The following is a 227259-nucleotide window of genomic DNA, read 5'->3' on the forward strand; positions in this document are numbered from 1 at the left end:
CCGCCCGTGCGCATCGACAGCATCATGCCGACCGTGAACGCGAAGATGTGGTACAGCGGCAGCGCGCACACGCCGGTGGGCTGCTCGCCGGCGGGCACCTTGCCCATCACGGGCGCGTTCCACGCCTCCGACTGCAGCACGTTGGCGATGACGTTGCGATGCAGCAGCATCGCGCCCTTGGACACCCCGGTCGTGCCGCCGGTGTACTGCAGCACCGCCACGTCGGCGGGCCCGATCTCCACCGGCCGCGGCGCACTGCGTGCGCCCTGCGCCACCGCGTCGTTGAAGCGCACGGCGCTGGGCAACCGGAACGGCGGCACCAGCTTCTTGACCTTGCGCACCACGAAGTTCACCAGCGCGCCCTTCAGTCCGCCCAGCTGGTCGCCCATCGCGGCCAGCACCACGTGCTGCACCGGCGTGTTGGCGATGCACTGCTGCAGCACGTGGCCGAAGTTCTCCAGGATCACGATCGCCTTGGCGCCCGCGTCCTTCAGCTGGTGCTCCAGCTCGCGCGGCGTGTACAGCGGGTTGACGTTCACCACCACCAGGCCCGCGCGCAGGACGGCGGCGACGGCCACCGGGTACTGCGGCACGTTGGGCATCATGATCGCCACCCGGTCGCCCTTGGCGAGGCCCAGCCCCTGCAGGTAGGCCGCGAAAGCGCGGCTCAGTGCATCGGTCTCGCCATACGTCACGTCCTTGCCCATGAAGCTGTAGGCAGGCCGGTCGGCGTACTTGCGGAAGCTCTCCTCCACCAGCTGCACCAGCGAGCGGTACTGCGAGGCATCGATGTCGGCCGGCACGCCGGGGGGATAGGCGCCTAGCCAGGGGCGGTTGCTCATTCTTCTGTCTCCTTCAATTCCGGGGCACGCCGATTGTGTCCCGGGCGTTCCTGCTCCTGCTGTCGCCAGCGCGCGCTGCGGCAGCACGATCCCGCCGCCGGCGCCACGGCCGGTGTCCAGACACGAAACGGTGATTGCCGCGCCGGTCAGCGCGCGGGCGCTCAGGCCCTCAATGCGGCCAGCACCTCGTCGAGCATCTTCTTGGCGTCGCCGAACAGCATCCGGTTGTTCTCCTTGTAGAACAGCGGGTTGTCGACGCCCGCATAGCCGGAGGCCATGCTGCGCTTCATCACGATGGAGTGGTGGGCCTTCCAGACCTCCAGCACCGGCATGCCGGCGATGGGGCTCGCCGGATCGTCCTGCGCCGCCGGGTTCACGATGTCATTGGCGCCGATCACCATCGCGACGTCGGTGTCCGGGAAGTCGTCGTTGATCTCGTCCATCTCCATCACGATGTCGTACGGCACCTTGGCCTCGGCCAGCAGCACGTTCATGTGCCCCGGCATGCGGCCCGCCACCGGATGGATGCCGAAGCGCACGTTGACGCCCTTCTCGCGCAGCAGCCTGGTGATCTCGTAGACAGTGTGCTGCGCCTGCGCCACCGCCATGCCGTAGCCCGGCACGATGACCACGTTCTTGGCCTCGCGCAGCATCTCGGCCGTTTCCGCCGCGCTGATCGGCGTGACCTCGCCGGCCGGCTGCGCACCGCCCGCGGCTGCAGGCGCAGCGCCGCCACCGGAGCCGAACCCGCCCGCGATGACGCTGATGAAGTTGCGGTTCATCGCGCGGCACATGATGTACGACAGGATCGCGCCCGACGACCCGACCAGCGCGCCCACCACGATCAGCAGGTCGTTGGACAGCATGAAGCCGGTGGCGGCCGCCGCCCACCCCGAATAGCTGTTCAGCATCGACACCACCACCGGCATGTCGGCGCCGCCGATGGCCATCACCATGTGCACCCCGAACAGCAGCGCGATGACGGTCATCACGATCAGCGCGGTCATGCCGCCCTGCATGGTCTCGGCGTGCAGGAACACGCGGCCGAACCAGATGACGACCAACAGCCCCGCGAGGTTGAGCCAGTGGCGACCGGGCAGCAGCACCGGCTTGCCGCCGATGCGCGCGGACAGCTTGCCGAACGCGATGATCGAGCCGGAGAACGTGATGGCGCCGATCAGGATGCCGACGTAGATCTCCACCTCGTGGATGGCCTTCTCGGCGCCTTCGAACGCGATCGAGGTGTCGACGTAGCTGGCAAATCCCACGAGGCATGCGGCCAGGCCAACGAGGCTGTGCATCAACGCGACCAGCTCGGGCATCTGCGTCATCTGCACCTTCCTGGCAGCGATCAGGCCGACGGCCGCACCGACCACCAGTGCGCCGACGATCCAGGGAATGCCGGCCGGGGTGACGCGCGGGCCGAACACGGTGGCAAGCACCGCGACGGCCATGCCGATGATCCCGAACAGGTTGCCGCGGCGCGCGGTCTCGGGATTGGAGAGACCACCCAGGCTCAGGATGAACAGGATGGTGGCGCCGATGTAGGCCATCGAAGCGAGGCTGGAGGACATCTGCTGGCCTTCTTATTTGCGGAACATGGCCAGCATGCGGCGCGTGACCGCGAAGCCACCGAACATGTTGACGGCCGTGAGCGCGAGCGCGAACACGGCCAGCCCGAGGATCAGCTGGGCGGGACGCGACGCGCCGGCGCCGGTGATCGGCGGCGCGACCTGGATCAGCGCGCCGATGGCGATGATCGAGGAGATCGCGTTGGTCACGCTCATCAGCGGCGTGTGCAGCGACGGCGTCACGTTCCAGATCACCATGTAGCCGACGAAGCAGGCCAGCACGAACACGGTGAAGTGCGACAGGAACGAGGCCGGCGCGTACAGCCCGACCAGCAGGAACAGCAGCACGCCCACGCCGAAGACGATCGCCAGCGACTTGCCGGACATCGGTTCGCCCGGGCCGTGGCCGTGCCCCTTGCTCGCGACCGGTGCGGCCGCGGCCGGCTTGGCCTGCGCAGGCGCGGCGGGCAGCTTGGGCGGCGGTGCGGGCCAGGTGATGGCGCCGTCCTTGATCACCGTGAGGCCGCGGATCGCGTCGTCGTCCATGTTGACGTTGACGACGCCGTCCTTCGACTTGCACAGCTCCTCGGCCAGCCGCAGCAGGTTGGTCGCGTACAGCGTGGACGACTGCGTGGCCAGGCGGCTTGCAAGATCCGTGTAGCCGATGATGGTGACGCCGTGCTTGACCACCGCGCGGCCCGGCTCGGTGAGCTCGCAGTTGCCGCCCTGCTCGGCCGCCATGTCGACGATGACGCTGCCCGGCCGCATGGTGCGCACCATCTCGGCCGTGATCAGCTTGGGCGCCGGCTTGCCGGGAATCAGGGCGGTCGTGATGACGATGTCGGCGTCCTTGGCCTGCTGCGCGTACATCGCGCGCTGCGCCTGCTGGAAGCCCTCGCTCATGACCTTGGCGTAGCCGCCGCCGCCGGAGCCTTCTTCCTCGTAGTCGACCTTCACGAACTCGCCGCCGAGCGACTTCACCTGGTCGGCCACTTCGGCGCGGGTGTCGTTGGCGCGCACGATCGCGCCCAGGTTGGCTGCGGTGCCGATGGCGGCCAGCCCGGCCACGCCGGCACCCGCGATGAAGACCTTGGCCGGCGGGATCTTGCCGGCGGCCGTGATCTGGCCATTGAAGAAGCGGCCGAATGCATTGGCCGCCTCGATCACCGCGCGGTAGCCGCTGATGCCCGCCATCGAGGTCAGCGCGTCCATCTTCTGGGCGCGGGACAGTTGCCGCGGCAGCGCGTCGATGGCCAGCACGGTGGCCCTGCGCCCCGCCAGCTGCTGCATCAGTTCCGGGTTCTGCGCCGGCCAGACGAAGCCGACGAGCATGCCGCCCTCGCGCAGCAGGCCGACCTCGGCGCTGGTGGGCGGCCGCACCTTGAACACGATGTCGGAGCGCTGCCAGAGGGTGGGCGCATCGGGCACCACCTCGGCGCCGGCCGCGCGGTACGCGTCGTCGGAAAAGTTCGCGGCATCGCCGGCGCCGCTCTGCACGGCCACCGAGAACCCGAGCTTGACCAGCTTCTCCACCACCGCGGGGACGGTCGCCACCCGCTTTTCATCCGGCATCGTTTCGGCGGGAACGCCAATGTGCATAGATGTCTCCTCGATGCCTGTTTGTAAGACTTCGTTCAAGCTTACCTGAACTGACGCTGATGGCTTGCATTCCGCGCCTGCAGCCTCACCTGCGCGCTCCCTCTGCCCCGCACGATGCTTCGCCTGATGCGCCTGTTCTTCCTCTCCGGCCTGCTCCACCTGCTGATCGGGTTGCGCCTTCTTGCGCACCTGCCGCTGCCCGGCGCCATCGCGCTCGGCTTGTGGCTGCTCGCGTCGGCCGTGCTGGTGCCCATGGGACTGACGGCGCGGCGCTGGGCACGGCCGCCGCGCTCGGACCAGCTGGCAGGCGCGGGACTGTTTGCGCTGGGCCTGTTCTCCTCGCAGTTCGTGCTGACGCTGCTGCGCGAACTGGTGCTGCTGGCCGGCTGGCTGGCGGGGGCGCCGGCGGGCCTGGCGAACGCCACCGCGCCGTGGGTGCCTTTGCTCGCCCTGGCCGCCACGCTGGTGGGCTTCCTGAACACGCGGCGCACGGCGCGCGTCAAGCAGGTCGACGTGCCGATCGCCGGCCTGCCGGCGGCGCTGCAAGGCTTCACCATTGCCCAGATCAGCGATCTGCACGTGGGCCCGACGATCCGCGCCCGCTACATCCAGCGCATCGTCGATCGGGTCAATGCGCTCGAGGCCGATGCGGTCGCGATCACCGGCGACTTGGTCGACGGTCCGGTGCACGAGCTCGGGCCGCACGTCGCGCCGCTCTCCGGTCTGCGCTCGCGCCATGGCAGCTTCTTCGTCACCGGCAACCACGAGTACTACGCGGGCGCCGCGCCCTGGCTGGCCGAGGTGCGGCGGCTGGGCATCCGCGTGCTGCTCAACGAACACGTGGTGATCGAGCGCGAGGGCAGCGCGCTCGTGCTCGCCGGCGTCACCGACTTCACGGCCCACCACTTCGACGCCACGCACCAGAGCGATCCGGACGCCGCCCTCGCGGGGGCGCCCAAACACGCTGGTGCCAAGGTGCTGCTGGCGCACCAGCCCCGCAGCGCCACAGCCGCCGAGCAGGCCGGTTTCGACCTCCAACTGTCGGGGCACACGCACGGCGGCCAGTTCCTGCCGTGGGTGTTCTTCGTCCGTTTCCAGCAGCCTTTCACGGCCGGGCTGCATCGGCTCGGACGGCTCTGGGTCTACGTGAGCCGCGGAACAGGTTACTGGGGGCCGCCCAAGCGGTTCGGCGCGCCGTCGGAGATCACGCGGTTGAGGCTGGTGGCCGGCTGAGCTGTCGTCCGGCTGGGCCGGTCGTGGTCCTACAAGCAGGCAAGGTTGCGTCCCACGCGGATGAGCTGGGCGCAAATCGAAAACTGACCGGCATGCAACGCCCAGCATTCCTCTCCAACCCCCTCACGGGCGCCCGTGCCAACGGTGTGTGCTACCTCGGGGCAGCCCGCGCACGCCGCAAATTCGAGCTGTTCTATCCCGACGGCTTCCAGGACGAGACCTACCTGATCGCCGAGCGGGCGTACAAGGAACGCGCCCACGTCGAATGGCAGGCCGAACTCGGCCCCGCCGCCTTCCGCAAGCTGCTCGCCCGTGGCGAGTTCCGGCAGATCGCCGACATCGCGATCCGGATCGAGTCGCGCACCAACCTGTTGTTTTCGTTCGAGAAGATGGCGTTGCGCGACGCGCTGCGCTCGCCGGCCGGCGCGCGCCTGTTCGCGCACGAGCTCTACGCCTTGTTGTACGGGCGCGGTTCGGCCCAGCGCCGGTTCGAGGACTGGATCCAGGCCGTGAGCGAACTGCCGCAAGGTCGCGGCAAGGTGCTCACCTGGCCCGTGGTGACGGTGTTCCCCTTCATCGCCCGGCCCGACAAGCACCTGTTCCTCAAGCCCCGCGTCACGCGCAAGGCGGCGCGCGCCTATGGCTTCGACTTCGGCTACAGGCCCGAGCCGTCCTGGGCCGTGTACCACGGGCTGCAGACCTTCGGCGCGATCATCCGGCGCGACCTGGACCGGCGTCCGGGCCTGCGGGCGCGCGACATGATCGACGTGCAGTCGTTCATCTGGGTGCAGGGCGCGGACGAGTACGAGGCCTGAGGGCGTTCAGGCCCTCGACCGCCGCGCGCGCAGGCAGGCCAGCGTCTCCTGCGCCAGCGGCAGCGCGTTGCACACCGCGGCCAGCGCCGCGCCACCCACCAGCAGCGCGGGCGGCAGCGGGTCGTCTTTCCAGCGCAGGCGCAGGTCGGCGGGTTCGCTGCCCAGTCCCACCAGGGCCAGCGCCTGGTCCCACGTCATGGCCATCAGCAGCAGCGGCGAGACCAGCGGCAGCAGTTCCTGGAAGCTGTGCACCATCTGCTCGATGGCGCTGACGCGCCGCACCGGCAGCGACACCCGCAGGTCCCACCACACGGTCGCTTCGTGCAGCAGGAACAGGACGCCCACCAGCACCAGCACACCGGCGTTGACCTGCAGCAGCGCCATCGCGGCGATCGCCAGTCCCATCTGCACGAACATCAACTGGTGCAGCAGGTTCTCGCGCAGGCCGCTGGTGGTGGCGATGCGCGTGGCGCGGTGGCAGGCCCAGTCGGCCAGGCCCGCACCCACCCACAACGGGTACACCACGGTCACGACAAGCAGGGCCGCGGGATGCGCCATGGCGCGGATTCTGGGAGCCTCTCGCCGCCGGACCTGTCGGCCCGCGCCGCATCGGCGCTGCCCATAATCGGCCGCATGGACACGCGCTGGAAACCGAGCGTCACCGTCGCCGCCGTGATCGAGCGCGACGGGCGCTTCCTGCTGGTGGAGGAACACACCAGCGAAGGACTCAGGCTCAACAACCCCGCCGGGCACCTGGACCCCGGCGAATCGCCCATCGAGGGCTGCGTGCGCGAGACGCTGGAGGAAACCGCCTGCGCCTTCACGCCCACGCACCTGGTGGGCGTGTACCTGTCGCGCGTGCGGCGGCCCGGAGACGACTTCACTTACCTGCGCTTCGCCTTCTGCGGCACCGTCGGCGCACCCGATCCGCAGCGGGCGCTGGACACCGGCATCGTGCGCACGCTGTGGATGACGATCGACGAGATCCGCGCCAGCAGGGAGCGCCACCGCAGCCCGCTGCTGCTGCGCTGCATCGAGGACTACCTCGCCGGCACGCGCCATCCGCTCGACCTGGTCACCACCGACGCCAGCGTCTACGCCTGAACCGCGCACGTCCTTGCGCGGCACCGGTCAATGACCGGCTGGGATAATTCGGTGCATGGCAAACGGCAAGCGCGTGGTGGTCGGTCTGAGCGGCGGGGTGGACTCCGCGGTCAGCGCCTGGCTGCTGCGGCAGCAGGGCTGGGACGTCGTCGGCATCTTCATGAAGAACTGGGAGGAAGACGACGATGACGAGTACTGCTCGTCGCGCCAGGACTTCCTGGACGCCGCCAGCGTGGCCGACGTGATCGGCATCCCGATCGAGCACGTCAACTTCGCCGCCGACTACAAGGACCGGGTGTTCGCTGAATTCCTGCGCGAGTACCAGGCCGGGCGCACGCCCAACCCCGACGTGCTGTGCAACGCCGAGATCAAGTTCAAGGCCTTCCTCGACCATGCGATGCGCCTGGGCGCCGAAAAGATCGCGACCGGTCACTATGCGCGGGTCCGTGAGAACGACGGCCGCTTCGAGCTGCTCAAGGGCCTGGACCCCGGCAAGGACCAGAGCTACTTCCTGCACCGCCTGACGCAGGCGCAGCTGGCCAAGTCGCTGTTCCCGGTCGGCGAGCTGCACAAGACGGAAGTGCGGCGCATCGCCGCCGAGATCGGGCTGCCCAATGCGGCGAAGAAGGATTCCACCGGCATCTGCTTCATCGGCGAGCGGCCGTTCCGCGAGTTCCTCAACCGCTACATCCAGAAGGAGCCCGGCCCGATCAAGGACGAGCGCGGCCGCGTGATCGGCCAGCACCAGGGCCTGTCGTTCTACACGCTGGGCCAGCGGCAGGGCTTGGGCATCGGCGGCGTCAAGGCCAAGGGCGCGCAGCGTGGCGGCGGCGAGCACGCGCCGTGGTTCGTGGCGCGCAAGGACACCGAGCACAACACGCTGTGGGTGGTGCAGGGGCACAACCATCCCTGGCTGCAGTCGCTGGCCTTGCAGGCCGACGACGCAAGCTGGATCGCCGGCGAGGCGCCGGCCGCGGGCAGCTATGGATCGAAGACGCGCTACCGGCAGGCCGACGCGGCGTGCCGACTCGCGCCGGGTGCCAACGGCGCGTTCGAGCTCGCGTTCCCGCAGCCGCAATGGGCGGTGACGCCGGGGCAGTCGGCCGTGCTGTACGACGGCGACGTGTGCCTGGGTGGCGGCGTGATCGCCGCGGCCGCGGCCGCCTGAACGGCTAGGCGCGCGCCAGGCGCCGCGCCGGCTGCTTGCCGGCCCGTCCCAGGTTGGCGGTGACCAGCGCCGCCGCCAGCGTCACCAGCCACGAGAAGTACACCCACAGCAGGAACGCGAGCAGCGGCGCGAACGCGCCATACACGGTGCGGTAGGTCGGCACGTTCTGCAGGTAGATGGCGAAGCCGAGCTTGCCCAGCTCGAATGCAATGCCGGCCAGGAAGCCGCCGACCAGCGCCTCGCGGCGGCGCACATTCGCGTTGGGCACGTAGTAGAAGAGGCCGGCGAACCCCGCGGCCGCGAGCAGCACCGGCGCCATCGCCAGCACATAGCCGGCCCAGGTCGGCAGCGGCCGCAGCAATCCGACGGACTGCCACAGCGACGTCACCCACAGGCTCGTGCCCACCAGCACCGGCGCGACCACGACCATCACGACGAACAGGCCCAGCCGGCGCAGCAGGGGCCGCTCCTTGCGCACCTGCCACACGCGGTTGAGGACCCGCTCGACGGTGAACGCCGTGGCGAGTGCGGTGCCCACCAGGAACAGGAATCCGACCGGCGTGAGGCCGCCCGTGTTGGCCGTGAACTGGCGCAGGTACCGCAGCACGATGCGCGCGATCTCCGCCGGCAGGAGCCCTTCGAGCAGGTGCTCCTGGAGGATCGCCCCGATCGGCCGCAGCAGCGCAAAGCGCGCGAACAGCGCGAAGCCCACGGCCAGCAGGGGCACGGTGGACAGCATCGTCGTGAAGGTCAGGCTGCCGGCGACCTGCGGCAAGCGCTCTTCGCGCGCCCGCTTCGCGGTGAGACGGATGAGTTGCAGCACGCGGGCAGTGTAGCGACCGCCCTCCACAAAGGAAGACCGGGCCGCACGGGCCCGGACTTATTGCTCACACGGTGCAGGCCAGGCCGCCAGCCGGCTCGCCTGCGGTGCACCTACGGCGCGCGGACTCAGAACGGGATGTCGTCGTCCATGTCGTCGAAGCCCGACGACGGCTTGCCGGCGGCCGGGCGCTGCGCCGCGGGTGCCGGCGCGCGCGCCGGCGGGGCCGAACGGCGCGGGGCGCTCTCATAGCCGCCATCGTCGCCCTCGAACGAACCGCCGCCGCCGCCACCACCGCCCATGCCCTGGCGGCTGCCCAGCATCTTCATCTCGTCGGCGCGGATCTCGGTGGTGAATTTCTCGACGCCTTGCGCGTCGGTCCACTTGCGGGTGCGCAGGCTGCCCTCGACGTAGACCTGGGAGCCCTTCTTCAGGTATTCACCGGCGATCTCGGCCAAGCGGTCGTTGAACACCACGCGGTGCCACTCGGTGGCCTCCTTCTGCTCGCCGGTCTGCTTGTCCTTCCAGCGCTCGGAGGTGGCGATGGTGACGTTGCACACCCTGCCACCGCTGGGGAAGGTGCGCATCTCGGGATCTTTCCCGAGGTTGCCGACGATGATGACCTTGTTGACCGATGCCATGGCGGGTTCCTCTGGTGTGTTGGGCCGATTATCTATGTCGCCTGGGCTTCTTCCGCCAGCACTTCCTCGGCCGACGCCGCCCGCCCGGGCGCGCGCATGGGCCAGGCCACCACCAGCCACAGGACCATCATGGCGGCGCAGGCGGCGAACAGCCCCGCCATGCCAACGTGCTTGGCCAGCCAGCCGCCGACCGCCCCGCCCGCGAACAGGCCCAGCGATTGGAGGGTGTTGTAGATGCCCATCGCCGTCCCGCGCGCGTGCGCCGGCGCCAACCGCGACGCCAGGCTCGGTTGCGTGGCCTCGAGCACGTTGAAGCCGCAGAAGAACAGGAACAGCAGCACGGCCAGCGCCGCGATGCCGGCGTGCGGCGCCACCAGCGCCAACCCGAGCTGCACCAGCCCGACCAGGCCGATGGCCGCCAGGAAGACCGCGCGCAAGTAGCCGCGCCGCTCCAGCGGGAACAGCGTGAAGCCCATCACGACGAAGGACGCCAGCACCGCCGGCAGGTAGACCTTCCAGTGGTCGGCCTTGGCCACCCCGGCCTGGACCAGCAGCGCGGGCAGCGAGACCCACATCGCCAGCTGCACGGCGTGCAGCACGAACACGCCCACGTTCAGTCGCACCAGGGCGGGCAGCGCCAGCACGTCGGCGATCCGCCCGCGCGGCACGTTGGCGTGCACTCGGGGCTCGGCGGGCGTCCACCAGCCGATGATGGCCATGCACAGCACCGCGAGCGCGCCGGTGACCGCGAACAGGCCCGACAGGCCGACGTGCGCCGCGAGCGCGGGTGCAGCGACCAGCGACACCGCGAACATCAGGCCGATGCTCGCGCCCACCATCGCCATCGCCTTGGTGCGCACCGCGTCGCGGGTCAGGTCGGCCAGCAGCGCCGTCACGGCAGCCGAGATGGCGCCCGCCCCTTGCAGGGCCCGTGCCACCACCAGCCAGTGCAGGGTCGGCGCCCAGACGCCCAGCAGACTGCCGGCCGCGAATACCGCGAGGCCGAGCACGATGACCCGCTTGCGGCCGAAGCGGTCGGACGCAAGGCCATAGGGAATCTGCAGCACGCCCTGGGTCAGGCCGTAGATGCCCATCGCCATCCCGACCAGCGCCGGGTCGGTGCCGCCCGGATAGCGCGCGGCCTCCAGCGCGAACACCGGCAGGACCAGGAACAGTCCCAGCATGCGGGCGGCGAACACCAGCGCGAGCGAACCGCTGGCGCGGCGCTCGAGGGCGTTCATGGTCGTGCTGGAGGCGGGAAAGGCGGCGGAGCCGGAGGAAGCGGGCACGCGGACGACGAATCGGAAACGGACAGGAAGCACGATTGTCCGTGATCGCCCCGCGGGCTGCCGACGCGGGCCGGGGATGGCCTACTGCCGAGACTCCGGCCGCGCGAGCCCGGCGGGCTATCATGGCCGGTTCCCCTCCGCGCGCGTCCCGCTCCCGTGAAATCGCCCACCGACGGCCTCCAGCTGCAGTCCACCGAAGACGGCCCGTACCTCGGCCGCGCGCTCGAAGCGCAGCGCATCGCCATCCGCGGCGCGCGCACCCACAACCTCAAGAACGTCGACCTGGACCTGCCGCGCAACCGGCTCGTCGTGATCACGGGCCTGTCCGGGTCGGGCAAGTCGTCGCTTGCGTTCGACACGCTGTATGCCGAAGGGCAGCGGCGCTATGTCGAGAGCCTGTCGGCGTATGCGCGGCAGTTCCTGCAGCTGATGGACAAGCCCGACGTCGACCTGATCGAGGGCCTGTCGCCCGCGATCTCGATCGAGCAGAAGGCCACCAGCCACAACCCGCGCTCCACCGTGGGCACGGTCACCGAGATCCACGACTACCTGCGGCTGCTGTTCGCGCGCGCCGGCACGCCGTACTGCCCGAACCATGACATCCCGCTCACCTCGCAGACCGTCTCGCAGATGGTCGACACGGTGCTCGCGCTGCCCGCCGACACGCGCCTGATGGTGCTGGCGCCGATCGCGCGCGAGCGCAAGGGCGAGTTCGAGGACGTGTTCGCGCAGATGCAGGCCCAGGGCTACATCCGGTTCCGCATCAACGGCCAGGCGGTCGAGGCCGACGCGCTGCCCAAGCTGAAGAAGAACGAGAAGCACGACATCGACGTCGTGATCGATCGCCTGAAGGTGCGGCCCGAGGTGCAGCAGCGGCTGGCCGAGAGCTTCGAGGCCGCGCTGCGGCTGGCCGACGGCCGCGCGGTGGCGCTCGAGATGGACAGCGGCAAGGAACACCTGTTCAACGCCAAGTTCTCCTGCCCGATCTGCCACTACTCGATCAGCGAGCTGGAGCCGCGCCTGTTCTCGTTCAACTCGCCGGTGGGCGCCTGCCCGTCCTGCGACGGCCTGGGCCAGCGCGAGTACTTCGACCCGCAGCGCGTGGTGGGCTTCCCCTCGCTGTCACTGGCCTCGGGCGCCATCAAGGGCTGGGACCGGCGCAACGCCTACTACTTCACCCTGATCGAGAGCCTGGCGAAGCACTACAAGTTCGACGTCGACGCGCCGTTCGAGAAGCTGGACCCGAAGGTGCAGCACGCGATCCTGCATGGCTCCGGCGAGGAGGAGATCCGCTTCAACTACGTGATGGAGTCGGGGTCCACCGCCGGCAAGAAGGTCGCGAAGAAGCACCCGTGGGAGGGCGTGATCCCGAACATGGCGCGGCGCTATGCCGAGACCGACACGCCGGCCGTCCGCGAGGAACTCGCCCGCTACCGCAGCCTGCAGCCCTGCCCCGAGTGCCATGGCACGCGCCTGCGCACCGAGGCACGCCACGTGCGCATCGGCGACCAGGACCAGGCCCGCACGATCTACGAGATCGCGCACGTCACGTTGCGCGAGTGCCTGGCGTACTTCACCGGCCTGCGCCTCACCGGCGCCAAGGCCGAGATCGCCGACAAGGTGGTGCGCGAGGTCGGCAACCGGCTGAAGTTCCTGAACGACGTCGGCCTCAACTACCTGAGCCTGGACCGCAGCGCCGAGACGCTGTCGGGTGGCGAGGCACAGCGCATCCGCCTGGCCAGCCAGATCGGCTCGGGCCTCACCGGCGTGATGTACGTGCTGGACGAGCCCAGCATCGGCCTGCACCAGCGTGACAACGACCGCCTGATCGGCACGCTGAAGCACCTGCGCGACATCGGCAACAGCGTGCTGGTGGTCGAGCACGACGAGGACATGATCCGCGCCGCCGACCACGTGGTCGACATGGGGCCGGGCGCCGGCATCCACGGCGGCAAGGTGATGGCGCAGGGCACGCCGGCGCAGGTCGAGGCCAGCGACGCTTCGCTCACCGGCAAGTACCTGTCGGGCCGATTGAAGATCGCGGTACCGAAGAAGCGCACGCCGTGGCTGCCGCTCGAAGGCGGCAAGCCTGGCGAGGTGCAGCGGCTGCGCATCGCGGGCGCACGCGGCAACAACCTGAAGGACGTCACCGTCGATGTCCCCGTCGGCCTGCTCACCTGCGTGACGGGCGTCTCCGGCTCGGGCAAGTCGACGCTGGTGAACGACACGCTCTATGCAGCCGTCGCGCGCGAGCTGTACCGCGCCCACGAGGAGCCGGCGCCGCACGACGAGATCGACGGCATCGAGCACTTCGACAAGGTGATCAACGTCGACCAGTCGCCGATCGGCCGCACGCCGCGCAGCAACCCGGCCACCTACACCGGCCTGTTCACGCCGATCCGCGAGCTGATGGCCGAGACCTCGACCGCGAAGGAGCGCGGCTACGGCCCGGGTCGCTTCTCGTTCAACGTGGCGGGCGGACGGTGCGAGGCCTGCCAGGGCGACGGCGTGGTGAAGGTGGAGATGCACTTCCTGCCCGACGTCTACGTGCCGTGCGACGTCTGCAAGGGCGCGCGCTACAACCGCGAGACGCTGGAGGTGCAGTGGAAGGGCCGCAACATCGCCCAGCTGCTGGACCTGACGGTGGAAGACGCGTACGAGTTCCTCAAGCCGGTGCCCACCATCGCGCGCAAGCTGCAGACGCTGCTGGACGTGGGCCTGTCGTACGTGAAGCTCGGCCAGGCGGCGACAACGCTCTCGGGCGGCGAGGCGCAGCGCGTGAAGCTGGCACTGGAGCTGTCCAAGCGCGACACCGGCCGCACGCTGTACATCCTGGACGAACCCACCACCGGCCTGCACTTCGCCGACACCGACCTGCTGCTCAAGGTGCTGCACCAGCTGCGCGACGCGGGCAACACCATCGTCGTCATCGAGCACAACCTCGACGTGATCAAGACCGCCGACTGGGTGATCGACATGGGGCCCGAGGGCGGCGCGGGTGGCGGCACGGTGGTCGCGGCCGGCACGCCCGAGCAAGTGGCGGCCAACCCGGCCAGCCACACCGGGCACTACCTCGGCCGGCTGCTCTGAGCGGACCGGCTGCGGCCGGGGCCTACATCCGTGGCTCGGAGCGCGCGATACGGTTGCAGCAAGACATCACCTGCAGGAACCGATCCCATGCCCATGACCCAGCAACTTGGCGCCTCCGACAAGATCGACGTGAACGACCCCCAGGCCTGTGCGCAGTGGGCGCGCAAGCTCGACACGAGCGAGGACGAACTGCGCGACGCGGTGCGCGCGGTCGGCGACAAGGCCGCCGATGTCGAAATGCACCTGAAGGGCAGCCGCGCGACGACGAATTCGGAGCGGGTAAAGGAAGAACTGGATCGGGGCTGAGCGCGCTGTCATTGCGGGCTTGTCCCGCAATCCAGGCCCGCGCCTCGAGGGCGTGCGGTCAGCCCCGCGCTGCCGCCAGCGTGTCGCGCGTCTTCTGCGCCTCGCGCCGCGCCGCATCGGTGAAGTCGTCCCCACTGGACGCATACAGGATCGCGCGCGACGAACTGACCACGATCGGTGCGTCGGCACGCCAGCCGGCCCGCACCGTCGCGACGGCATCACCACCCTGCACGCCGATGCCAGGAATCAGCAGTGGCACCTTCGGGGCCAGCGCGCGCACCCGCTCGATCTCGTTCGGATACGTGGCGCCGACCACCAACCCGAGCTGCCCGTTGGTGTTCCACGGCCCCTGCGCCAGCTTCGCGATGTGCTCGTACAGCAGCGGCTGGCCGTCCACCGAGGCGAGCCGCTGGTTCTGCAGATCGTCGCCGCCCGGGTTCGACGTGCGGCACAGCAGGAACGCGCCCTTGCCCTCGTACTTCAGGTACGGCTGCACCGAGTCGAACCCCATGAAGGGCGACAGCGTCACGGCGTCGGCGCCATAGCGCTCGAACGCTTCCACCGCATACTGCTCGGCCGTGCTGCCGATGTCGCCGCGCTTGGCGTCCAGGATCACGGGCACATGCGGCGCCACCTTGCGGATGTGGGCGACCAGGCGTTCGAGCTGCGTCTCCGCGCGGTGCGCCGCGAAGTAGGCGATCTGCGGCTTGTACGCGATCACCAGGTCGGCGGTGGCATCGACGATCCGCGCGCAGAACTCGTGGATGCGCGAGGTGTCCCCCGCAGCAGCCCCGGGAAGCGCCCGGGCTCGGGGTCGAGCCCCACGCACAACATCGATCCGTTGCGCGCCTGCGCGCCGTGCAGCATCTCCACGAAGGTCATGGCTGCCGATTGTAGGGATCGCCCACAATCACCCGATGCACAGACTCAGCCGTCAGCAACTGGTCCTCCTCGTCCTGCTCACGCTCGTGTGGGGCCTCAACTGGCCGGTGATGAAGCTGGGCGTGAGCAACTACCCGCCGCTGACGTTCCGCGCGATCTCCATGTGGCTCGGGCTGCCGCTGCTGGCCGGGGCGCTGCTGGCGCTGAAGGTGCCGTTCTCGCTGCCGCGCCGCCACTGGCCCGAGCTGCTCTGGCTGGCCGCCACCAACATGTTCGTCTGGCACGCCTGCATCATCCTGGCGGTGCGCACGCTTTCCAGCGGACGCGCGGCGATCCTGGGCTACACGATGCCGATCTTCTCGGCGCTGCTCGGCGCCCTGGTGTTCTCCGCACCGCTGCACCGGCGCGCGTGGCTGGGCGTCGGCGCGGCGGCCCTGGGCGTGGCCCTGCTCCTGTGGCACGAGTTCACCAACCTGGCCGGCCGCCCGGGCGGCGTGGTGCTCGCCCTGGTGGCCGCCGCGACCTGGGCGCTGGGCACGCAGCTGCTGCGCCGCACGACCATCGATCGCCCCACGCTCACCATCTCGTTCTGGATGACGCTGCTGACCACCGCCGTCATGTCGGTGCTGGCGCTGTTCGAACGCGGGCAGTGGCGCGCCCCCGAGACGGGCACCTGGGCCGCGATCTGGTTCAACGCGATCCTGGTCTTCGGCTTCGCGCAGGCGGCCTGGTTCTCGCTCGCCCGCGCGCTGCCGCCGCTGGCCTCCACGCTCAGCGTGATGTTCATCCCGGTGCTGGGCGTGTTCGCGGGCTCACTGTGGCTGAAGGAAGCGCTGCACTGGCAGGACTGGGCCGCGGTGGCCCTGATGGTGGGCGCGATCGCGTCGGTGCTGTGGCCCGCGCGCGCCGCGCCGGCGCCGGTGCGCGCGTGACCTTACCGGTGCGCGATGGCCTGCTCGTACAGGCCGCGCACCTTCGGGATGTTCTGCCGCAGCCGCTCCAGCCGGTCGGGGCCCGACGGGTGCGTGGACAACCAGGCGGGGCCATTGCTGCCGCCGGCCACCTGCTCCATCTTGGTCCAGAGGGAAACGGCCGCATCGGGGTTGTAGCCGGCGCGCGCGCCGATCTCCAGCCCCACCAGGTCGGCCTCGCTCTCGTCGGCGCGCGACCAGCGCAGCGTGAGCAGCTGCGCGCCGAGGTTGGCCCCCATCTGCCCCAGCTGGCCCAGCCCGAACAGCTGCGTGACCAGGCCGATCGCAACGTTGGTGCCCTCTTCCTTGGCAACGCGGGCGCGGGCGTGCTCGCGCAGCGCGTGCGCCATCTCGTGGCCCATCACCATCGCCGCTTCATCCTCGGTGAGCTTCAGCTGCTCGAGCAGCCCGGTGAAGAACGCGATCTTGCCGCCCGGCATGCAGAAGGCATTGATCTCCTTGCTGCCGATCAGGTTCACCTCCCACCGCCAGCTCCTCGCGCGCTCGTTGAAGCGCAGGCCCTGCGGGATCATGCGTTGCGCGATCGCGCGGATCTTCTGCAGCGAAGGATTGTTCTCGGGCGCCAGCGCCCCCTTCGACTTGGCCTCGGCCAGCAGTTGCGAGTACTGCTGCGCGGACGCGGCCTCGATCTCCTCGGCCGGCACCAGGCCCGCGGCCCGCGAACCCTTGCCCACGTCGACCTGCGCCAGCACCGGCGTCGCCGCCGCCGCACCTGCAGCCAGCAGGAAACCCCGCCGACCACGCCAGAAGGACTGATTGGAGACGCAGAGCTGGCACATGGTTGAATACTACGAACGAACGAACGCCCGCATGTCAGAGCCGACCCCCAGTCACGTACAGACTTCGCCTTCCCAGCCAGCCCGACAGCCCGCGCGCAAGCGCTCCGCGCTGGGCGTGCTGCGCGAACTGCGCCAGCCCAAGGTCGCGGTCATGCTGGCGCTGGGCTTCGCGTCCGGTCTGCCGTTCCTGCTGACCGCCAACACCTTCGGCTACTGGCTGCGCGACGAGGGCACCAGCCTGATGGCCATCGGCTTCATCTCGTGGGTCGGCTTCGCGTATGCGTTCAAGGTGTACTGGTCGCCGCTGGTGGACCGGGTCGACGTGCCGCTGCTCGGCCGGCTGGGCCGGCGCCGCGGCTGGATGCTGCTGTGCCAGATCCTGGTGGCGCTCGGCCTGCTGGGCATGTCGTTCGTGGGCGTGTCGGCCGGCCTGGGCGTGATCGGCGCCTTCGCGCTGCTGACCGCGTTCGCCTCCGCCACCCAGGACATCGCCATCGACGCCTGGCGCATCGAAGCCGCTTCTGACGCCGAGGAGGTCGGCCTCATGACCTCGGCCGCGCAGCTGGGCTATCGCATCGCGCTGATCGTCACCGACGCGGCCATCATCGCCGCGGCCCAGCGCGTGGGCTGGCCGATCTCGTACGCCGCGATGGCCGTGCTGATGGGGGTCGGCATCGTGGCCACCTTCTTCGCCTTCGAGCCCACGCGTGCCGACGCGGTGCTGCACGCCAAGGCGCCGCTGTGGTCCGGCCGCGGCCTGCTCGATGCGCTGGTCGGCCCGTTCGTGGACTTCTTCTCCAAGCACCGCATGACGGGCCTGCTGATCCTGCTGGCGGTCGCGCTGTACCGCCTGCCCGACTTCATCATGGGCCCCATGTACAACCCGTATTACCACGACCTGGGCCTCAGCAAGGACACGGTGGCCCTGGTGCGCGGTTCGTTCGGGCTCGGCGCCACGTTCCTGGGATTGGCCGCTGCCGGCGTGTGTTCGGTGCGCGCGGGCATGCTGCCGACACTGGTGGTCGGGCTGATGCTGGAAGGGTTCGGCACCGCGGCGTTCGCGCTCCTGAGCCTGCATGCGGACGCCACCACCTTCGCCGCCGTGATGTCACTCGACGCCTTCGCGCAGGCATTCGCCGGCGTGGCCCTGGTGACCTACATGTCCAGCCTCACGACGCTGGGCTACACGGCCACGCAGTACGCGATGCTGTCGTCGACCTATGCGGTGCTGGGCAAGCTGCTCAAGGGCTTCTCGGGTGTCGGCGTGGATGCGCTCACGCCCACGCATGGCCTGCTGGGCGCCTATGCGACGGCATTCGTCGCCACTGGCCTCACCGCCATCCCGCCGATGCTGCTGATCGTGTGGCTGTGGCGCCTGCAGCGTCGCAAGGAAGCCTCGGCCGCCACCGCCGCCGCCAGCTAGCGGCCGACCAGCCCCGCCAGCGCGCCGCGCTGCACCTTGCCCAGGGCTGTCTTGGGCAGCGCGTTCACGCGCAACCACCGGCGCGGCAGCTTGTAGCGTGCCAGGCGCGCGGTGAGATGCTCTCGCAGGGCATCGTCGCTCGCGCTGGCACCCTCGCGCAGCACGACGGCGACAGCGACCGTCTCGCCCCAGCGCGGATCCGGCACGCCGAACGCGGCGCACTCCAGCACGTCGGGATGCAGCGCGAGCGCCGCCTCGATCTCGGCCGGATGGATGTTCTCGCCGCCGGAGATCACGAGATCGCGCGCGCGGCCCACGATGGTGTAGCTGCCGTCGTGCGCGCACGTGGCGAGGTCGCCGGTGTGGAACCAACCCTCGGCGTCGACGGCAGCCAGGTCGGGCCAGTAGCGGCGCACCACGTTCGGGCCGCGCAGCCACACCTCGCCCGCTTCGTGGCCCGGCTCGCCGTGCAGCCGGACCTCGACGCCGGGCGCGGGCCAGCCGCACGAGCCCATGTGATCGACCGCATGGTCCGGCCCCAGTGCGATCGAGAACGGTCCGGTCTCGGTCGCGCCGTAGACGTTGCACACCGGGATGCCGCGCGCATGGAACGCTTCCAGCAGCGGTGCGGGCAGCAGGCTGGAGCCGGCCCACACCGCGCGCAGGCAGCGCAGGTCGGCACCGTTCCAGCGTGGATGGTCGACCAGGGCCTTCATCGTCGCAGGCACCTGCAGCGTGAGGCTGGGTCGCTCGGCCGCGAGCGCATCGAACGTGGCCTCGGGCGTGAAGCGCGGATGCAGCAGCACGGTGGCGCCGGCCGACAGCGCGGGCAAGGTCTGGATGCACAGGCCGCCGACATGGAACAGCGGCAGCACCGTGAGCACGCGATCCGCCGGCGTGATCGCCTGCACCTGCGCCGCGACGCGCAGGTTGGCCAGCAGCTGAGCCTGCGTGTGCACCGCCACGCGCGGGCCGCCGGTGGTGCCGGAGGTCTGCACCAGCAGCGCGGCTGCGTCGGGCGAAGCGGCACCAGCTGTCGACGCGCGTTCCGGCCCGTCGAGTGCCGCCGCCGCATGCGCAGCGATCCCGGCGCGGCCGGCCAGCGCGGTCGCCGCCTGCGCGAACGCAGCGTCGTGCACCAGATGCACCGGACCGACCGACTGCAGCAGCGAATCCCATTCGGCCGCCGCGAGCCGCACGTTGACCGGCAGCAGCGCCGCACCGAGGCGCGCCAGCGCAAAAAGCAGCACCAGGTGCGCGGGATGGTTGAGGCCGAGCCACGCGACCCGGTCGCCTGCGCGCACATGCCAGTCCTGCGCGAGCACGCCCGCGGCACGATCGACACGCGCGGCGAGCTGCGCATACGTGATGGCCTGCGCATCGAAACGCAACGCGACCTGGCCCGGACGCAGCGCCGCCTGCCCTGCCAGCACCTCGGGCAACGTGTGCGGATCGTCGGCTGCCACGGCCATTTACCTAACTTTACCGCCGCGACAACGCCATGCGCCGCGTGCGAACGATGCTGACGTCGGCCCCGTAAAGGGGTCAGTACCATGCGCCCATGCAGCACCTCCTGATGATCGAAGACGATGCGCGGCTCGCGCAGATGGTGGGCGAGTACCTGGAGCGTTCGGGATTCACGGTGACACGGGCGGCCGACGCCACCGCGGGGCTGGCCCTGCTGCAGGAGCCGGCGGGCCGCATGCCGGACCTGGTCGTGCTGGACCTCATGCTGCCCGACATCGATGGGCTCGAGGTCTGCCGCCGCATCCGGTCCATGGGCGGCGAGACCGCCCGCGTGCCGGTGTTGATGCTCACCGCCAAGGGAGACCCGATGGATCGCGTGGTGGGCCTCGAACTCGGCGCCGACGATTACCTCCCCAAGCCATTCGAGCCGCGCGAGCTGCTGGCCCGCATCCGCGCCGTGCTGCGGCGGCGCGTCGAGGGCGCCGCGCCGCCGGCCGCCAAGCACATGCGTTTCGGCTCGCTGGAGATCGACAAGGATGCGCGCACCGTCACCATCGGCGGCGAGCCGCGCGAACTGACCTCGTACCAGTTCGACCTGCTGGCCGCGCTTGCGGAGCGGGCCGGGCGCGTGCTCACGCGCGACCAGATCATGGAAGCGGTGCGCGGCCGCGAGCTCGAGGCATTCGACCGCTCGATCGATGTGCACATGGGCCGCATCCGCGCGGCCATCGAAGACGACGTCAAGAATCCCAAGCGCATCCTCACCGTGCGTGGCGTCGGCTACGTGTTCGCCAAGCAGCAGGACTGAGTCCCCGACCGTGATGCTTCGCGTTCCCCTCTACGTGCGCATCTGGCTGGCCGTGGTGGTGGGCGTCGCCGTGCTCACGCTGGCCGCCGGCTGGCTGGTGCACAAGGTCGCCGAGGACCAGCAGCCGCAGCCGCGCGACGTGATCATCCGCAACGAGGCCGGCGAGGTGATGGGCCAGGCACGCACGCGTCCGGTGCGCGTGCCGGGCCAGGGCACGGAGTTCCAGGTCGCGATGAACAACGGCAGCGTCTACACGGTGCAACTGCCGCCGCGGCCGCGCCCGCCGGGAGAGCCGCCGCCGGCGCGGGGAGGGCCGTGGGGCCGCGGCAGCACGCCGTTCCTGCTGATGCTGTCGATCGTCGGCCTCGCCGTTGCGGTCGCCACCTATCCGATCATCCGGCGCCTCACGCAGCGGCTGGAGGACCTGCGCCGCGGCGTCGAGCGCTGGGGCGAAGGCGACCTGTCGGCGCGCGTGCAGGAGCGGGGCAACGACGAGGTGGCGTTCCTCGCCAGCCGCTTCAACCATGCGGCCCAGCGCGTGGAGCTGCTGGTGCGCAGCCACAAGTCGCTGCTGGCCAATGCCTCGCACGAGCTGCGCTCGCCGCTGGCGCGCATCCGCATGGGCCTGGAACTGATGGAAGGCGCGCCCAGCGCGTCGCAGCGACAGGAGATGCTGCGCAACATCGGCGAGCTCGACCAGCTGATCGAGGAGATCCTGCTGGCCAGCCGCCTCGATGCACGCGAGACCGACATCGGCACCTTCGAGGAGGTGCACCTCACCGGGCTGGCCGCCGAGGAATGCGCGCGCGTCGGCGCCGACCTGGAGGCGCAAGGCTGCAGCACCGACATGGTGGTGCAGGGCGTGTCCAAGCTGCTGCGCCGTGCGATCCGCAACCTGCTGGAGAACGCGCGCCGCTACAGCAGCGGCCCGGTGGAAGTCGTCGTGCAGCACGACGCCGGCCACGCCATGCTGAGCGTGTGCGATCGAGGACCGGGCGTGCCGCCCGAGCAGCGCGAGCGCATCTTCGAGCCGTTCTACCGCCTGCCCGGCGCCAGCGAGCGCGAAGGCGGCGTCGGCCTGGGGCTGGCGCTGGTGCGGTCCATCGCGCAGCGGCACCACGGCTCGGTGCACTGCGAAGGGCGCGAAGGCGGCGGCGCCTGCTTCGTGCTGCGGCTGCCGATGGCTGCGGCCACCGAAGGTCGCGCGGTGTCCGCGCCCGCCGACCTGCCGGTCGGCGCGCTGCAGTCGTAGCGGCCGTCAGGCCGGCCAGGCCGGCAGCGGCGCGCCCGCGGACTTCTGCGCCGGCGTGTGCGCCACGTTCATCAGCCACGACACCATCACGAAATAGCCGACGAGGGTGACAAGTTCGACCAGCGCCTGCTCGCCCAGGCGCTGCACCGCACGCGCATAGGTCGGTTCGCTGACGCCGTGCGTGCGCAGCAGCTCCTCGCTGACGTCGTACGCGAGCGCTTCGTCGTCGGCCAGCGGCTGCGGGCGGGCGCCCTGGCGCAGCAGGTCGATGGCCTCGGCCGACACACCGGCCTGGATGGCCAGCGGCGCATGCATGTGCCACTCGAACTGGTTGCCCACGTGGCGCGCCGCGATGCAGGTCGCCAGCTCGCGCATGCGCGGCTCCAGCACGCTGCCGAAGCGCAGGTACTCGCCGACCTTGCCCATGCGCTCCAGCAACTGCGGCGAACGCAGCAGGGGCAGGAACGGCCCGTAGACGCCCTTGCGCGGGCCGTCGATCAGGGCCTGCGCGGCGGCGCGCTGCTCTTCGTTCATGGACTCGCGCGCGGGCAGCGGCAGGCGCTCGCGCCACGGCATGGTGCCGCCCTGGCGCAGCGTGGGATCGGTGTCAGCGGGCATGGGAGGTCTCCGGGAGTGGTGTCGAATTCGGGAGTGTGGCGGCGCGCCACAGCCAGGCCGCCGACGCGAACAGGGCGATGGCGCCGGCCTGCAGCGCGAGGTCGAGGCCGTGCGCCGGCGTGGCATGCAGCAACGCCGTGGACAGCACCGGGCCCGCGATCTGGCCGATCGCGAAGGCGGCCGTCATGCGGCCGACCATGCGCGTGGCATCGGCCCCGGCCCGCACGCGGATCTCCTGCACGCCCGCAAGCGTCACGACCATGAAGGTGCCGCCCACCAGCAGCGCGGACAGGCCGATGGTCCAGCCGGTGAGCCACAGGCTGGGCAGCAGCACGCCCACGCCCATCAGCAGGTGCGACGCCGACCAGACCTGCAGCCGCGAGGCGCGCCGCAACACGCGCGCTGCCACGAGCGTGGACAGCGCGGCGAACAGGCCGAACACCGGCCACGCGAGCCCGAAGAGCCGCGGGTCGGGCACCACCGTCCTCGCCATCACGGGCAGGTAGGTGGCTGGCAGGATGTAGCCGAAGCCGAGCACCGCATAGGAGCCGACGAGGCCCCAGTGCGAGCCGCTGCTTCGCGCTGCAGAAGGCGCTGCGGAGGCGGCCGGCGTGACAGGACGCAGGCGCGCCAGCACCCACGCCACCGGCAGCGTGAGCAGCACCGCGATCAGCGTCAGTTGCAGCCACAGGCCCGACACGCTCCAGCCCGCGGCACCGCCCGCGAGGCAATCGAGGCCCGCGAGCGCGATGCCCAGACCCACGCCCGCATACAGCGCGCTGCTCCACGCACTGACCGGCCGCTGGCCCAGCGCCGAGAGGCACCAGACGCTGGTGCCCACAAAGGCCCATGCGCTCGCCATGCCGGCGACGAAGCGCAGCAGCGCCCACCACGCGGTGGGGCCGGGGATCACCATGGCCGCCGTCAGGACAGCGGTGCCGGCCAGGGCGACTACGGCAAGGCGCGGCGCGGGCCAGCCCAGGCGCGAAGCAGTGAGCGCGCCGGCGAGGTAGCCCGCGTAGTTGGCCGCGGCGATCCAGCCGCCGCCCGTGAGGTCCAGCTGCCCGGCCTGCACCATCAACGGCAGCATCGGCGTGAACGCGAAGCGGCCGATGCCCATCGCGACGGCCAGCGACAGCAGGCCCGCGGCACCGATCGCCCACGATGGAACGGCCCTGCCCGGTGCCGGCGTGGAGCGGTCGTCGTTTGCCATCGCGGGGCATTAGACCCAGAATGGCCGCACGCCACAAATGAATTTTCGAGAAGGATCGTTCTTGCCGTGAGAATCCTCGACCTGGACTCGCTGGAGATCTTCCGCACCGTCGTGCAGGAGGGCGGCATCATCCGCGCGGCCGGCAAGCTGAACCGCGTGCAGTCGAACGTCACCACGCGCATCAAGCAGCTGGAGCAGCGCCTGGGCACCACGCTGTTCCGCCGCCAGGGCCGCACCATCGTGCTGTCGCCCGAGGGCGAGCTGCTGCTGTCGTACACGCAGCGCCTGTTCCGCCTCGCCGACGAGGCCGAGAGCCGGCTGAAGGAGGGCGCGCCGATGGGCGTGCTGCGCATCGGCTCGCTCGAGAGCACGGCGGGCAGCCGGCTCGCGCCGATCCTGTCGCGCTACCACCGCCAGCATCCGGGCGTGGTGGTGGAACTGGCCACCGGCACCACCGGCGCGCTGATCCAGCGCGTCACCACTTTCCAGCTCGAGGCGGCGTTCGTGTCGGAGCCGTTCACGGCGCCGGGACTGCAATCACGGAAGGTGTTCGAGGAAGAACTGGTGCTGATCACCGCGCGGGACGTGCCCGCGGTGCGGCGCGCGTCCGACCTCGCCGGCCTGACGCTGATCGCGTTCGCCAACGGCTGCTCGTACCGCAAGCGCGTGGAGGAGTGGCTGGGCATGTCGGCCGTGATGCCGGCACGCACGCTGGAGTTCGCGTCGTACCAGGCCATGATCGCCTGCGTGGCCGCGGGCACCGGCTTCGCCATCGTGCCACGCTCGCTGCTGGCTGCGTTGAAGGCGACGAGCGACGTGCGCCAGCACGAGTTGCCGGGCAAGATCCGCCGCAACCACACGCACCTGGTGTGGCACGGCACGCCGTCGTCGGCGCTGGAGCGCCTTCAGGCGCTGCTGGCGCCGGCCTGAAGCAGCGCCGCCACGCGGTCGGCCTGCACGTCTTCCAGGCAGCGGTGGTGGCCCAGCGGGCAGTCGCGCTGGAAACACGGCGCGCAATCCAGCGGCGGCTGGTAATCCGGGTCGGCCTTGAGCCACAGCACCTGCGCGCGATCGTTCAGGGGCGGCGTGTGCAGCGGGCTCGACGATCCGAAGAGGGCCACCTGCGGAATGCCAAACGCCGCGGCCACGTGCATCAGGCCCGAGTCGTTGCTCACCATCGCGCGGGCGCCGGCGATCAGCGCGAACGCTTCGGCGAGCGACGTCTTGCCAGCCAGGTTGCGGCAGCGGCCGGCGGTGGCCTGCACGATCTGGTCGCACACGAGTGCGTCCTTGCCCGAGCCGAGCAGCAGCACCGGCAGGTCGAGGCCCGCGGCGAGCTCCGCGTAGTGCCGCTCGGGCCAGCGCTTGGACGGGCCGAACTCGGCGCCGGGCGCGAAGGTGTAGTAGCCGCCGCGCGCCACCTGCTGCTGGGCGAGCGCGGCATCGAGGGCCGCGGGCTCGAGGTGCAGCGCGGGCCGGTCGTTCTGCAGGCCGTCCCTGTCGCCGCTCAGGGCCGAATAGAACGCCACCATCGGCGGCCGGTCCTTGGGATTCTTCAGGCGGTGCGTGAGCAGGCCCACGCGCGCCTCACCGAGATAGCCCACGCGCTGCGGGATGCCGGCCAGCAGCGGCAGCAGCGCGCTCTTGAGCGAGTTGGGCAGCACGTACGCGGTGTCGAACCGGCCCTGCAGTTCACGCGCGAGGCGGCGTCGGGCTGCGAGCTGCAGGCCGCCATGCTGGAACGGAAACTCGATGACCTGCGCGACCTGCGGCATCGCGCGATAGACCGGCGCCACCCACGGCACCGCGCCGACGGCAAGCTGCTCGCCGCGCGCATGCAGCCGGCGCAGCAGCGGCTCGGTCATCACCGCATCGCCGATCCATTGAGGCGCGATGACGAGGGAGCGGGTCATGGGTGTGTCGAGGTCCCGAGGGTGTCATGGCGGGCTTGACACCGGTGGGCGTCAGTGGCCGCCGGCCACCTGTTCGCCGGCCTTGAGCTTGTACACGGTGCCGCAGTACGGGCACTTGGCCTGGCCGCCACCGCCGTGGGCGATGTCCAGGAACACGCGCGGGTGCGAGTTCCACAGCTTCATGCCTGCCATCGGGCTGGGGCAGAAGATGCCGCCGTTGCCATTCAGGTCGTTGGCGGAGAGTTCGACGACCGTCTCTTTGCGGGCGGGTGCGTTCATGCGGTTCAGACCTTCGTGAGCCAGTGCGCGTATTTGGGATTGCGGCCGTTGACGATGTCGAAGAAGGCCGTCTGGATCTTCTGCGTGACCGGGCCGCGCGAGCCGATGCCGATCTGCACGCGATCGAGTTCGCGGATGGGCGTCACTTCGGCGGCGGTGCCGGTGAAGAACGCCTCGTCGGCGATGTAGATCTCGTCGCGCGTGATGCGCTTTTGCACCAGCTCCAGCCCCAAGTCCTTGCAGATGTGCAGCACGGTGTTGCGCGTGATGCCGTTCAGCGCGCCGGCCGACAGGTCGGGCGTGTAGACCACGCCGTCCTTGACGACGAACACGTTCTCGCCGGCGCCTTCGCTGACGAAGCCCGAGCTGTCCAGCAGCAGCGCCTCGTCGTAGCCATCGTCGGTGGCCTCCATGTTGGCCAGGATGGAGTTGCTGTAGTTGCTGACCGCCTTGGCCTGCGTCATCGTGATGTTGACGTGGTGGCGGGTGTAGCTGGAGGTCTTGACGCGGATGCCGCGCTGCATGCCCTCTTCGCCCAGGTACGCGCCCCACGGCCACGCGGCGACCATCAGGTGGATCTGGTTGCCCTTGGGGCTGACGCCCAGCTTCTGCGAGCCGATCCAGGTGAGCGGACGCAGGTAGCAGCTCTCGAGCTTGTTGGCGCGCACCACCTGCTTCTGCGCCTCGTTGACCTGCTCCTTCGAGAAGGGCAGCTGCATGCGCAGGATCTTGGCGCTGTTGAACAGCCGGTCCGTGTGCTCCTGCAGGCGGAAGATGGCGGTGCCGTTGACCGTGTTGTAGGCCCGCACGCCCTCGAAGGCGCCGCAGCCGTAGTGCAGGGTGTGCGTGAGGACGTGGATCTTGGCGTCACGCCACTCGACCAGCTCGCCGTCCATCCAGATCTTGCCGTCGCGGTCGGCCATGGAAGGAATGACGCTCATGTTCTCTGTCCTTGGAAAGTGGAAGGCAAGCCGACGATTTTACCGGCCGGGGCCCGCATCGCCGGCTGCCTCGTCCGCAGGCGCCTGCGGCCGCTCCAGCACCCAGCCCGCCAGCCGGCCGCCGACGAACTCGCAGGTGACATGCGACCCCGAGCCGTCGGTCCAGCGGAACACCTCGGGCTGCGCGTCCTTGGGCGAGCGCTGGTCGCCCAAGGCGCGCGTGAGGCCGATCACGTGCAGCAGCGTCAAACCCTTCTTCAGCTTGGCGTTGAGCATGACGGCGCTGTCGACGTAGCCGATCGGCCGGTTGGAGGCGCGCTTGAGCACCTGGGTCAGCCGCGTGAAGTGCAGCAGGCCCCACATCAGGATCGCACCCAGGACGAGGGCGACGCCGGCCCAGCCCCAGGTGCGCCAGGCATAGGCGACCAGCACGGCGCCGGCGATGGGCACCACGATGCGTTGGAAGTTCATGGGGCGCGATTGTCGGCGATGGGATGCAGAGGACTCCCAAACGCAGAGTTCGCAGAGCAAGCGCAGAGATCGCCGAAAACTTCCTTGAAAGGTCTTCTTCTGCGTCCTCTGCGCTTGCTCTGCGTCTTGTGCGTTTGGCAGTCCGCTTTTGGCTTTACAGCGCCCGCACGATCTCCATCGCTTCCTCGATGCGGTCGACCGCATGGATCGTCAGGCCCTCGATGTCGCGGCTGCCCTTCTTGGGCGCGTTCGCCTTCGGGACCATCGCCACCGAAAAGCCGAGCTTGGCGGCCTCGCGCAGCCGCTCCTGGCCGCGCGGCGCCGGTCGCACCTCGCCCGCGAGCCCGACTTCGCCGAAGGCGATGAAGCCACGCGGCAGCGGCTTGCCGCGCAGCGACGAGGTGATGGCCAGCATCGCCGCCAGGTCGGCCGCCGGTTCGCTGATGCGAACGCCACCCACTGCGTTGACGAACACGTCCTGGTCCATGCAGGCCACGCCTGCGTGCCGGTGCAGCACGGCCAGCAGCATCGCCAGTCGATCGCGCTCCAGGCCGACGGACAGCCGTCGTGGACTCGGACCGCCGGTGTCCACCAGCGCCTGGATTTCCACCAGCATGGGCCGCGTGCCTTCCAGCGTCACCAGCACGCAGCTGCCCGGCACCGGCTCGGCATGCTGCGACAGGAAGATCGCGCTGGGATTGGCCACGCCCTTGAGGCCCTTCTCGGTCATCGCGAACACGCCGATCTCGTTGACGGCGCCGAACCGGTTCTTGATGACGCGCACGAGCCGGAAGCTGGAATGCGTGTCGCCCTCGAAATAGAGCACCGTGTCGACCATGTGCTCCAGCACGCGCGGGCCGGCCAGCGCGCCTTCCTTGGTGACGTGGCCCACCAGCACGATGCTGGTGCCGGTGGCCTTGGCAGCACGCGTGAGGTGGGCCGCGCACTCGCGCACCTGCGCCACCGAGCCCGGCGCCGACGTGAGCTGGTCGGAGTACACGGTCTGGATCGAGTCGATCACCGCCACGGCGGGCTTGAGCTGCTGCAGCGTGCCGAGGATTTTCTCCAGCTGGATCTCGGCCAGCACCTGCACCTGCGAGTTGTCCAGGCCGAGGCGGCGCGAACGCAGCGCGACCTGCGCGCCCGACTCCTCGCCGGTGACGTACAGCGTCGGCACTTCGGCGCGCTGCAGCCCGTCGAGCGCCTGCAGCAGCAGCGTCGACTTGCCGATGCCCGGGTCGCCGCCGATCAGCACCACGCCGCCTTCGACGATGCCGCCGCCCAGCACGCGATCGAGTTCGCCGATGCCGGTGGGGGTGCGCGCGACATCGGCCGCTTCGATGTCGGCCAGCACGGCAACGGCCGCGGTGGGCGCGAGCGCCGCGAATCGATGGCGCTGCCCGGCAGGGGTCTCGGCCACGGTTTCGATGAGGGTGTTCCACGCGCCGCAGCTGGGGCATTTGCCCTGCCACTTGGGCGTGGTGCCGCCGCACTCGGTGCAGCTGTAGGTCGTCTTCTCCTTGGCCATCGCCGGGCAGTGTAGGGGAGCACAGCCGCGTGACGGGCGCCCACCCATTGTTAGCCCCGCGGAGGCGGGAATCCCCGGCTTCCGTGTTGTTGCCGATGCCGGCGCCTTCGGCCATCAGGGTTGGGCCGGATGGGAGGCTTCGATTTCGATCATTTAACATGTTAAATAACAGCCCGACCGATCCGCGACCCCGTGAGCACCACCTTCACCCACCGCAACCTGCCGCGCCTGCTGCTGCAGGCGCGCGAATCCGTCATGGCCCACAACCGGCCCTGGCTGCGCGAGCACGGGCTGTCGGACCAGCAGTGGCGCGTGCTGCGCGTGCTGGGCGAACACGGCGTGGTGGAGACCGGTCGCGTCGCACGCGAGGCGTACATCCTGGGCCCCAGCCTCACGGGCGTGCTGGCGCGCATGGAACGCGACGGCCTGGTGCGGCGCGCGCGCGATCCGGCCGACCAGCGCCGTACCGTCGTCGAAGCCACTGCCAGAGGCCTGAAGCTGGTGAACAAGCTCTCGCATGCCGTGGAGTCGCACTACCAGTGGATGGAGCAGACGCTGGGCAAGGCCAAGCTCGAGCAGCTGTACCGGCTGCTCGACGAACTGATCGACTCCGAACAACCCGGCACGGGGAAGCGCCCGCGGCTTGCCGACCCCGAGAGCCGGCGCGCGCGCGCCGCCGCCTGACCCCGGACCATCAGAGACACCCATGCGCATCGACCATCTCATCGACGGCAAGACCGTCGCCGGCCGCGACTACTTCGAGACCGTCAATCCCGCCACGCAGGAGGTGCTGGCCGAGGTGGCCAGCGGCGGCGAAGCCGAAGTGAATGCCGCCGTCGCTGCGGCGAAGGCCGCCTTCCCGGCCTGGGCCGCGATGCCCGCCGTGCAGCGCGCCAAGCTCGTGCGCAAGCTCGGTGACCTGATCGCCGCGCATGTGCCTGAGCTGGCGCGCACCGAGACCAACGACACCGGCCAGGTGATCGCGCAGACCGGCAAGCAGCTGGTGCCGCGCGCGGCCGACAACTTCCACTACTTCGCCGAGATGTGCGTGCGCGTCGACGGCCACACCTACCCGACCGACACGCACCTGAACTACACGCTGTTCCACCCGGTCGGCGTGTGCGCGCTGGTGTCGCCGTGGAATGTGCCGTTCATGACGGCGACGTGGAAGACCGCGCCCTGCCTGGCGTTCGGCAACACCGCGGTGCTGAAGATGAGCGAGCTGTCGCCGCTGACCGCCTCGCGCCTGGGCCAACTGGCGCTGGAAGCCGGCATCCCGCCGGGCGTGTTCAACGTCGTGCACGGAGACGGCAAGCAGGCCGGCGAGCCGCTGGTGCGCCATCCGGACGTGCGCGCGATCTCCTTCACCGGGTCCACCGCCACCGGCAACCGCATCGTCAAGGAAGCGGGCCTGAAGAAGTTCAGCATGGAGCTGGGCGGCAAGTCACCGTTCGTGGTCTTCGACGACGCCGACATGGACCGCGCGCTGGATGCCGCGGTGTTCATGATCTTCTCCAACAACGGCGAGCGCTGCACCGCCGGCAGCCGCATCCTGGTGCAGCAGTCGGTGTACGCCGACTTCGTGCAGAAGTTCGCCGCCCGCGCGAAGAAGATCCCCGTCGGCGATCCGTTGGACGACAAGACCATCGTCGGCCCGATGATCTCGCAGGCCCACCTGGCCAAGGTGCGCAGCTACATCGAGCTGGGGCCGAAGGAAGGCGCCACGCTGCTGTGCGGCGGGCTCGATGCCCCGCTGCTGCCCGATCGCGTGAAGAAGGGCAACTACGTGCTGCCCACCGTGTTCGCCGACGTCGACAACCGCATGAAGATCGCGCAGGACGAGATCTTCGGCCCGGTCGCCTGCCTGATCCCGTTCAAGGACGAAGCCGACGCGATCCGCATCGCCAACGACACGCAGTACGGCCTGTCCAGCTACGTGTGGACGCAGGACATCGGCCGCGCGCACCGCGTGGCCGCCGCTGTCGAAGCCGGCATGTGCTTCGTCAACAGCCAGAACGTGCGCGACCTGCGCCAGCCTTTCGGCGGCACCAAGGCCTCGGGCACCGGCCGCGAGGGCGGCACCTGGAGCTACGAGGTGTTCCTGGAGCCGAAGAACATCGCGGTGTCACTGGGGTCGCACCACATTCCGCATTGGGGGGTGTGATGGGAAGCGGACTTCCGGAACGCAAAAGATGCAAAAGCATCGCGAAAGACGCAAAAGGAAAATCCTTGATATCTTCTTTCGCGTTTTTCGCGTCTCTTTCGCGCCTTTCGCGTTCGGCTGTCCGCATCCAGGAGGTCGCATGGGAAAGCTAGCCCTCGCCGCCAAGATCACGCACGTGCCGTCGATGTACCTGTCGGAGTTCCCCGGCCCGAACTTCGGCTGCCGCGAGGCGGCCATCAAAGGCCACAAGGAGATCGACCGGCGCTGCCGCGCGCTGGGCGTGGACACCATCGTGGTGTTCGACGTGCACTGGCAGGTGAACAGCGAATACCACATCAACTGCGGGCCGAAGTTCGAGGGCGTGTACACGAGCAACGAGCTGCCGCACTTCATCAAGAACATGCCGTACGCGTATCCCGGCAATCCGGAGCTCGGGCACCTGATGGCCGACATGGCCAATGGCATGGGCGTGAAGAGCCGCGCGCATTCGGACACCACGCTGGAACTCGAATACGGCACGCTCGTGCCGATGCGGTACATGAACGCCGACCAGCACTACAAGGTGATCAGCGTCAGCGGCTGGTGCGACTGGCACGACCTGCACGAGAGCGGCCGCTTCGGCCTGGCGGTGCGCCGCGCGATCGAGGAGCAGTACGACGGCACGGTGGCGGTGTTCGCCAGCGGCTCGCTGTCGCACCACTTCGCCGACAACGGCCGCGCGCCGGAGTTCATGCACAAGGTCTACGACCCGTTCCTGGAGCAGGTCGACCACCGGGTCGTGGAGCTCTGGAAGGCCGGCGACTGGAAGACTTTCACCGGCATGCTGCCGATGTATGCCGACAAGTGTTGGGGCGAAGGCGACATGCACGACACCGCCATGCTGCTGGGCCTGCTGGGCTGGGACCGCTACACCGCGCCGGTGGAGATCGTCACGCCGTATTTCGGCAGCTCCGGCACCGGCCAGATCAACGCCATCTTTCCCGTGACGCCCATTCCCGCCTGACGCCATGCCGCACTGCGTGATCCTCTACACCCCCAACCTCGAGCCGAAGGCCCAGGTCGGCGCGTTGTGCCGGAAGCTGGCCGACGCCATGCTCACCATCCGCGACGAGGCGGGCAAGCAGGTCTTTCCCACCGGCGGCACCCGCGTGTTCGCCTACCCCGCCGCCCACTACGCCGTGGCCGACGGCCAGGGCGACTACGGCTTCATGTACCTCAACGTGCGCATGGCCGCCGGCCGCAGCCAGGCCGTGCAGCAGCGCGCCGGCGACACGCTGCTGGGCGTGGTGAAGGACCATGTCGCGCCGTGGTTCGACAGCACGCTGGTCGGCATCACGCTGCAGATCGACGAGAGCCCGGGGCAGGTGTACGACGGCAAGCACTCCACTCTGCATCCGCTGTTCAACAGGTGACACCATGCTCGAACCCCACCTGATCACTGAACTCGCGGCCGAGCTGCAGCAGAGCGAGCAGTCGCGCGTGCAGGTCGAGCACTTCTCCAGGCGGTTCCCCGGCATGACCATCGAGGATGGCTACGCCGTCTCGCGCGCCTGGGTGGCGATGAAGCTGGCGCAGGGACGCACCGTACGCGGCCACAAGATCGGGCTCACCTCGCGGGCCATGCAGCAGGCCAGCCAGATCAGCGAGCCCGACTACGGCACCCTGCTGGACGACATGTTCTTCGAGCCGGGCGCCATCCCCACGCAGCGGTTCATCGCGCCCCGCGTGGAGGTGGAACTGGCCTTCGTCCTCAAGCGCAAGCTGGAAGGCACCAGCATCACCGTCGACGACGTGCTGGACGTCACCGACTACGTGACGCCCGCCATCGAGATCATCGACGCCCGCATCGAGCAGTTCGACCGCCACACGAAAGCGATGCGCAAGGTGCAGGACACCATCAGCGACAACGCGGCCAACGCCGGCATCGTGCTCGGCGGCAAGCGCGTGAAGCCGCGCGAGGTCGACCTGCCCTGGTGCGGCGCCATCCTGCGGCAGAACGGCGCGGTCGAGGAGACCGGCCTGGCCGCCGGCGTGCAGGGCCATCCCGCCGTCGGCGTCGCCTGGCTGGCGATGAAGCTCGCGCCCTGGGGCGAATGCCTGCAGGCCGGCGAGGTGGTGCTGGCCGGCTCGTTCACGCGCCCCGTCGGCGCGAAAACCGGCGACCGTTTCGATGCCGACTACGGCCCGCTGGGCCGCTTCGAGTTCCACTTCACCTAGCGCGGAGACAACGCATGCAGACGCCGACCAATCACTTCAAGAAAGCCCTGGCCGAGAAGCGCACCCAGTACGGGTTGTGGGTCAGCCTGATCAGCCCGCTGAGCACCGAGATCTGCGCCGCCGCCGGCTTCGACTGGCTGCTGCTGGATGGCGAACACACGCCCAGTGACCCGATGTCCCTGCTGCAGCAGTCGCAGGTCGTCGCCGGCTATCCGGGCCTGCATGCCGTCGCGCGCGTGCCCATGGGCCATGGCTACGTGGGCCAGGCGCTGATCAAGCAGTACCTCGACGTGGGCATCCAGACCATCCTGGTGCCGATGGTCGACACGCCCGAGCAGGCGCGCGAGCTGGTGCGCTGCATGCGCTATCCGCCGGACGGCATCCGGGGCATGGCCGCGACCCGCGCGTCGGGCTGGGGCCGCAATGCCAGCTACGCCAAGGAAGCCAACCGCGAGGTGTGCCTGCTGGTGCAGGTGGAGACGCGCGAAGGCATGCGCAACCTCGATGCGATCGCGGCGGTGGACGGTGTCGACGGCGTCTTCATCGGTCCGTCCGACCTGTCCGCCGCCTTCGGCCATGTCGGCGACCCGTGGCATCCCGAGATGCAGGACCTGATCGCCGATGCCTTCAGGCGCATCCAGTTGGCGGGCAAGGCGGTCGGCATCCTGACGCTGGACGAGACGCTGGCCAGGAAGCACGTCGAGATGGGCGCCACCTTCATCGCGCTGGGCACCGACACCAACCTGATGGTCAAGGCGACCACGGCACTGGCTGGCAAGTTCAAGGGCGCGGCGCCCGCGCCAACTTCCACCAAGTCGCAGAACTACTGAGGAGGCCGCACATGAACGCCATCCTGAAGCCCGCGTCGTCCATGCATCCGGACGAGTGGCAGGCCCGCGTGCAGCTGGCCGCGTGCTACCGCATCTTCGACATGCTCGGCTGGACCGAGATGATCTACAACCACATCACGGTTCGCCTGCCCGACAGCGTGACGGGCGGCGCGAAGCTCTTCCTGATCAACCCGTTCGGGCTGCACTACAGCGAGGTGACGGCCAGCAACCTGCTGAAGATCGACGTGCAGGGCAACAAGCTGGACGACAACCCGTGGCCGGTGAACCCGGCCGGCTTCACGGTGCACTCGGCGATCCACGAGAACATCCCGGACGCGCATTGCGTGATGCACACGCACACGACCAATGGCCTCGCGGTCGCCTGCACCGCAGCCGGCCTGGCGCAGAACAACTTCTACTCGGCGCAGCTGCACGGCCTGGTGGCGTACCACGACTTCGAGGGCATCACGATCCATGCCGACGAGACGCCGCGCCTCCTGAAGAACATCGGCGACAAGCCGGCGGTGATCCTGCGCAACCACGGCCTGCTGTCCTGGGGCCGCACGCTGCCGCTGGCGTTCGTGCGTCTGTGGACGCTGCAGCGCGCCTGCGACGTGCAGGTGGCGCAGGCCGCGCTGGGCCCCGCGATGCCGGTGCCCGAGCACGTGGCCGCCAGGACCGTCGCCGACTCGTTCCAGTGGGACCAGAAGTTCGGCGCCGGCCAGGACGTGTTCGATGCGCTCGTGCGGCGCGTCGATCGCATCGACGATTCGTACAAGGCGTGACCGCATGAAGGCCTGCATCTACGGCGCCGGCGCCATCGGCGGTTGGATCGGCGTGCGGCTGGCGCGGGCCGGCTGCGAGGTCAGCGTGGTCGCGCGCAACGCCACGCTCGACGCGCTGCAGCTGCACGGGTTGCGGCTGGACGAGGACGGCGGCACGTTGCCCGCGCCGGTGCGCGCCAGCAGCGATCCGGCGGAACTGGGCGTGCAGGACCTGGTGGTCGTTGCCGTGAAGGCGCCGGCCATGGCCGAGGTCGCCCGCGCGATCGGGCCGCTCCTCGGGCCCGACACCATCGTGCTCACCGCCATGAACGGCGTGCCCTGGTGGTTCTTCGAAGGCTTCGGCGGTTCGCTCGCGGGCACGCGGCTCAAGGCCGTGGATCACGACGGCAGCATCGCGCGCGCCATCCCCGGCCGCCACATCGTCGGTTGCGTGGTGCATGCCAGCTGCTCGCTGGTCGGGCCCGGGCACGTCAAGCGCCACTTCGGCAACAAGCTGATCGTCGGCGAGCCCTCGGGCGAGAAGACGGCCCGCGTGCGCGAGCTGGTGGCGGTGCTGCAGAAGGCCGGCTTCGAGACCGAGCTGTCCGAGCAGATCCAGAAGGACGCCTGGTACAAGCTGTGGGGCAACATGACCGTCAACCCGGTCAGCGCCATCACCGGCGCCACCACCGACAGGATCCTCAACGACGACCTGGTGCGCGAGTTCATCTCGCGCGTGATGCTGGAGGCGCGCGAGATCGGCGGCCGCATCGGCATCCCGATCGAGCAGATGCCGGAAGACCGGCACCAGGTCACGCGCAAGCTGGGCGCCTTCAAGACCTCGATGCTGCAGGACGTGGAAGCAGGCAAGCCGGTGGAGCTCGATGCGCTGGTCACGGTGGTCAAGGAACTCGGCGCGCTCACCGGCGTGCCGACGCCGTTCACCGACACGCTGCTCGGGCTGGCGCGCCTGCATGCGCAGGTGCACGGGCTGTACTGAATGAGCGCGGTCCTGCCCTCGCAGCGCGCCCTCAGCGGTGCCGCCTTCGCCACCCTGCTGCTCATCGCGCTGATGATGGGCGCCAACCACGTGGCCGCGCGCATCGCGTTCAACAACGGCGCCGACGTGGCCACCGCGGTGGTGGTGCGCAGCACGGTGACGGCGCTGGTGATCGCGGCGATCCTCGCCTCGCAACGCGTGCGGATCGCGTTCACCGCGCGGCACAAGCGCTTCCTCCCGGCGATCGGACTGCTGGTCGGCGTGCAGAGCCTGTGCCTGTATTCGGCCGTCGCGCGGCTGCCCGTGGCACTGGCGCTGCTGGCGTTCAACACCTACCCGATCTGGACCGCGGTCTGGTCGGCGCTGGTCTACCGGCACAAGCCGGAGAAGGCGATGCTGGTCGCGATGCCCGTGATCCTCGTCGGCCTGGCGCTGGCGCTCGACGTCTTCGGCGCCGCCTCAGGGCTCGGCGCGGCCGGCCAGTGGAGCCGCATCGGCGCCGGCGTGGCCTTCGCGCTCGCCGCGGCCGCCACCTTCGGCCTCGCGCTGGTACTCACCCAACACGAGGCGGGTGACGTCGATGGCCGCGTGCGCACGGCCACCACGATGACGATGGCGGCGATCGTGGCGCTCATCACGGTGTCGCTGCAGGGCGGCTTCCACCTGCCCACCGCACCCGCGGGCTGGGGCGGCCTGGCGGCCCTCACCTGCCTCTATGGCACCGCGTTCACGATCATGTTCACCGTGCTGCCGCGGCTGGGCGTGGTGGGCAACTCGGCGATCATGAATGTCGAGCCGGTGTGCGCGCTGGTGCTCGGCTGGCTGATCCTCGGCCAGTCGATCGCTGCGATCCAGGTGGCCGGCGCGCTGGTGGTGGTGGGCGCCGTGATGGCGCTGGGGATGCGCAAGCGCTGAGCGACGCTAGGCGACAGCCACCGGCACCCGCGGCGCTACTGCGCATAGCAGCTCGTAGGCCACGGTGCCACCGGCCCGTGCGACTTCGTCGATCGGCATCACCGTGCCGTTCGATGCCCGCCCCCACAACGTCACCTCGGTCCCGATCTGCGCCTGCGGCACCGGCGTGAGGTCCACGGTGAGCATGTCCATGCTCACGCGTCCGAGAAGGCGCGTGCGCACCCCGTTGACCAGCACCGGCGTGCCCGTGCCGCAATGGCGCGGATAGCCGTCGGCATAGCCGCAGGCGACCACGCCCAGGCGCAGCGGCGCGTCGGCGGTGAAGCTGGAGCCGTAGCCGACGGTGTCGCCGGGCTGCAGCTGCTGCACGCCGATCAGCCGGCTGGCCAGCGTCATGGTGGGCTGCAGCTGCCAGTGCGCCGCGTCGTGCTCGGGGAAGTCGGGCGCGCTGCCGTACACCGCGATGCCGGGTCGCACCCAGTCGGCGCGGATGCCGGCGTCGCGCCCATGGCGCAGCACGGCGGCGCTGTTGGCCAGCGAGCGCTCGCCCGGCAGGTCGCGCGTGGCGTCGTCGAACGCGCGCACCTGGTGGGCGATGCCGCGCGGGCCGTCGGCGTCGCTGAAGTGCGTCATGAGCGAGATCTCGTCGACCTGCGGCAACGCGTCCAGCCGCGTCCAGGCGGTGCGCAGCTGGTGCGGCGCGAAGCCCAGTCGGTTCATGCCCGAATTCATCTTCAGGAACACGCGGTGCGGCACGTGCGTCTTGTGCGCGGCCAGCCAGTCGATCTGCTGCTCGCAGTGCACCACGTGCCACAGCGACAGGCGCGAGCACAGCTCCAGGTCGCGCGGCTCGAACACGCCCTCGAGCAGCAGGATCGGCCCGCGCCAGCCGAGCGCCCGCACCCTCTCGGCCTCCTGCAGGTCCAGCAGCGCGAAGCCGTCGGCGCCCCGCAGGCCCTCGAACACGCGCTCGATGCCATGGCCATAGGCGTTGGCCTTGACGATGGCCCACACGCGTGCGTCGGGCGCTGCACGGCGCATGCGCGCGAGGTTGGACCGCAGGGCTTTGGTGTGGATCGTGGCCTGGATCGGGCGCGGCATGCTCAGGGCGGCGGAAGGAAGACACGAGGATTTTCGCATTACCCACGTGATATAACCCTCGGTCGCTTGGAGACAGCAGTGATTCCCCCCGCCACCGCAAAGCGGTTGGCCCACCAGCCTTTTCGATGAAGCGCGGCTTCTACACGATCATGGCGGCGCAGTTCTTCTCGTCGCTCGCGGACAACGCGCTCTTCGTCGCCGCCGTGGAACTGCTCAAGTCGGGTGGCGCGGCCGAATGGCAACGCGCTGCCCTGGTGCCGATGTTCGCGCTGTTCTACGTGGTGCTGGCCCCCTTCGTGGGCGCCTTCGCCGACGCCCGCCCCAAGGGGCAGGTGATGTTCATCAGCAATGCCATCAAGGTGTGCGGCTGCCTGATGATGCTGTTCGGCAGCCACCCGCTGCTGTCGTACGCCATCGTCGACCTGGGCGCCGCCGCCTACTCGCCGGCCAAGTACGGGATCCTCACCGAACTGCTGCCGGCCTCGCAGCTGGTCAAGGCCAACGGCTGGATCGAGGGCCTGACCATCGCCTCGATCATCCTGGGCATCCTGCTGGGCGGGCAGCTGGTGGGCCATGCGGTCGCCAGCCGCCTGCTTACGCTGGACTTCCCCATGCTGCAGACCGGCATCGACACGCCGCCGGAAGCGGCGATCTCGGTGCTGATCTTCATCTACGCACTGGCGGCCTGGTTCAACCTGCGCATCCCGCACACCGGCGTGGAGATGCGGCCGGTGCCGAAGAACCCGCTGGAGCTGGTGCCCGACTTCTGGATCTGCAACTCGCGCCTGTGGCGCGACAAGCTGGGACAGATCTCGCTGGCGACCACTACGCTGTTCTGGGGCGTGTCGGGCAACCTGCGCTACATCATCCTGGCCTGGAGCGCCGCGGCCCTGGGCTACAGCACCACGCAGGCCTCCAGCCTGTCGGGCGTGGTCGCCCTGGGCACCGCGGTGGGCGCGATCGTCGCCTCGGTGCGCATGCGGCTGGACACCGCCACCAGCGTGATGCCGCTGGGCATCGCGATGGGCCTGCTGGTGATCCTGATGAACTTCATCAGCAACGTCTGGGTGGCCGCCCCGTTCCTGATCCTGCTGGGCGGGCTGGGCGGCTTCCTGGTGGTGCCGATGAACGCGCTGCTGCAGCACCGCGGCCACAATCTGATGGGCGCCGGCCGCTCCATCGCGGTCCAGAACTTCAACGAGCAGGCCTGCATCCTCGGGCTGGGTGCCGGCTACAGCCTGTTCACCGGCATGGGCCTGTCGGCCTTCAGCGCCATCACGGCGTTCGGCATCGTGGTGTCCGGAATCATGTGGCTGATCCAGCGCTGGCATGGGCGCAACCTGGTCGTCCACCGCGAGGAACTCGACCACCTGCTCCGCGTCGCGCGGCAAGACCCCTCGCATGGCGGCGCCTGAACGCGGGCGCCTCGCGCCCGCGCTGGCCCTGGTGGCCAACGCCTTCGTGTGGGGCATCTCCTGGTGGCCGTTCCGCGAACTGCAGTCGGCCGGCCTGCATCCGCTGTGGGCCACGGCCTTCATCTACATCGTCTCGCTGGTTCTGTTGTCGATCGCACGGCCGCACGCCTGGCGCGGCTTCGCGGGCCAGCCGCAGCTGTGGCTGCTGATGCTGGCGGCCGGCATGACCAACGTCGGCTTCAATTGGGCGGTGACCGTGGGCGACGTGGTGCGCGTGGTGCTGCTGTTCTACCTGATGCCCGCGTGGAGCGTGCTGCTCGCCTGGCCGCTGCTGGGTGAGCGGCCCACCGCGGCCGACCTGCTGCGGCTGGTGCTGGCGCTCGCGGGCGTGGTGGTGATCCTGCACGTGCCCGGCACGGCGCTGCCGGTGCCGCGCACCTTGCCCGACCTGCTGGCGCTGGCCGGCGGCTTCAGCTTCGCGCTGACCAACATCCTGCTGCGCCGCCTGCACGTCGTGCCGCCCGAGACGCGCGTGGGCGCGATGTTCGCGGGCGGCACCATTGCCGCGGCCGCCGCCGGTGTGATCGGCTGGTCGCAAGGCGTGGCGAGCGCGCCGCAGTTGCTGCCCCCGACCGCCATCGGGCTCGCCGTGCTGCTCAGCCTCGGGTTCCTCGCCGGCAACACCTGCCTGCAGTTCGGCGCCTCGCGCCTGCCCGCCCAGACCACCGCGCTGGTGATGCTGTGCGAGGTGCTGTTCGCCAGCGTGTCGGCGGTCGTGCTCGGCGCGGCAGAGCTGTCGTCCAACGTCTGGGCCGGCGGCGCGCTGGTGGTCGCGGCGGCCGCATGGTCGGCCTGGGACACGCCTGGCAGCCCGGCCGCGGCGGCGCCACAATCCGCCGCGTGAGCCGCCGGGACGCGGGTTCCGGCGGACGCCACGCGACGCACCGAGGGCATCCCATGAGCACCACGACCGCCTACGACTTCGACGCGAAGAGCATCGAGGGCCAACCCGTTCCGCTGAAGCAGTACGCCGGGAAGGTGCTGCTGGTCGTCAACACCGCCAGTGCCTGCGGATTCACGCCGCAGTTCGCCGGCCTGCAGCAGCTGCACCAGCGCTACGCCGAGCGGGGCCTGGTGGTGATCGGCTTTCCGTGCAACCAGTTCGGTTCGCAGGACCCGGGCAGCGACAGCGAGATCGCGCAGTTCTGCGAGCGCAACTACGGCGTGAGCTTCCCGATGATGTCCAAGGTCGAGGTGAACGGCGCCGGCGCCGATCCGCTGTACAAGTGGCTGACGAAGGAAGCCCCAGGGCTGCTGGGCACCACCGGCATCAAGTGGAACTTCACCAAGTTCCTGGTCGGGCGCAACGGCAAGGTACTCAGGCGGTATGCGCCGCAGGACGCACCGGACTCGCTCACCCGCGACATCGAGGCCGCGCTCGCGGCCTGAAGACGCGCGCCGTCTACGCGGGCGCCAGCGCCGCGTCCAGCACCTCGACCCAGTGCCGCACCGGCAGCCCGGTGCCGCCCTGCAGGTGCGTGATGCAGCCGATGTTGGCCGAGATCACGCCGACCGGCTCCAGCGCCTGCAGGTGGCCCAGCTTGCGGTCGCGCAGCCCGGTGGCAATGTCCGGGTGCAGCACCGAGTAGGTCCCCGCCGATCCGCAGCACAGGTGCGCTTCGTTGGTCGCCACGCGCACCGTGAAGCCCAGTTGCTGCAGGTGCGTCTCGACGCCGCCGCGCAGCTTCTGGCCGTGCTGCAGCGTGCAGGGCGGGTGGTACGCCAGCACGCCCTGCGGCGGCCGCACGCGTGACCGCAGCGCCGGCACCAGGTCGGGCAGCAGCTCGCTCAGGTCGCGCGTGAGCTCGCTGATGCGCCGCGCCTTGTCCGCGTAGGCGGGGTCGTGCCGCAGGTGGTGGCCGTACTCGCGCACCGTCACGCCGCAGCCCGAGGCGTTCATCACGATGGCTTCGACGTCGCCGCGCCCGACGAAGGGCCACCAGGCGTCGATGTTGCGGCGCATCTGCGCGAGGCCGCCGGCCTGGTCGTTCAGGTGGAACTTCACCGCGCCGCAGCAGCCTGCTTCGGGGGCGACCACGGCCTGGACTCCAGCCGCGTCGAGCACGCGCGCGGTGGCGCTGTTGATGTTGGGCGCCATCGACGGCTGCACGCAGCCGGCCAGCATCAGCACCTTGCGCGCGTGCGTGCGCGTGGGCCACCGGCCCGCGTCCTGGCGCGCCGGCACCTTGGCCTTGAGCGCGGAAGGCAGGAGCCCGCGCACGGCCTGGCCGAGCTTCATCGCCGGCCCGAACGCCGACGAGGTCAGCCCCTCCCCGAGCGACCAGCGCAGCGCGCGCGATCCCGCACCGCGTGGCACCTTCTCCTCGACGATGCGGCGGCCGATGTCGACCAGGTGGCCGTACTGCACGCCGCTCGGGCAGGTGCTCTCGCAGTTGCGGCAGGTGAGGCAGCGATCGAGGTGCAGCTGCGTCTTCTGCGTCGGCGCCTCGCCTTCCAGCACCTGCTTGATCAGGTAGATGCGGCCGCGCGGGCCATCGAGCTCGTCGCCCAGCACCTGGTAGGTCGGGCAGGTCGCCGTGCAGAAGCCGCAGTGCACGCACTTGCGCAGGATGGCCTCGGCTTCCGCGCCTTCGGCGGTGCCGGCGAATTCGGGGGAGAGATGGGTCTGCACGTCAGAAGGCGGAAAACAGGCGGCCGCGGTTGAAGATGCCGGCCGGATCGAACTGCCGCTTCAGCTCGCGCTGGATGCGGTCGAGCGGCGGCTGCGGCGGCGTGAAGCGCGGGATGTCGGTCGGGGTCGCGGCGCGGAACAGGGTGGCGTGGCCGCCGGCCGCGACGGCGACGCGCCGCACCCGGTCGGCATCACCGCGGTCGGCCGCGATCCAGCGCTGGCCGCCGTGCCATTCGACCAGGGTGGCCTCGGGCAGGTCCAGCACCGGCGCGGTCTGCGGCACCGACAGGCGCCACAAGTCGCGGCCCGCGCGTGCCGTGAACCAGGGCGCCGCGTGATCGCGGCATTGCGTCCAGAGGGTCTCCGCCTCGGGCACGCGTTCGCCGCCGAGCGTGCGGCACGCCGCGTCCACGGCGGCCTGCGCCCCGCGCAGTCGAAGCAGCAGCTCGCCGGTGCCGCCCTCGCCCGTCCAGCGACTCGCATTCAGCGGCAGCGGCTGGCCGCCCCACGCATTGAGTTTCTGCAGCGCCTGCGCCTGCGACAGCGCAAAGCGCAGCGTGGCCTCGGCCGGCGCGACGGGCAGCACCTTCAGGCTCACTTCGACGAGCAGACCGAGCGTGCCGAGCGCGCCAGCCATCAGGCGCGAGACGTCGTAGCCGGCTACGTTCTTCATCACCTGGCCACCGAAGCTGAGCAGTTCGCCGCGGCCATTGAGCATGGTGACGCCGAGCACGTAGTCGCGCACCGAGCCGACGCTCGCGCGCGCCGGACCCGCGAGCCCCGCGGCGACCATCCCGCCAACGGTCGGCGCGCCACCGAAGTGAGGCGGCTCGAACGGAAGGCATTGCCCTTGCGCGGCCAGCGTGGCCTCGAGCTCCGCCAGCGGCGTGCCGGCCGCGACGGTGACCACCAGCTCGCTGGGCTCGTAGCTGCGGATGCCGGCGAGGCCAAGCGTGTCCAGCAGTTCGCCCTCGAGCCGTTCGCCGTGGAAGTCCTTGCTGCCGCCACCGCGGATGCGCAGCGGCGTGCCGGCATCGGCCGCAGCGCGGATGCGGGCGATGCAGGAAGACAGGGCAGCGTCCATCCCGGCGATGGTAAGCGGCGGCGGCGGCATGCCGGGCTCGCCGCCGCCTGAAGTTTTTGCGCTCAGTCGATGAAGAAATTGACCGGCAGCCCCGGCACCTCGACCTGGGTCCAGACGACATGGCCTGAGGCGGACCACCTTGCGAGTTCCTCCGCGCCCCGGGTGCTGGCGCTGGTGACGTACAGCGTGCGCAGGCCGTCGCCGCCGAAGCAGGGCATGGTGGGGCACAGGAACGGCGTGGCGATCTCCTGCAGCACCTCGCCGCCCGGCGACAGCTTCACGATCCGGCCGCCTTCGTACATCGCGCACCAGTAGTTGCCGTCCACGTCCACTGCAGCCCCATCGGGCCGGCCGCCGTACCCTGGCTGCCCCGGCTGCCAGCCGGCCGGCTTGCCCGGGAAGGTGCGGAAGATGCGCCCGCGCTGCATCGCATTGCTCACCGGGTCCCAATCCCAGGCGCGGATGCAGTGGGCCTGGGTGTCGGTCCAGTACACCGTGTCGGCGGTCGGCGACCAGGCAAGGCCATTGCCCGTGACCGCATCGCCGGCCTTGCGCTCGACGTGCGGCGTGCCGCCGCGGCAGTCGATGCTGAGCAGCTCGGCCGCCGGCGTGTGCTTGGGCTCGAACAGCGTGCCCACCCAGAAGCGGCCCAGCGGGTCGGCCTTGCCGTCGTTGGCCCGGGTGGTCGCCGGGTCGTGGTCGAAGCGATGCACGAGTTCCAGCGCACCGTCCCATCTGCGTGCGCGGTACACGCCGTCGCGCAGCGCGATCACGAGGCCGCCCGCGTGCGCCGGCGCGATGCAGCCAGGCTCCTGCGGCATGGGCCAGCTCTGCAGTTCGCAGGTGCGCGGATCGGTGCGGCGCAGCTGCCGACCGGGGATGTCGACCCAGTACAGGCGGTGCTCGTCCGGATGCCAGAACGGCGATTCGCCGAGCTGGTCGGCCTGCGGGACCACGCTGTGCCAGGTCGCCATGCGAACGTTTGTTGGTGGAGGGGCTGGCATTGTGCAGCGCGTGCCATTGCCGAGCCCACGCGGCCGCGATCAGCCGCTACCATGCTCGCACCTTGGACGACACCACCGCCACCATCAGCCCGGCCGAAGCGAACCTGATGCGCGTCGAGGCCGCGCGTTATGCGCTGCTGCGCCGCCTGTCCTTCGCGATGCGCCACCAGCTCGTGATGCACCTGCAACCCATCGGCATGGTCACCGAAGTCATGGAGCGGCGCCTGCGGGCCGCGACGCCCGACCTGGCCCAGGTGCACGACGGCATGACCAAGATCAACAACTTCTCCAAGGCCGCGGTGCAGTCGTGCCTGGACGTGATCACGTGGCTGGCGCCCGAGCCGGGCGCGACCATGGCGGTGCAGGAGGGCGTGCAGGAAGTGATGGCCCTGCTGCGCAGCAACTTCAGCTTCCGCGGTTTTGCGCTGCGCAGCGAAGTCGAGACTGCGCCACAGCCGGTGGGCAAGTCGGCCTTGCGCATGCTGCTGCCCGGCGTGCTGGTCGCGCTGTCGGACCTCACGCCCGCGCCCGCCGACCTCATCCTGCGCGCCAGCGGCGACGAGGACATGGTGCGCCTCGAGGTGCACGTGCACGCCACGCAGGGCGATACCGGCGTCACCGGCGAGCTGCCCTACCGGCCGATGAAGTGGAGCGAGATCGAGGCGCTTGCACGCGCCGAGGACGTCGAGCTCACGCGCGACGAGGCCGGCGCGGTGCTCTCGTTTCCCGTGCTCGCCTAGCGCGGCGGCACGCGGCAAAAAAGAGGCCCGCCGAAGCGGGCCCAACATCCAAAGGAGACTTGCTTGCAGGGCCGCCGCGCCTGCCGTCGCGGCGGCTTGCGGGTTCAGCGGCTGTACGCCGTCTCGCCGTGCGAGGTGATGTCCAGGCCCTCGCGCTCCTCTTCCTCGCTCACGCGCAGCCCGATCACCACGTCGACGACCTTGTAGGCGATGAAGGACACCACCGCCGAGACCACCACCGTCGTCAGCACGCCCTGGAACTGGATCCAGACCTGGCTGGCGATCGAGTAGTCGGCGCTGGCCTTGTTCGCCACGTAGTCGTAGATGCCGGTGCCGCCCAGCGCGGGGGAGGCGAACACGCCGGTCAGCAGCGCGCCCAGCATGCCGCCGACGCCGTGCACGCCGAAGACGTCGAGGGAGTCGTCGGCGCCTAGCAGGCGCTTGAGGCCGTTGACGCCCCACAGGCACACCAGGCCGGCCAGCAGGCCGATCACGAGCGAGCCCATCACGCCGACGAAGCCGGCGGCGGGCGTGATCGCCACCAGGCCGGCGACGGCACCGGAAGCAGCGCCCAGCATCGAGGCCTTGCCCTTGGACAGCGCCTCGCCGGCGATCCAGGACAGCGTGGCCGCGGCGGTGGCGAACAGCGTGTTGGCGAACGCGAGGGCGGCGGTGCCGTTGGCTTCCAGGTTGGAACCGGCGTTGAAGCCGAACCAGCCCACCCACAGCAGCGCGGCACCGACCATGGTCAGCGTCAGGCTGTGCGGCGCGAAGGCTTCCTTGCCGTAGCCGATGCGCTTGCCGAGCACGTAGGCGCCGACCAGGTCCGCCACGCCGGCGTTGATGTGCACCACGGTGCCGCCCGCGAAGTCAAGCGCGCCCTTGGCCCACAGCCAGCCCGCGGCGGCGGTGACCGTCTCGAGCGTCTTGGCGTCGGTGATCGCGTCCGGGCCGTCCCAGTACCAGACCATGTGCGCGATCGGCAGGTAGGCGAAGGTGAACCAGATCACCACGAACAGCAGCACCGCGGGGAAGCGGATGCGCTCGGCGAACGAGCCGACGATCAGCGCGCAGGTGATGGCCGCGAAGGTGGCCTGGAACGCCATGAAGGTCAGCTCCGGGATCACCACGCCCTTGCTGAAGGTGGCCGCCACCGAGTCGGGCGTGATGCCGGCCAGGAACAGCTTGCTGAACCCGCCGAAGAACGGGCTGCCGCCGGTGAACGCCACGCTGTAGCCGTAGATGGCCCACAGCACGAAGATGAGGCAGGCCACGACCATCACCTGCATCAGCACCGACAGCATGTTCTTGGCGCGCACCAGGCCGCCGTAGAAGAGGGCCAGGCCCGGCACGATCATCAGCAGCACGAGAAGCGTGCTCACCGTCATGAAGGCGGTGTCGCCCTTGTTGGGGACCGGCGTCGCGGCAGCCGGTGCCGGGGCCGCCATGGCCGTCGCGGCAGCCGGTGCTGCGGCGGCTGCAGGCGTTGCAGCCGCCGGCGTGGTGGAGGCGGCCGCGGGCGCGGCTGCTTCGGTGGTGGCGGGCGCCGACGGCGCCTGGGCCAGCACGGCCGCGGACCCGGTCAGCAGGCCCAGGCCGAGAGCCAGGGAGGCGAGAAGCTTTCTCATGGGAGTGTCTTTCTGCGGGTCAGGGGAATGGCTACAGGGCTTCCTTGCCGGTCTCGCCGGTGCGGATGCGCACGACCTGCTCGAGGTCGTAGACGAAGATCTTTCCGTCGCCGATCTTTCCGGTGCGGGCCGAGCCCTCGACGGCTTCGATGACGCGCTCGACCAGGTCCTCGGACACGGCCGCTTCGATCTTCACCTTGGGCAGGAAGTCGACGACGTACTCGGCGCCGCGATACAGCTCGGTGTGGCCCTTCTGGCGGCCGAAGCCCTTGACCTCGGTGACGGTGATGCCCTGCACGCCGATGCCGGAGAGCGCTTCGCGCACTTCGTCCAGCTTGAAGGGCTTGATGATGGCAGTGACGAGTTTCATGGCAGCTCCTTGAAGCAACTTCAGAAGTTCTTCTTGATGCCCAGCACCAGCGAGGTGCCGGCCAGGTTCTTGGTGCCCGTGCCGGGCAGCGTGTAGTCGAAGCCGAACTTGTGGGCCCAGTCGGTGGTGACGACCGCCGCGCTGGCGACCACGCCCGACCAGTCCTTGGCGAGCGTCAGCGATGCATCGTGGTAAGTGCCGAGGTTCTTGATCCGCTGGGCGCCCACGTGCGGCACCAGCGAGAAGCCGCTGCCCAGGTCGAACGTGGCGGACACGTCGAGGTAGCCGCTGCCCTTGCTGTTCGGGGTGCCGAACAGGTCGGTGGTGGCGTGCGAATACTTCACCGTGGTCGGCCCCGCGGTCAGCGCGCCATAGAGCTCGAACGTGTTCGCGTTGGTGCCGGTGATGTTCTTGTACGTGTTGCCCACGTACCAGTACTCGAGGCCGCCGACGTCGTACGAGAACGTGTCGTTGATGGCGCCCTTGTAGCCGCCGTAGACGTCCAGTTCGACCGGGCCCTTCGCATCGGCCACACCATTGGACGAGTCCTTGATCCAGCGGATGGTGGATGCCCAGGTGCCCAGGTAGAAGCCACTCTTGTGGGCGAAGTCGATGCCGCCCTGCAGCGCCGGCTTGCGGGCCGACTGCGAGATGCCGCGATAGCGGTACTCGGTGACGCCGCCGATGTTGTACGAGAGCGTGTAGTCCGGCTCGGGCGCCTTCGCCTGGGCCAGCACGGCGCCGGACAGGACGAGGGTGGACAGCAGCACGGTGGCCTTCAGCTTCATGGGGGTCTTCTCCGTCTTTCGTGAATGAATGTGAGTCCCGGACCCCTTTAAGCACGACCCATGCCATCCATCACCGCACGGTTCAGCACCCCTGCGCTCGCGCGTGCCGCACCGGCCCGGTGCGACGCGGAGCGCAAACCGTGCGGCCCGCGGCGCGGCGCACTCAATGGGGGAAAGGGGACACCATGAGCCTGTCTTTGGTGCGGAGCCGCGCGCTGGTCGGCCTGGCCGCAGAACGCGTGACGGTGGAGGTGCACCTCGCCAACGGGCTGCCGAGCTTCACGCTGGTCGGCCTCGCGGAGACGGAGGTCAAGGAGGCACGCGAGCGCGTGCGCGCGGCGCTTCTCACCTGCGGCCTCGACTTCCCGCACGACCGCCGCATCACCGTCAATCTCGCGCCGGCCGACCTGCCCAAGGACTCCGGCCGCTTCGACCTGCCGATCGCGCTGGGCATCCTCGCGGCCAGCGGGCAACTGGACCCCGAGCGCCTGGCCCGCTACGAATTCGCCGGCGAGCTGTCCCTCACGGGCGAGCTGCGGCCGGTGCGCGGCGCACTGGCCATGAGCCTCGCGCTCCAGGCAGCAGGTGACGGCGGCGAGCTCGTGCTGCCGCCGGGCAGCGCCGACGAGGCCGCGCTCGTGCCCGGCGCCGTGGTCTGGCGGGCACGGCACCTGATGGACGTGGTGGCACGACTGCAGCCGCGTGACGTCACGCCCGCGGCCGCTGATGGCTGGCAGCGCCTGCAGCCCGTCGCACCGGCCGTGCAGGCCGAGGTCGACGACCTGCGTGACGTGAAAGGACAGGCCGCGGCCAAGCGGGCGCTCGAGATCGCGGCGGCAGGCGGCCATGCCGTGCTGCTCGTCGGCCCGCCGGGGGCGGGCAAGTCGATGCTGGCGCGGCGCTTCGCCGGCCTGCTGCCGCCGATGGGCGTGCAGGAAGCGCTGGAAAGCGCGGCGGTCGCGAGCCTCGCGGGGCGCTTCGACCTGGCGCGCTGGGCCGTGCGGCCCACCTGCAGCCCGCACCATTCGGCCAGCGCCGTCGCCCTGGTCGGCGGAGGCTCGCCGCCCCGCCTGGAGCTCAGCGTAGTGGATGATAAATTTTGCGAAGTGCGAGATCAGGTTGGCCCAAGTCGATGGCAAGTTGCCAACGCGCCCAGGCGAACATCAGCGGGCCACCCCCGCCTTTCGAGCTCCAACTGGCAACCGTTGTGGGCGCCAGAGCTCTGGAAGCTGGCCGCGCGCCGGCGTCAACCGCGGGGATTGTGCTGAGCGTGAACGTGAGGCGTGCGGTTCCAGCTGGGAACCCAGTCCGTCGCGCTCAATACGACCTCGGTCGTTCTGCCCGAGGGGTCATCAGTTCGCGGGCGACGAAGCCGTCCAGGAGGCGGCGTTCACCGAAGCTCTTTCAGAGCTTGACGAGCGCTGGCAGCTCGCCGTATCCGTTCTTCCGGCTCTGAGTGATCTGCGGAGCCGGCTAGAAAAGACGAGTCACCGTCTTGGGTTCGCCTTCGTGCAAACGTTGCTCGACACTCGAAGCTTCGAACAAGCTCAAAGGCTCGCCGAGCACATGGAACAGGCTTTTTTGGAGCGCCATTTCGGAACGAACCCTAAGGTTGTCGCGTATGTACGGTTGCTGATTTCGATGGGTGGAGGAAAGACTGAGGGCGCAGTTCGACGCGCGCGGGCCGCGGCCGGCTGCCATCGGCCGTGTCATCAATGAAGTAGGCGCTGCACCTTGAGGGTGGCAGCGCCTAGGGAGCTTGCCCGGCGAGCCGTGCCGCCGGGCTACGTGCGTCAGTTGTACTCGTACACCGCCGACTTCAAGCTGCTGTCCGTCATCCGGTAGTTGAACTTCAGGGACCGGGTGGTTGTCGACGTGAATGCCGGCACGGTCGTATTGCTCAGGGTGATCGAGGTCGCTCCCGGCGGGATGGGGAGGCTCGGCCCAAAGCTGCCGGCGTTGTCAACCACCGCGGCGACGTTGTTCTGCTGCTGCGCCGCCGGGTTCTGCACCCAGTCCAGATGCAATGCGGTCTGCTGGCCGGCGTAAGGGCCGTTCGGGTCGAGGGCGGCCAGGGACTGCGGTCCAGCGAGTTCCACGGCAGGTTGACTAAGCTTGTGGCCGGAACCAAGTCACTGAGCAACGTCTTCGTCACCGTGTACAGCGGCGTCGTGGTGTTGGCGCCGTAGAACAGCTCCGCCGTGTATCGGGCGCCCTTGACGAATTTAGTGACGTCGAACGCATCGGCAGGCTGCGCCCACAGCATGTTGTTCGGGTTCCCCGCCAAGGTTGTGGCGTCGGTGCCGCTCACGCCCCTCGTATGCTGGATCCAGACCAATGGGCAATTGAACGTCGTACCGCCGTTGCCGCACAGGCTGCCCGTCGACAGGCTGCCCGTCTTGTTGTACAGGTCCATCGAGGCCTGGGCCGTGGCACCTGGCGCCGACGGCATCTTGAACACCAGGCCGCCGCTCGGAAGGCCAGGCCCCGTGACGCGGGCGAAGGTCAGAATGTTGCTGGTGGCGGGGTCCACGCTTCCCGGACCTTTGCCATTGACGTTGACCAAGAACCCCATCTGGAACGTGCTGGGACGCGCTGTATTCGCCGTGTTCATCTGCTCGAAGCGACGCGTGATCAACTGCACGCTGAGGTCGACAGGTTGCTGGTTGCCGACCAGCCACCATTCGGTCGGGCGCGCAGCGGTCGATGCGCCAGGGATCTTCTCCGCAACCGTGATCACGTTGCCCGGATTGCCAGACGCGTCGACGTAGCGGATGTTCAGGACAGCGCGGTCGTAGGCGTCCGGTGCGGGCGCGACCGCGGTGGCCGACTTCGGATAGAAGGCCATGATCTCCGGCACGCTAAAGGTCGCGCCGGTCATCTGGTCGTTGGTGAGGATGCCGTAGAACTGCTGGCCGGCCGAGTAGCCGTTGTGCAGGTAGTTGATGCCCGCGGCGTTGGTTGAGTCGGCCACAAAGTCCTGGCAGGCCGCGCCAACCTGGTCCACCTCAGGGCCGCCGTCGCTCTGCACGCGGGTCGCGATGTGCAGCGCGCGCTGCGCCGTGGGCAGGGCGAAGCACTCGGTGAACTTCGCAGCGGCGATCTGCGTGGCCTGCGACAGCGACGAGACCGACGGGTCCGGCGCCGAGACAGCGGTGCCTGCTGTGGTCGCGGTGGCGAGCGCGATGGGCGTCGGATTGTCGATGGTGGTCAGTGCGAGCTTGCCGCTGCCTGGATCGGTAACCACCTTGACAACGTCCAGCACCTGGTCGGCCGTGTTGCCCGTGCCCGCGGCTGTGGCGGCGGTGATCGACGTGGCGAACGGATCGTAGTTGGCCGGCGCATTGATGCTTGAGAGCACCGACGCGAGCTGCGCCACGACGTTGGCCGTGACTGCCTTCAATGCGGTCACATCCACGGTCTTGGCGTTGACGACGCTCATGGCATTGCCGTCGCCGGCAAGTTGCGCAACGATCGCGGTGGTCAGGGGCGTGGCGTTGACGGTCAGCGCGGCGCCCGCGGCGGGCGTCGAGGTCGCGATGCTCACCAGGGCCGGCGTGTTGCCGGTGGGGTCGGTCACGACGATGAAGAAGGGCGCTGCCGAACCAGACTTGAGCGTGCAGGAATAGCTTCCCAGGGCGCTCGTAGTGATAGTCGCCTCGGCACAGGGTGAATTGCCGCTGCTGTCGGTGATAGAAACGCGTGCATTGGGCACTGCGGCACCGGTGGCGGCGACCCCAACCAGCGTGGCAGCCGCCGGCGCGGGCGCGGGCCCAGGAGCGGGCGCGCTAGCCGGTGCATCCGCGACGGTAGTGCCTCCTCCGCCTCCTCCGCCACACGCGGCAAGCACCGCGGCGCTCGCAACGAGCACATTGATCCACGCAATTCGACGATCAGCCATAGAAAAAGAACTCCTCAGCAAGTGCAACCGAGCGTAACTAGGCCTTTGATTGACAGTGATCGTCCGGATGGCTTAGTCCAATTGGGTTACAGCGATATGAAAAGACCTGCCGGCGCTCGCCGCCGTTTTGACAGGCGCCGCGTTGCCACCTGCGAGAAGGAACGTCTCCGATTTGGCAATACGCTCAGGCACGAAGTCGCACGGCGAGAAGCTCGTGGGCCGCAGGCTTGTCGCGGCGCCGCGCGGGCTCTCCGCAAACCCAAAATACCTGGCGGCTCACGGCTCGCCTCGAGTAGTTGCCGAACTAAAGGACCACGACTGGTCATTCTTGGCGTCGAAGCGAACGCGCTACTTTCTGCCGAACGCTGTGTGTGCCAACTTTCTCAAGGCGCGTACGGTGCTTCCAGCCCTGCCGCCGCGTAGACGCCGGGGAAATGAACATGTGGCTTGTTTATCGGACTGCCACCTTTCCCCGCATGCCGCGCACATGCGGACTTCCTGGTTGCACCCATAGTATTGGCCCCCTCTGCCTAGGCGCGGCGGAGCGTTCAGTTAGGGACGTGCGCTTGACCGCTGGAGAGGCCAGGGATCCGTACTCTTGGCCCAGACCAGGCTCGCGGCCCATGGCTCACCTCTCGCCGCCTCAAATTGCGCGGCAGGTTATTTCAAGAGCATCTCGACGAGTTCACCGCTCTCTCGCTTGAGGAACATGCGGGACCGGCCACGTAGATGCACATAGGGCCCCAGCTCTTCGCGGGCAACATCTTTCCACGTCTGTTTGACCTGGTGAACGGCAGGGCACGCCAGTGCGCGGCAATCGCGGTCCCAACTTGCCTTCGCCTCAAGTTCATCGCGTGTTGGGAGCGGATTGAGAAGTCTCACTGCGGGACTATGGGCATTTGTCGCCCACTTGAGCTCGTCGCCGGTTTCTGCATTCAGACCGACAAGCAAACCCGGCAGGCAGTGTGCACTCACGCCTGTTCGCGTGGGGGTAAAGGGGTAGCGTTGGGCGCGGACGACTGCGCAGCCCGATCAATGCGAGATTTCAGAATGGCCTGCTCGCGCGCCGCATACAGCTGCCAGCCGAAGCCCTCCAACGCGCTGCGCAGCTCGTACGTGAACTTCTGGAATGGGACGTGGTGCAGCGGCGCCTGGCCCTTGTCGCGCAGGTCGTAATCGGTGGTGGCGAGAAGCTTCTGCAGTGCCTCAAATTGTGCCGGATGCTTCTGCTGCAGGGGCCAGTAATCTGGCCGGTGTTCGCGCGCCTCCGCAAGCACCTGCGCCAGCGCGCGCGCAGTCTGCTGCTCTACCACTGCGCTTGGCGCAGCCGGCAGGAGTTGATTCAGTCGCATGGTTTCCAGCAACTCGTACATAGCCAGCAGGTATTCTTGGGCGTTGCCTCGCTTCTTCGCGTCGCCGTACGCATGGATGAGACGGTGCAGGGCTTCGTGCCCTGCCATAGCTAGGATGTGGTCGATCATGGAAAGCTCCTCCGCCGAAGAGGATAGAGGATGACCGGCGCCAATTCCGATCCGGCGGGAGCGTTCAGCAGGGAAAGTTTTTCCTGTGGCAGCACTGCCGCTGTTTGAGCAGCTGCCAGGCGTCGCGCACCAGCCCGCTTGCCAACGCCTAGAGCTGCGCACAGGTGGCCGCGACCTGATTAAGTACAGGTTGTCGCGCCGGTTGCGGTACTGACGTCGTCCGCTTCTGGCCGGAAGCAGTCATCTATGCAGGTCCGGCAGTGTTGGATGTCAATTGCGGGACTCGGGCAACACCCGCCAAATGATCGCGACGAGCTGTGGCTGCTTGCGATCTTTGTTGGCACAGCGGTCATTGGGATGATCCTGCGGCGCTGGCAATCACTTCGCCGACTATCGAAGATAGGCATTGGCGCCGGGCGGAGCGCGTTGCTCCTCACCCACTCGGCGCACTTCTAAAGCGCGAACCGCGCGCGAGCAACGGCCACACGGTTTCTTAACTCCGGTGGCCGTCCTCGGTGAGCCCCGCGTCAGTGCGGCTTCACGTTTGCGCCGCGGCTCGGCGTGCCCACCGGCCTGGCGACGATACTGGCGGGCTCGTCGCTGTCACCCGCCGCGACGTACCGCATTAGCAGTTCGGCCAAGCTTCCGGGCGAGGGCGAACCGAGGCCCGTGGTCGCATCCCAGCCGGGCCCGGCGGTGTAGCCGGTGACATCGATCGGGATGTCGGCCGCGTCGAACTCGACGGCCGAGTTGTTGCCCAAAGCGATGTCGTGGAACAGGCTGTTGTACAGCGCCGGCATACGGCCGATCTGGTACAGGCCGGCGTTGAGGAAGCCCAGCGGACGGCCGGCGCGCTCGTTGGCGATGGCCACCACCGCGGCCCATTGCGGCGCACCGGCGCTCGTGCCGCCGAAGCGGTACCAGCCGCCAGGCAGGACCGGGGATGTCCAGCCGGACCAGCACGCCGTGCAGCACCGCCGCGTTGTAAGCGACGTCGGGCACTGCGCGCTGCTTGAGGCCGCGGATCGACGCCTTCTGGTATTTCGGTGCGTCGAACACCGAGCTGTATCCGCCGCCCGTGGCGCCGGTCGCGGCGAACACCTCGCCGAAGTCGCCGTACTTGGGCCCTTCGTTCCACACGATCTCCGACTGCCACGTGCCCGGCGCCGGATTGGTGGCCGGGTCACAGCCGAGCGATGACAAGCAGAATGCGGCGGCGCGCAGTTCGGTGCCGCCGACCGCGGTGACGAGTGGGTCGTTCGCGGGGGAGGACACGGCCTTCTCCCAGCTGTTGCCGTCGCAGCTAGGCAGCGCGGCGCCCTGGTCGGCCGAGGAGGCCAGCAGCGTCATGTGCTTGCGGGTCGCCTGCGCGAAGACCTGGTGGTACGCGCGGTGCGTGGCCGCATCGACGCAGTTCTCGTTGGCACCGAAGCTCATGGAGATTACGTTGCCCAGGTTGTTATCGACCGCGTAGCGGATCGCGCTGAGCATGTCCGAGTCGGCGCTGGTCTTGGCGAGCACAAGGACGATCTTCGCGCCGGGCGCCATCGCGTGCGCCCATTCCACGTCCAGACTGATCTCCTCCGCCCAGCCGACCATCACTGGGTCGGCCGGGTCGAACGGCGTGAGCCCGTCGGGCGCCACCTGCGACAGCTGCACGGCCGGCAGGCCGTAGTAGCTGTCAAAGCTGTCCATTTGCGCGTGCAGGTTGGGATGCTGGAATGCATCGACGATCACGATGGTCTGGCCAGCTCCGTCATAGCCGCGTTCGATGAAGCCGTCCAGCTCGTAGGCCTTGCGCATCTGATACGGGTCGTAGCAGGAGCCCCGCGATAGGCCGACCTGGCAGGCGCGCAGCCCATACGCGGTCCCTGCGGTCGCACCAGCCACGCTGGCCAGCTCTTCCTGGGGCCCGAGGCGCAGTAACGGCCTCATGGTCGCCCCAGGCTCCCCGGCCGAGGCATGTTGGGACCACGCGAAGGCGAGTAAGACGGCAAACGGAATCAGCTGCCGCAAGCGGCGCAAGTACGTCATCGATGTCTCCCGGTGTGTGGTGCCGCGAATGGACGGCTTCTGGCACCGGCAGGGCGCGCGGTGCTGAGCCTCACGTTACAGCTGAGGCAGCTCCAACGTTCATCGGGTTTCTACGTGCCTCAGCTATTCGGCGGCACGGTTGTGCTGGATGTTCGCGTGGCAATCGCGCGATTGCTGGGAAGCCGAACAAGGCCGAGACACGTCTTGATGAAGCGGACGACGTTCACCGGCGATGAGGATTCGTTCGCTACGATTGTTCGAAGCCACCTTGGTAGCTGGTAGTTGTGAATGCGCCGGAAGATGGAGCCCCTTCAGTTTGCTGGCGCGCAGCCACGCGGCGACGAAACTCGCAGCCTGCGGTTAGCTGAAGTCCGCTCGTGGCCGGAAGCAGCCCTCCGGCCCACGCCCCCCCGCGCTTATAGGTGCTCGATCGGCACGTCTGATGCGCAGGCAATCGTCCCCGCACTCATGTGCATTGCCCATGCGCTTCGGCGCGCACGAAGCGGGTGAGCGCGCCCTCGCGAACTGCGATAGCTATGTCCTCGGCAGAGTAGATTTTGACCACGTTGTTCATGGTGAACCGCACCACATCGCCCAGCTTTAGGGCGGTGATGAAATGAGGCTCATTAGCTAGTCGACCGACGTAGCCTTCGGCATCCCGCCGCACGATCCTCACCCACATCCGCTCGTCGACAGGACAAATCCAGCCTTGATGGAAGACGAGCCTCACGGTCTGTCCAGGCTGGAGATTCGCTCGCTGTTCTGCTGGTGAGATCCAGAACGTGTCAGGTGCGTGGCGATGCATCTCCTCTACGTCCCGAAGGCCGTAGGCACAAAGAGAAAGTTCGCCGAGAGAGAGTTTCGTCTTGCCACGGGCCTGAATGTGGATCTGGGCTTGAGCGGTTTGGGGTTTGACTTGGGTTTGCGCTTTTGTGGTGGTCACGAGATGGTCCTTTGATATGGCAGCAGATATCTGCTATCCCGCTATAGCAAGAGGAAGTACGGCATCTCGCCCACGCGACGCGACGGTATACTGAAATGGCAGGGTGAACCGTCCTAGCGCGGTGCACGCCTAGAGGAACCAGGAGCGAATAAACGGCTCGGCTGGGTGCAGTGTGCGGCGGAAACGAGGTAGGGGACCGGCGAAGAGCGGCGCCACCGAAAAAGGGCGGCGCCACCGCGGAGCCATCAGGTCGTGGCCTTTCCGTTGCCGAAGCACCAACATGACTGCTCTTGGCCGGAAGCTGCCGTTCCGGGTACGCGATCATCAGTTCCTCGGATGAGCGCGGCGACGGCCATGAAATCCCTGCCGGGGTTCAGGGATGCCCAGAGGAGAAGGAAATCGGCCGAATCGTGTCCCCGGCTGCGAGGCTCACGACATCGCGGGCCAGCACCGTTTCCATGAGGATTTCCAGGATCCCGCACTCGGTCGGCCGCCCATCGCGACGCCGGACGCTGGCCGTCGTCTTCACCATTTCGCCCAGGCGGGCGCACGGTCGATCGAACTGCGGCCGCGGACCAGAGTCACTCGAGTTCGCTCGCGCGCAACCGCTTCTGGTCTCGCCGCGCCTCCACGGCGTTACGCAGGGGCTCTCCAGCACGCGCTCGGCATCGGCAAGTCCCTTCAGCATCACGACAGGCGTCGAGCTGTCCGTCGAGAAGATGGTCACATCACCGATGCCGACCATCCGGTCCAGGAATGTCTGCGAGAGGACAATTCTAGGCAGGCGCCGGGGCCGCACCAACCCCGTTCAGAACGCCCTGCGACGTGACGGGAGTGACGCTCCAGAGAAACGAGTCTTTCCGCGTCGCAGGCCCACTGCTCACTCGCGCTCACGCTATCCCCGTGCACACGGGGCGATTGCCTCAGGGAGGTCCTGCTCTCGTTTGCGAAGTCTTAAATGCAGCTCTGCAGCGACAACTCGCGGCTTGCGACCCGGATAGGCCTCCTGCGGCTCGGCCGGCTCTAGAACAACGCGCCCGCGAGCACGTTGATGGACAGGGCCAGCACGCTCGCGTTGAAGAAGAACGAGATGATGCAGTGCAAGGTGCCGATCGGACGCAAGGCGGATCCGTTAAAGGCGACGTCTGCGGTCTGTCCTGAAGTTCCGATGATGGCCGCGAAGTAAAAGAAATCCGCGTACATCGGATCCCGGGTACCGGGAAACTGGAGCGGGTCGGGACGTTCGTGGATGCGCTCGAGGTAGAAGTCGTGCGCATAGTGCAGCGCGAAGACTGCCTGCGTGAAGAGCCACGCAGTCAGCATCGTCAGGCCGGATAGTGCAAGGTGCGACGCACGAGCGAACCCGTGCATGTCCTTGGCCAGTGCCAACTGGGTCGCCACGGCGAACAGCACGGCTCCCACGCCGGTGATGACCGTGACCAAGATGAACTTGCGACCGGGCGAGAACTTGATCGCCCGCTTCTGGATGTCCGCCGCAGTGGTCTGGCGCGCGTCCAACCAGGTGAGCGCGAGGTATGAAACCGCGGCGAGGTTCCAGGCAAGCAAGCTAGCCGCAGCGCTTGAGAGTGGCAGGGCCGAGTGCGCCGAATAGAAGACGACAAGTCCGAAGATCACGCAGGCGAGCATCTTCGGACGTGCCCTCATCGCAGGCCACAGCTTGGCCTTGGGCGACGGCGGTGTGGACGCTGCGGGCTGGTGCATCGACCTGCCAGCATGCCCATGCTCGTGAGCGAGCAGCGTGCCGTTTTCGAGTGGGTCTGTGTAGGCTGGGTTCACTGCGCTGCTGATTCGAAGCTGACCTGGATGATGGGTCTGCCGCCAGCTTGGAACTGGTCCGGAACGCCGCGCCTGCTCAGTCCTCGGTACTGGTGAGCTCACATTGCGTCGCATCGTGGCGCCCTTCACAACACGGGTAGCGGCCTCTTCCGGCTTCCCGGAATCGCCCGATTGCTACCCCACACCCAGCACAACCGTGCCGCCGAATAGCTGGGGCACGTAGAAACCCGGTGAACATGAAACTGCCTCAGCTGTAACGTGAGGCTCAGCACCGCGCGCCCTGCCGGTGCCAGAAGCCGTCCATTCGCGGCACCACACACCGGGAGACATCGATGACGTTCTTAGGCCGCTTGCGGCAGCTGATTCCTTTTGCCCTCTCACTCGCCTTCGCCTGGTCCCCGCATGCCTCGGCCGGGCAGCCCGGGTCGGCCATGAAGCCGCTACTGAGGCTGGGGCCCCAGGAAGCGCTGGTCAGCGTGGCTGGCGCGTCCGCAGGACCTGCGTATGGGCTGCGAGCGTGCCAGGTCGGCCTGTCGCGGGGCTCCTGCTACGACCCGTACCAGATGCGCAAGGCCTACCAGCTGGACGGCTTCATCGCACGTGGCTACGACGGCGCTGGCCAGACCATCGTGATCGTCGATGCGTTCCAGCATCCCAACCTGCAGGCGCAGATGAACAACTTTGACAGCTACTACGGCCTGCCGCCCGTGCAGCTGTCGCAGGTGGCGCCCGACGGGCTTACGCCTTTCGATCCGGCCGACCCAGTGATGGTCGGCTGGGCGGAGGAGATCAGTCTGGACGTGGAATGGGCGCACGCGATGGCGCCCGGCGCGAAGATCGTCCTCGTGCTCGCGAAGACCAGCGCCGACTCGGACATTCTCAGCGCGATCCGCTACGCGGTCGACAACAACCTGGGCAATGTCATCTCCATGAGCTTCGGGGCGAACGAGAACTGCGTTGATGCCGCCACCCACCGCGCGTACCACCATGTCTTCGCGCAGGCGACCCGCCAGAACATGACGCTGCTGGCCTCCTCGGCCGACCAGGGCGCGGCGCTGCCCAGCTGCGACGGCAGCAGCTGGGAGAAGGCAGTGTCCTCACCCGCGAACGACCCGCTGGTCACCGCGGTCGGAGGCACCGAACTGCGCGCCGCTGGCTTCTGTTTGCCAGCGCTCGGCTGCGACCCGGCGACGAACCCGGCGCCGGGCACGTGGCAGTCAGAGATCGTCTGGAACGAAGGCCCAAAGTACGGTGACTTCGGCAATGTGTTCGCCGCGACCGGCGCCACGGGTGGCGGATACAGCTCGGTGTTCGACGCACCGAAGTACCAAAAGGCGTCGATGCGCGGCCTCAAGCAGCGCGCGGTGCCGGACGTCGCGTACAACGCGGCGGTGCTGCACGGCGTGCTGGTGCGGCTAGACATTCCCGGCCTGCCTGGCGGCTGGTACCGCTTCGGCGGCACAAGCGCCGGTGCGCCGCAATGGGCCGCGTTGGTCGCCATCGCCAACGAGCGCGCCGGCCGTCCGCTGGGTTTCCTCAACGCCGGCCTGTACGAGATCGGCCGTATGCCGGCGCTGTACAGCGGCCTGTTCCACGATATCGCTTTGGGCAACAACTCGGCCGTCGAATTCGACGCCGCCGGCAACCCGATCGATGTCACGGGCTACACCGCCGGCCCCGGCTGGGATGCGACCACGGGCCTCGGCTCGCCGTCGCCCGGAAGTTTGGCCGAACTGCTAATGCAGTACGTCGCGGCGGGCGACAGCGACGAGCCCGCCAGTATCGTCGCCAAGCCAGTAGGCACGTCGAACCGCGGCGCAAACGTGAAGCCGCACTGACGCGGTGCTCACCGAGGACGGCCACCGGAGTAGGCATCCGGAGGCCGTTGCTCTGCGCGTGGCTCGCGCTTCAGAAGCGTCGAGTGGGAGCACCGCTCAGGCCGACGCCGATGCTTATCTTCGATGAGCCACGGAATTCAGGGAATCCGAGGGTGGCGCAATCGTGATATGTCTGTACGCTTGCGAAGGCCGCGCGAGAGCGATCCTCTTGCGGCGGCTTGTTCAGCCCGGGCCATGCGCCCGGGCGTCCTTTTTTTGTTGGCCCGCTGCTGGCGTCCAATTTGGCGATTCCGCTTTAACCCAGCTGCAGCAGTGACTCGGTGGCACAAACGCAAGTTCGCACGAGCTGCAGCTGCGGGTCCTTGCGCCCCAAGCAAGCTGGTGGATGGCCTCGCATGAACGTCGCAGAGCTGGTTCAAAGTTATGGTTACCTGGCGGTCGCACTCGGGAGCTTCCTGGAACGCGAGTCGGGGTTGGCGGCGCGGCGGCGCATCGCGGGTGACTGCCCGTGGTTGTCGGCATTGCCACGCTGGGAGGGTTCCTAGGTGACCAGCCTGTACTTCCACTTGGGCGGGCGCTATGAATGGATCTTTGTCGTTTGGATCGCATTCGGAGCATCTGCCGGCGATGCGAGCGCAGCACGCGTGTGCGACATGTCGCACCAGTCTTGAACGGAGACGACCGCACGCCGTACTGCCTCGTCGCGCAGTGCACCTAGGCGTGATCTTGGCATGCGCCAATTGGCTCCGTTCTCTGTCACGCCAGCAGGCAACGCCTCTGGGACGGGAACGTCGGAGTCGGAAAATCCCGCAAGGCGCACCAGCGACTGGACCAACGTGCGGAGCTCCTCGGGCGACCGTGTTTCACGCGGCCGTGCGCTAGGAGATGGATCCGACGAGGAGCGCTGACTCACCACGCTCCGATTCTAGTTTACGTGGCGTTACATTCCTCGGACTCGGCGGGACTGCGGCGACCGCGGGCACACGGGACATTCGCACAATCCCCGGTGCTGGAAGACGGTGCTCAGAGCTACTTGCGCCGGCCCGGGCGCGCACCTACGACGCCGGCGCATACCTGGCCCGCCTAGCCGATGGAACCTGCCGCTGCGGGGCGCTGCGGAATCATCTTCACGCAGAGGACCATGAAGGCCAGCAGGACCACTGACGCGTACAGGCGACTGAGGTTCAATCCGCCTTGGGCGATTGGCTTATCCAGGAAGTCACCCAGGGTGGCGCCGAGAGGTCGCGTCAGGATGAACGCAACCCAGAACAGCAGGGTACGCGACACGCTCGTCCAGTAATAGAGTGCCGCAACGATCACGAGCCCGGCGCCGAAGATGAGCGCACCGTTCTCGTACCCGAGTCCAAGACCTCCTCGATCAGTTCCAGCCAGGAAGTCGCCCAAGGCCGTGCCCAGTGTCTGCGAGAACAGGATCGTGCACCAGTAGAACCACTCCACCCGCGGCTTGACGATGCTGCGGAACGAGACCGTTCCCTCGGACCTGTGCCAAACCGCCAGGCTGATCACGAGCAGCGAGGCAACCAGCGCCACGCCTCCTGGATACCCCAAGCCGACGGAGCGATCCGCAAGATCGGCAATCGTTGTACCCAAGGTCGTGGTACCCACGATCGTTGCCCAGTAGAGGGTGGGATGGAAGCGCGGCGACCGGACCTGTGCGGCGACGAGCGCAATGAACAGGACGGTGAAGATCAGCGTGCCCACGACATAGCCGAGATTCAGCGACATGGTCACCCAGTCGCCCCCCGTTTCACCGAGCGTCGTGGCTGCGATCTTGAGGATCCAGAAGCCTAATGTGATTTCCGGGACCTTGCTCACCGCATTGCGGAGCACGGAATGGGATTGGATCGAGTGTGAGAGGACGGGTACTTTGTTCATCTTGTCCTTTCGATCGGCGCGGGGCCGACCGGACCTCAAGGTACCGGCGCGATCTGAGACCCACCTGAGGGCGGCGTAGGAAAAGTGCTTCAGGTGTCGTGGTGCACGCGCTGCCTTGCATCAGCGCCTCTGCAGCCGTGCGGAGAGCGGCTGCGAAGCGACGCAGGCTAGGCCTGCGCAACCTGCTGCCGGTACTCGAAGCGCAAGCCTTGTCCGCCGGGCCGTGGCCGCAGCTCCGCATGCCCGCCGAGCCGTTTCGCAACCGCGGCCACGATGGCCAAGCCCAGCCCGCTGCCTGGCTCCTCGGCGCCTGGAACACGGTAGAACGGTTCGAAGGCGCGAGCACGGTGCGGCTCGGGAATACCGACGCCTTCATCTTCCACTGCCAGCACCGCCTCGTCACCTTCCCGGTAAACGGAAACGGTCACTTGCGTGCCGGGCGGGCTGTACTTCACGGCGTTCTCCACGACGTTGCGCAGCAAGGTGACGAGGTCGATTGACGTACCGGTCACGTGCAGTTGGGAGTCTGCACGATCCATCCCCAGGTCGATCTCCCTCTCCTGCGCGGCAGGAACACATTGCGCCAGCACCTCGCGCGCGACGTCGCTCAGGCGAACTGGCTGCCCCTCACGACTTCCAGCTTCTGACCTCGCCATCGCAAGCAACTGTTCCAAGAGGTGCTGCATTCGGTGAATTCCATGCTGGAGTTGCCCCAGACGCGAAATCGCTTCCTCGCCGATCGAGACGCGCTCTAGGTTGGCGGCTTGCAGCTGCAGGGCGGCCATGGGCGAGCGCAATTCGTGAGCGGCGTTCGCGACGAACCGTCTTTGCTGCTCAAGTGCCTGCGTCAACTCCTGCAGCAAGCGGCGGATCGACTGCACGAAAGGTTCGATCTCCAGCGGAACCTGCAGGTCTGGCAGTTGAGCCGCCAACGCGACCGCGCTGGAGTCCACGTGGCGCCCGAGGGAAGCCACGGGCGCAAGGGTGCGCCGGACCACCTCGCGCACGACGAGGCCGAGCACGGGGACCAGCAGCAGCAGAGGGATGAGCGTGCGCAATGCACTGTGCCGCGCGATCTCATCGCGCGCCTCGGTCCATTGAGCGATCCCGACGCGCTGGTCCGGACTGACCTGCCGCACCAGTACGCGCCAGCTGCGCTCCTGCCAGCGCACGGTGTGCATCCCGTCTGGCAAGGCGGCCAGAACAGACGCGATCCCACTCCCCCCGGCGGGTGCAGCCCGGAGAGGAACCACGAGCGTCTCGTTCTCTGGCTCGGATCCGGGCAGCTTCGCGGGTTGGTCGGGAAGGGCCATCTGGCCGTTCGCGATCAAGGCGGCGGTGTCCACCAAGGCGCCATCGAGGATCTCGTTGGCGTCACGCAGTGCCCAGGTGAAAGAGAACAGCGCGGCGGCGGATCCGGTCAGCAGGATCGCGGCAACGAGGCCAAGCGTCAGGCGCCACTGCAGGGAATGTCGTGCGACCGGCCTCACGAACGCGCATCCACCATGTAGCCGACGCCCCGCACCGTGCGGATGACCTCGTTGCCAAGCTTCCGCCGGAGACCGTACACGAGCACTTCCACCGTGTTGCTGTCCGCGGCCTGGTTCCAGCCGTAGATGCGCTCCTCCAAGTCCGACTTCGACAGGATCGCCCCTGGCCGGCGTGCCAGCGCCTCGACCAGCGCGAACTCACGGCCGGAGAGGCGGCATCTCGCGCCGCGGAACTCCGCCTCGCGCGAGGACGGATCGACGCTGAGATCTCCAGCGACGAGGACCGGCGAGCCCGAGCCGCCCTTTCGGCGCACGACGGCGCGCATGCGTGCCAGAAGTTCCTTCAGCTCGAAAGGCTTGACCAGGTAGTCGTCGGCTCCCAGGTCCAGCACGTCGACCCGGGTGTCGATCTGGTGCCTCGCGGTGATCACCAGCACCGGCAGTTCCTCGTTGCTGCGGCGCAGAGCGCGGAGCACCTCGGTGCCGTCGATGCCCGTCAGGCCCAGATCCAGCAACATCATGTCGTATCGGGCGCCGCGCACCGCGGCGAGCCCTTGCTCGCCAGCACGCACCCAGTCAACGGCGTGCGCGGAGTCCACCAGGCCCTGGGCGATGGCTTGGCCGATCATGGGATCGTCTTCGACGAGCAGGACGCGCACGGACGGATTCCTCTGGCTTGCTGCCGCAACTTACCGGAGGAACCTGACGCCTGGATGAGGACTCGTCTGGCCGCCATCACGGCTCGCCACGCTTCGCAGCAGAGGTTCTCAGGTTGTTCTCAGGAGCGGCCCGCATGATCCTTGGACCCGCGGCCATCCGGGCCGCCTGTTCACGGAGTTCCAGATGTTCAAGCCTGTCCTCTCTGTTCTGGCGCTGGCCGGCGCCGTCTGCTTCACCCACGCGATTGCTGCGGAGCCATCACAGGCGCAGCTGCAGGCCCAGGCGAAGATCTCGCAGGAACAGGCCACCGCGACGGCCCTGAGCCGCGTCCCGAACGGCAAGGTCCAGAGCGTCGAGCTGGAACGCGAGCACGGCAAACTGGTCTGGTCCTTCGACATTGCCCAAGAGGGCAGGAGCGGCGTGAGTGAGATCCAGGTTGACGCCCGCAACGGCAAGATCGTCTCGCAGAAGCAGGAAAGCGCTTCGGAGGAGGCTTCTGAAGCCAGCAAGGAAGCCCAGGAGAAGTGATGGAAGCCATCCGTCCCGGCACGCTGCCTGGGTTCCTCTGGAACAAGGTGCCAGCCATCACCCTGAGCTTCTGGGTGATCAAGCTGCTGTCCACCACGGTGGGCGAGACGGGGGCCGACTACCTTGCTGTGCACGTCGGCCTGGGCGCAGGCCGAACTACAGCATTGATGACGGTGTTGCTGATTGCCGCGCTGGTGTTCCAGGTCAGTCGCAGCCGCTACGTGCCCTGGATCTACTGGCTGACCGTGGTTCTCCTGAGCATCGTCGGCACGCAGATCACAGACATCCTGACCGACACGCTGAGCGTGAGTCTCTATGCAAGCACTGCGGCGTTCAGCGTGCTGCTGGCCGCGTGGTTCTGGATCTGGCATCGCTCGGAAGGAACGCTTTCGATCGACGCGATCGATACGCGCTCGCGCGAACTGTTCTACTGGGGAGCCATTCTCGTGACCTTCGCGCTGGGTACGGCCGCCGGCGACCTCGCCACCGAGGCGCTGGGGCTGGGATTTCGCATCGGCCTGCTTGTCTTCGGCGGGCTCATTGCAGTGATCGCAGTGGCTTGGCGCGCTGGCATGAATGCGGTGCTGGCATTCTGGCTCGCGTATATCCTCACGCGCCCACTCGGCGCATCGCTCGGCGACTTCCTCGCGCAGGCACGCGAATACGGTGGCCTCGGCCTGGGTACCGTTGTCACGAGCGCCGTCTTCCTGGCGGTGATCGCCGCCCTCGTTTTCATCATCAGCCTGCCGCCTCGGCGTATCGCATCCTGAGCGCCTCGGTCCGAAGGGCCAAATTCACAAAGGACGAACCATGAAGAAGTCTCAGGCCACTGGCATCACCGGGGCAGTTTTCGGCCTGCTGCTGGCGGTAGGCCAGGTCGCACCCGCCGTGTCTCCCATGGCGACGGCGCACGCCGCGCAGGGCAAGGCCTCGCGCCTGGGGGATCTCTCGAACTTCCGCAAGATTGCCCAGGACACTTCGAACCTGGTCGACAAGGGCGCACTGCCCGCTGCGAAAGCCCGCATCAAGGATCTGGAAGCGGCATGGGACGAGGCGGAGGCCGGCCTGAAGCCCCGGGCCGCAAGCGACTGGCACGTGCTGGACAAGGCGATCGACCGCGCACTGGAGGCGCTGCGCGCCAGCCATCCCGATGCAGCCGCTTGCAAAGGAGCCATGGCCGACCTGCTCGCCGCGTTCGACTCGGCGGCCGGATTGCGCTGAAGGCCTTCGGCTTCACGCTGCACAGATGGACGAGCTACTCCTCTTCGATCGGCTCAACGCGACGCACGCTACTCCTCATTGGGAGATCGCCGCTGCCATGGTCATCGCGCAATGGGTGATCTGGGCCATTCCGGTCGCCCTTGTCTGGGCGTGGCTGCGGGGCCGCGAGGAGCAGCGCCGCGCGCTCCTCGAGATGTTGCTTGCAGCCTTGCTCGCACTGGGTGTTGCGCAAATCGTCACCCATGTCTGGCCCCATCCGCGACCGTTCATGGCCCACGCGGGCACGCAGTTCCTCGCGCACGTCGCCGATCCTGGCATGCCGAGCGACCACGTGACTGTGTTCTGGTCGCTCGCCTGTGCGGCGGCGATCTCTGCTCGGTTCGCAAGGTGGAGCCTTCCCCTGTTTGCCCTCGGCCTGCTTGTGGGCTGGAGCCGCGTGTTTCTTGGGGTGCATTTTCCGTACGACATTGCAGCGGCCCTGCCCGTGGCCTTTCTCGGCGCCGCCCTGGCGCGCTCAGCCAGGTCACCTATGGCGCGCGCGTACACGACGGCCCTCGATGCATGGAGTCATCTGGAACACCTGGTGCGGGGCAGGCCCGCATCCACATCCAGTTCCCATGACGGCGACGAATGACACTGCTGCTCCCGTGCACAGGTCAAATAAACTCGGCCGGCAGGGCTGCCTGTCCCCCGTGACGACCAGCGGTGGCGAAGCCGCCGCAGTGGAGACGAGCATGCGGATCTTCATTCGCGCACTTTCGGCTGCCGCCGTGGCGGCGTCCCTCTCCTGCAACGCTTGGGGTGCCGGTGGCCCTCTTGGAATCGACCACCGCCTCCCGCTGGATGAGAACGGAATATGGGCGCGCTCCAACCAGCTCGCCGTGCAGAACATCTCCGCCGTCACGGTGCTGGGTGGCGCGCTGTGGGAGGGCAACGAGACGCGACTCGGAAGGACGTTCTGGAAGGCGAGCGAGGCCATGCTTATCGCCGATGTCGCGGACGCGGGACTCAAGAGGGTGTTCCGCAGGCCGCGGCCACGTGAGCTCGACGATCCGAACCAATGGTTCCGTTCGGGCGGCAGCTACCGCAGCTTTCCGAGTGGGGAGGTCACCCACATCAGTGCCATCGTCACCCCGTTCATTGCGGAGTACGGCCGCGATCACCCGGCCGTGTGGGGGCTGGCGGCGCTGCCGCTCTATGTCGGTGCGGCGCGCCTCAAGAGTCAGGCTCACTGGCAGACCGATGTCCTCGCGGGCGCGGCCCTGGGCGCGGGGATCGGGTACTACAAGTTCACGCGGGATTCGGCATGGACCGCCACCGCTCTGCCCCGGGGCCTGACGGTCGGCTTCCACAAGCAGTTCTGAGGTCAGTCCAAGGTCTGGTGAAGCAATGGCTGCTTCCGGCCAGGACCGGACCCGCGCTTCGGGTGACCTAACTTGCAGAATCCGTAGATGTTCTTTGGCATCTACTGGCTGACCATAAGCCTTCTTGGGTGATTGATTGCTGGGCACGCGTGGTTGTACTTACAGTCATCGCGCGTCGGCCGGCATGAATCGGATCCGATGACGAGTGAGAGCTCCTGCGGAGGATCGATGAACCCACTTATGGAAGTGAAGTGCCCACGCTGCGGCCGCGTACACATGCGAGTCTCGCGCGCACATGCGAACGAAATCATCGCGAGCACAAACGCGCGCCGCTCTGCTGATGACACACCCGCGAGATACGAGGAATACCTCTTCTGCTTCGGGTGCCGAGCGCCCGCCTCGACGTTCGTTCCCGCCGGGCCAGATGACGCACCCATTGGTGTGACGCTAACCTGCGTGGTGTGTGACCCTAGATGTTCGGGGAGAATCCCCAGCCCCGATCGTTGGACTATCGCCGCGTCCGCTTACGGCTGCTTCTGGCGGCGGATTCAACCGATCGACGCAACACATTCGTCGAACATCTCAGCTGGCGTCCTGAAGCCCAGAGTCTTCCTCGGGCGCTCGTTCAATTTCCGCGCGATCGCATCCAGGCTGGCCTGCGAGTAGCTTGAGATGTCCAGGCCCTTCGGCAAGTACTGCCTGAGCAGGCCATTGGTGTTCTCGTTGGATCCGCGCTGCCACGGGCTCTGAGGATCACAGAAGTAAACCTGGATGTCTGTGGCTAGCGTGAAGCGCTTGTGGGCCGCCAGCTCCTTGCCGCGGTCCCATGTGAGTGACTTGTAGAGCTCCTGCGGCAGCTTGCGAGCATGGCGCACGAGCGCATCGACGACTGTCTTTGTGTCCTTGCCTGCCACCTTCACCAGCATCACGTAGCGCGTCTGGCGCTCCACCAGCGTTGCAATCTGGCTGTTGCCGCTGCCGAAGAACAGATCGCCTTCCCAGTGGCCCGGAACCGCTCGATCTTCTACGGACGCAGGACGTTCGCTGATGGAGACCGCATCAGAGATCTGGCCGTGCACCTCGGTCTTCTGCGTGTGGTGGCGTGAGCGGCGCATCCCGCGCGTTCGCCTCAGGTGCTCGAGAAGCTCCTTCTTCAGGGCACCTCGTGCCTGAATGAAGAGGCTCCGGTAAATGGCTTCGTGTGACACCTGCAGGCTCTCGTCGCCTGGGTAAGTATGCTTTAGCCAGCCTGCGACCTGCTCGGGCGACCATTGGCTCTGGAGCTTGTGCGTCACCAGGCGGGCCAACGTAGCACTCTGAGCGAGCTTGCATTGCTTGGGACGGTGAGCCCGCTGCCAGGCCGCTTGGTCGGCCTGAGCTGCTCGATAACAGGCGGCGCCGCCGTTGCGCGCGATCTCCCGACTAATGGTCGATGGAGCACGTGCGAGCCGGGTGGCCACAGCACGGATCGATTCGCCTGCGACCAGTGCACGAGAGATTTCCTCTCGCTCAGCGAGGGTCAGTGCCAGTTTGGAGCGGCGGCGTTCAGGAGGTCGAAACCCACCTGATTCGGCGAGGACCTGCCGGATCGAGGTGTGTGGGCGATCGAACAAGCGAGCGATCTGGTGAAGGGTCTCTCCCTTCTTCCAACGCTCCCACATCAAGGCCTTCTGAGTTTCCGTGTACTTGGTTCTCGGTCTTCTTCTCCGCATCCACACTCCTTCTGCTTACGCAGAGTAGCGTGTTGCATTGACCGGTTGAATCCGCCGCCGCAAGCAGACGCCGGACGACAATCGGTGCTCCATGAAGCCCCGCTCGTCGATCGGCGGCCTGGTCTACTCCACAGACTCGGGCCGCATGTGTCCCGGTTGCCGCAAGGCCATCTCGCTCTGCGCGTGCTCGACATCCGCGCCCGCGTCCGCAGTTTCCGACGGCATCGTCCGGATCTCCCGGGAGACCAAGGGACGCGGCGGGAAGGTGGTCACTGTCGTGCGAGGCCTGGAAATGGATTCCGCCTCCCTTGATTAGACGTCCAAGCAGCACAAGGCGGCGTGCGGCTCCGGGCGCCGTGAAAGATGGCGTCGTGGAAGTCCAGGGAGACCACTGTGACAAGGTCTTGGCCTTGCTCGCGGGTCAGGGCTTCAAGGTCAAGCGGACGGCGGCTAGTTGGCTGTTCCGCCGATCTCTCCACGCCAGGTTGCACGGCTGGCAACGGCTGCCGCATGCGCGCGGTGGTTCGCCAGACAGCGACCGTCCGCTGGTCGATGTTCAGGGAGTAGTCAGAATGGTTACGGACGAGCCATTTCAGGTTAATAAACACGGGGTCGGGCCGAAGTAGACATGGTGCTCGTGATGTGCCACTCGCCACATCCTCCAGGCACCGGTACCGACGGCTGGCAACACCCTAGCCGTTCGCTGCCACGTCAACCCATTCCTTTATGAAGAACCTTCGCATTTCCACGCGCCTGCAACTCGGCTTCGGCTTGCTGTCACTCCTGATCGTCTGCATCGCCAGCGTCACGCTTCTCAAACTCCGCAGCGTCGAGAGCGCTTTCGACCAGGTGGTCAACAAGGAATACTCGACCATCGCCAGTCTGACCACGGTCAAGGACAACCTGAACGTGATCGCGCGCAAATTGCGCAATATGCTGCTCCTGCCCGCATCCGACGCCAACAAGGAGATGGCGCAGATCGCCGACGTGAGCAAGGGCAACGGCGCCTTGCTCCACGAGCTGGAAAACGCGATCGATCCGCGGGCCCGCCAACGCTATGTCGCGGTGGAGGAAGTTCGCTCCCGCTTCAACAAGGAGCAGGAGCACTTCTTCGCATTGTTCAAGGACGGCAAAGACGAAGAGGCCAAGGTGATGCTGGTGGCGAATCTGCGCCCGACGCAGCTGGATTATCTGAAGCTGCTTGACGAGCTCATTGGCCAGCAGCAGGACGCCATGCGCGCGGACGCTCGCAAGTCGATGGACGCCATCGCCTCCGTGCGCACCGTGGTATGGACGCTGGGATCGATGTCGCTGGTGGCCGCGCTGCTGATGGCCGCCTGGATCATCCGCTCGGTCACGCACCCCCTGAACCAGGCGGTGGCCATGTCGCGCGCTGTTGCCGCCGGCGACCTGACACTGGCGATTCGGGCCGACGGCAGCAACGAGATGGCACAGCTGCTTGCCGCGCTGGGCGACATGCAGGGCAGCCTGGCGCGCGTGGTGCTCGAGGTACGCGAGAACGCAGACTCGGTGGCCACCGCCTCCGGCCAGATTTCGCAAGGCAACAACGACCTGTCGGGCCGCACCGAGCGGCAGGCCAGCGCGCTGCAGCAGACCGCCGCGTCGATGAAGCAGCTGGCCGCGACGGTGCATCAGAACGCGCACAACGCGCAGCAGGGCAACCAGCTCGCCCAGACCGCCTCCACCGTGGCCCTGCGCGGCGGCGAGGTGGTGGGCCGGGTCGTCGAGACCATGAAGGGCATCAACGACAGCAGCCGCAAGATCGCCGACATCATCTCGGTGATCGACGGCATCGCCTTCCAGACCAACATCCTGGCGCTCAATGCGGCGGTGGAAGCCGCGCGCGCCGGCGAACAGGGCCGCGGCTTTGCGGTCGTGGCCAGCGAAGTGCGCAGCCTGGCCCAGCGCAGCGCAGACGCCGCCAAGGAGATCAAGTCGCTGATCACCACCAGCGTGGAGCGCGTCGAACATGGCAGCGCCCTCGTCGACCAGGCCGGCACCACCATGGACGAGGTCGTCAGGGCGATCAGCGGCGTGACGGAACTCATGGGCGAGATCAGCGCCGCCAGCCGCGAACAGAGCCAGGGCGTGGCCCAGGTCGGCGCGGCCGTCGACCAGATGGACCAGGCTACGCAGCAGAACGCCGCGCTGGTCGAGGAAAGTGCCGCCGCCGCCGACAGTCTGAAGTCGCAGGCGCAGCATCTGGTGGGCGCCGTCGCGGTGTTCAAGCTGGCCGGCCACGAGGCGTCGAACAGCCCGTTGGCATTGACCACGTCCGTGGTGCCGGACCGCTTGGTGCGCCCGCTTGAGCCTGTACGAGCCAAGTGGCCGACGACGGCCCTGGCAGCGGCGACTGTCCGGACGGGCACGGACGACGACTGGCAGAGCTTCTGAGCCACTGCGGCTTCGGGGAAGCCAGGACATGCAGGTCTTCCCTCTGTCCTGAACCAGTCCTGCTGGGCGGATTCGGCCGATGATTTCCCTGCGCCAAGGTATATCGGGCTTCGGGAGATGCCCTTCTGGTGAGCGTCATCGAGGCGGCCCCGAGTAGAAAGGGCACCGGCGATGGCACACGGCCGCTTCCGGCCAGGAACTGACGTCACGGCCTGAGGACACGCCCTGTGACAATGCCCGAGAGAAGCGGGTCTGAAAGCCGGAAGAAGCGTCGGCGAGGGCATTGGCACCCTCTCGCGGTCACCATCAACTCGATCGCGCGTAGGTCCGACAGGCTGCAGCGGGAACCGTCGCCGATCTCCGCACAGATCTCCGGCCCACAGCTTCGTGCGACGCTTGTCCTAGGTTGAGCGCTCGATTGTGGCGAGCAAACGCAGCGTCACCCGTGCGATAGGAGCAGAAGACCGTCGGTGCATTCGCGGGTTTAGAGCATGTCGCACCAACTTTGGACCTTCGTGACTGCGCTGCGGATTGCCTCATCCCTTAGTGAGGCGCTCACCGGTCGTGGCAGACGCCAGTTCGAGCCATTCTCGGTGACTCCGAAGCGGCAAGTGAAGGCTTGAATACCCCGGACATAGAGAAGCGCCTGGATCGACTCACGCAGATCACCGGATGACGAGTTTCACAGAGGGACCAGGCGAGCGAGCCGGACTAATTCAATCGGTTTGCCGGCGCGTCGGCCTCCATTCCTAGACACTGCTACAGATCGGCTGACCGGTGACTGATTCCCGGCTGCATTGACGTGCCGGACCGACGCAACTGAGAAGGACGTACTGCGAGTGTTGCCAGGCAGGCCAGTGACAGAAAGATTCAGTTCACCTGCTGATCAGGCAAATGAAGAATCGACCGTATCGATGAGGAGATATTTCGTGCGGCTGATTCAATCACTCTTGTTCGTTGCCATCGCAGGATCGTTAGCCACCGCTTCTGCCCAGACTCCCGAGCCGGTGCGCCTGGGGATCATCTTTCCTCTAACCGGTGGTTCGGCCGACATGGGCAACAGCGCGCTTGTCGGCGCGCAGGTCGCCGTCGAGGAAATCAACCAGGTCGGAGGGTACCTGGGGAGGCCTCTGGAGCTTGTCGTTCGCGATGACCGGGCGGACAACGACACCGGGCTGAAGCACACCCAGGAACTGGTGAACAAGGTTCACGTGACCGCGACGATCGGCTTTTGCAACACCGGCGTGGCGATGAGATCGCTGGATGTGTTCCAGAACGCCAAGCAGATCCTGATCGTCCCCTGCGCCACAGGAACTGTCCTGACCCACAAGTACCCTGCTGCCCAAAGCTTCATCTACCGGACCTCCCCACCGGACTCCCTGCAGACCACGTTCCTGGCCAACGAGATCAAGAAGCGCGGATTGAAACGCGTCGGGCTGCTGGTCGACCGAACTGGATATGGCGATACAGGCTTGCAGGATCTGCAGAGCGCGCTGGCCAAGGTGTCGGTCGACGTGGTGAAGGTGATCCGGTTCAACATCGGCGTGAAGTCGCTCGAGAGCGAGCTGCAGGAACTCAAGCAGGCCGGTGCTGATTCGGTGATCGGGTGGACCGTCGGCCCTGAGCAGGGTGTTCTGTCCGCCAGCCGCGCCGCCATCGGCTGGAAGGTCCCCCAGTTTGGCCCCTGGGGTTTGGGCAACGCCTCGGCCTACCAGACCTCGCAGGGCCGAGTCGAGGGCACGTTGATGGTCCAGACTATCCTGCCAAATATCTATCTCGAGAGGAACAGCACGTTCCTGAGACACTATTCCAAGTTCGGCAAGGAAACTCCGATCGGTTCGATGATGTCCGCCGCGCAGACGTACGACAGCGTGTACCTGCTGCTGTACGCCATGTTCCACGCGAACGGCGATCTCTCAGGTCCGGCGCTCAAGCGCGCACTCGAAGACCAGAGAGAGGTCTATCGGGGCGTGGTCTCCACCTATGACAGACCCTTCAGCGGGCAGGACCACGATGCCATCTCGGCCAACATGCTCTGGCTGGGAACCTGGCGCAACGGAGATCGGGCCTACTTCTACAAGGAGGACGAGCACCTTGCGACGATGATCCGTCGCAAGGAAAGCGGCAAGTAGATCGGCTGGACGGCCTTGTTCTGCGGGCCAGGCACATGGCTCACTGGCAACTCCCGAGGCTGGCACGCCAGATGCTTGATGTGCCTGCCCTGAACTCAAAGCAAAAAACTTGACGACATGAAATTCAAATTGCTCGCGGCTTCCGTGCCCGCGCTCCTTGTCCACGGCATCGCCTCGGCTGCAGCCTTCAAGGTGGACGAAGCGTCCATCGCCGCTATCGAAGAGGCGTTGCAGAACAGGCAGGTCACCTGCGTGCAGGTGGTCGACCAGTACCTGGCCCGCGTCCGTGCCTATGACCAGCAGGGCCCTGCGCTCAACGCGGTCATCACGCTCAATCCCCAGGCCCGCGACATCGCCGCGCAGATGGATGCCGAGTTCAGGAAGACCGGCAGGCTGTCTGGCCCGCTGCACTGCATCCCCTTTGCCGTCAAGGACAACTACAACACCACCGACCTGGCCACCTCGGGCGGCAATATCCTCCTGAAGGACAGCACGCCGAAGGTCGAAAGCACCGCCACCGCGCGCATCCGCAACGCCGGTGGCATCGTGCTGATGAAGACGAACCTCCACGAATTCGCGCTGTCCGGCACGACGGTGAGCTCGCTGGCGGGCCAGACCAAGAACCCTTACGACCTCACGCGCACCCCGGGCGGCTCCAGCGGCGGCACCGGCGCCGCAGTTGCCTCCAACATGGCCGCGGTGGGCCTGGGCTCCGACACCGTCAACTCCATCCGGTCCCCGTCCTCGGCCAACAGCCTCGTGGGCTTTCGCACCACCAAGGGCCTGGTCAGCCGCGCCGGCGTGATGCCCGTCTCGAGCACCCAGGACGTCGTGGGCCCGCTCGGCCGCTCGGTCGCGGACGTGGCCGCGGTGCTGGACGTCGTGGCCGGGGGCTATGACGCGGCGGACCCGGCAACGGCTGCCGCTTACGGCAAGCCCGCGCCCAAGTTCGTCGCCAGCCTGGACCGCAACGGCCTCAAGGGCGCGCGCGTCGGCGTGCTCAAGGGCTTCTTCGGCACGCAGCCGATCCACCAGGAGGTCAACGCGGCGATGGCCAATGGCATCGAGGCCATGAAGCAGGCGGGTGCCACCATCGTGGAAATCGCCGATCCGTTTTTCGATGCCGATGCCATCGGCCGCGACATGGACGTGCAGAAGTACGAATTCAAGCCGCTGTTCAACGAATACCTCAAGTCGCTGGGCGATCAGGCACCCGTCGCCGATGTCCACGCCCTGATTGCTTCGGGCAAGTACCACCAGCCCACGCTCGGCAAGTTCCTCGCCAGCACCGACGCCTTCGCCTCGGGCATGACAGAGCCCGACTACCTCGCCCGCCAGGTGAAGATCGACGCGCTGCGCACCCGGCTGCTGGCCGCGATGGCCGAAAAGAAGGTCGACTTCGTGGTGTACCCGATGCAGCGCCGGCTGGTCGTTCCGATCACCGAGCTGAACCAGGCAGACCGCAACGGCATTCTGGCCGGAGTGACGGGTTTTCCCGCCATCGACGTGCCCGTCGGCTTCTCCGCGGCAAACGAGACGGCGCCCATCGGCGTGCCCATTGGCATGGACATCCTGGGCCGCCCGTTCGAGGACGAGCAGGTCATCAGAGTCGCCTATGCATTCGAGCAGGCGTTCCACGCCCGCAAGGTGCCCCCAAGCGTGCCGCCTTTGAAGTAAGCCGACCCGTGCACCGAATGACGCCCCGCCACGCAGGGCGTTCTTTGCAGGAGAGCAGGCGTGCAACAAAACTGAGCCTCAACACCTAGCCGCAGTGGTTCGAATGCACAGCGTTTGTGGACAAGCTCACTGCACCGCTGACCCCACCAGACCAGTCGAGTGTGGCGATCAATCCCCGATCTGAACAAGGCACGACTGCTCCTGGCCGAAAGCCGCCCTAGTGTTGATCTGGCGCAGGTCGTACCGGGAGGCCGAGCATCTCCTCCTGCACTGCCGCGAGCGACCCCCAGTCTTCAGGGATTCGATCATGTAGTCTAGAGAGATGCCACGCTTCAGGATAGTGGCGCAGCAGGCGGCTAGCTTCGTCTCGTACTTGGGTTGGCAGCTCCGGCCACGCATCTTGTGAAAGCAGCCTGGCAAGAAACTCCCTTGTTTGCAAAGTCGACCGAGTACGTTGGTGGGGTGTGGTCAATTCAACTCTCCTGTTTTCCCGGAAGCTGCGGTTCGGCGGACCCCCTGCTGCCGACAAGTCATTGCGTTCGCCTTGATCGCGCCCTTCAAGTGAATCTTGCCGCCAGCTCCTGCAGGCTGGCTAAGCGGCCTGCGTTTATCGTCTGGACCGGGTGAGCACAACGAAGCTCTGGCCATGCGGTGCGTAGGAGCTCCAGCCTACGAGGCAGCGGCAGCCGCTCAAGGTGCTCGAGAACAGGCTGCAAAGAGGACATGATTTCCGACATCCAAGGCCCGCATGCACACGCATGCTCTCGGCTGGCTCGTTCATCGCTCGCTCCTTGACTCCGGCGGTGCACCGCTGCGGGCTCCGGCTGGCTTCGATCCCGGCGGCTCGCTCCTGTCATCAACACCAAATGACAGCGTACCCAGCCAGCGCCGCAGCCTTGTCTACCAGCGCACATAGCCCTTCCATGAATTCGCCCTGCTGCAGGCGTGTGGCGAACGAGGCAGCGCTGTAGTGGCCGAAGCGTGCGCGCAGGTCCCGCACTTGCGGGCAACTCCAGTCCATCAGGAGGATGTCTCCGTCCTCCTTGAGTTCGGCCGGGATCACAGCAAAGCCGCAGGCCTCGAAGGGCGTGAGAACCAGTACACAGCCATGTTCGTCGCCGAGCGCGAGTAGTGCCAGCCAGTGCGCCAACTCGCGTCGGGATAGGTGAAGGGTGACGTCGTTCACAGACCTGCGGTTGAAGCTTCGGCATGCCTGTCCTAGAGCGCGGCAAAAGCTTCGGCTGCCGCTTTCACTGATGCGAGCTTTCCAGCGTGCAGCGCTTGAAGTGGAGTCTGCTTTGAGAGGGATCCTCGCGGGCTGCTGAAGAACTGCAGCTTGGCCTGGCCTGGGAGATCGCCGAGTGTTCTGGTGACCGAGTACAGCTGGCGACGGTCGTAAGCTGGATCACCGTAGAAGGCGGGGTAAAGGCGCTTGCCGTCATGATTGACGAAGAAGACGCGATGAGCGGCCACGGCCTTGGCCAGCCTGCTCGAGGACCATCCAAGGCGCTTAATGAACATGGCCTCCTCGAGCAAATCTCCCTTGTCCATCATCCTTCTCACACGCTTACTTTCGCTGCTTGCGGCGCGCCGCGCTTTCGCGCGAACGAGCTCGGCCTGACGCACCGCTCGTCGTACGTCGTGGAGAGTCGGAACCACGTCGGCTGCGAACAAGGCGATGAGTTCCTGCTCGCGACCTTGGCCTCCGGCGCGTCGGAGTTCCAGCATCGCCAAGGCCAGCGCGGGAACCATGCGCTCGGCCCAGCTGAGCTCCTCCGGCGAGACTTTGAAAGGCAGCTGAATGTCGATTCGGATCTCCAATCCGGCGCAAGCCTCCTGTACGTGCAAGGATGCCGGCGCGGCGGTGGGGCTGCGAGCGGTGATGTCCTCTCTCGCTCGCAGCCGATGAGAGTTCCCGGTCGCACCGAGTGAGAGTGCGTTTCCGAGCTCATCGTCTGCACGATCAGCCATCTGCCTCCACACTCGCGCGTGGGTAGAACCTTCACACGGCACTGATGACCGAGAACATCCTGGTGGGCACAGCGTCTTGGACGGACAAGACGCTGCTCGAGAGCGGCCGGTTCTACCCACCGGAGGCCAATACACCGGAGGCGCGGCTGCGTTTCTACGCGAGCCAGTTCCCGATGGCCGAAATCGATTCGAGTTATTACGGGATCCCTGCGCCGCAGGTGGCGCAGGGGTGGGCGGAGCGCACACCAGATGGCTTCGTGTTCAACGTCAAGGCCTTCCGCCTGTTCACCGGGCACCAGACTCCGCCCCACGTTTTGCATCGCGACATTCAGCAGGCGCTTGGGCCCAACCCGCCCAAGCATCTGTACTACCGTGACGTGCCGCAGGAGATCCGAGACGAACTCTGGCGGCGCTTCAAAGAGGCCCTAGCACCGCTGCGGCTGAACGGAAAGCTTGGTGCGGTGCACTTCCAGTTCGCTCCCTGGCTGATTCGCAACCGCGACGGCCTGGACCACTTGGAGCACTGTGTCGAGCAGATGCAGGATCACCTTCTCTCGGTGGAATTCCGCAATAAGACCTGGCTCGATCCAGAGCGCGTTGCCAAGACGATCGACCTGGAGAGCCGCCTGGGCGTGGTTCACACCGTGGTCGACGGTCCACAGGGGTTTGCGAACTCCGTGCCCCCGGTGTGGGAGGTGACGCACCCTGCGCTCAGCGTCGTACGGCTGCACGGTCGCAACGCGGCAGCCTGGAACAAGAAGGTTGAGGCGTCCTCGAGCAGATTTGACTACTGGTACAGCCAGGCAGAGATCGACCAGTTGGTTCAACCCGTCGAGAAGCTGGCTTCGCAAGCGGCAGCGGTTCACGTGGTCTTCAACACGAACTTCGAAGACCAAGGCCAGGTGAATGCACGCTTGATGATGCGGGCGCTGCAGCGTCCCATGTCGGCAGCCTGAATCAGCCCCGATCATCAATGTGGAGGAAGCCAAGGCGCCGTCGGGACTTTCCTGCTGGGCGGTGCACACGGAGTGAACTAAAGTGCCCTTCCAGTGGGCTGGCTTCGAAGCAGCATCGCGTCTATTTCCTCCCTGGCGCATGGCTCACTTTCTGCCGCCCCCCGTGGGTCTAGCCGTTCTCAAAATTAGTTGGTAAGGCCGCTCGGCCGGGCTGACGGTCGACCCCTTGGAGATACGGCCGCCGCCCGACTGTCCGGCCACAGGGTGGTGGCCGACAGCCACTTGGTTGGAATGATCGGCCAGTCTGGGCTGTATCGGTCGTATTTGACCGATAAAGCGCTAAACCCGGCCGAATATGAACGCTCGCCATCGGGTGATGGACGTAAGGGGCTATACTGTCAGAAAGCGGCCATATTTGACCGCTAAGCCGACTAGACCGCCCTAACATGACCGAAATCTCCGTCACCGTCCCTTACGAAGTGCAGAAGGCCACCCGCGAGCTGGGGGAAAACGTGCGCATTGCGCGCAAGCGCCGCCGCATGCTTCAAGGTGAACTCGCCCAGAAGGCCGGCGTCGGAGAGAAGACGATTCGTCGCCTGGAAAAGGGCGACGACGGCGTGTCCGTCGGCAACGCGTTGAGCGTCCTCTGGGCGCTGGGTCTCCTTTCGACGGCCCGTGCGCTGGCCAATCCGGAGACGGACGAGCACGGCAAGACGCTGGAGCTCGCACGCCTGCCTGAGCGCGTGCGCGAGTCCGGCCCGAACAACGACTTCTGAGGGGACATCGATGCCCGCAAAGGAACAAACCTGCTACGCGTTCATCCAGCTACCTGGCACCTTCGAGTGGGTGCCCTGCGGCGTGCTGGCCGTGAGCGAGGTTGGCCGGGACTCGTACCGCGGCGTGTTCCGCTACGGACGAACGTATCTGGACCGCAAAGACGCCCCCTCCCTGGATCCGTACAACTTGCCCCTGAGCGGCCGGCCGCAGGAGTTCACCAAGCTCAAGGGCATTCCGGGCGCCTTGCGTGATGCGAGCCCGGACGCCTGGGGCCGACGCGTGATCCAGGCCAAGCTGGCTCTTCCCGAGGCCGATGTCTCAGAGATCGACTATCTGCTCAACGGTCCGGACGACGGCGCCGGGAACCTGCGTTTCGGCACGTCGCCCAAGCCGCCTGCTGCGCCGCGCCCGTTCAACCGTACCCACCAGTTGGAGGCCCTGACCAAGGCGGCCGAACAGCTGGAGGAGACCGGCAAGCTCCCGCACGAGGTCCTGGAGCAGCTCGAGCCCGGCACCAGCATGGGCGGCGCGCGGCCGAAGGTGACGATCGAGGACGGCAACCGGATCTGGCTGACCAAGCTGCCCGAGAAGAACGACAAGTTGAACATGCAGCGCATCGAGTACGCGACGCTGGAACTCGCGCGCCACGCCGGCCTGGACGTCTGCGGCACGCGCATGGAAAAAGTGGGCAGCCGGGACGCCCTGATGCTCGAACGATTCGACCGCAAGTGGAACCCGGACGCCAAGGCCTACGCCCGCTTCGGGCTGGTGTCCGGTCTCACGGTGCTCGACGCCGAGGACGGCTACCTGGGGCGCGATCGCTGGTCGTACCTTCTGCTGGCCGACGAACTACGCCGGTGGTCGTCGCAGCCCGACACGGACCGGCGGCGATGCGTTCAGGAGCAGGCAGGGTTTGGGCTGCCTGCAGCGAAACCGTGTACTGCGGGTCCATGCAAGGCTCCTTGAATGCTGTACGTTTATACAGTGAATCAGGCCAGTGACTACCCGCAAGCGCAGCCAAAAGCTGCCGCGTGGCTGCGGGTGCAGCGGAGGGGCAGCCCACCGCAAAACTCTGTCAGGCTCTCGCCCAGCAGCTGCTGGCGACGGCTCGGCGCGACGGAGAGCTGACCTGACCTTGCCTGTCCTCAAGGGCGAAGCCGGCCAGGTGTCGCGTCCATGGCTGGTCGCTTCCGTGTAAGGGCACATCGAACACCGCCCAGTGTTTTAGGGTGACCTGAGGACGTTCTTCAATCGAGTCGATCGCCCAAAGCGGCACATGCGCTCCTGGTCTCCAACTTTGCTCAACCGAAGGCCGCAGATCTCACGCCCAGCCGACGATCGGGAAGTAGGCGAGCATCCTGCCCACGAGAAGTACGCGTGACAGAAATTCCCCGCTAGCAGTCGCTTGGGGGGCGAGCCTCTCTCACGTTGGAAATGGTGGCGACTCGCTGGGACCGCGCGCCTACACGGGTCGCAGAGGAGCTCTCTGCGCGCCACGGAATCTCTCGACACTTCGGCGGCAGATCTGACGGGTGACTTGCGGAGCGGAGCGGCCGGGCCGAGAACCGTGTGAAGAGCGCGCTCTCGGCGCCCACCTCGACCTCGGCCCAACAGCGGCTCGGACACGCATGTCCTCCTAGCGAGCGCCCGCACCAGGGCACACGTGCAACCTCAATCCTGATCGCGGCGTTTGTTAACCCGCCCGCTGCAGTCAGCGGCACCATTTGGTCCATCAATCCGGGCCTCGACGATCCCCAAGTTCCACTGAAGCGTCCATTTTTCGAGAACGACCCGGTGGTCGCAGGTACAAGACGCTCAGGCCGCTGCCGCTCAGGCCCGCTGCCTGCGCTGCCTTTCGGAAGCGTTCCGACAATGCGTTCCGCCCGAGCCGCTCTCCTGTCCTCGCATTGGGAAACGCTAATCGCAGCGTGGCTGTGTCGGTGGCAGCTTCCAATATGACGTCAGCGCGGCGAACCACTTCGCAAGGCCGTCCAGCTTGAGTCCAGCTTTCCCGCAGCTCACGCAAGGCGGCGATCGTCATGGCAGCAACTTCGTCCAATCGGAGACCCTCTCGGCGAACAATCTCAACCCAGAGAACGTCTTCGTGCAGTCGGCGGGCATCTAGGCCGGTGCTCGCGGAGGCACGCTCTTGAAGAGAGCGTACGAGCCGCTGATAGACCTCCTCGCTCGTAGTCTGCCTTTCAACGGGCAAATGCCGGCGTTCAACATGGCGGCCTCTGATGCGGGCGTACCGCAGTCCGCCCGCAGCAGCAACGATGGCAGCGGCCTCGTCGGCCAGAAGTCGCGCTTGCTTACGCCTCATCGGCGAGACCACGAGCTCTATCCAGAACGGAGCACATCGTGCACGGGGAGATATCGCGGTGACTGGAATCTTGTTCTCGCGAATCGTGTTCAGAAGCCGATGCGGCCACTGGTGCAACCAAGATCCGACCAGCTCGCTAACGCGCAGCCGGTCAATCACGGACGTTCGTTCCAATACTCGGGCGGGATTCGGCATGCCAAGGCGGCGGCTGGCGAACGCCCACAAGACCCGTAGTCCGGCGAAGAACGCGAGGGGATGAACAGCCGCGCCATTGACTTGGATCAACCCGTGCTTGAGAGCGCCGTCCACAAGCCGGGCAAGGTAACGGGTGTTCTCGGCGGCAGGCAAACTCCCACCATGGCACAACCCTGTCCCGCACATCCAGCACCGCGCGTAGTCACCCTGAGCTGGAGAGCCGCGAATAAGAGACCGGTGCGGAACCACAGGCGCGGCACACGATGGGCAGCGGTCTTGAAGTTGAAGGCCATGCACCGCGCAAGCGCAGAGGTAGGCGACTCGCCATGATTTCCGAAAATACGGCTCTGGGTCGTCTTGTACGCACGCAGGGCAGTACATCAATCCGTGGTGCCGCCGCAGGCGGTGGTAAATGCCTAGCTGCAGGATCCCTTCTGCCACGGCTGCACCAGCCATCGACTCGCAGATCACCCCTTGTAGATCTTCTAGCGTCAGCGAACGTAGAAAATCCGGCGACTCACCGCAGCCATGGGCGATTCTGGCAATGAGCGCTGAGGACGCAGTGCGGTCGATGTCCCTGTTCCACAGGGCCTGGCGTGTGCCAAGCAACGCCGAAACTAAGCTCTCCGCCGAGAGATGGTGTTGATGCGCCAAGCGAACGAGCCAACTAGATAGGAGCTCGCCTTCAAGCCGCTTCGGACGATATGGCCAGCTGCAGTCCTGGAGCGGACTCTGCACTTAGAGCGCCGCTGGAGGAGACCACATGGTCACCATCGCTGTCCTGGCATTCACCCGGGAAGATCGTTCCGATGAAGGGCTTCTGAAACGTATCTGCATCTCACCACCGTCGCTTGAATTAGTGCTTGGTGAGGTTGCCACGCCTACTCGCGGATCGCGACAGCGGGAAACCATCTCACATTCGCGCTAGATGCGACTCCCAGATCTCCATCGTGCGACCGGGGCGGCTGAATGACCCGTGCGGGTCTTGGGCAAGGACGATGTACTTCTTTCCTTGCGCCAACTCGCGACGGCCGCGAACCAGCTTTGCCGTAGAGCGCCCACGTGACGATTACCCGGCACGAAGCTAATGCAATGTCACTCTGGCCCGGCCGCGTCATAGCCAGAGCCAGCGCCAGGGCCAGAAGAAGAGTCCTGGACTCGCGCCCAAATTGTCTCGGCTCGTGTCGCGACTTGGGCCGGTTGATTGCGGCTACTTTCAGTATGCCGTCGGTGCTGCCTGAAACCGCAAGGGGCCAATAGTAGGCACGCAAATGATTCGAACCCGCGTACGAGGCCGCGGCGAAACTTTCGATATACCACTGGAGCCCACCGCTGTTTGGTCTGTTACCCACACGACCTAGAACGGCCGCAGCATGGCTCACAAGCGGTGCGACACAGAGCTACCCGCGGCGTGAAACGGAGCTCAGCTTCCCTATTGCAAACACCTGGGTAGGTGCTCACCGTTCGCCTCGCAGCCGATGTTACCAAGCTGCAGGACTGCCCACGTGAGATGGAATGCTCATGGCCAACTCAAACAGTGAATCCAGCTTACTCGCGCGTGGCTTGGACCGCGAAATGCTCCCCCTTGGACTGCCCCTCGCCACCCGGCGACCGCGCCGTCTCGTCACTAGAAGCGGGAGCAGAGTTCGTGGCGAGTACGCCTCACTCGAGGAATCGGACCTGCAATGGGAGGCGGAGGTGGAGCGCGACGTGCTCACCATTGCCCGAGCCTGCCGCGCCGTCACCGGTGTGTTTTCGCAGCCAGCAGTGTTGACGCTCGAAGATGGCCACTACACGCCAGACACCCTCGTGATCAAAAGCAAACGGCGAATATGGCTCGAGTGCAAGAGCGCGGAAGAACTGAGGCGACGAGGCGAGACGGAGCGATTGGAGCGAATCGCACGGCACTTCGCCGCGTGGGGCGAAATCTTCCGAATCGTCACTGATACAGATATCGCTGCGTTGGGGGAGACAGTTGGGAACCTCCGATATCTGGCTCAGTGGCGCTCGGTCTCAGTTCCCGAAGCGATTTCGCGCGCACTACCCGCCTCGGCTCAAGTCCGAGAACTCGAGGCCATGATTGGCCTAGAACATGCCTGGGGAGCAATCGCTGACGGCTGGTTCACTTTCGACTGGCGACAACCTTTAACTCGCAACACGCAACTGCTGCGTAGCAGAGAAAGGGTCTGGTATGAGCCAGGTTTCCTTCGAACCTGAAGCGCAGTTCCTGCTCTTCGACCGTGTGCACAAGGTCTTGTCCTTCAAGCGCGCACAGGTCGACGAACAACCGCTCTCTGCTAAGTTGGAGTTGATCGACGCAGAGGGCATTCGTACGGAAAAGTCGCTCGATTACCTGCTGGACCAATACGCCAAGCGTAATGTGCGGCCAGTTCATGCGGACCTACTGCCACCTGCGCAAAGGGCGCGTTCGACAAAGAAGGTCTACCCACTTGCTCAGGACATTGCAGCTGATGATCTTGCCAGAGGAGAGGCGCGCAAGAAGCTTCTGGCGGCAGTGCACAAGGCGGGGGGACTTGGCTGGGGCAGCGTGGAGTTTTGGGAAAAGGACTATCCGCGCGTCGCAAAGGAGTGTGGGTTCGATGAAGAACCTCCTGGCCGCCAAACTGTGAAGCGGTGGCAAAGGAAGGTGATCATGCGCCGACGGAGTGCCCTGGGAGGTCGTCTTGGCGGACGACCGCAGCAACCACGGCGGGCGGGGCCAGCTGCGCATTATTGAGGGCGCATTGGGACTATTGCAGCAATGCGTGGAGGATCACTACTTCGGAACCGATGGGTCCTCGTTCTCATATTGCCATCGTCAGGTAGTACGGGAATTCGAAACGCACAACAAGCTAGTCCCGGAGGAGGAGCGACTCAAAATTCCCGGCTACAAGCAGATGGTGCACTTCATCCGCTCCTTGCCAGCGTACGAGGTGGTCGCCGCGAAGTTTGGTCGCTCCTTCGCTCGCGAGCACTTCACCGCGGTCAAGTACCGCAATGTGGCGAAGCTCAGACCGCTTGAGCGTGTGGAGATCGACCACACGCCCCTGGACATCTATGCGCTCAGCGACGAGGGAATCTTCTTAGGCCGTGTGCGACTGACGCTCGTAATCGACGTCAGGTGTAAGGCCATCATCGGGTACAGCATCGGATTCGGGGCTCCGTCTGCCTCCGCCGTCCTTGAGGCACTTCGGCACGCTTGCACGCCAAAGACGTACTTGCGCGAGCGCTACCCGGACATCCGCAATGCGTGGCCGATGCACGGGATGATCGGACTGCTGGCCATGGATAACGGACAGGAGTTTCACTCCAAGTCGAAGTTCAAGGCGAGCATCATCGAGTTCTCTATGGCCAGCGAGTTCGCGTGGATGCCGCGCAAGAAAGGACGCTATAAGGGACTGATCGAGGCCATTCAGAAGTACCTGAATCGCCAAGCCATGGACAACCAGCCAGGTGCTACGGGTTCCCATCCGCATGTCCGCAAGCCTTCGGAGGTACCCCCTGAGCAATACACCGTTTTCAAGCTTTCCGATCTGCACCGACTCCTGCACACGTATATCTGCGACGTGCATAACGTTTCAGGGCACGGCAAGTCGAAGATCGTTCCTCTGAAGACTTGGCAAGAGCTGACGAGCCTCACGCCCGTCCGTCTGCCGGGCCACTACGACCGGCTGGAGCTGGCTTGCACAACTGGAGTTCTCCGGCGCATTCAGCCCTACGGGTTGGATGTTGCCGACCTACGCAGCTTCAACTCCGACGCGCTCCAAGCGGTTAGGCGCTTGTACGAGCACCAAGGCACCGTGCAGGTTCAGGTCAGGTACCGAGAGGCCCTCTTGGACAAGGTTTGGTTCAAGCACCCCGGAACAGGGGAGTGGATCGAGGTGCCTAACCACGATCCCGACACCTGCAACAAGAGCGCGTATCAGGTGAAGTTAATGCGACGTATGCAACGGGAATCTGAAAAGGACGGAGGAGCCCACCTTCAAGTCGCCGAGGCGTACCGCCGGATGCGGGACATCGGCTTGGGGTTGCTGACAGCCAAGACCATCGCCCAGCGGAAGCGCGGGCTTCAGCTGCTTGGGCTACTACCTGGAACGTCCGCCGAGTACCTTGACGCGCGCACACAGTCGGCCGCTCAAAGCCATAGTACCGATCTGCCGAGGCGCACTCGTTCGTCGAGGCCCGCCCCTTCTCCTCGCCCGGCCCCAACCTCTCCTCCTGCGCCGTCGACGGCCGAACACATCCCTGTTGCTCGCCCGCCCGCTCCTGCACCGCTTAGCCCGATCTCAGTGCCGAAAGCGCTCCAGCAGATCGGAGGGACGAAGCGCCCTCTGTTCTAAACCGTTTGACGATGCGCTCCTATGTACAAGATTCATGAGCAAACACCCTTGATTGTCTACGCCGGGATGCAGGTTGCGTGGGATCGCATAACGGAGATTCACAAGGACTTCACGGAGAACGGCAATGTCCAAAACTTCCAGATTTTGGGCATTTCAGGACAGGGCAAGTCGACTATGGCCAGGACGTACGCGGAACAGTACCCGCCTAGCTGGGATGGCTCCACAAGGCGCAGACGAGTCGTCTATTTCAGTGTGCCACCTGCTCCAACGCCGGTCAGCATGTTCGCAGCCCTTTGCAAGGCATTCGGCGGGCCCACCGTCGGCACTGCTATGGAACTGTTAGACCGCGCAATCGGCTACAGCAATGGGACTGGCTGCGAGTTGCTGCTCTCAGACGAAGTCCACCACTACCTCGACCGCGGCCAGCAACGGTCACATGCTCAACTGGGCGACTATTGGAAGACGTTCCACGACCACTACAAAGGCGTGACCGGCCTAATAGGCGCGCCACGGATTCGAGATCTCCTCGCCGTCAACAAACAGTGGAAAAACCGGGCCGGGGAGGACCTAGTTCTGCGCCCGTTCTCGTATGACTGTTTCGAACATGACTTGGGCGGATTTATCGCGTCTGTTGTGGCGGGAACCGCTTTGGAGGCGCACTTGGCCTTCTTAGCTGATGCCGACATCCTTACCCGCATTCAGTACGCCACAGACGGCGTACCGAAGCATGTCATTGACTTCGTTGTCCGGGTTGGCCGCAAGTTCAGCAAGGGCGCTCAGCTCGACATCGGTCTGCTCGATCGCGAGTGGAACTTCATGCCGGGCATGAGCCTGGTGGCAGAAAAGCGGCGGCCCTTTCACAAGGACTTCGTGTTTGAGCGCCTCGATCAGCTGGGGGAGCCATTTTCGTCCTTAGGCGTCGATGGAGATAACCATGCCTTCTACTGAGGTCCTACTCCCAACCGACCCGAATGCACCGAGCACGTTCCTCGGAGAGCGAGCGCGCGCTGAACGAGCACGCTCGCTAAGTGAGATCGTTCCGAAAGTGCCGGTCGCCGGAGAGTTGGAGCACCCGTCGGTGCACCTGTGCAGAGTCGCCGAAGCAAATAGGATTCCTCCGGCCGTGTTCGCGAAGCTGATCGTCGAGCGCCCATCAGTGCACGCGCTTTTCCAAGCTACCCTCTTCCCAGGCCGTAGCGAGGACTTCGCCGCAGCGCTCATATCTGCGGGTCGTAAGGGGCACGCGTTGCGGCTAGTCTGCCCCGAATGCGCACGTGCTGCATTGGAGATCGGCGCTCTCTTTTTGCACCCAGGCGCGCTGGCATGCCCAGTGCACCAGTGCGGGCTACTTTGGAAGTGCCCCGCTTGCGAAAAGCCGCTTGGCTGGCAGGATCTTCGAAGAACGAATGAATGCCAATGCGGCTACGACCTGAGGTCTGCGAGTAGCTCGCAGGCGTTGGACCCAGACTCGCTGCGGGCGTTCTTGGCCTGCGTCTATGACTGGATTCCTTTTTTGATCGCGAGGTCGAGGCCGCGCTATCCCCGTCGGCGCTTTCGCGCATCGCCGACACGTTCGATACTTTCTTTGGCTGTTGCCATCGTCGCGTAGGCCGCCGCGAGACAGAGAACGCGTGGGCCGAAATAGGCGACAGTACAACACCGCCAGGTTACACGAGAGTGCGACGGGGCTATCACGTGCGCCTGGCGCCCCGCTTCTGGCTTCTCTTGGACAGCAATTTTCGGGGCGCCTACTCTGAGTGGCTCACCCGGACGGAACGGCCATGGGCCTTCCTGGAATCGTTGCGGCATCTCTCAAGAAGCGGGGTACTCCGATCGTGGCCCGCCGAATGGACGGAACCAGGGGTGCTGCCCCCACCACCCGTTGACGTTCCGCCAATCCCGCTCGCCCTTCTCCCAAAAAAGGAACCACCAGAAAGGCCCGGCTCTGGAGCCGATACGATTGACTACCCAGTTCGATAGCAGACGTCGATGGCAACAGTAGCGCCACCCGTTAATGCTCACGATCGTCTGATTCGGCGTGTATCGTCGATGCGCATGACGGCCCTGCAGGCTGTTTGCAAGATGGGCCCGCCAGCCCGACTGCACCTGATACCAACCGGGCCGCCGTGTACACGTCTCCCTCGCTTGTCGCGGAGTAGGTAGCCAGGCCGCCCACCAGAGCGGCCTTTGTGCCAGCAGCTTACTCAGCTTCGCTCGAACTCCCCGGTAGCTCCCTGTCCGCAAGCATCAGGCCAGCGCTCCTTCCCCACCACTACTCCTGCGGAGCGGGTCACGTTCATGCCTGATTCGAAAGCGCCGCGTTCCCGGTTGTTGGTGACTTTCGGCGTCATCACTTTCTACACACGCAGCAGAGGATCTCTCTGCGCTTCAGGAAATCGCGTGAAAACATCGACAGCGCATAAAAACACCATGGATCGAGCGGAGCGGCTTCGTCGGGCGGGTCATCTGCGGGATGCGATCGTTCTGCGGGCCCAAGAAAGGGGGACGCCCCGGTCGACGTAGCCCGCACTCTGAACATGTCCGTCGGACATTGGTACCGCGTAAAAAAAGAGCCGAGTCGGCTCGCAAGCCTGACGCTGGAGCGAATCTACGGAGTAGCCGGCTATGTCGGCTGGCCGCGCGCCCAAGTCATGGTCGCGATCGGCTGGCTGCATGCAGCCGAGGTCAACGAGGCTCTCTCGGCTGAGAACACGCTACACGACGCGTTGCGAAGACTGCAGCGGTCAGGCCTGGCGAACGGGCTGATGACGCCGATTTCCAAGGCCACGGAGGACCATCAGACACTCATGGCGCGATTGCTGATCTTGGCCGAATCGACGACGGCGCCCTAGAGGGGACCGCAGGTAGCCACTTCAATCTCTGCATTGCGAGCTAGGACCGAAATCGGCCGTCCTGCCAAATGGGGCGAGCGTCTGCTCGCCCCCTTCTTCGGCCTCCCGCCTCCGCGGCTGCAGACCGCCTCGACTACGACCAAAAGACCCGATGAGTTCCCAGAGCTTCCGGCGAGATCCCGTTGCGCGGGGAGCCGTCCGAATGGGACCGCTTGTCGTGCAAGGAGCACTGGCAGTACGTTCCGGGCAGCGCCGGCGAGCCAAGGCGCATAGCTGAGGACTCGAGTTCGCTGACAGGGCAGGTCGACACACGGGTGGGCTTGGCGACGCGGGGGCGCCTGACTCGTGCAATGCCACCCAGCTGTTCGGCCTTCGCTGGCGTGTGCATCGCTGGTCGCCAACTGCGCCTAATTTTGAGCACTTGAGCATTCACTTCGGCGAGGGCAGCATCTGCGCATGGCGAAGGAGATGCCTAAGTTGTTGATTTGCTTGGCTGAAATTGGGCACTGTCTTCGCGGAGCTACACCGCCCGGGCGAGATCTCGCTCGCCCACCACGGCGTGCTGTTCCTCGATGAACTGCCCGAGTTCTCGCGCGCCGCGCTCGAGGCACTGCGCGAGCCGCTCGAGACCGGGCACATCACCATCGCGCGCGCGGCGCGTCGCGCCGAGTTCCCGGCCCGCTTCCAGTTCATCGCCGCGATGAATCCCTGCCCGTGTGGCTGGCGCGGCGCGCCGCATCGGGCCTGCCGCTGCACGCCGGAGCAGGTGGCGCGCTACCAGGCACGGCTGTCCGGCCCGCTGCTGGACCGCATCGACCTGCACGTCGAAGTCGCGGCGCTGCCGCCGCAGGACCTGCTCGATGCCACGCCCGGCGAGTCCACGCCGCGCGTGCGACAGCGCTGCATCGCGGCGAGGACCCGCGCGCTGTCTCGCCAGGGCAAGACCAACCACGCCCTGGAACCCGGCGACATCGACCGCCACGTGCCGCTGGATGCTGCGGGCAGCGCCTTCCTGCAACGGGCCGCGGCCCGGCTGGGATGGAGCGCCCGCGCGACGCACCGCGTGCTGAAGGTGGCGCGCACGGTGGCCGACCTGGCCGGCAGTGACGCCATCGAGGTCGCGCACCTGGCCGAGGCGGTGCAGTACCGGCGCCCCTCCGGCTGACTCGCCAGTCAGCTCGGGCGAGGCACAATGCCTCCATTGCCCGTGCGGTCCGTCGCCCGGGCGCGATGGATTCCGCACCTGACTGCCACGCCGTGAAAGACGACGAATTGCTGCTCGAGCGCGCGCTGCCGCAAGGCACCGGCGAACGCCCTGAACCGCCACCCGTCCCGGCGCGCCCGCTGCCCGGCGGCATCGGCGCTGCTCCCGGCCAGAGACCCGAACGGCCGAGCCTGTCGCTGGTCCTGCCGTGCCGCAACGAAGCGCGCAACCTGGAGACCCTGCTGCCCCTGCTGCTGGCCCGGCTGTCGAAGCTGGCCGACCGCTGGGAGATCGTGATGGTCGACGACGGCAGCACCGACGAGACCGCCGCCGTCATGCACAGGTGGTCGGCGCGCGCGGGGTTTCGCACCGTGCGGCTGTCGCGCAATTTCGGCAAGGAAGCGGCGCTCACGGCCGGCCTGGAGCACAGCCAGGGCGAGGTGGTGGTGTGCATGGACGCCGACCTGCAACATCCGCCGCGACTGCTGGAGGACATGCTGGCGCATTGGCGCCAGGGTGCCGACGTCGTCTATGCGGTGCGCGCCAACCGTGACGACGAGGGCTTCGTCAAGCGCTGGGGCACGCGCGCGTTCTACCGGCTGCTCAACGCCTTCGAAGGCTTCGAGGTGCCGCCCGACGGTGGCGACTTCCGCCTGATGGACCGCGCCGTGGTCGACGCGCTGCTGTCGCTGCCCGAGCGCAACCGTTTCATGAAGGGCCTGTATGCGTGGGTCGGCTTCGAGGCCGTGGCCCTGCCCTACGTGCCGGGCGAACGCGCGCACGGCCGCAGCCACTTCAACCTGCGGCGTCTGCTCAGCCTGTCGCTGATCGGCCTCACCGCCTTCACCACCTGGCCGCTGCGGCTGGCCACGGTGATCGGCCTGCTGGTTGCGTTCGCATCGCTCACCTACGGCGCCGTGCTGGTCGTGGCGTACCTGCTGTGGGGCAACTCCGTGTCCGGCTGGACCACGATCGTGGTCGGCGTCGCCCTGCTGCTGGGCATCCAGATGGTGCTGCTCGGCATCATCGGCGAATACATCGGCCGCATCTTCGAGGAAGTGAAGGCGCGGCCGCTCTACGTGGTCAGGGACGTGCACGGCCAGGGGCTGAAGGCGCACGCACGATGAGCGCGGACACCAGGCGCGGCACCGCCGCGGTGCTGGCGCTCGCCTTCGTGTGGCTCGGCTTCACCTCGTGGCTGCGCCCGCTGGCGTTGCCCGACGAGGGCCGCTACGTCGGCGTCGCGTGGGAGATGGTGCGATCGGGCGAGTGGCTCACGCCGACGCTCGACGGCCTGCCTTACTTCCACAAGCCGCCGCTCTTCTACTGGATCTCCGCCTCGATGCTCTCGCTGGTGGGCAACCACGAGTGGGCCGGCCGCGTCGCGCCATGGCTGGGCGCGTGCCTGGCCGCCGCGAGCTGCTATCTGTTCGGACGCCGCCACGGTGGCGAGACGCTCGCGCGCAGCTGGCTGCTCGTGCTGGTCACCATGCCGCTGGTGTTCGTCTCGGCGCAGTACGCCAACCTGGACATGCTGGTGGCCGGCTGCATCACCGCGACCATCCTGGCGTTCGCGCGGGCAGCCCTGCTGGCGCCCGGCGACTCCCGCCGCCGTCCTGCCCTGCTCGCCGGCTATGTGGGCGTTGCGCTCGGCCTGCTGGCCAAGGGCCTGATCGGCATCGTGCTGCCGGGACTGGTGCTGGTCGTGTGGCTGCTGCTGTGCCGGCGCCCGATGCAGATCCTGCGCCTGCTGTGGTGGCCCGGCCTGCTGCTGTTCGCCGTGCTGTCGGTGCCGTGGTTCGTGGCGATGCGCGACCGCTTCCCGGATTTCCTGCATTACTTCTTCGTGGTCCAGCACTTCAGCCGCTACACCGAAGCTGGCTTCAACAACGCGCGGCCGTTCTGGTTCTTCCCTGCCGTGCTGGCGTTGCTGGCACTGCCGTGGACGGCCTGGCTGCTGCGCCGCCGTCCGCAGGACGCCGCGATCGCGGCGGATGCCCAGCAGCGGCAAGTGCGGCTGCTGATGTGGGTGTGGCTAGTCGCCATCGTCGGCTTCTTCTCGTTGCCGGCCTCCAAGCTGGTCGGCTACGTGCTGCCCGCCGTGCCGCCTCTGGCCTGGCTGATCGCCGACCGCTGGCTGGCGGTGCGTGGTGCCGGCCGTGCAGGGCTCCTGCACCGCGCCACCGCGCCGGTTGCCGCGATCGCCTGCGTGGCGGTCATTGCCGGCTCGCTGGCCGTGCCGCACAAGTCGGCACGCGAGCTCGCCCCGGCGCTGAAGCCCCATGCCGACGAACCGGTGGCCTTCGTCGAGAACTACTTCTTCGACCTGCCCTTCTATGCGGGCCTGCACCATCCCGTGGCCGTGATCGAACGCTGGGACGACCCGGCGCTGACCCGCGGCGACAACTGGCGGCGCGAGTTGCTCGATGCCGCGAACTTCACGGATCCCAAGGCGTCGCCGCTGCTGCTGCCGGTGGTTCTCCAGCAGCCCAACTGCCCCGGCGCGCGCAGCTGGGTCGTCGGCGCAGCGGAAGTCACCAGCCGCTACCCGCTGCTCGCCAACGCGCGCCGCGTGGCCCGCAGCGGTCCCAACGTCCTGTGGGAAGTCATGGACTGGGTGCCGGTGGTGGGGCCGAGCTGCGCAGGAAGGCCCAGCGCGAGCTCAGCACATACGTCATGACCGCGACGGCCACCAGCACCAGTGCGAGGGCGACGTCGTACCGGATCGCCGACACGTGCAGCAGCAGCGCATACGCAGCCTCGTTGACGGCAAAGCCCCCGGCCGAGATGGCGAAGAAGCGGCGCACGGCGCGCAGCATGGGCGCCGTGCGGTCGCCGAAGGTCAGCCGGTGCTGGCCGGCGAACGACACCACGAACGCCACCAGCCAGCCGACGACGTTCGCGGCCAGCGGCGTGGCCGTGCGGCTTTCCACGGCCAGCACCACGACGCCGAAGTGCACCGCGGCGGCGGTGCAGCCCACCGCGACGAAGCTGGCGAGTCGGCGCCACGAGGTCATGCGGTGAAGGCTCCGGTGCGGCGGCTGGTGGTGTGCATCGATGATTTTGGTTGGCGGCCCGGCGTCGACCAGGCCGTGCTCGAACTGGCGCAGCTCGGAGCGGTCTCGGCGACCAGCTGCATGGTCGGGAGTCCCCGCTGGACCTCTTCGGCCACTGGCCTGCGAGCACTGCCTCCTGGGACTCTGGACATCGGCCTCCATGTGGACTTCACGCTGTCCCCGCTGGACAAGTCCTTGCGTTGCGAACTCGGAGCATTCATCGCCCGAGCCTACCTCGGACGACTCTCACCCGTCCGCATCGCGATGGAAGTTCGAGCGCAGTTCGACGCCTTCGAACAGGTCATGGGACGTGTTCCAGACCATGTCGACGGCCATCACCACGTTCACCAGCTTCCCGTCGTGCAGGACGCCATCCTCGAGGAGTTTGCAAGACGGGGGCTCCGTCGCACGTGGCTGCGAGGAACTCAGGCGCCGCGCGGAGAACATGGCCTCAAGCCCCGCTTGATCGCTGCTCTTGGCGGAAAGCGGCTGCGCGCGAGAGCCGCGAAGCTCGGCATTCCGGTCTCCGGGCACCTGCTCGGCGCCTACGGCTTCGACAGTGATCCACAGGCCTATGAGCGCCTGCTCGCAGACTGGCTGCAGCGCGCAATGGACGGCGACGTTCTCATGTGCCACCCGGCGTACCAAGGCCCGGATGCCGTCGGGGACGTCTTTGCCCCGGCCCGGGCCAACGAAGTCAGGGTACTGGCCAGCGACGCCTGGCCGCGCCTGCTGGCGCAGGCCGGCGTCACCGTGAGCCGGTTCGCGCCCCCGGCCTGAGGACAGGCGCGGTCCGGGCGTCAGGCGCGGACGATGCTCTTGCCGTGCAGCTTGACGATGGAGCCGGCCTTCCAGCCCGGCGCGGCGGCATGCTCGAACTTGCGCACCGAGCCGTCCTTCATCTTCACCGAGGTCACCCACACGTCCTTGCTCGTGACGTGCTTCTGCACCTCGTTGCCGGCGAAGCCGCCGGCGGCGGCGCCACCGACGGTGGCGAGCGCCTTGCCGTTGCCGTGGCCGAACTGGTTGCCGATCAGGCCGCCGACGACGGCGCCGCCGACGATGCCGGCCGCGCCGCCCTGGCCCTTGCGGGTTTCCTTGGTCACGGCCTGCACGTGCCCGCAGGTGTCGCAGAGCGCCTGCTCGGCGTGGGCCGCGAAGGCGGCGGTGGCGATGACGGCGGCGATGGCGAGTTGCTTCATGGTGTCCTCCAGTGGTTTCCGTTCAACGGATGAGTCACTGCAAGTGTGGACACGCCGGCGCGGCGCCGGCAGCCGCTCATCCCAGGTTGGGCGCCAGTAGTCGCTCCAGCTGGGCCCGTTCCGCGCCGCGCCGCCGCACCTGGTCTTCCAGCTGGTCGTCGCCGATGCGGCCGACGTTGAAGTACTGGCCTTGCGGATGGCTCAGGTAGAAGCCGCTCACGCTGGCGGCCGGCGTCATCGCCAGGCTTTCCGTGAGGCCCATGCCGGCGTCCTGCGCCTGCAGCAGGCGGAACATGTCGCCCTTGACGCTGTGGTCGGGGCAGGCGGGATAGCCGGGCGCGGGACGGATGCCCTGGTACTTCTCGGCGATCAGGTCTTCCAGCGACAGCTGCTCGCCGGGCGCATAGCCCCACAGGTCCTTGCGCACCCGCTCGTGCAGGCACTCGGCGAACGCTTCGGCCAGCCGGTCGGCGATCGCCTTGAGCATGATGGCCGAGTAGTCGTCGAGGTCCTTGAGGAAGTACTGCTCCTTCACCTCGGCGCCGATGCCGGCCGTGACCGCGAAAGCGCCGACGTAATCGTTCGCGACACCGCGCGGCGCCACGAAATCGGCCAGGCAGCGATTGGGGCGCGGCTGGCCATCGATCACGGGCTTCTCGGTCTGCTGGCGCAGGCCGTACCAGGTGAGCGCTACGTCGCTGCGCGATTCATCGGTGTACAGCTCGATGTCGTCGTCGCGCACGGTGTTAGCCGGCCAGAAGCCGACCACCGCGTTGGCGGTGAGCCAGCGCCCTTCCACCAGCCGCTTGAGCATGCGCTGGCCGTCGGAGAACACGCGCACGGCTTCGCTGCCGACGATGTCGTCCTTCAGGATCTCGGGGAAGCGACCCGCGAGGTCCCAGGTCTGGAAGAACGGACCCCAGTCGATGTACTTCGCGAGCTCGCCCAGGTCGAAGTTGTTGATCACCCGACGCCCGATGAACTTGGGCACCGGTGGCGTGTACCCTGACCAGTCGATCGGCGTCTTGTTCGCGCGCGCCTGCGCCAGCGACACCAGCGGCACCTGCTTCTTGCTCGCATGCAGCTGCCGCACCTTCTCGTAGTCGGCCTCCACCTCGGCGATGTAGCGTGCCGCCTGCTCCGAGAGCAGGTTCTGCGCGACGCCGACGCTGCGCGACGCATCGGGCACGTAGACCACCGGGCCTTCGTAGTGCGGCGCGATCTTCACCGCCGTGTGCACGCGGCTGGTGGTGGCGCCGCCGATCAGCAGCGGGATCTTCCTCAGGCGGAAATGGTCGTCCTTCTGCATCTCGCCGGCGACGTACTGCATCTCCTCCAGCGACGGCGTGATGAGGCCCGACAGGCCGACGATGTCCGCGCCCTCGACCTTGGCCTTGGCGAGGATCTCGTGGCACGGGACCATCACGCCCATGTTCACCACCTCGAAGTTGTTGCACTGAAGGACGACGGTGACGATGTTCTTGCCGATGTCGTGCACGTCGCCCTTGACGGTGGCGATGACGATCTTGCCCTTGGCACGCACGTCCTGCCCGGCCGCTTCCTGCTGCTTCTTCTCTTCCTCGATGTAGGGAACCAGGTGCGCGACCGCCTGCTTCATCACGCGCGCCGATTTCACCACCTGCGGCAGGAACATCTTGCCCTGGCCGAACAGGTCCCCGACGATGTTCATGCCGTCCATCAGCGGGCCTTCGATCACGTGCAGGGGGCGACCGCCCCTGGCCAGCACCTGCTGGTACATCTCCTCGGTGTCGGGGACGATGTGGTCGGTGATGCCGTGCACCAGGGCATGCGCCAGGCGCTGCTCCACCGGCTGCTGGCGCCACTCGTTCTTCTTTCCTTCGTCCTTGGCCGCGCCCTTGGCCTGCTCGGCGATCTCGACCAGGCGCTCGCCGGCGTCGGGGCGGCGGTTCAGCACCACGTCCTCGACCCGCTCGCGCAGCTGCGGCTCGAGGTCGTCGTACACGCCGACCATGCCCGCGTTGACGATGCCCATGTCCATGCCGGCCTGGATGGCGTGGTACAGGAACACGGTGTGGATCGCCTCGCGCACCGGGTCGTTGCCGCGGAACGAGAAGCTCACGTTGGACACGCCGCCGGAGACCTTCGCGCCGGGCAGGTTCTGCTTGATCCACTTCGTCGCGTTGATGAAGTCGACCGCGTAGTTGTCGTGCTCCTCGATGCCGGTGGCGATGGCGAAGATGTTGGGGTCGAAGACGATGTCCTCGGGCGGGAAATCGACCTCGTCGACCAGCATGCGGTAGGCGCGCTCGCAGATGCGGATCTTGCGTTCGTAGCTGTCGGCCTGGCCCTGCTCGTCGAAGGCCATGACGACCGCCGCGGCGCCATAGCGCTTGACCAGGCGCGCCTGCCGCTTGAACTCGGCCTCGCCTTCCTTCAGCGAGATCGAGTTGACGATGCCCTTGCCCTGCAGGCAGCGCAGGCCGGCCTCGATCACCTCCCACTTGGAGCTGTCCACCATCACCGGCACGCGGGCGATGTCGGGCTCGCTGGCCATCAGGTTCAGGAAGCGCACCATGGCCGCCTTGCTGTCCAGCATGGCCTCGTCCATGTTGACGTCGATCACCTGCGCGCCGTTCTCGACCTGCTGCCGCGCCACGGCGAGCGCCTCCTCGAACTGCCCGGCGAGGACCAGGCGCGCGAACGCCTTGGAGCCGGTGACGTTGGTGCGTTCGCCGACGTTGACGAACAGGCTGCCGGGCGCGATGGCCACCGGCTCCAGGCCGGCCAGCTTCATCGGGAGGACGTGGGGGGTGTCGGACATCTGCTCACCTTGGGTCTTGCGTGCGGCGGGGCCGCGGCCTTGGCGAGCGTCGTTGGGATTCCCAAGCCTGACGCCGTGCTCGGCGCTGCAACGCTCCTTGGGACGCGTCATTTTACCTGCAGGGTCGTCGCGCAAAATCGGCGGTTTCTCTTCCGTCCGCAGGAATCCCCATGTCGCTCCATTCCGGCCGTCGTGCCGTCCTCGCTTTTGGCGCAGCCTTCGCACTCACCGCTGCCTGCGCGCTCCCCGCCGCGGCGCAGGATCACGCGCCGATCCGCATCCTGGTCGGCTTTCCGGCCGGCGGCGGCACCGACGCCATCGCCCGCACGCTGGCCGAAAAGCTGAAGGACGAACTGGGCCAGCCGGTGGTGGTCGACAACCGCGCCGGCGCCGGTGGACAGATCGCCGCGCAGGTGCTCAAGAGCGCGGCGCCCGACGGCCACACGCTGTTCCTCACGCACGACCACACGATCTCGATCCTGCCGCTGGTGACGAAGAATCCCGGCTTCGATCCGGCGAAGGACTTCGTGCCGGTGGCCGGCTTCGCGACCTTCGTCAACGCGCTGGCGCTGTCCGGCGGCACGCCCGCCAGGACCCTGCCCGAGTACATCGCGTGGGTGCGCCGCCAGGGCGGCAAGGGCAACGTCGGCGTGCCGGCCCCGGCCTCGGTGCCCGAGTTCCTGGTCAAGCTGATCGGCCAGAAATATTCCGTGGACCTGCAGGCGGCGCCGTACCGCGGCAGCGCCCCCATGATTGCCGACATGCTGGGCAACCAGATCGGCGCGGGCGTGGGCTCGATCCCCGACTTCATCGAGAACCACAAGGCCGGCAAGATCCGCGTCGTGGCGGTGATGGGCCATGCGCGACAGGCCGCGGTGCCCGACGCGCCCACGTTCACCGAGCTGGGACTGGCCGGGTTCGAGGAAGTCCCGTACTACGGCCTGTTCGCGCCGGCCGGCACGCCGCAGGCCGCCATCGACCGCTTCGGCGAGGCGCTCGCGAAGGTGGTGGCACAACCCGACGTCAAGGAGAAGCTCACCGCGATGGGCCTGGCGGTGGGCTACATGCCGCAGCAGCAGTTCGCGAACCGCGAACGCGCCTACACGCAGGCCTGGACCAGGATCATCCGCGCCAGCGGCTTCCAGCCGCAGTGAGGCTCAGGCCAGGGGCCGCGGCCTGCTGACCGCGGCCGCCAGCGAGCGCGCGGTCGCCAGGTCGGTCAGCAGGCGCTCGACGGCCGCGAAGTCGACCGGCTTGGTCAGGTGCATGTCGAAGCCCGCGGCCAGGCTGCGCCGGCGGTCCTCTTCGGCGCCCCAGCCGGTGAGCGCCACCAGCACGCGGTCCTCCCAGTCCGGCAGTTCGCGCAGGCGTGCCGCGATGGCGTAGCCGTCCATGCCCGGCATGCCGATATCGAGGAACACGACGTGCGGCCGGTGCTGCTCGGCGACCTCGATCGCGGCGCTCCCTTCGTGCGCGAGCCGGACCGAGTGGCCCTCGAGCTCCAGCGCCATGGCGAGCGTCTCGGCGGCGTCCACGTTGTCGTCGACCACGAGGATGCGCAGCGGATCCGGTCCTGCCGCCGCGGGCGCGGGCGAGACGGCTGCGCTCGCGCGTTCCGCGTGGACCCGGGGCAGCCGCACCTCGAACCGGCTGCCCAGGCCCGGGCCGCCGCTGCTGGCGCCGACCTGTCCGCCATGCATCTCGACCAGCGACCTGACCACGCTGAGGCCGATGCCCAGGCCGCCCTGCGCCCTGTCGTGGCCGGCCTCGCCCTGCACGAAGCGATCGAAGATGCGATCGAGCATGTCGCGCGGGATGCCGATCCCGCTGTCTTCCACGGCGATCACCACCTCATGCGCCGTGGCGGTGACGGCCAGCGCGACGCGGCCGCCGGCGGGCGTGTACTTGGCCGCGTTGTTCAACAGGTTGCCGACCACCTGCACCAGCCGCGTGACATCGCCGTGCACCAGCCACTCGTCGCTGCCGGGATCGACGGTCAACGCATGGCCCTGTGCTTCCAGCAGCGGCCGCGAGGCATCGAGCGCGTGCTGCACCACGGTGCTCGCCGGCACCGGCTCGCGCTGCAGCATCACCTTGCCCTGGCTGATGCGGGCCACGTCCAGCAGTTCGTCGACCAGCCGCACCATGTGTTCCAGCTGGCGCTCCATGATGTCGCGCACCCGGCGCTCCTCCGGTCCTGCGCTCGCCTGGCGCCGCAGCACGGTGAGGCCGGTGCGCAGCGGGGCGAGCGGGTTGCGCAGCTCGTGCGCGAGCGTGGCGAGGAAGTCGTCCTTCTGGCGGTCGGCGCGGCGCAGGGCTTCCTGCGCCTCCCACGCGTCGGTGGTGTCGCGGGTGACGCTCAGCACGTGCGTGATGGCACCGGTTTCGTCGCGCTCGGGAACCAGCCTGGCCGTGAAGTGGCGCTGCGCCCCCTGGATCTCCAGGAAGAAATGCGTGCCGACTGGCTCGCCAGACTCGAACACGCGCCGGATCACGCCGTCCCACAGGTCGCACGCGTCGTCCGGCATCCCCAGTTCGCGGTTGGTGCGGCCGATGAAGTCGGACACCGGCCGGCCCGTCAGGCCCTCGATCGCGGCGCTGACGAACACGTGGCGCAGCGAGCGGTCGAAGCGCGACACCACGTCCGGCAGGTTGTCCGCCACCAGCCGCAGCTCGCGCTCGCGCGCCTGCACCGCCGCCTGCGCCAGCTTCAGGTCGTGCACGTCGACGATGGTGCCGATCCAGCGCTCGGGCGCATCGCCGGTCGCGGGAATCACGCAGCCCTGCGCCTTGAACCAGCGGTAGGCGCCGTCATGGCGGCGCAACCTGTACTCGACGCTGTAGGAGCTGCGCTCGCGCCACGCCTCGGTCCAGGCCGCGTGCGCGCGTGACCGGTCGTCCGGATGCAACGCATCGGCCCAGCGGCTGCCCAGGTGCTCCTTCACGGGCCGGCCGGTGTACGCCGCCCATTGCTCGCTGATGTAGTCCACGCGCCCGTCCTCGTGCGTCGTGAACGTGATGCCCGGCACCGACTCCAGCGTGCGGCGGTAGAACGCCTCGCGCTCGCGCAGCGCCTGCTCGGCCTGGCGGCGCTGGGTGATGTCGACGCAGGCGCCCGTCATCGCCTGGGGTTGGCCGTCCGCGCCGACCAGCGTGCGGCCGCGGTCGTACAGCCAGCGCACAGAGCCGTCGGGCCAGACCACCCGGAACTCCATGTCGAAGTCGTGGCCGAACTCCTTGCAGCGCCGGCAGCGCTCGATCACCTCGGCGCGCTCGTCGGGATGCACCAGGGCCACGAACTGCTCGAGGCTGCGCACGGCCCGGCCCGGCTCCAGCCCGAACAGCCGGTCCAGCGCCGTGTCCCACCACAGTTCATCGGTGCGGATGTCCCAGCGGAAAGTGCCGGTGCCGCCGGCCTCCAGGGCCGCCCGCAGACGCTCCTCCAGGCTCCAGGCCACGGGCGCAGCTCCGCCGGCAGCACCGGTCGTCAGGGCATGGGGAGGTTCAGGGGCGTGCAAAAAACCGCCGAGGTTGGATCAACCCGCATCTTGCCAGTCCCTCAGCCATTGCGCGCGCTTTCAGCGACACCGGATGGGAGCCGCAAGCTCCCGGCGGGCGCCCATCCAACGCGACCATGGATTCAGGCCGCTTCGCGGTAGAAGAAGTTGCGCTGGGTGGAACGGGCGGCCAGCGGTGCCACCGCCTCGCGGATGGCGCCGATGTGCTCCGGCGTGGTGCCGCAGCAGCCACCGACGATGTTCACCAGGCCCTCGGCGGCGAAGTCGCGCAGCAGCCGCGAGGTGACCTCGGGCGTCTCGTCGAAGCCGGTGTCGCTCATGGGATTGGGCAGGCCGGCATTCGGGTAGCAGCTGATGAAGGTATCGCCCGCCACCTTGCTCAGCTCCTGGATGTAGGGCCGCATCAGGGCGGCGCCCAGCGCGCAGTTCAGGCCGATCGCCAGCGGCTGCGCATGGCGCACGCTGTACCAGAAGGCGGTGACGGTCTGGCCGCTCAGGACCCGGCCCGACGCATCGGTGACCGTGCCGCTGATGACGATCGGCAGGCGCTCGCCCGTGGCCTCGAACACCTCGTCGATCGCGAACAGCGCCGCCTTGGCATTGAGCGTGTCGAAGATGGTCTCCACCAGCAGCAGGTCGACGCCGCCCTCGAGCAGGCCCTCGACCTGCTCGCGGTAGGCCGCACGCAGCTGCTCAAAGTCGACGTTGCGTGCGCCCGGGTCATTGACGTCGGGGCTGATGCTGGCCGTGCGCGGCGTCGGGCCGAGCGCGCCCGCCACGAAGCGCGGCTTGTCCGCCGTGCCGAATTTGTCGGCGGCCTCGCGTGCCAGCTTCGCGGCCACGACGTTCAGCTCGCGGGCGATGTGGCCCAGGCCGTAGTCGTCCTGGGCGATCGCATTGGCGCCGAAGGTGTTGGTCTCGATGATGTCCGCGCCCGCTGCGAGGTAGCCCTCGTGGATGTCGCGGATCACGTCGGGACGCGTCAGCACCAGCAGGTCGCCGTTGTTCTTCAGGTCCTTCGGATGGTCCTGGAACCGCTGTCCGCGGTAGTCGGCCTCGGTGAGCCGGAAGCGCTGCACCATGGTGCCCATGGCGCCATCCAGCACGAGGATGCGCTGCTCCAACAGGGCGGGCAGCTGCTGGCCACGGGTGTAAATGATCGGCTTCATGGAGGAGGAAAAGTCACGCGGGCAGTCGGCCGATTGTAGGAACCCTGCGTTGGGTCACGGCCCAGCAGGGAGAATGCGCCCTTGTCTTCCCCCGCCTCCATCCTCCACGACGTCTTCGGCTACGAGCGCTTTCGCGGCTCGCAGGCCGACATCGTCGACCATGTCTGCGCCGGCGGCGACGCCCTGGTGCTCATGCCCACCGGCGGCGGCAAGTCGCTGTGCTACCAGATCCCGGCCATCGCGCGGCAGCAGGCCGACCACGGCATCACCGTGGTGGTGTCGCCTCTGATTGCGCTGATGCACGACCAGGTCGGCGCGCTGCACGAAGCCGGCGTCGAAGCGGCGTTCCTCAACTCCTCGCTCAGCTTCGACGAGGCGATCGCGGTCGAGAAGCGGCTGCAGCGCGGGGAGCTCACGTTGCTGTACGCGGCGCCCGAGCGCGTCACCACGCCGCGCTTCCTGGCGCAGCTCGACGCGCTGGCGCAGCGCGGGCAGCTGGCGCTGTTCGCCATCGACGAGGCGCACTGCGTCAGCCAGTGGGGGCACGACTTCCGGCCGGAGTACCGCGCGCTCGCGGTGCTGCACGAGCGCTACCCGGCGGTGCCGCGCATCGCGCTCACGGCCACCGCCGACGCACTCACACGCGCCGACATCGTCGAACGGCTGCAGCTGCAGGAAGCGCGGCAGTTCGTCAGCAGCTTCGACCGCCCCAACATCCGCTACCGCATCGTCGAGAAGAAGGACCCGTCCACGCAGCTGCTGCGCTTCATCGAGCAGGAGCACGAAGGCGATGCGGGCGTCGTCTACTGCCAGTCGCGCAAGCGCGTGGAGGAGACGGCGGAGATGCTGGCCGGCCAGGGCATCCAGGCGCTGCCGTACCACGCGGGCCTCGACGCCTCAATTCGGCAGGCCAACCAGGACCGCTTCCTGCGCGAGGACGGCATCGTGATGGTCGCCACCATCGCCTTCGGCATGGGCATCGACAAGCCCGACGTGCGCTTCGTCGCCCACCTGGACATGCCCAAGAACATCGAGGGCTACTACCAGGAGACCGGACGCGCCGGCCGCGATGGCCTGCCTGCCCAGGCGTGGATGGCGTACGGCCTGCAGGACGTGGTGAACCAGCGGCGCATGATCGACGAGAGCCCCGCCGGCGACGACTTCAAGCAGGTGATGCGCGGCAAGCTCGATGCGCTGCTCGCGCTGGCCGAGGCCACGGATTGCCGTCGACAGCGGCTGCTCGCGTATTTCGGTGAAGACTCCAGGCCCTGCGGCAATTGCGACAACTGCCTGGCGCCGCCGCAGGTCTGGGACGGCACCGACGCCGCGCGCAAGCTGCTGTCCACCATCTACCGCGTGCAGCAGAAGAGCGGCATCGGCTTCGGCGCCGGGCACCTGATGGACATCGTGCGCGGCCGCCAGACCGACAAGGTGGCGCAGTTCGGCCATGAGCAGGTTTCCACGTTCGGCGTCGGCGCCTCGTACAGCGAGGCGCAGCTGCGCGGCGTGCTGCGCCAGCTGGTGGCCACCGGTGCGGTGGGCGTTGACGCACAGGCGTTCAACACGCTGCATCTCACCGAAGGTTCGCGCGCGGTGCTCAAGGGCGAACAGCAGGTGCTGCTGCGCGAATCGATCTCGCAGCCTGCCTCGCGCAAGCGGGCGAGCGGCCGCACCTCCGCCGCGCCCGCAGCTGCCGCGGGCCTGACGGCCGACGGCCAGGCCCGCTTCGCGGCGCTCAAGGCCTGGCGCGCCGACGTCGCGCGCTCGCACAACCTGCCGGCCTATGTCATCTTCCACGACGCCACGCTGGCCGCCATCGCCGCGGCGGCGCCGTCGTCCGTGAGTGATCTGGAAGGCATCAGCGGCATCGGCGCGCGCAAGCTCGAGGCCTACGGTGAGGCGGTGCTGCAGGTGGTGGCGGAAGCAGGCTGAGAGCCCAGTGCTGTCATTGCGGGCCTGACCCGCAAGCGACGGCCAACGCATCGACGCACGCACTGGATTCCGGCTTTCGCCGGAACCGCAAGTTCAGGTGCTCGTGAACCCGATGGACCTCGCCTCGCGCACCTCGGGCTTGATGCGGTGCTCGGCTTCCAGCTGCTCGAGGAACTCCTCGGCGGAGAACGGCGCGGCCAAAATATCCACCTGCCGCTTGACCGCCGCGAAGTCGCCGGGGCACAGCTGGTCCATCCGCGCCAGGCGCTCGCGAAAGCCGGTGGCCAGTCCGCTCGCATCGCCACCCAGCGCTTCCGTGATGAACATCGCCTCGCGCTGCGCGGTCGTGAGCGGCTTGAACTTGATCTTGAACGTGAAGCGCCGCAACGCCGCCTGGTCGATGCGGTCCAGCAGGTTGGTGGTGCAGACGAAGATGCCCGCGAAGCGCTCCATGCCCTGCAGCATCTCGTTCACTTCCGTCACCTCGTAGGTGCGCTGCGCGCCGCGCCGGTCCTGCAGGAAGCTGTCGGCTTCGTCGAGCAGCAGCACCGCCTTCTCGGCTTCCGCTTCACGGAACATGGCGGCCATGTTCTGCTCGGTCTCGCCGACGAACTTGCTCATGAGATCGCTGGCCTGCCTGACCAGCAGCGGCCGGTCGAGGTTGCGCGCGATGTGTTCGGCCAGCGCGGTCTTGCCGGTGCCCGGCGCGCCGTAGAAGCACAGCGTGCCGTGGCCGCGCGCCTTCAGCGCCTGCACGATGCGCGGCACCTCGAAGCGGCTCTCGACGTTGAGCATCGCGAGGTCGTAGGTCGTCACCGCCCGGCGCGCGCCGGCGGGCAGCCGGTTGCCCAAGGCCTGGTCGGCGTTGCGCAGCTGGCGCTCGATCAGGCTTTCGATCGACGCATGCTCGCCACCGGCCAGTCCCGCGAACCGCACCGCGGTGCGGATCTGCGCCGGCGTGAGGCCTTTGCGCTCGGTGAGCTTGGCCACGAAGGCATCGGACACCGCCACGCCTTCGAGCGTCTTGCGCACCAGGCCCTCGCGCGCGCCCGGCGGGGGCGACTTCAGCTCGAGGTGGTAGGCGAAGCGGCGCCGGAACGCGGGATCGATCTGCTCGATGCGGTTGGTGACCCACAACGTGGGCACGGGGTTCGATTCGAGGATCTGGTTGACCCAGGCCTTGCCGCTGACGCTGCCGGTCGCGGGCGCCGCGACCTGCTCGGCGCGCGCGAGCAACTGCGCCGCCTCGGAGCTGATCGGCGGGAACACGTCCTCGACTTCATCGAACAGCAGCGCGGCCTGCGCGCTGCCCTTGAGGAAGACCTGCGCGATCTGCAGCGAGCGATAGCGGTCGCGGCCCGACAGCGAGTTGCCGTCGCGGTCGGCGTACTCCACCTCGAACAGCTCGAGCCCCGCGGCCTGCGCCACCACCTTGGCCAGCTCGGTCTTGCCGGTGCCGGGCGGTCCATAGAGCAGCACGTTCACGCCCGGCTCCTTGCGCTCGACGGCGCGGCGCAGCAGCGCGCACAAGACCTGGACCTCTTCCTGCACGAAGGCGAAATCGACCGGACGCAGGTCGCTCTTGCTGCAGGGCCGCGTGAACACCGCCATCAGCTCGTTCTGGTCGCGGTACTCGCGCATCAGCACGGGCGGCAGCTTCTCGCTGACCTTCATCAGGTCGGCGAGGTCGGTGATGTTGTGCTCGGAGATCAGGTTCTCGACCAGTCCGATGCGCTCGAGGCGCGAGCCGGCGCGCAATGCCTCGCCGACATCCTGCGCATTCACGCCCGCGATCTCCGCGATGGCCGCGTAGGCCTCGGGCGCGTTGTTCACCTTGAACTCGACCAGGATGCTCCGCAGGTCGCGCTGGTAGCGGGCCAGCGTGCCGTACAGCAGCAGCGCGCGCTCGGCCTGGTTCAGCTGCAGGAGCCCGGAGAGCGCGTCGATGTTCTTCTCGACCAGCGTCGATTGCTTCTTCAGCGCATGGGTGAGCCACTCGCCCGTGACGGTGAGCACGGACAGCAGGTCCTTGGGCTGGTCCTTGGCGTACTCGTCCAGGTAGAAGAACAGCGTGCCCTCCTCGTACGGCCCGCGCCACACGCCGTGGCGCTCGAGGAAGGCGGCCGTGGAGAGGCGCTCGTGGCCGCGCCAGAACTCGTTGTCCTTGCAGCGGCGGCCGAGGAATTCGCGCAACCGCGCCAACGCCGGCGCGGGCCAGACCAGGTGCCGGCCGGCCAGCGCCAGCAGCCCGTTGAGGTCGCGGCGCACGTTGAACTTGCCCCCCTGCTTGGCCGCGAGGGTGAGCACGAAATGCGAGCACATGAGGTCGAGCACCGGCGCATCGGCCAGCCCCGGTGAGGCGAGCAGCTGCACGTCGGTGGATCGCTTGACCATGAAGGCCTCCAGGAGGGTCCCCGGCACGGGTGCCCCGGCACGCACGATAACGCGGCTTCATCGGCCATGGAAGCCGCTGATGCAGAACGTGTGCGGCGGCCCCTGGCGCGTTCGCGCCGACAATGGCGGCCATGCTGACCCTCCCAGACATCGAGGCCGCCGCCGGTCGCCTGCAAGGCCAGGTGCTGCGCACGCCCTGCGTCGAATCACGCACGCTGTCCGAGCTCACCGGCGCGCGCGTGTTCCTGAAGTTCGAGAACCTGCAGTTCACGGCGAGCTTCAAGGAACGCGGTGCGTGCAACAAGCTGGCCCAGCTCACCGAGAGCGAGCGGCGCCGCGGCGTGATCGCCATGAGCGCCGGCAATCACGCCCAGGGGGTCGCTTACCACGCGCAACGGCTGGGCCTGCGCGCGGTGATCGTGATGCCGCGCTTCACGCCCGGGGTGAAGATCGAGCGCACCCGCGGCTTCGGCGCCGAGGTCGTGCTGCACGGAGACACGCTGGAAGAGGCGCGCGCCCACGCGATGCAGCTGGCCGAGCGCGAGCAGCTGGTGCTGGTGCACCCCTACGACGACGAAGCGATCGTCGCCGGACAAGGCACCGCAGCGCTGGAGATGCTGGCCGACGTGCCCGAGCTGGACACGCTGGTGGTCTCGGTCGGCGGCGGCGGCCTCATCGCTGGCATGGCGGTGGCGGCCAAGGCCCTCAAGCCCCGCATCCAGGTCGTGGGCGTGCAGACCCTGCGCTTTCCCAACATGTACAACGCGATCAAGCAGGCCTCGCTGCCGCAGGGCCTGTCGACGATCGCCGAAGGCATCGCGGTCGGCACGCCGGGCCGGGTGCCGCGGCAGATCATTGAGCGCCACGTCGACGACATCGTGCTGGTCGACGAGGGCGACATCGAGCAGGCCATCGTGATGCTGCTGGAGATCGAGAAGACGCTGGTCGAGGGTGCGGGTGCGGCCGGGCTGGCTGCCATGCTGAAGGATCCGGCGCGCTTCGCGGGCCGCACGGTCGGGCTCGTGCTCGGCGGGGGCAACATCGATCCGCTGTTGCTGGCCGCGATCATCGAGCGCGGGATGGTGCGCGCCGGCCGGCTGGCACGCATCCGCGTCAGCGCGCGCGATGTCCCCGGCTCCCTCGCCCGCATCACGGCAACCGTGGCCGAAGCCGGCGCCAACGTGAACGAGGTGCACCACCAGCGCGCCTTCACGATGCTGGCGGCGCAGAACGTGGACATCGAGCTGGTGATCCAGACGCGCGGGCCGGCGCACATCGAGGCCGTGCTGCAGGCGCTGCGGACGTCGGGCTTCCAGGCCGATCGGCAATGAGCCTTTTTCACCATCGCGCCGCATGACGCTCGAGGACCTGCAGGCGACCCTGCCCGCGCACTTCGCACCCTGGGTGCAGGCCCTGGCGCTGCGTGCCGAGGCGTTCGACCACGACAGCGTGACGCTGCGGCTGCCGGTCACCGAGCAACTCGCGCGCAGCGGCGGCATCCTGTGTGGCCAGGCCATGATGGCGGCTGCCGACACCGCCATGGTGTTGGCGCTGGTCAACCACTTCGGCGCGTTCCGTCCGTGCACCACGGTGCAGATGAACAGCAGCTTCCTGCGTCCGCTCGCCAACCGGGACGCGCTGGTGCAAGCGCGCGTGCTGCGGGCAGGCAAGTCGCTGGCCTTCGGCGAGATCGACATCCGCGGCGCCGACGACGGCAAGAGCGTGTGCCGCGCGTCGACCACCTACGCCCTCCTGTAGGGTTGCCTCGCTCCCGCTAAAATCGCCGTTCCACGAGTCACGAGGTCATCATGTCGAGCACCGAAGTCCGCCACAGCCACGGCGACGAAACCCAGCCCCAGGACGGCGTCGAGGCCGTCGTGCCGGTTATGCCGATCGTGCTGCCGATCGTGGGCGGGGTGCTGATGTTCCTGCTCGCGTTCATCGCGATCTACATGGCCTGATCGGCGAGCAGCCCATCAGCGAGCCCGGCGGCGCAAGCTCCCGGGCTCTTCTTTCGCCCATCCATTTCGCCGGCATAACGTCATGCTGGTTTTGCATGGTTTCGCCCTGACCAGCGAACCCAGATCAGTTCGGCGTTCATAGAATCGACACCTCCAGCCGACCCGCGGCACGGGGTGGCACCGCAGCGATCCTGCAGCCACCGCAGCCCGCACGCCGACTGAGCCAAAGCCCGGTTTTTAAAAGGCGCGCTCGGCCTGCTCCCTGAGCTCCTTTGTGAAACCCGGTTTTTCACTTTAGGAGCTTCGAGATGAATTCACCCGTGATGCAGGGCCTGAACCTGAATGCGCCCGACTACGTGCGCAATGCCCGGCTGATCGCCTGGGTGGCGGACATGGTGGCGCTGTCCAAGCCCGAGTCCGTCTACTGGTGCGACGGCAGCCAGGAGGAGTACGACCGCCTCTGCCAGAAGCTGGTGGATGCCGGCACCTTCCGCCGGCTGGACCCCGTCAAGCGCCCGAACTCCTACCTGGCTTGGTCCGACCCGAGCGACGTCGCCCGCGTCGAGGACCGCACCTTCATCTGCTCGAAGAAGAAGGAAGACGCGGGCCCGACGAACAACTGGATGGACCCGGCGGAGATGCGCGCCACGCTGCAGCCGCTGTTCGACGGCTGCATGAAGGGCCGCACCATGTACGTGGTGCCGTTCTCGATGGGCCCGCTGGGCTCGCCCATCGCGCACATCGGCGTGGAGCTGTCCGACAGCCCCTATGTCGCGGTGAACATGAAGATCATGACTCGCATGGGCAAGGCGGTGTACGACGTGCTCGGCGTGGAAGGCGAGTTCGTGCCTTGCGTGCACACGGTGGGCGCCCCGCTGCAACCCGGCCAGAAGGATTCCAGCTGGCCCTGCAACAAGACCAAATACATCGTGCACTACCCCGAGGCGCGCGAGATCTGGTCGTACGGCTCGGGCTACGGCGGCAATGCGCTGCTGGGCAAGAAGTGCTTCGCGCTGCGCATCGCCTCGACCATGGGCCGCGACCAGGGCTGGCTGGCCGAGCACATGCTGATCCTGGGCGTGACCAATCCGCAGGGCAAGAAGTACCACGTCGCGGCGGCGTTCCCCTCGGCCTGCGGCAAGACCAACTTCGCGATGCTGGTGCCGCCCAAGGGCTTCGAGGGCTGGAAGGTCACCACCATCGGCGATGACATCGCGTGGGTCAAGCCCGGCGCGGACGGACGCCTGTACGCCATCAACCCTGAAGCGGGCTACTTCGGCGTCGCGCCCGGCACCAACACGCAGACCAACCCGAACTGCATGGCCAGCCTGGACAAGGACGTGATCTTCACGAACGTCGCGCTGACCGACGACGGTGACGTCTGGTGGGAAGGCATGGGCGAGCCGCCGGCGCACGCCATCGACTGGCAGGGCAAGGAGTGGTCGCCGCAGATCGCCCGGGAGACCGGCGCCAAGGCCGCGCACCCGAACGCCCGCTTCACGGTCGCGGCCACCAACAACCCGGCGCTCGATCCGACCTGGGACGATCCCAAGGGCGTGCCGATCGATGCCTTCATCTTCGGCGGCCGCCGCTCCAACACGGTGCCTCTGGTGAGCGAAGGCCGCAACTGGGTCGAGGGCGTGTACATGGCCGCGACCATGGGCTCGGAAACCACCGCCGCCATCGTCGGCCAGGTCGGCGTGGTGCGTCGCGACCCGTTCGCGATGCTCGCCTTCGCCGGCTACAACATGAGCGACTACTTCCAGCACTGGCTCAACCTGGGCAAGAAGCTGGAGGCCAAGGGCGCCAAGCCGCCGAAGATCTTCACCACGAACTGGTTCCGCAAGGGCGCCGACGGCAAGTTCGTCTGGCCCGGTTACGGCGAGAACATGCGCGTGCTCAAGTGGATGATCGACCGCATCGAAGGCAAGGCCCAGGGCACCGACCATGTGTTCGGCATCAGCCCGACCTACGAGGAACTCAACTGGACCGGCCTGGAGTTCTCGCCCGAGCAGTTCAAGTCGGTGATCAGCATCGACAAGGCCGCCTGGGAGAAGGAACTGCAGCTGCACTCGGAGCTGTTCCAGCAGCTGTCGTACCACCTGCCGCAGGAGCTGGGTGCCACCAAGACCGAGATCGAGAAGCGCCTGGCGGCCTGACCGCGCCTTCCAATGACAAAGGCCGCCCGGAGGCGGCCTTTGTCTTTGTCCGTCGGCGAAGGCGGCTCAGCGAGGCTGGCTGGCGCGCAGCAGCCGGCGCCGGCGCTCGGCACGGGCCTGGGCCCGGCGTCGCGCCCAGGCGTCCAGGCCACGCAGCAGCTGCCGCGGGATCACCGCGAGCAGCACTTCCCAGCCGCGACGGGCAAGCATCAGCGCTTGCATGCGAGCCTCAGCGGTAGCCGCGGACGTCGCGCGCCGTGTCGCGGCTCATCGCGCGGCTCAGCTCGGCCATCACGCGGGCGTCCGTGAGCGCCAGCGCCCACAGCTCACGATCCTGTGCTGCTTCGCGGCGGGCCGCCAGGGTGCGGACCCAGCCGGTGCGAGCGGAATGCACGGCACGGCGCAGCGGAGCCGCCAGCAAGCCGAGCGCGGCGAACGCGACGGTCCACAGCACGATCCAGGCGGCCAGCAGGTGGCCCTCGGTCCAGGTGTCGATCACCTGGTTGGCGACGACCAGCAGGGACGCCACGACGGCGACCAGGAGCAGGGTGGCGGCACCGCGGGCACCGTCAAAGCTGCGGCCCAGCTGGCTCAGGGTGGAAAGGGCGCGCTCTGCGCGGGCGACGCCGGGGTGTTCGGTGGGAAAGTCGACGTGGACGAAACTGGTCATGGGGTCCTCCTGTAATTCACGCTCTTCGCGTGCACGGTCCGTAGATTAGGGTTTGCCCGGATATTTATCAAATTGGCAGTTGTGATGCCTATCATTCATCACATACATACATGCCGAACTTCCGCACCCTCGACCTGAACCTGCTGCGCGTGTTCGACGAAGTCATGGCCGAGCGAAACCTCACGCGCGCGGCCCGCAACCTGGCGATGACCCAGCCCGCGGTGAGCAACGCGCTCAATCGCTTGCGCGAAGCAGTTGGTGACAAACTCTTCAGCCGCAGTGGCTACGGTGTGGAACCCACGCCACGTGCCGTCGCGCTGTGGCCGGCGGTGAGCGAGGCGCTCCGGCAACTCGAAGGCGCCCTGGGCCCGGGCCAGTTCATCGCCGCCCAGGCCAACACCACCTTCGTGCTCACCATGGCCGATGCCACCGCGGCCGCGCTCGTGCCGGACCTCGTCGAGATCCTCGAACGCGATGCGCCGGGGATCTCCGTGCGGGTGCTGCCGCTCACCACCCGGGACCCCCGGCCTATCCTCGACGAAGGCACGGCGGACCTGGCGATCGGCTTCTTCCCCGCCGTGGTGGCGGACCTCACCGCCCAGTCACAGGCGGGCAACCGGCCCGCCTTCGACCACGAGCGGCTCTACGGTGGCGAGTACGTCTGCGTGATGCGCGGCGACCACCCCCTGTCGCGCGAACCGCTGACGCTGCGCCGCTTCTGCGACGCGCGCCATCTGCTCGTGAGCTTTTCCGGCCGGCCCTATGGCTTCATCGACGAGGCGCTCGCGGCGCGGGGCGAGAAGCGCCGTGTCGTGCTGACCGTCAACCAGTTCTTCACCGCCGGCCAGGTGGTGCGCACGTCCGACCTGCTCACCGTGCTGCCGAGGCACTTCATGAAGGTCACCGGCATGGGCCCCGAGCTGGTTGCACGCGACCTGCCGTTCGACGTGCAGCGGGTGCACGTGGAGTCGCTCTGGCACCACCGGCAGGCGCAGCGCAGCGACCACGCCTGGCTGCGACTGGCCGTGGCGGCCGCGGCGCGCAAGGTGTTCGGCCCGCAGGCGCAGTGACCACGCGGACCACGGCGCGCGCCCCTGCCCTGACAATCCCACGCGTGCGTTTCCAGTTCCTGTCCGACCTGCATCTCGAGACCCAGCCGGACGTGCAGGTGCCCCCGGCACCCGGTGCCGAGCTGCTGGTGCTGGTGGGTGACATCGGCTCCTACCAGCCCGGCAGCCGCCTGCCCGGCGACGACTTCGGCCTGGAGCGCTACGCGCCGGCCCGCGGATGGCCGGTGCCCGTGCTGTTCGTGCCCGGCAACCATGAGTACGACAACCTCGACTTCGACAGCACGCACGCTCGCCTGCGCGCCACCTGCGAGCGGCTGGGCATCACCTGGCTCGAGCGCGAGACGGTTGTCATTGGCAGCGTGCGGTTCATCGGCACCACGCTGTGGACCGACTTCGATGCGCTGGCCATCCAGGCACCCGACACCACGCGGCTGGTCAAGCAACGGCACAAGGCGTTCCGCGCCGCGAACTTCTACCTGGGCAAGACTGGTGCGACGCGGCGCGGCGAGCCGTTCCTGGCCGAGCAGTGGCGCGAGCTGGGGCTGGAGTGCCAGGCCTGGTTGCGCGACGCGCTCATGCAACCCTTCGAGGGACCCACCGTGGTGGTGACGCATTTCGCGCCCAGCCTTCGCAGCGCCGACCCGCGCTACGGCCTGGTGCCGGGCACGGCGGGGTTCTGCAATGCGCTCGACGAGCTGCTGCCGAAGGCGCAGCTCTGGCTGCACGGCCACCTGCACTGCCGGCAGGACTACACCTTCGGCGGATGCCGCGTGCTCGCGAATCCGCTCGGGTATGCGCGCAAGGGAGAGCAGGAGGGTTTCGACCCCCAGCTCGTGCTGGAGGTGGGCGGCGAGGGCTAGCGCGCGGCCAGGCCGTCGAAGCAGGTGCTGATCACCAGCTCGATGATCTCGCTGTCGCCAAGCTGCCCGCCGCCGCGCAGGAACTCCACGACCGGGTCGCAGGCGCGTGCGTAGAGCGTGTACAGCACGGCCACGGCAGGCAGCGTGGCATTGACCGCACCATCGCGCTGGGCAGCTTCGATCCATGCGCCCAGCGTCTCGCTGATCTCGACCCGCGAGTCGATGTAATCGCGGCTGGACATCAGCGCGGCACGCAACGACGAGTTCTGGCCCGGCAGCGAAGGCATCTGGCCGGCCAGTTGCACCTGCAGGGTCCAGCGGACCGCGGCCTTGAGCTTGTCCAGCGGCGGCAGGTTGGCGTCGACGTCCTTCAGGAACTGCTGGGCCCGGCGCATCACCCGCACCATCGCCGCGGCGGCGAGGTCTTCCTTGCTGGTGAAGTGCTTGTAGAGGCTGGCCTTCGCGATGCCGACCGCGGAGGCAACCTCGTCGACGGTCATCGCGTCGAACCCCTTTTCCGCGAGCAGCCGGTTGACGTTCTGGATGATCGCCTCCTCGCGCGCGGCCAGCATTTGCTCCTTGAAGGACGGCCGGGCGAGTGTGCTCATGGCCCGAAATTCTACTGCCGGGCCAACGCGCTCAGGGCGCCTTGCACGAGCGCCTGCGTCAGCGCATCGAGCACATCCGACTGCAGGTTCCAGCAATGCCACGACAGCTGGATCGGCAGCGCGCGACCGGGCAAGAGGTCCACGAGCGCGCCTTGCGCGAGCAGCCCGCGCACGAGCAGCTCCGGCACCACGCTCACGCCCCAGCCGGCCAGCACCGCGCGCACCTGGCCTTCCGAGCTGGGCACGAAGACCTGGTTCAGCCCCACGCGGCGCAGGCCGAACGCCTTGGCCACGAACTCGCATTGCATGTCGTCCTTGCGGTTGAACGCGATGAACGACTGCTCGCGGAAGTTGTGCGCCGTGAGCCCTTTGGGACAACGCTCGCGCGCGTAATCGGGTGTCGCGATCGCGATGTAATGCATCGCACCGAGGCCGACCACCTTGCAGCCGCGCAGCGCCTGCTTGACGGTGGTGACGCAGCCCAGCACCTTGCCCTCGCGCAGCCATTCGTGGGTGAAGTCCTGGTCGTCGGTGATGATCTCCAGCGGCAAGCCCTCGCGCGTGAGCCCGCCCAGTGCCGGCAGTGCCCAGGTGGCCAGGCTGTCGGCATTGATCGCGATCGAGATCCGCTCCTCTTCGCGTCCGCCGCCGATCGAGCTGGGCGCCAGTTCGCGCAGGTCGCGCTCGAGGTCGGCGCGCAGCAGCCGCAGCTGGCGCGTGTGCTTCAGCAGCAGCTGACCTGCCGCGGTGGGCCGAAGCGGCCGGCTGCGCACGACCAGCACCGTGCCGACCTGCGACTCCAGCGCCCGCAACCGCTGCGACACCGCGGACTGCGTGATCGACAGGCGCTGGGCCGCGCGTTCGAAGCCGCCTTCCTCGACGATGGCGGCAAGGCATTCCAGCGCGGCGGGGTCGTAGGTGCTCATTAGCAATGCTGATGGATCGCGCGGAAGTTTAAATCCGCTTTCCAGGCGCGAGGCCGCGCCGGACACTGGCGCCATGCACGTCCTCGTCCTCGGCGCCGGGATCATCGGCACCAGCACCGCCTGGCACCTCCTCGAGCGCGGTCACACGGTCACCGTCGTCGACCGCCAGCCGGCTGCGGCCCGCGAGACCAGCTTCGCCAACGCGGCCCAGATCTCGGTGAGCTATTGCGAGCCCTGGGCCAACCGGCACGCACCAGCCAAGCTGCTCAAGTGGATGTTCCGCCATGACGCCCCGCTGCTGTTCCGGCCGCAGCTGGACTGGCAGCAGTGGCGCTGGGGCCTGCGCTTCCTGGCCGAATGCAACGACGCCGCCTTCGAGCGCAACGTGCGCCAGCTGGTCGCCCTGGGCGCCTACAGCCACGCTGCGCTGAAGGACGTGGTGCGCGCGACGGGCATCCAGTACCAGCGGCTGGAGCGCGGCATCGCGCACTACTTCACCGACCAGGCCTCGTTCGACAGCGCCGCGGAAGCGGCCACGCTGATGCAGGCGCACGGCGTGCAGCGCAAGGTGGTCAGCCGCGACGAGCTGCTGGCCATCGAGCCGGCGTTCCGCCCGTTCGCGCACCGCATCGTCGGCGGGACCTACACCGCCAGCGACGAGAGCGGCGACGCCCGCGTGTTCACCGAGCAACTGGCGGATCGCTGCGAGTTGCGCGGCGCGCAGTTCCTGTACGGGCACGACGTCGCCCGGCTCGAGGCCAGCGGCGGCGCGGTGAACGCGGTGCGCGTGCGCGATCGCGCCACCGGCCTGCTGCGCAGCCTGGCCGCCGATGCCGTCGTCGTGGCCTGCGGCTCCTACTCGGCGCCGCTGCTGCGCACCGTCGGCGTCGACCTGCCGGTCTATCCGGGCAAGGGCTACAGCGCCACCTTCCCCATCCTGCGGCCCGAAGCGGCGCCCTTCGTGAGCACCATCGACGACGAACTGAAGATCGCGATGAGCCGCCTGGGCAACGAGCTGCGCGTGGCCGGCACCATCGAGCTGGCCGGCTACGACACGTCGCTCACGTCGCCTGTCGCGCAGGCCCGCTGCCGGATGCTGGCCGCGCGCATCGAGCAGGTGATGCCCGGCGTGTGCGACACCCGCACGGAAGCCGAAGGCGGCAACCCACGCTTCTGGACCGGGCTGCGCCCGGCGACGCCGACCAACATTCCCTACATCGGGCGCACGCGTGTGGATCGCCTCTGGGTGAACGCGGGGCACGGCACGCTCGGCTGGACGCACGGCGCCGGCTCGGGCAAGGCGATGGCTGCGTTGATCAGCGGCGAGCGGCCGCAGATGGCATTCGGCTTCCACGGCTTCGAGCCGCCGTCGCCCGAGAGCCTGCGGACCAGCCCGGCCTGATCTTTCGCGTCACAGGAGACGCTCCATGGCGACGAATCCGGGCGGCAGTGCCTGCGTCGGGGGTCGCTCCGTGAATCCCAGGCGCCTGTAGAAGCCGCCCGCGCCCGGCGCCGCGTTCAACCACAACGCCTGCTTCGGGCTGCGTCCGGTGCAGCGGTCGATCGCCGCCTCGACCAGGGCGCGGCCGAGGCCCTGCCCCTGCGACCCGGACTCGACGAACAGGCTGCACAGGTTCCAGAACTGCTTGACCAGGACGACACCGACGACACGGCCATCCCGGACGGCTTTCAGATGCACGGTGTCCTGCGGATGCGCCAGCCACCAGTCCACGTTGCCCTCGACATTGGCCCGCAAGTCGCCCAGCAGCCTCTCGTCCTGCGTCACGGCGTTGGCGATCACTTGCGCGATGAATGCCTTGATCACTGCGACGTCGCCCGGCTGCACATCGACGATCGTCGTGCTCATGCTTTCACCGTCGCCAGGCCGCCGCGGCCTTCCACAGAGCTGAGCCACTCGTCCACCGCGCGCGGCGTCCGCAGCTCGATCCACGCCGGCGGCCCGCTGCCGGCAGCCTGCTTCAGCGCTGCGAACTGGCGCCGGCGCGGCGCGTGGTTCCGCGCCACCCACCACAGGATGGACTCACGGCTGAAGAACGAGCGCCGCCACGATTCGCGATTGCCATTCCACAGCACCTGCCCGCTGGCAGCGCGACGCACCGTGCGGACCAGCACGCGCGTGAACACGCGTGGCAACGACAGGTTCAACCAGATGATCGCGGTGGCGCGCGGCCAGACCAGGTGGCGCACCGAGCTGTAGTTGCCATCCACCACCCAGCGCTCGCCTTGCACGGCAGCCTGCACGCACGCGCGAAACTCGGCCGGAAAGTGCGGCTCCCAGCCCGGCCCCCAGAACAAGGCATCGAGTTCGACGTGCGGCGCACCCATGGCCTGCGCGAGTCGCCGCGCCAGCGTGCTCTTGCCCGCCCCGCTCATGCCGACGATCACCACGCGTTGCAGCAATGGCGCGGCGTCTGGCATGTCACGTGTTCGTCAGTGCTTCTCGCCGCGCATCGCCTGCCACAGGCGCGCCGGCGTCAGCGGCATCTGCAGCGTGGGCGCGAGCGCCGCATGGCCGCCGCGCGCGAGCGCATCGGCGACGGCGTTGACGACGCATGGCGTGGCGCCGATCGTCCCGAGCTCGCCAACACCTTTCACCCCCAGCGGGTTGTTCTTGCACGGCGTGGATTCGTCCATGCGCGTGACGAAGTCGCAGGCCACCAGGTCGGCGCGCGGTGCGGCGTAATCCATCAGGCTGCCCGTGATCGGCTGGCCGCTGGCAGGGTCGTAGACCATCTGCTCCAGCAGCGCCTGGCCCATGCCCTGCACCGCACCGCCATCGAGCTGGCCGCGCACGATGGTCGGGTTCACCACCCGGCCGACGTCGTTGACGCTGCTGTACGCGACGACCTGCAGCGCGCCGGTCTGCGGATCGAGTTCCACCTCGCTGATGTGGCAGCCGTTGGGCCAGCTGGGGCCGGCGACCGCCGTGCTGCTCTCCAGATGGATGCGCTGCCCGGGCTGCTTGCCCGCCAGCGTGAACAGGTCGACCGCCACGTCGGTGCCGCGCACCTTGAACTTGCCCGCTTCGTAGACCAGGTCGGCGGCGCTGGCCTCGAGGTCCTGCGCCGCGAGCTTGCGTGCTTCGTCCAGCGTGCGCTCCGCGCCCTGGCGCAGCGCCGAGCCGCCGGTGAACAGCGATCGCGAGCCGGCGCTGCCGAAGCCATCGCCGCGGTCGGTGTCGCCCAGCACCACGCGCACCTGGCCGATCGGCACCTGGAACACGTCGACGACAAGTTGTGCAAGCGTGGTGGCGATGCCCTGCCCCATCTGGTTGACGGCCGAGAACACCTCGATCACGCCGTCGGGCAGCACGTCGACAGTGACGCGCTCCTCCAGCACATTGCCACCGGTCCATTCGAGGAACGTCGCGATGCCGAGGCCACGCAACCTGCCGCGCGCCTGGCTCTGCGCGCGACGCGCCTCGAAGCCGTTCCAGTCGGCCTGCGCGAGCGCCTGGTCCATCACGTGCTCGAAGCGACCGACGTCATAGGTCTGCCCCATCGGGTTCTTGTACGGCATCTGCTCGGGGCGGATGAAGTTGCGCCGGCGCAGCTGGATGCGGTCGATGCCGCTCTGGCGCGCGGCCTCGTCCATCAGGCGCTCCATGGTGAAGATCGCTTCCGGCCTTCCCGCACCGCGGTAGGCGCCCGTCGGCGCCGTGTTGGTCAGCACGGCCTGGAACTGGAAGTCCACCAGCGGGATGTCGTACACGCTGGTCTGCACCCAGGGCCCGATCAACAGCTGGATCGCGACGCCGGTGCCGGTGGCATAGGCGCCGACGTTGGCCTGTGATCGCAGGCGCAGCGCCTGGATGCGGCCGTCCGCCGCCAGCGCCAGCTCGGCGTGCGTGCGCAAGTCGCGGCCGTGGTGCGACGACAGGAAGTCCTCGCTGCGGTCGGCGGCCCACTTGACCGGCCGGCGCAGCTTGTGGGCGCAGTACGCGACCGCCACGTCTTCCGGATAAGCGCCGGTCTTCATGCCGAAGCCGCCGCCGACATCGCCCACCGTCACGCGCACCTGCTCGCGCGGCAGGCCCAGCACGTCGCACAGCGTGGTGCGCACGCCGGAGGGCATCTGGCTGCTCATGCGCAGCGTGAGCCTTCCGTCCTCCGCCGTCCACGCCAGCACCGTGCGCGGTTCGATGGAGAGCGCAGCGACCCGCTGGTTGCGAACCTCCAGCCGCACGACGTGTGCGGCCGACCTGAACGCGCTCTCTGCCTGGGCCGCATCGCCGTAGCGGGCCTCCGCCGCGACGTTGTCCGGTGCCTGGCCGGTCAGCGCGACCACCTGCCCGCGGGTCGCGGTCTCCACGTCCGTCACGTTGGGCAGGTCCTCGTACTCGACCCACACGGCTTCGGCCGCGTCGCGGGCCTGCTGCGCCGTCTCGGCCACGACGATCGCCACCGGCTCGCCGACGAACCGCACGCGGTCGTGCGCCAGCACCGGCCGCTGGGGCGACGCGCTCCGCGCGCCGTCGGCGCGCCTGAACATGACGTCGACCGGCAGCGTCTTCACGCCCGCCTGCACGAGGTCGGCGCCCGTGACCACGAATGCCACTCCCGGCATGCCGCGCGCGGTGGCGGCGTCCACGGACACGATGCGGGCGTGCGGATGCGGCGAGCGCACGAACGCGACGCGCAACTCGCCTGCCGGCTGCACGTCGTCGGCGTAGCGGCCGACGCCCTTGAGCAGGCCCTCGTCCTCGATGCGCGGCACGGCACGGCCGCTGCCGAAACGGGTGGCGATGTCGGTGTCGGGAAGGTCTGCGCTCATCGGGTCCTCGCTGGCGGGCAGCCATTGTGCCGCCGGGCGCGAAGACGCGCACGAGGACGCCGCGCTATGCCTCGTCCTTCTCGCCCGGCTCGTACAGGGCCTCGCGGCCCATGCGGTCGAGCACCAGTTCAGCCGTCCACGGCAGCATTAGCGAGCCGCAGCGGCTGTCGCGGTAGATGCGCTCCAGCGGCAGGTGCTTCATCATCGACTGCCCGCCGCAGGTGCGAAGGGCCAGCCGCGCGATGTCGTTGGCGCCTTCCATCACCGTGTACTGCGCGGCATAGAGCCGCATGCGCTCGTCCTTCGACGGACTCGGCCGCGCCTCGCGCACCGCGCGCAGGAACAGGCTGCGCAATCCTTCCAGCTGGATGCGCATCTGGGCCACCGCGACCTGCTTGGTCGGGTACATGCGCCGCTTCACCGGCGGCTCGCCCGGCACCTCGCCGCGCAGGTACTGCACCGTGAAGTCATACGCCGCATTGGCCAGGCCCAGGTAGGTGGGCGCGAGGGTGAAGAACATCGCAGGCCAGGTCTGCGCGCCCTTGTGGTACAGGCCGCGCGGCATCAGCTGCTCGGCATCGGGCACGAACACGTTCTCGAACGTGAGGTTGCGGCTCACGGTGCCGCGCATGCCCAGCGGGTCCCACTCGCCACTGATGGCGAAGCCCTCGCTGCCGGCGGGCATGGCCAGGTACAGCGTGTCGCGCGCATCGGGCTTCACGCCCTCCTTGTCCTCGGTGCACAGGAGGCCGTAGTACTGCGCCGCGCCCGACAGCGACGCGAAGATCTTGCGGCCGTTGACGATCCAGCCGCCGTCGACCTTGCGCGCCGTGGTGCCGAACGGAGCGCGCCCTGCCGCGGCGGCGCTGCCCTCGGAGAACGGCTGCGCGTAGATGGCGCCTTCGCGCACGACGCGATCGAAATGCAGACCGCGACGCCGCGCATGCTCCTCGCGTTGCGCCGGCGTCATTGGGGTGCCGTCGGCCAGCACGCCGGTCCACAGCGTCGAGCTCACGTGCATGTTCCACGTGAGCGCCGTCACGCCGCAGAAGCGCGCCACCTCCGCGGCCACCAGCATGTAGGTGGCGTAGTCGGCCCCCGCGCCGCCGTGGTCGCGTGGCACGCAGATCGCCAGCAGGCCGGCCTGACGCAAGTCGTCGAAGTTGGCGAACGGGAAGCTGGCCGTCGCGTCCCACTGCGCGGCCCGCGGCGCGAAGCGGGTGCGACCCAGTTCGTGCGCGAGCGCCAGCAGCGAGCGTTGCTGCGGCGACAGCTCGGTGTCGCCGACCGCGGGCGTGAAGCCGAGTGGCGCGTTCGTGTCCATCGCTCAATGCAGCAGTTGCCGTGGCAATGCCAGGAACCGCAGCACCGCGGCGTCGTAGTCGTCCGGCGCCTCCAGGTTCTGCAGGTGGCCGATGCCGGGCAGCTCGATGTAGGTGCTGCCGATGATGGCCTGCGCCATCTTCTTCATCACCGCCGGTGATGCCACCTTGTCCTGCTCGCCGGCGATCAGCAGCGTGGGCACGTGGATGCGCGCGAGGTCGGCGCGGCGGTCGAACGTGAGCAGCGCCTCCAGCGCGCGGCGGTAGGTCGAGGGATTCACGGTGCCCATGCAGTGCTGCGCGAGCCGCACGCCTTCGGGCAGCGAGCCCGGGCCGATCATCTGCGGCACCAGGATCTCGGCCAGGTCCGCCATCGACTTGCCTTCGTCCAGCGGCGCCGTGCGCTCGCGCAGGAAGGCGCGCTGCCACTCGCCATCGGACTTGCCGAACGCCGGCGACGTGCCGCTCAGGACCAGCCGGCTCACCAGCTCGGGCCGCCGCGCCACCACTTCCTGCGCCACCATGCCGCCCATGCTGTGGCCCAGCAGCACGACCTGGCCGCATTTCAGGCTCTCGATCAGCGCGATGCAGCGCTCCGCCAGTCCCTTGAACGTGTAAGGCTCGATGGGCGCGCTGTGCCCGTATCCGGGCATGTCCCAGGCGACGGCCCGGTACCCGCTGGAGGCGAAGGTCTCGACCTGCGGTGCGAATGCCAGGTGGCCGCCGCCGATGCCATGCAGCATCAGCACCGTGGGACCGGAGCCCAGCGTGGTGAACGTCGGCAGGCCGGTCACGCCACCACTTTCCCGGCGCCGACCACGACCGTGCCGTCGAGGTCCACCGTGCAACCGCGCAGCGGCAGGTCGAAGTGCCCCAGCGTGTGCCGGCCGGCGACCTCGTTGGCGCCGGTGCTGTACAGGAAATTGCCGGCGAACGCGCGCAGCTCGGTGCCGTTGAAATCGCGCTTGTCGTACAGCGCCATGCTGTCCCAGCGTGCCGCCTCGTTGAGGCCATAGCCGACATGGCTCACGGCGTAGGCAGAACGATCGCCCCACGCGGCGATGTAGCTGCGCATCAGGTCCGCGTCGACACCACTGCCATCGATCTGGGTGATGTGATCGGCTTCGATGGCCAACGTGATCGGCTGCTCGATGTAGCGCTTGAACGTGAGGTTGACGTCGCCGGGCGCCAGCACCAGCCGGCCATTGACCGTGCCCGCCGCGGGAAACGCCAGCACCAGGCCACCGGGCCAGTGCGTCATCGTGCCCGGCCGCGTGGTGTAACCCCAGTTGCCGCCGGTGACCGCACCGGCGAGCGAGATCGCCAGGTCCGTGCCCGCTGGAGACGTCACGCGCATGCGCTTGGCCGCCCGCAACCGCTTCACGTGGTCCTTCACGCGTAGCTCCAAGGAGCCATCACCCGAAGGAGCCAAGCGGACCAGCGCTTCGGGGTGTTCGTTGCTCACATAAAGCACGCGTGCACCGCCCTCGAGGATGGCGGGCAGCTCCGGCGCGTGCATCAGGCCCTCGACGGTGCAGTCCACCACCAGCGTGCTGCCAGCCAGTGCCGCGATCGCGGGCGCTATGTTTTGCAGAGCATTGGAGGCTCCAGTGGAGCGGGCGGGCGGCACACCGGGCGTGAACGGCGTGGGCATGCAGAGGGTGAAGACGTGGGCTCCGACACGCGCCGCGGCGAGCTGTGCGAGCTGGACCAGGATGGGACGGCTCTGGGTCTCGGCGAGCACCGCGACGGTATCGCCGGGCTCGACCGCGCAACGCCGCAGCACGCGTTCGAAGGCTTCGAGCCAGGCGGGGTCGGCGGTGTCCTGCAACATGGGGCACGGGCTTTGGACCATACTACATGAAATTTCATGCAACGCTGCCGATGAGCCCACCCCGCCAGGCCCAGCCGCCCTCGTTCTCGCCGAAGGAATTCCGCTCGGCCCTCGGCATGTTCGCCACCGGTGTCACCATCGTCACCGCGGTGACCGCCGACGGCAAGCCCATCGGCCTGACCGCCAGTTCCTTCAACTCGGTCTCGCTCGATCCGCCGCTGGTGCTGTGGAGCCTGGCGCGCGCCGCCGCGTCGCTGCCAGCCTTCAGCACCGGCTCGCACTACGCCATCAACATCCTGTCGGCCGAGCAGAAGACGCTGGCCGAGCGCTTCGCCATCAAGGGCGCCGACCGCTGGGGCGGCGTCGAGTACACGCACGGCACCGGCAACGCGCCGCTGCTGCAGGGCGCGGTGGCCACCTTCGAGTGCTTCAACCGCAGCCGCTACGAGGAAGGCGACCACGTCATCTTCGTCGGCGAGGTCGAGCGCTGCACCTGGCGGCCGGGCGCCGCTCCGTTGCTGTTCCACGGCGGGCGCTTCTACACCGAACTGCCGATCTGACGCCCATGGCTGGCGATCGATTCGTCGACACCTACCTGGGCTACCTGCTCGGGCAGGCCAACCACGCCCTGTACAAGGAGTTCGATGCGCAGGTGCGCGCGCGCGGCCTCAGCTCGATCGAGTGGCGCGTGCTGGCCACGCTGCACGACGGCGATCCGCTCACCGTCAGCCAGCTCGCGCAGGAGGTGCTGTCCAAGCAGCCCACGGTCACCAAGCTCGTGCAGCGCATGGCCGACCAGGGCTGGGTCGCGTTGCACGCCGACGCAGCCGACCAGCGCCGCACGCTGGTGAAGGTCACGCCGGCCGGCCGGCGGCTGGTCAAGCCGCTGGTCGAGGCCGCGCGCGAGCACGAGGCGCGCGTGCTGCGCTCGCTCGGTGCGACCGAGAAGGCGGCGCTGCGCAAGCTGCTGGAGAAGATCGCGCAGCACGCGTGAGACGGCGGCACGTCGGCTGCCGTTAGCATCGGCGGCCGATGACCGACCGCAAACACCATCTCGACACGCTGGCCGTGTCCTTGCTGCTCGCGTGCTGCCTGTTCTGGGGGTTCCAGCAGATCCTGATCAAGTCCACCGTGGGCGAGGTGCCGCCGCTCTGGCAGGCGGCATTGCGGTTCGCCGGTGCCACCGCGCTGCTCGGGCTATGGTGCGCGTTCCGCCGCGTCCCGCTGTTCGCGCGCGACGGCACGCTGCGCGCCGGGCTGCTGGCCGGCGCCCTCTTCGCTGGCGAGTTCACCTGCATCTACCTGGGCCTGCTGAACACCACGGCGTCGCGGCTCACCGTGTTCCTCTACACCTCGCCCTTCGTGGTGGCGTTGCTGTTGCCACGCTTGGTGCCGACGGAGCGCCTGCGTGGCATGCAGTGGGTCGGGCTGGTGATCGCGTTCGCGGCGGTCGCCGTGGCGTTCAGCGAAGGCTTCACGGGCGAGACCACCGCGCGCCAGTTGCGCGGCGACGCGATGGCGCTGGTGGCCGGTGCACTGTGGGGACTGACGACGCTGGTGATCCGCAGCACGCGGCTGGCCACGGCCTCGGCCGAGAAGACGCTTTTCTACCAGGTGGCGGTCACCGCGGTCGTCGCGCCGTTCCTCTCGCTGGTGCTGGGCGAGAGCTGGTCGCTGCACTACTCCGCGCATGCGTGGGGCTCGCTCGCCGCGCAGACCGTCATCGGCGCCTTCATCAGCTACCTGGCCTGGATGTGGCTGCTGCGGCACTACCCGGCGACGCAGATGTCCTCGTTCACCTTCCTCACACCGGTGTTCGCGCTGGTGTTCGGCGTGGTGCTGCTGCACGAGCACCTGACGACGCAGCTGGTGCTGGCGCTGCTGGGCGTCGCGGTCGGCATCGTGCTGGTGAACCGCAGGCCCGCGAGCCGCTGACCGCGCTCAGGCCGCGCGGGCCTGCTCGCGCTCGCGCGCCAGCTGCACGAACCAGTCCAGCGACGCCGGATTCGCCATGGCCTCGCGGTTGACAACCTTCTCCAGAGGCTGGCCGAGCAGCAGCTTCTTCACCGGCAGCTCCTGCTTCTTGCCGGTGAGCGTGCGCGGGATCTCGGCCACCTGGTAGACCTGGTCCGGCACGAACCGCGGACTCACCGCGTGGCGGATCGCGTCGTTGATCCTGGTCTTGAGCGCCTGGTCGAGCGCGAGCCCCGGACGCAGCACGACGAACAGCGGCATCCAGCTCTCGCGCCCCAGGAACTCCAGGTCGACCACCATCGCATCGAGCACCTCGGGCAGCGCCTCCACGGCTGCATACAGCTCGCTGGTGCCCATGCGCAGGCCGTGGCGGTTGATGGTGGCGTCGCTGCGACCGTAGATGATGCAGCCGCCCCGCTTCGTGATCTTCAGCCAGTCGCCGTGGCGCCAGACGCCCGGGTACATGTCGAAGTACGAGGCCATGTAGCGCTGGTTGCCGGGGTCGTTCCAGAAGTACAGCGGCATCGACGGGATCGGCCGCGTGCACACCAGCTCGCCCACCTCGCCAATCACCGGCTCGCCCCGCTCGTTCCACGCCTCCACCGAGCAGCCGAGCAGCCGGCATTGCATCTCGCCGGGGACCAGCGGCAACTCGCGATTTCCGCCGATGAAGGCGCCGGCGAAGTCGGTGCCGCCCGAGATGTTGGACCACCACATGTGCGGCTTGCCGAGCTTGGCGAATTGCGCGTTGATCCAGCGCTGCACGTCGGCGGACAAGGGCGAGCCGGTCGTGCCCAGCGCGCGCACGCTGCGCAACCCCGGCAGCGCCGCGAGATCCACGCCGGCCTTCATGCAGTTGGCGAAGAACGCGGCGCCGGCACCGAAGAACGTGGTGCCGACCTCGGCGCCGAAGCGCCACAGCGTGCTCCAGTCCGGCGCGTCTTTCGGGCCGCCAGGGTTGCCGTCGTACAGGCAGCACGTGGTGCCGGCCAGCAGCCCCGCGACCTGCGCGTTCCACATCACCCAGCCCGTGGAGCTGTACCAGTGGAAGCGCTCGCCGAAGGTGTTGGGGTGGTAGCTGCAACCGATGTCGCTGTGCAGCACCTGGTGCGCCATCATCACCAGCATGATCCCGCCGTGGCCGTGCACGATGGGCTTGGGCAGCCCGGTGGTGCCGCTGGAGTAGACGATCCACAGTGGATGGTCGAAGGGCACCCACAGCGGCTCGAACGCATCGGCCTCGGCATCGTTGCGCATCGCCGCCTCGTCGAACCAGGTGTCCGGCTGGAAGGCCCCGTGTCCGCCTGGCCCGAGCACCTGCAGCCCCAGCACGTGACGCACGGACGGCAACTCGGCACGCAGCTGCGCCACCACCGCGCTGCGGTCGTGGTCCTTGCCGCCGTAGGTGACGCCGTCGCAGGCGATCAGCACCTTGGGCTCGATCTGCTTGAAACGATCGAGCACCGCATTGGTCCCCATGTCAGGCGCGCAGATGCTCCACACGCCACCCAGCGCTGCGACGGCGAGGAACGCGACGATCGCCTCCGGCACGTTGGGCAGGTAGGCGGCGACCCGGTCCCCTGGCTGCAGCCCTTGCGACCGCAGGTGCAGCGCCACGGAAGCCACCTGCCGCTGCAGCTCGGGCCAGCTCAGCTCGCGATGCCGGCCGCGCTCGTTGCGCGCGACCAGCGCCGGCAGCCCGGCCCGGTGGGCAGGGCCCACATGCCGCAGCACCTGCCGCACGTAGTTGACCTGCGTGCCCGGAAACCACACGGCGCCGGGCATGCGGTCGTCAGCCAGCACCTCGCGGTACGGCGCCGGTGACGCGATGCCGAAGCAATCCCAGATGCTGCTCCAGAAGGCGGGCAGGTCCTCGACGGACCAGCGCCAGAGCGCGTCGTAACTGTCGAACGACAGGCCGCGGTGCTCGCGCAGCCAGTCCTGGTAGAGCCGGATCTGCGGGATGCGGGGCGGGGTCGGGGCGTTGTCGATGCGGCGGGACATGGCGGTCGAGATTAGCGCCGGCCTGCACGGATGGCTACGCGGGTCATCCGCAGTGCGGCGCAAGGCGGCCGAGCCACGGCAGGGGCCGGTTGCGTTTTTTCGGACAACCGTGCTAAATTGCCGGCCATGGATGCCAAGACCCAGAAAGCCGAGCTCACGCGCGCCGCCATCCTGGGCGCCGCGATGGAGCTGGCGGGTCGCGAGGGGCTGGAGTCGATCACGCTGCAGGCCGTGGCCGACAGCATCGGCCTGTCCAAGAGCGGCGTGTTCTCGCGCGTCGGCTCGCGCGAGACCCTGCAGAAGGCGGTCATCGACGAATGGGGTCGCAGCTTCCTCGACGACGTGTTCGTACCGGCCATGCAGCAGCCCAAGGGGCTGCCGCGGCTGGATGCCATCGTGCAGCGCTGGATCGCGCGCACCCGCGACGTCGAAACGCGCACCGGCTGCATCTTCTCGGCCGGTGCCTTCGAGCTCGACGATCGCGAGGGACCGCTGCGCGACCACCTGCATGGCGCGGTCGTCCGCTGGCGCGCCGCGCTGCGACGCACCGTGCTGCAGGCCCTCGAGGCCGGCCACCTGCGTGCCGGCACCGATGCCGAGCAGCTGGTCAGCGAGATCTATGCGCTGATCCTCGGCCTGATCCACGACGCGCGCTTCCTGCGCGAGGCTCGCGCGGCGGAGCGGGCCCAAGCCACCTGGCAGCGCCTGTTGTCCACCTACCGCGCCTGATCCGAGCGCCGCCATGCACAGGCATTCCCTCTGTCCGACTTAATTTCGCACAGTCGTGCGAGAAAGGCATCCGCCATGCTGATCGTCCTTGTCCTTGCCGCTGCCTGCGGCGGGTGGCGCGTCCTCCGCGTTGTCCTGGCCTCGCTGCGCCACATGCCGCGCAGCAACGACGACCTGGTGTTCTGGTGAGGAGCTGACCATGACCCGCACTGCCATCGAAGCCACCACCACCTTCTACCAGGCCAGCCCCGGGCTGCGCCTGTCGCGCTGGGCATTGGGCGCGGCGCAGCGCGTCTGGCCGGCCCTCGCCGTGCGCGCGGCGCTGCGGCTGTTCGGCACGCCGTTGCCGCCCCGCTGGCTGCGCCGGCCGACGCGCTGGGATGCGCACTGGCATGCCGAGCGGTGGCCGTTCGAAGACGCGAGCCTCACGTTGCACACACGGGCTGCCCGGTCCGGTGCACCGACGGTGCTGCTGGTGCACGGCTGGGGCGGCCACGCGGGTCAGTTGCTCGCGCTGGCGGAGGCCGTGGCGGCGGAAGGCCTGCGGCCAGTGCTGCTGGACCTGCCGGCGCACGGCGACAACGTGGGCCAGGTGAGCAACCTGCCGCAGTTCTCGCGTGCGATCGACTACGCGGCGGCGCGCCTGCTGCACGAGGGCCACGCGCTGCACGCGATCGTGGCGCATTCGCTGGGTGCCAACGCGGCTGCCCATGCCGCCAGCCGCGGGCTCGCGACCGCGCGCCTGGTGCTGCTGGCACCGCCCGCCTCCGCCCGCGACTACACGCGCTTCTTCGCCCAGGTGTTCGGGCTCTCGGAGGCAACGCGCGCCCGCATGCAGGCGCTGATCGAGGCCCGCGAGGGCGTGCTGATGGCCAACTTCGAACCGCAGGCCGTGGGCGGCCGCATCCACGTGCCCACGCTGGTGGTGCATGACCGCGGCGATCGCATCAATCCGTTCGCCCACGGCGAAGCGTTCGTGCGCGCCATCGCGGGCGCCCGCCTGATCTCCACCGAGGGACTGGGCCATCGCAAGCTGCTGGGCGACAACCGCGTGCTGCGGGAACTCGTGCAGTTCCTGCGCGGGGGCTGACGCCGCCGAGCCGCCTTGTTGCAGTGCCCTGCCCCGCTTAGCATGCAGGCTTCACACAACAAGGAGCGGACATGGGACTGTTTGCCTGGGCCGAGAAGCCCGCGCAGGTGCTGCAGCAGGGAGGCGTGATCGCGCCGGATGAACGACTGCCGTGGCCGCAGACCGCGGCGATGGGCGTGCAGCACGTGATCGCGATGTTCGGTGCCACGGTGCTGGCGCCGATCCTCATGGGGTTCGATCCGAACCTCTGCATTCTCATGAGCGGCATCGGCACGCTCATCTTCTTCCTGGTCACGGGCGGCAAGGTGCCCAGCTACCTGGGCTCCAGCTTCGCGTTCATCGGCGTGGTGATCGCCGCCACCGCGTACGCGGGCAAGGGGCCGAACGCCAACATCGCGGTGGCGCTGGGCGGCATCATCGCGTGCGGCGTGGTCTACGCCATCATCGGCGGCATCGTGCAGGCGGTGGGCACCGGCTGGATCGAGCGGCTGATGCCGCCGGTGGTCACCGGCGCCGTGGTGGCCGTCATCGGCCTGAACCTCGCGAGCGTGCCGGTCAAGAACATGGCCGCCAACAACTTCGAGTCGTGGATGCAGGCCGTCACGTTCGTCTGCGTGGCCCTGGTGGCGGTGTTCACGCGCGGCATGGTGCAGCGGCTGCTGATCCTCATCGGCCTGCTGCTGGCCAGCATCGTCTACGCGGTGCTCACCAACGGCCTGGGCATGGGCAAGCCGATGGACTTCTCCGGCATCGCCAACGCCGCGTGGGTGGGCATGCCGCACTTCGTGGCACCGGTCTTCAGCGGCCCCGCGATGCTGATGATCGCGCCGGTGGCGATCATCCTGGTGGCCGAGAACCTGGGCCACATCAAGGCGGTCACCGCGATGACGGGCCGCAACCTCGACGCCTACATGGGCCGCGCGTTCCTGGGCGACGGCATCGCCACGATCGTGAGCGGCGCGTCGGGCGGCACCGGCGTCACCACCTATGCCGAGAACATCGGCGTGATGGCGGCCACCAAGATCTATTCGACCGCGGTGTTCGTGACGGCTGCGCTGATCGCCATCGTGCTTGGGTTCTCGCCCAAGTTCGGCGCGGTGATCCAGGCCATCCCGCTGCCCGTGATGGGCGGCGTCTCGATCGTGGTGTTCGGCCTGATCGCCGCCGCAGGCGCCCGCATCTGGGTGGACAACCGGGTGGACTTCTCGGACAACCGCAACCTGATCGTTGCGGCCCTCACGCTGGTGCTGGGCACCGGCGACTTCACGCTCAAGTTCGGCGGCTTTGCGCTCGGCGGCATCGGCACCGCGACCTTCGGCGCCATCCTGCTGTACGCGCTGCTCGGTCGCGCCCAACGGCCCGCGGCCAACGCGGCGCCGCGCGCTGCCGCGCACTGAGGCACTGAGTCAGCGCGACGCAACTTCTATCATCGGGCGCATGCGCATCTGGCAGAAGCCCATCTCGGTCGAGCTGCTCACCCAGGCCCACGTGGGCACCGTGGTCGAGCGGCTCGGCATCGAGTTCCTCGAGGTCGGCGACGACTTCATCAAGGCGCGCGTGCCGGTCGATGCACGCACGCGCCAGCCGTATGGCCTGCTGCACGGCGGAGTGTCGGTCGTGCTGGCCGAGACGCTGGGATCCTGCGGCGCCGCCTACAGCAGCCCGCCGGACCATCGCGCCGTCGGCCTCGACATCAACGCGAACCACCTGCGCGGCGCCACGCAGGGGTGGGTGACCGGCATCACGCGGCCGGTGCACATCGGGCGCACCACGCAGGTCTGGCAGATCGACCTGCACGACGAGCAGGGCCGGCCCACGTGTGCATCGCGCATCACGATGGCGATCCTGGCGCCGCGCTGAACCGCTAGCCGTTGCCGTCGGAGCCGGGGCTCGTGCCCTGCGCCAGCCGCTGGCTCTTCCAGTACACGTCGTCGCCGCCGTCCAGGCGGTTGAGCACGCGCGCCAGCACGAACATCAGGTCCGACAGGCGATTGAGGTAGCGCCGCGGCGTGTCGTGCAGCGTCTCGGCCTGACCCAGTGCGACCACGGCGCGCTCGGCCCGTCGCGCGACCGTGCGGCACACATGCGCCTGCGATGCGCCCCGCGTGCCCGCCGGCAGGATGAACTCCTCCAGCTTGGGCAGGCGCGCGTTGTGCTCGGCCAGCGCGGCATCGAGCACCGCCAGTGCCTCGGGCTTGAGCAGTTCGAAGCCGGGAATCGAGAGCTCGCCGCCGAGGTTGAACAGCTGGTGCTGCACCTCGACCAGCAGTGCACGCACGGGGTCGGGCATGGCCTCGCACAGCAGCAGGCCGATGTGCGAGTTCAGCTCGTCCACGTCGCCCATGGCCTGCACGCGCAGGCTGCTCTTGGGCACCCGCGTGTTGTCGCCAAGGCCGGTGGTGCCGTCGTCACCGGTGCGGGTGGCGATCTGGGTGAGGCGCTTGCCCATGCTGTGTCGCTCCTTCGTCAGCGCGACGGGGCCGCGCCCGTCGATTGTCCACCCAGGCCTGGCCGCGATGAGCGTGCGTGGCGTCCTACGCCGGGTACCGTGCTCGCGTGACACCGCGCGCCCGGCCTGGCGCGACCATGAAGGTGCAAGGAGTCCGCCATGCACCGTCCCTACCGCTTCCATCCCGGCCCGCTCACCATCCTCGTGGCCGTCGTGCTGTGCCTGATGGCCAGCTTCGCCTTCGGCCAGGTCCGCCGCATCGCTCCCGGCGCCGCCCCGGCCCGCGTGGCGCCCAGCGCCCTGCCCGCGCCGTCGGGCCTCACCAGCGGCGCTGCACCGGGCCTGGTCAACGGCACGCCGGCAGCGAGCGGCCTCACCAGCGGCAGTTCGCCGGCGCTTCCTCCAGGCTCGCCCGCGGCTTCAGGATTGACCAGCGGCACGACCGGCGGCGTCGGCGCGGGCAGCACGACGCCGGAGACGACGGCCACTGTGACGGGCGGCAGCACGCGCGGCGTCGTGGTGATCCCCGTCGACACCGGCGTTGGCGCGACGACCACGGGCACCGTGACCGGAACCACGGGCACGACCTCGACCACCACCGGCACCACCGCTGGAACGACCGGTGCAGCCGTGGTCTCGGGCTTCGCGGGTGTCACCAATGGCGTGCCCTCGGTGGCGCCGGGCCGGCTGCAGACCATGGGCGGCGGCCCCCTCACCGCGCTGCAGGTGACCCAGCTGTTCTCGCAGGCCGATGCCGATGGCGACGGCCTGCTCACCCGCGCCGAGGCGCTGCGCCTGCCGATGGTCACCATGTCCTTCGACGACATGGACACCAACCGCGACGGCGTCGTGTCGCGCTCGGAGTACGACGACAGCCTGCGCTGAGCTGGCCATGGCGCCATCCTGCCGGGCGTAAACTGCGCCGGCAGGAGACACGCCATGAACGCGCCCACCGCCCTCACGCACCTGGTTCCCGAAACACACCAGCGGCCCGTGCCGCAGGCCCTGCTCGACGCGCTGGTCCGGCGCTTCGGCGCGCAGTGCTCCACCGCGATGGCGGTGCGCGAGCAGCATGGCCGCGACGAGTCGTCGTTCCAGGTGCCACCGCCCGCTGCCGTGGTCTTCGCCGAGAAGACGCAGGACGTGGCCGATGCCGTCGCGCTGGCTGCGCAGTACGAGGTGCCCGTGATCCCGTTCGGCGTCGGCTCCTCGCTCGAGGGCCACCTGCTCGCGGTGCAGGGTGGCATCAGCATCGACCTGGGCCGCATGGACAAGATCCTGTCCGTGAATGCCGAGGACCTCACCGTCACCGTGCAGTCGGGCGTCACGCGCAAGCGCCTGAACGACGAGATCAAGAGCACCGGCCTGTTCTTCCCGATCGACCCGGGCGCCGACGCCACCATCGGCGGCATGAGCGCCACGCGTGCGTCGGGCACGAACGCCGTGCGCTACGGCACCATGCGCGAGAACGTGCTGGGACTGGAAGTGGTCACCGCCAGCGGCGAGGTGATCCGCACCGGCACGCGCGCCAAGAAGTCGTCGGCCGGCTACGACCTCACGCGCCTGATGGTGGGCAGCGAAGGCACGCTGGGCGTGATCACCGAAGTCACGCTGCGGCTGTATCCGATTCCCGAAGCCATCTCGGCGGCGATCTGCTCGTTCCCGAGCATCGAGGCCGCGGTGCGCACCGTCATCCAGGTGATCCAGTTGGGCGTGCCGATCGCCCGCGTGGAACTCATCGACGTCAACAGCGTGCGCATGGTCAACGCCCACAGCAAGCTCGGGCTGCGCGAAGAGCCCATGCTGCTGATGGAGTTCCACGGCTCGCCGGCCGGCGTCAAGGAGCAGGCCGAGACCGTGCAGGAGATCGCCAGCGAGTACGGCGGCAACGCGTTCGAGTGGGCCACGACGCCCGAGGAACGCACGCGCCTGTGGACCGCGCGGCACAACGCGTACTTCGCCGCGATCCAGTCACGTCCGGGCTGCCGCGCGATCTCCACCGACACCTGCGTGCCGATCTCGCGCCTGGCCGACTGCCTGCTCGACTCGGTGGCCGAGGCCGATGCCAGCGGCATCCCCTACTTCCTCGTCGGCCACGTCGGCGACGGCAACTTCCACTTCGGCTACCTGCTCGATCCGAACGACCCGCGCGAGCGCGAAGTGGCCGAGGACCTGAACCACAAGCTGGTGGGGCGCGCCCTGAGCCTTGGCGGCACCTGCACCGGCGAGCACGGCGTGGGCCTGCACAAGATGGACTTCCTGGTCACCGAAGCCGGTGCCGGCGCGGTGGACATGATGCGCACGATCAAGCGCGCGCTGGATCCGAAGAACATCATGAATCCGGGGAAGATCTTCGCGCTCTGAGCGCCGGTCGACCCGAACACGAGAACCGTGTCGTCCCCGCGCAGGCGGGGACCCAAGCTCCCGTCCCGCTTCACGAAGCGCAAGCCTTGGATTCCCGCCTTCGCGGGAATGACAGAGGCCTACTGCTTGTGCGCCAGCGGATACTTCGGCGCCTCCCCCGGCACCGACAACTGCGGCACCACGCCCACCACGTCATCGATCAGGCCCACCGAACGCTCCATCGTCTCGGCCTGTTCCTTTGTCCGCACGCAGCCTTGCAGCACCACGTGCCGCTGCCGCACGGTGATCCACACGCTGCTGTCGGCGAGTCGCTCGTCGCGATTGAGGTACTGCACCACCCGTGGCGCGATCTCCTTGTCGTAGAGATAGGCGTTGGGCAGCCGGCAGCGACCCGAGTAGTAGCAGCTGGTGCCGGACTGCGCCCGGGAGTGCGCCTGCTCGCGCACCTGCTCCGGCGTGTACAGCGGGCCCGCCGGCACCGGGCAGTTGGCGATGGCCGACGTCGCGCGCAGGAACGGGTCGTCGAACGCATTCGTGGCCTGCTGCGCGAACACGGGCGCACACGCGAGCGACGCCGCGAGCAGGACACGCGGACGCATGGCTAGCCGCTGCGCAGGCGCTCGATCAGCCCATTGAGTTCGTCGAGCGAGCCGAACTGGATCGCCAGCTCGCCGAGTTCCTCGACGCGGCCGTGGCGCTTCACGCGCTTCTTCAGCCGCACCTCGACTTCGGCGGTGAGCAGGTCGGAGAGCTCCTCCTCGACGCGCCGCAGGTCGCGCGACTTCTCCTTCTTCGGCTTCGGCGAGGTCAGCGCGAATTCGGCGCCGATCTTCTTGACCAGCGATTCGGCCTCGCGCACCGAGAGCTTCTTCGCGCTGATCTGGTTGGCGGCGGTGATCTGCGCCGCGCGCTCGAGCGCCAGCAGCGCACGTGCATGGCCCATGTCCAGGTCGCCGGCCATCAGCATCGTCTGCACGGGGTCGGCCAGGTTCAGCAGGCGCAGCAGGTTCGACGCCGCGCTGCGTGACCGGCCGACGGCCTGCGCGGCCTGTTCGTGCGTGAGCCCGAAGTCGCGGATCAATCGCTGCAGGCCCTGTGCCTCCTCGAGCGGATTGAGGTCCTCGCGCTGGATGTTCTCGACCAGCGCCATCGCGGCGGCGGCCTCGTTCGGCACGTCGCGCACCAGCACCGGCACGCTGTCCAGGCCTGCCAGCCTGGCGGCCCGGAAGCGGCGCTCGCCCGCGATGATCTCGAACTTGCCGGCGTTGGCGCCCTCGTTGAGCTTGCGCACGAGGATCGGCTGCATGATGCCCTGCGCCTTGATCGACTCGGCCAGCTCGTACAGCGCCCCTTCGTCCATGCGCGTGCGCGGCTGGTACATGCCCGGCACCATGTCGGCCAGCATCAGCGACGCCGGCTGGCCTGCGTTGGCCGCCGGCGCATCCGCAGCTTCGCCATCCTGGCGCGCGGTGGGACCGAGCAGCGCCTCGAGGCCGCGGCCCAGTCCCTTGGGTTTCTTGGTCACCATGTGTGCCCTCGTCTCTCGTGTGTGTCAGTCCTGCAGCAACTCCTGCAGGAGCAGGTGGCCTTCGGGCCAGCTGCCCAGGCCCGATTCGGCGTTGATGTGGCCGCTGTTGCCGTGGTCGACCAGACGGCTGCCCCAGGCGCTTGCGAACAGGCGCGCGCGCTCGAAGCTGCAATGGGGATCGTCATGGCTCGCCACCAGCACCGTGGGGAACGGCAGCGTGTCGAGCGGGACTGGCGACCAGCTGCGCAGGGCACCGCGCACCTCCTCGCGCTCCGTGTCGCCCGGCGCCACCAGCAAGGCGCCCTTCACGCGTCGCGTGTTGCGCGAGACCGAGGCCCACGCGGCGACCAGGACGCAGCCCAGGCTGTGCGCCACCAGCACCGCCTGCTCGTCGCACGCGAGCACCACGTCTTCGAGGCGCGCGATCCAGTCACCACGCAGGGGATGCCTCCAGTCGTGCTGCTCCACGCGCCGGTAGCCATGGTGCTGTTCCCACAGCGTCTGCCAGTGCTGCGGACCGCTGCCTTGCCAGCCCGGCAGGACGAGCACATTGCCTGGTTTCACTGCTCTCTTTTATGTAGCAATCCGCTCAGGCTGACGGGGCGGTCGGCGCTCGTCGCGCGGACCGCGGTCACACCCTTCATCGTGCCGAGGCGCTCGACCATCTCGTTGGCGAACTCCACGAACGACTGGCTGCCGCGTGCCGACGGATCGAAGGCCAGGCCCGGAAGGCCGTAGCTCGGCGCTTCAGCCAAGCGCACGTTGCGAGGAATGACGGTGTTGAACACCTTGTCGCCGAAGTGCGCCTTGAGCTGGTCGCTCACCTGCTGCTGCAGCGTGATGCGCGGGTCGAACATCACGCGCAGCAGGCCGATGATCTCCAGGTCCTTGTTCAGGTTGGCGTGCACCTGCTTGATGGTGTTCACCAAGTCGGACAGGCCCTCCAGCGCGAAGTACTCGCACTGCATCGGCACGATCACGCCGTGGGCGGCGCACAGGCCGTTGAGCGTCAGCAGCGACAGCGCCGGCGGGCAGTCGATCAGGATAAAGTCGTACTCGGCCTGGACCTGGGACAGCGCGGTCTTCAGGCGGGTCTCGCGGTGTTCCAGTTCCACCAGTTCCACTTCCGCGCCGGCGAGGTCGCGGTTGGCGCCGAGGATGTCGTAGCTGCAGCCAGCCTCCACGAGGCGATCGCTGCGCACGCGCGCTTCGGTGATCGAGGCCGCTTCCAGCAGTACGTCGTACACCGACAGCTCGAGCTTGCGCTTGTCGATGCCCGAGCCCATGGTGGCGTTGCCCTGCGGATCCAGGTCCACCATCAGCACGCGCTGGCCGACCTTGGCCAAGCCCGCCGCGAGATTGACGCTGGTGGTCGTCTTGCCGACGCCGCCCTTCTGGTTCGCGATGCAGAAGATCTTGGCCATGTGCGCGCTCACCGGGAGATCGCCAGCTTCACACCGAAGCCGATGAGGAACACGCCGGCCAGCTTTTCGAGCAAGCGGCCGATGTGCGGATTGGCGCGCATCCGCTCGGCCAGGAAATGGGTGAGCAGCACGGCGATGAGTCCGTAGGTGAAGGTCAGCGTGGCGATGGTTGCGGCCATCACGCCGAAGGTGAGCAGTCCCTGGTGCCGGGTCGGGTCGACGAACAGCGGGAAGAAGGCCATGTAGAAGACGATCGCCTTCGGGTTCAGGAGCGTGATCACCGCCGCCTGGCGGAAGTAGTGGCGCGGCTGGATGTTCAGGACCGGCTTGCTGCCGGGCTTGGCGAGCAGCATCTTGGCGCCCAGCCAGGCCAGGTAGGCAGCACCCATCCACTGCACTGCCTGGAAAGCGGCGGGATAGGCAATCAAGAGTGCGGCCACACCAGCGACGGCAGCCCACATGAGCACCTGGTCACCCGCGATGATCCCGAAGGTCGCGGCCAATCCGGCGCGGACGCCGCCCTTCCCTGTCGAGGTGATCAAGGCCAAGTTGCCGGGGCCCGGGATGGCCAGGAAGATGATGATGGCCGCGACGAAGGCGCCGTAATCCGCTACGCCGAACATGGAACTCCCGGGTGAAGCCGTCTTGTGGAGTTCCGAGTGTATGTCAGCGGTCTGGCGCGGCCGGTCGCATCCAGACGATGCAACGCTCGGCATCGAGGCCTGGAACACGCAGCTGTTCCACGTGAAACACGAACACGTCCGCTGGCAGCGCCGCGATTTCGGCTTGGGGATGTCTCCCCTTCATGGCCATCCAGATGCCTGACGGATCAAGCGCCTCGCGCGACCCGGCGACGAAGTCGACCAGCGAGGCAAACGCGCGTGAGCTCACCACGTCGTACGCATCGCGCACCTGCTCCACGCGGCCGTGGACGCCGCGCAGGTTGGGCAGCTGCAGCGTGCCCGCTGCCTGCTGGACGAACGCCGCCTTCTTCGCCACGGCATCCAGGCAATCGACTCTGATCTCCGGACAGCAGATCGCGACAACGACGCCCGGCAGTCCGGCGCCGGACCCTACATCCAGCAACCGGACAGGGCCCGAGCCAGTCTGCCGACGCAGTGGAGCAACCACAGCCAAGCTGTCGAGCAGATGGTGGGTGAGCATCTCCGCCGCATCGCGAACCGCCGTGAGGTTGTAGACCTTGCCCCATTTGCCGAGCAGCGCCTGGTACTGCAGGAGCTGGCCGATCTGCTTGTCGTCGAGGGACAGCCCGAGCTCGTCGATGCCGGCTCGCAGTTGCGGCTCCAGACTCATGCCACCTGCTTGGGTTCGTTGGCCGCCGCCGCGGTGAAGCCCTTCGCCCTGCTCTTCTTCAGGTGGACAAGCAACAGCGAGATTGCCGCCGGCGTCACACCGGAGATGCGGGACGCCATGCCCAGCGTTTCGGGCCGGTGCTTGTCGAGCTTTTGCCGCACTTCGATCGAGAGCGCCTTCACGCCCATGTAATCCAGGTCGGCGGGCAGCTTCAGGTTCTCGTAGTGCGCGGCCCGTTCGACTTCGTCCTTCTGCCGGTCGATATAACCGGCGTACTTGGCGCCAATCTCCAGTTGCTCGACGACAGGTTCGAACAGCGCGCCGAGCGTTTCACGTGAAACATCGCTCGACGCGTAGCGGCCCAGGTCCAGGCTCATGAGCGCTGCATAGCTCACGGCCGGGCGTCGCAAGAGGTCGGCCAGATTGTGTTCATGCTCGATCGCCTTTCCGAGCACCCGCTCCGATTCCGCCGCAGGCAGCGAGCGCGGATTCACCCACACCGACTTCAGGCGCTGCGTTTCACGTGAAACAGCATCGCGCTTCCGGTTGAAGGCGTCCCAGCGATCATCCGGGACCAGTCCCATCCTCCGGCCCGCTTCGGTCAGGCGCATGTCCGCGTTGTCCTCGCGGAGCTGCAATCGGAACTCAGCCCGGCTGGTGAACATCCGATACGGCTCGGTCACGCCCTTGGTGATCAGGTCATCGACCAGCACGCCGAGATAGGCCTCATCGCGCGCGGGCAGCCACGCAGCCTCGCCCCGGCATTGAAGCGCCGCGTTCACGCCGGCAAAAATGCCTTGGGCCGCTGCCTCCTCGTAGCCGGTCGTGCCATTGATCTGGCCGGCGAAGAACAGTCCGCCGATCTGGCGCGTCTCGAAACTGCTCCTGAGCGAGCGCGGGTCGAAGTAGTCGTACTCGATCGCATAGCCGGGCCGCAGGATGTGGGCGTTTTCCAGGCCGGGCAGTGTGCGCACCAGGGCGTACTGCACGTCGAACGGCAGGCTGGTCGAGATCCCGTTCGGGTAGATCTCGTTGGTGGTCAGGCCCTCGGGCTCCAGGAACACCTGGTGGCTGTCCTTGTCCGCGAACCGGTTGATCTTGTCCTCGACGCTCGGGCAGTAGCGCGGCCCGACGCCTTCGATCTTGCCGGTGAACATCGGGCTGCGGTCGAAGCCCGACCGGATGATCTCGTGCGTGCGCTCGTTCGTGTGCGTGATCCAGCACGGCACCTGGCGCGGATGCATCGCCGCATTGCCCATGAAGCTGAACACCGGCACCGGGTCCAGGTCACCCGGCTGCTCCTCGGTCTTGGAGAAGTCGATCGTGCGACCGTCGATGCGCGGCGGCGTGCCGGTCTTGAGGCGGCCCTGCGGCAACTGAAGTTCCTTCAGCCGCGCCGACAACGTCGCCGCTGGCGGGTCACCTGCCCGGCCCGCCGCGTAGTTGTTCAGGCCAACGTGGATCTTGCCGTCCAGGAAGGTTCCGGCCGTGAGCACGACCGTGTTCGAGCGGAACCTGATTCCGACTTGCGTGACCGCACCGACGACCCGATCGCCCTCGACCATCAGGTCATCGACCGCCTGCTGGAACAGCGTGAGGTTGGGCTGGTTCTCCAGCATCCGGCGGATCGCCGCCTTGTAGAGAATGCGATCCGCCTGCGCGCGAGTGGCGCGAACCGCCGGGCCCTTGGACCCGTTGAGGATCCGGAACTGGATTCCCGCTTCGTCGGTGGCGATCGCCATCGCACCACCAAGCGCGTCGACTTCCTTGACAAGGTGGCCCTTGCCGATGCCCCCGATCGAAGGGTTGCAGCTCATCTGCCCCAGCGTCTCGATGTTGTGGGTGAGCAGCAGCGTCTTGCAGCCCATGCGGGCAGCCGCGAGCGCGGCTTCCGTGCCGGCATGGCCGCCGCCGACGACGATCACGTCGAAAGTTTCGGGATAGAGCATGGGAGGCAGCGCCTTTGGCCGGGCGCAGGCGGTCACGAGACCAGAGGGCAAGGATTGTACGGTCGAGGCCTTCAAGACCCAGGACGCAGGGACATGCGCCAGCGAGCGCTCACTGGCGCGCCGCGTCGAGTGTGCCGCGACCTACTGACGCATGGCTTCGTCGTCTTCGCGGGACGCTGGGTGAACACCTCGGCGGGTAGGACAACCCTGTGGAGTGTTCCGGCACAACCGATGGGTTGTCCACAGCAGAGCTCGCGGATCGGAGTTGTTCATTCTGGCGAGACACCCCGGAAGCGCCCTCCCCCACAGCATGGGAGGTGCCGTAAGTGCTTGGTGCACCAAGGAGAAATGGCGCTTGTCCACACAAATGGCCGAGCTCTACTAGCTACTACTAATTTAAAAGATAGAAATACTAAGAAAGAGAAGCGGGGCCCGATTTGCGCCAGCAATCCCCCGGGCTGCCGCTCCCGACCACCGGATGGGGTGCCCGGCGCGTTCTTCGAAGGCGTAGGCGCAGCGATCCTGGAGCCACGCCGGCCCTGTTCTTCCCTGGCCGAGTTCGCTTCCCGATGCGCCCGACTGGGCGGAGTACGCTGGAAGTACGCACGAGGTCGGCCTGCACCTCCGCCAATGGGCGGAGGTGCTTTCCTTCTGCTGCGCCTGGACAACAAGGCCACTTAGCGCCAACTTCCGTCGTCGCTAAGCTCATCGGTTCCCACAAAGGAGGAGTGATGAGGACATCGAACAAGAACGTTCGCTTCGGGAACTGGGGCCGTGCGCTGCGCGCCGGCCTGCTGTGCGTGCCGGCGCTCGCGCTGGTCGCGTGCGGCGGCGGTGGTGGTGGCGGCAGTGCCGGCACGCCTGTCGCGACCCCGACGACCACCACCAGTGGCGGATCCGGCAGCACGGCGGTGGGTGCCGTCGTGATCACCTCGAGCAATGCGCAGGCCGTCGCGGCCGAAGCGCTGGCCGCATCGACGAACACCGATGCCACCGCCGGCAGCGCATTCGTGACGGGTGTGCAGGTCAGCGGTGGCTCCGGGCCCAGGCCCATGCTGCTGACCAAGGCAGCCCGGTCCCTGGTGACGAAACCTTCCGTCGGCCCGCTCGCCACCGGCGTGGCGACCACCCAGGCCTGCACGGCGGGCGGCTCGATCACGGAAGACATGACCGTGTCGGGCACCAACGGCCTCACCGCGGGCGATGCGTTCACGTTCACCGCGAACAACTGCACCGAGAGCATCGACAGCACCACCACCGTGGTGATGAACGGCACGATGTCGATCACCATCGTGAGCGGCACGTACGACCCCGCCGCGACGACCTATCCGAAGAGCATCACGATGCGCATCGTCAGCACCAACTTCTCGATGAAGACCGGCAGCGAGACCGAGACGTTCAACGGCGACCTGACGATGTCGCTCACCGAGGAGAGCGCCACGTCGTCCAGCGTCACCGTGTCGTCGAGCTCGCTCTCCAGCACCGTCGGCTCGCACAGCGTGACGCTGACGAACTACTCGGTGAAGGAAACCGAATCGCCCACCGGATCGACGCTGGCCGTGTCGGGCACCGTCCAGACCAGCAACGGCCGCTTCGCTTCGAGCGAAGTGACCTACACGATCACCACCCCCACGCCGCTGGCGGTGTCGTCCACGGGCTCGGTCACCGCGGGCGCGATCCAGGTCACCGGCTCGGGATCCGCGCTGCTGCTGACGGTCACGTCCACCGACACCTTCTCGCTGCAGGTGGACACGAATGGCGACGGCACCTACGACTCGACCAGCACGGTGACGCGCGCCCAGCTGGATTCCCAGCTCTGACGGTCGAGCGCATCCGCTGAGCCCCGGCGCAGGCCGGGACCACGGGTCGCCGGCGCGCAAGTGCCGGCGGCCTCGCCATTTGTGTGCGGGACGCAGGACGCGCGCGGCTGTCCTCCCTGTGACGCGACAGACGCCGGCGTTCGGTCTAGAGTCACCGGCGCGCCATCGACGGCGCCGAAGGAGACAAGCATGCACATCGCGTCCGTGCGCGAACTCGTCAGCGCCGAGGAATGGGCGCTCCGGGTGGACCTCGCCGCTGCCTACCGGCTGGTGGCCGCCTATGGCTGGAGCGACCTGGTCTTCACCCACATCAGCGCCCGCGTGCCCGGTCCGGAGCACCATTTCCTGATCAATCCATACGGACTGCTGTTCGACGAGATCACGGCCTCGTCGCTGGTGAAGGTCGATGCCCGGTGCAACAAGGTCATCGACTCGCCGTTCCCCGTCAATCCGGCCGGGTTCACGATCCACAGCTGCATCCACGCGGCACGTGAGGACGTGCAGTGCGTGCTGCACACCCACACGCGTGCCGGCGTGGCGGTCAGTGCGCAGAAATGCGGCGTGCTTCCCATCAGCCAGCAGAGCACCTTCGTGCTGGCCTCGCTCGCCACCCACGAGTACGAGGGCGTGGCCCTGCGCGACGACGAGAAGCCGCGCCTGGTTGCCGACCTTGGCACCAAGACCTACTTCCTGCTGCGCAACCACGGCCTCCTCACCGTGGGCAAGAGCGTGGCCGATGCCTGGCTGTCGATGTACACGTTCGAGAACGCCTGCAGGATCCAGATCGACGCGCAGGCCGGCGGCGAGCTGGTGCATGTCGACCCGGCCATCATGCAAGGCATGGGGCAGGTGATGAAGGTCGCCACGGCCGGGCAAGGTCCGGGCATCGCGTGGCCGGCGCTCTTGCGCAAGCTGGATCGCGAGGATGCGTCGTACAAGACCTAGGCGGCGAGCATCGGCGCGCCCTGTACCGCCACCGGCTCGCGCGGGTCGTGCTCCAGCACGCTCACCAGCTTGTCGGTCATCTCCACCGCGCCGAACACGGTGCTGAAGGCCACGTCCTTGGCATCGCGGCCGGTGCCGATGCGCACGAGCCGATCCACGGGGGCCATGCCGGTGGCGTCGAACAGCACCCAGCGCCCACCCAGCCACGCCTCGAAGATGGCGTGGAAGTCCTGCGGCGGCTCGTCGAACCACACGTAGCCGGCGACGAGCCGCGCCGGGATGTTCAGCGCCCGGCAGAACGTGATGCACAGGTGCGCGAAATCGCGGCACACGCCGGCGCGCTGCGCCAGCACGTCCTGCGCGGTGCTGGTCGCGTTCGTGCTGCCGGGCCGGTAGGCGATGTGGCGGTGGACCCAGTCGACGATTCCGCGCACGCGTGCCGCGCCTGGCGGCAGCTGCCCGAACTGCTCGCGTGCGAACGCGCACAGCAGGTCCGATTCGCAGAAGCGCGTGGGCAGCAGGTCGCCGATCAGCGCATCGGGCACCTCGTTGACCGGCAGCTCCTGCAGGTCGTCCGCTGGGCGCTCCCAGTGCACTTCGACGTCGGCCTTGTAGTGCACTTCCAGCGGCCCGGGCGGCACGTCGAAGCGCAGGAAGCGATTGCCGCTGGCAGGCTCGACGTGGGTGTGAAGCGCCACCTCCGGCGTGATCGTCAGCTGCTCGCTCACGATCGTCTGCGTGGGCCAGTGGGCCACCTCGATGTTGAAGCGGCAGTGCGATGGCTCGCGCACGCGGTACGTGAGGCGGGTCTCGACGGTGGACAGGTGCATGGCGGCAGACGTCGCGCCGCGGAAGTACGGCTCGAGCATGCTAGGCCGCGCCGCCCGTGTTCGTCATCGGCAGGGCGCCCGCCGCGCTGTAGGCGGGCCCCGGCAGCGCTCAGCGCCCGCCGAAGAGGCTCGGCAGTCCCGGCGAGGCCGAGGGGGCGTCCAAGGTTCCGCCCACCGTCAACGGCACGCCGATGGCGCCGCCGGCCAGCGTGACGTTGGCCTTGCCACTCAGGGTCCGGTCGGCCGCGAGCACGACATTGCCGGTGGCGGCCAGCGAGCCCGAGTTGGCGACCAGGTTGCTCAGCTGCACGACCTTGCCCTGCGTGGCCACCTGGCCCGTGAGCGTGTCGAACACGGTCTGGCCACTGCGGCTGATGCCCAGCGTGCGCGCGGCCTGCGCGAGGTCGATGCCGTGCAGCACCGCCTGGTGCACCGTGAACTTCGTCTGCGTGCGCATGGCATCCACCAGCGCGCCGGGCTCCTTGAAGTCGGCCTGCAGCGACGTGCGCGCGCTCAGCTTGCCGGTCAGCGCGCGGCTGGGCGCGGTGAGCGCCGCCACTTCGACCTTGTCCGTCGCGATGTCACCGGTGAGGCGCCAGCCGCCGGCCTTTTGCGATTGCAGGCGCAGCGGCCCGGCGAGCGTGCCGCCGCCAATCTCGGCGCGCAGCTGCCAGGCCTCGCCCGCGCGCTCCAGCCGTGCCTGCGCGCCCGCATAACGCCCGCCGACGATGTCGACCTTCGCGGTTTCGGGCAGCAGTTCGCCGGCGAAGGCGATCTCGGCATTGACGGTCAGGCGCTGCTGGCTGGCATCGACCCACGTGACCTGGTCGAGCACGATGCGCCGCGGCAGGCTGGCCGCCGGATCGCTCGTGCTCTTGGCCGCCGCGGCCTTGGGCGCTTGCTTCTGCAGTGCGGCCACTGCAGCCAGGATGCCCTGCTGCGGCAGCACCGCACTGCGCACCACGAGCGCGTCGAGCACCGGCTTGCCCACCACCAGCGACGACCAGACCGGCGTTGCTTCGATCTGGGCCAGCGTGAGTGCCGGCCGGGTCAGCACGCGCACGTCATGCACGGCAACGCCGAGTGCGGGCCAGTAGGTGATCTCGACTTCGCCCAGCTGCACGGGAACGCCGAGCGCCTGGGTCGCCGCCTGCTGGGCCCGCAACCGGAAGTCGGCACTGCCGGCCCATTGCGCCAGTCCGGCCACCGCCGCCCCCACCAGCACCACCACTCCCCCCGCGAGGCCCAGGGCCCACTTGTTCTGCGCACGCATGAGCAGATTGTCCCAAGACACGGGCCAGCAGGGAATTGGCCGGCCCGCTAGCATCCGAAGCCCCCCAACGAGGAAGAGACTTTTCGCACATGAAGCTTTACTACTCCCCCGGTGCCTGCTCCCTGTCGCCCCACATCGTCCTGCGCGAAGCGGGCCTCGCCTTCGACCTGGTGCTCGCCAGCACCAAGACGCACAAGCTGCAGGACGGTACCGACTACTACGGCATCAACCCACTCGGGTACGTGCCGATGCTGGAACTCGATGACGGCACACGCCTGCGCGAAGGCCCGGCCATCGTGCAGTACGTCGCCGACCAGGTGCCGACCAAGAACCTCGCACCCGCCAACGGCACCCTGCCCCGCTATCGCCTGCAGGAGTGGCTGACGTTCATCGGCACCGAGATCCACAAGGCGTTCTCGCCGCTGTTCAATCCCGCGATGCCGGACGAAGGCAAGCAGATCTACCGTGAGCGCCTGGCCAGCCGCTTCAAGTTCGTCGACGAGCAGCTGGCCGGCAAGCAGTACCTCACGGGCGACCACTTCAGCGTGGCCGACGCCTACCTGTTCACGGTGAGCAACTGGGCCAAGCCGATGAACATCGACCTGGCTGCGTATCCCAACCTCACCGCGTTCCGCGATCGCGTGGCGGCACGTCCGGCGGTGCAGGAAGCGATGAAGGCCGAAGGCCTGCTCAAGTAAGCACGGGTCGGGGCAGCGCTGGCTGGCGCCACGCCAGCAGCGCGCCCAGCCACAACGCGGCGGCCGAGAACACGAGGCCCCGTCCAAGGCCGCCGGGGCCGTCCGCGATCCAGCCCACCACGGTGGGACCGGCGATCTGGCCGGCAGCGAACACGATGGTGAACGCGCTGATGCCGGCGGCCCATTGCGCGGGCGGCAGGTTGTGCCGCACCAGCGCGGTGGTCGATGCCACTACCGACAGGAATACGGCGCCGAACAGCAGACCCGAGGCCAGCACCAGCGGCCACGCCGCGGTGAGTGCCGGCACCAGGGTCGCGACACCGAGCAGCGCATTCAGCAGCGCGAGCGGCTGCCCTTCGCGGAAGCGATCGAGCAGGCCGGCCCAGATGCGCGACGACGCGAGCACCGCCACGCCGAGCAGCGCATAGAACAACGTGATCTTCTGCGGCGCGACCGCCTCTTCGCGCAGCAGCGCGATGACGAAGGTCATGTAGCCGATGTAGCCGACGCCGAACATCGTGTAGCCCGCCAGGCCCGGCGCGAAATCGCGCCAGCGGAACACGGGACCGGCCGCCATGACCTGCGCATGCGTGGACTGCTGCGCGGCAGTCGCCTGCGCCAGCACGCGCGTCGGCCACGCCAGCACCGCGGTGCCCGCCGCGCACGCCAGGGCGAGAGCCCACCATGCCCACGACCAGCCATGCGGCTGCACCCGTGCCGCCTCGAGCACCGCCGGCACGAGCACGGCCGAGACCACGATGCCCAGTCCCGTCCCGCCGTAGTACAGGCCAAGCAGCAGGCCCGCGCGGCGCGGGTGCATGCTGCCCAGGCGCGCCGCCAGCAGCCCGCCGGCGATGAAGAGGAATGCGCTCGCGATGCCGGCCAGCACGCGCTGCACCAGCAGCGCGGTGGCATCGGTGAAGAAGCCCGACAACGCCATGAACACGGTGGCCAGCACCGAACCCGCCACCGCCAGCCGCGAGGTCCCAGGTGCTGCAGCAGGCGCGGCGTGGCCAGCGCGCCGAGCAGGTAGCCCAGCGCATTGGCGGTGTTCATTGCGCCTGCAAGCGTGTACGACCAGTGCAGGTCGGCGCGCATCGGCGGCAGCAGCAGGCCATAGGCGAAGCGCGTGATGCCCAGCGACACGGCCGCGCCGAGCGACAGCGCGCAGGCCAGCGCGAGGTGCGGCAATCGCTGCGTCGTGTTCATCGACGCGCATTGTCGGACAGCACCGCATGATTCCCGCACGGGTCGCACGTGGATCGAGGGCGCATTAACCTGCCTGCCCTTTCCAACTCGAACACGTCGTGCCGATGCCCAGTCTTTTCGATCCCGTCCGCGCAGGCGACCTGCAGTTGCACAACCGCGTCGTGATGGCGCCCCTCACCCGCAACCGCGCGCCGCGCGCGATCCCCACGCCGCTGATGGCCGAGTACTACGCACAGCGCGCCAGTGCCGGCCTGCTGATCACCGAGGCCACCGCCATCAGCCACCAGGGCCAGGGCTATGCCGACGTGCCAGGGCTGTACGGCACCGAGCAGCTCGATGCGTGGAAGCGCGTCACCGATGCCGTGCATGCACGTGGTGGCCGCATCGTCACGCAGCTGTGGCACGTGGGCCGGGTGTCGCACGTCGACCTGCAGCCGGACGGGCAGAAGCCGGTGGCGCCCTCGGCCATCGCCGCGAAGACCAAGACCTACCTGATCAAGGACGGCCAGGGCGGCTTCGTCGACACCTCCGAGCCGCGCGCACTGCGTGCCGAGGAACTGCCCGGCATCGTGCACGACTACCGGCATGCCGCGCGCAATGCCCTGAGCAGCGCTGGCTTCGATGGCGTCGAGGTGCACGGTGCCAACGGCTACCTGCTGGACCAGTTCCTCAAGCGCAGCTCGAACCATCGCACCGACGACTACGGCGGCTCGATCGAGAATCGCGCGCGGCTGCTGCTGGAGGTGATGCGCGCCGTGGTCGACGAGATCGGTGGCGGCCGCACGGCGATTCGCCTGTCGCCGGTCACGCCTGCGAACGACGTGCACGATCCCGATCCGCAACCGCTGTTCGAATACGTGATCCGGCAACTCGCGCCGCTGGGGCTGTCGTATGTGCACGTGATCGAGGGTGCGACGGGCGGCCCGCGCGAGATCCCGGACCGGCCATTCGACTACGACGCGCTGCGGCGCGCCTACCGCGAGGCCGGCGGCAAGGGCGCATGGATGGTCAACAACGGCTACGACGGCACGCTGGGCCAGCAGGCCTTGTCACGCGGTGCGGACCTGGTGGCTTATGGCCGCCCGTACATCGCGAACCCGGATCTGGTGGAGCGGCTGCGCACCGGGGCACCGCTGAACGCGCCGGACAAGACCACGTTCTACGGCGGCGGAGCCAAGGGCTACACCGACTACCCGACGCTCGGGCAGGCAGCGCGCGCCTGAGGCGCGCTCAGGGCGGCGCACCGCCCGCGGGAGGCGCGCCGTCCGCCGGAGGCGCCCCCGACGCTTCGCCGGCGGGCACCAGCGTGGACCCGGGCTCGCGCACGTCGTCCCAGCTGCGCGCACGTTCCACCACCCGCGCCGCATTGCGTCCGACGGGCGTCGGCGTGCGCTGGTCGGAGCGCAGTGGTGATCCCTTCTGCGCCCGCACCGGTGACTGCTGCAGCAGCACGGCACCGTCGCTGTCGCGGTCTTCGGCCGGCAGCGGTTGCACGTCGCTCAGCACGCGGCCGGGCTGGGCCTGCGGCGGCGCATCCGGATCGGCGGGGGCGGTGGTCTGGGCACCCGCGCCGGTCGCCGCGGCAACCGCCAGCAGCAACACGGCCCAGGGGCCATGGCGGGATGCAGGCATGGCGGTCTCCTGAAGTCGGCCTCATGGTGGCTGCGCCGCCGCGGCGCCGCTGTCACCAAGTGCGACCAGCTGCTGTCGGACCCGGCGCACGCATGCCTGAGCCTTGGGGCAGTGTTCAAGCCCGCGCCGGGACAAGCTTTACATCGCTGTGACGCCTCGGCGATGGCCGATTGACGCAGCCTCGCGAGACTTGCTTCCAACCTGGGCCGGAGCCGGACCGAACCAGGCCCTTCCAGACCCCGAAAGGACAGATCCATGAACCGCTCTTTCCGCAAGCACTTCGTCGCCGCTGCCGTCATCGCCAGCGCCTGCCTCGGTGCCGCCCAGGCACAGACCGCGCCTGGCGCTGCCACCGGCAACGCACCGCAGCAAGGCCGCCAGTTCGACCCGGCCCGCATGGCCGAACGCGTCAACCGCCACCTGGCCGACCTGAAGCAGAAGCTGCAGATCTCGGCCTCGCAGGAAGCCGCCTGGACCAGCTTCGCCAACGCGATGCAGCCGCCGGCCAACATGCAGCGGCCCGACCGGCAGGCGCTCGGTGCGATGACCACGCCCGAGCGGCTGGACCAGATGCGCGCGATGCGTGACCGCCGCAACGCCGAGATGGACCGCCGCGCCGATGCCACCAAGGCCTTCTACGCCCAGCTCTCGCCGGAGCAGAAGAAGACCTTCGACACCGAGACTGCGCGCATGTTCCAGCACGGGCCGCGCGGTGGCCATGGTGGCCACGGGCCGCAGGGCGGCAACCGCTAACCAGCGGTGCGATGAACGAACGAAGCCCGCGCGGGTCGCACCGCGCGGGCTTCGTCGTTGGTGGCGCGGGGTGTTGCCGTGTGCGGCGTTACTCCGGCGTGCCGCCAGGCTGCTGCCACGGCTCGGGCGCGCTGCGCGATCCCATGATCGCCTGCTCGCGGCGGGTGCGGGCATCGGCCTGCTTGAACTCGCGCTCGGCGCGGCGCTCCTCACGCGTCATGGACAGCAGCGGATCGTCGGGGTTGGCATTGGGCTGGCCGTTCACCATCGTGCTCTCCTCGCCGGTGCCCAGGCGCGGATCGCTGTTGAACCAGCTGCGGCGCATGTGGTCCTGTGGCACCGGAGCGGCGGCGCCCATCGCGCCCGTCGACGAAGCGTCGTACGAGGACGAGGCGTCAGACGAGGACGCGCCGTAAGAAGGCGTGACCTCCGCGGCCACCGGTGCAGGCGCCGCACCCATCGCGCTGGTGGACGAGGACGCATCGCTGGCCATCGGGCCGCTCGCGCCCATCGTGCCCACGGCCGACGGATTCTCGACCGCGGGATTGTTGGTGGTGGCCATGTTCGGGCGGCCCTGCGTCATCGTGCTGGCCTGCCCACCCACCGGCACGTCGGTCGTCGCCGTCGGCGGCGTCTCGGCCCAGGCAGTCGCAGCGCCCAGCAGGCCGACCAGCAGGAGGGACATCGTCTTCGTTCGCATTGCTTCACTCCTTCGAGGTTCGTCAAAAAGAACCGCCCCGTGAGGCGGGGCGTGTGAAGAACCTTAAGGCGCCATCGGGCGGGGGAAGTGCCGGACGCGCGAGACCATGCCTGTAGGACTTGGCAAGCCGCGCACGCACGGCATCGCCCACGTGTTGGCCTCGCGTCAGGATGCCCGCGCGCTGCGCGAGAACCTGTTCTCAGAACGCGTGGGCGTAGCGCACCAGCACCAGGTCCTGGCCCGGGTTGGGCTTGCGAATGCCCGCGTTCGAGGTGTGCTGCCAGCGCAGGCTCACCTCGTGCTCCCTGCGCGCGCCGAAGCTGCGGCCGACGCCGGTGTTGTCGCTGAAGTTCAGGCGCGTGCGGAAGGTGCGCTGCGGGGTGCGCAGGTCGCCATCGAGCAACGACACGCCGATGCCGGTCTCGGCAAACCACGGCGAGCGTCCGCCGTCGAGGCGCCACCGCAGCATCGGCACGAGCCCCACCTGCACCAGCCGGCGATGCCCGCCGCCCAGGCTCGGCGTGTCCCACGAGCTCACGAAGGCCTCGGCACGTGCGACGACCGCGCCGTCCGAGCCGCGCCAGGGCAGGTTCCACGCGCCCCCCACCGAGGCCGCGCGCACGGCCTCTTCGCCGGAGCCGGCCTGCACGAAGAACGACGGCGGCTCGTCGGCCGCAGCGGCTCGCGTGGCGGCCACGACCGCGGGGACCGCAATCAGCAGGAGACGGGCAACGTGGCGGGCAGCGGTTGAGCGTGTCATGGTGCGACGATGCGCTGAGCGCTCTGCATTGTGGCTCGCTGCGTGCGTGCGCGGGTGCGATGGCGACACGGCCGCCCTCCGCCGTCGCACGCCACATCGCAGCTCGGGCGACAGCCTGCCTGCCTTGCGTCCTACACCTTCCTGTAGAGGCCGTCGGTACAACCAACTCTCTCCAGGAGGTCCTGACGGAATGCCAGACACGCCGGCCGCGCCGCCGCTGACCGTGATGACGGTCAACACGCACAAGGGTTTCACCAGCTTCAACCGCAGGTTCATCCTGCCGGAGCTGCGTGACGCCGTGCGCAAGGTCGGGGCCGACGTCGTGTTCCTGCAGGAGGTGCTGGGCACGCACGAGGAACACGGCAAAAAGTACGCCGACTGGCCCGATGCGCCGCACTACGAGTTCCTGGCCGACAGCATCTGGCCGCAGTACGCATACGGCCGCAACGTGGTGTACCCCAAGGGCGACCACGGCAATGCCGTGATGTCCAAATTTCCCATCGTCCACTACCAGAACCACGACGTGTCGCTGCCGGGCCCCGAGAAGCGCGGCCTGCTGCACTGCGTGCTGCGCGTGCCCGGGCAGGCGATCGACGTGCATGCGATCTGCGTCCACCTGGGCCTGGCCGAGTCGCACCGCATCCAGCAGCTGGACCTGCTGTGCGAGATGGTGCGCAGCGAGGTGCCCGACAACGCCCCGCTGATCGTGGCCGGCGACTTCAACGACTGGCGTCGCCGCGCCAACGGCATCCTCGAGCGCGAGATCGGGTTGCGTGAGGTGTTCGTCAATGCCTATGGGGAGCCGGCCAAGACCTTCCCGTCGCGCTTCCCGATGCTGGCCCTCGATCGCATCTATGTGCGCAACGCCTCGGTGCACCTGCCGGTCGTGCTTCCGCGCAAGCCCTGGTCGCACCTCTCCGATCACGCGCCGCTGGTGGCCGAGATCCATCTCTGAACGGCCGCCATGTCCGGACGCTGGTACGACGGCAACGACTTCCTCCTGCTCGAGAACGGCGAGGAGTTCTATCCGCGCGTGTTCAGCCGCATCGGGGAGGCGCGCAAGGAAGTGGTCGTCGAAACCTTCATCCTGTTCGAGGACAAGGTGGGCCTGGCACTGCATGAGGTGCTGGTGGCGGCCGCCCGGCGTGGGGTGCAGGTGGACCTGACCATCGACGGCTGGGGTTCACCCGACCTGTCCGAGCAGTTCATCGCCTCGCTGGTCGAGGCCGGCGTGCGGCTGCACGTGTTCGACCCGGGGCCGCGCCCGTTCGGCATGCGCCCGAACATGTTGCGGCGGATGCACCGCAAGATCGTGGTCGTCGACGGCGAGATCGGCTTCATCGGCGGCATCAACTACTCGGCCGACCACCTGGCCGACTACGGACCCGAAGCCAAGCAGGACTATGCGGTCGAGATGCAGGGGCCGATCGTGGCCGAGGTGCACCGCTTCGTGCACGCCAACCTGGCCGCCGGCACCCGCCACAACCCGCAGACGCGCCGCTGGTGGCGCTGGCGGCGCCGCGCGCGCCACGCGCCCGAGGAGCTGCCCAAGCCCGGCAGCGCCCGGGCGATGCTGGTCTCGCGCGACAACGGCGCGCATACCACCGACATCGAACGCCAGTACCGCGTCGCGATCCGCGCCGCCCGCGAGCGCATCGTCATCGCCAATGCCTACTTCTTCCCGGGCTACCGGCTGATCCGCGACCTGCGGCGCGCGGCCCGGCGCGGTGTCGACGTGCGCCTGATCCTGCAGGGCACGCCCGACATGGCGATCGTCAAGGTCGGCGCCAGTGCGCTGTACGGCCACCTGGCCCGGGCCGGCGTGCGGATCTTCGAGTACTGCGACCGGCCGCTGCACGGCAAGGTGGCCCTGGTGGACCACGAATGGTCCACCGTCGGCTCGAGCAACCTCGACCCGCTGTCGCTGTCGCTGAACCTCGAGGCCAACGTCCTCATCCGCGATCGCGGCTTCAACGGATACCTGCACGAGCGGCTCGACCATCTGATGCGGCTCAGCTGCAGGCAGGTGACCTTCGAGCAGGTCGAGCACGAGAGTGGCCTCTTGAACGTGGTGCGCAGCTACATCGCGTTCCACCTCGTGCGCTGGTACCCGATGCTCACCTCGCTGCTGCCGCGGCACCGTCCTCGTCTGGAGGCCGCGATGGCGCACGAACTCGCGCATGCCGGCATGGGGCACTGCAAGGAGCGACCATGAGACCGAACAGCCTGCCCCGCAACCTGCGCGAGGCCGCCAACGACAGCCAGATCGGCGACGCGGCCGACTCGGGGTGGCGCCAGCCCGTCGCCAGGCCCGCGGGCAAGACAAGGCCGGGCGGCCGGCCGTGGTGGCCGTGGATGAAGCGTGGCATCTCGCTGCTGTTCTTCGCCGCCGTGCTGTGGCTCCTGGTCGCCTACGCACGCCACATCGACTGGGGCGATGTCGCGAACTCGTTGCGCGAACTGCCCGCGCCGGCGCTGCTGGCCGCCGTCGGCCTGGCTGCGGCCAGCCACCTGCTCTATGCCTGCTTCGACCTGATCGGGCGCCGCTACACCGGCCACACGCTGAAGACGCCGATCGTCATGGCGGTGACGTTCGTGAGCTACGCCTTCAACCTGTGCATCGGGTCGTTCGTGGGCGGCGTCGGCTTCCGCTACCGCCTCTACTCGCGGCTGGGCCTGGACACCGGCGTGATCACGCGCATCGTCTCCATGAGCATGCTCACCAACTGGCTGGGCTACAAGCTGCTTGCGGGCTTCCTGTTCCTGGTCCATCCGATCGCGCTGCCGCCCGCGTGGCACATGGGCAACCACGGCCTGCAATGGATCGGCGCCGGCCTGATGTCGATCTCGCTGGCCTACATCCTGGCCTGCTGGCGCATGGGCGACCACACCTGGAACTGGCGCGGCCACGAGCTGTACCTGCCGCCCTGGCGCATGGCCCTGCTGCAGATGGCGATCTCGGCGCTGAACTGGAGCCTGATGGCCGGAATCATCTGGGTGCTGCTGGAGCAGAAGATCGCGTACACCGACGTGTTGACTGTCCTGCTGGTGGGCGCGATCGCGGGCGTGGTGCTGCACGTGCCGGCGGGACTGGGCGTCTTCGAGGCGGTGTTCATCGCGATGCTCAGCTACCGCATCTCCGAAGGCCACCTGCTGGCCGCGCTGCTGGGGTATCGCGCCCTCTACTACATCGGCCCGCTGGCGATCGCCGCGGCGATGTACCTCGTGATGGAACTGCGGGCCCGGCGCCTGAAGAAGCACGCCCACATCGCGCCGGCCTGAACCCAGACCATGTGCCGCCGCCACCGTCCCGCCGTGCCATCCGTCACGCATTCGCGTGGACGGCCAGGCCGCAAAGCCCCGAAGGGCGCGGCCCGGGCACGAGCACTGTACAGTCATCCAGTGGACCTGAAAGCCAAGCTCGCGATCCTGGCGGACGCCGCCAAGTACGACGCCTCGTGCGCGTCGAGCGGCGGCCGCGCGCGCGACTCGCTCGACGGCCGCGGCGTAGGCTCGAACGACGGCACCGGCATTTGCCACAGCTTCGCGCCCGACGGCCGGTGCATCTCGCTGCTGAAGATCCTGCTCACCAACTTCTGCCAGTACGACTGCCTCTACTGCGTCAACCGCGCCAGCAGCAACGTGCAGCGTGCGCGGTTCAGCGTCGACGAGGTGGTGCACCTCACGCTGGACTTCTACCGGCGCAACTGCATCGAGGGACTGTTCCTCTCCAGCGGCATCATCCGCAGCCCCGACTACACGATGGAGCAGGTGGTCGAGGTGGCGCGCAAGCTGCGCGAGGAGCACGACTTCCGCGGCTACATCCACCTGAAGACCATCCCCGAGGCCTCGCCCGAGCTGCTGGCCAAGGCGGGCCTCTACGCGGACCGGCTGTCGATCAACATCGAGCTGCCGACCGAGACGAGCCTCAGCGCGCTGGCACCGGAGAAGGATGTCGCCGCCATCAAGCGGTCGATGGCGCGGCTGCGGGTGCACATCGACGAAGCGCAGGATGCCAAGCGTGAGGTCGAGGCGAAGCCGATCACGCTGGTGCCCGGCACGCGCGCGAAGAAGGCCGACGCCCCGCAGTTCGCTGCCGCCGGCCAGAGCACGCAGATGATCGTCGGCGCCGATGCGACCGACGACGCCACCATCCTGCACACCAGCGCGCAGCTGTATGGCGCGTACAAGCTCAAGCGGGTCTACTACTCGGCCTTCAGCCCGATCCCGCATGCGGCCGCGGCGCTGCCTTTGAAGGCGCCGCCGCTGGTGCGCGAGCACCGCCTGTACCAGGCGGACTGGCTGATGCGCTTCTACGGTTTCGAGGCCGGCGAGATTGCCGCACCCGCATCGGGCGGCATGCTGTCGCTGGACGTCGATCCCAAGCTGGCGTGGGCGCTGGCCCATCCCGAACGGTTCCCGGTCGACCTGAACCGCGCGCCGCGCGAGTTGCTGCTGCGCGTGCCGGGCCTCGGGGTGAAGGCCGTCGACCGCCTGCTGCTCGCGCGCCGGGGGCGCCGCGTGCGCAGCGATGACCTCAAGCGCCTGCACGTGCCCTTGCGCAAGGTGCTGCCCTTCGTGGAGGTGGCGGACCACACGCCGCGCGGCCAGGCCGCAGCGGCCTTGTCCCGATCCCGCGCCGCGCCTGTCCAGGGCGCCCTGTTCTGAAGGCGAGCCCCTGCGATGCAAGCCCGCCTCTCCAGCGCGACCGACCTCACGGGCTTCCGCAACGAAGCCCGCGAGTTGCTCGCGCACCAGGTGCCGCCGGATCAGGTCCACTGGGAGACCCAGCAGGCGGTCGACACCGACCTGTTCGCAGGGCCCGCGCAGGGCTCCGACCAGGTCCGCACGTCCAAGGGCATTCCGCGTGCCGCCACCGCCATCGTGCCCGCCTCGTTCCTGCGGCTGTGCGAAGTGGTCGTGCTGCACAGCGACCCGCAGCGCTTCTCGCTGCTGTACCGGCTGCTGTGGCGGCTGGTGCACGAGCCCACGTTGCGCAACGACCCCATCGATCCGGACATGCTGCTGGCGCAGCAGATGGCGCAGGCGGTGCGGCGCGACCTGCACAAGATGAAGGCCTTCCTGCGCTTTCGCCAGGTGCCCGACGACGAGCGCCCGGGCGAGGTGCTGCACGTGGCGTGGTTCGAGCCGGCGCACCACATCGTCGAGGCGGTGGCGCCGTGGTTCGCGCGCCGCTTCGCCGGCATGCACTGGGCCATCCTCACGCCCGAGCGGTCGGTGCGCTGGGACGGCGAGAAGCTGGCCTTCGGCCCGGGTGGCAGTCGCGACGACGCACCGCCGGCCGATGCGGGCGAGGACCTCTGGCTCACCTACTACCGCAGCATCTTCAATCCCGCGCGGCTGAACCTGCCGCAGATGCGCAAGGAGATGCCGCGCCAGTACTGGGACAACCTGCCCGAATCGAAGCTGATCGGCGAGCTGGCCGCCGAGGCGAACGAAAGGAGCGCAGCCATGATCGAGCAACCCGCGCAGGCGCCGCAGCGGCGCATCCCGCGTCCGGTGGCCGACGACCCGGTGGTCACGCTGAAGCAGGACGGCATCCATTCGCTGGCCGATCTCAAGGCGGCCACCATGCGCTGCCGCGAGTGCCCGATCGGCGAGTTGGCCACGCAGTCGGTCAATGGCGAAGGTCGCCTGCACGCGCCGCTGATGCTGGTGGGCGAGCAGCCCGGCGACCAGGAAGACCTGCAGGGCCATCCCTTCATCGGCCCCGCGGGCAAGCTGCTGGATCGCGCCCTGGAGGCCGTGGGCGTGCCGCGCGATGCGGTGTTCGTGTCGAACGCCGTGAAGCACTTCAAGTTCGAGCTGCGCGGCAAGCGCCGCATCCACAAGAGCCCGACGCAGCGCGAAGCAGCGGCCTGCCTGCACTGGCTGGAGGACGAGATCGTGCTGGTGAAGCCGAAGGCGCTGGTGGCGCTGGGTGCGACGGCGGCGCGCTCGCTCATGGGGCATGCGGTGGCGGTCACCGCCGAGCGCGGCAAGTGGCTGGAGCGGGCCGACGGCCTGAAGGTGCTGGTCACGCTGCATCCGTCGGCGCTGCTGCGGCTGCAGGACGCGGATCGTGAAGAGGGCTTCGCGGCGTTCGTGGCGGATCTGAAGAAGGCGCGCGCGTTCCTCGACAAGCACGCGTGAGGTGACGCTGTCATCTTGTCATCCCGGCGAAGGCCGGGATCCAGGCCGCGCGGCGTGCGCCCCGACGCGCTTCAGCTGTCGATGCCCGACACCCCGCGCCGGGCGCGTTCGTACGAGCGCTTCAAGCCCCGCTTGGCCTTCTTCGTCGTGCTGTTGGCGTCACCGGTGGCGTCCCGATCCTTTTTCACCACCTCGCCGGAGTCGCGATCGCGCTTGGGCGTGAGGCCGCTTCCCGGGTTGTCCGGCGTGCCCACGCCGGGATCGCGCGGCACCGACTGCTCACCGCCCTTGGGCTGGTCCAGGCCACTGGGCTTGCGCAGCTGCACGCCGCCACCCGGCTGGTCCACGCTCTGGGGCGCCACTCCGCCCTGCGGCGGGCCCGCCATGGCGCCGGTGCCGCCCTGCGCACCCGCCATCGCGGGCCGGCCCTGGAACATCGCTTCCGAGCCGGTGCCCTGCCCGTGCACGTGGCCCACCATGCACAGCGTGATCGGCAGCACCGCGGCCACCGCGATCCAGTTGGATACCGTCTTCTGCTGCAGGGACATGGCGACTCCGTTGCCCTTCAGGGGCTCGCGGTCAGTGTGGTTCCGCACAGCCGCGGGCGGCGAACGCTTCCAGACACACAATGTGTAGGACTGCACCGCTCAGCCACGTTAATATGCGCCCGCTTCGCGTCCCAGCCGTCCCAGCCGCAGTCCATCGATGTCCGTCGCCCTCGCCGGCCGCACCCCCGCCACGTTCGAGATCAAGAGCGCCAGCCTGCCGCTGGTGGCCCTGCTGCTGAAGACGGCCGACCTGGCCACGCTCGCGCAGGAACTGCACACGCGCTTCGCCGACATTCCCGAGTTCTTCGACAACGATCCGCTGGTGCTCGACCTGTCGCCACTGCGCGCACAGGACGTCGTGCCCGACTTCGCGGCCGTGATCGCGCTGCTGCGCAGTTACCGGATGTTGCCCATCGCGGTGCGTTCGGGCAGCGAGGCGCAGATGGCCGCCGCACGCGATGCGGGACTGGTGGTCACGGAAGACGTGCAGCCCGCGATGCGCGTGCCGGTCGCCGAAAAGCCCGCGCCAGCGGTGGTCGCGGCGCCCATGGGCGCGCTGGTGATCGACCGGCCCTTGCGCTCCGGCCAGCAGGTCTACGCACGCGGCCGCGACCTGGTGGTGATGTCGATGGTGAACCCCGGTGCCGAGGTCATCGCCGACGGCAGCATCCACGTCTACGCACCGCTGCGCGGCAAGGCCATCGCCGGCGCGCGCGGCAACGACGAGGCGCGCATCCTGACGCTGTGCCTCGAACCCGAACTCATCTCCATCGCCGGCGTGTACCGCACCAGCGAGATGCCGCTGCCTGACGAAGTGCGCGGCAAGCCCACCCAGGTGCGCCTGCTCGGCGGCGCCGAAGGCAAGCTGGCGATGGACCCATTGCAAACCCGCTAAGGAGCCCTGTCCCCATGGCAAGAATCATCGTCGTCACATCCGGCAAGGGCGGGGTGGGCAAGACCACCACCAGCGCGAGCTTCGCGTCGGGCCTGGCGCTGGCCGGCCACAAGACCGCGGTCATCGACTTCGACGTCGGCCTGCGCAACCTCGACCTGATCATGGGTTGCGAGCGGCGCGTCGTGTACGACTTCGTCAACGTGATCCAGGGCGAGGCCACGCTGAACCAGGCGCTGATCAAGGACAAGAACTGCGACAACCTGTTCGTGCTGGCCGCCTCGCAGACGCGCGACAAGGAAGCGCTGACCAAGGACGGCGTCGAGAAGGTGCTCAAGGACCTGGGCACGATGGACTTCGAGTACATCGTGTGCGACTCGCCCGCCGGCATCGAGACCGGCGCGCTGATGGCGATGCACTTCGCCGACGAGGCGCTGGTGGTGACCAACCCCGAGGTGTCGTCGGTGCGCGATTCGGACCGCATCCTCGGGATGCTGTCGTCCAAGACCAAGCGCGCGATCGAGGGCAAGGAGGCCGTGAAGGAGCACCTGCTCATCACGCGCTACAACCCGAACCGCGTCGACCAGGGGCAGATGCTGTCGCTGGAGGACATCCAGGACATCCTGCGCATCCCGCTGATCGGCGTGATCCCCGAGAGCGAGAGCGTGCTGCAGGCCAGCAACCAGGGCATGCCGGCGGTGCACATGAAGGGCAGCGACGTGTCCGAGGCGTACAAGGACGTGGTCGACCGCTTCCTCGGGATCGACAAGCCGATGCGGTTCGTCGACGCGCAGAAGCAAGGGTTCCTGAAGCGCCTGTTCGGGGGACGTTGACATGGCGTCCCTGCTCTCCTTCCTCCTCGGCGAGAAGAAGAAGACCGCCAGCGTCGCCAAGGAACGGCTGCAGATCATCCTGGCGCACGAGCGCAACGGCCGCAACGCGAGCGAGCCCGACTACCTGCCGGCGCTGCAGCGCGACCTGGTGGGCGTGATCAGCAAGTACATCAAGATCGATCCGCGCGACATCAAGGTCCAGCTGGACCGCCAGGACAACCTGGAGGTGCTGGAGGTGAAGATCGAGCTGCCGGAGTCGCGGTTCTGAACTGCGTCTGAAGAAGGTGTCATCCCGGCCTTGCGCCGGGATCCAGACGGGCACTCTGACTGGCCTCGCACTGGATTGCGGGTCGAGCCCGCAATGACAGGCACGTTGGGACGCCGTCCGTCTGGAGGTGTCATGCCGGGCTCGACCCGGCATCCAGCGGCTTCGTGGGAACGCCCAGCACCTCCGGATAGAGATCCCGCCACTGCGGATTGCGCTTCTCGATCAGCGCCAGCTTCCATTCCCGCTTCCAGTTCTTCAGCTGCTTGTCGCGCGCGATCGCGACCAGCACGGCATCGGTCGACTCGAACCAGACGAGCAGCTTCGTCCCGTAACGCTGGCTGAAGCCCTGGACGAGCCCTTCTCGGTGTTGGTACACGCGAGGCACGAGATCGCTCGTCACGCCGATGTACAGCGTGCCGTTTCGCCGGCTGGCGAGGATGTAGACGTGGTACGGCATGGCGCACGATCACGTCGGCGCACGCGGCTCACAACCTCATGGTGGGTGAGGCAACCGCCGCACTGGATTGCGGGTCACGCCCGCAAACAGCAAGCAGCGCCGCACGGCTTCTGGAGGGTGTCATGCCGGGCTCGACCCGGCATCCAGCAGCGGTGCTCGTTGCGTTCGCCGCGCGCAAATTGACGACGGGACTGGATTGCGGGTCAAACCTGCAATGACAACCTCTGGGTCTTGCGCAATCAACAGCCGAGCTTGACCACCAACCTCAGCCCCGGCGATAAGGAGGGCATGAGCGTTTCCACCATCGTGCGCGTGCAGCGCGCCTTCGCCTGCAGCGCGGACAGCATCTACGACGCGTGGCTCGAGCCGGACACGGCGCGCCGCTTCTTCTTCGCCACGCCGCCGGCCGGCGAAGTGATCCGCTGCGACATCGAGCCGGGCGTCAATGGCCGGTTCATCATCGTCGATCGCCGGCCGCTGGAAGCCGATGGCGGCAGTGCGATGGAAGTCGAGCACGCAGGACGCTTCCTGCAGCTCGATCACCCGCGCCGCATCGCCTTCAGCTTCTCGCTGCCGCAGTTCAAGTCGCCCGAGAGCACCGTGATCATCGACATCGAGCCGCAGGGCGACGGCTGCGAGCTCACGCTGCGGCACGACCTGGGCCCGGGCCTGGTGGCACGCGAGCAGGTCGAGCGCACCGAGGAGGGATGGACGCGGATGCTGGCCAACCTCGACGAGGCGCAGCGGCGGGGCTGAGGAGCGCCGCAGCTGGATGCCGGCTCGAGGCCGGCATGACAAGGGAGGCGCCAAGCCGCGTCGCGCAGGGACGAACCCCTTGACGCCGTGCGGGGATCACCCCGCGCCGCGCGATCCGCGTCCGCCGCCCTTTCCGCCCGTGCTGGCCTGCACCTGGTTGTGCGTGCCGGCCCGCGCCTCGCGCTCGTGCCGGCTCTCCGGCGTGCGCTGTGCCTGGTTGGTCTGCGTGGCTTCCTGCGCGCCGGCCTTGTTGTGGTCGTTGGCCAGCTTGCCGGTGTGCGGCACCTGGTGGTCGGCCGTGTTGCCCTTGGCCTGGCCGCGCACCGCGCCGCCGCCGCTGGCCATCTTTTCGGGATGCTTGTCCCGGCTCTGTTCGCTGCGAATGGAGTCCTGCTTCTTGCTCATGTCACTTGTCCTCGTCGTGGTGGGGTCCGATGGGATGCACTTCCTCGCGCTCGGGCTTGTTGTGCCTGGCACTGCCCGGCTCTGCCAGCTTGCGGTGCGCTTCGGCCACGGCCTGGGCCGGCATGACCTTGGAGCTCACCACCTGCAGCTTGCTCTTCCAGCCGGCGACGACGTCGGCCTCGCCCTTGAGCATCGCGTCGAAGCCGACGCGCGCCACCATCGCCGGGTCGTCCTTCTTCATGTCGGCGCCGACCTTGGTGTCCTGCAGGTGCGCGCGCTCGAAGAACTCGGTGTCGGTGGGGCCCGGCATCAGCAGGCTCACCGTCACGCCGGTCTGCTTGATCTCGTTGCGCAGCGCCTGCGCGAACGAATCGACGAACGCCTTGCTGCCGTTGTAGACCGCGTGGAACGCGCCGGGCTGGAAGCCGGCGATCGATCCGGTCACCAGGATGCGGCCCTGCTTGCGCGCCACCATCCCGCGCGCCACCTGCTGGATCAGGTAGATGGTGCCGGTGACGTTGGTGTCGATCACGTGCTGCACGTCGCTGAAGTCCTGGTCGAGGAACGCACCGCCCAGGCCATGGCCCGCGTTGGCCAGCAGCGCATCGACCTCGCGGCCCTGCAGCCGCGCCAGCAGGTCGTCGACGCCCTGCTTGCTCGCGAGTTCCACCTGCAGTGCATCGACCCGATCGGCGCCCGCGGCCTTGAAGTCGCGCACCGCCTGGTCGAGCGACGTGTCGGCGGCGACCACGAGGTCGTACCCGTGCTCGGCCGCGATGCGCGCCAGGTGGTAGCCGATGCCCGACGACGCACCGGTGACGACGGCAAGCGGCCGCCTCGCTTTCAGATCTGCCATGGAGATTGCTTCCTTGGAATGGGTTGCGGACCATTCTGCGAAGTGCCTTCTCGGCCTTGGTGTCGGACAAGCCCGTGCGAGCGTTCGGCCTTGTGTCGCGCTGCAAGCGCCGGCAACAGCGGCGATTGGCGACCTGTTCCTACAGCCTTCGATGGGCTGCTTCGGCATCCTGTGGAAATCCACAGGCAGGAGCGCGAACCCATGACCGACAAGCAAACCCAATCCATGGCCGGCCAATCCAACATGGAGAAGGACCCGGCCGACTGGGTCACCGGCGACGAGCCGATGACCGGCGCGCAGCGGTCCTATCTCAAGACGCTGAGCGAAGAGGCCAGGCAGCCGTTCGACGAGACCATGACGAAGGCCGAGGCCTCACGCCGGATCGACGAACTGCAGGCGATGACGGGCCGCGGCCAGCACGGCCACCCACGCGAGGACGCGCATCCGGATCCGGAAGGCGGCGAAGACCAGAAGGCAGGACGGGCGACCGCCGCGGTGGAGACCGTGGTTTCGCACTAGCGCACATGAAGGTGTCATGCCGGCCTCGATCAACCCGAATGACATCCTTCGAGGCAGCAGTTGCTAGAACCCCAGCGGGCTCACGCCGATCAGCCAGCGGTGTGCGCCGAAGACGAACACGGCCCAGGCGACCAGTCCCACCACTGCTGCGATGACCGTGCCGCGCGTCGTGCCCGGCGCATACGTCACGTGGTTCGCGCGATCGCGCCGGCGCGACGACGCGTAGTCCGCGATCGCCCACACGAGGAACGCGCCGAACAGCACCACGTCGGCCAGCGTGTTGTTGGCGAGCAGGTGGGCGAAGGCCCACACCTTCACGCCCAGCACCATCGGGTGGTGCAGCTTCGCCTTGAACGCATTGCGCGGCACGTAGGCGGCGGCCAGCAGCACGAACGACACCACCATCAGCAGCGCAGCCAGGTGGTTCATTCCGCGGATCGGGTTCCACAGCACGACCGAGTCGAGCCGCGCCCGTCCATAGCCCCACACGATCAGCACGAAGCCCACCAGCGAGATCACCGAGTAAAGGCCCTTCCAGCCCTTCTCGCCGAGGCGCCCCAGCATCTGCGTGCGCCAGCCGTCGGCCACGATGCGCGTGGAATGCACGCCCAAGAACAGCAGCAGTCCGAGTACCAGCATCGCCATCGCTCGCTCCAACAGTTGAGTCGCAGCGATTATTGCCGCGCGGGATCACACCGTTGCACGGCCCAGCCGGCCCGAATAAAAGACGAGCACAAGTTACCGGGCGGCCACCCCAACGACGGGTTGGCCGTCGCTAGAGTGGGACTTCACATGAGATCGGGCTCCTCCCCGGCGGACGGTCGGCAGACCACGCTGCGTGGCTATCTCGCAGCCGTGCTCCTGAGCGTCGCGTGCATCGCCTTGCGCGACGCGATGGAGCCGCTGCTGCCCGGCCAGGTGCCGTTCCTTGTCCTGTCGGCGGCGCCGCTCCTCGCGGCTTGGTACGCGGGCATCGGTCCCGGGATGCTGGCGCTGCTGATCACCGCGGTGGCGGGCCAGCTGATGTTCTCGCGCGGCGGCCACTTCGGGTTGCCGGCCACGTCCGAAGGCTGGCTGCGGCTCGGCTCCTTTCTCGTGCTGGGCGCGCTGTCGGTGTGGCTGATCGCCTCGCGTCGCATGGCGCTCGAGCGCCTGCAACGCGAGCACGCCGAGCTGCAACAGCTGCTGGACTCGCAGCGCACCGCCGAGCTCGCATTGCGGCAAAGCCAGGTGCAGCTGCAGCAGCTGTTCGAGACCAACCTGGTGGGCATCATGTTCTGGAGCATGGATCGGCGCGTGCTGGATGCCAACGACGAACTGCTGCGCATCTGGGGCCGCAGCCGCGACGAGCTGATGGGCCCCGGCCTCTGGCTGGACGACCTCACGCCCGACGAGTACGCGCAGCAGGACCGGCAGACGCTGGAGCGGCTGCGCGCCGAGAGCCGGGTGCCCGCCATCGAGAAGCAGTACACGCGTCCCGACGGATCGCGCGTGTGGGTGCTGGTGGGCACCGCGCGCACCGGCCCCGAGCAGGGCATCGCTTTCGTGCTGGACATCTCGGCGCGCAAGGAGGCCGAACTCGCGCTGCGCGGCAGCGAGGCGCACGCACGCGAGCTGGCCGAGCGTGCCGAGGCCGAGCGCGCGCGGCTCGATGCGACGCTGGACGCGGTGCCCGCCGGCATCATCTTGTCGGATCCCCAGGGCCGCCTCATCCGCTTCAATCCCGCCAACGAGAAGCTGTGGGGCACCGTGCCGCCCACCGACAGTGTCGAGCCGTACCGCGCGTGGAAGGGCTGGTGGGCCGACATGAGCCCGCGGCACGGCGAGCGCATCGAGCTGCGCGAGTGGGCGATGGCGCGCGCGCTGCGCGGCGAGCTGGTGCACGAGGACATCGTGGAGATCGAGCCGTTCGACCAGCCCGGCGTGCGCAAGACGGTCGTCAACAGCGCGGCCCCGGTGCGGGATGCGCACGGCAACATCCTGGGCGCCGTGGTCGCGCAGACCGACGTGACGGCGCTCGCGCAGGCCGAACGCGCGTTGCGTGCCAATGCGCTGATGTTCGAAGCGCTGGCCGACAACATCGCGCAGCTGGCGTGGATGACCGACGCCAGCGGCTACATCACCTGGTACAACCGCCGCTGGTTCGAGTACACCGGCACGTCGCTGGAGCAGATGCGGGGCTGGGGCTGGCAATGGGTGCACCACCCCGACCACGTGGCGCGCGTGCTGGCCAAGTTCCGCCGCCACATCGCGAGCGGCGAGCCGTGGGAAGACACCTTCCCGCTGCGCAGCAAGGAAGGCGAGTACCGCTGGTTCCTCTCGCGCGCGTTCCCGCTGCACGACCAGACCGGCGCCATCGTCAGCTGGTTCGGCACCAACACCGACGTCAACGCACAGCGCCAGGCCGAGGAGGCGCTGCGCGATGCCGATCGCCGCAAGGACGAATTCATCGCCGTGCTCGCGCACGAACTGCGCAACCCATTGGCGCCGGTGCGCAATGCCGTGGAGATCCTCAAGCGCATCGGCCCCGCCGAGCCGCGGCTGGAGCGCGTGCGCGACATCATCGACCGCCAGGTGACGCACATGGCGCGCCTGATCGACGAGCTGCTGGACGTGAGCCGCATCGCGCGCGGCAAGCTCACCCTGCGCAAGGAACCGTGCGATGTGGCGGCGATCGTGTGCCAGACCGCCGACGACTACCGCCCCAGCCTCGAGCAGGCGCAGCAGCAACTGGTGCTGCATGGCTGCGACGGTCCGGCCTGGGTGGAAGGCGATCCGGTACGGCTGGCGCAGATGGTGGGCAACCTGCTCACCAACGCTGCGCGCTTTTCCAACGGTCCGGGCACGGTCGACGTGCGTACGGTGCTGAGTCCCGAGCGCGGCACCGTGCAGATCGTGGTGGCGGACACCGGCATGGGCATGGACGAGGAGTTGCTGGGCCGCCTGTTCGACCCGTTCGCGCAGGCCCGCCAGGACATGGCGCGCAGCAAGGGCGGCCTCGGCTTGGGCCTGGCGTTGACACGCGGACTGGCGGAGCTGCACGGCGGCGGCGTGATGGCCGAGAGCGACGGCCCGGGCCACGGCTCGCGCTTCACCATCACCCTGCCCCTTGTGCGCACCGAGCGCCTGCCGCGCGATCGCAAGGGCGACCAGGCCGGCGGCGAACCGCTGCGCATCCTGGTGATCGAGGACAACCACGATGCCGCCGCGTCGCTGGGCGAGCTGCTGCAGCTGAGTGGCCACGAAGTGGAGCTGGCGTTCGATGGGCAGACAGGGATCGATGCCGCGCGCAGGATGCGGCCGGATGTCGTGATCTCGGATCTCGGCTTGCCGGGCGCGGTGAGCGGTTTCGACGTCGCTCGTGCCCTGCGCGAGGACCAGGCGCTCGAAGGCCTCTACCTCATTGCCTTGTCGGGGTATGCGGACTCGGCGTCGCGCAAGCGCTGCGTGGATGCGGGCTTCGACACGCACCTCGCCAAGCCGCCGGACATCGGCGCGCTCGAACAGGCGCTGGGCGCCGTCGCGGCGCGCGCAACCAGGACTGGCGTCGGCAGCCTGAGCGGAGTCGTGCCATGACGCTCACCGAGTCGGTGAACCTGGACAACTGTGATCGCGAGCCGATCCACGTGCCGGGCCACATCCAGTCGCACGGCGCGCTGCTCGCCTTCGACGCCGCGCTGCGCCTGGCGGCCTGCAGCGACAACGCCGAGCGCATGCTGGGCTTCGCGCTGCCCGCGCTGGGTGCCGACCTCGATGCGCCGCAGTTCGCGGCCTGGCCGCACGTGACGCAGGCGATCGGCGACTTCGCGCAGCGCAGCCACGGCACCAGCGGCCTGGCGGAGCGCTCGGAGGTGCAGGTCGGTGGACGCGTGTTCGACCTGATCCTGCATTTCAACGGCCGCCTGGTGGTCGCCGAGTTCGAGGAGCGGCAGCCCGCCGACCGCGAGATCCGGCCGTTCACCACACTCGCCAACGGCGCGCTCGGCCGGCTGCGGCTGCAGCGCACGATCGACGACCTGCTGCAGGTCGCGGTGACCGAAATCCGCTCGCTGACCGGCTTCGACCGCGTGATGGCCTACCGCTTCCGCCACGACGCCAGCGGCGACATCGTGGCCGAGGACTGCCGCCCCGACGTGGAGCCGTTCCTGCACCGGCGCTATCCGGCCGGCGACATCCCGGCGCAGGCGCGGCGGCTGTACGTGATCAACACCTTGCGCTTCATCGCCGACGTGGGCGCCGCGCCGGTGCCGGTGCACACCGCCGGCGCCGAGCCGCTGGACATGAGCTGGGCCACGCTGCGCAGCGTCTCGCCGATCCACATCGAGTACCTCACCAACATGGGCGTGGCCGCGTCGATGAGCGTGTCGATCGTGATCGGCGGCGAGCTGTGGGGAATGATCGCCTGCCACCACCTCACGCCGATGGTGGTGCCGTACGGCAAGCGCATGGCCTGCGACGTGCTGGCGCAGCTGCTGGCCAGCAACGTGCAGACGCTGCTGGCCGCCGACCACGCGAAGCGCATCGAGGCGGCGAGCTCGGTGCGCGTGCAGCTGATGGAGACCTTCGTGGGCGGCGACGGCTTGCTGGCCGCGTTGCGTCCGCACGCGGCGGCGCTGTGCACCACGTTCGCCGCGGACGCGCTGGTGGCTTCGGAAGGCACGGAGACGTTCGTGCACGGCGGCGTGAGCGCGGCGGCCGGCGCGGAGCTGCTGCGCTGGTTGCGCAGCAGCAAGCCGCCCGAGGGACTGCTGGCGATGTCGGAGCAGGCGAAGCTGCCGCCGGTGCTGTCGGCGGCGCTCGCGCCCTGGTGCGGCATCCTCGCGCTGCAGATGGACGACAACCGGCACGACTGGCTGGTGCTGCTGCGGCCGGAGCAGGTCGAGACCGTGGCCTGGGGCGGCCGGCCCGAGAAGGTGTACAAGGCCGGCCCGCACGGCATGCGGCTGACGCCGCGCGGGTCGTTCGATGTCTGGCGCGAGACCGTGCGCGGCATCGCAGTGCCTTGGTCGGCCACGGAACTAGAGATCGCGCGCGGACTGCAGGCCGAACTGCACCGCGCCGGCGGCGCGCGCCGGGCCCAGGTCGCGCGCGACCGGGACCAGATGCTGGCCGTGCTGGGCCACGATCTGCGCAACCCGCTGCAGACGATCGCGATGGCCTCGCAGCTGCTGGCACGGGGCGCGGACAGCGCCACCGTCGGCCCGCGCATCACGCGCTCGAGCACGCACATGGCACGCCTGGTGAGCGACCTGCTGGACCTGTCACGGCTGCAGGGCGGCCTGGGACTCGCCGTCGAGCCCAAGCCGGCCGACCTGGCGCGGCTGGTGCGCGAAGCCGCACAGGACGTGACGCTGGGCCATCCCGGCGTGGAGGTGGCCGTCGAGGCGCCGCCGCAGCTGCAGGTGCCGGTCGACGCAGCGCGCGTGCGGCAGCTGCTGGACAACCTGCTGGGCAACGCGCGCCAGCACGGCGAAGCGGGACGGCCCATCGTCATGCGGCTCGAGGCGAGCGCCACGCAGGTCACGCTGTCGGTGGCCAACCATGCACCGCCGATCCCGCCCGAGTCGCGCGATCGCCTGTTCGATGCGTACAAGCCCGCGTCGCTGAACAACAGCCGCAATCCGGGCGGCATGGGCCTCGGGCTGTACATCGCGTGCGAGATCGCCCGCGGCCACGGTGGCACGCTGGTGTACGAGTACCACGAGCCGTTCGTGGTGTTCGTCGTGACGCTGCCGAGGGAGGCGCGCGCCGCTGCCGCGGGCGAGGCTTAGGACGCCATGCCGGTCATGCCGGGCCCGACCCGGCATCCAGGCCCGTCGCTGATCTGGACCTGCCGCGCGTCACGACCCAGACGACCAGCGCCAGCACCAGATGCGCCGCCGCGGACAGCAGCTTCGCGCCGGTGCCGTCCACCACGTCGACCTGCCACACCGCATCCAGCGCCTGCCCCGCGAAGTTCCAGCCCCAGTGCAGGCCCAGCGCCGCCCAGAGCGTGCCGGTGCGCCAGACCGCCAGTCCGTAGGCGATGCCGAAGCCAAGCAACATGGCCCACTCGGCCGGCCCGAGCGCGAGGCGCCAGACATGGTTGAGCGTGTAGACCGCGGCGGTGCCGAGGACGAAGACGAAGCCGGTGCGGGCGAGCGGTGAGTGCAGCCACAGCCCGCGCGTGAGGATGTCTTCGGCGAGCGAGGGAACGAATGTGATCAGCGCCACCGCGGCCCAGCCAGCAGGGCCAAGCGCCGCGGACGTCGGCCCATGCGAGGCATAGATGCCTGCCCGCACACCGAGCACCACGGCGAGCGCTTTCGCAGCGAGAGCGAGGATGAAGAGGCCGACAAGCCACGACCACCAGTGCGCACGCCACGCCAGTGCGTAGGTGCGGCCGAACGGTTCACCGCGCCACCAGGCGAGCCAGGCAGCAAGCGGGAACAGCACGAGCATGAACGAGGAAGCGATGCCGCCGTGAACGCCGACACGCACCAGGAGCTGCGGCAGCTGGTATGCGACGAACAGCACGACGAATGCGGTGACCCACCAGCGCCTTCCCGCGCGCCGAAGCTCCGCGGGCGCAGCACTCATGCCGATGCGGGCTCGCTGGCCTGCAGGTACTTCTCGATCACCTTCGGCACCGCATGCCGCGCCGTGCGCTGAACCTTCAGCAGCAGGTCGTGACGGCACTCGCCCACGCCGTACTGCCGGCGCAGGTCATGGCGGATCTGGCCCAGCAGCGCAGCCGCCACTTCCGCATCCGCCATCGCGCGGTGCGCACGCCCGGACGACGGCAGCGCATGGAAGGCGGCCAGCGAGCCGAGCTTGTGGCTCGGCGCCTGCGGATAGAGCCGGCGCGACAGCAGCAGCGTGCATGCGAACGCATGCCCGGCGGGCCGGCCCGCGTGCGCCAGTTCCGCCTGCCAGAAGCGGCTGTCGAACGATGCGTTGTGCGCCACCATCGGCGCCTCGGCGACGAAGCGCGCGGCCTCTGCCATGACCTCCTCGGCGGGCGGCGCGTCTTCGATCATCGCGTTGGTGATGCCGGTGTACGCCTCGATGAAGGCCGGGATGCGCACGCCGGCGTTCATCAGGCTCTGGTACCGGTCGACGATGCGATCGCCCTCCACCAGCACGATCGCGACTTCGGTGGCGCGGTCGCCCATCGTGGGCGACAGGCCCGTGGTTTCGAAGTCGATGACAGCGATGGGTTTCACCAGCTCGAGCATAGCTGGCTCAGCTGTCGTCTCCCGTCGGGTTCGCAGCGATCGCGGCGCGCCTTGGACCGCGGGTCTCTCCTGGCCTGAACGAGCCATGGCGGTAGGTCAGCAGTTCGACCATCCTGCTGAGACAGAAAACTCCGCTTCAACCGCTCGGGAGGCACAGCATGCGCACATCGTTTGCATCCGCATCCATCGCAGTTGTTCTGGCCAGCACGCTTGCGGCGTGCGGGGGCGGCGGGGGCGACACGCCCATCGTCGCAGACGGAGGCACAACCAGTGCAGGGGCACCGCTGCCGCCGCCTGCCGCGCCGGGCGCCAGCAATACGACCAGCTCCACCACGACCAGTACCACCGCGACCGTCGCGAAGGCCGCACTGTCCTGGGCCACGCCCCAAGGGTTGTCGAGCAACGCGTGGCACTGGACCGCCACCAACCCGAGTGGCTCGTTGATGGTGGCCACGGCGATCCCTGGCGGCGTCTATCTTTCGCGGGACCAGGGCGTGAGCTGGACGCAGCAGGCCGGCCTGCCCGCCGGAGCGACGATCTGGATCTCCGCTGGCGTGAGCGACGACGGCCAGGTCATCGTCGCGGTCGCGCTGAACGGCGGCATGTACCGCAGCAAGGACGGTGGCGCCAGCTGGAGCCGCATCGACACGGCCTTCAACGCGGCGGAGAACCTGGACTACGAATCGGTCGCGGTGTCGGCGGACGGCGCTCGCATCGTGGCCGCCGTCATGGGCGGAGGCATCTGGACGTCCGCGGATGGCAGGGCGGAGGCGCCGACCTTCACGCAGGCCGCCGTCGCGGGCGGCGGGCCGATCACCGGCTATTGGCGCGCGGTGGACAGCGATGCAACGGGCATGCGTGTCGTCGCGGCCAGCCACAACGGCGACGTGTGGATCTCCGACGATGGCGGTGCCACCTTCGTGCCACTGTCGGTCTCCGTCGCAGGCAGTGCAATTGCCGACGGCTGGTATCGCATCGCGCTGTCGCGCGACGGCAGCACGCTCGCGTTGGCGGGCAACGAGGACTACGGCATCGGGGTGGTGGCCGGCAGCCGCAGCACGGGCCTGTACGTCGGCCATTTCGCAGCGGGCGGCTGGACCTTCAGCCGCGCCAGCGGTGTGGTCGGCAGCTACACGCGCCTGGCCATCGCCGCCGATGCGCCCACCATCGCGGCCACGCTGTCGGGCACGGGGGGCAAGTGCTGGTCTCCACCAACAACGGCGCCTCGTTCTCGCGCCTGTCCACGCCGGGCAGCGACAGCACGTGGCGCAGCATCGCGCTGACCGGAGACGCCGGCCACGCGCTGCTGGCGGCCGGCACTTTCTTTGGTGATCCGGGAAGCCTCTACGTTTCGTCGGGCGCTCTCGCCCCCTGACCCCTTGCAACCCCGGCTGCAGGCCGGGCTGGTGGCCGGCTGCAAGGGCCGGTCCCCACTCCAGGATGGGCCAGGCGAGTGGCGGGCGGAGAGGTCGCGAGCTTTCTTCTTCGGGACAAGCCCCTGCCGACTTCCTCGCGGCGTGGCGACAATGGGCCGATCGCGCCCACGGCGCCACATCCCGGAGACACCACTGATGAAGTTGCGAACCTTCCTGCGCGCATCGGCGCTGCTCGCCCTGACCCCTGCATGGATGGCGACGCCGCTGCACGCGCAGCAGGCCTTCCCGACCAAGCCCGTGCGCCTAGTCGTGCCGCAGACGCCCGGCGGCGCCAGCGACGCCCTCGCGCGCATCGTGGCGCAGAAGCTCTCGGAGAAATGGGGCCAGCCCGTCGTCGTCGACAACCGCGCCGGTGCTGGCGGCAACATCGGCATGGAGGCCGTGGCCAAGGCGCCGCCTGATGGCTACACGCTGCTGATGTCGTACGTGGGCTCGCATGCCATCAACCCCAGCATCTACAAGAAGCTGCCGTTCGATCCCGAGAACGACTTTGTCGCCGTGGCCAACCTGGCCGACGTGCCTTTTGTGGCGGTGGCGAATCCGAAGCTGCCGATCGCCAACATCAAGGACCTGGCCAACTACGTGGCCAGCGGCAAGGGCCAGGTGACCTTCGGCTCGGCGGGCAACGGCTCGGTGAACCACCTGCTGGGCGAGATGTTCAACAGCGCGGCCAACGTGAAGATGACGCACGTGCCGTACAAGGGCGCGGCGCCGGCGCTGAACGACCTGCTGGCCGGGCAGATCCAGGTGGTGTTCACCAGCCTGCCCAGCGTCGCACAGCACATCAAGTCGGGCACGCTCAAGGGACTGGCCGTCACGGGCAAGCAGCGCGCCGAGGCATTCAAGGACATCCCGACGTTCGTCGAGCAGGGCTACCCCGCGTTCGCCATCAGCCCGTGGTTCGGCATCTTCGCCACCGGCGGCACGCCGCAAGCCGTGGTGCAAAAGATCAACGCCGATATCAACGCCATCCTCCAGCAGCCCGACACGGTGGAGAAGTTCGCCGCGCAAGGCGCCGAGGTCCACATGACCAGCCCGCAGGAGCTGGCCACCATGCTGCACAACGACATCCAGCGCTGGGCCGTGGTGGTCAAGCAGTCGGGTGCGACGGTGGACTAGCCGTTGTCATCCCCGCGGAGGCGGGGATCCAAGGCTTCCATCTTTTGAACTGGAATTCGAAAGCTCCCCATGCAAGTCAAGAAAGTCGCCGGCGCCCTCGGCGCCGAACTCTCCGGCATCGACCTCACGAAGGGCCTGGACAAATCCCAAGCCGCCGAAGTCCGCCAGGCCCTCCTCGACCACCAGGTCATCTTCCTCCGCAACCAACCCCTCACCCCTTCGCAATTCCTCGCCTTCGCCCGTGCGATGGGCGAGCCGATCGAGTACCCGTTCGTGAAGGGCCTGCCCGACTACCCGCAGATCATCGAGGTGAAGAAGCTGGAGCACGAGAAGGTCAACTTCGGCGGCATCTGGCATTCGGACACCACGTACCTGCAGGAGCCGCCCATGGGCTCGATGCTGCTGTCGAAGGAAGTGCCACCCTACGGCGGTGACACGCTGTTCGCGAGCCAGTACGCCGCCTACGAGGCGCTGTCACCCACGATGCAGCGCCTGCTGGACGGCCTGGTGGGGATCTCGAGCTCCGCCAAGGCCGACGTGAGCAAGACGCGCGAGGACCGCATCAAGAGCGACGGCACCGAGGAGGCGAAGAAGGAGTACCGCGCCGAGCACCCCGTCGTGCGCACCCACCCCGAGACCGGCCGCAAGGCGCTGTACGTGAACGTGGCGCACACCGCCGGCATCAAGGGCATGACCGACGAGGAGAGCGCGCCGCTGCTGCAGTTCCTGTTCGCGCACCAGGTGAAGCCGGAGTTCACGTGCCGCTTCGTGTGGGAGCCGGACTCGATTGCCTTTTGGGATAACCGGTGCACGCAGCACAACCCGGTGAATGACTATCACGGGTTCAGGAGGGTGATGCAGCGCATCACGCTACGCGGTGCTAAGCCGGTCTGAGACTTTCCAGTCGCGGCTGGGCGCCGGCAAGTGCTTCGCTTGACAGGGTTTATCCCGGAGCGGTGGCGACCGCTGCATTTCCACTACCGGTGAAACTCAATGCGTCGCTAAACTTCCCCTGCCAAGAAGAAGGGATGGGGAGTACGCAGTGGGACTTGCAGATCGCGACTACATGCGCGAGCGCGCGCGGCGCCGAGAGCACGAAGAACGGCGGCTTCGTCAATCCTCAGATCGACCATTCACACCACCCGAGCCGACACTCGGCTTAAGCCTCAAGTACATCTTCGGCTTTGTGGCGCTGGCGTACCTATGTCTAAAAGTCTTCCACTGGTGGGACGACAGCCATCGATTGCCACCGCCTCCGGCACCGACGGCGATTTCCGCACCTTTTGGACAAGCTGCACCACAAGCGAAGAGGTACCCGCAGCTCACAGGCAATTGGAATCCCGATCGCACGGCACCAGCTTCTGGGCGAATTCCGCCGTCGCCTGCAACGACGGTGGTGAACAAGTGCGTCGTGAACGGTAGGGTCACATTCTCGGATAGCCCTTGTGAGATAGGCGCGAGCGTCTCGCAGGTCTCGATCAATGGGGATCGCAATGTGGCTGACGGGCAGCCTGTGCCGCCTCGTTCGTCCCCGCTGCCGCCACCTGTTAGACAGGTCGTGTCAATCGAGACAGGTCCTTCAATAACGGTGACGGAGGGACCGGATGCTGCGGCTCGCCAGGCTCAGTGCACCTTCCACGAACAAGCGATTCAAGTATCGATGCACGCGCACGCCAGCCAGTCGATCCGGCTGAACAGGATTGGCTATCGGCGAAGCGCAAGGAGCATCGAGACGCGCAGTTTAGGCTGCATTGCTAAGACATGAAGAGTCCTGCTGAAGTCTTGGACGCGTTTGAGAACATACGGCGCGCGCAGCGAGCGGGTGTGTACGCACCGCACAAGCCATTGTTGGCCTTGCTTGCACTGGCAAGGGTGCAACGGGACGAGCCACGGCAAGTCGAATACGGGGAGATTGATGGCGCCCTGAAGCAGCTACTCACAGAGTTCGGGCCAAGCAGTGCACCCAGCTCACGCCACTATCCGTTCTGGCACTTAGCTACAGACGGTCTGTGGGACATCAGTGGGCCGAGGCAAACCTTGGCTCGCGCTCGGGGAGCCACGCCAACGCTGGGAGAACTTCGGCAGGGCCACGTCAAAGGGGGCTTTCCGCTAGATATTGATGCGGCCCTGCGCGCGGATCCATTGCTGCTGCAGACCGTCGCTTCGCGGATGCTCGATACCTACTTCCCGAGCTCGCTACACGGGGACATTGCATCAGCTGTGGGCCTTGACCTCAGCGCTCCGCCTCGGGAACTCCGCGAAGACCCCAGCGCACGTGAGACCTACGCTGAATCTCAGCGCAAACGCCGCGATCCAACGTTTCGTGATCGCGTACTACGCGCCTATGAATATCGTTGCTGCATTTGCGGCTTCGATCTTCGCATCGGCCACATGCCGGCAGGCCTCGAAGCGGCCCACATTCAATGGCACAACGTTGGGGGTCCGGACATCGAGCCAAACGGACTCTCGCTGTGCGCGCTTCACCACAAACTATTCGATCTGGGCGCTTTCACCATCGAGCCGCAAAATCATCGAGTTGTGTTCAGCCAGTACGCTATCAGCGGTGAGCGAGGCACCACTGGGCATCTGCAGTTCCACGGGCGCCAGATCCTTGCGCCGCATGACCCGGGCTTGTCGCCTGCTGCTCAATATCTTGCGTGGAATGCGAGCAATGTGTTCAAGAAGCCTGCTCGAAGTTCGTCGTTGACGAAGAGCGCTGACCAACTCACGTAGGGCCTGTTGCGTTGTTTGTGGAGCACGTGCACTTGCTGTGCGAATCTATGACCGGGATTCCTAGGTCCTGAAGGTATGAGAACGTGCCGTCATAGAACTCAGGATCACGAGTCGGGTCAGCGCCATCGCCTTCAGGCACGACGATCACCATGCCCTGCCGGGCACGCGTGAGAAGAACACGGTATGCATTCTTTTGGTAGGCGCGACGCTCAGCCATCCGTATCTGCTGCCACCGGGACCCCACAAAGGAGCAGTGCTGCCAAGTGCCAGCAGAGTGCCGGAAGTCACCATCCCAAACCACGCAAGACCAATCAAGCTCAAGTCCTTGAACCTGGAACTCAGTAACAACATCTTCTAGATAGAACGACGAACGAACGTCTTCCTTCCCATCAAGGAACCAATGCACGGGATCGACAGGGGCTCGCACGTCGATCGCATGCGGCCTTAGGCGTTGAGCCTGAGACGAGACCATGATCCCGTAACGTTCAGAACCGCGAGCCTTTGTGCGAAGCCACCGGCGTGCCTCTGAAAGGCGGCGGCAGAGCACGATCGGATAGTCGTCCTGGACCAGTTTCAGCGCATCTCGTGCGGCGGCCGCGTCAAGATCAAGCAGATGTTTGACGAAGCTCGAGACGTGCTTCGCCCTGAAGGAGCGCATAGACACGCTCAAGTGAAGCGGCGATTGAGTGAAAACCTGCGGAAGCTTCGCCAGTTCGACCTGCAATGCACTGCCGCCGTACTCGTCACCGGTTAGCTCAGGAGAGATGTAAACGGCCCAATGTGCAAACCGAGCAGATGCAGCGCGCAGCCATTCAACAATCCCAGCTTCTCCCGTGTTGATCTCTTGGCCACCGCCGACCAGGCAGACGATGACGGCCCAGTCTTTGTGCCTGTCCATGCACGAGATCAGAAACTCGGGCTCGGACATCGAAAAGCCAGGTTGGCCCTTCTTCCTTTGCATGAACCCGGATGTCTGCGCCAGATTCCATGCTCGCTGCGCTTCGTCGAAGACGACGATGTGATCGTCAGGTGGACCTGGGTCAACAAGCCCCTCGTCGCGAAAGTGGTGGACGTTCTGGATGAACGCTTTCACTCTCGTGTTCGCAGTTGACTTGGTGATCTTCTCGCCAGCGAGCTCCGCTCGTTCAACTTGGTCGCGGGCTAATGCCTCGCGAAGGATCGCGACGAGTGGTCCATTTCCGGACAGAAACACGCTATGCAACTCACCAGGACGAACGTGCCTCGTCGCGACGTTCAGCCCGGCAAGCGTTTTCCCAGCTCCGGGCACACCCGTGATGAAGCAGATCGCCTTGCTGGACTGCGCGCGGCAGTGCTCAACCACTTCATCAACTACTTTCGCCGTGCTCTCAAGGTTTTCTCCATCAGCACCGCTGCGCGAGATCGCCTCAACCCCGTGGCCGGCGTACAGGGCGGTCGCAGCCTCGATGATGGTTGGCGTGGGTGAATACCTTCCACCCTCCCACTCGTTCACGTCGACGGGGCGCGCTCTGATCTCAGCGCTCGCTCGAGAAAAGGCCTCGAGCAAAGTATGACGAGATGCTTTGACGGGAACGATAACGCCGTCGTCGACGCTACTTCGCCTGAGTTCCAGCTCAGAGGTGCTTGCCTCCGTGGCGATCAGCACAGGGACGATCACCTTGTCGTGAGACGTCTGGTGAAAATTCTTGAGATCTAGGGCGTAGTCCCAAACCTGGTCGACACTGGATGGCGTGAATTCGCTTTCGCCAACCTTGAACTCGAGGACAAAGAGGAAGTCCGGTGTCAGAACGACCGTGTCGATCCTCTTGCCGAGCCGTGGGACAACAAATTCGAAGAAGATTCGACCGAAGAACGCACTCTTCGGGAGTACTTCTTTCAGGATCGCGATCTGGGCGAGCCAAGCGGACTTCTGCGTTAGGTCAATCGCGTGGGTGCTGACCGCGAGAGTGCGCCGAGAATTTCGTCGGAAGAATGGTTGAGGAAGTCAGTGATCGACGCTGAGTAGTAGGCGCGCTGCATGAAGTGGCTGAGGTTTTACCTGCGACCACTGCATACCGTCAAACGTCGATGTTCGCTGCGCGCAACGCATTCGTCTCAATGAAATCGCGCCGCGGCTCCACCTCATCCCCCATCAGCATCGTGAACACCTTGTCCGCCTCGATCGCGTCCTCGATCTGCACCTTCAGCAGGCGGCGCACGTTGGGGTCCATCGTGGTTTCCCACAGCTGCTCGGGATTCATCTCGCCCAGGCCCTTGTAACGCTGGCGCGAGGTGGCGCGCTCCGCCTCGCTGATCAACCAGCGCATCGCCTGGCGGAAGTCGCCGACCTTCTCTTCCTTCGCGCGCTCGCCCTCGCCGCGGCGCACGGTGGCGCCCTCGTGCAGCAGGCCGCGGAAGGTGTCGGCCGCCTCGGCCAGCGCCTTGTAGTCGGCGCCGTGCACGAAGTCCTGCGTGATCACGCTGCTCTTCACGTTGCCGTGGTGGCGGCGGCTGATGCGCAGGATGGGTTTGTCGGTGCGGGCGTCGAACTCGCTGGCCACTTCGGCCGGCGCGGCGTTGGTGGCGCGATCCAGCTCCTGCAGCTTGGCCTGCAGCGCCAGCGCGCTGGCTTCCGCCTCGGGCACCGTGTCCAGGTTGATGTGCACGCCGTCCGCAATCGCGCGCAGGGCCTCGCGGTCCATGTAGTTGGCCAGGCGCGCGATGACGCCTTCGGCCACCTGGTGCTTGCGCGCCAGTTCGGCCAGGGTGTCGCCGGTGATGACGGTGCCGTTGTCGCCGCCGGTGTGCACGCTGGCGCCGTTCAGGGCGATGCGCAGCAGGAAGGTGTCCAGGTCGGCCTGCCCTTGCAGGTACAGCTCCTCCTTGCCGGCCTTGACCTTGTAGAGCGGCGGCTGCGCGATGTAGATGTGACCGCGCTCCACCAGTTCGGGCATCTGGCGGTAGAAGAACGTCAGCAGCAGCGTGCGGATGTGGGCGCCGTCGACGTCGGCGTCGGTCATGATGATGATGCGGTGGTAGCGCAGCTTGGCAACGTTGAAGTCGTCGGTGTCGCCCTTGCCGTTGCTGTTGGCGGTGCCCGCCTTGCCGATGCCGGTGCCCAGCGCGGTGATCAGCGTCAGGATTTCATTGCTGGTGAGCAGCTTCTCGTAGCGCGCCTTCTCCACGTTCAGGATCTTGCCGCGCAGCGGCAGGATGGCCTGGAACTTCCGGTCGCGGCCCTGCTTGGCGCTGCCGCCGGCGGAGTCACCCTCGACGATGTAGATCTCGCAACCCGCGGGGTCCTTCTCCTGGCAGTCGGCCAGCTTGCCCGGCAGGCCCATGCCATCGAGCACGCCCTTGCGGCGCGTCATCTCGCGCGCCTTGCGGGCAGCTTCGCGCGCGCGGGCCGCTTCGATGATCTTGCCGACGATGATCTTGGCGTCGTTCGGGCGCTCCTGCAGGAAGTCGTTCAGCGTGCGCGCCACCACGTCTTCCACCGGGCCGCGCACTTCGCTGGACACCAGCTTGTCCTTGGTCTGGCTGGAGAACTTGGGCTCGGGCACCTTCACGCTCAGCACGCAGGTCAGGCCCTCGCGCATGTCGTCGCCGGTGACTTCGACCTTGGCCTTCTTGGCCATGTCGCCGTCCTCGATGTACTTGTTGATCACCCGCGTCATCGCCGCGCGCAGGCCGGTGAGGTGCGTGCCGCCATCGCGCTGCGGGATGTTGTTGGTGAAGCAGAGCACCTGCTCGTTGTAGCCGCTGTTCCACTGCATCGCGACCTCGACACCGATGTTGGTGTTCTGGTCGCTCTGGCGATCGCCGATGGCATGGAACACGTTGGGGTGCAGCGTGGTCTTGCCCTTGTTGATGAAGTCGACGAAGCCCTTCACGCCGCCAGCGCCGGCGAAGTCGTCGGTCTTGCCCGTGCGCTCGTCGTGCAGCTTGATGTTGACGCCGTTGTTCAGGAACGAGAGCTCGCGCAGGCGCTTCGACAGGATCTCGTAGTGGAAGTCGTTGTTCTCGCGGAAGATCTCAGTGTCGGGCAGGAAGTGCACTTCCGTGCCGCGCTTGTCGGTCTCGCCCAGGATCTGCATCGGGCTGATGTCGACGCCGTCGCGCTTCTCGACGATGCGGTTCTGCACGAAGCCCTTGCTGAACTCCAGCACGTGCACCTTGCCGTCGCGGCGCACCGTCAGGCGCAGCATCTTCGACAGCGCGTTGACGCAGCTGACGCCCACGCCGTGCAGGCCGCCCGAGACCTTGTAGCTGTTCTGGTTGAACTTGCCGCCGGCATGCAGCTCGGTGAGGGCAATCTCGGCGGCCGAGCGCTTGGGCTCGTGCTTGTCGTCCATCTTCACGCCGGTGGGGATGCCGCGGCCGTTGTCCACCACGCTGATGGAGTTGTCGGTGTGGATGGTCACCACGATGTCGTCGCAGTGCCCGGCCAGCGCCTCGTCGATCGAGTTGTCGACCACCTCGAACACCAGGTGGTGCAGGCCCGTGCCGTCGCTGGTGTCGCCGATGTACATGCCGGGACGCTTGCGCACCGCCTCCAGGCCTTCCAGGATCTGGATCGACGACTCGCCATAGGCGGCGGTGGCGCCGGCCTGGTTGGTGTCGATCTGGGGCTGGAAGTTGGAACTGTCCTCGCCTGCGGGACCGGTGTTCACATTGTTTTGATCAGACATTCGGGCACTTCTCTCAAACTCTGGAAGGACCGAACCCGCCGTGGGTGGCGGGTCCTTGGTCCTTGTCGCGGGGCCTCGGCCCGGGAGCTGTCATGCCGGGCCTGACCCGGCATCCAGCAACGGCGCCTGCATCACCACCGGACTGGATTGCGGGGCAAGCCCGCAATGACACCCTCGGGGCGGCGCGGCGGCAGCCGCCTCAAATGCGCATCGGCATCACCACGTACTTGAAGTTTGCGTTCTCGGGATTGGTGATCAGGGCCGAGCTGTTGCTGTCGGCCAGGTCCATCTTCACCATGTCCTGGTCCATGTTGGCCAGGGCGTCGATCAGGTAGGTGACGTTGAAGCCGATCTCGATGGCGTCGCCGCCATAGTCGATATCGAGCTCGTCGACCGCTTCTTCCTGCTCGGCGTTGTTGCTGGCCACGCGCAGCGTGCCCGGCTCGATGTTCAGGCGCACGCCCTTGAACTTCTCGCTGGTGAGGATGGCCGTGCGTTGCAGGCTGGCCAGCAGCGGCTGGCGGCCCAGGGTGACCGAATTCCTGTGGTTCTTCGGGATCACGCGGTTGTAGTCGGGGAACTTGCCCTCGACCAGCTTGGTGACGAACTCCATGCCACCGAAGGCGAACTTGGCCTGGTTGCTGGCGAACTGCATCTCGATGGCACCTTCGGCATCGGACAGCAGGCGCTGCATCTCCAGCACCGTCTTGCGCGGCAGGATCACTTCCTGGCGCGGCACTTCCACGTCGAGCGTGGCGCTGGCGAACGCGAGGCGGTGGCCGTCGGTGGCCACCAGCGACAGCTGCTTGCCCTCGGCCACGAACAGGATGCCATTGAGGTAGTAGCGGATGTCGTGCACCGCCATCGCGAAGCTCACCTGCGCCAGCAGGTCCTTCAGCGTCTTCTGCGGCACGCTGAACACCGGGCCGAAGCTCGCGGCTTCCTGCACCAGCGGGAAGTCCTCGGCCGGCAGCGTCTGCAGCGTGAAGCGGCTCTTGCCGCCCTTGAGCAGCAGCTTGTTCTGGCTGGACTCGAGGCTGACGGTCTGGTCGGCCGGCATGGTGCGCAGGATGTCGATCAACTTGCGCGCGCCCACCGTGGTGGTGAAGTTGCCTGCATCGCCACCGAGATCGGCGGTGGTGCGGATCTGGATCTCCAGGTCGCTGGTCGTCAGCTGCACCTGCCCCGCCGTCTTGCGAATCAGCACGTTGGCCAGGATCGGCAACGTGTGGCGGCGCTCGACGATGCCGGCCACGGACTGCAGCACCGAGAGCACCTTCTCCTGGGGACCTTCAGGACGATCATGGGTTGCCTTCCTCTTCCTCTTGAATTTCTTTAGTTGGGCGTTGTCTTGGTGGGGGGCGCGGTCCGGTCTGGACGACCGCCATTTTCCCCTTTTTCATCAGCTACCTGCCGCACCCGAGCTCAGCCTTTGAGCGTCTGTTCCAGCACGTGCAGCTGCTGGTTCAACTCGGTGACGGTCTGGCGCTCGCTGGCGATCTTGCGCACCGCGTGCAACACCGTGGTGTGGTCGCGGCCGCCGAACAGTTCGCCGATCTCGGGCAGGCTCTTTTGCGTGAGCTCCTTGGCCAGGTACATCGCGATCTGCCGCGGGCGGGCGATGGAGGCCGGCCGCTTCTTGGAGTACATGTCGGCGACCTTGATCTTGTAGTAGTCGGCCACCGTCTTCTGGATGTTCTCCACGCCGATCTGCCGGTTCTGGATCGACAGCAGGTCACGCAGTGCCTCGCGCGCCAGCTGGATCGAGATCTCCTTCTGGTTGAAGCGCGAATAGGCCAGGATCTTGCGCAGCGCGCCTTCGAGCTCGCGCACGTTGGAGCGCACGTTCTTGGCGACGAAGAAGGCCACCTCCTCCGGCATCTCGGCGCTCTCGGCCTTGGCCTTGTTGATCAGGATGGCCACGCGCATCTCCAGCTCCGGCGGCTCGATGGCCACCGTGAGGCCGGAATCGAAGCGGGAGACCAGGCGCTCGTGGATGTCGGCCAGTCCCTTGGGATAGGTGTCCGACGTCATCACGATGTGGCTCTTCTTGGCCAGCAGGGCCTCGAAGGCGTTGAAGAACTCCTCCTGCGTGCGGTCCTTGTTGGCGAAGAACTGGACGTCATCGATCAGCAGGAGGTCGAGGCTGTGGTACTTGTCCTTGAACTCGTCGAAAGTCTTGCGCTGGTAGGCCTTGACCACATCGCTGACGAACTGCTCCGCGTGGATGTAGAGAACTTTGCTGCCGGGCTTGTCCGCCAGCAGGCGGTTGCCCACAGCGTGGACCAGGTGGGTCTTGCCCAGGCCGACGCCGCCGTAGATGAACAGCGGGTTGTAGAGCTGGCCCGGCATGCCGGCCACGTGCATGGCCGCGGCGCGCGCCATGCGGTTGGCCGTGCCCTCGACCAGGGTGTCGAAGGTCAGCGCGGTGTTGAGCCGGTTCTTCAGCGGACCGGGCGCCAAATCGGCGTTGTCCTCTGCCACGTCCGAAGGCTCGGGCGGCGGTGGAAATTCCGGCGCGGCGGCCTGTGGGTAAGACTTGGCGGGGCTCTCGCGCTGAGCGAGCGCTAACTCAAGTTGCACCGGCTGGCCGTAGAGCTTCTCGAGCGTGGCCGCGATGCGGCCTGCGTACTGGGCACGCACCCAGTCGAGCTTGAATCGGTTGGCCACGTACAACGTGACCCGCGAAAAATCATCCGAGACCTTGGCCGCCAGCGGCTTGATCCAGGTGTTGAACTGCTGTTCGGGCAGTTCCTGGGCGAGCTGCTCCATGCATGCCTGCCACAGGCTTCCGCCCGCATTGAGCGCACCGCCTGCTGCCAGGCTGTCGCTGAACCCCTCACTCATTCGGTTGCCGCCTCTGTGGATAGTTGTCTTGCGCGGAAACGGCTCATTGTAAGTTCTCAAGGCGTTATCCACACCGGGTTTTCGCCATTGCCCGGCCATCCCTCCAGGGCTTGACGGGTGACCGGTTTCTTGCTGGGGTGACGCAAATCGCGGATAATCGCGGGTTCCCCGGAAAGACAACACCATGAAACGCACCTACCAACCCTCCAAAGTGCGCCGCGCCCGCACCCACGGCTTCCTGGTCCGCATGAAGACCCGTGGCGGCCGCGCCGTCATCAACGCCCGCCGCGCCAAGGGCCGCAAGCGCCTGGCCGTCTAAGCTGCTGTCCGGGCAGCTGGCGCGGCCACGTTCGCACGCCGTGCAGCGGCTGAGGACCCGGGCGCAGTTCGAAGCCGTGATGGCGGGCGGCACCACCGTCTCCCGCACCGAGCACTTCGCGCTGCACCGCGCTGCCCTGCATGCCGCCAGCAACCCGGTTCCTGCAGCCGCCCCGACCGGCGGCTCCCCTGCAGACCAGGCCACAGGGCCGCGATCGCAACGATCGGCGGCCCTGTTTGCTGTCCAAGGGGAACCCTGGCTGGGTGCCATCGTTCCCAAGCGCTGGGCCCGGCGGGCCGTCACCCGCAACGCCATCAAACGCCAGATCTACACCGTGAGCCTGGATTTCGAAGCCACTCTGCCCGCCGCCGCGCATGTGGTGCGGCTGCGTGCCGGCTTCGACAAGAGCCAGTTCCACAGCGCCACCTCGCCGGCCCTCAAGCAGGCGGTGCGCGCCGAGCTGCAGCGCCTGTTCGCGGGCGTCCGCCGATGATCCGCGCCGTGCTGATCGGCCTGGTGAAGGGCTACCGCCTCGTGCTGTCGCCCTGGGTCGGCTCGGCCTGCCGTTTCACGCCCACCTGTTCGGCCTATGCGCTCGAGGCTCTCGAGCGCCATGGAGCCGCGGCCGGCAGCTATCTCACGGTGGCGCGGCTCGGCCGTTGCCATCCCTGGTGCCAGGGCGGCACCGATCCCGTGCCGGCCGACAGGCCCGCGCTGTTCTCCCGTCTCGTGGCCCCGTCCACGCACAAAGAATCCTCATGACTGACATTCGCCGCACCATCCTGTGGGTGATCTTCGGCTTCTCCATGGTGCTGCTGTGGGACCAATGGCAGGTGCACAACGGCAAGCCGGCCACCTTCTTCCCGCAGGGGACCAAGGCCACGGCCAAGGCGCCGCAGTCGCCGGCCAGCGCCACGCCGCCCACGGCAACGACCGCGGCGGCGGCGACGCCCGCCTCTCCTGGTGCCGTGCCCGGCGCGACGCCCGCTCCCGCCGCGCAAGGCGAACGGTTCACCGTCACCACCGACCTGCTGCGCCTGACCTTCGACACCCAGGGTGGCTCGCTGGTGGGCAGCGAATTCCTCAAGGTGGCCGCCGATGCCAAGCAGGGCAAGACCAGCGGCACCTTCACGCTGCTGCAGGAGAGCCCCGAGCGCGTGTACGTCGCGCAGTCGGGCCTGGTGGGCGGCGACTTCCCGAACCACACGACGGTGATGACGGCCAGCGGCGACCGCGAGCTGCGCGACGGCGCCAACGAGATCAAAGTGCGTTTCGAGTCGCCGGAGAAGAACGGCGTCAAGCTCGTGAAGACCTGGACCGTCAAGCGCGGCGAGTACGCCATCGCCGTCAAGCACGAGATCGTGAACACGGGCGCCACGCCGGTGTCGCCGCAGCTGTACATGCAGATCGTGCGTGACGCCAAGGATGCGGGCAGCGGCTCGAGCTTCTATTCCACCTTCACCGGCCCGGCCGTCTTCACCGAGGAAGGCAAGTACCAGACGGTGAAGTTCGAGAACATCGACAAGGGCAAGGTCGACATCCAGAAGACCGCGTCGCACGGCTGGGTGGCCATGGTGCAGCACTACTTCGCCAGCGCCTGGCTGCTTCCCGACGGCATCAAGCGCGAGCTGTTCGTGCGCACGGTGCCCAACACGCTGGCGCCGGCACTGGGCGAGCACCTGTATGCGGTGGGCATGATCGCGCCGGTGGATGGCCTCGCGCCGGGCGCCAGCAAGTCGGTGCCGGCCACGTTCTTCGCCGGCCCGCAGGAAGAGAAGCGGCTGGCCAGCCTCGACCCGGACCTGGACCGGGTCAAGGACTACGGCCACTTCTACATCATCGCCAAGCCGTTGTACTGGCTGCTGACCCAGATCCACGCCGTCATCGGCAACTGGGGCTGGTCGATCATGGCGCTGGTGCTGCTGATCAAGATCGCCTTCTACTGGCTGCAGGCCAAGGGCTACGAGAGCATGGCCAAGATGAAGGCCATCAACCCCAAGGTCACGGCCCTGCGCGAGCGCTACAAGGACAACCCGCAGCAGATGCAGCAGGAGATGATGCGCATCTACCGCGAGGAGAAGGTCAATCCGCTGGGCGGCTGCCTGCCGATCGTGGTGCAGATCCCGGTGTTCATCGCGCTGTACTGGGTGCTGCTGTCCACGGTGGAGATGCGCAATGCGCCGTGGATCGGCTGGATCCACGACCTGGCCTCGCCGGACCCGTTCTTCATCCTGCCGGTGGTGATGACGCTCACCACGCTGCTGCAGACGGCCCTGAACCCCGCGCCGCCCGACCCGGTGCAGGCCAAGATGATGTGGATCATGCCGCTGGCGTTCTCGGTCATGTTCTTCTTCTTCCCGGCCGGCCTGGTGCTGTACTGGATCACGAACAACGTGCTGTCCATCGCGCAGCAGTGGCTGATCAACTGGCGGATGGGTGTGCCGCCGCAGTTCAACCTGCCGAAGTTCGGCAAGAGCTGATGCAACAAGGGCCGCACGACGCGGCCCTTTTTCCTGGTGCCCTCGCAAGGGCGCCGCTGGACGAGGACGCCTCAGCGCCCGCGCTTCACCTTGCGGATGATCTCCTGCCGCAGGTCCGTGATCTCGCGCGCCCCGGAATGCCGGCCCCCGTCACAGGCTTCCTGCCGCGGGCAATGGCTGCTTCGCGGGCAGATGATGCGCGCCGGCTTCGCCAGCGCCTCGGGGATCCAGGCGATGTTCAGCACCTTGGCGGCGCCGCGGATGGCCTCGGCGGCTTCGTCGGGGATGCGGGCTTCGCCGCCTTCGCGCAGGCAGGCCTGCGCGATGCTGTCCACGATCTCGTCCGCGGCAGGTGTGTGCGAGCGCAGTGCGGGAACCAGATCGACACCCACGGACAGCACATGCGGATTGCCGGCCATGTCCTCGGTGCGGCGCGAATGGCAGCAATACAGCAGGAACCGGTCGCCTTCGCGCAGCACCGAGATCTGCGAGCCGCGGTCCGGTCCGCGCGTGCGATGCAGCATGCGGAACACGGCCCAGTGTGGACAGGGGTCCGACACCTGCGCCATGTTGCCCCAGGGCAGTGGAATGCCGTTGCCGCGGTAGACGGCGCGCAGGAAGCCCGGCGGGTACGCATCGAAGAAGTGCCAGTGCGGATACGGCGACACCTTCGTCATGCGCCGCATCACCATGGCCGGGGCCAGCTCGATCTTCTCGCCGGCTTCGATGCGGTGCGACTCGCGCGTGAGGAAGCGCCGGAACGGCACCTTGGGCGCCAGCAACGCACCGGCGAAGAAGCTGCACTCGAAATCGCGCCACGCATGCAGCACGTCCTGCGGGCTCAGGCCCGCCGCGCCCTTCGGGCTGTCGCCCGCCTGGCCGCCAGTGGCGTGCACGGACTTGAGGCCATCGCCGCCATGCAGGACCTTGTGCGCCAGGTGTGACGCGAGGTCGAACTTCAGCCGCGCGGGATGCTGTTGCAGTCCGCGGTTGAGATAGATCGTGGACGGCGAGTCGTAGAACGAACGCAGCACGCTGCGCAACTCGTGCTCCCCATCCATGGCCAGGATCGGCGGCTGGTCGAACCAGCGCAACGTCAGGCCGTGGTGCTTGCAGAGCTTCTGCAGGTCATCGACGCCAAGCGGGAAGCGGCGCTCGCCCACCTGCTCGGCGGCGCGCTCCAGGTCGGGGAAGTCGTTGCGCGACATCTCCTGGTGCGACCGGATCAGCAGGTGCGCGAATTGCCGGCCCGTGGTGCCGGTCTGCGCCAGCAGCTCGGGAATGGCCGCCTGCAGCAGTTCGCGTGAGAACAGGAACGCGGGCTCGAACGGAACCGTGGCCGCGCCACCGGGACGATCCTCGGCCGAGGCAGGCGGCGGTGTCGGTGCGCTCGCATCGAGGAACCACTGCGCATCGCGCTGGAAGAGCGTCGACAGCAATCCGACCAGCTCCATCGAGGGCACGCGCTTGCCGCACTCGATCATGCTGAGGTAGGAGACCGATGGCGCTCGCTCCGCGTCGAGCTGGATGCAGCGTGCCGACAGCTCCTCCAGCGTGAGGCCATGCGTCTTGCGCAGGCTGCGCAGCTTGCTGCCGAGGAGATGGCTGTTCCGCAGGTGCAGGCTCATGCCCGCAGCATATCTGTGAAATTGACTGTGTGAAATTTCCATTGTGAAATTTCGAGGCCGGTGCTTCCAATAATGGTTCCAGTTGCCCCACTCCCCGGGGCTGGAGAAAACCGAATGGCACTGCGTATCCTCATCCTGGGCGCCTCCTACGGCTCCCTTCTCGCGAGCAAGTTGCTGATGGCGGGGCACCGGGCCACGCTCGTCTGCACGTCCTCGACCGCGGATCTCATCAACCGCGAAGGCACGGTGGTGCGATTCCCGCTCAAGGGGCAGGTGGATCCCGTGGCCGTCGCGTCAGGCGAGCTGCCCGGCCAGCTCGACGCCTGCACGCCCGAGCAGGCCGACCCGTCCCGCTACGACCTGGTCGTGCTCGGCATGCAGGAGAGCCAGTACGGCCAGCAAGGCGTGCGGCAACTGCTGGCGCGGGTGGCCAAGGCGCGCAAGCCCGCGCTGGCGATCATGAACATGCCTCCGCTGCCGTACCTGCAACGCATCCCCGCCCTGCGGGTCGAAGCGCTCGAAACCTGTTTCACCGAGCCCGCGATCTGGGCTGGATTCGATCCGGTCCTGGTGACGCTGGCTAGCCCGGACCCGCAGGCGTTCCGTCCTGCCGACCAGCCCAAGAACGTGCTGCAGGTCGGCTTGCCGACGAACTTCAAGGCAGCGCCCTTCGGCAGCGCGGCGGCGACGGCGCTGCTGCGTCGCCTCGAGCGTGACATCGAGGACGCGCGCTTCCACGGCGGCGAGATCCCGGTCAAGCTCAAGCTGCACGATTCGTTGTTCGTGCCGCTGGCCAAGTGGCCGATGCTGATGACGGGCAACTACCGCTGCATCGAAGCCGACGGCATGGTGCCGATCCAGCAGGCGGTGCATGGCGACCTGCAGCGCTCGCGCGAGATCTACCAGTGGGTGTGCACGTTGTGCGAACGGCTGGGTGCGCAGCCGGGTGACCTCGTTCCCTTTGACAAGTACGCGCAGGCCGCGGCCTCGCTGAAGAAGCCGTCGTCGGCGGCGCGGGCGTTGTTCGGCGGGGCCGAGCACATCGAGCGGGTCGACAGTCTCGTGCAGCGCATCGCGCGGCAATTGGCGATGCGCCATCCCGCCATCGACGAGATCGTCGCCCTGGTCGACGCGCGACTGGCCGTCAACCGCGCCGGCCAGCCGGAAGAACTCGAGGCCGCGTAGCCCTACCATCGGGGCATGCTGCCCGAACGTCCGATCCGATTGCCGCCATCGCCACCGCGCCAGGTCGCGGTGCCGTCGGCATCGTGCGCGTGTCGGGCCGCTCGGTGCAGGCCATCGTCGAGGCGGTCTGCGGGCGCCCGCTCAAGCCGCGCGAAGCGACCTACCTGCCCTTTCGTGCCGCCGATGGCACGCCGATCGACCAGGGGCTCGCGATCCACTTCCCGGCCCCGAATTCCTACACCGGCGAGGACGTGCTCGAGCTGCAGGCCCATGGCGGGCCCGTGGTGCTGCAGCTGCTGCTGGCGCGCTGCATCGAGGCGGGCAAGGCAATGGGGCTGCGGGTGGCGCAGCCGGGCGAGTTCACGCAACGCGCCTTCCTCAACGACAAGATCGACCTGGCGCAAGCCGAAGCGATCGCCGACCTGATCGACGCCAGCACCGAGGCGGCGGCACGCAGCGCGAGCCGGTCGCTCGCGGGCGAGTTCTCGCGCGAGATCGGGCAGCTGCGCGATGCCCTCGTGCACCTGCGCATGCTGGTCGAGGCGACGCTGGACTTTCCCGAGGAGGAGATCGACTTCCTGCAGAAGGCCGACGCGCAGGGCCAGCTCGAACGCCTGCAGGCCACGCTGGCCGGCGTGCAGCAGCGCGCCCGCCAGGGCGCGCTGCTGCGCGAGGGCATCAAGGTCGTGATCGCGGGCCAGCCCAATGCGGGCAAGAGCTCGCTGCTCAACGCGCTCGCCGGTGCCGAGCTGGCCATCGTGACGCCGATCGCGGGCACGACGCGTGACGTGGTGAGCCAGACCATCCAGATCGAAGGCGTGCCGCTGCACGTGATCGACACCGCCGGCCTGCGCGAGAGCGACGACCCGGTGGAGAAGATCGGCATCGAGCGCGCGTGGGCGCAGATCGCGCAGGCCGATGCCGTGCTGTTCCTGCACGACCTCACGCGTGCCAGCGAGGCGTCCTATGCCGAGGGCGATCGCCGGCTGCTCGCGCAACTGGCCGCGCACGTGCCGAACGCCGTGCCGGTGCTGTCGGTGTGGAACAAGGCCGACACGGGCCATGACGTCGATGTACCCGCCGGCGAGCTGCGCCTGTCGGCCAGGACCGGCGAAGGACTGCAGCACCTGCGTGCGCGGCTGCTCGAAGTGGCGGGATGGCAGGCTGCGCCGGAAGGCGTCTACATCGCGCGCGAACGCCATCTGCAGGCACTGCGTCGCGTGGATGCGCACCTGATGGAAGCTGCCGCGCAACTGGCCGCCGGCAACCAGCTGCTGGACCTGCTGGCCGAGGAGTTGCGCCTCGCGCAGAACGCGCTGAGCGAGATCACCGGCGCCTTCAGCGCCGACGATCTGCTCGGGGTGATCTTCTCCAGTTTTTGTATCGGCAAGTAAGCGAAGCGCTTCGACGCTTACGGTTGTGCTGCGTTCGCGGACGGGCGGCATGCGCGCACAGACGCGCGGTGCGTGCGTGCTGTCACCGTCTTGCAACGGCCCCTAGACTGCGCGTGACTCTCCTGTCAATGTCGCACCGGGAGTCAACAACCAGAGAGTTCGATGAGTTTGCTGAGCATGTTCACGCGGAAGAAGTCGAGCGAGGACGAGGCGGCGCCGAGTTCGGGGCTGGTCCAGCAGGACCCCACGTTGCCGCTGCATCGGCCCGGTGCGGAAGCAGCTGCGGTGGTCTCGCGGCGCACCCAGCGCAGCGCCCGGCGCGAATTGCTGTACACCGTCGTGCGCGACTGCATGAACCGCGCCGGCGTGCTGTCGGCCAGCTACAAATTCAAGGTGCTGTCGCTCGACGCGCGCGGCCGGCAGTTCTTCGTGATGGTCGACCTTCCGGGTGCGCACATGAAGTCGGCCGACCGCCTGGCCGAGATCGAGGCCATGGTGGCGCAGGCTGCCAAGGCGCGGCACGACATCGGCGTCAAGGCGGTGTACTGGCGCCAGAACGACCACGTCGCGGTGGGGCTCGCAGCTGCCACCGCAGCTGCTCCCGAGCAGCCGGCGAAGACGGCGCCTGCGACGCGGCCCGCGAAAGTCGCGGCAGCGGTAGAGCCCAAGGTGGCCGAGCCGGTGCGGTCGGAGCCCGTGCAAGGCACGCTGGCCGGCTATGAGCCGATCGGCGTCGAGGAGATGACGGCCTTCCGGCAGGCTCTGGCGAATGGGTCCAAGCAGCCGAAGGTGCAGGGGCCGCAGAGCTACACGCTCTTGACCGGCTTCGAGAACACCGAGATCCATGAAGAGCCGCCGCGGGCGCTGAGCTCGTCGCAATACGGCGACCTGCGCTGAGCGGCACAGGGCGCGAGGCGCCCTAACCCGCCAGCAGCTTCTGCTCGGCCAGCGACAAGGTCTCTGGCCGGCCGGACAGGACCAGCGTGTCGCCGCCCTCCAGCGTGAGGTCGTCCTCCACCTGCGCCGGCTTGCCGTCGGCACGGCGCAGGCTCACCACGCGCACGCCCATCGCATGCAGCGCGAAGCGGCTGAGGCGGGTGCCGACCGTGCGGGCCCCCAAGGGCAGCGTGACCGTGGACAGGCGTTCCTGCTCCAGCTCATCGACCGTGTCGTCGTCTGCGCCGTGGAAGTACCCGCGCAGCAGGTTGTAGCGCGCATCGCGCTGGTCCTGCACGATGCGGATCACGCGCCGCATCGGCACGCCCACCAGCGCCAGCGCATGGCTGGCCAGCATCAGCGACCCTTCCAGTGCCTCGGGAACGACCTCGGTGGCGCCGGCGGCCTGCAGCGTCTCGAGATCGTGATCGTCCTGGGTGCGGACGATCACTGGCACCTGCGGCGCATGGGTGCGCGTCTTGGCCAGCACCTTGAGCGCGCCGGGGATGTCGAGGTAGGTGACCACCACCGCGCTGGCCCGGCCCAGCCCCGCTGCGATCAGCGCCTGCAGGCGGGCGGCATCGCCGAACACCACGGAGTCGCCCGCAGCCGCGGCCTGCCGCACGCGATCGGGGTCCAGGTCCAGCGCGATGTACGGGATCCGCTCGCGCTCGAGCATGCGCGCCAGGTTCTGCCCGCAGCGGCCGTAGCCGCAGATGATCACGTGCTTGTTGGCGTTGATCGACTTGCGCGCGATGGTCGTCATCTGCAGCGACTGCTGCAGCCATTCGCTGGCCACGACCTTCAGCACGAGCCGGTTGCTGTACATCACGATGAAGGGCGTCGCCAGCATCGACAGCACCATGCTGGCCAGGATGGGATTCAGCAGCGCGGGCGGGACCAGCGCGTTGTGCTGGGCCAGCGTCAGGAGCACGAAGCCGAACTCACCAGCCTGTGCCAGGTAGAGGCCGGTGCGCAGCGCGATGCCGGCCGTGCCGCCCAGCCGCCATGCGAGCAGGGTCACCAGCGCCAGCTTGAACAGCACCGGCATGGTGACCAGCAGCAAGACGAGCGCCCAGCGGTCCATGATCGGGCGCCAGTCCAGCAGCATGCCGATGCTGATGAAGAACAGGCCCAGCAGCACGTCGTGGAACGGCCGGATGTCCGTCTCGACCTGGTGCTTGTATTCGGTCTCGGAGATCAGCATGCCGGCGATGAAGGCGCCGAGCGCGAGCGAGAGGCCGGCCAGTTCCGTGAGCCACGCCAGGCCCAGCGTGATCAGCAGCAGGTTGAGGACGAACAGTTCCTCGCTCTTGCGACGCGCCACCAGCGTGAGCCACCAGCGCATCGCGCGCTGGCCGCCCGTGAGCAGCAGTGCGATCACCACGGCGGCCTTCAGTGCACCGACCGCCAGCGACATGAACAACGTTTCGGGCTTGCTGCCCAGCGCGGGGATCAGCACCAGCAGCGGCACCACCGCGAGGTCCTGGAACAGCAGCACGCCGATCACGCGCTTGCCATGTTCCGATTCCAGCTCCAGGCGATCGGCCAGCAGCTTGACGACCATCGCCGTGCTGCTCATCGCCAGCGCGCCGGAGAGCACCAACGCGGTCTGCCAGTTCATCCGCCACACGGACGGCGCGACCGCGGAGAGGAAGAGGCTGCCGAGCGTGCCGGCCACGATGGTCAGCACCACCTGGAACAGGCCCAGGCCGAACACGTGGGCACGCATCGCGCGCAGCTTCGGCAGGTTGAACTCGAGCCCGATGACGAACATGAGGAACACGACGCCGAACTCGCCCAGGTGCCGCACGCGCTCGGAGTCCTCGGCCACGCCGAGCGCGTTCGGGCCGATCACGACGCCGACGACGAGGTAGCCCAGCATCGGCGGCAGCTTGAGCGAGCGGCAGGCCACGACGCCGAGCACCGCGGCAAGCAGGTACACCAGCGTGAGCTCGAGCGTGGACATGGCCCGATGCTACCGCCCGCCTAGAATCGCCCGCTATGCCCATTTCTCCTCGCCAAGGCAGTCCCGCGGGCGCGGCGGATGCCGAGCTCCCGGCATCCAGTCAGCCATTCGACGCGGCGCAGGCGTTGCGGCTGGCGCAGGAGACCTTCGACATCGAAGCCGCGGCAGTGCTGGGCCTGAAGGCCCGCACGGGCGAGGCGTTCGCCCGCGCGGTCGAGGCGATCCTCGGCGTGCGCGGCCGCGTGGTTGTCATGGGCATGGGCAAGAGCGGCCACATCGGCCGCAAGGTCGCGGCCACGCTGGCGTCCACCGGGACGCCGGCGATGTTCGTGCACCCCGCCGAGGCCAGCCATGGCGACCTGGGCATGATCAAGGCGGTCGACCTGGTGCTGGCGATCTCCAACAGTGGCGAAGTCGACGAGGTCACCAGCCTGCTGCCGGTGATCAAGCGCTCCGGCGTGCGCCTGATCGCCATGACCGGCAACGCGCAGTCGACCCTGGCGCGGCATGCCGACATCGTGCTGGACAGCGGCGTGGCGCGCGAAGCCTGCCCGCTCCAACTGGCGCCCACGGCCAGTACCACGGCCCAGCTGGCGCTCGGCGATGCATTGGCCGTGGCCCTGCTCGATGCACGCGGGTTCCGCAGCGAGGACTTCGCACGCTCCCACCCCGGCGGCGCGCTGGGCCGCAAGCTGCTCACTCACCTGTCCGACGTGATGCGCACTGGCGATGGCGTGCCACGCGTCGCCTCCGACGCCGGCTTCACCGACCTGATGCGCGAGATGAGCCGCACCGGCTTCGGTGCCGCGGGCATCACTGACGCCGAGGGCCGCCTGCTCGGGATCTTCACGGACGGTGACCTGCGGCGCCTGATCGAGAAAGGCGCGGATCTGCGCGGGCTGCGCGCCGGCGAGGTGATGCACGCCAACCCGCTGACGATCCGGGAGGACGTGCTCGCGGTCGAGGCGGCCGAGCTGATGGACCAGCGTGGCATCACGCGGCTGCTGGTGGTCGACGGCCAGCAGCGCCTGCGCGGTGCGGTCAACAGCAACGACCTGATGCGCGCCAAGGTGATCTGAACCCGTGCCGACGCCCGCACTGACATTTCCGCCCGAATTGCTGCTGGCCGCACAGGGCGTGCGGGTGGCCTTCTTCGACATCGACGGCGTGCTCACCGACGGCGGGCTCTACATCTCCGAGCAGGGCGAGACGCTCAAGCGCTTCCATATCCTGGACGGCCTGGGGCTGAAGCTGCTGCAGCGCGCAGGCATCACGCCGGCGGTGATCACGGGGCGCGACTCCAGGCCGTTGCGGATGCGCCTGCAGGCACTCGGTGTCACGCACGTGCACTACGGGACCGAGGACAAGGCCCCGGCCGCCGAGAAGACGCTGGCGGCTCTGGGGCTCGACTGGTCGCAGGCCGCGGCGATCGGCGACGACTGGCCCGACCTGCCGGTGCTGCGGCGCTGCGCGTTCGCGGCGGCGCCGGCCAACGCGCACGCAGAGGTGAAGGCCGTGGCGCACCATGTCACCAGGGCTGCCGGCGGTTCGGGCGCCGCGCGCGAGTTCTGCGACGTGCTTCTCGTGGCCAGCGGTCGCTATGCCGAGCTGCTGGAGACCTACCGGTGAGCCTGGCGCGCGTGCGAGCCGGGTGGCGCTGGACGCGCAGCACCTGGGACCGGCTCGCGATGTACCTGCCCGTGATCCTGATGGGTGTGCTGGCGCTGGGCACCTACTGGCTGGTCCGCAACACGCCGGCCTTCCTGGGTGGGGGCGACACCAAGCGCGCGCCCACCCATGACCCCGACTACTTCATGCGCGACTTCGCCGTGCGCACCTTCGATCTCAACGGTCGCCTGCGCACGGAGGTGTTCGGCGCGGAGGCGCGCCACTATCCGGACACCGACACGATGGAGATCGACCAGCCGCGGATCCGCTCGTACAACGAACAGGGCGTGGTCACGGTGGCCACGGCGCGCACGGGCATCAGCAACGCGGACGGCTCCGAAGTGCAGTTGGTCGGCAACGCGGTCGTGGTGCGCGATGCCGTGCCCGGCAGCCAGGTGCCGCGCATGGAATTCCGCAGCGAGTTCCTGCATGCCTTCATGAACACCGAGCGCGTGAAGTCGAACAAGCCGGTGACCCTGATCCGCGGCAACGACAAGTTCACCGGCGACGGGATGGACTACGACAACCTCGACCGTGTGCTCGACATGCGGGGGCGCGTGCACGGGCTGCTGGTGCCGGACCACGCCAAGTGAGGCATTGAGCGAATGGCTGCGGAGCGCAGGCTCGTCGTCATCACCGGCGCCTCCAGCGGCATTGGCCAGGCGCTGGCCTGGCGCTACTACCAGGCCGGCTGGAACCTGGCCCTGATGGCGCGACGCACCGGCGAGATCCAGTCCTGGGCCGCGCAGCAGCGCATCGAGGCTGGCCGCCATGCCGTGTACCAGGCCGATGTGGCGTCCGTGGACAGCATCGTCGCGGCGGGACAGGCCTGCCTTGCGACGCAGGGCGTCCCCGACGTGGTGATCGCCAATGCAGGCATCAGCGTGGGCGTGGATACGGCGGTGCGTGGCGACCTGGACGCGCTGGAACGCGTCTACGCCACCAACGTGGTCGGCTTGGCGGCCACCTTCCAGCCGTTCATCGCACCCATGCGCCAGCGCGGTTCGGGTCGCCTGGTGGGCATCGCCAGCGTGGCAGGCATCCGCGACCTGCCGGGACATGCCGCCTATTGCGGCAGCAAGGCCGCCGTGATCAGCCATTGCGAGAGCCTGCGCGGCGAGCTGCGGGGCAGCGGCGTGCAGGTGGTGACGATCGCGCCCGGGTACATCGACACGCCACTCACGCGCAAGAACCGCTACGGCATGCCGTTCCTGATGCCGGCCGACGCCTTTGCGGATCGCGCTTTCCGCGCCATCGAACGCGGCGTGAGCTATCGCGTGATCCCGTGGCAGATGGGCGTGGTCGCCAGGCTGTTGCGGTTGCTGCCGAACGCGTTGTTCGATCGCCTGCTGGTCGGTCGGCCGCGCAAGCACCGGCAAGCCGACTAGGCAGGCCCCGGAAACGACGAAGCCCGCCGGAAGGCGGGCTTCGATGGGGCGCCGGAGCGCCCCGGAATCAAAGCAGCTTAGTAGCCGCCGCGGTTGCCACCGCCGCCGCCGCCGCGCGGGCCGGAGCCGTAGGGGCTGCGGAAGCCGCCATCGTTGCCACCACCGCCGCCGCCACTGCGGCCACCGCCGCCGTAGCCGCCGCCACCACCGCTGCGGCCACCGCCACCGCCGTAGCCGCCGCCACCACCACCGTAGCCGCCACCGCCGCCACCGCCGCCGTAGCCACCACCGCCGCCGCCACCGCCGAAGCCGCGCGGACGCGACTCCATCGGACGCGCTTCGTTGACCACGACGCTGCGGCCGCCCAGGGGCTGGCCGTTCATGCCGTTGATCGCGGCTTGCGCCTCGGCATCGCTGCCCATCTCGACGAAGCCGAAGCCCTTGGAGCGGCCGGTGTCGCGCTCCATCATGACCTTGGCGCTGGTGACGGCACCGAACTGGCCGAACGCCTGTTCGAGATCGCTATCGCGCACGGAATAGGGCAGGTTGCCCACGTAGAGTTTGTTGCCCATGTGCTGGGACTCCTCAAGAAAACACTAAGACCAAAGCGATGGAGTCCCGAAAACGCATTCAACCGAGAGCGAAGCGAAGGTGACCTGTTCACCGCAGACCGCGTGGCACTACTCGAAACCACGTAAGGGCATTATGGAGCAGATATCTGACCTGGACGCAAGGGGATCCCCCGGAGGGTTGACGAACGACAGCTAAATGTGCGGCTGAGTTGCGCGCCCGATCCCCTGTTCCCGGCCCGGTGCGACCGACATCCGCCCGTACAATGCGCCCCTCTTGGGGAGTAGCCTCCCTGCCCGCGCGGCAGGGGCCCGTGTCAACAGACTTGGACCGCATGGTCCATGGCCCGGGCGACTTCGGTTTGGCGAGACCATCGACCGCGCAGCCCCACTTGACTTGGCCGGGCAGCTGCGTCGTCGCTTGGTGCACGCGTCCCGGCCGGAGTGTTCATGGAAGCCTTTCTCGTCTCCACCGGGCTGGTCGCCCTCGCCGAAATGGGCGACAAGACCCAGCTGCTGTCCCTTCTCCTCGCCGCCCGGTTCCGCAAGCCCTGGCCCATCGTCGCCGGCATCTTCGTCTCCACCGTGGCGAACCATGCCCTGGCGGGGGCAGTCGGTGCCTGGGTGACCAATGTCCTGGGGCAGCAGACGCTGCGATGGATCCTCGGTGCGTCCTTCATCGCGATGGCGGCCTGGATGCTGATCCCCGACAAGCTCGATGACGACGAGGCAGACACCGAAGGCTCGCACCTGGGCGTGTTCGCCACCACCGTCGTCGCGTTCTTCCTGGCCGAGATGGGCGACAAGACGCAGGTGGCCACGGTGATGCTGGCCGCACGCTTCCACGCCTGGGCGCAAGTGGTGGCCGGCACGACGCTGGGCATGATGCTGGCCAACGCGCCGGTGGTCTGGTTCGGCGACCGCCTCGTTCGCAAGGTGCCGATCCGGCTGGTGCACGGGGTGTCGGCCGTGATCTTCCTGCTGCTTGGCGCAGCGGCCCTGGCAGGCGTGGGTTCGTGACGAGCCCGTTGCTATACTGCCGCCCAGCGCCGATTTGCTTCCGCTTGCGGGCGCTTAACAAGTCCTGCTAAAGACGAAGCCCCGCAACCCGGCCTCGTTCTTCAGCGACGCCGGGTTTTTTCACGCCATGACGCTGATCGCCGAACCGAAGTCCATGCACTTCGCCCAGCCGCTGCCGCTGCGCAGCGGCGCTTCGGTCCGCGACTACGACCTGGCCTACGAAACCTACGGGCAGCTCAATGCCGACCGCTCCAACGCCGTGCTGGTCTGCCACGCGCTGAATGCCTCGCATCACGTGGCCGGCGTGTACCCGGGACAGGACCGGTCCGAAGGCTGGTGGGACACCATGATCGGCCCGGGCAAACCGCTGGACACCGACCGCTTCTTCGTGATCGGCGTGAACAACCTGGGCTCGTGCTTCGGCTCCACCGGGCCCATGCACGTGAACCCGGACACGGGCCGGATCTATGGGGCCGACTTCCCGGTGGTCACGGTGGAGGACTGGGTCGAGGCCCAGGCCCGCCTGCTGGACCAGCTCGGGATCGAACAGCTGGCAGCGGTGATGGGCGGCAGCCTGGGCGGCATGCAGGCGCTGTCCTGGACCTTGCAGTATCCGCACCGCGTGCGCCACGCAGCGGTCATCGCCAGTGCCCCCAACCTCACTGCCGAGAACATCGCCTTCAACGAGGTGGCCCGTCGCGCCATCGTGACCGACCCCGACTTCCACGGCGGCAACTTCTACGAACATGGCGTGGTGCCCAAGCGCGGGCTGCGCATCGCACGGATGGTGGGCCACATCACGTACCTGTCGGACGACGTGATGAACGAGCGGTTCGGCCGCCAGTTGCGCGAAGGACTGGACATCCGCTACACGACGCAGGACATCGAGTTCCAGATCGAGAGCTACCTGCGCCACCAGGGCGACAAGTTCAGCGAGTACTTCGACGCCAACACCTACCTCCTGATCACGCGCGCGCTCGACTACTTCGACCCGGCGCTGCGTTTCGATGGCAACCTGTCCAAGGCGTTGGCCGCAGCCACCGCGCGCTTCCTGCTGGTGAGCTTCACCACCGACTGGCGCTTCTCGCCGCAGCGCAGCCGCGACATCGTGAAGGCGCTGCTCGACAACCGACGCAGCGTCACCTATGCGGAGATCGATGCGCCGCACGGGCACGACGCCTTCCTGCTGGACGACGCGCGCTACCTGGCCGTGGTGCGCGCCTGGTTCGACCGCATCGGCGAGGAGCTGCGGGCATGAGTGATCGCAGCACCATGCAGACGATCGCCCGGCTCGTGCCCCAGGGGTCGCGCGTGCTCGACTTGGGCTGCGGTGACGGCGCCCTCCTCGACCTGCTGCAGCGGGAGCGCGGCTGCAGCGGCTACGGCATCGAGATCGCGGATGCCAACGTGCTGGCGTGTGCGAGGCGCGGCGTCGACGTCATCCAGCTGAACCTGGACGAGGGCCTGTCGATGTTCGCCGACGACAGCTTCGACGTCGTGCTGCAGATCGACACGCTGCAGCACCTGCGCAATGCCGAGACCATGCTGCGCGAGACGGCGCGCGTCGGAAAGATGGGCATCGTGGCATTCCCCAACTTCGCCCACTGGCCCAACCGTCTCTCGGTGCTGCGCGGTCGCATGCCGGTCACCAAGCGGCTGCCGTACCAGTGGTACGACACCCCCAACATCCGCGTCGGCACCTTCAAGGACTTCGAGGTGCTGGCCACGCGCAACCGGCTGGCCATCCTGGATGCATTCGGGCTGCAGGAAGGGCGCGAGGTCCGCACCCTGCCGAACCTTCGCGCCGGCACCGCCGTCTTCAAGTTCGAGCGCGGCTGAGAGCACATCCGGGGCCGCGTGCTCGGGTTGTTCCGGCATCGAGTTGCCAGAGGCCGGCGCTATGCTCGTCGCATGAACATCCTCATCACCGGCGGCAGCGGTTTCCTGGGCGCCCGCCTCGCCCGCACCCTGCTGCAGCAGGGCCAGCTTGCGCTCGATGGCGGTCCCGAGCGCCGCATCACCAGCGTGACGCTCACCGACCGCGCGCCGCCGCCCGATGACCTGCAAGCCGATCCGCGGGTGCGGTTCGTCGGCGGCGACCTGCTGGAGCTGGCCACCGCGCGCACGCTGCCCGCAGCCGGCACCGACGCGGTGTTCCACCTGGCCGCCGCGGTCAGCGGCGAATGCGAAGCCAACTTCGATCTCGGCATGCGCAGCAACTTCGCGGCCACCCATGCCCTGCTCGAGGCTTGCCGCGCGCTGGGCAGCCGACCCCTGGTGGTGTTCGCCAGTTCGCTGGCCGTGTTCGGCAAACAGCCGGGCCAGCCGATGCCGGCGCTGATTCGCGACGACACGCTGCCGACGCCACAAAGCAGCTACGGCATCCAGAAGCTGATCGGCGAGCACCTCGTGGCCGACTACACGCGCAAGGGCTTCATCGCCGGCCGCAGCGTCCGCCTGATGACGGTGAGCGTGCGGCCGGGACGTCCGAACGGCGCCGCTTCCGGGTTCCTCTCCGGGATGATCCGCGAGCCGCTCGCCGGTGTCCGTGCGCAGGTTCCCGTGCCCGCCGACACCGTCGTGGCGCTCGCCTCGCCGGCCCGCACGGTCGAGGGCATCCTGCGCGCCGCGGCTGTCTCGCAGGCCGAGTGGGGGCCCCTCACCGGGCTGAACCTGCCGTCCCTGCGGACGACCGTGGGCGAGATGGCAAACGCGCTGGAGACTGTCGCCGGCGCGGGCGGAACCGCGCTGCTGGACTGGACGCCCGATCCGGCGATCCAGCGGCTGGTCGAGACCTGGCCCGGCAATGTGGCCTGGGACCGCGCCCGCGGGCTGGGGCTCAGCTCGGACGGCACGTTCGAGCAGGTGGTGCGCGACTACGTCCGCGAGAACCCGTCGGCCGTCAAGCTCTCCGTGCACTGAACGGGCGCCGCGCCATGCAGACGCTGCGCGCGGCGGTCCACTCCGAGCTGTCGATCCGCAAGAGTCGCTTCGTCGGCTGCGTGCAGCCGATGGCGAACCGTGCGGCCGCGCTGCAGGTCGTCGAGCAGCTGCGTCGCGACCACCCGAATGCGGCCCATGTCTGCTGGGCGCTGCATGCCGGCGGCCAGTCGGCTGCCAATGACGATGGAGAGCCCGGCGGTACCGCGGGCCGGCCCATGCTGGAGGTGCTGCGGCGGCAGGAGCTCGACGGCGTTCTCGCCACCGTGGTTCGCTACTTCGGCGGGGTGAAACTCGGGGCCGGCGGCCTCGTGCGTGCCTACACGGACGCCGTGGCGCAGGCGCTGCTGTCGGCCGAGAAGGTGCCGATGAACCGCCAGTTGCGCTGGACGTGCACCGCCCCGTTCGAGCTCGAAGATTGGCTGCGCCGCCAGTTGCAGGCGCACGATGTCACTCTGCTCGCCGTCAGTCGCGCCGACACCGTTGCGTTCGACCTGGCGGGTGCCGAGTCCGTCCTGCGCGCATTGCGCGCGCAGCTCGACACCGCCCGGGGAGCACGGCTGCGCTGGAGCGCGGCCGGCGACGCGATCACACGGTGAGGATGTACTCCTGGCCGTCGAGCAACTGCTCGACTTGTGCCGCGTTGGGACCCACCTGCTCGACAGCCTCTCGCAGTTGTGCTTCATTGCACGCGAAGCGCTTGGTCCACCAGCTCACTTCACGCGGATTGTTCATGTCGATCAGCCCCCGATTCGCCGGGACGGTGTCGATTGCAAAGGCCATCGCGGTACTCCCAATGCATTTATTGCCAACGGGTGCATTGGGCCTGCGTCCCAAGGCTGCGCTTGAACGCAGGAAGCGTGACCGGGTGTCGTCCGACTCCTACTCCTGCTCGGCCGTGCGCAGGCGCTCGAGCAGCGCCATGGCGGCGGCCGGCGCGCGCTCCTTCGCGCCGTTGATGAAGAACACGAAAGCATCGCGCGGATGCGCCCCTTGCGTCCACGCGCGGATGCCCGCGGTCCAGGCGGCCAGGCTCGCGGCCGGATAACCCGTCGCACACTCCGCTTCGCTGCGCATCAGCCGCAGGTACGCGAACGGGGCGTCCTGGTCGGCGATGTTCGGGTACTTGGGCGAGTCGGTGTGCACCGTGACGCATCCATAACGGCGTGCGAGCGGCAGGTAGTCGGCGTTCTCGAAGCTGGGATGCCGCACATCCAGTACATGACGCAGCGGCAAGCCATCGATGCTGGGCGGCAGCAGCTTCAGGAAGCCTTCGAAGTCCTCGGCCGCGAACTGCTTGGTGGGCATGAACTGCCACAGGATCGGCCCGAGCTTGGGCCCGAGCTGCGCCAGGCCCGACGCGAGGAAGCGGTCGATCGCCTCGCCGGCCGTGGCCAGTTCGCGCCGGTTCGTCGTCGAGCGGTGCGCCTTCAGGCAGAACACGAACCCATCGGGCGTTTCGTCGCGCCACTTCGCGAAGGTGGCCGGACCGAACGTGCTGTAGAACGTGCCGTTCACCTCGACCGCGGTCAGGCGTTCGCTGGCGAAGCGGAGTTCGCGCGCATGCGGCAGCCCTGCAGGGTAGAAGTTGTCGCGCCAGGGCTCGTACGTCCAGCCGCCGACCCCCACGCGGGCACGTGTCGTTGCGCTCATGCGGTGCTCCTTTCCGCCACTCTAGCGTGGCCCTCGCGTGGGGCGTACAGTGGCGGGCTGCCCTATCGCACCCGACGATCCAATGAACGCACCCCTCCACCGTGAAATGCCCGGCGCCGTGCTCGACGCCGCGCAAGCCCTGTCGCACGCCACCCGCCAGTGGGATGGCGACATCGTGCGCCAGCTCACCGATTACGTGGCGATCCCGGCCAAGTCGCCCGGCTTCGACAAGGACTGGGCGGCGCACGGCTACATCGACACCGTGCTGCGCAATGCCGCGGCCTGGGTCGAGGCGCAGAAGGTCGAGGGCCTGACGCTTGAGATCATCCGCCTGCCCGGCCGCACGCCGGTGCTGTTCTTCGAGATCGCGGCGACGCGGCCGAACGCCGGCCAGACCGTGCTGATGTACGGCCACCTCGACAAGCAGCCCGAGTTCAGCGGCTGGCGCAACGATCTCGGTCCGTGGACGCCCAAGTACGAGGATGGCAAGCTGTACGGTCGGGGCTCCGCCGACGACGGTTATGCGGTCTACGCCAGCATCGCGGCCGTGCAGGCAGTGAAGGCGCAGAAGGTGCCGCATCCGCGCATCGTCGGCCTGATCGAGACCTGCGAGGAGTCTGGCTCGTACGACCTGCTGCCTTACGTCGACGCGCTGCGTCCTCGGTTAGGCGACGTCGGCCTGGTGATCTGCCTCGACTCGGGAGCCGGCAACTACGACCAGCTGTGGCTCACCACCTCGCTGCGCGGCATGGCTTCCGGAACGCTCAAGGTCCAGATCCTCACCGAGGGCGTGCACTCGGGCGATGCGTCGGGCCTGGTGCCTTCCAGCTTCCGCATCATGCGGCAGGTGCTCGACCGCCTCGAGGACAGCAAGAGCGGCCGCCTGCTGCCGGCCAGCTTCCACTGCGAGATCCCGGCCGAGCGGCTGGCACAGGCGAAGGCGACGGCGGCCATCCTCGGCGACGAGGTCTACAAGCGCTTCCCCTGGGCCCATGCCGATTGCGGCGGATCCGTGCAGACCGCGCTGCCGACCACCACCGACCCGGTGCAGGCCCTGATCAACCGCACCTGGACGCCCACCTTGTCGGTCACCGGCGCCGAGGGCTTGCCGGCCCTGCAGGACGCCGGTAACGTGCTGCGTCCGTACACGGCGTTCAAGCTGTCGCTGCGCCTGCCGCCCCTGGTGGACGCCGCCACCGCCGTGCAGGAATTGAAGGCCCTGCTGGAGGACAACGCGCCGTACCAGGCAGTGGTCACCTTCGAATCCGGCAGTGCCGCGACGGGGTGGAACGCGCCGTCCACCGCGCCGTGGTTCGAGCAGGCCCTGAACGCCGCCTCGCAAGCCCATTTCGGCGCGCCCTGCGGCTACATCGGCCAGGGCGGAACGATCCCGCTGATGAACATGCTGAGCGAAGGCTTCCCGACTTCGCAGATGATGGTTTGCGGCGTCTTGGGCCCGCGCAGCAATGCGCACGGCCCGAACGAGTTCCTGCACGTGCCCTATGCCAAGCGGCTGACCGCCGCGGTCGCGGAAGTCATCGCCCGCATGCCCTGATCCGGGCCGTGCCCCGGGTGCACCCGGATGCGGGACGGTGCCCGGCTGGACCAAGATGGTCCACATGAGCTTCCCGACGCAGGGGTCCGCACCGACCCTCACCACCTTCACGGCCACCGACGGTGACAACCTTGCCGTGCAGGACTGGCCGGTGGCCGAGGGCCTGCGGCAGCGTGGCATGGTGTTGCTGGTGCATGGCCTTGGCGAGCATGCGGGGCGCTACGACGCCGTGGCGCAGCGGCTCAACTCGTGGGGCTTCGCCGTGCGCGGCTACGACCAGTACGGGCACGGCGAGTCGGGCGGCCCGCGAGGCGGGCTGACGGCCCCGGCGCGACTGGTGGACGATCTCGCCGACCTCGTGCAGAGCACCCGCGCCAAGCTCGGAGCGGGGCAGCCCCTGCTCGTCCTCGGCCACAGCATGGGTGGGCTGGTCGCCGCTGCCTTCGCCTTGGCGCATCCCAACCAGCTCGACGGCCTGGTGCTCTCCTCCCCGCATTCGCCACTCACGCGACGCCAGTGCAGCGGTTGCTCCTGCGCACGCTGCCGCGCATCGCGCCCAACCTGCGCGTGGGCAACGGTCTCGATGCGCGCTGGCTGTCGCATGACCCGGGCGTCGTGGCGGCGTACCGCGCCGACCCGCTGGTGCATGACCGCATCAGTGCCCGGCTCGCCCGGTTCATCACCAGAGGGGGTGCACACGTCGTCGCGGCGGCCACGCAGTGGCGGGTGCCCACGTTGCTGCTGTACGCGGGCGACGATCGCCTGGTCGATCCGGCGGGCAGCCGCGCCTTTGCCCGGGCTGCGCCGCGCGACGTCGTCAGCAGCCGTTGCTTCGACGGCGCGTTCCACGAGATCTTCAACGAAGCCGACGCGCAGCCGGCCTTCGACACGCTGCGGGAGTGGCTGCAGGCGCGGTTCTAGCCTCGCGCACTCAACGCCAGGGCGGCGAGCGCTGCCAGCGGCGCAGTCTCGGCCCGCAGCACGCGGGGGCCGAGCGTCACGGGCGCGAAGTGGGCAGCACGCGCCTCGGCCTCCTCACGCTCGGTGAGGCCGCCTTCAGGTCCCGAGAGCAGGAGCACCGGGCTTTCCTCGCCGGCGGCGAATTGCAGCAAGGGCGTGGCCGCGCTATCCAGGGACAGCACGCACCGCAACATCGTTGCGGGTGGCGTCCACTGTGCGAACGGAAGCGGAGGATGCACGGCGGGAACGCGATTGCCGCCGCATTGCTCGCAGGCGGCGATCGCGATCGCCTGCCAGTGTTCCTGGCGGCGAGCGGCGCGATCGCCGGCCAGGCGGACCACGGTGCGATCGGTCAGCAGGGGCTGGATGCTGGCGACGCCGAGCTCGGCGGCCTTCTCGACCAGCCAGTCCATGCGATCGTTGGCCGGCATGCCCAAGGCGAGGTGCACTTCTCGACCGGCTTCGCGCTCCACGGGCCGGTGCGTGCCCACGGTGACGTGGACATCGCTGCGGCCCATCCGCGCGACGGTGGCAATCCACTCGCCGCTGCGGCCATCGAACAGAACGACTGGATCGCCCGGTTGCAGCCGCAGCACCTGCACGTGGCGCGCGGCGCCGGCGGGCAGCGCCAGTGCGACTCCCTCGGCCAGCGGCCCGGGGCAGTGCAGGCGCGGTGGCATGGGGGCGTTCAGAGCCGACCGAAGGCGTAGCCGGTGGCGGCCTGCGTGCCCTCGATGCGGTCGACCAGCTGCAACAGCGGCGCGAGTTCGCGATAGCGGCCTGCGGTCGCGCGGATGTAGCCGATGAAGCGCGGCGTGTCCGCCAGGTACTTGGGCTTGCCATCGCGCAGAGTGAGGCGCGCGAAGATGCCGGCCACCTTGAGGTGGCGCTGCAGGCCCATCCATTCGACGGAGCGGTAGAACTCGCCGAAGTCGCGGTCGACCGGCAGGCCAGCCCTGGAGGCCTTCTCCCAGTAGCGCACGGTGATGTCGAGCACGAACTCCTCGTCCCAGCTCAGGAACGCATCGCGCATCAGGCTGGCGATGTCGTACGTGATCGGGCCATGCACAGCGTCCTGGAAGTCGAGCACGCCCAGCCGGGGCTCGGCAGGATCCCCGGGGATCATCAGGTTGCGCGGCATGAAGTCCCGGTGCACGTACACCGCCGGCGAGGACAGGTTGCGCGCGACGATCAGTCGGAAGCTCTCGTCGAGGGTCTCGCGCACCTTGCCTTCGACGGCCACGCCGCGATGGCGCGTCAGGTACCAGTCGGGGAACAGCGCCAGCTCGCGCTGCAGCAGCGCCTCGTCGTACGGCGGCAGCACGCCGGGCCGTGAAGCCAGTTGCCAGGCAACCAGCGCGTCGATGGCGCGCTCGTAGAGCGGCCGGTTGGCTTCGGGACGCTCGGGGTCCACCAGCTCGATCATGGTCTGGCGGCCCAGGTCCTCCAGCAGCATGAAGCCCTGTGGCTCGTCCCAGGCGAGCACGCGCGGCACGTGCAGGCCTGCGTCGGCCATCAGCTTCGCCACACGAACGAACGGGCGGCAGTCTTCCTTGTCGGGCGGTGCATCCATGACGATGCGCGTGCCGTGCGCGCCATCGACGCGCAGGTAGCGCCGGAAGCTTGCATCGGCGGAGGCCGGCCGGACTGTGGCCGGATCCAGGCCATGCGCATCGGCGACGGCCTGCATCCAGCGGTGGAAGGCGCGCTCGCGTTCGGGATCGGACCACGCCACCGAGGGGGTGGCCACAGCGCTGGACGCGGGGAAAACGAGGGACTGCTCATGGATAATCGATTCTACAAACGCCCTTGCGGACCACCTTGGCCGCTGCGGCCCCGCCACCCCCGAGCCTTGACGTCCACCCGGTCCTTGCGAGCGTCCTTTCCGCGAACCCCGCTCGCCGTGGCGTGTGCGCTCGTGTGCGCAGTGCCTGCGCTGGCGCAGACGCAGGCACCGGCGGACGGCACCGGCATCGACCTGCGTCCGACCCCGCGGCTGCGCGAACAGATCCCCTCCGTCGTGCGCCAGAAGCTGCCCACATTCGTGCAGGGCGACAGCATCTCGGGACGCACCGAGCTGGAGACCACCGTCGAGGGCAACGCGGAGCTGCGTCGTGGCGACACCGTCATCCGTGCGGAACGGCTGGACTACTACCAGCCCGATGACCTGGCCAAGGCGCGCGGCAAGGTGCACATCAACCGGGCCGGCAACGTCTACGAGGGCTCGCAGCTGGAGCTGAAGGTCGATGCCTTCGAAGGCTTCTTCACGCAGCCGAACTACCGGTTCCTGCGCAATGGCGCCTACGGCCAGGCCGAGCGCGTCGACTTCATCGACGACAAGCACGCGATCGTGCGCAACGCCACCTACACGACCTGCCAGCGTCAGGACTTCCCGGGCTGGACGCCGGACTGGATCCTGCGCGCCAATGGCATCAAGCTGGACGACGAGGCCGAGGTCGGCACGGCGACCGGCGCGCTGCTGACGTTCTTCAGCGTTCCGATCCTTCCCGTTCCCGCGATCACCTTCCCGCTGAGCGACAAGCGCAAGAGCGGGTTCCTGCCGCCGACCATCAGCCTGGACAACATCAACGGCATGGAGTGGCGGCAGCCGTACTACTGGAACATCGCGCCCAATCGCGACGCGACGTTCTATCCGACGATCATGAGCAAGCGTGGCGTCGATCTCGGCACGGAGTTCCGGTACCTCGAGAGCAGTTACCGCGGTGTCCTGCGCGCCGATGCCATGCCGGCCGACAAGCTTCGCGAGCGCGATCGCTGGAGCTACTCGTACACGCACTCGGGCAACATCGGGCTGCCGCCCGGGAGCGGCTCGCTCGGGCTCAGCCTCAACGTCAACCGGGTGAGCGATGACAACTACTGGCGCGACTTCAGCCGCTCCACCGGGTCGCTCACGCAGCGCCTGCTGTCGCAGGATGGCCAGCTGAGCTGGTCGAGCCCCGGCGGAAGCTGGTACGCCATGGCGCGGACGCTCAGCTGGCAGGTGCTGCAGGACGTGACCGCGCCGATCGTGCCGCCGTACGACCGCCTGCCCGAGGTGTACACGCGCTACTCGCGCCCGGACCTGCCGTTGGGCCTGGTTGCTTCGGTCGAAGGCGACAGCACGCGGTTCGTCGCCGACCGCACCTTGACCCTGCAGCCCAACGCGCAGCGCAGCTACCTGCTGGGGAAGATCGAACGGCCCTGGCAAGCCCCTGGCTGGTTCATCACGCCACGCGTGCAGTTCCACACCACGCAGTACAGCTTCGATGCCCCGTTGGCCAATGGCGCGACCACCGCGAACCGGGCGCTGCCGATCTACAGCCTGGACAGCGGCTTGATCTTCGAGCGCCAGACCAGCTACTTCGGCCGCAGCTTCACGCAGACGCTGGAGCCGCGGGCGTTCTACGTCTACACGCCGTTCCGCGACCAGTCGCTGCTGCCCAACTACGACACGGCGTACAACGACTTCAACTTCGCAACGGTCTATACCGAGAACGCGTTCGGCGGCAACGATCGCATCTCCGACAACAACCTCCTGACCGTGGGCGCCACGTCGCGCCTGCTGGTGCCGGAGACCGGCGCGGAACTGGCGCGCTTCAGCGTCGCGCAGCGACTGCGCTTCAAGGACCAGCTGGTCACCCTGCCCGGCACGCCGCCGGTGAGCGAGCGGCTGTCCGACCTGCTGTTCGGCACCACGCTGGCGTGGTCGCCCAAGTGGATGCTGGACACCACGGTGCAATACAACCCGAAGACGGGCCGCTCCGAGCGGTCCACGATCGGCGGCCGGTACAACCCGAGCAACTATCGCGTGGTCAGCGCCGCCTACCGGCTGCAGCGAGGACAGAGCGAGCAGATCGATGTCGGCTGGCAATGGCCGATCAACGACTTGTGGGGCGACAAGGGCCGCGACCTCGGTCCGGGTCGCGGGCAAGGCCCGAACCGCTGGTACAGCGTGGGCCGCCTGAACTACAGCATGCAGGACAAGCGCCTGGTGGACACGCTGGTGGGCATCGAGTACGACGCGTGCTGCTGGATCGGCCGCGTGGTGTTCGAGCGGCTGCAAAGCACCACCACGACTGCCAGTGCGCGCATCCTGTTCCAGCTGGAGTTCGTGGGCTTCAGCCGGCTGGGATCCAGTGCCCTGCAGCCCCTGCGCCAGAATATCCCCCGCTACCAGTTCCTGCGCGACCCCAGCGTCGAACAGCCGAGCCGGTTCAGCAACTACGACTAGAGATCCCGACCGATGACCCTTCGTGCTCCCGCCCTCGTGCTCGCCTGCGCCGCGGCCTGTGCCCTGCCGCTGCAGGGCGTGGCCCAGTTGCGGGCCGGCCCGCAGGTCCTGCAGTCCCCTCGCGCCGACACCAGCCCGCGGGCAGCCGACTACATCGTGGCAGTGGTCAACTCCGAGCCGATCACCAACACCGAGGTACGCACGCGGCTGCTGCGATTCGAGCAGCAGCTGGCCCAGCAGGGCACCGCCATGCCACCGCGCGCCGAACTCGCACGCGTGGTGCTCGAGCGCCTGATCAGCGAAAAGGCGCAGCTGCAACTCGCCCAGGAGAACGGCATCCGCATCGACGACTTCCAGGTCGACCAGGCCGAGGCGAACGTCGCCCGCCAGTACGACATGGACGTGCCACAGTTGCACCGCCAGCTCGCCGCGGAAGGCGCGTCGGTCGCCGCGTTCCGCCAGGACCTGCGCAACCAGTTGACGCTCACGCGCCTGCGGCAGCGCGAGGTGGAATCGCGCGTGCGGGTGAGCGAATCCGACATCGACCAGTACATCCGCGAGCAGCAGGGCTCGGCGGATGCGTCCGCAACCGAATTGAACCTGGGCCACATCCTGATCGCCGTTCCGGAGAACGCCAGCGAGAGCCAGGTGCGCGAGTTGCAGGCCAAGGCCGAGGGCGTGCTGCAGCGGGTTCGCGCAGGCGAGGACTTCGCCACGCTGGCGCGCCAGTTCTCGGACGTGCCGGGTGCCGCTGCTTCGGGCGGCCAGATGGGCCTGCGACCGGCCGACCGTTATCCGGCGCTGTTCGTGGACGCCGTGCGATCGCTGCCCACCGGGGGCGTGGCAAGCCTGGTGCGCTCCGGTGCGGGCTTCCATGTGCTCAAGGTCCTCGAGAAGAAGCAGGGCGGCATGCCTGGCATCGAGGTGACCCAGACGCACGCGCGGCACATCCTGCTGCGCACAGGGCCGCAGCAGACGGAAGCGCAGGCGCGCGACAAGCTGCTGGACTTCAAGCGGCGCATCGCTTCCGGGACCGCTGATTTCGCGCAACTCGCCCGCGAGTATTCGCAGGACACCAGTGCTGCCCGCAATGGCGACCTGGGGTGGTCGAACCCCGGCAACTTCGTCCCCGAATTCGAGGAAGTGATGAATGCGCTGGCGCCGGGGCAGGTGTCAGATCCGGTGGTGTCGCGATTCGGCGTGCACCTGATCCAGGTGCTGGAGCGGCGCCAGGCCAAGCTGTCGGAACGCGAGCAGCGCGAGATGATCCGCGGCCTCGTGCGCGAGAAGAAGCTCGACGAGGCGTACATGCAGTGGGCCAGGGAAGTCCGCGGCAAGGCGTACGTGGAGTTCCGCGACCCGCCGACCTGATCGTGCGGGCCGGCGACCACATCCCCAGGAAGCGCTTCGGCCAGCACTTCCTCGCTGACCACTCGGTGATCGACGCCATCGTGCGTGCGATCGAACCCCGCGCTGGGCAGTCCATGGTGGAAATCGGCCCTGGCCTGGCGGCCCTGACGCAGCCCTTGGTGGAGCGGCTGGGCCGGCTCACGGTGGTGGAGCTCGATCGGGATCTCGCGACGAGGCTGCGCCAGCATCCGCAGCTGCAGGTGGTCGAGAGCGATGTGCTGCGGGTGGACTTCACGCAGCTGGCGCGGGACGCTGGCGCGAAGCTGCGCGTCGTCGGCAACCTGCCGTACAACATCTCGACGCCCATCCTGTTCCACCTGCTGGACCACGTGGACGCGATCGAGGACCAGCACTTCATGCTGCAGAAGGAAGTGGTGGATCGCATGGTGGCGTCGCCGGGCACTGCCGCTTATGGACGCCTGTCGGTGATGCTGCAGTGGCGCTACGCCATGGAGGACGTGCTGTTCGTTGCGCCCGAGGCCTTCGATCCGCCGCCCAAGGTGGACAGCGCCGTGGTGCGCATGGTGCCCCACGCGGAACCTGCGGCCGTCGACGCTGCCCTGCTCTCCGAACTGGTGCAGGTCGCATTCAGCATGCGGCGCAAGCTGCTGCGCCACAGCCTCGGGCACTGGCTTGCGCAGCGCGGCCTAACGGACGCCTTCGACTTGCATCGGCGCGCCGAGGAAGTGCCGGTGGCCGAATACCTCGAGCTGGCGGCGCGCGTTCAGGCGGACCAGACGTGACAAAGCCCGGCAGCGCCGGGCTTTGTCGATGGGAGCGCGGTGGGACCGCTCAGGCTGCTGCGAGCCAGTACCCTGCGTTGAAAGGGCTGCTCATGCGCAGGGCCAGCGGTGAGACGTCGACCAGCTTGTCGGTGGGCATCTTCTCACCGGCTTCGGTGACTGCGGGGGCCGTGACGGGGGCTTCGTTGCCTTGAGCCTCGTTCGCCCGTTCTGCTTGGCCAGCTTGTGCAGAACGGGCTACAGAAAAGAATAGAAACACCTGAACGGTATCTTCCGGTCGGCCCAATAGTCGGCCGTGTCACGGAAGATGTCCAGCAGCTGTTCGCGTGCTTCCTTGTCGAACTTCGCCGTGGCGGGAATCTGCTCCAGCACGACGATGAAACCCGGCTGCGGCCCCGACTTGTGGACCGGGTCGGTCATGCAGTCGTAGAGGGCGTCGAAGTTCTTGCCGAAATGCGCCGGCAGCATGAACTGCTGGGCCAGCAGGTCCAGCACGTCCTGCTTGCTCTGCGCGTTGGCCAGGTTGGCGTAGAGGAAGTGCTGGCCGAGAGCGCGTGCGGTGTCCTGCAGGTCCTGCACGCGGTGGGCACGGATGGACTGCACGATGTTGCTGCGCACACCCTTCAATGGCGTGTCGCTGATGTCCGGGCGAAGGGAAGTTTCCATCTCCGCGTCTCTTTCCATGGATGTCAAAAACAGGTCCCGCTTCATGTCTGGGTCACTCCACGATCTTGCGAAAACTCGAGTAATGGTCAGCGGTGTAGTAGCACGTGTCCGGCATCCGGGCGGGGCCGCCGCACACGATGCGCCGGGCCCCCCGGTCGCGTGAACCTGGCGTCGCCACGGTGTATTCGCGCCAGTAGCCGCGCCTGGCCGCCGGGAGCTGCCGCTCGCGGTTGCCGAACACCGAGCCGTCCTTGTCGTACGGGAACGGTCCGCCCTGGCGGATCAGTTCGTAGGTTTCCCTGCCCTGCCGGGGAAGCTCGGGCACGCGGATGGTGGCCGGGCTGCCGTCGACCGGGCGCTCCTGGGGACCCTTGGCCTGCACCGGCGCGGGACCGGCAAGCGCAACTGCAAACAAGAGGCTAGTGAGCGCAAACTTGAAGGCAGCAAACCGCGCCATGACGCAGGAAAAGAGGACCTCTGGGGTGACCTGGGGACGCCTTCCGGGCACCACCTGGGACCGTCGAGATCCCCGGGTTTACCCGAAAAATTCAGGGCGCAAGTGTGAATGATCCGGTCACAAAAGGCAAGCGCCTGCCCAATTTTTGGGCAGGCGCCAAGGCTTTTCGGAGACCGGAACGAGTCGGCTAAGTTAGCGCCCGCTGTCAGCCGCGGGCTTCTCGCGACGCGTTCGCGTCAGCGACCGTCAGCGCGGCCATGTTCACGATCCGGCGGACGGTCGTGCTGGCTGTCAGGATGTGGACGGGTTTGGAGGCGCCCAGCAGCACCGGGCCGATCGCGATGTTCCCGCCGGCTGCCGTCTTGAGCAGGTTGTACGAGATGTTGGCGGCGTCGATGTTGGGCAGCACCAGCAGGTTGGCGTCGCCGGCCAGGGTGCTGTGCGGCATCAGGAGGTCGCGCGAAGCGCCGTCCAAGGCCACGTCGCCGTGCATCTCGCCGTCGACCTCCAGCCAGGGCGCGGCGTCCCGCAGCAGCGCCAGGGTGTCGCGCATCTTGACGGCGCTGGGCTGGTTGCTCGAGCCGAAGTTGGAGTGCGACAGCAGGGCCACTTTCGGCTTGATGCCGAACCGCAGCATCTCCTCGGCAGCCATCACGGTGATCTCGGCCAGCTGCGCCGCCGTCGGGTCGTAGTTGACGTGGGTGTCCACCAGGAACACCTGCCGGTTCGGCAGCACCAGCCCGTTCATGCAGGCGTAGGTGCCCACGCCCTCGCGGCGGCCGATCACCTGGTCGATGTACTTCAGGTGGATCTCGGTGGTGCCCCAGGTGCCGCAGATCATCCCGTCCACCTGATCCTTGTGCAGCAGCATCGCGCCGATCAGCGTGAGGCGACGGCGCATCTCGATCTTGGCCATCTGCACGGTGACGCCCTTGCGGTCCATCATGCGGTGGTAGGTCTGCCAGAAGTCGCGATAGCGGTCGTCCTGCTCCACGTTGACGATGTCGTAGTCGCGCCCCTGCTCCAGGCGCAGCCCGAACTTCTCGATGCGCTGGGAGATGATGGCCGGACGGCCGATGAAGGTCGGCCGGGCAATGCCTTCGTCCACCACGATCTGGGCGGCCCGCAGCACACGCTCCTCCTCGCCCTCGCAGAACGCCACGCGCTTCTTCTCCGCCTGCTTGGCGGCGGTGAAGATCGGCTTCATGGTGGTGCCCGACGCATAGACGAAGCTCTGCAGCTTCTCGCGGTAGGCGTCCATGTCCTTGATCGGCCGCAGCGCGACGCCGCTGTCGGCAGCGGCCTGCGCCACCGCCGGCGCGATCTTCATCATCAGGCGCGGATCGAACGGCTTGGGAATCAGGTAGTCGGGGCCGAACGAGAGCTTCTGGCCCGCGTAGGCGGCGGCAACCACCTCGCTCTGCTCGGCCTGCGCCAGCTCCGCGATCGCGTGGATCGCGGCGATCTCCATCTCCACCGTGATGGTGGTCGCGCCCGAATCGAGCGCGCCACGGAAGATGTACGGGAAGCACAGGACGTTGTTGACCTGGTTCGGGAAGTCGGTGCGGCCGGTGGCGAGGATGGCGTCGGGCCGCACCGCCTTCGCCTCGTCCGGCATGATTTCCGGGTTCGGGTTCGCCAGCGCGAGGATGAGCGGATCTTTGGCCATCGACTTGACCATCTCCGGCTTGAGCACGTTGCTCGCCGACAGGCCCAGGAAGATGTCGGCACCCTTGACCACCTCGGCCAGGGTGCGCGCCGACGTCTTCTGCGCGAACTTCGCCTTGTCCGCGTCCATCAGCTCCTTGCGGCCTTCGTAGACGACGCCTGCCAGGTCCGTGGCGAAGATGTTCTCGCGCGGCAGGCCCAGATGGACCAGCAGGTCCAGGCAGGCCAGCGCCGCGGCGCCCGCACCCGAGGTCACGAGCTTAACCTCGCGGATGTCCTTGCCCACCACCTTCAGCCCGTTGATGATGGCCGCGCCGACGACGATGGCGGTGCCGTGCTGGTCGTCGTGGAACACCGGGATCTTCATCCGCTCGCGCAGCTTGCGCTCGACGTAGAAGCAGTCCGGCGCCTTGATGTCCTCGAGGTTGATGCCGCCGAAGGTGGGCTCCAGCGCGGCGATCACGTCGACCAGCTTGTCCAGGTCGTTCTTCTCGTTGATCTCGATGTCGAAGACGTCGATGCCGGCGAACTTCTTGAAGAGGACACCCTTGCCCTCCATCACCGGCTTGGAGGCCAGCGGGCCGATGTCACCCAGGCCCAGCACGGCGGTGCCGTTGGTGATCACGGCCACGAGATTGCCCCGCGACGTGTAGCGGAACGCCGCTGCGGGATCCTTGACGATCTCCTCGCACGGCGCGGCGACGCCGGGCGAGTAGGCCAGCGCGAGGTCGTGCTGGTTGATCAACTGCTTGGTGGCCGCGATCGCGACCTTGCCCGGCGTGGGGTGCTCGTGGTATTCGAGCGCCGCCTGACGCAACTCGGCGCGTTTCTCGGCCGAGTTCAGCGATTCGGTGGGGGGCATGGGCGTGTGTCTCCTGTGGCACGACGCGTCGCCACGCGCCGCTGGCCGTTCATGGTGGGGTTGCGATTGTAGGACCGGCGCAGCCACTGCCGTGGTGCGCCCAGCCCGGCCCGGTTCAGGCCTGCATCAGGGCTTCGATCTCGGCGGCCTTCACGGGCACGTCACGCGTGATCAGCTCGCAGCCGCCGGCGGTGACGATGGCGTCGTCCTCGATGCGGATGCCGATGTTGTGGAACGCCTCCGGCACGCCCTCGGCCGGGCGCACGTAGATGCCCGGCTCGATGGTCAGCACCATGCCGGGCTTCAGGACGCGGCTGGGACGGTTCCTGATCACCTCGCCGGAGAGCGGGTCCTTGCGCTCGCTGACCTCGCCGACCTGCGACGGCTCGACGTAGCTGCCGCAATCGTGCACGTCCATGCCCAGCCAATGCCCGGTGCGGTGCATGTAGAACTGAAAATAGGCGCGCTGCTCGATCACGTCATCGACGCCGCCGACCTTGTTGCGATCCAGCAGGCCGACATCGAGCATGCCCTGGGCGAGTACCTTGACCGTGGCGTCGTGCGGATCGTTGAAGCGGGCGCCGGCGCGCGTGGCAGCCACCGCAGCTTCCTGGGAGGCGAGCACGAGGTCGTACAGGGTGCGCTGAGGCCCGGTGAACCTGCCGTCAGCGGGGAAGGTGCGCGTGATGTCACTGGCATAGCCATCGAGCTCGCAGCCGGCATCGATCAGGACCAGCTCGCCGGCACACAGCGGCGTATCGGCCGCGCGGTAATGCAGCACGCAGGCGTTGGCGCCGGCGGCCACGATCGAGGTGTACGCCGGGTATTGCGAGCCATGCATGCGGAATTCGTGCAGCAGCTCGGCATCCAGGTGGTACTCGCGCACGTCCTTGCCTTCGCGCAGCATGCGTGCGGACAGCTTCATGGCCCGGACATGCGCGTGCGCGCTGATGCGGGCGGCGCGTCGCATGATGTCCTGCTCGTGCGCGTCCTTGATGAGGCGCATCTCGTCCAGCACCGTGCACAGGTCGCGCTGCTGCTCGGGGCAGAGCGCGCCGTAGCGCACGCGGGCACGGACCTGGTTCAGCCATTCGCCCACGCGTGCCTCCAGTCCTGCGTGGATGGCGAAGGGGTACCAGACCGCGTCGCGGTTCTCCAGCAGTCTGGGCAGGCGTGTGTCCAGCTCGCCGATCGCATACGCGGACTGCACGCCCAGCGCCTCAATCGCCGCGCCGGGGCCAAGGCGGTAGCCGTCCCAGATCTCGCGTTCCAGATCCTTCGGGGCGCAGAACAGCGTGCTCGCTCCGTCGCCGGTGATCACCAGCCACGCATTCGGTTCGGTGAACCCGGTGAGGTAGTAGAAGTAGCTGTCGTGCCGGAACAGGAAGTCACTGTCGCGGTTGCGCGGACGCTCCAGCGCGGTGGGGATCAGAGCGACGCCGTTCGGGCCGATGGCCGCCGCCACGCGCGAGCGTCGCTCGGCGTACAGCGAGAAGGGAAGCTCGATGTTCATGGCGGGATTGTCGATGGTTTGGTTTGGGGCCGCGCGGGGCTGGATCGGCATGCTTTCGGCGCACTCGCCTCAGGATGGGTTGCCTGCTGCATCCAGTGCGCGCAGCCGCTCGGGCGTGCCGACGTCCGTCCACGGTCCTTGATACAGGTGGGCCGTGACCACCCGGCGGTCCATGGCCTCGCGCAGCAGCGGCGCGAGCTTGATCTTCAGGCCCTGTGGATTGCCCGCCGGGATGCCGTCGAACAGCGCGCGCCGGAACAGGCCGGTGGTCGAATAGGTGTAGCGCACGTCAGCGCTGCTCCGAGCGATTCCATCCGGATCCAATCCGAAGTCCCCGCGCGGGTTGTGCTCCGGATTGGGCACGAGGATGAGATGCGCGAGCCTGCCACTGGCGGCGAATCGTTCGTAGTCCGCCTGCGTGAACGCGAACCCCGGCATGTGGACATCCCCGGCGACGATCCAGAACACCTCGTCCAGGAGAGGCAGCGCCCGAGCGATCCCGCCGGCAGTTTCCAGTGCGCCGCCGAAATCCCTGCCCTCGTGCGAATAGGCCACGCGCACACCGCTCGCGGTCCGCGGTCCGAAGCGGTCCTCGATCTGCTCGCCGAGCCACGCGGTGTTGACCACGACATCGTGGAACCCGCCTTGGCCGAACGCATCCAGGTGGTACTCCATCAGCGGCTTGCCCCTGACTTGCAGCAGCGGCTTCGGACAGCTGTCGGTCAGCGGGCGCATCCGCTCGCCGCGACCAGCCGCCAGGATCATGGCCCGGGCTCCCGTCATTCGTTGTTCCTGTTCATTCGCCTTCGGTGCCCCGATCCAGCGAGCGCTGCTCGGTCCATTCCGGCGCGAAACGATTCACCAGCGCGTAGATCAGCCCGCGCGCCTTCGCCGACATGTCCGCCCTGCTGCTGGCGAGGTACACGTCGACCGTCGCTGCGCGTTGGGCAGGCCAGGTGTGCAGGCAGACATGGGAGTGGGCCAGCACGAGGACCGCGGTGACGCTGCCGTCCTCGGCGGTCGGGCGCGCCACCTCCTCGAGCACGTCCAGCCCCACCGCCTCGGCAGCCTGCCGGGTCCAGTCACCCAGGGCCTCGGCGTCGGTCAGCCAGCGCGGCTCGCAACGGCACTGGTACAGGTCGGCGGTAAGGTGTAGGCCGCGCATGGGGCGCACTGTAGACGATGACGTGGGAGGTCCTGGCCTGCGCTGCCGGGGTCGAAGGAGGGCGCCACCTTAAAATCCGGGGTTTCCCCACCCGCCCTCCATGCTCGCCTCCACCGCCCCCGATCTCCAGTCTGCTTCTCCCACCGAAACCGACATCGGCGCCCGGCAGATGGCCAACGCCATCCGGGCGCTGTCCATGGACGCCGTGCAGGCGGCCAACTCCGGCCATCCCGGCGCGCCCATGGGCATGGCCGACATCGCGGTCGCGTTGTGGGGCCGGCACCTGAAGCACAGTCCCACCGACCCGTCATGGTTCGACCGCGACCGCTTCGTGCTGTCCAACGGCCACGGCTCGATGCTGGTCTATTCGCTGCTGCACCTGACCGGTTATGACCTGCCACTCGACGAGCTGAAGAACTTCCGCCAACTGCACAGCAAGACGGCGGGCCATCCCGAGGTGGGCGTGACGCCGGGTGTGGAAACCACCACCGGCCCGCTGGGACAGGGCCTCACCAACGCCGTGGGCATGGCCTTGGCCGAGAAGCTGCTCGCGGCCGAATTCAACCGCGACGGCCATGCGGTCGTCGACCACTTTACCTACGTCTTCATGGGCGACGGCTGCCTGATGGAGGGCATCAGCCACGAGGCCTGCGCGCTCGCCGGTGCCTGGAAGCTGAACAAGCTGATCGCCGTGTACGACGACAACGGCATCTCGATCGACGGCCAGGTCGCCCCCTGGTTCATCGACGACACGCCGGCGCGCTTCCGGGCGTATGGCTGGAACGTGATCGGGCCGGTGGATGGCCACGACGTCGATGCCGTGGACCGCGCCATCGCCGATGCGCGCCGCAGCCCCGACAAGCCGACGCTGATCGTCGCCAAGACCCAGATCGGCAAGGGCAGCCCGAACCGCGTGAACACGGCCAAGGCACACGGCGAGGCGCTGGGGCTGGAGGAGGTCAAGCTCACGCGCGAGGCGCTGGGCTGGCCGCACGAGCCGTTCGTGGTGCCCCGCGAGGTCTACGCGGCGTGGGATGCCAAGGCCAAGGGCCGCGCCGCGCAGGACGAGTGGGACAAGCGCTTCGCTGCGTACCGCGCCGAGCATCCGGAGCTGGCCGGCGAATTCGCGCGCCGCATGAAGGGCGAGCTGCCGCGCAACTTCGCGCAAGTGGCCGTCGATGCAGCCCTGGCTGCGCATGCCAAGGCCGAGACCGTGGCCTCGCGCAAGGCGTCGCAGATCGCCCTGGAAGCATTCACCGCCGCCCTGCCCGAGCTGCTGGGCGGCAGCGCCGACCTGACCGGCTCCAACCTCACCAACACCAAGAGCACGCCGCCGCTGCGGTTCAACCTTGCCGGTGAAGTGCAGCGCACCGAGGACGGCCGCATCGGGCGCCACATCAACTACGGCGTGCGCGAGTTCGGCATGGCCGCCATCATGAACGGCATCGCCCTGCATGGCGGCTACATCCCGTACGGCGGCACCTTCCTCACCTTCAGCGACTACAGCCGCAACGCGATCCGCATGGCGGCCCTGATGAAGCAGCGGGTCGTGCACGTGTTCACGCACGACTCGATCGGCCTGGGTGAAGACGGCCCGACCCACCAGTCGGTCGAGCACGCTGCCAGCCTGCGCCTGATCCCGAACCTGGATGTGTGGCGCCCGGGAGATACCGCCGAAACCACGGTGGCCTGGACGGTGGCGCTGCAGAACCGGGCGCGCCCCACGGCGCTGCTGCTCTCGCGACAGAACCTGACCTATGCGCCGAAGGCCGGGCTCGAGGACATCAGCAAGGGCGGCTACGTGCTGGCCGAGCCGACCGAAGTCGGTGTGCGTGGCCGCCCGCGCGCCGTGATCATCGCCACCGGCTCCGAGGTGCAGTTGGCGCTGAAGGCCCAGGAGCAACTGGGCCAGCAAGGCATCGCGGTGCGTGTCGTCTCCATGCCCAGCACCACCACGTTCGATCGCCAGAGCGCCGCCTACAAGCAGGACGTACTGCCCGCCGGCGTGCCGCGCATCGCGGTCGAAGCCGGCGTGACCGACTTCTGGTGGAAGTACGGCTGCGCCGCCGTGGTGGGCATCGACACCTACGGCGAATCGGCGCCGGCCAACGTGCTCTTCAAGCACTTCGGGTTCACGCCGGAGAACGTCGCGGACACGGTGCGGGCCGTGCTGTCGCGCTGAACGGGCCATCCCCCACGCCGCACGGCCACGCTGCATTGCGGCAAGATCCAACCATTGCCTTTCTCATCCTTCGGAGCCATCAATGACCATCAAGATCGGGATCAACGGATTCGGCCGCATCGGCCGCATGGTGTTCCGCGCCGCGGTGCAGAACTTCAACGACATCGAGGTGGTGGGCATCAATGACCTGCTCGAGCCCGACTACCTGGCCTACATGCTGCAGTACGACAGCGTGCACGGCCGCTTCAAGGGCGAGGTCTCGGTGGACGGCAACACGCTGGTCGTCAACGGCAAGCGCATCCGCCTCACCGCGGTCAAGGACCCGGCGGAGCTGAACTGGGGCGCCGTCGGCGCCGAGGTGGTGGTCGAGTCCACCGGCATCTTCCTCACCAAGGAAGGCGCGCAGAAGCACGTCACCGCGGGTGCGAAGAAGGTGATCATGTCGGCCCCGTCCAAGGACGACACGCCGATGTTCGTCTTCGGCGTGAACCACAAGACGTACAAGGGCGAGGCGATCATCTCCAACGCGTCCTGCACCACCAACTGCCTGGCGCCGCTGGCCAAGGTGCTGAACGACAAGTGGGGCATCAAGCGCGGCCTGATGACCACCGTGCACGCCGCCACCGCCACCCAGAAGACGGTCGACGGCCCGAGCAACAAGGACTGGCGCGGCGGCCGCGGCATCCTCGAGAACATCATTCCGTCGTCGACTGGGGCGGCCAAGGCGGTGGGCGTCGTGATTCCCGAGCTGAACAAGAAGCTCACCGGCATGGCGTTCCGGGTTCCGACCTCCGATGTGTCCGTGGTCGACCTCACGGTGGAGCTGAACAAGGAAGCGGCCTACAAGGACATCTGCGCCGAGTTCAAGGCCCAGTCGGAAGGCGCGCTCAAGGGCGTGCTGGGCTACACCGAGGACAAGGTCGTGGCCACCGATTTCGTCGGCGACGCGCGCACCTCGATCTTCGACGCCGAGGCCGGCATTGCCCTGGACGGCACGTTCGTCAAGCTGGTGAGCTGGTACGACAACGAGTGGGGCTACTCGAACAAGGTGCTGGAGATGTGCCGCGTGGTGGCCGCCCGCTGAGCGCTCCTGCAGCTGCACGAGAAACGCGCCTTCGGGCGCGTTTTTTCATGGGGTCGCGCGTTGACGCGCGCGCGAGGCCACTCCTATGGTCGCCTTCCACGTGAAAGGAGGGGCGGCATGCAGCAGGAGGACACGGCATTCAGGCGCTGGCTGGCGCACAGGAGCTGGGGCTTGACGGTGCGCTACTGCAGGGTCGTCGGCTTGCTGCTGCCGCCGGCCGCGGTGGCGACCGATCTGCCACTGCTTCGGCGCGGCATTGGAAGCCTCGAGTGGCTCGTCGCGTGGCAGGTCACGGCGGAACTGGTCTGCGTCGCCGTCGTGCTCGCCGATCGCTGGTGGCCCGCCCATCGCGGTCGCGAGCTTCCGCTGCACGCGTTCTGCGCCGTGTTCATCACCCTGTGCGCCTGGATCGGCGCCGTCGACGGCAGCATGCGCGGCGACTTCTCGATCTACGCTGCCGGGCTCACCTTCGGCGCGGCGGTGGCGGCCACGCCGCGGCGCATGCGGCAGCCGTTGTACGCAGCGACACTGCTGGTGCTGGCGATCCCCGTCTGGCGGCGCGATGGGGGTGACGCCATCCTCGTCGTGTCGTCGCTGGTCAACCCGTTCTGCGTTGTCGTGCTGTGCCTCTGGCTGGACCGCATCACGTTCTCCCGCGACCTGGATCTGTACCGCCAGACGCAGCGTGCACAGGCCGAACGGCGACGGGCCGACGAGCTGCTCCACAACGTGCTGCCGCTCGCAGTGGCCGAGGAACTGAAGCGCGAACGGCGCATCACTGCACGCAAGTTCCAGAACCTGGGCGTGCTGTTCGCCGACATCGCGGGCTTCACGCGCTACGCCAACCGGTTGCCGCCAGAGGCGCTGGTCCTCGTGCTGGACGAGATCTTTACGGCGTTCGACGCCTTGGTGGAGAAGCATGGCGTCGAGAAGATCAAGACGATCGGCGACGCCTACATGGCCGTCGCGGATGCCAGGGTGCCGGCGCTGTGCCAGCTGGCGCTGGACATGCGCGACGCTCTCGAGCGCTACAACCGCGTCAACGGCACGGAGCTGGCGATGCGCATCGGCATCCACGCGGGGCCGGCGGTGGGCGGGGTGCTTGGCACCAAGCGATTCCTGTACGACGTCTGGGGCGACACGGTCAACGTGGCGAGCCGCGTCGAGGCCGCGGGACGTGCCGGCAGCATCCATGTCACCGACGCCGTGGCGCAGCAGGCCGCCGCGCGGTTCACGTTGGCCGGACGCGGATTGATCGAACTGCAGGGTCGGGGCCGCGTGCTCACCTACTGGCTGGTGGGCGAAGCATCGGCTGCTGTCGAGGCCCAGGCGCATCCGGCGACCCTGGCGGCGTGATCCGCCACGCTGGGCGATGATCAGGCGATGGAACTCCGTCGCCTCACCGCCGCCGACGCAGCGGCCTACCGGGCCCTTCGCCTGCGTGGCTTGCACGAGCATCCCGAGGCATTCACGTCCAGCTGGGAGGAGGATGCCGCGCGGCCATTGGCGGTCACCGAGTCCAGGCTGGCTTCCCCGCAGCAGGTGCTGTGGGGCGCATTCGCGGGCGAGACGCTTTGCGGCATCGTGGGCCTGGAGCTGCTGCGCCGACCCAAGGAGCAGCACAAGGCCAAGGTGGTCGGCATGTACGTGCCTGGCGACGCCGCAGGCCGCGGCATCGGTGCTGCACTGCTGCAAGTGCTGCTCGCGCACGCGCGGCAGGCTGGCCTCACCGACCTCGTGCTCACGGTCACGGACGGCAATGCCGCGGCACAGCGGCTCTATCGCAAGGCAGGCTTCCAGGCGTTCGGGACCGAACCGCGCGCCATCCGGGTGGACGGCCGCGCTTTCGGCAAGGTGCACATGCACCTTGCACTCACGCCGGACGACGCGCCGTAGCGCGTCGCGCAGGCACTCACCCCTGCAGGTGCTTGCCCACGATGCCGGCCAGCTCGAACATGGTCACCTGCGGCTTGCCGAACACCTTGTGCAGCTTGGCGTCGGCATTGATGGCGCGCTTGTTGGCCGTGTCCTGCAGGCCGTTGGCCTTGATGTAGTCCCACAGCTTCTTGATCACCTCGGTGCGGGCCACCGGTTCCGCGCCGATCACCGCGGCCAGCTCGGGGCTGGGCGTCAGGCCCGGCCCCGCCTTGCGCGCTGACTTCGCCGGCGCCGCCTTCTTCGCGGCAGGGGCCTTCTTGGCCGAGGGCGCCTTCGCAGCCGTCTTGCCGGCCGTCTTGGCGGCGTACTTCGCCGCCGGCTCACGCGCTGGGCGCCCGGGCGCACCCTTGCGCGCCGGGAACTTGCTCTCGCGTGGCTCGAAGGCGAAGTTCACCTTGCCGGCTTCCGCGTCCCAGGCCAGGAACGCCTTGAATGGCCGACGCGTGCGCATCGAGACGAACTTGTCCAGCAGGTCCGTCTTGCCGGTCGCCAGCAGCTTGCGCATCTGGTCGCGGTCGACCGGCTGCTGCAGGATGATCTGGCCGGTCTTGAAGTCGCAGCTCGGTGTCGGCTGCGCTGCGGTCGGCACCGATTTCTCGCAGAGGTAGTTCTTGCCGAACTCGAACACGCGTGACGCGCACTTCGGGCACGGCCCGAGCGATTCCTGGCCCGAGAAGTCGACCAGCTCGCCCGTTTCCGCAGGATCGGCTTCGTCGCCGAAGTCGAATTCCAGCTTCCAGTTCTTGTCCTCGTCGCTGTACTTCAGCGCGATCTCGGCCGTGAACGGCCAGCCCGCCTTGGACCGGAAGCCCTCCAGAGGACCGATCTTCTTGTCGCGCAGGAACTGCTCGACCTCGTCCAGCTCGAACGCGCGCCCCGCGGGGAGCTTGGTGAACGAGAAGCCGCAGGCATCGTCGCCGCTGCCGCTGCGCCCCGCGCAGGTGTAGCGCCGGTAGTTCTCCTTCACGATGCCGCCACAGTTGGGGCAAGGCGTCTTCAGGGTGGCGTAGTCACCCGGCACGGTATCGCGGTCGTACTCCTTGGCCTTCTTGACGATGTGCTTCGTCATCTCGGCGATCTCGCGCATGAACGCGTCGCGCGAGAGGCGGCCGTGCTCCATCTGGGCCAGCTTGTATTCCCACTCGCCGGTGAGTTCGGGCTTGGTCAGCTCCTCGACGCCCAGGCCGCGCAGCAGCGTCATCAGCTGGAATGCCTTGGCGGTGGGAATCAGTTCCCGCCCTTCGCGCAGCATGTACTTCTCGGTGATCAGGCCTTCGATGGTGGCGGCGCGGGTGGCCGGCGTGCCCAATCCCTTTTCCTGCATCGCCTCGCGCAGTTCGTCGTCCTCGACCAGCTTGCCGGCGCCTTCCATCGCGCCGAGCAGCGTGGCTTCGGAGTAGCGTGCCGGCGGCCGCGTCTTCAGCCCGCGTGCCTCCACGGTGTCGGCCCGCACCATCTCGCCATCCTTGACCGGGACCAGCGTCTTGCTGTTCTCGTCGCCCTCCTGGTCGGCCTCCTTGCCCCAGATCGCAAGCCAGCCGGGCCGGACCAGCACCTTGCCGTCGGTGCGGAAGCTGTGTCCCGCCACCTGGCTGATGCGCGTGGTCACCAGGTACTCGGCGCTCGGGAAGAACACCGAGAGGAAGCGTCGCACGACGAGGTCATAAAGCTTCTGCTCCGCGTCCGACAGCCCGCTGGCTGCCTGCAAGGTCGGAATGATCGCGAAGTGGTCGGAGACCTTGCTGTTGTCGAACACCCGCTTGGTCGGCTTGACGTAGCCCTTGTCCAGCGCTTCCTTCGCGTACGGTGCGAGGTGGCCCATGCCGCTGCTCGCCAGCATGCCCATGGTGTCCTTGACGGTGGCCAGGTAGTCCTCGGGCAGCGCGCGCGAGTCGGTTCGCGGGTAGGTCAGTGCCTTGTGCCGTTCGTAGAGCGACTGCGCCAGCGCCAGCGTCGTCTTGGCCGAATACCCGAAGCGCCCGTTGGCTTCGCGCTGCAGCGACGTCAGGTCGAACAGCAGCGGCGAAGCCTGGGTGGTCGGCTTGGATTCTTCCGTGACGCTGGCTGACTTGCCGCGCACGGCGTCGGCGATGGCCTCGGCCTCGCGCTGCGACCACACGCGGTCGGCGCGCAGCTCCGCATCGTCGGGGTTCTTCTTCCACTTGGGATCGAACCACTTGCCGGGGTACTCGCCGGCTTCCGCCACGAAGGTGGCGTGCACCTCCCAGTAGTCGCGGCTGACGAACTTGCGGATCTGTTCCTCGCGTTCGACGACGACGGCCAGCGTGGGTGTCTGCACCCGGCCCACGGTGGTGAGGAAGAAGCCGCCGTCGCGCGAGTTGAACGCGGTCATCGCGCGGGTGCCGTTGATGCCCACCAGCCAGTCGGCCTCCGAGCGCGAACGTGCCGCGCTGGCCAGGCCTTCCATCTGCTTGTCCGTGCGCAGCTGGTCGAAACCGTCGCGGATCGCCTGCGGGGTCATGGATTGCAGCCACAGCCGACGCACCGGCTTGCGTGCCGTGGCGGCCTTCTTGCCCGCTGCCTCGTCGCTGCCGAACGCGAACTGCTCGATCAGGCGGAAGATCAGCTCGCCTTCGCGTCCGGCGTCGCAAGCGTTCACCAGCGCGGTCACGTCCTTGCGCTTGGCCAGCTTGACCACCGCGTTCAGCCGCGACTTGGTCTTGTCGACCGGCTTCAGGTCGAAGAACGGCGGGATCACCGGCAGGTGCGCGAAGCTCCATTTGCCGCGCTTGACGTCGAATTCCTCGGGTGCCTGGATTTCCACCAGGTGGCCGACGGCGCTCGTGACGACATAGGTGTCGTTCTCGAAATACTCGTCGTGCTTGTCGAACTTGCCGGCCACCGGCGTCAGCGCGCGGACGATGTCCTGGGCGACGGATGGCTTCTCGGCGATGACCAGTGTCTTTCCTGTCACGGGTGGTGTGTGCGCCGCCTTCCGGGGGCGCGCCTTTCGTTGTTCCTACAATCTCGGCTCCACGTGCGCGCATGCGCGCACGCGTACGTGTGCACATTCAACTTATCAGACTTCCATCCATGCCAGCAAAAGCAGTCCAGGCCGGGCGAAAAATCCAGACGCGCAAGTCGGGCATCCACGGCAAGGGCGTCTTCGCGGTCCAGGACATCGCCGAGGGCGAGACCATCATCGAGTACGTCGGCGAGATCATCACGTGGGCCGAGGCCCAGCGGCGACATCCGCACGATCCCAACGACCCGAACCACACCTTCTACTTCCATGTCGACGAGAAGCGCGTGATCGACGCGCTGTACGGCGGCAACTCCTCGCGCTGGATCAACCACTCGTGCGCCCCCAACTGCGAGGCCGACGAGGAGGATGGGCGCGTCTTCATCAAGGCGCTGCGCAACATCAAGGCTGGCGAGGAGCTGAACTACGACTACGGCCTCATCATCGACGAGCCGTACACGAAGAAGCTGAAGGCCGAGTATCCCTGCTGGTGCGGCGCCAAGGCCTGCCGGGGCACGTTGCTGGCGCCCAAGCGCCGGCGCTGAGCCGCCGGGGCAGCGACTTGGAGGGCGCTCCGGCGTTCGAGTTCCTTCGCGACGTGCACGCATGACCTGGCCTCTCGAAGCCGTGTGGGAACAGTCGGTGGCGCTGCTGCCGGGGCTGACAGCCGAGCTGCTGCCGGAGATCGATTCCACCAACAGCGAACTGATGCGCCGTGCGCGTGCCGGCCAGCTCGATCCCGTCGTCCTGGTGGCCGAGCAGCAGACAGCGGGGCGAGGTCGGCTGGGCCGCCCGTGGCAGAGCGAACCGGGCGCTTCGCTCACCTTCTCGGCGGGGCGCGTGCTGGAGCCCCGATCGTGGTGGGGACTGTCGCTGGCCGTGGGCCTGGCCATTGCCGAGGCGCTGCATCCATCCATCCGGCTGAAGTGGCCCAACGACCTGTGGGTGGGGGAGGCCAAGCTCGGCGGAATCCTGATCGAGACAGCGAGTGCCGGGCCGGACTCGCAGGCCCGCTACGCCATCGTCGGCGTCGGCCTCAACGTGCTGCCGCGTCCTGCGCACGGCCTCTCCACGCCGCCAGCCTTCCTGCAGCAGGTGTGTCCCGGAATGGACGCAGGTGCTGCGCTGCTGGCTGTGGTGCCAGCACTGGTTGGCGCGCTGCAGCGGTTCGAAGCGGAGGGGTTCGGCCCGTTCCACGATGCATTCGCGCGCCGCGACGTGCTGGCCGGCCGCCCGGTGCGTCTGTCCGATGGGACTGAGGGCGTTGCGCAAGGCGTGGATGGACAGGGCGCACTGCTCGTGCATACTGCCGCCGGCCCGGTCGCCGTGACCAGCTCGGAAGTGAGCGTGCGGCCGGCCGACTGATCGATCCATGCTGCGCCTGCTTGTCCTCCTGCTGCTCCTGGCCAACGCCCTCTACTTCGCGTGGGCGCAGGGCCAGTTGCAGCCGCTGGGGCTGGCGCCGGTGCAGCAGAGCGAGCCGAACCGGGTCGCGCAGCAGATCAAGCCCCAGGCAGTCCGGGAACTGAGCGCCGAGGACGTGCGGAAGATCGAAACGGGGGCACGCAGTGCGGAGTGCCTGCAGGCCGGCCCGATCGATGACACCGCGGTCGCTCCCGTGACGCAGGCGCTGGCTGGCTGGCCCGCCGGCAGCTGGACGCTGGTCCCGGTGAGCGAGCCCGCGCGGTGGATCGTCTACATGGGCAAGTACCCCAGTCCGGACAACGTCGCGAAGAAGAAGTCGGAGCTGCGACAGATCGGTGTGACCTTCGAGCCGGTTGCCAATCCCGAACTGGAGCCCGGCCTGTCCCTTGGCGGATTTCCCACGCAGGCCGAAGCCAACCAGTTGCTGGAGCGCCTCGCCGCGCGCGGCGTGCACACCGCGCACGTGGTGCAGGAGCGGCCCGAGGTGAAAGGCCAGCAGCTGACCCTGCCGGCCGTCAACGACGACATGCAGGGCCGGCTCGACGAGCTGCGCACCGCGCTCGCAGGCAAGACACTGCGGCCGTGCCGCTGACACTGGAGATCACGTCATGACACGCAAGCTGTACTTCGCGCCGGGCGCCTGTTCGTTCGTGCCGCACACGCTGCTCGAGACGCTGGGCGAGCCGTTCGAGCCGGTGCTGGTGAAGCTGCACAAGGGCGAGCAGAACACGCCGGAGTACCGCGCGTTGAACCCGCACGGCCAGGTGCCGGTGCTGGTGGACGGCGATGCCGTGATCACGCAGATCGTCGCCATCGTGGACTACCTTGACCGTCGGCATCCGGCGGCCGGGTTCCTGCCCGCGGAGCCGGTCGCCCGCGCCAAGGTGATGGAGACGCTGGCCTGGATGAACAACACCGTGCACCCGACGTTCACGCATGTGTTCATGCCGTTCAAGTACAGCGACAAGCCCGAGGTGCAGGTCGAGCTCAAGGCGTACAACGCACGGCTGTACCGGCCCATGCTGGCGGACATCGAGGCCATGGCAGAGAAGGCTGCCGCAGCCGGTTCGGCATACCTGGCAGGCCCGCAGTTCGGTCCGCTCGATGCCTATGCACTCACGCTGCTGCGCTGGGGCGGGTTTGCGGGCATCGATCCGACGACGTTCCCGGCGCTCTGGGCGCATGTGCAGAAGGTCGCCCAGTTGCCCGCGGTCGCGCGGGCGGTCGCGCGCGAGCGGCTGCAGCTGAACGTCTACCAGGCAGCCTGAGCGGCTCCAGTCGCGCGCGACGCAAGCTCCGTCACGACGAAGCGAACGACCAGCCGCGCGCCGGGCGGGTTGTGCCCCGGATGGGCATCCTCGACGCGGATGTCGGCCCCGTGCTGGCGCGCAATCTCCAGCACGATGGGCAGGCCCAGCCCGGAGCCGTCGACGTTGGTGCCGAGCGAGCGGTAGAACGGCTGGAACACGAGCTCGCGTTCGGCCTCCGGAATGCCCGGGCCGGAATCCTCCACCTGCAGCACGACCGCCTCGCCGCTGGGATCCGTCAGCACGCGTGCAGTCACGACGCCGGGTTGCGCGTCGCTGGACGGCGTGTAGTTGATCGCGTTGTCGACCAGGTTGCGGATCAATTCCTTCAGGAGTGTCGGATTCCCCTGCACCGCGACGCCGCTGGCACCTGGCAACGCTCCTTCGTACCCCAGGTCCACCCGCCGATCGAGGGCGCGCGGCAGCAGGTCCTGCACCACTTCGCGCGTGAGCTGGGGCAGGTCGCAGGCGGATCGCGGCAGGGTCTTGCCGCTGGACTCGGCCCGCGCCAGGGCGAGCAACTGGTTGACGGTGTGCGTGGCACGAATGCTGGATCGGCCGATCTGCTTGAGCGACTTCTTCAGTTCCTCCGCGTTGGCGTTCTCTCTCTGTGCGAGGTCGGCCTGCATGCGAAGGCCGGCCAGCGGAGTCTTCAGCTGGTGCGCGGCATCGGCAAGGAACCGCTTCTGCGTCGCAATGGAATCCTTCAGCCGGGTGAGCAGGTCATTCACCGAGGACACCAGCGGCGCCACCTCCAGCGGCACGGCCCGGTCGTCCAGCGGGGAAAGGTCGTCCGGCTTGCGCGCGCGGATGCGCTCTTCCAGCTGCGACAGCGGCTTGATGCCGCGCACCAGGGCCAGCCAGACCAGCAGCACCGCCAACGGCAGGATCGCGAACTGCGGCAGCATCACCCCCTTGATGATCTCGGTGGCCAGCACCGAGCGCTTCTCGCGCGTCTCGGCTACCTGCACCAGCACCAGCGGTCCGCCAGGAAGATCGGCCCGCACCCAGGTGTACGCCACCCGCACGTCGAAGCCTCGCATCTCGTCGTCGCGCAGGCGCACCT

204 protein-coding genes, 9 pseudogenes and 2 riboswitches (2 of these 215 running past the window's edge) are annotated in these 227259 nt (G+C 68.0%); of the genes and pseudogenes, 116 read left to right on the top strand and 97 right to left on the bottom strand.

Annotated elements, in window-relative coordinates; translation table 11 throughout:
- The 3 genes from ACPWT1_RS03580 to ACPWT1_RS03590 all read right to left on the bottom strand — a co-directional run.
- A protein-coding gene (locus ACPWT1_RS03580; RefSeq protein WP_427914044.1) for a long-chain-fatty-acid--CoA ligase crosses the window boundary here: on the bottom strand, positions 1-842 show its 5' portion. Its footprint begins 835 nt before the window's first position; the window shows 842 of its 1677 coding nt (coding positions 1-842); the start codon lies at positions 840-842; its stop codon lies beyond the left edge, outside the window.
- A 161-nt stretch (positions 843-1003) separates the two neighbouring features.
- Positions 1004-2416 (bottom strand): Re/Si-specific NAD(P)(+) transhydrogenase subunit beta, encoded by a 1413-nt coding sequence (gene pntB, locus ACPWT1_RS03585; RefSeq protein ID WP_427914045.1) that lies wholly within the window; start codon positions 2414-2416, stop codon positions 1004-1006.
- A gap of 12 nt (positions 2417-2428) precedes the next feature.
- Positions 2429-4012 (bottom strand): Re/Si-specific NAD(P)(+) transhydrogenase subunit alpha, encoded by a 1584-nt coding sequence (locus ACPWT1_RS03590; RefSeq protein ID WP_427914046.1) that lies wholly within the window; start codon positions 4010-4012, stop codon positions 2429-2431.
- A 126-nt stretch (positions 4013-4138) separates the two neighbouring features.
- On the opposite strand from ACPWT1_RS03590, the gene ACPWT1_RS03595 reads away from it, so the two are divergent.
- Together ACPWT1_RS03595 and ACPWT1_RS03600 are read left to right on the top strand one after the other, a co-directional pair.
- Complete coding sequence (locus ACPWT1_RS03595) at positions 4139-5245, top strand: metallophosphoesterase (protein ID WP_427914047.1); 1107 nt, start codon at positions 4139-4141, stop codon at positions 5243-5245.
- 92 nt (positions 5246-5337) lie between these two features.
- Positions 5338-6060, top strand: a complete 723-nt coding sequence (locus tag ACPWT1_RS03600; RefSeq protein WP_427914048.1) for a hypothetical protein — start codon at positions 5338-5340, stop codon at positions 6058-6060.
- Between the two features lie 6 nt (positions 6061-6066).
- Here the strand turns inward: ACPWT1_RS03600 and ACPWT1_RS03605 are convergent, their stop codons facing one another.
- A complete protein-coding gene (locus tag ACPWT1_RS03605; protein WP_427914049.1) occupies positions 6067-6618 on the bottom strand; it encodes a diguanylate cyclase in 552 nt (183 codons plus the stop codon).
- A 75-nt stretch (positions 6619-6693) separates the two neighbouring features.
- Here ACPWT1_RS03605 and ACPWT1_RS03610 point away from each other — a divergent pair, with 75 nt between their 5' ends.
- A complete protein-coding gene (locus tag ACPWT1_RS03610) occupies positions 6694-7164 on the top strand; it encodes an NUDIX hydrolase (RefSeq protein ID WP_427914050.1) in 471 nt (156 codons plus the stop codon).
- A 55-nt stretch (positions 7165-7219) separates the two neighbouring features.
- Positions 7220-8332, top strand: coding sequence for a tRNA 2-thiouridine(34) synthase MnmA (gene mnmA / locus ACPWT1_RS03615; protein WP_427914051.1), 1113 nt, complete (start codon positions 7220-7222; stop codon positions 8330-8332).
- 4 nt (positions 8333-8336) lie between these two features.
- Here mnmA and ACPWT1_RS03620 read toward each other — a convergent pair whose 3' ends face one another.
- The 3 genes from ACPWT1_RS03620 to ACPWT1_RS03630 form a co-directional block, all read right to left on the bottom strand.
- A complete protein-coding gene (locus ACPWT1_RS03620; protein WP_427914052.1) occupies positions 8337-9155 on the bottom strand; it encodes a YihY family inner membrane protein in 819 nt (272 codons plus the stop codon).
- Between the two features lie 125 nt (positions 9156-9280).
- Complete coding sequence (ssb, locus tag ACPWT1_RS03625; RefSeq protein ID WP_427914053.1) at positions 9281-9793, bottom strand: single-stranded DNA-binding protein; 513 nt, start codon at positions 9791-9793, stop codon at positions 9281-9283.
- Positions 9794-9825: 32 nt separating this feature from the next.
- The gene (locus ACPWT1_RS03630) at positions 9826-11034 is read right to left on the bottom strand and encodes an MFS transporter (RefSeq protein WP_427914054.1); all 1209 of its coding nucleotides are present in this window, start codon (positions 11032-11034) and stop codon (positions 9826-9828) included.
- Positions 11035-11238: 204 nt separating this feature from the next.
- Here ACPWT1_RS03630 and uvrA point away from each other — a divergent pair, with 204 nt between their 5' ends.
- Positions 11239-14172, top strand: coding sequence for an excinuclease ABC subunit UvrA (gene uvrA / locus ACPWT1_RS03635; RefSeq protein WP_427914055.1), 2934 nt, complete (start codon positions 11239-11241; stop codon positions 14170-14172).
- 87 nt (positions 14173-14259) lie between these two features.
- A complete protein-coding gene (locus ACPWT1_RS03640; RefSeq protein ID WP_427914056.1) occupies positions 14260-14478 on the top strand; it encodes a DUF3606 domain-containing protein in 219 nt (72 codons plus the stop codon).
- A gap of 58 nt (positions 14479-14536) precedes the next feature.
- On the opposite strand, the pseudogene pyrF reads toward ACPWT1_RS03640, so the two are convergent.
- A pseudogene (gene pyrF / locus ACPWT1_RS03645) lies at positions 14537-15360 on the bottom strand (orotidine-5'-phosphate decarboxylase).
- A gap of 35 nt (positions 15361-15395) precedes the next feature.
- On the opposite strand from pyrF, the gene ACPWT1_RS03650 reads away from it, so the two are divergent.
- Positions 15396-16292, top strand: coding sequence for a DMT family transporter (locus ACPWT1_RS03650; protein WP_427914057.1), 897 nt, complete (start codon positions 15396-15398; stop codon positions 16290-16292).
- A 2-nt stretch (positions 16293-16294) separates the two neighbouring features.
- On the opposite strand, the gene ACPWT1_RS03655 is transcribed toward ACPWT1_RS03650, so the two are convergent.
- Positions 16295-17131, bottom strand: a complete 837-nt coding sequence (locus tag ACPWT1_RS03655) for a M48 family metallopeptidase (protein ID WP_427914058.1) — start codon at positions 17129-17131, stop codon at positions 16295-16297.
- A 115-nt stretch (positions 17132-17246) separates the two neighbouring features.
- Here ACPWT1_RS03655 and ACPWT1_RS03660 point away from each other — a divergent pair, with 115 nt between their 5' ends.
- The gene (locus ACPWT1_RS03660; protein ID WP_427914059.1) at positions 17247-18554 is read left to right on the top strand and encodes an AmpG family muropeptide MFS transporter; all 1308 of its coding nucleotides are present in this window, start codon (positions 17247-17249) and stop codon (positions 18552-18554) included.
- Here ACPWT1_RS03660 and ACPWT1_RS03665 read toward each other — a convergent pair.
- Positions 18551-20026: a class I adenylate-forming enzyme family protein gene (locus tag ACPWT1_RS03665; protein WP_427914060.1), complete on the bottom strand. Its 1476-nt coding sequence runs from the start codon at positions 20024-20026 to the stop codon at positions 18551-18553. The two genes, ACPWT1_RS03660 and ACPWT1_RS03665, sit on opposite strands and share 4 nt — an antisense overlap.
- Positions 20027-20115: 89 nt before the next feature.
- Here ACPWT1_RS03665 and ACPWT1_RS03670 point away from each other — a divergent pair, with 89 nt between their 5' ends.
- Both ACPWT1_RS03670 and ACPWT1_RS03675 read left to right on the top strand, forming a co-directional pair.
- On the top strand, positions 20116-20829 hold the full coding sequence (locus tag ACPWT1_RS03670) for a response regulator (RefSeq protein WP_427914061.1): 714 nt from the start codon (positions 20116-20118) through the stop codon (positions 20827-20829).
- A gap of 13 nt (positions 20830-20842) precedes the next feature.
- On the top strand, positions 20843-22081 hold the full coding sequence (locus ACPWT1_RS03675) for a HAMP domain-containing sensor histidine kinase (protein WP_427914062.1): 1239 nt from the start codon (positions 20843-20845) through the stop codon (positions 22079-22081).
- Positions 22082-22087: 6 nt separating this feature from the next.
- Here the strand turns inward: ACPWT1_RS03675 and ACPWT1_RS03680 are convergent, their stop codons facing one another.
- Complete coding sequence (locus tag ACPWT1_RS03680) at positions 22088-22699, bottom strand: carboxymuconolactone decarboxylase family protein (protein WP_427914063.1); 612 nt, start codon at positions 22697-22699, stop codon at positions 22088-22090.
- Positions 22689-23912 (bottom strand): YbfB/YjiJ family MFS transporter, encoded by a 1224-nt coding sequence (locus ACPWT1_RS03685; RefSeq protein WP_427914064.1) that lies wholly within the window; start codon positions 23910-23912, stop codon positions 22689-22691. Before ACPWT1_RS03685 ends, ACPWT1_RS03680 begins: the two co-directional genes overlap by 11 nt.
- Before the next feature lie 66 nt (positions 23913-23978).
- Between ACPWT1_RS03685 and ACPWT1_RS03690 the strand changes: the two genes are divergently transcribed.
- Complete coding sequence (locus ACPWT1_RS03690) at positions 23979-24842, top strand: LysR family transcriptional regulator (protein ID WP_427914065.1); 864 nt, start codon at positions 23979-23981, stop codon at positions 24840-24842.
- Here ACPWT1_RS03690 and waaF read toward each other — a convergent pair.
- The 5 genes from waaF to radA all read right to left on the bottom strand — a co-directional run bounded on the left by waaF (position 24818) and on the right by radA (position 29044).
- Entirely contained in the window at positions 24818-25825 is a 1008-nt protein-coding gene (waaF, locus tag ACPWT1_RS03695; RefSeq protein WP_427914066.1) for a lipopolysaccharide heptosyltransferase II, read from the bottom strand. The two genes, ACPWT1_RS03690 and waaF, sit on opposite strands and share 25 nt — an antisense overlap.
- Before the next feature lie 51 nt (positions 25826-25876).
- Positions 25877-26104, bottom strand: a complete 228-nt coding sequence (locus tag ACPWT1_RS03700; RefSeq protein ID WP_427914067.1) for a zinc-finger domain-containing protein — start codon at positions 26102-26104, stop codon at positions 25877-25879.
- Positions 26105-26109: 5 nt separating this feature from the next.
- Positions 26110-27045: a branched-chain amino acid transaminase gene (locus ACPWT1_RS03705; RefSeq protein ID WP_427914068.1), complete on the bottom strand. Its 936-nt coding sequence runs from the start codon at positions 27043-27045 to the stop codon at positions 26110-26112.
- Positions 27046-27084: 39 nt separating this feature from the next.
- Entirely contained in the window at positions 27085-27516 is a 432-nt protein-coding gene (locus ACPWT1_RS03710) for a glycerate kinase (protein ID WP_427914069.1), read from the bottom strand.
- Between the two features lie 154 nt (positions 27517-27670).
- Positions 27671-29044 carry a DNA repair protein RadA gene (gene radA / locus ACPWT1_RS03715; RefSeq protein WP_427914070.1) on the bottom strand — a complete coding sequence of 458 codons (1374 nt, stop codon included), beginning with the start codon at positions 29042-29044 and terminating at the stop codon, positions 27671-27673.
- Positions 29045-29236: 192 nt separating this feature from the next.
- On the opposite strand from radA, the gene hpaR reads away from it, so the two are divergent.
- The 9 genes from hpaR to ACPWT1_RS03760 all read left to right on the top strand — a co-directional run bounded on the left by hpaR (position 29237) and on the right by ACPWT1_RS03760 (position 36934).
- On the top strand, positions 29237-29728 hold the full coding sequence (gene hpaR, locus ACPWT1_RS03720) for a homoprotocatechuate degradation operon regulator HpaR (RefSeq protein WP_427914071.1): 492 nt from the start codon (positions 29237-29239) through the stop codon (positions 29726-29728).
- A gap of 22 nt (positions 29729-29750) precedes the next feature.
- The gene (gene hpaE / locus ACPWT1_RS03725) at positions 29751-31208 is read left to right on the top strand and encodes a 5-carboxymethyl-2-hydroxymuconate semialdehyde dehydrogenase (RefSeq protein WP_427914072.1); all 1458 of its coding nucleotides are present in this window, start codon (positions 29751-29753) and stop codon (positions 31206-31208) included.
- 139 nt (positions 31209-31347) lie between these two features.
- Positions 31348-32211, top strand: coding sequence for a 3,4-dihydroxyphenylacetate 2,3-dioxygenase (hpaD, locus tag ACPWT1_RS03730; RefSeq protein WP_427914073.1), 864 nt, complete (start codon positions 31348-31350; stop codon positions 32209-32211).
- A gap of 4 nt (positions 32212-32215) precedes the next feature.
- Entirely contained in the window at positions 32216-32620 is a 405-nt protein-coding gene (locus ACPWT1_RS03735; protein WP_427914074.1) for a 5-carboxymethyl-2-hydroxymuconate isomerase, read from the top strand.
- A 4-nt stretch (positions 32621-32624) separates the two neighbouring features.
- Positions 32625-33425: a 2-oxo-hept-4-ene-1,7-dioate hydratase gene (gene hpaH / locus ACPWT1_RS03740; protein WP_427914075.1), complete on the top strand. Its 801-nt coding sequence runs from the start codon at positions 32625-32627 to the stop codon at positions 33423-33425.
- A 14-nt stretch (positions 33426-33439) separates the two neighbouring features.
- Positions 33440-34255, top strand: coding sequence for an HpcH/HpaI aldolase family protein (locus ACPWT1_RS03745; RefSeq protein WP_427914076.1), 816 nt, complete (start codon positions 33440-33442; stop codon positions 34253-34255).
- Positions 34256-34266: 11 nt separating this feature from the next.
- Positions 34267-35040 (top strand): class II aldolase/adducin family protein, encoded by a 774-nt coding sequence (locus ACPWT1_RS03750; RefSeq protein WP_427914077.1) that lies wholly within the window; start codon positions 34267-34269, stop codon positions 35038-35040.
- 4 nt (positions 35041-35044) lie between these two features.
- Positions 35045-36019: a 2-dehydropantoate 2-reductase gene (locus tag ACPWT1_RS03755; protein ID WP_427914078.1), complete on the top strand. Its 975-nt coding sequence runs from the start codon at positions 35045-35047 to the stop codon at positions 36017-36019.
- Positions 36020-36934 carry a DMT family transporter gene (locus tag ACPWT1_RS03760; protein WP_427914079.1) on the top strand — a complete coding sequence of 305 codons (915 nt, stop codon included), beginning with the start codon at positions 36020-36022 and terminating at the stop codon, positions 36932-36934.
- A gap of 6 nt (positions 36935-36940) precedes the next feature.
- Here the strand turns inward: ACPWT1_RS03760 and alr are convergent, their stop codons facing one another.
- On the bottom strand, positions 36941-38035 hold the full coding sequence (gene alr / locus ACPWT1_RS03765) for an alanine racemase (protein ID WP_427914080.1): 1095 nt from the start codon (positions 38033-38035) through the stop codon (positions 36941-36943).
- 125 nt (positions 38036-38160) lie between these two features.
- On the opposite strand from alr, the gene lplT reads away from it, so the two are divergent.
- The 3 genes from lplT to ACPWT1_RS03780 are packed head-to-tail and all read left to right on the top strand — an operon-like array spanning position 38161 to position 40899.
- On the top strand, positions 38161-39450 hold the full coding sequence (gene lplT, locus ACPWT1_RS03770) for a lysophospholipid transporter LplT (protein WP_427914081.1): 1290 nt from the start codon (positions 38161-38163) through the stop codon (positions 39448-39450).
- Positions 39437-40354: a DMT family transporter gene (locus ACPWT1_RS03775; protein ID WP_427914082.1), complete on the top strand. Its 918-nt coding sequence runs from the start codon at positions 39437-39439 to the stop codon at positions 40352-40354. The genes lplT and ACPWT1_RS03775 overlap by 14 nt, the downstream gene beginning before the upstream one ends.
- 53 nt (positions 40355-40407) lie before the next feature.
- Positions 40408-40899: a glutathione peroxidase gene (locus ACPWT1_RS03780; protein ID WP_427914083.1), complete on the top strand. Its 492-nt coding sequence runs from the start codon at positions 40408-40410 to the stop codon at positions 40897-40899.
- Positions 40900-40912: 13 nt separating this feature from the next.
- Here ACPWT1_RS03780 and glcF read toward each other — a convergent pair whose 3' ends face one another.
- From glcF to ACPWT1_RS03795, 3 genes are all read right to left on the bottom strand, one after another.
- Entirely contained in the window at positions 40913-42142 is a 1230-nt protein-coding gene (glcF, locus tag ACPWT1_RS03785; protein WP_427914084.1) for a glycolate oxidase subunit GlcF, read from the bottom strand.
- A 1-nt stretch (position 42143) separates the two neighbouring features.
- Positions 42144-43226, bottom strand: coding sequence for a glycolate oxidase subunit GlcE (gene glcE, locus ACPWT1_RS03790; RefSeq protein WP_427914085.1), 1083 nt, complete (start codon positions 43224-43226; stop codon positions 42144-42146).
- Between the two features lie 62 nt (positions 43227-43288).
- Positions 43289-44200: an SMP-30/gluconolactonase/LRE family protein gene (locus ACPWT1_RS03795; protein WP_427914086.1), complete on the bottom strand. Its 912-nt coding sequence runs from the start codon at positions 44198-44200 to the stop codon at positions 43289-43291.
- Positions 44201-44292: 92 nt separating this feature from the next.
- Between ACPWT1_RS03795 and ACPWT1_RS03800 the strand changes: the two genes are divergently transcribed.
- Positions 44293-44970, top strand: coding sequence for a hypothetical protein (locus ACPWT1_RS03800; protein WP_427914087.1), 678 nt, complete (start codon positions 44293-44295; stop codon positions 44968-44970).
- 104 nt (positions 44971-45074) lie between these two features.
- On the opposite strand, the gene ACPWT1_RS03805 is transcribed toward ACPWT1_RS03800, so the two are convergent.
- Genes ACPWT1_RS03805 through ACPWT1_RS03815 form a run of 3 tightly spaced genes read right to left on the bottom strand, consistent with a single transcriptional unit; the run spans position 45075 to position 47756 of the window.
- Positions 45075-46598 carry an ammonium transporter gene (locus tag ACPWT1_RS03805; RefSeq protein WP_427914088.1) on the bottom strand — a complete coding sequence of 508 codons (1524 nt, stop codon included), beginning with the start codon at positions 46596-46598 and terminating at the stop codon, positions 45075-45077.
- Between the two features lie 31 nt (positions 46599-46629).
- On the bottom strand, positions 46630-46968 hold the full coding sequence (glnK, locus tag ACPWT1_RS03810; RefSeq protein WP_427914089.1) for a P-II family nitrogen regulator: 339 nt from the start codon (positions 46966-46968) through the stop codon (positions 46630-46632).
- 20 nt (positions 46969-46988) lie between these two features.
- Positions 46989-47756, bottom strand: a complete 768-nt coding sequence (locus ACPWT1_RS03815) for a TorF family putative porin (RefSeq protein ID WP_427914090.1) — start codon at positions 47754-47756, stop codon at positions 46989-46991.
- A 185-nt stretch (positions 47757-47941) separates the two neighbouring features.
- Between ACPWT1_RS03815 and ACPWT1_RS03820 the strand changes: the two are divergent.
- Positions 47942-48826: pseudogene (locus ACPWT1_RS03820) on the top strand (YifB family Mg chelatase-like AAA ATPase); the annotation flags it as partial.
- Positions 48827-49656: 830 nt separating this feature from the next.
- Here ACPWT1_RS03820 and ACPWT1_RS03825 read toward each other — a convergent pair.
- From ACPWT1_RS03825 to ACPWT1_RS03850, 6 genes are all read right to left on the bottom strand, one after another.
- A complete protein-coding gene (locus ACPWT1_RS03825; RefSeq protein WP_427914091.1) occupies positions 49657-51471 on the bottom strand; it encodes a hypothetical protein in 1815 nt (604 codons plus the stop codon).
- A 1157-nt stretch (positions 51472-52628) separates the two neighbouring features.
- Positions 52629-53138 carry a hypothetical protein gene (locus ACPWT1_RS03830; protein ID WP_427914092.1) on the bottom strand — a complete coding sequence of 170 codons (510 nt, stop codon included), beginning with the start codon at positions 53136-53138 and terminating at the stop codon, positions 52629-52631.
- 603 nt (positions 53139-53741) lie between these two features.
- Complete coding sequence (locus tag ACPWT1_RS03835; protein ID WP_427914093.1) at positions 53742-54941, bottom strand: S53 family peptidase; 1200 nt, start codon at positions 54939-54941, stop codon at positions 53742-53744.
- 697 nt (positions 54942-55638) lie between these two features.
- Positions 55639-56115, bottom strand: coding sequence for a DUF2314 domain-containing protein (locus tag ACPWT1_RS03840; RefSeq protein WP_427914094.1), 477 nt, complete (start codon positions 56113-56115; stop codon positions 55639-55641).
- A 373-nt stretch (positions 56116-56488) separates the two neighbouring features.
- Positions 56489-56914 carry a PH domain-containing protein gene (locus ACPWT1_RS03845; RefSeq protein ID WP_427914095.1) on the bottom strand — a complete coding sequence of 142 codons (426 nt, stop codon included), beginning with the start codon at positions 56912-56914 and terminating at the stop codon, positions 56489-56491.
- A gap of 224 nt (positions 56915-57138) precedes the next feature.
- Entirely contained in the window at positions 57139-57912 is a 774-nt protein-coding gene (locus ACPWT1_RS03850; protein WP_427914096.1) for a DUF1345 domain-containing protein, read from the bottom strand.
- A 563-nt stretch (positions 57913-58475) separates the two neighbouring features.
- On the opposite strand from ACPWT1_RS03850, the gene ACPWT1_RS03855 reads away from it, so the two are divergent.
- Positions 58476-59750: a S53 family peptidase gene (locus tag ACPWT1_RS03855; protein ID WP_427914097.1), complete on the top strand. Its 1275-nt coding sequence runs from the start codon at positions 58476-58478 to the stop codon at positions 59748-59750.
- A gap of 1083 nt (positions 59751-60833) precedes the next feature.
- Here the strand turns inward: ACPWT1_RS03855 and ACPWT1_RS03860 are convergent.
- The 3 genes from ACPWT1_RS03860 to ACPWT1_RS03870 all read right to left on the bottom strand — a co-directional run bounded on the left by ACPWT1_RS03860 (position 60834) and on the right by ACPWT1_RS03870 (position 63795).
- Positions 60834-61646: a hypothetical protein gene (locus tag ACPWT1_RS03860; RefSeq protein WP_427914098.1), complete on the bottom strand. Its 813-nt coding sequence runs from the start codon at positions 61644-61646 to the stop codon at positions 60834-60836.
- Between the two features lie 167 nt (positions 61647-61813).
- Entirely contained in the window at positions 61814-63136 is a 1323-nt protein-coding gene (locus ACPWT1_RS03865) for a sensor histidine kinase (protein WP_427914099.1), read from the bottom strand.
- A complete protein-coding gene (locus tag ACPWT1_RS03870) occupies positions 63133-63795 on the bottom strand; it encodes a response regulator transcription factor (protein ID WP_427914100.1) in 663 nt (220 codons plus the stop codon). Before ACPWT1_RS03870 ends, ACPWT1_RS03865 begins: the two co-directional genes overlap by 4 nt.
- 184 nt (positions 63796-63979) lie before the next feature.
- On the opposite strand from ACPWT1_RS03870, the gene ACPWT1_RS03875 reads away from it, so the two are divergent.
- From ACPWT1_RS03875 to ACPWT1_RS03895, 5 genes are all read left to right on the top strand, one after another.
- Entirely contained in the window at positions 63980-64324 is a 345-nt protein-coding gene (locus ACPWT1_RS03875; protein ID WP_427914101.1) for a PepSY domain-containing protein, read from the top strand.
- The gene (locus tag ACPWT1_RS03880) at positions 64324-65094 is read left to right on the top strand and encodes a hypothetical protein (RefSeq protein WP_427914102.1); all 771 of its coding nucleotides are present in this window, start codon (positions 64324-64326) and stop codon (positions 65092-65094) included. Before ACPWT1_RS03875 ends, ACPWT1_RS03880 begins: the two co-directional genes overlap by 1 nt.
- 40 nt (positions 65095-65134) lie before the next feature.
- Positions 65135-65545 (top strand): hypothetical protein, encoded by a 411-nt coding sequence (locus ACPWT1_RS03885; protein WP_427914103.1) that lies wholly within the window; start codon positions 65135-65137, stop codon positions 65543-65545.
- A gap of 25 nt (positions 65546-65570) precedes the next feature.
- Positions 65571-66179: an undecaprenyl-diphosphatase gene (locus ACPWT1_RS03890; protein ID WP_427914104.1), complete on the top strand. Its 609-nt coding sequence runs from the start codon at positions 65571-65573 to the stop codon at positions 66177-66179.
- 100 nt (positions 66180-66279) lie between these two features.
- Positions 66280-66909 carry a phosphatase PAP2 family protein gene (locus tag ACPWT1_RS03895; protein WP_427914105.1) on the top strand — a complete coding sequence of 210 codons (630 nt, stop codon included), beginning with the start codon at positions 66280-66282 and terminating at the stop codon, positions 66907-66909.
- A 548-nt stretch (positions 66910-67457) separates the two neighbouring features.
- Here the strand turns inward: ACPWT1_RS03895 and ACPWT1_RS03900 are convergent.
- Positions 67458-68621 carry an IS30 family transposase gene (locus ACPWT1_RS03900; protein WP_427914106.1) on the bottom strand — a complete coding sequence of 388 codons (1164 nt, stop codon included), beginning with the start codon at positions 68619-68621 and terminating at the stop codon, positions 67458-67460.
- Between the two features lie 91 nt (positions 68622-68712).
- On the opposite strand from ACPWT1_RS03900, the pseudogene ACPWT1_RS03905 reads away from it, so the two are divergent.
- From ACPWT1_RS03905 to ACPWT1_RS03920, 4 genes and pseudogenes are all read left to right on the top strand, one after another.
- Positions 68713-69073 (top strand): annotated as a pseudogene (locus tag ACPWT1_RS03905) (stress response translation initiation inhibitor YciH); the annotation flags it as partial.
- A 274-nt stretch (positions 69074-69347) separates the two neighbouring features.
- Entirely contained in the window at positions 69348-71036 is a 1689-nt protein-coding gene (locus ACPWT1_RS03910) for a methyl-accepting chemotaxis protein (RefSeq protein ID WP_427914107.1), read from the top strand.
- Between the two features lie 929 nt (positions 71037-71965).
- A complete protein-coding gene (locus tag ACPWT1_RS03915) occupies positions 71966-73168 on the top strand; it encodes an ABC transporter substrate-binding protein (RefSeq protein ID WP_427914108.1) in 1203 nt (400 codons plus the stop codon).
- 117 nt (positions 73169-73285) lie between these two features.
- The gene (locus ACPWT1_RS03920) at positions 73286-74845 is read left to right on the top strand and encodes an amidase (RefSeq protein ID WP_427914109.1); all 1560 of its coding nucleotides are present in this window, start codon (positions 73286-73288) and stop codon (positions 74843-74845) included.
- Positions 74846-75062: 217 nt separating this feature from the next.
- On the opposite strand, the gene ACPWT1_RS03925 is transcribed toward ACPWT1_RS03920, so the two are convergent.
- The 3 genes from ACPWT1_RS03925 to ACPWT1_RS03935 all read right to left on the bottom strand — a co-directional run bounded on the left by ACPWT1_RS03925 (position 75063) and on the right by ACPWT1_RS03935 (position 76666).
- The gene (locus ACPWT1_RS03925; protein ID WP_427914110.1) at positions 75063-75374 is read right to left on the bottom strand and encodes a BPSL0761 family protein; all 312 of its coding nucleotides are present in this window, start codon (positions 75372-75374) and stop codon (positions 75063-75065) included.
- 327 nt (positions 75375-75701) lie between these two features.
- Positions 75702-76031: a hypothetical protein gene (locus ACPWT1_RS03930; RefSeq protein ID WP_427914111.1), complete on the bottom strand. Its 330-nt coding sequence runs from the start codon at positions 76029-76031 to the stop codon at positions 75702-75704.
- Positions 76032-76063: 32 nt separating this feature from the next.
- The gene (locus ACPWT1_RS03935) at positions 76064-76666 is read right to left on the bottom strand and encodes a hypothetical protein (protein ID WP_427914112.1); all 603 of its coding nucleotides are present in this window, start codon (positions 76664-76666) and stop codon (positions 76064-76066) included.
- Positions 76667-76860: 194 nt separating this feature from the next.
- Between ACPWT1_RS03935 and ACPWT1_RS03940 the strand changes: the two genes are divergently transcribed.
- From ACPWT1_RS03940 to ACPWT1_RS03950, 3 genes are all read left to right on the top strand, one after another.
- A complete protein-coding gene (locus ACPWT1_RS03940; RefSeq protein ID WP_427914113.1) occupies positions 76861-77772 on the top strand; it encodes a DUF72 domain-containing protein in 912 nt (303 codons plus the stop codon).
- Between the two features lie 446 nt (positions 77773-78218).
- Complete coding sequence (locus ACPWT1_RS03945) at positions 78219-78548, top strand: helix-turn-helix domain-containing protein (RefSeq protein WP_427914114.1); 330 nt, start codon at positions 78219-78221, stop codon at positions 78546-78548.
- A 10-nt stretch (positions 78549-78558) separates the two neighbouring features.
- Entirely contained in the window at positions 78559-79515 is a 957-nt protein-coding gene (locus tag ACPWT1_RS03950) for a type II toxin-antitoxin system HipA family toxin (protein WP_427914115.1), read from the top strand.
- Positions 79516-80281: 766 nt separating this feature from the next.
- Here the strand turns inward: ACPWT1_RS03950 and ACPWT1_RS03955 are convergent.
- Together ACPWT1_RS03955 and ACPWT1_RS03960 are read right to left on the bottom strand one after the other, a co-directional pair.
- On the bottom strand, positions 80282-81220 hold the full coding sequence (locus ACPWT1_RS03955; RefSeq protein WP_427915639.1) for a hypothetical protein: 939 nt from the start codon (positions 81218-81220) through the stop codon (positions 80282-80284).
- 138 nt (positions 81221-81358) lie between these two features.
- Positions 81359-81805: pseudogene (locus ACPWT1_RS03960) on the bottom strand (TniQ family protein); the annotation flags it as partial.
- 972 nt (positions 81806-82777) lie between these two features.
- Here ACPWT1_RS03960 and ACPWT1_RS03965 point away from each other — a divergent pair.
- From ACPWT1_RS03965 to ACPWT1_RS04000, 8 genes and pseudogenes are all read left to right on the top strand, one after another.
- Positions 82778-83284, top strand: a complete 507-nt coding sequence (locus ACPWT1_RS03965; protein WP_427914116.1) for a hypothetical protein — start codon at positions 82778-82780, stop codon at positions 83282-83284.
- The gene (locus ACPWT1_RS03970; RefSeq protein WP_427914117.1) at positions 83259-83804 is read left to right on the top strand and encodes a hypothetical protein; all 546 of its coding nucleotides are present in this window, start codon (positions 83259-83261) and stop codon (positions 83802-83804) included. Before ACPWT1_RS03965 ends, ACPWT1_RS03970 begins: the two co-directional genes overlap by 26 nt.
- Positions 83752-85407: a hypothetical protein gene (locus ACPWT1_RS03975; RefSeq protein ID WP_427914118.1), complete on the top strand. Its 1656-nt coding sequence runs from the start codon at positions 83752-83754 to the stop codon at positions 85405-85407. The genes ACPWT1_RS03970 and ACPWT1_RS03975 overlap by 53 nt, the downstream gene beginning before the upstream one ends.
- A 21-nt stretch (positions 85408-85428) precedes the next feature.
- Complete coding sequence (locus ACPWT1_RS03980) at positions 85429-86355, top strand: ATP-binding protein (protein ID WP_427914119.1); 927 nt, start codon at positions 85429-85431, stop codon at positions 86353-86355.
- A 1589-nt stretch (positions 86356-87944) separates the two neighbouring features.
- Entirely contained in the window at positions 87945-88259 is a 315-nt protein-coding gene (locus ACPWT1_RS03985; RefSeq protein ID WP_427914120.1) for a hypothetical protein, read from the top strand.
- Positions 88260-88785: 526 nt separating this feature from the next.
- A pseudogene (locus ACPWT1_RS03990) lies at positions 88786-89424 on the top strand (ATP-binding protein); the annotation flags it as partial.
- A gap of 179 nt (positions 89425-89603) precedes the next feature.
- Positions 89604-90590, top strand: a complete 987-nt coding sequence (locus ACPWT1_RS03995; protein WP_427915503.1) for a glycosyltransferase family 2 protein — start codon at positions 89604-89606, stop codon at positions 90588-90590.
- Positions 90587-92143 carry an ArnT family glycosyltransferase gene (locus tag ACPWT1_RS04000; RefSeq protein ID WP_427914121.1) on the top strand — a complete coding sequence of 519 codons (1557 nt, stop codon included), beginning with the start codon at positions 90587-90589 and terminating at the stop codon, positions 92141-92143. The genes ACPWT1_RS03995 and ACPWT1_RS04000 overlap by 4 nt, the downstream gene beginning before the upstream one ends.
- Here ACPWT1_RS04000 and ACPWT1_RS04005 read toward each other — a convergent pair.
- Positions 92070-92480, bottom strand: coding sequence for a GtrA family protein (locus ACPWT1_RS04005; RefSeq protein WP_427914122.1), 411 nt, complete (start codon positions 92478-92480; stop codon positions 92070-92072). The two genes, ACPWT1_RS04000 and ACPWT1_RS04005, sit on opposite strands and share 74 nt — an antisense overlap.
- A 3-nt stretch (positions 92481-92483) precedes the next feature.
- Between ACPWT1_RS04005 and ACPWT1_RS04010 the strand changes: the two genes are divergently transcribed.
- Positions 92484-93299 (top strand): ChbG/HpnK family deacetylase, encoded by an 816-nt coding sequence (locus ACPWT1_RS04010; RefSeq protein ID WP_427914123.1) that lies wholly within the window; start codon positions 92484-92486, stop codon positions 93297-93299.
- Positions 93300-93319: 20 nt separating this feature from the next.
- On the opposite strand, the gene ACPWT1_RS04015 is transcribed toward ACPWT1_RS04010, so the two are convergent.
- On the bottom strand, positions 93320-93721 hold the full coding sequence (locus ACPWT1_RS04015; protein WP_427914124.1) for a glycine zipper 2TM domain-containing protein: 402 nt from the start codon (positions 93719-93721) through the stop codon (positions 93320-93322).
- Positions 93722-93797: 76 nt separating this feature from the next.
- On the bottom strand, positions 93798-96497 hold the full coding sequence (gene metH, locus ACPWT1_RS04020) for a methionine synthase (protein WP_427915504.1): 2700 nt from the start codon (positions 96495-96497) through the stop codon (positions 93798-93800).
- Between the two features lie 64 nt (positions 96498-96561).
- Positions 96562-96629, bottom strand: a riboswitch (S-adenosyl-L-homocysteine riboswitch).
- A gap of 65 nt (positions 96630-96694) precedes the next feature.
- Here metH and ACPWT1_RS04025 point away from each other — a divergent pair.
- A complete protein-coding gene (locus ACPWT1_RS04025; RefSeq protein ID WP_427914125.1) occupies positions 96695-97678 on the top strand; it encodes a Bug family tripartite tricarboxylate transporter substrate binding protein in 984 nt (327 codons plus the stop codon).
- 3 nt (positions 97679-97681) lie between these two features.
- On the opposite strand, the gene ACPWT1_RS04030 is transcribed toward ACPWT1_RS04025, so the two are convergent.
- Together ACPWT1_RS04030 and ACPWT1_RS04035 are read right to left on the bottom strand one after the other, a co-directional pair.
- Positions 97682-99982 (bottom strand): PAS domain-containing protein, encoded by a 2301-nt coding sequence (locus ACPWT1_RS04030; RefSeq protein ID WP_427914126.1) that lies wholly within the window; start codon positions 99980-99982, stop codon positions 97682-97684.
- A 182-nt stretch (positions 99983-100164) separates the two neighbouring features.
- The gene (locus ACPWT1_RS04035) at positions 100165-101211 is read right to left on the bottom strand and encodes a homocysteine S-methyltransferase family protein (protein ID WP_427914127.1); all 1047 of its coding nucleotides are present in this window, start codon (positions 101209-101211) and stop codon (positions 100165-100167) included.
- 81 nt (positions 101212-101292) lie between these two features.
- Between ACPWT1_RS04035 and recQ the strand changes: the two genes are divergently transcribed.
- Positions 101293-103143, top strand: coding sequence for a DNA helicase RecQ (gene recQ, locus ACPWT1_RS04040; protein ID WP_427914128.1), 1851 nt, complete (start codon positions 101293-101295; stop codon positions 103141-103143).
- A 93-nt stretch (positions 103144-103236) separates the two neighbouring features.
- Here recQ and ACPWT1_RS04045 read toward each other — a convergent pair whose 3' ends face one another.
- Positions 103237-105537, bottom strand: a complete 2301-nt coding sequence (locus tag ACPWT1_RS04045; protein WP_427914129.1) for an ATP-binding protein — start codon at positions 105535-105537, stop codon at positions 103237-103239.
- A gap of 131 nt (positions 105538-105668) precedes the next feature.
- Between ACPWT1_RS04045 and ACPWT1_RS04050 the strand changes: the two genes are divergently transcribed.
- The 4 genes from ACPWT1_RS04050 to ACPWT1_RS04065 all read left to right on the top strand — a co-directional run bounded on the left by ACPWT1_RS04050 (position 105669) and on the right by ACPWT1_RS04065 (position 109657).
- Positions 105669-106868, top strand: a complete 1200-nt coding sequence (locus ACPWT1_RS04050) for a threonine ammonia-lyase (protein WP_427914130.1) — start codon at positions 105669-105671, stop codon at positions 106866-106868.
- Between the two features lie 22 nt (positions 106869-106890).
- Complete coding sequence (locus ACPWT1_RS04055; protein WP_427914131.1) at positions 106891-107295, top strand: PaaI family thioesterase; 405 nt, start codon at positions 106891-106893, stop codon at positions 107293-107295.
- Between the two features lie 50 nt (positions 107296-107345).
- Positions 107346-107498 carry a hypothetical protein gene (locus ACPWT1_RS04060; protein WP_427914132.1) on the top strand — a complete coding sequence of 51 codons (153 nt, stop codon included), beginning with the start codon at positions 107346-107348 and terminating at the stop codon, positions 107496-107498.
- 308 nt (positions 107499-107806) lie between these two features.
- Positions 107807-109657, top strand: coding sequence for a phosphoenolpyruvate carboxykinase (GTP) (locus ACPWT1_RS04065; protein WP_427914133.1), 1851 nt, complete (start codon positions 107807-107809; stop codon positions 109655-109657).
- 66 nt (positions 109658-109723) lie between these two features.
- Here ACPWT1_RS04065 and ACPWT1_RS04070 read toward each other — a convergent pair whose 3' ends face one another.
- Both ACPWT1_RS04070 and ACPWT1_RS04075 read right to left on the bottom strand, forming a co-directional pair.
- Positions 109724-109867 (bottom strand): hypothetical protein, encoded by a 144-nt coding sequence (locus ACPWT1_RS04070; protein ID WP_427914134.1) that lies wholly within the window; start codon positions 109865-109867, stop codon positions 109724-109726.
- A gap of 19 nt (positions 109868-109886) precedes the next feature.
- The gene (locus ACPWT1_RS04075) at positions 109887-110327 is read right to left on the bottom strand and encodes a hypothetical protein (RefSeq protein ID WP_427914135.1); all 441 of its coding nucleotides are present in this window, start codon (positions 110325-110327) and stop codon (positions 109887-109889) included.
- A 110-nt stretch (positions 110328-110437) separates the two neighbouring features.
- Here ACPWT1_RS04075 and ACPWT1_RS04080 point away from each other — a divergent pair, with 110 nt between their 5' ends.
- The gene (locus ACPWT1_RS04080) at positions 110438-111397 is read left to right on the top strand and encodes a LysR family transcriptional regulator (protein WP_427914136.1); all 960 of its coding nucleotides are present in this window, start codon (positions 110438-110440) and stop codon (positions 111395-111397) included.
- A 44-nt stretch (positions 111398-111441) separates the two neighbouring features.
- Positions 111442-112257, top strand: a complete 816-nt coding sequence (locus ACPWT1_RS04085) for a metallophosphoesterase (protein ID WP_427914137.1) — start codon at positions 111442-111444, stop codon at positions 112255-112257.
- On the opposite strand, the gene ACPWT1_RS04090 is transcribed toward ACPWT1_RS04085, so the two are convergent.
- Positions 112254-112865 (bottom strand): TetR/AcrR family transcriptional regulator, encoded by a 612-nt coding sequence (locus tag ACPWT1_RS04090; protein ID WP_427914138.1) that lies wholly within the window; start codon positions 112863-112865, stop codon positions 112254-112256. The two genes, ACPWT1_RS04085 and ACPWT1_RS04090, sit on opposite strands and share 4 nt — an antisense overlap.
- A gap of 11 nt (positions 112866-112876) precedes the next feature.
- Entirely contained in the window at positions 112877-113791 is a 915-nt protein-coding gene (locus ACPWT1_RS04095; RefSeq protein WP_427914139.1) for a LysR family transcriptional regulator ArgP, read from the bottom strand.
- 73 nt (positions 113792-113864) lie between these two features.
- On the opposite strand from ACPWT1_RS04095, the gene ACPWT1_RS04100 reads away from it, so the two are divergent.
- Entirely contained in the window at positions 113865-115193 is a 1329-nt protein-coding gene (locus tag ACPWT1_RS04100) for a D-amino acid dehydrogenase (protein WP_427914140.1), read from the top strand.
- 9 nt (positions 115194-115202) lie between these two features.
- Here the strand turns inward: ACPWT1_RS04100 and ACPWT1_RS04105 are convergent, their stop codons facing one another.
- From ACPWT1_RS04105 to ACPWT1_RS04130, 6 genes are all read right to left on the bottom strand, one after another.
- A complete protein-coding gene (locus tag ACPWT1_RS04105; protein WP_427914141.1) occupies positions 115203-115658 on the bottom strand; it encodes a GNAT family N-acetyltransferase in 456 nt (151 codons plus the stop codon).
- Positions 115655-116230 (bottom strand): AAA family ATPase, encoded by a 576-nt coding sequence (locus ACPWT1_RS04110; protein WP_427914142.1) that lies wholly within the window; start codon positions 116228-116230, stop codon positions 115655-115657. The genes ACPWT1_RS04105 and ACPWT1_RS04110 overlap by 4 nt, the downstream gene beginning before the upstream one ends.
- 12 nt (positions 116231-116242) lie before the next feature.
- On the bottom strand, positions 116243-118585 hold the full coding sequence (locus ACPWT1_RS04115) for a xanthine dehydrogenase family protein molybdopterin-binding subunit (RefSeq protein ID WP_427914143.1): 2343 nt from the start codon (positions 118583-118585) through the stop codon (positions 116243-116245).
- 64 nt (positions 118586-118649) lie between these two features.
- Positions 118650-119909 (bottom strand): acyl-CoA dehydrogenase family protein, encoded by a 1260-nt coding sequence (locus ACPWT1_RS04120; RefSeq protein ID WP_427914144.1) that lies wholly within the window; start codon positions 119907-119909, stop codon positions 118650-118652.
- A gap of 3 nt (positions 119910-119912) precedes the next feature.
- Positions 119913-120701, bottom strand: coding sequence for an alpha/beta fold hydrolase (locus ACPWT1_RS04125; RefSeq protein ID WP_427914145.1), 789 nt, complete (start codon positions 120699-120701; stop codon positions 119913-119915).
- The gene (locus ACPWT1_RS04130) at positions 120698-121741 is read right to left on the bottom strand and encodes a peptidase M29 (RefSeq protein WP_427914146.1); all 1044 of its coding nucleotides are present in this window, start codon (positions 121739-121741) and stop codon (positions 120698-120700) included. The genes ACPWT1_RS04125 and ACPWT1_RS04130 overlap by 4 nt, the downstream gene beginning before the upstream one ends.
- Positions 121742-121791: 50 nt before the next feature.
- Here ACPWT1_RS04130 and ACPWT1_RS04135 point away from each other — a divergent pair, with 50 nt between their 5' ends.
- From ACPWT1_RS04135 to ACPWT1_RS04145, 3 genes are read left to right on the top strand one after another with little or no spacing between them, the layout of a single operon-like run.
- Positions 121792-122301 carry a flavin reductase family protein gene (locus ACPWT1_RS04135; RefSeq protein WP_427914147.1) on the top strand — a complete coding sequence of 170 codons (510 nt, stop codon included), beginning with the start codon at positions 121792-121794 and terminating at the stop codon, positions 122299-122301.
- A gap of 5 nt (positions 122302-122306) precedes the next feature.
- A complete protein-coding gene (locus ACPWT1_RS04140; protein ID WP_427914148.1) occupies positions 122307-122735 on the top strand; it encodes a MarR family winged helix-turn-helix transcriptional regulator in 429 nt (142 codons plus the stop codon).
- Between the two features lie 38 nt (positions 122736-122773).
- The gene (locus ACPWT1_RS04145) at positions 122774-123676 is read left to right on the top strand and encodes a DMT family transporter (protein ID WP_427914149.1); all 903 of its coding nucleotides are present in this window, start codon (positions 122774-122776) and stop codon (positions 123674-123676) included.
- A gap of 6 nt (positions 123677-123682) precedes the next feature.
- Here ACPWT1_RS04145 and ACPWT1_RS04150 read toward each other — a convergent pair whose 3' ends face one another.
- Complete coding sequence (locus ACPWT1_RS04150) at positions 123683-125719, bottom strand: acetoacetate--CoA ligase (protein WP_427914150.1); 2037 nt, start codon at positions 125717-125719, stop codon at positions 123683-123685.
- Positions 125720-125845: 126 nt separating this feature from the next.
- Here ACPWT1_RS04150 and ACPWT1_RS04155 point away from each other — a divergent pair, with 126 nt between their 5' ends.
- From ACPWT1_RS04155 to ACPWT1_RS04170, 4 genes are all read left to right on the top strand, one after another.
- Positions 125846-126448 (top strand): TetR/AcrR family transcriptional regulator, encoded by a 603-nt coding sequence (locus ACPWT1_RS04155; RefSeq protein WP_427914151.1) that lies wholly within the window; start codon positions 125846-125848, stop codon positions 126446-126448.
- A gap of 199 nt (positions 126449-126647) precedes the next feature.
- The gene (locus ACPWT1_RS04160) at positions 126648-127538 is read left to right on the top strand and encodes an alpha/beta fold hydrolase (protein ID WP_427914152.1); all 891 of its coding nucleotides are present in this window, start codon (positions 126648-126650) and stop codon (positions 127536-127538) included.
- A gap of 71 nt (positions 127539-127609) precedes the next feature.
- The gene (locus ACPWT1_RS04165) at positions 127610-128935 is read left to right on the top strand and encodes a solute carrier family 23 protein (RefSeq protein WP_427914153.1); all 1326 of its coding nucleotides are present in this window, start codon (positions 127610-127612) and stop codon (positions 128933-128935) included.
- 40 nt (positions 128936-128975) lie between these two features.
- Positions 128976-129398 (top strand): hotdog fold thioesterase, encoded by a 423-nt coding sequence (locus tag ACPWT1_RS04170; protein ID WP_427914154.1) that lies wholly within the window; start codon positions 128976-128978, stop codon positions 129396-129398.
- Between the two features lie 4 nt (positions 129399-129402).
- Here the strand turns inward: ACPWT1_RS04170 and ACPWT1_RS04175 are convergent, their stop codons facing one another.
- Entirely contained in the window at positions 129403-129987 is a 585-nt protein-coding gene (locus tag ACPWT1_RS04175) for a cob(I)yrinic acid a,c-diamide adenosyltransferase (protein WP_427914155.1), read from the bottom strand.
- Between the two features lie 159 nt (positions 129988-130146).
- Here ACPWT1_RS04175 and ACPWT1_RS04180 point away from each other — a divergent pair, with 159 nt between their 5' ends.
- On the top strand, positions 130147-130872 hold the full coding sequence (locus ACPWT1_RS04180; RefSeq protein WP_427914156.1) for a hypothetical protein: 726 nt from the start codon (positions 130147-130149) through the stop codon (positions 130870-130872).
- 54 nt (positions 130873-130926) lie between these two features.
- Positions 130927-132351, top strand: a complete 1425-nt coding sequence (locus tag ACPWT1_RS04185) for an FAD-binding oxidoreductase (RefSeq protein ID WP_427914157.1) — start codon at positions 130927-130929, stop codon at positions 132349-132351.
- Positions 132352-132470: 119 nt separating this feature from the next.
- Here the strand turns inward: ACPWT1_RS04185 and ACPWT1_RS04190 are convergent, their stop codons facing one another.
- Genes ACPWT1_RS04190 through mnmG form a run of 7 tightly spaced genes read right to left on the bottom strand, consistent with a single transcriptional unit; the run spans position 132471 to position 138566 of the window.
- Positions 132471-132950: a BON domain-containing protein gene (locus ACPWT1_RS04190; protein WP_427914158.1), complete on the bottom strand. Its 480-nt coding sequence runs from the start codon at positions 132948-132950 to the stop codon at positions 132471-132473.
- Between the two features lie 2 nt (positions 132951-132952).
- Entirely contained in the window at positions 132953-133879 is a 927-nt protein-coding gene (locus tag ACPWT1_RS04195) for a ParB/RepB/Spo0J family partition protein (RefSeq protein ID WP_427914159.1), read from the bottom strand.
- A 24-nt stretch (positions 133880-133903) separates the two neighbouring features.
- Entirely contained in the window at positions 133904-134443 is a 540-nt protein-coding gene (locus ACPWT1_RS04200) for an RBBP9/YdeN family alpha/beta hydrolase (RefSeq protein ID WP_427914160.1), read from the bottom strand.
- Positions 134440-135303 carry a ParA family protein gene (locus ACPWT1_RS04205; RefSeq protein ID WP_427914161.1) on the bottom strand — a complete coding sequence of 288 codons (864 nt, stop codon included), beginning with the start codon at positions 135301-135303 and terminating at the stop codon, positions 134440-134442. Before ACPWT1_RS04205 ends, ACPWT1_RS04200 begins: the two co-directional genes overlap by 4 nt.
- Before the next feature lie 8 nt (positions 135304-135311).
- Positions 135312-135926 carry a LysE family transporter gene (locus ACPWT1_RS04210; RefSeq protein ID WP_427915505.1) on the bottom strand — a complete coding sequence of 205 codons (615 nt, stop codon included), beginning with the start codon at positions 135924-135926 and terminating at the stop codon, positions 135312-135314.
- 43 nt (positions 135927-135969) lie between these two features.
- Entirely contained in the window at positions 135970-136617 is a 648-nt protein-coding gene (gene rsmG, locus ACPWT1_RS04215) for a 16S rRNA (guanine(527)-N(7))-methyltransferase RsmG (RefSeq protein ID WP_427914162.1), read from the bottom strand.
- A complete protein-coding gene (mnmG, locus tag ACPWT1_RS04220) occupies positions 136614-138566 on the bottom strand; it encodes a tRNA uridine-5-carboxymethylaminomethyl(34) synthesis enzyme MnmG (protein WP_427914163.1) in 1953 nt (650 codons plus the stop codon). The genes rsmG and mnmG overlap by 4 nt, the downstream gene beginning before the upstream one ends.
- A gap of 731 nt (positions 138567-139297) precedes the next feature.
- On the opposite strand from mnmG, the gene ACPWT1_RS04225 reads away from it, so the two are divergent.
- Both ACPWT1_RS04225 and ACPWT1_RS04230 read left to right on the top strand, forming a co-directional pair.
- The gene (locus tag ACPWT1_RS04225) at positions 139298-140386 is read left to right on the top strand and encodes a hypothetical protein (RefSeq protein WP_427914164.1); all 1089 of its coding nucleotides are present in this window, start codon (positions 139298-139300) and stop codon (positions 140384-140386) included.
- A gap of 189 nt (positions 140387-140575) precedes the next feature.
- A complete protein-coding gene (locus tag ACPWT1_RS04230) occupies positions 140576-141331 on the top strand; it encodes a class II aldolase/adducin family protein (protein WP_427914165.1) in 756 nt (251 codons plus the stop codon).
- Here ACPWT1_RS04230 and ACPWT1_RS04235 read toward each other — a convergent pair.
- Both ACPWT1_RS04235 and ACPWT1_RS04240 read right to left on the bottom strand, forming a co-directional pair.
- The gene (locus ACPWT1_RS04235; protein WP_427914166.1) at positions 141328-142200 is read right to left on the bottom strand and encodes a transglutaminase-like domain-containing protein; all 873 of its coding nucleotides are present in this window, start codon (positions 142198-142200) and stop codon (positions 141328-141330) included. The genes ACPWT1_RS04230 and ACPWT1_RS04235 overlap by 4 nt on opposite strands.
- A 70-nt stretch (positions 142201-142270) precedes the next feature.
- Complete coding sequence (locus tag ACPWT1_RS04240; RefSeq protein WP_427914167.1) at positions 142271-143434, bottom strand: AsmA family protein; 1164 nt, start codon at positions 143432-143434, stop codon at positions 142271-142273.
- A gap of 89 nt (positions 143435-143523) precedes the next feature.
- Here ACPWT1_RS04240 and gstA point away from each other — a divergent pair, with 89 nt between their 5' ends.
- Positions 143524-144132 carry a glutathione transferase GstA gene (gene gstA, locus ACPWT1_RS04245; protein WP_427914168.1) on the top strand — a complete coding sequence of 203 codons (609 nt, stop codon included), beginning with the start codon at positions 143524-143526 and terminating at the stop codon, positions 144130-144132.
- Here gstA and ACPWT1_RS04250 read toward each other — a convergent pair.
- Positions 144125-145341 (bottom strand): annotated as a pseudogene (locus tag ACPWT1_RS04250) (YbfB/YjiJ family MFS transporter). The gene gstA and the pseudogene ACPWT1_RS04250 sit on opposite strands and share 8 nt — an antisense overlap.
- A gap of 104 nt (positions 145342-145445) precedes the next feature.
- Here ACPWT1_RS04250 and ACPWT1_RS04255 point away from each other — a divergent pair.
- Entirely contained in the window at positions 145446-146564 is a 1119-nt protein-coding gene (locus ACPWT1_RS04255) for an alkene reductase (protein WP_427914169.1), read from the top strand.
- Positions 146565-146571: 7 nt separating this feature from the next.
- Here ACPWT1_RS04255 and ACPWT1_RS04260 read toward each other — a convergent pair whose 3' ends face one another.
- Positions 146572-146973, bottom strand: coding sequence for a hypothetical protein (locus tag ACPWT1_RS04260; RefSeq protein ID WP_427914170.1), 402 nt, complete (start codon positions 146971-146973; stop codon positions 146572-146574).
- Between the two features lie 255 nt (positions 146974-147228).
- Here ACPWT1_RS04260 and ACPWT1_RS04265 point away from each other — a divergent pair, with 255 nt between their 5' ends.
- Positions 147229-147726, top strand: a complete 498-nt coding sequence (locus ACPWT1_RS04265; RefSeq protein WP_427914171.1) for a Spy/CpxP family protein refolding chaperone — start codon at positions 147229-147231, stop codon at positions 147724-147726.
- Positions 147727-147814: 88 nt separating this feature from the next.
- Here the strand turns inward: ACPWT1_RS04265 and ACPWT1_RS04270 are convergent, their stop codons facing one another.
- The gene (locus ACPWT1_RS04270; protein ID WP_427914172.1) at positions 147815-148426 is read right to left on the bottom strand and encodes a hypothetical protein; all 612 of its coding nucleotides are present in this window, start codon (positions 148424-148426) and stop codon (positions 147815-147817) included.
- Between the two features lie 199 nt (positions 148427-148625).
- Positions 148626-149186: an acyloxyacyl hydrolase gene (locus ACPWT1_RS04275; RefSeq protein WP_427914173.1), complete on the bottom strand. Its 561-nt coding sequence runs from the start codon at positions 149184-149186 to the stop codon at positions 148626-148628.
- A 190-nt stretch (positions 149187-149376) separates the two neighbouring features.
- Here ACPWT1_RS04275 and ACPWT1_RS04280 point away from each other — a divergent pair, with 190 nt between their 5' ends.
- The 5 genes from ACPWT1_RS04280 to ACPWT1_RS04300 all read left to right on the top strand — a co-directional run bounded on the left by ACPWT1_RS04280 (position 149377) and on the right by ACPWT1_RS04300 (position 155339).
- Entirely contained in the window at positions 149377-150141 is a 765-nt protein-coding gene (locus ACPWT1_RS04280; protein WP_427914174.1) for an endonuclease/exonuclease/phosphatase family protein, read from the top strand.
- 9 nt (positions 150142-150150) lie between these two features.
- The gene (gene clsB, locus ACPWT1_RS04285; protein ID WP_427914175.1) at positions 150151-151401 is read left to right on the top strand and encodes a cardiolipin synthase ClsB; all 1251 of its coding nucleotides are present in this window, start codon (positions 150151-150153) and stop codon (positions 151399-151401) included.
- Positions 151398-152468 carry a lysylphosphatidylglycerol synthase domain-containing protein gene (locus ACPWT1_RS04290; protein ID WP_427914176.1) on the top strand — a complete coding sequence of 357 codons (1071 nt, stop codon included), beginning with the start codon at positions 151398-151400 and terminating at the stop codon, positions 152466-152468. Before clsB ends, ACPWT1_RS04290 begins: the two co-directional genes overlap by 4 nt.
- 120 nt (positions 152469-152588) lie before the next feature.
- Positions 152589-153854 (top strand): putative DNA modification/repair radical SAM protein, encoded by a 1266-nt coding sequence (locus ACPWT1_RS04295; RefSeq protein ID WP_427914177.1) that lies wholly within the window; start codon positions 152589-152591, stop codon positions 153852-153854.
- Positions 153855-153869: 15 nt separating this feature from the next.
- Positions 153870-155339 (top strand): UdgX family uracil-DNA binding protein, encoded by a 1470-nt coding sequence (locus tag ACPWT1_RS04300; protein WP_427914178.1) that lies wholly within the window; start codon positions 153870-153872, stop codon positions 155337-155339.
- A 71-nt stretch (positions 155340-155410) separates the two neighbouring features.
- Here the strand turns inward: ACPWT1_RS04300 and ACPWT1_RS04305 are convergent, their stop codons facing one another.
- Positions 155411-155887, bottom strand: a complete 477-nt coding sequence (locus ACPWT1_RS04305; protein ID WP_427914179.1) for a hypothetical protein — start codon at positions 155885-155887, stop codon at positions 155411-155413.
- Between the two features lie 157 nt (positions 155888-156044).
- Between ACPWT1_RS04305 and minC the strand changes: the two genes are divergently transcribed.
- The 3 genes from minC to minE are packed head-to-tail and all read left to right on the top strand — an operon-like array spanning position 156045 to position 157880.
- The gene (gene minC, locus ACPWT1_RS04310; protein ID WP_427914180.1) at positions 156045-156782 is read left to right on the top strand and encodes a septum site-determining protein MinC; all 738 of its coding nucleotides are present in this window, start codon (positions 156045-156047) and stop codon (positions 156780-156782) included.
- 14 nt (positions 156783-156796) lie between these two features.
- On the top strand, positions 156797-157612 hold the full coding sequence (gene minD / locus ACPWT1_RS04315) for a septum site-determining protein MinD (protein WP_427914181.1): 816 nt from the start codon (positions 156797-156799) through the stop codon (positions 157610-157612).
- Position 157613: 1 nt separating this feature from the next.
- Positions 157614-157880, top strand: coding sequence for a cell division topological specificity factor MinE (gene minE, locus ACPWT1_RS04320; RefSeq protein WP_427914182.1), 267 nt, complete (start codon positions 157614-157616; stop codon positions 157878-157880).
- Between the two features lie 130 nt (positions 157881-158010).
- On the opposite strand, the gene ACPWT1_RS04325 is transcribed toward minE, so the two are convergent.
- Complete coding sequence (locus ACPWT1_RS04325; protein WP_427914183.1) at positions 158011-158337, bottom strand: GIY-YIG nuclease family protein; 327 nt, start codon at positions 158335-158337, stop codon at positions 158011-158013.
- Positions 158338-158625: 288 nt separating this feature from the next.
- Here ACPWT1_RS04325 and ACPWT1_RS04330 point away from each other — a divergent pair, with 288 nt between their 5' ends.
- A complete protein-coding gene (locus tag ACPWT1_RS04330) occupies positions 158626-159093 on the top strand; it encodes an SRPBCC family protein (RefSeq protein WP_427914184.1) in 468 nt (155 codons plus the stop codon).
- Between the two features lie 96 nt (positions 159094-159189).
- Here ACPWT1_RS04330 and ACPWT1_RS04335 read toward each other — a convergent pair whose 3' ends face one another.
- Together ACPWT1_RS04335 and ACPWT1_RS04340 are read right to left on the bottom strand one after the other, a co-directional pair.
- Entirely contained in the window at positions 159190-159498 is a 309-nt protein-coding gene (locus tag ACPWT1_RS04335) for a hypothetical protein (protein WP_427914185.1), read from the bottom strand.
- Position 159499: 1 nt separating this feature from the next.
- Complete coding sequence (locus tag ACPWT1_RS04340; RefSeq protein WP_427914186.1) at positions 159500-160354, bottom strand: SDR family NAD(P)-dependent oxidoreductase; 855 nt, start codon at positions 160352-160354, stop codon at positions 159500-159502.
- Positions 160355-160555: 201 nt separating this feature from the next.
- On the opposite strand from ACPWT1_RS04340, the gene ACPWT1_RS04345 reads away from it, so the two are divergent.
- Positions 160556-160873, top strand: coding sequence for a DUF3072 domain-containing protein (locus ACPWT1_RS04345; protein ID WP_427914187.1), 318 nt, complete (start codon positions 160556-160558; stop codon positions 160871-160873).
- Between the two features lie 63 nt (positions 160874-160936).
- Here ACPWT1_RS04345 and ACPWT1_RS04350 read toward each other — a convergent pair whose 3' ends face one another.
- Positions 160937-161518 (bottom strand): NnrU family protein, encoded by a 582-nt coding sequence (locus tag ACPWT1_RS04350; protein WP_427914188.1) that lies wholly within the window; start codon positions 161516-161518, stop codon positions 160937-160939.
- 147 nt (positions 161519-161665) lie between these two features.
- Here ACPWT1_RS04350 and ACPWT1_RS04355 point away from each other — a divergent pair, with 147 nt between their 5' ends.
- Positions 161666-164449: a PAS domain S-box protein gene (locus ACPWT1_RS04355; protein WP_427914189.1), complete on the top strand. Its 2784-nt coding sequence runs from the start codon at positions 161666-161668 to the stop codon at positions 164447-164449.
- Positions 164446-166644: an ATP-binding protein gene (locus ACPWT1_RS04360; protein WP_427914190.1), complete on the top strand. Its 2199-nt coding sequence runs from the start codon at positions 164446-164448 to the stop codon at positions 166642-166644. Before ACPWT1_RS04355 ends, ACPWT1_RS04360 begins: the two co-directional genes overlap by 4 nt.
- Positions 166645-166657: 13 nt before the next feature.
- Here the strand turns inward: ACPWT1_RS04360 and ACPWT1_RS04365 are convergent, their stop codons facing one another.
- From ACPWT1_RS04365 to ACPWT1_RS04375, 3 genes are all read right to left on the bottom strand, one after another.
- A complete protein-coding gene (locus ACPWT1_RS04365) occupies positions 166658-167452 on the bottom strand; it encodes a CPBP family intramembrane glutamic endopeptidase (RefSeq protein WP_427914191.1) in 795 nt (264 codons plus the stop codon).
- Positions 167449-168078: a 3'-5' exonuclease gene (locus tag ACPWT1_RS04370; RefSeq protein WP_427914192.1), complete on the bottom strand. Its 630-nt coding sequence runs from the start codon at positions 168076-168078 to the stop codon at positions 167449-167451. Before ACPWT1_RS04370 ends, ACPWT1_RS04365 begins: the two co-directional genes overlap by 4 nt.
- A 148-nt stretch (positions 168079-168226) precedes the next feature.
- The gene (locus ACPWT1_RS04375; RefSeq protein ID WP_427914193.1) at positions 168227-168544 is read right to left on the bottom strand and encodes a hypothetical protein; all 318 of its coding nucleotides are present in this window, start codon (positions 168542-168544) and stop codon (positions 168227-168229) included.
- 40 nt (positions 168545-168584) lie between these two features.
- Between ACPWT1_RS04375 and ACPWT1_RS04380 the strand changes: the two genes are divergently transcribed.
- The 4 genes from ACPWT1_RS04380 to ACPWT1_RS04395 all read left to right on the top strand — a co-directional run bounded on the left by ACPWT1_RS04380 (position 168585) and on the right by ACPWT1_RS04395 (position 173378).
- On the top strand, positions 168585-169373 hold the full coding sequence (locus ACPWT1_RS04380; RefSeq protein ID WP_427914194.1) for a WD40/YVTN/BNR-like repeat-containing protein: 789 nt from the start codon (positions 168585-168587) through the stop codon (positions 169371-169373).
- A 288-nt stretch (positions 169374-169661) separates the two neighbouring features.
- Positions 169662-170645 (top strand): Bug family tripartite tricarboxylate transporter substrate binding protein, encoded by a 984-nt coding sequence (locus ACPWT1_RS04385; protein ID WP_427914195.1) that lies wholly within the window; start codon positions 169662-169664, stop codon positions 170643-170645.
- 69 nt (positions 170646-170714) lie between these two features.
- Positions 170715-171539, top strand: coding sequence for a TauD/TfdA dioxygenase family protein (locus ACPWT1_RS04390; protein WP_427914196.1), 825 nt, complete (start codon positions 170715-170717; stop codon positions 171537-171539).
- Between the two features lie 867 nt (positions 171540-172406).
- A complete protein-coding gene (locus ACPWT1_RS04395; protein WP_427914197.1) occupies positions 172407-173378 on the top strand; it encodes a phosphorothioated DNA-binding restriction endonuclease in 972 nt (323 codons plus the stop codon).
- On the opposite strand, the gene ACPWT1_RS04400 is transcribed toward ACPWT1_RS04395, so the two are convergent.
- The 4 genes and pseudogenes from ACPWT1_RS04400 to dnaA all read right to left on the bottom strand — a co-directional run bounded on the left by ACPWT1_RS04400 (position 173371) and on the right by dnaA (position 180895).
- On the bottom strand, positions 173371-175023 hold the full coding sequence (locus tag ACPWT1_RS04400; RefSeq protein WP_427914198.1) for a DUF2075 domain-containing protein: 1653 nt from the start codon (positions 175021-175023) through the stop codon (positions 173371-173373). The two genes, ACPWT1_RS04395 and ACPWT1_RS04400, sit on opposite strands and share 8 nt — an antisense overlap.
- 412 nt (positions 175024-175435) lie before the next feature.
- On the bottom strand, positions 175436-178048 hold the full coding sequence (gene gyrB, locus ACPWT1_RS04405) for a DNA topoisomerase (ATP-hydrolyzing) subunit B (protein WP_427914199.1): 2613 nt from the start codon (positions 178046-178048) through the stop codon (positions 175436-175438).
- Between the two features lie 199 nt (positions 178049-178247).
- A pseudogene (dnaN, locus tag ACPWT1_RS04410) lies at positions 178248-179353 on the bottom strand (DNA polymerase III subunit beta).
- Between the two features lie 120 nt (positions 179354-179473).
- A complete protein-coding gene (dnaA, locus tag ACPWT1_RS04415; RefSeq protein WP_427914200.1) occupies positions 179474-180895 on the bottom strand; it encodes a chromosomal replication initiator protein DnaA in 1422 nt (473 codons plus the stop codon).
- A gap of 184 nt (positions 180896-181079) precedes the next feature.
- On the opposite strand from dnaA, the gene rpmH reads away from it, so the two are divergent.
- The 4 genes from rpmH to yidC are packed head-to-tail and all read left to right on the top strand — an operon-like array spanning position 181080 to position 183694.
- Positions 181080-181214, top strand: coding sequence for a 50S ribosomal protein L34 (rpmH, locus tag ACPWT1_RS04420; protein WP_027101598.1), 135 nt, complete (start codon positions 181080-181082; stop codon positions 181212-181214).
- 40 nt (positions 181215-181254) lie between these two features.
- Positions 181255-181707, top strand: a complete 453-nt coding sequence (locus ACPWT1_RS04425) for a ribonuclease P protein component (protein ID WP_427914201.1) — start codon at positions 181255-181257, stop codon at positions 181705-181707.
- Positions 181704-181976, top strand: a complete 273-nt coding sequence (yidD, locus tag ACPWT1_RS04430) for a membrane protein insertion efficiency factor YidD (protein ID WP_427914202.1) — start codon at positions 181704-181706, stop codon at positions 181974-181976. The genes ACPWT1_RS04425 and yidD overlap by 4 nt, the downstream gene beginning before the upstream one ends.
- Positions 181973-183694 (top strand): membrane protein insertase YidC, encoded by a 1722-nt coding sequence (yidC, locus tag ACPWT1_RS04435; RefSeq protein ID WP_427914203.1) that lies wholly within the window; start codon positions 181973-181975, stop codon positions 183692-183694. The genes yidD and yidC overlap by 4 nt, the downstream gene beginning before the upstream one ends.
- 71 nt (positions 183695-183765) lie before the next feature.
- On the opposite strand, the gene ACPWT1_RS04440 is transcribed toward yidC, so the two are convergent.
- Positions 183766-185322: a DUF3612 domain-containing protein gene (locus tag ACPWT1_RS04440; protein ID WP_427914204.1), complete on the bottom strand. Its 1557-nt coding sequence runs from the start codon at positions 185320-185322 to the stop codon at positions 183766-183768.
- A 114-nt stretch (positions 185323-185436) separates the two neighbouring features.
- Here ACPWT1_RS04440 and ACPWT1_RS04445 point away from each other — a divergent pair, with 114 nt between their 5' ends.
- From ACPWT1_RS04445 to ACPWT1_RS04455, 3 genes are all read left to right on the top strand, one after another.
- Positions 185437-186507 carry a hypothetical protein gene (locus tag ACPWT1_RS04445; protein WP_427914205.1) on the top strand — a complete coding sequence of 357 codons (1071 nt, stop codon included), beginning with the start codon at positions 185437-185439 and terminating at the stop codon, positions 186505-186507.
- Between the two features lie 38 nt (positions 186508-186545).
- Entirely contained in the window at positions 186546-187901 is a 1356-nt protein-coding gene (mnmE, locus tag ACPWT1_RS04450) for a tRNA uridine-5-carboxymethylaminomethyl(34) synthesis GTPase MnmE (protein WP_427915506.1), read from the top strand.
- A 162-nt stretch (positions 187902-188063) separates the two neighbouring features.
- Positions 188064-188798 carry a hypothetical protein gene (locus ACPWT1_RS04455; RefSeq protein ID WP_427914206.1) on the top strand — a complete coding sequence of 245 codons (735 nt, stop codon included), beginning with the start codon at positions 188064-188066 and terminating at the stop codon, positions 188796-188798.
- A 22-nt stretch (positions 188799-188820) separates the two neighbouring features.
- Here the strand turns inward: ACPWT1_RS04455 and ACPWT1_RS04460 are convergent, their stop codons facing one another.
- Positions 188821-190806, bottom strand: coding sequence for a monovalent cation:proton antiporter-2 (CPA2) family protein (locus ACPWT1_RS04460; RefSeq protein WP_427914207.1), 1986 nt, complete (start codon positions 190804-190806; stop codon positions 188821-188823).
- Positions 190807-190841: 35 nt separating this feature from the next.
- Between ACPWT1_RS04460 and ACPWT1_RS04465 the strand changes: the two genes are divergently transcribed.
- From ACPWT1_RS04465 to ACPWT1_RS04480, 4 genes are read left to right on the top strand one after another with little or no spacing between them, the layout of a single operon-like run.
- Positions 190842-191885 (top strand): KpsF/GutQ family sugar-phosphate isomerase, encoded by a 1044-nt coding sequence (locus tag ACPWT1_RS04465; protein WP_427914208.1) that lies wholly within the window; start codon positions 190842-190844, stop codon positions 191883-191885.
- A 4-nt stretch (positions 191886-191889) separates the two neighbouring features.
- Entirely contained in the window at positions 191890-192435 is a 546-nt protein-coding gene (locus ACPWT1_RS04470) for a KdsC family phosphatase (protein ID WP_427914209.1), read from the top strand.
- A 59-nt stretch (positions 192436-192494) separates the two neighbouring features.
- Positions 192495-193067, top strand: coding sequence for an LPS export ABC transporter periplasmic protein LptC (gene lptC, locus ACPWT1_RS04475; protein WP_427915507.1), 573 nt, complete (start codon positions 192495-192497; stop codon positions 193065-193067).
- A gap of 12 nt (positions 193068-193079) precedes the next feature.
- Positions 193080-193862, top strand: a complete 783-nt coding sequence (locus ACPWT1_RS04480; RefSeq protein ID WP_427914210.1) for an SDR family oxidoreductase — start codon at positions 193080-193082, stop codon at positions 193860-193862.
- A gap of 77 nt (positions 193863-193939) precedes the next feature.
- Here the strand turns inward: ACPWT1_RS04480 and ACPWT1_RS04485 are convergent, their stop codons facing one another.
- Complete coding sequence (locus ACPWT1_RS04485) at positions 193940-194434, bottom strand: RNA recognition motif domain-containing protein (protein ID WP_427914211.1); 495 nt, start codon at positions 194432-194434, stop codon at positions 193940-193942.
- A 270-nt stretch (positions 194435-194704) separates the two neighbouring features.
- Positions 194705-194877: riboswitch (yybP-ykoY riboswitch) on the top strand.
- 4 nt (positions 194878-194881) lie between these two features.
- On the opposite strand from ACPWT1_RS04485, the gene ACPWT1_RS04490 reads away from it, so the two are divergent.
- The 5 genes from ACPWT1_RS04490 to ACPWT1_RS04510 all read left to right on the top strand — a co-directional run bounded on the left by ACPWT1_RS04490 (position 194882) and on the right by ACPWT1_RS04510 (position 198990).
- Positions 194882-195451, top strand: coding sequence for a TMEM165/GDT1 family protein (locus ACPWT1_RS04490; protein WP_427914212.1), 570 nt, complete (start codon positions 194882-194884; stop codon positions 195449-195451).
- A 127-nt stretch (positions 195452-195578) separates the two neighbouring features.
- The gene (gene metX, locus ACPWT1_RS04495; protein ID WP_427914213.1) at positions 195579-196709 is read left to right on the top strand and encodes a homoserine O-succinyltransferase MetX; all 1131 of its coding nucleotides are present in this window, start codon (positions 195579-195581) and stop codon (positions 196707-196709) included.
- Entirely contained in the window at positions 196706-197290 is a 585-nt protein-coding gene (gene metW, locus ACPWT1_RS04500; protein WP_427914214.1) for a methionine biosynthesis protein MetW, read from the top strand. Before metX ends, metW begins: the two co-directional genes overlap by 4 nt.
- Before the next feature lie 72 nt (positions 197291-197362).
- Complete coding sequence (gene denD / locus ACPWT1_RS04505) at positions 197363-198373, top strand: D-erythronate dehydrogenase (protein ID WP_427914215.1); 1011 nt, start codon at positions 197363-197365, stop codon at positions 198371-198373.
- A 14-nt stretch (positions 198374-198387) separates the two neighbouring features.
- Positions 198388-198990, top strand: coding sequence for an IMPACT family protein (locus tag ACPWT1_RS04510; RefSeq protein WP_427914216.1), 603 nt, complete (start codon positions 198388-198390; stop codon positions 198988-198990).
- On the opposite strand, the gene ACPWT1_RS04515 is transcribed toward ACPWT1_RS04510, so the two are convergent.
- On the bottom strand, positions 198980-199174 hold the full coding sequence (locus ACPWT1_RS04515; RefSeq protein ID WP_034345719.1) for a DUF3606 domain-containing protein: 195 nt from the start codon (positions 199172-199174) through the stop codon (positions 198980-198982). The two genes, ACPWT1_RS04510 and ACPWT1_RS04515, sit on opposite strands and share 11 nt — an antisense overlap.
- 99 nt (positions 199175-199273) lie before the next feature.
- Positions 199274-200044, bottom strand: a complete 771-nt coding sequence (locus ACPWT1_RS04520) for a DUF72 domain-containing protein (RefSeq protein ID WP_427914217.1) — start codon at positions 200042-200044, stop codon at positions 199274-199276.
- 82 nt (positions 200045-200126) lie between these two features.
- On the opposite strand from ACPWT1_RS04520, the gene ACPWT1_RS04525 reads away from it, so the two are divergent.
- The 3 genes and pseudogenes from ACPWT1_RS04525 to ACPWT1_RS04535 all read left to right on the top strand — a co-directional run bounded on the left by ACPWT1_RS04525 (position 200127) and on the right by ACPWT1_RS04535 (position 202520).
- Positions 200127-201599: a M20 family metallopeptidase gene (locus ACPWT1_RS04525; protein ID WP_427914218.1), complete on the top strand. Its 1473-nt coding sequence runs from the start codon at positions 200127-200129 to the stop codon at positions 201597-201599.
- Between the two features lie 178 nt (positions 201600-201777).
- Positions 201778-202191: pseudogene (locus ACPWT1_RS04530) on the top strand (alpha/beta fold hydrolase); the annotation flags it as partial.
- The gene (locus ACPWT1_RS04535) at positions 202116-202520 is read left to right on the top strand and encodes a serine aminopeptidase domain-containing protein (protein WP_427915640.1); all 405 of its coding nucleotides are present in this window, start codon (positions 202116-202118) and stop codon (positions 202518-202520) included. The pseudogene ACPWT1_RS04530 and the gene ACPWT1_RS04535, both read left to right, overlap by 76 nt.
- Here ACPWT1_RS04535 and ACPWT1_RS04540 read toward each other — a convergent pair.
- Both ACPWT1_RS04540 and ACPWT1_RS04545 read right to left on the bottom strand, forming a co-directional pair.
- Positions 202517-203239 carry a 16S rRNA (uracil(1498)-N(3))-methyltransferase gene (locus ACPWT1_RS04540; RefSeq protein WP_427914219.1) on the bottom strand — a complete coding sequence of 241 codons (723 nt, stop codon included), beginning with the start codon at positions 203237-203239 and terminating at the stop codon, positions 202517-202519. The genes ACPWT1_RS04535 and ACPWT1_RS04540 overlap by 4 nt on opposite strands.
- An 8-nt stretch (positions 203240-203247) precedes the next feature.
- The gene (locus ACPWT1_RS04545) at positions 203248-204309 is read right to left on the bottom strand and encodes an aminoglycoside phosphotransferase family protein (RefSeq protein WP_427914220.1); all 1062 of its coding nucleotides are present in this window, start codon (positions 204307-204309) and stop codon (positions 203248-203250) included.
- 33 nt (positions 204310-204342) lie between these two features.
- On the opposite strand from ACPWT1_RS04545, the gene ACPWT1_RS04550 reads away from it, so the two are divergent.
- The 3 genes from ACPWT1_RS04550 to rsmA are packed head-to-tail and all read left to right on the top strand — an operon-like array spanning position 204343 to position 208943.
- Entirely contained in the window at positions 204343-206790 is a 2448-nt protein-coding gene (locus ACPWT1_RS04550; RefSeq protein WP_427914221.1) for an LPS-assembly protein LptD, read from the top strand.
- 12 nt (positions 206791-206802) lie between these two features.
- The gene (locus ACPWT1_RS04555; RefSeq protein ID WP_427914222.1) at positions 206803-208161 is read left to right on the top strand and encodes a peptidylprolyl isomerase; all 1359 of its coding nucleotides are present in this window, start codon (positions 206803-206805) and stop codon (positions 208159-208161) included.
- 2 nt (positions 208162-208163) lie between these two features.
- The gene (gene rsmA, locus ACPWT1_RS04560; protein WP_427914223.1) at positions 208164-208943 is read left to right on the top strand and encodes a 16S rRNA (adenine(1518)-N(6)/adenine(1519)-N(6))-dimethyltransferase RsmA; all 780 of its coding nucleotides are present in this window, start codon (positions 208164-208166) and stop codon (positions 208941-208943) included.
- A gap of 237 nt (positions 208944-209180) precedes the next feature.
- Here rsmA and ACPWT1_RS04565 read toward each other — a convergent pair whose 3' ends face one another.
- The 6 genes from ACPWT1_RS04565 to ACPWT1_RS04590 all read right to left on the bottom strand — a co-directional run bounded on the left by ACPWT1_RS04565 (position 209181) and on the right by ACPWT1_RS04590 (position 215274).
- Positions 209181-209609, bottom strand: coding sequence for a barstar family protein (locus ACPWT1_RS04565; RefSeq protein ID WP_427914224.1), 429 nt, complete (start codon positions 209607-209609; stop codon positions 209181-209183).
- Positions 209610-209661: 52 nt separating this feature from the next.
- Positions 209662-210066, bottom strand: a complete 405-nt coding sequence (locus ACPWT1_RS04570) for a ribonuclease domain-containing protein (RefSeq protein WP_427914225.1) — start codon at positions 210064-210066, stop codon at positions 209662-209664.
- 205 nt (positions 210067-210271) lie between these two features.
- Entirely contained in the window at positions 210272-212596 is a 2325-nt protein-coding gene (locus ACPWT1_RS04575; protein ID WP_427914226.1) for an NADP-dependent malic enzyme, read from the bottom strand.
- A gap of 115 nt (positions 212597-212711) precedes the next feature.
- Positions 212712-214109 carry an aminopeptidase P N-terminal domain-containing protein gene (locus tag ACPWT1_RS04580; RefSeq protein ID WP_427914227.1) on the bottom strand — a complete coding sequence of 466 codons (1398 nt, stop codon included), beginning with the start codon at positions 214107-214109 and terminating at the stop codon, positions 212712-212714.
- 69 nt (positions 214110-214178) lie between these two features.
- Positions 214179-214874 carry an N-acetylmuramate alpha-1-phosphate uridylyltransferase MurU gene (gene murU, locus ACPWT1_RS04585; RefSeq protein WP_427914228.1) on the bottom strand — a complete coding sequence of 232 codons (696 nt, stop codon included), beginning with the start codon at positions 214872-214874 and terminating at the stop codon, positions 214179-214181.
- Positions 214875-214905: 31 nt separating this feature from the next.
- Positions 214906-215274: an S-adenosylmethionine decarboxylase family protein gene (locus tag ACPWT1_RS04590; protein ID WP_427914229.1), complete on the bottom strand. Its 369-nt coding sequence runs from the start codon at positions 215272-215274 to the stop codon at positions 214906-214908.
- A gap of 100 nt (positions 215275-215374) precedes the next feature.
- Here ACPWT1_RS04590 and tkt point away from each other — a divergent pair, with 100 nt between their 5' ends.
- From tkt to ACPWT1_RS04610, 4 genes are all read left to right on the top strand, one after another.
- The gene (tkt, locus tag ACPWT1_RS04595; protein ID WP_427914230.1) at positions 215375-217456 is read left to right on the top strand and encodes a transketolase; all 2082 of its coding nucleotides are present in this window, start codon (positions 215375-215377) and stop codon (positions 217454-217456) included.
- 82 nt (positions 217457-217538) lie between these two features.
- Positions 217539-218540 carry a type I glyceraldehyde-3-phosphate dehydrogenase gene (gene gap / locus ACPWT1_RS04600; RefSeq protein WP_427914231.1) on the top strand — a complete coding sequence of 334 codons (1002 nt, stop codon included), beginning with the start codon at positions 217539-217541 and terminating at the stop codon, positions 218538-218540.
- Between the two features lie 117 nt (positions 218541-218657).
- A complete protein-coding gene (locus ACPWT1_RS04605; RefSeq protein ID WP_427914232.1) occupies positions 218658-219896 on the top strand; it encodes an adenylate/guanylate cyclase domain-containing protein in 1239 nt (412 codons plus the stop codon).
- 27 nt (positions 219897-219923) lie between these two features.
- Entirely contained in the window at positions 219924-220436 is a 513-nt protein-coding gene (locus tag ACPWT1_RS04610) for an N-acetyltransferase family protein (RefSeq protein WP_427914233.1), read from the top strand.
- 16 nt (positions 220437-220452) lie between these two features.
- On the opposite strand, the gene ACPWT1_RS04615 is transcribed toward ACPWT1_RS04610, so the two are convergent.
- Entirely contained in the window at positions 220453-223413 is a 2961-nt protein-coding gene (locus ACPWT1_RS04615) for a DNA topoisomerase III (protein WP_427914234.1), read from the bottom strand.
- Between the two features lie 119 nt (positions 223414-223532).
- Between ACPWT1_RS04615 and ACPWT1_RS04620 the strand changes: the two are divergent.
- The 4 genes and pseudogenes from ACPWT1_RS04620 to ACPWT1_RS04635 all read left to right on the top strand — a co-directional run.
- A pseudogene (locus ACPWT1_RS04620) lies at positions 223533-223997 on the top strand (SET domain-containing protein); the annotation flags it as partial.
- A 70-nt stretch (positions 223998-224067) separates the two neighbouring features.
- Entirely contained in the window at positions 224068-224826 is a 759-nt protein-coding gene (locus tag ACPWT1_RS04625; protein ID WP_427914235.1) for a biotin--[acetyl-CoA-carboxylase] ligase, read from the top strand.
- A gap of 7 nt (positions 224827-224833) precedes the next feature.
- Positions 224834-225478, top strand: a complete 645-nt coding sequence (locus ACPWT1_RS04630; protein ID WP_427914236.1) for an SPOR domain-containing protein — start codon at positions 224834-224836, stop codon at positions 225476-225478.
- 16 nt (positions 225479-225494) lie between these two features.
- Entirely contained in the window at positions 225495-226154 is a 660-nt protein-coding gene (locus ACPWT1_RS04635; RefSeq protein WP_427914237.1) for a glutathione S-transferase family protein, read from the top strand.
- Here ACPWT1_RS04635 and ACPWT1_RS04640 read toward each other — a convergent pair.
- A protein-coding gene (locus ACPWT1_RS04640; protein WP_427914238.1) for a sensor histidine kinase crosses the window boundary here: on the bottom strand, positions 226139-227259 show its 3' portion. Its footprint extends 355 nt past the window's final position; only the last 1121 of its 1476 coding nucleotides appear in the window; its start codon lies off the right edge, out of view — the gene reads right to left on this strand; its stop codon occupies positions 226139-226141. The two genes, ACPWT1_RS04635 and ACPWT1_RS04640, sit on opposite strands and share 16 nt — an antisense overlap.

The organism is Ramlibacter sp. MMS24-I3-19 (genome assembly GCF_050320135.1).
Classification (GTDB): domain Bacteria; phylum Pseudomonadota; class Gammaproteobacteria; order Burkholderiales; family Burkholderiaceae_C; genus Ramlibacter.

Bases quoted from the DNA above. Each gene is read 5' to 3' on its own strand.
- pntB (WP_427914045.1), bottom strand. From the start codon at position 2,416: ATGTCCTCCAGCCTCGCTTCGATGGCCTACATCGGCGCCACCATCCTG.
- ACPWT1_RS03590 (WP_427914046.1), bottom strand. From the start codon at position 4,012: ATGCACATTGGCGTTCCCGCCGAAACGATGCCGGATGAAAAGCGGGTG.
- ACPWT1_RS03595 (WP_427914047.1), top strand. From the start codon at position 4,139: ATGCGCCTGTTCTTCCTCTCCGGCCTGCTCCACCTGCTGATCGGGTTG.
- ACPWT1_RS03600 (WP_427914048.1), top strand. From the start codon at position 5,338: ATGCAACGCCCAGCATTCCTCTCCAACCCCCTCACGGGCGCCCGTGCC.
- ACPWT1_RS03605 (WP_427914049.1), bottom strand. From the start codon at position 6,618: ATGGCGCATCCCGCGGCCCTGCTTGTCGTGACCGTGGTGTACCCGTTG.
- ACPWT1_RS03610 (WP_427914050.1), top strand. From the start codon at position 6,694: ATGGACACGCGCTGGAAACCGAGCGTCACCGTCGCCGCCGTGATCGAG.
- mnmA (WP_427914051.1), top strand. From the start codon at position 7,220: ATGGCAAACGGCAAGCGCGTGGTGGTCGGTCTGAGCGGCGGGGTGGAC.
- ssb (WP_427914053.1), bottom strand. From the start codon at position 9,793: ATGGCATCGGTCAACAAGGTCATCATCGTCGGCAACCTCGGGAAAGAT.
- ACPWT1_RS03630 (WP_427914054.1), bottom strand. From the start codon at position 11,034: ATGAACGCCCTCGAGCGCCGCGCCAGCGGTTCGCTCGCGCTGGTGTTC.
- ACPWT1_RS03640 (WP_427914056.1), top strand. From the start codon at position 14,260: ATGCCCATGACCCAGCAACTTGGCGCCTCCGACAAGATCGACGTGAAC.
- ACPWT1_RS03650 (WP_427914057.1), top strand. From the start codon at position 15,396: ATGCACAGACTCAGCCGTCAGCAACTGGTCCTCCTCGTCCTGCTCACG.
- ACPWT1_RS03655 (WP_427914058.1), bottom strand. From the start codon at position 17,131: ATGTGCCAGCTCTGCGTCTCCAATCAGTCCTTCTGGCGTGGTCGGCGG.
- ACPWT1_RS03665 (WP_427914060.1), bottom strand. From the start codon at position 20,026: ATGGCCGTGGCAGCCGACGATCCGCACACGTTGCCCGAGGTGCTGGCA.
- ACPWT1_RS03670 (WP_427914061.1), top strand. From the start codon at position 20,116: ATGCAGCACCTCCTGATGATCGAAGACGATGCGCGGCTCGCGCAGATG.
- ACPWT1_RS03675 (WP_427914062.1), top strand. From the start codon at position 20,843: ATGCTTCGCGTTCCCCTCTACGTGCGCATCTGGCTGGCCGTGGTGGTG.
- ACPWT1_RS03680 (WP_427914063.1), bottom strand. From the start codon at position 22,699: ATGCCCGCTGACACCGATCCCACGCTGCGCCAGGGCGGCACCATGCCG.
- ACPWT1_RS03685 (WP_427914064.1), bottom strand. From the start codon at position 23,912: ATGGCAAACGACGACCGCTCCACGCCGGCACCGGGCAGGGCCGTTCCA.
- waaF (WP_427914066.1), bottom strand. From the start codon at position 25,825: ATGACCCGCTCCCTCGTCATCGCGCCTCAATGGATCGGCGATGCGGTG.
- ACPWT1_RS03700 (WP_427914067.1), bottom strand. From the start codon at position 26,104: ATGAACGCACCCGCCCGCAAAGAGACGGTCGTCGAACTCTCCGCCAAC.
- ACPWT1_RS03705 (WP_427914068.1), bottom strand. From the start codon at position 27,045: ATGAGCGTCATTCCTTCCATGGCCGACCGCGACGGCAAGATCTGGATG.
- ACPWT1_RS03710 (WP_427914069.1), bottom strand. From the start codon at position 27,516: ATGAACTTCCAACGCATCGTGGTGCCCATCGCCGGCGCCGTGCTGGTC.
- radA (WP_427914070.1), bottom strand. From the start codon at position 29,044: ATGGCCAAGGAGAAGACGACCTACAGCTGCACCGAGTGCGGCGGCACC.
- hpaE (WP_427914072.1), top strand. From the start codon at position 29,751: ATGCGCATCGACCATCTCATCGACGGCAAGACCGTCGCCGGCCGCGAC.
- hpaD (WP_427914073.1), top strand. From the start codon at position 31,348: ATGGGAAAGCTAGCCCTCGCCGCCAAGATCACGCACGTGCCGTCGATG.
- ACPWT1_RS03735 (WP_427914074.1), top strand. From the start codon at position 32,216: ATGCCGCACTGCGTGATCCTCTACACCCCCAACCTCGAGCCGAAGGCC.
- hpaH (WP_427914075.1), top strand. From the start codon at position 32,625: ATGCTCGAACCCCACCTGATCACTGAACTCGCGGCCGAGCTGCAGCAG.
- ACPWT1_RS03745 (WP_427914076.1), top strand. From the start codon at position 33,440: ATGCAGACGCCGACCAATCACTTCAAGAAAGCCCTGGCCGAGAAGCGC.
- ACPWT1_RS03750 (WP_427914077.1), top strand. From the start codon at position 34,267: ATGAACGCCATCCTGAAGCCCGCGTCGTCCATGCATCCGGACGAGTGG.
- ACPWT1_RS03755 (WP_427914078.1), top strand. From the start codon at position 35,045: ATGAAGGCCTGCATCTACGGCGCCGGCGCCATCGGCGGTTGGATCGGC.
- ACPWT1_RS03760 (WP_427914079.1), top strand. From the start codon at position 36,020: ATGAGCGCGGTCCTGCCCTCGCAGCGCGCCCTCAGCGGTGCCGCCTTC.
- alr (WP_427914080.1), bottom strand. From the start codon at position 38,035: ATGCCGCGCCCGATCCAGGCCACGATCCACACCAAAGCCCTGCGGTCC.
- lplT (WP_427914081.1), top strand. From the start codon at position 38,161: ATGAAGCGCGGCTTCTACACGATCATGGCGGCGCAGTTCTTCTCGTCG.
- ACPWT1_RS03775 (WP_427914082.1), top strand. From the start codon at position 39,437: ATGGCGGCGCCTGAACGCGGGCGCCTCGCGCCCGCGCTGGCCCTGGTG.
- ACPWT1_RS03780 (WP_427914083.1), top strand. From the start codon at position 40,408: ATGAGCACCACGACCGCCTACGACTTCGACGCGAAGAGCATCGAGGGC.
- glcE (WP_427914085.1), bottom strand. From the start codon at position 43,226: ATGGACGCTGCCCTGTCTTCCTGCATCGCCCGCATCCGCGCTGCGGCC.
- ACPWT1_RS03795 (WP_427914086.1), bottom strand. From the start codon at position 44,200: ATGGCGACCTGGCACAGCGTGGTCCCGCAGGCCGACCAGCTCGGCGAA.
- ACPWT1_RS03805 (WP_427914088.1), bottom strand. From the start codon at position 46,598: ATGAGAAAGCTTCTCGCCTCCCTGGCTCTCGGCCTGGGCCTGCTGACC.
- glnK (WP_427914089.1), bottom strand. From the start codon at position 46,968: ATGAAACTCGTCACTGCCATCATCAAGCCCTTCAAGCTGGACGAAGTG.
- ACPWT1_RS03815 (WP_427914090.1), bottom strand. From the start codon at position 47,756: ATGAAGCTGAAGGCCACCGTGCTGCTGTCCACCCTCGTCCTGTCCGGC.
- ACPWT1_RS03830 (WP_427914092.1), bottom strand. From the start codon at position 53,138: ATGATCGACCACATCCTAGCTATGGCAGGGCACGAAGCCCTGCACCGT.
- ACPWT1_RS03835 (WP_427914093.1), bottom strand. From the start codon at position 54,941: ATGCGCAAGGCCTACGAGCTGGACGGCTTCATCGAACGCGGCTATGAC.
- ACPWT1_RS03855 (WP_427914097.1), top strand. From the start codon at position 58,476: ATGCGCAAGGCCTACCAGCTGGACGGCTTCATCGCACGTGGCTACGAC.
- ACPWT1_RS03860 (WP_427914098.1), bottom strand. From the start codon at position 61,646: ATGAACAAAGTACCCGTCCTCTCACACTCGATCCAATCCCATTCCGTG.
- ACPWT1_RS03875 (WP_427914101.1), top strand. From the start codon at position 63,980: ATGTTCAAGCCTGTCCTCTCTGTTCTGGCGCTGGCCGGCGCCGTCTGC.
- ACPWT1_RS03880 (WP_427914102.1), top strand. From the start codon at position 64,324: ATGGAAGCCATCCGTCCCGGCACGCTGCCTGGGTTCCTCTGGAACAAG.
- ACPWT1_RS03885 (WP_427914103.1), top strand. From the start codon at position 65,135: ATGAAGAAGTCTCAGGCCACTGGCATCACCGGGGCAGTTTTCGGCCTG.
- ACPWT1_RS03890 (WP_427914104.1), top strand. From the start codon at position 65,571: ATGGACGAGCTACTCCTCTTCGATCGGCTCAACGCGACGCACGCTACT.
- ACPWT1_RS03895 (WP_427914105.1), top strand. From the start codon at position 66,280: ATGCGGATCTTCATTCGCGCACTTTCGGCTGCCGCCGTGGCGGCGTCC.
- ACPWT1_RS03900 (WP_427914106.1), bottom strand. From the start codon at position 68,621: ATGCGGAGAAGAAGACCGAGAACCAAGTACACGGAAACTCAGAAGGCC.
- ACPWT1_RS03910 (WP_427914107.1), top strand. From the start codon at position 69,348: ATGAAGAACCTTCGCATTTCCACGCGCCTGCAACTCGGCTTCGGCTTG.
- ACPWT1_RS03920 (WP_427914109.1), top strand. From the start codon at position 73,286: ATGAAATTCAAATTGCTCGCGGCTTCCGTGCCCGCGCTCCTTGTCCAC.
- ACPWT1_RS03940 (WP_427914113.1), top strand. From the start codon at position 76,861: ATGACCGAGAACATCCTGGTGGGCACAGCGTCTTGGACGGACAAGACG.
- ACPWT1_RS03945 (WP_427914114.1), top strand. From the start codon at position 78,219: ATGACCGAAATCTCCGTCACCGTCCCTTACGAAGTGCAGAAGGCCACC.
- ACPWT1_RS03950 (WP_427914115.1), top strand. From the start codon at position 78,559: ATGCCCGCAAAGGAACAAACCTGCTACGCGTTCATCCAGCTACCTGGC.
- ACPWT1_RS03970 (WP_427914117.1), top strand. From the start codon at position 83,259: ATGAGCCAGGTTTCCTTCGAACCTGAAGCGCAGTTCCTGCTCTTCGAC.
- ACPWT1_RS03980 (WP_427914119.1), top strand. From the start codon at position 85,429: ATGTACAAGATTCATGAGCAAACACCCTTGATTGTCTACGCCGGGATG.
- ACPWT1_RS03985 (WP_427914120.1), top strand. From the start codon at position 87,945: ATGTCCGTCGGACATTGGTACCGCGTAAAAAAAGAGCCGAGTCGGCTC.
- ACPWT1_RS04000 (WP_427914121.1), top strand. From the start codon at position 90,587: ATGAGCGCGGACACCAGGCGCGGCACCGCCGCGGTGCTGGCGCTCGCC.
- ACPWT1_RS04005 (WP_427914122.1), bottom strand. From the start codon at position 92,480: ATGACCTCGTGGCGCCGACTCGCCAGCTTCGTCGCGGTGGGCTGCACC.
- ACPWT1_RS04015 (WP_427914124.1), bottom strand. From the start codon at position 93,721: ATGAAGCAACTCGCCATCGCCGCCGTCATCGCCACCGCCGCCTTCGCG.
- metH (WP_427915504.1), bottom strand. From the start codon at position 96,497: ATGAAGCTGGCCGGCCTGGAGCCGGTGGCCATCGCGCCCGGCAGCCTG.
- ACPWT1_RS04025 (WP_427914125.1), top strand. From the start codon at position 96,695: ATGTCGCTCCATTCCGGCCGTCGTGCCGTCCTCGCTTTTGGCGCAGCC.
- ACPWT1_RS04035 (WP_427914127.1), bottom strand. From the start codon at position 101,211: ATGAAGCCGATCATTTACACCCGTGGCCAGCAGCTGCCCGCCCTGTTG.
- ACPWT1_RS04045 (WP_427914129.1), bottom strand. From the start codon at position 105,537: ATGGTCAAGCGATCCACCGACGTGCAGCTGCTCGCCTCACCGGGGCTG.
- ACPWT1_RS04050 (WP_427914130.1), top strand. From the start codon at position 105,669: ATGCTGACCCTCCCAGACATCGAGGCCGCCGCCGGTCGCCTGCAAGGC.
- ACPWT1_RS04055 (WP_427914131.1), top strand. From the start codon at position 106,891: ATGACGCTCGAGGACCTGCAGGCGACCCTGCCCGCGCACTTCGCACCC.
- ACPWT1_RS04060 (WP_427914132.1), top strand. From the start codon at position 107,346: ATGTCGAGCACCGAAGTCCGCCACAGCCACGGCGACGAAACCCAGCCC.
- ACPWT1_RS04065 (WP_427914133.1), top strand. From the start codon at position 107,807: ATGAATTCACCCGTGATGCAGGGCCTGAACCTGAATGCGCCCGACTAC.
- ACPWT1_RS04070 (WP_427914134.1), bottom strand. From the start codon at position 109,867: ATGCTTGCCCGTCGCGGCTGGGAAGTGCTGCTCGCGGTGATCCCGCGG.
- ACPWT1_RS04075 (WP_427914135.1), bottom strand. From the start codon at position 110,327: ATGACCAGTTTCGTCCACGTCGACTTTCCCACCGAACACCCCGGCGTC.
- ACPWT1_RS04080 (WP_427914136.1), top strand. From the start codon at position 110,438: ATGCCGAACTTCCGCACCCTCGACCTGAACCTGCTGCGCGTGTTCGAC.
- ACPWT1_RS04090 (WP_427914138.1), bottom strand. From the start codon at position 112,865: ATGAGCACACTCGCCCGGCCGTCCTTCAAGGAGCAAATGCTGGCCGCG.
- ACPWT1_RS04095 (WP_427914139.1), bottom strand. From the start codon at position 113,791: ATGAGCACCTACGACCCCGCCGCGCTGGAATGCCTTGCCGCCATCGTC.
- ACPWT1_RS04100 (WP_427914140.1), top strand. From the start codon at position 113,865: ATGCACGTCCTCGTCCTCGGCGCCGGGATCATCGGCACCAGCACCGCC.
- ACPWT1_RS04105 (WP_427914141.1), bottom strand. From the start codon at position 115,658: ATGAGCACGACGATCGTCGATGTGCAGCCGGGCGACGTCGCAGTGATC.
- ACPWT1_RS04110 (WP_427914142.1), bottom strand. From the start codon at position 116,230: ATGCCAGACGCCGCGCCATTGCTGCAACGCGTGGTGATCGTCGGCATG.
- ACPWT1_RS04115 (WP_427914143.1), bottom strand. From the start codon at position 118,585: ATGAGCGCAGACCTTCCCGACACCGACATCGCCACCCGTTTCGGCAGC.
- ACPWT1_RS04120 (WP_427914144.1), bottom strand. From the start codon at position 119,909: ATGGACACGAACGCGCCACTCGGCTTCACGCCCGCGGTCGGCGACACC.
- ACPWT1_RS04130 (WP_427914146.1), bottom strand. From the start codon at position 121,741: ATGTTGCAGGACACCGCCGACCCCGCCTGGCTCGAAGCCTTCGAACGC.
- ACPWT1_RS04135 (WP_427914147.1), top strand. From the start codon at position 121,792: ATGAGCCCACCCCGCCAGGCCCAGCCGCCCTCGTTCTCGCCGAAGGAA.
- ACPWT1_RS04140 (WP_427914148.1), top strand. From the start codon at position 122,307: ATGGCTGGCGATCGATTCGTCGACACCTACCTGGGCTACCTGCTCGGG.
- ACPWT1_RS04145 (WP_427914149.1), top strand. From the start codon at position 122,774: ATGACCGACCGCAAACACCATCTCGACACGCTGGCCGTGTCCTTGCTG.
- ACPWT1_RS04150 (WP_427914150.1), bottom strand. From the start codon at position 125,719: ATGTCCCGCCGCATCGACAACGCCCCGACCCCGCCCCGCATCCCGCAG.
- ACPWT1_RS04155 (WP_427914151.1), top strand. From the start codon at position 125,846: ATGGATGCCAAGACCCAGAAAGCCGAGCTCACGCGCGCCGCCATCCTG.
- ACPWT1_RS04160 (WP_427914152.1), top strand. From the start codon at position 126,648: ATGACCCGCACTGCCATCGAAGCCACCACCACCTTCTACCAGGCCAGC.
- ACPWT1_RS04165 (WP_427914153.1), top strand. From the start codon at position 127,610: ATGGGACTGTTTGCCTGGGCCGAGAAGCCCGCGCAGGTGCTGCAGCAG.
- ACPWT1_RS04170 (WP_427914154.1), top strand. From the start codon at position 128,976: ATGCGCATCTGGCAGAAGCCCATCTCGGTCGAGCTGCTCACCCAGGCC.
- ACPWT1_RS04175 (WP_427914155.1), bottom strand. From the start codon at position 129,987: ATGGGCAAGCGCCTCACCCAGATCGCCACCCGCACCGGTGACGACGGC.
- ACPWT1_RS04180 (WP_427914156.1), top strand. From the start codon at position 130,147: ATGCACCGTCCCTACCGCTTCCATCCCGGCCCGCTCACCATCCTCGTG.
- ACPWT1_RS04185 (WP_427914157.1), top strand. From the start codon at position 130,927: ATGAACGCGCCCACCGCCCTCACGCACCTGGTTCCCGAAACACACCAG.
- ACPWT1_RS04190 (WP_427914158.1), bottom strand. From the start codon at position 132,950: ATGCGTCCGCGTGTCCTGCTCGCGGCGTCGCTCGCGTGTGCGCCCGTG.
- ACPWT1_RS04195 (WP_427914159.1), bottom strand. From the start codon at position 133,879: ATGGTGACCAAGAAACCCAAGGGACTGGGCCGCGGCCTCGAGGCGCTG.
- ACPWT1_RS04205 (WP_427914161.1), bottom strand. From the start codon at position 135,303: ATGGCCAAGATCTTCTGCATCGCGAACCAGAAGGGCGGCGTCGGCAAG.
- ACPWT1_RS04210 (WP_427915505.1), bottom strand. From the start codon at position 135,926: ATGTTCGGCGTAGCGGATTACGGCGCCTTCGTCGCGGCCATCATCATC.
- rsmG (WP_427914162.1), bottom strand. From the start codon at position 136,617: ATGAGTCTGGAGCCGCAACTGCGAGCCGGCATCGACGAGCTCGGGCTG.
- mnmG (WP_427914163.1), bottom strand. From the start codon at position 138,566: ATGCTCTATCCCGAAACTTTCGACGTGATCGTCGTCGGCGGCGGCCAT.
- ACPWT1_RS04225 (WP_427914164.1), top strand. From the start codon at position 139,298: ATGAGGACATCGAACAAGAACGTTCGCTTCGGGAACTGGGGCCGTGCG.
- ACPWT1_RS04230 (WP_427914165.1), top strand. From the start codon at position 140,576: ATGCACATCGCGTCCGTGCGCGAACTCGTCAGCGCCGAGGAATGGGCG.
- ACPWT1_RS04235 (WP_427914166.1), bottom strand. From the start codon at position 142,200: ATGCTCGAGCCGTACTTCCGCGGCGCGACGTCTGCCGCCATGCACCTG.
- ACPWT1_RS04240 (WP_427914167.1), bottom strand. From the start codon at position 143,434: ATGCGTGCGCAGAACAAGTGGGCCCTGGGCCTCGCGGGGGGAGTGGTG.
- gstA (WP_427914168.1), top strand. From the start codon at position 143,524: ATGAAGCTTTACTACTCCCCCGGTGCCTGCTCCCTGTCGCCCCACATC.
- ACPWT1_RS04255 (WP_427914169.1), top strand. From the start codon at position 145,446: ATGCCCAGTCTTTTCGATCCCGTCCGCGCAGGCGACCTGCAGTTGCAC.
- ACPWT1_RS04260 (WP_427914170.1), bottom strand. From the start codon at position 146,973: ATGCCTGCATCCCGCCATGGCCCCTGGGCCGTGTTGCTGCTGGCGGTT.
- ACPWT1_RS04265 (WP_427914171.1), top strand. From the start codon at position 147,229: ATGAACCGCTCTTTCCGCAAGCACTTCGTCGCCGCTGCCGTCATCGCC.
- ACPWT1_RS04270 (WP_427914172.1), bottom strand. From the start codon at position 148,426: ATGCGAACGAAGACGATGTCCCTCCTGCTGGTCGGCCTGCTGGGCGCT.
- ACPWT1_RS04275 (WP_427914173.1), bottom strand. From the start codon at position 149,186: ATGACACGCTCAACCGCTGCCCGCCACGTTGCCCGTCTCCTGCTGATT.
- ACPWT1_RS04280 (WP_427914174.1), top strand. From the start codon at position 149,377: ATGCCAGACACGCCGGCCGCGCCGCCGCTGACCGTGATGACGGTCAAC.
- clsB (WP_427914175.1), top strand. From the start codon at position 150,151: ATGTCCGGACGCTGGTACGACGGCAACGACTTCCTCCTGCTCGAGAAC.
- ACPWT1_RS04290 (WP_427914176.1), top strand. From the start codon at position 151,398: ATGAGACCGAACAGCCTGCCCCGCAACCTGCGCGAGGCCGCCAACGAC.
- ACPWT1_RS04300 (WP_427914178.1), top strand. From the start codon at position 153,870: ATGCAAGCCCGCCTCTCCAGCGCGACCGACCTCACGGGCTTCCGCAAC.
- ACPWT1_RS04305 (WP_427914179.1), bottom strand. From the start codon at position 155,887: ATGTCCCTGCAGCAGAAGACGGTATCCAACTGGATCGCGGTGGCCGCG.
- minC (WP_427914180.1), top strand. From the start codon at position 156,045: ATGTCCGTCGCCCTCGCCGGCCGCACCCCCGCCACGTTCGAGATCAAG.
- minD (WP_427914181.1), top strand. From the start codon at position 156,797: ATGGCAAGAATCATCGTCGTCACATCCGGCAAGGGCGGGGTGGGCAAG.
- minE (WP_427914182.1), top strand. From the start codon at position 157,614: ATGGCGTCCCTGCTCTCCTTCCTCCTCGGCGAGAAGAAGAAGACCGCC.
- ACPWT1_RS04325 (WP_427914183.1), bottom strand. From the start codon at position 158,337: ATGCCGTACCACGTCTACATCCTCGCCAGCCGGCGAAACGGCACGCTG.
- ACPWT1_RS04330 (WP_427914184.1), top strand. From the start codon at position 158,626: ATGAGCGTTTCCACCATCGTGCGCGTGCAGCGCGCCTTCGCCTGCAGC.
- ACPWT1_RS04335 (WP_427914185.1), bottom strand. From the start codon at position 159,498: ATGAGCAAGAAGCAGGACTCCATTCGCAGCGAACAGAGCCGGGACAAG.
- ACPWT1_RS04340 (WP_427914186.1), bottom strand. From the start codon at position 160,354: ATGGCAGATCTGAAAGCGAGGCGGCCGCTTGCCGTCGTCACCGGTGCG.
- ACPWT1_RS04345 (WP_427914187.1), top strand. From the start codon at position 160,556: ATGACCGACAAGCAAACCCAATCCATGGCCGGCCAATCCAACATGGAG.
- ACPWT1_RS04350 (WP_427914188.1), bottom strand. From the start codon at position 161,518: ATGGCGATGCTGGTACTCGGACTGCTGCTGTTCTTGGGCGTGCATTCC.
- ACPWT1_RS04355 (WP_427914189.1), top strand. From the start codon at position 161,666: ATGAGATCGGGCTCCTCCCCGGCGGACGGTCGGCAGACCACGCTGCGT.
- ACPWT1_RS04360 (WP_427914190.1), top strand. From the start codon at position 164,446: ATGACGCTCACCGAGTCGGTGAACCTGGACAACTGTGATCGCGAGCCG.
- ACPWT1_RS04365 (WP_427914191.1), bottom strand. From the start codon at position 167,452: ATGAGTGCTGCGCCCGCGGAGCTTCGGCGCGCGGGAAGGCGCTGGTGG.
- ACPWT1_RS04385 (WP_427914195.1), top strand. From the start codon at position 169,662: ATGAAGTTGCGAACCTTCCTGCGCGCATCGGCGCTGCTCGCCCTGACC.
- ACPWT1_RS04390 (WP_427914196.1), top strand. From the start codon at position 170,715: ATGCAAGTCAAGAAAGTCGCCGGCGCCCTCGGCGCCGAACTCTCCGGC.
- ACPWT1_RS04395 (WP_427914197.1), top strand. From the start codon at position 172,407: ATGAAGAGTCCTGCTGAAGTCTTGGACGCGTTTGAGAACATACGGCGC.
- gyrB (WP_427914199.1), bottom strand. From the start codon at position 178,048: ATGTCTGATCAAAACAATGTGAACACCGGTCCCGCAGGCGAGGACAGT.
- dnaA (WP_427914200.1), bottom strand. From the start codon at position 180,895: ATGAGTGAGGGGTTCAGCGACAGCCTGGCAGCAGGCGGTGCGCTCAAT.
- rpmH (WP_027101598.1), top strand. From the start codon at position 181,080: ATGAAACGCACCTACCAACCCTCCAAAGTGCGCCGCGCCCGCACCCAC.
- yidD (WP_427914202.1), top strand. From the start codon at position 181,704: ATGATCCGCGCCGTGCTGATCGGCCTGGTGAAGGGCTACCGCCTCGTG.
- yidC (WP_427914203.1), top strand. From the start codon at position 181,973: ATGACTGACATTCGCCGCACCATCCTGTGGGTGATCTTCGGCTTCTCC.
- ACPWT1_RS04440 (WP_427914204.1), bottom strand. From the start codon at position 185,322: ATGAGCCTGCACCTGCGGAACAGCCATCTCCTCGGCAGCAAGCTGCGC.
- ACPWT1_RS04445 (WP_427914205.1), top strand. From the start codon at position 185,437: ATGGCACTGCGTATCCTCATCCTGGGCGCCTCCTACGGCTCCCTTCTC.
- ACPWT1_RS04455 (WP_427914206.1), top strand. From the start codon at position 188,064: ATGAGTTTGCTGAGCATGTTCACGCGGAAGAAGTCGAGCGAGGACGAG.
- ACPWT1_RS04460 (WP_427914207.1), bottom strand. From the start codon at position 190,806: ATGTCCACGCTCGAGCTCACGCTGGTGTACCTGCTTGCCGCGGTGCTC.
- ACPWT1_RS04465 (WP_427914208.1), top strand. From the start codon at position 190,842: ATGCCCATTTCTCCTCGCCAAGGCAGTCCCGCGGGCGCGGCGGATGCC.
- lptC (WP_427915507.1), top strand. From the start codon at position 192,495: ATGTACCTGCCCGTGATCCTGATGGGTGTGCTGGCGCTGGGCACCTAC.
- ACPWT1_RS04480 (WP_427914210.1), top strand. From the start codon at position 193,080: ATGGCTGCGGAGCGCAGGCTCGTCGTCATCACCGGCGCCTCCAGCGGC.
- ACPWT1_RS04485 (WP_427914211.1), bottom strand. From the start codon at position 194,434: ATGGGCAACAAACTCTACGTGGGCAACCTGCCCTATTCCGTGCGCGAT.
- ACPWT1_RS04490 (WP_427914212.1), top strand. From the start codon at position 194,882: ATGGAAGCCTTTCTCGTCTCCACCGGGCTGGTCGCCCTCGCCGAAATG.
- metX (WP_427914213.1), top strand. From the start codon at position 195,579: ATGACGCTGATCGCCGAACCGAAGTCCATGCACTTCGCCCAGCCGCTG.
- metW (WP_427914214.1), top strand. From the start codon at position 196,706: ATGAGTGATCGCAGCACCATGCAGACGATCGCCCGGCTCGTGCCCCAG.
- denD (WP_427914215.1), top strand. From the start codon at position 197,363: ATGAACATCCTCATCACCGGCGGCAGCGGTTTCCTGGGCGCCCGCCTC.
- ACPWT1_RS04510 (WP_427914216.1), top strand. From the start codon at position 198,388: ATGCAGACGCTGCGCGCGGCGGTCCACTCCGAGCTGTCGATCCGCAAG.
- ACPWT1_RS04515 (WP_034345719.1), bottom strand. From the start codon at position 199,174: ATGGCCTTTGCAATCGACACCGTCCCGGCGAATCGGGGGCTGATCGAC.
- ACPWT1_RS04520 (WP_427914217.1), bottom strand. From the start codon at position 200,044: ATGAGCGCAACGACACGTGCCCGCGTGGGGGTCGGCGGCTGGACGTAC.
- ACPWT1_RS04525 (WP_427914218.1), top strand. From the start codon at position 200,127: ATGAACGCACCCCTCCACCGTGAAATGCCCGGCGCCGTGCTCGACGCC.
- ACPWT1_RS04540 (WP_427914219.1), bottom strand. From the start codon at position 203,239: ATGCCACCGCGCCTGCACTGCCCCGGGCCGCTGGCCGAGGGAGTCGCA.
- ACPWT1_RS04550 (WP_427914221.1), top strand. From the start codon at position 204,343: ATGGATAATCGATTCTACAAACGCCCTTGCGGACCACCTTGGCCGCTG.
- ACPWT1_RS04555 (WP_427914222.1), top strand. From the start codon at position 206,803: ATGACCCTTCGTGCTCCCGCCCTCGTGCTCGCCTGCGCCGCGGCCTGT.
- ACPWT1_RS04565 (WP_427914224.1), bottom strand. From the start codon at position 209,609: ATGGAAACTTCCCTTCGCCCGGACATCAGCGACACGCCATTGAAGGGT.
- ACPWT1_RS04570 (WP_427914225.1), bottom strand. From the start codon at position 210,066: ATGGCGCGGTTTGCTGCCTTCAAGTTTGCGCTCACTAGCCTCTTGTTT.
- ACPWT1_RS04575 (WP_427914226.1), bottom strand. From the start codon at position 212,596: ATGCCCCCCACCGAATCGCTGAACTCGGCCGAGAAACGCGCCGAGTTG.
- ACPWT1_RS04580 (WP_427914227.1), bottom strand. From the start codon at position 214,109: ATGAACATCGAGCTTCCCTTCTCGCTGTACGCCGAGCGACGCTCGCGC.
- murU (WP_427914228.1), bottom strand. From the start codon at position 214,874: ATGATCCTGGCGGCTGGTCGCGGCGAGCGGATGCGCCCGCTGACCGAC.
- ACPWT1_RS04590 (WP_427914229.1), bottom strand. From the start codon at position 215,274: ATGCGCGGCCTACACCTTACCGCCGACCTGTACCAGTGCCGTTGCGAG.
- tkt (WP_427914230.1), top strand. From the start codon at position 215,375: ATGCTCGCCTCCACCGCCCCCGATCTCCAGTCTGCTTCTCCCACCGAA.
- gap (WP_427914231.1), top strand. From the start codon at position 217,539: ATGACCATCAAGATCGGGATCAACGGATTCGGCCGCATCGGCCGCATG.
- ACPWT1_RS04605 (WP_427914232.1), top strand. From the start codon at position 218,658: ATGCAGCAGGAGGACACGGCATTCAGGCGCTGGCTGGCGCACAGGAGC.
- ACPWT1_RS04610 (WP_427914233.1), top strand. From the start codon at position 219,924: ATGGAACTCCGTCGCCTCACCGCCGCCGACGCAGCGGCCTACCGGGCC.
- ACPWT1_RS04625 (WP_427914235.1), top strand. From the start codon at position 224,068: ATGACCTGGCCTCTCGAAGCCGTGTGGGAACAGTCGGTGGCGCTGCTG.
- ACPWT1_RS04630 (WP_427914236.1), top strand. From the start codon at position 224,834: ATGCTGCGCCTGCTTGTCCTCCTGCTGCTCCTGGCCAACGCCCTCTAC.
- ACPWT1_RS04635 (WP_427914237.1), top strand. From the start codon at position 225,495: ATGACACGCAAGCTGTACTTCGCGCCGGGCGCCTGTTCGTTCGTGCCG.